General features: G+C 39.9%; 193 protein-coding genes, 7 tRNA genes, 4 rRNA genes and 1 other RNA gene (1 of these 205 only partly in view). 74 read left to right on the top strand and 131 right to left on the bottom strand.

Going from position 1 to position 230,686, the window contains the following annotated elements:
- Positions 1–835: 835 nt before the first annotated feature.
- The 5 genes from rrf (AAGD16_RS03705) to AAGD16_RS03685 form a co-directional block, all read right to left on the bottom strand.
- Positions 836–950, bottom strand: a 5S ribosomal RNA gene (gene rrf / locus AAGD16_RS03705).
- 63 nt (positions 951–1,013) lie between these two features.
- Positions 1,014–1,128 (bottom strand): 5S ribosomal RNA (gene rrf, locus AAGD16_RS03700).
- A gap of 133 nt (positions 1,129–1,261) precedes the next feature.
- Positions 1,262–4,147 (bottom strand): 23S ribosomal RNA (locus AAGD16_RS03695).
- Between the two features lie 292 nt (positions 4,148–4,439).
- Positions 4,440–5,979: ribosomal RNA gene (locus tag AAGD16_RS03690) — 16S ribosomal RNA — on the bottom strand.
- The 16S, 23S and 5S rRNA genes sit together here, the layout of an rRNA operon.
- A 597-nt stretch (positions 5,980–6,576) precedes the next feature.
- On the bottom strand, positions 6,577–7,434 hold the full coding sequence (locus AAGD16_RS03685) for a tetratricopeptide repeat protein (protein WP_013464241.1): 858 nt from the start codon (positions 7,432–7,434) through the stop codon (positions 6,577–6,579).
- A 109-nt stretch (positions 7,435–7,543) separates the two neighbouring features.
- Here AAGD16_RS03685 and AAGD16_RS03680 point away from each other — a divergent pair, with 109 nt between their 5' ends.
- On the top strand, positions 7,544–8,854 hold the full coding sequence (locus tag AAGD16_RS03680; RefSeq protein WP_368485388.1) for a M20 family metallopeptidase: 1,311 nt from the start codon (positions 7,544–7,546) through the stop codon (positions 8,852–8,854).
- 28 nt (positions 8,855–8,882) lie between these two features.
- On the opposite strand, the gene AAGD16_RS03675 is transcribed toward AAGD16_RS03680, so the two are convergent.
- From AAGD16_RS03675 to pomA, 4 genes are all read right to left on the bottom strand, one after another.
- Positions 8,883–10,823: a DNA topoisomerase III gene (locus AAGD16_RS03675; RefSeq protein WP_377113709.1), complete on the bottom strand. Its 1,941-nt coding sequence runs from the start codon at positions 10,821–10,823 to the stop codon at positions 8,883–8,885.
- Positions 10,824–10,898: 75 nt separating this feature from the next.
- Positions 10,899–11,384 (bottom strand): hypothetical protein, encoded by a 486-nt coding sequence (locus AAGD16_RS03670; RefSeq protein ID WP_013464238.1) that lies wholly within the window; start codon positions 11,382–11,384, stop codon positions 10,899–10,901.
- 147 nt (positions 11,385–11,531) lie between these two features.
- Positions 11,532–12,452, bottom strand: coding sequence for a flagellar motor protein MotB (locus AAGD16_RS03665; RefSeq protein ID WP_028834921.1), 921 nt, complete (start codon positions 12,450–12,452; stop codon positions 11,532–11,534).
- Between the two features lie 2 nt (positions 12,453–12,454).
- Complete coding sequence (pomA, locus tag AAGD16_RS03660; RefSeq protein WP_016900636.1) at positions 12,455–13,222, bottom strand: flagellar motor protein PomA; 768 nt, start codon at positions 13,220–13,222, stop codon at positions 12,455–12,457.
- Between the two features lie 303 nt (positions 13,223–13,525).
- On the opposite strand from pomA, the gene xseB reads away from it, so the two are divergent.
- The 3 genes from xseB to dxs all read left to right on the top strand — a co-directional run bounded on the left by xseB (position 13,526) and on the right by dxs (position 16,636).
- The gene (gene xseB, locus AAGD16_RS03655; RefSeq protein WP_008110204.1) at positions 13,526–13,768 is read left to right on the top strand and encodes an exodeoxyribonuclease VII small subunit; all 243 of its coding nucleotides are present in this window, start codon (positions 13,526–13,528) and stop codon (positions 13,766–13,768) included.
- A 2-nt stretch (positions 13,769–13,770) separates the two neighbouring features.
- Positions 13,771–14,658 carry a (2E,6E)-farnesyl diphosphate synthase gene (ispA, locus tag AAGD16_RS03650; protein WP_013464235.1) on the top strand — a complete coding sequence of 296 codons (888 nt, stop codon included), beginning with the start codon at positions 13,771–13,773 and terminating at the stop codon, positions 14,656–14,658.
- A 115-nt stretch (positions 14,659–14,773) separates the two neighbouring features.
- On the top strand, positions 14,774–16,636 hold the full coding sequence (gene dxs / locus AAGD16_RS03645) for a 1-deoxy-D-xylulose-5-phosphate synthase (RefSeq protein ID WP_096038201.1): 1,863 nt from the start codon (positions 14,774–14,776) through the stop codon (positions 16,634–16,636).
- Between the two features lie 62 nt (positions 16,637–16,698).
- Here dxs and AAGD16_RS03640 read toward each other — a convergent pair whose 3' ends face one another.
- The 14 genes from AAGD16_RS03640 to AAGD16_RS03575 all read right to left on the bottom strand — a co-directional run bounded on the left by AAGD16_RS03640 (position 16,699) and on the right by AAGD16_RS03575 (position 32,632).
- Positions 16,699–19,785 carry a ligand-binding sensor domain-containing diguanylate cyclase gene (locus AAGD16_RS03640; protein WP_024600857.1) on the bottom strand — a complete coding sequence of 1,029 codons (3,087 nt, stop codon included), beginning with the start codon at positions 19,783–19,785 and terminating at the stop codon, positions 16,699–16,701.
- 31 nt (positions 19,786–19,816) lie between these two features.
- Complete coding sequence (locus AAGD16_RS03635) at positions 19,817–20,302, bottom strand: phosphatidylglycerophosphatase A (protein ID WP_008110211.1); 486 nt, start codon at positions 20,300–20,302, stop codon at positions 19,817–19,819.
- Positions 20,299–21,273, bottom strand: coding sequence for a thiamine-phosphate kinase (gene thiL / locus AAGD16_RS03630; protein WP_008110214.1), 975 nt, complete (start codon positions 21,271–21,273; stop codon positions 20,299–20,301). The genes AAGD16_RS03635 and thiL overlap by 4 nt, the downstream gene beginning before the upstream one ends.
- An 84-nt stretch (positions 21,274–21,357) precedes the next feature.
- Positions 21,358–21,771, bottom strand: coding sequence for a transcription antitermination factor NusB (gene nusB, locus AAGD16_RS03625; RefSeq protein ID WP_008110215.1), 414 nt, complete (start codon positions 21,769–21,771; stop codon positions 21,358–21,360).
- 15 nt (positions 21,772–21,786) lie between these two features.
- Positions 21,787–22,251 (bottom strand): 6,7-dimethyl-8-ribityllumazine synthase, encoded by a 465-nt coding sequence (gene ribE, locus AAGD16_RS03620; RefSeq protein WP_008110216.1) that lies wholly within the window; start codon positions 22,249–22,251, stop codon positions 21,787–21,789.
- A 93-nt stretch (positions 22,252–22,344) separates the two neighbouring features.
- Entirely contained in the window at positions 22,345–23,457 is a 1,113-nt protein-coding gene (gene ribBA, locus AAGD16_RS03615; protein ID WP_013464232.1) for a bifunctional 3,4-dihydroxy-2-butanone-4-phosphate synthase/GTP cyclohydrolase II, read from the bottom strand.
- 28 nt (positions 23,458–23,485) lie between these two features.
- On the bottom strand, positions 23,486–24,139 hold the full coding sequence (locus AAGD16_RS03610) for a riboflavin synthase (protein WP_377113697.1): 654 nt from the start codon (positions 24,137–24,139) through the stop codon (positions 23,486–23,488).
- A 24-nt stretch (positions 24,140–24,163) separates the two neighbouring features.
- Entirely contained in the window at positions 24,164–25,291 is a 1,128-nt protein-coding gene (gene ribD / locus AAGD16_RS03605; RefSeq protein WP_290172936.1) for a bifunctional diaminohydroxyphosphoribosylaminopyrimidine deaminase/5-amino-6-(5-phosphoribosylamino)uracil reductase RibD, read from the bottom strand.
- A 2-nt stretch (positions 25,292–25,293) separates the two neighbouring features.
- Positions 25,294–25,743 (bottom strand): transcriptional regulator NrdR, encoded by a 450-nt coding sequence (gene nrdR / locus AAGD16_RS03600; protein WP_010390928.1) that lies wholly within the window; start codon positions 25,741–25,743, stop codon positions 25,294–25,296.
- Positions 25,744–25,850: 107 nt separating this feature from the next.
- Complete coding sequence (gene glyA / locus AAGD16_RS03595; protein WP_013464229.1) at positions 25,851–27,107, bottom strand: serine hydroxymethyltransferase; 1,257 nt, start codon at positions 27,105–27,107, stop codon at positions 25,851–25,853.
- A 268-nt stretch (positions 27,108–27,375) separates the two neighbouring features.
- The gene (thrC, locus tag AAGD16_RS03590; protein WP_058154255.1) at positions 27,376–28,659 is read right to left on the bottom strand and encodes a threonine synthase; all 1,284 of its coding nucleotides are present in this window, start codon (positions 28,657–28,659) and stop codon (positions 27,376–27,378) included.
- Between the two features lie 11 nt (positions 28,660–28,670).
- The gene (gene thrB / locus AAGD16_RS03585; protein ID WP_058154254.1) at positions 28,671–29,606 is read right to left on the bottom strand and encodes a homoserine kinase; all 936 of its coding nucleotides are present in this window, start codon (positions 29,604–29,606) and stop codon (positions 28,671–28,673) included.
- 9 nt (positions 29,607–29,615) lie between these two features.
- Positions 29,616–32,033, bottom strand: coding sequence for a bifunctional aspartate kinase/homoserine dehydrogenase I (thrA, locus tag AAGD16_RS03580; RefSeq protein WP_058154253.1), 2,418 nt, complete (start codon positions 32,031–32,033; stop codon positions 29,616–29,618).
- A gap of 230 nt (positions 32,034–32,263) precedes the next feature.
- Complete coding sequence (locus AAGD16_RS03575; protein WP_024601555.1) at positions 32,264–32,632, bottom strand: response regulator; 369 nt, start codon at positions 32,630–32,632, stop codon at positions 32,264–32,266.
- A gap of 376 nt (positions 32,633–33,008) precedes the next feature.
- Between AAGD16_RS03575 and AAGD16_RS03570 the strand changes: the two genes are divergently transcribed.
- Together AAGD16_RS03570 and rdgC are read left to right on the top strand one after the other, a co-directional pair.
- Complete coding sequence (locus AAGD16_RS03570; RefSeq protein ID WP_013464224.1) at positions 33,009–34,775, top strand: ATP-binding protein; 1,767 nt, start codon at positions 33,009–33,011, stop codon at positions 34,773–34,775.
- Positions 34,776–34,848: 73 nt separating this feature from the next.
- Positions 34,849–35,760 carry a recombination-associated protein RdgC gene (rdgC, locus tag AAGD16_RS03565; protein ID WP_008111993.1) on the top strand — a complete coding sequence of 304 codons (912 nt, stop codon included), beginning with the start codon at positions 34,849–34,851 and terminating at the stop codon, positions 35,758–35,760.
- Between the two features lie 232 nt (positions 35,761–35,992).
- Here rdgC and AAGD16_RS03560 read toward each other — a convergent pair whose 3' ends face one another.
- Positions 35,993–36,832: an HDOD domain-containing protein gene (locus AAGD16_RS03560; RefSeq protein ID WP_013464223.1), complete on the bottom strand. Its 840-nt coding sequence runs from the start codon at positions 36,830–36,832 to the stop codon at positions 35,993–35,995.
- A gap of 281 nt (positions 36,833–37,113) precedes the next feature.
- Here AAGD16_RS03560 and AAGD16_RS03555 point away from each other — a divergent pair, with 281 nt between their 5' ends.
- On the top strand, positions 37,114–38,814 hold the full coding sequence (locus AAGD16_RS03555; protein WP_013464222.1) for a hypothetical protein: 1,701 nt from the start codon (positions 37,114–37,116) through the stop codon (positions 38,812–38,814).
- Positions 38,815–39,197: 383 nt separating this feature from the next.
- On the opposite strand, the gene AAGD16_RS03550 is transcribed toward AAGD16_RS03555, so the two are convergent.
- Together AAGD16_RS03550 and AAGD16_RS03545 are read right to left on the bottom strand one after the other, a co-directional pair.
- Positions 39,198–39,728: a hypothetical protein gene (locus AAGD16_RS03550; RefSeq protein ID WP_090494559.1), complete on the bottom strand. Its 531-nt coding sequence runs from the start codon at positions 39,726–39,728 to the stop codon at positions 39,198–39,200.
- Positions 39,729–39,759: 31 nt separating this feature from the next.
- Positions 39,760–40,158, bottom strand: coding sequence for an HIT domain-containing protein (locus AAGD16_RS03545; protein WP_377113685.1), 399 nt, complete (start codon positions 40,156–40,158; stop codon positions 39,760–39,762).
- Between the two features lie 107 nt (positions 40,159–40,265).
- On the opposite strand from AAGD16_RS03545, the gene AAGD16_RS03540 reads away from it, so the two are divergent.
- Complete coding sequence (locus AAGD16_RS03540; RefSeq protein WP_064664262.1) at positions 40,266–42,491, top strand: S9 family peptidase; 2,226 nt, start codon at positions 40,266–40,268, stop codon at positions 42,489–42,491.
- A 273-nt stretch (positions 42,492–42,764) separates the two neighbouring features.
- Positions 42,765–44,402, top strand: a complete 1,638-nt coding sequence (locus tag AAGD16_RS03535; protein ID WP_377113681.1) for a methyl-accepting chemotaxis protein — start codon at positions 42,765–42,767, stop codon at positions 44,400–44,402.
- Positions 44,403–44,482: 80 nt separating this feature from the next.
- Here AAGD16_RS03535 and AAGD16_RS03530 read toward each other — a convergent pair whose 3' ends face one another.
- From AAGD16_RS03530 to AAGD16_RS03520, 3 genes are all read right to left on the bottom strand, one after another.
- Entirely contained in the window at positions 44,483–46,018 is a 1,536-nt protein-coding gene (locus tag AAGD16_RS03530; RefSeq protein ID WP_377113678.1) for a M17 family metallopeptidase, read from the bottom strand.
- Positions 46,019–46,128: 110 nt separating this feature from the next.
- Positions 46,129–47,133 (bottom strand): DNA polymerase IV, encoded by a 1,005-nt coding sequence (gene dinB / locus AAGD16_RS03525; RefSeq protein WP_138764574.1) that lies wholly within the window; start codon positions 47,131–47,133, stop codon positions 46,129–46,131.
- 708 nt (positions 47,134–47,841) lie between these two features.
- Positions 47,842–48,195 carry a DUF3147 family protein gene (locus AAGD16_RS03520; RefSeq protein WP_028834937.1) on the bottom strand — a complete coding sequence of 118 codons (354 nt, stop codon included), beginning with the start codon at positions 48,193–48,195 and terminating at the stop codon, positions 47,842–47,844.
- An 84-nt stretch (positions 48,196–48,279) separates the two neighbouring features.
- On the opposite strand from AAGD16_RS03520, the gene AAGD16_RS03515 reads away from it, so the two are divergent.
- The 8 genes from AAGD16_RS03515 to AAGD16_RS03480 are packed head-to-tail and all read left to right on the top strand — an operon-like array spanning position 48,280 to position 57,024.
- On the top strand, positions 48,280–48,663 hold the full coding sequence (locus AAGD16_RS03515) for a BlaI/MecI/CopY family transcriptional regulator (protein WP_028834938.1): 384 nt from the start codon (positions 48,280–48,282) through the stop codon (positions 48,661–48,663).
- A gap of 2 nt (positions 48,664–48,665) precedes the next feature.
- Positions 48,666–49,655, top strand: coding sequence for a M56 family metallopeptidase (locus AAGD16_RS03510; protein WP_028834939.1), 990 nt, complete (start codon positions 48,666–48,668; stop codon positions 49,653–49,655).
- A 13-nt stretch (positions 49,656–49,668) separates the two neighbouring features.
- Positions 49,669–50,994, top strand: a complete 1,326-nt coding sequence (locus AAGD16_RS03505; protein ID WP_028834940.1) for a TolC family protein — start codon at positions 49,669–49,671, stop codon at positions 50,992–50,994.
- Between the two features lie 16 nt (positions 50,995–51,010).
- Positions 51,011–52,243 carry an efflux RND transporter periplasmic adaptor subunit gene (locus AAGD16_RS03500; RefSeq protein WP_028834941.1) on the top strand — a complete coding sequence of 411 codons (1,233 nt, stop codon included), beginning with the start codon at positions 51,011–51,013 and terminating at the stop codon, positions 52,241–52,243.
- A 10-nt stretch (positions 52,244–52,253) separates the two neighbouring features.
- Positions 52,254–55,397 (top strand): efflux RND transporter permease subunit, encoded by a 3,144-nt coding sequence (locus AAGD16_RS03495; RefSeq protein ID WP_028834942.1) that lies wholly within the window; start codon positions 52,254–52,256, stop codon positions 55,395–55,397.
- Positions 55,387–56,082 carry a HupE/UreJ family protein gene (locus tag AAGD16_RS03490; protein ID WP_028834943.1) on the top strand — a complete coding sequence of 232 codons (696 nt, stop codon included), beginning with the start codon at positions 55,387–55,389 and terminating at the stop codon, positions 56,080–56,082. Before AAGD16_RS03495 ends, AAGD16_RS03490 begins: the two co-directional genes overlap by 11 nt.
- A gap of 43 nt (positions 56,083–56,125) precedes the next feature.
- Positions 56,126–56,650 (top strand): hypothetical protein, encoded by a 525-nt coding sequence (locus tag AAGD16_RS03485; RefSeq protein WP_028834944.1) that lies wholly within the window; start codon positions 56,126–56,128, stop codon positions 56,648–56,650.
- 41 nt (positions 56,651–56,691) lie between these two features.
- Positions 56,692–57,024, top strand: a complete 333-nt coding sequence (locus AAGD16_RS03480) for a DUF6488 family protein (RefSeq protein WP_028834945.1) — start codon at positions 56,692–56,694, stop codon at positions 57,022–57,024.
- 381 nt (positions 57,025–57,405) lie between these two features.
- Here the strand turns inward: AAGD16_RS03480 and AAGD16_RS03475 are convergent, their stop codons facing one another.
- A complete protein-coding gene (locus tag AAGD16_RS03475) occupies positions 57,406–58,803 on the bottom strand; it encodes a heavy metal sensor histidine kinase (RefSeq protein WP_024601570.1) in 1,398 nt (465 codons plus the stop codon).
- Complete coding sequence (locus tag AAGD16_RS03470; RefSeq protein ID WP_004588805.1) at positions 58,793–59,479, bottom strand: heavy metal response regulator transcription factor; 687 nt, start codon at positions 59,477–59,479, stop codon at positions 58,793–58,795. The genes AAGD16_RS03475 and AAGD16_RS03470 overlap by 11 nt, the downstream gene beginning before the upstream one ends.
- Positions 59,480–59,645: 166 nt before the next feature.
- Here AAGD16_RS03470 and AAGD16_RS03465 point away from each other — a divergent pair, with 166 nt between their 5' ends.
- From AAGD16_RS03465 to AAGD16_RS03430, 8 genes are all read left to right on the top strand, one after another.
- A complete protein-coding gene (locus AAGD16_RS03465; protein ID WP_024601571.1) occupies positions 59,646–61,469 on the top strand; it encodes a copper resistance system multicopper oxidase in 1,824 nt (607 codons plus the stop codon).
- Positions 61,466–62,329, top strand: coding sequence for a copper resistance protein B (locus AAGD16_RS03460; protein ID WP_008109922.1), 864 nt, complete (start codon positions 61,466–61,468; stop codon positions 62,327–62,329). The genes AAGD16_RS03465 and AAGD16_RS03460 overlap by 4 nt, the downstream gene beginning before the upstream one ends.
- Before the next feature lie 22 nt (positions 62,330–62,351).
- Positions 62,352–62,759: a copper resistance CopC family protein gene (locus tag AAGD16_RS03455; RefSeq protein WP_008109924.1), complete on the top strand. Its 408-nt coding sequence runs from the start codon at positions 62,352–62,354 to the stop codon at positions 62,757–62,759.
- 11 nt (positions 62,760–62,770) lie between these two features.
- Positions 62,771–63,679, top strand: a complete 909-nt coding sequence (locus AAGD16_RS03450) for a copper resistance D family protein (protein ID WP_008109926.1) — start codon at positions 62,771–62,773, stop codon at positions 63,677–63,679.
- 23 nt (positions 63,680–63,702) lie between these two features.
- A complete protein-coding gene (locus tag AAGD16_RS03445; RefSeq protein ID WP_008109928.1) occupies positions 63,703–64,191 on the top strand; it encodes a nuclear transport factor 2 family protein in 489 nt (162 codons plus the stop codon).
- Positions 64,192–64,201: 10 nt separating this feature from the next.
- Positions 64,202–64,720 (top strand): DUF411 domain-containing protein, encoded by a 519-nt coding sequence (locus tag AAGD16_RS03440; protein ID WP_024032684.1) that lies wholly within the window; start codon positions 64,202–64,204, stop codon positions 64,718–64,720.
- A 140-nt stretch (positions 64,721–64,860) separates the two neighbouring features.
- Positions 64,861–65,370: a DUF305 domain-containing protein gene (locus tag AAGD16_RS03435; RefSeq protein WP_024032683.1), complete on the top strand. Its 510-nt coding sequence runs from the start codon at positions 64,861–64,863 to the stop codon at positions 65,368–65,370.
- 33 nt (positions 65,371–65,403) lie between these two features.
- Positions 65,404–66,135: a MauE/DoxX family redox-associated membrane protein gene (locus tag AAGD16_RS03430; protein ID WP_024032682.1), complete on the top strand. Its 732-nt coding sequence runs from the start codon at positions 65,404–65,406 to the stop codon at positions 66,133–66,135.
- A gap of 315 nt (positions 66,136–66,450) precedes the next feature.
- On the opposite strand, the gene AAGD16_RS03425 is transcribed toward AAGD16_RS03430, so the two are convergent.
- The 3 genes from AAGD16_RS03425 to cadR form a co-directional block, all read right to left on the bottom strand.
- Positions 66,451–66,693, bottom strand: a complete 243-nt coding sequence (locus AAGD16_RS03425) for a MerC family mercury resistance protein (protein ID WP_327077832.1) — start codon at positions 66,691–66,693, stop codon at positions 66,451–66,453.
- 102 nt (positions 66,694–66,795) lie between these two features.
- On the bottom strand, positions 66,796–67,173 hold the full coding sequence (locus AAGD16_RS03420) for a MerR family transcriptional regulator (RefSeq protein WP_055018870.1): 378 nt from the start codon (positions 67,171–67,173) through the stop codon (positions 66,796–66,798).
- A 42-nt stretch (positions 67,174–67,215) separates the two neighbouring features.
- The gene (gene cadR, locus AAGD16_RS03415; RefSeq protein ID WP_248534783.1) at positions 67,216–67,605 is read right to left on the bottom strand and encodes a Cd(II)/Pb(II)-responsive transcriptional regulator; all 390 of its coding nucleotides are present in this window, start codon (positions 67,603–67,605) and stop codon (positions 67,216–67,218) included.
- Positions 67,606–67,683: 78 nt separating this feature from the next.
- Here cadR and AAGD16_RS03410 point away from each other — a divergent pair, with 78 nt between their 5' ends.
- Positions 67,684–68,415: a transglutaminase family protein gene (locus tag AAGD16_RS03410; RefSeq protein ID WP_377113659.1), complete on the top strand. Its 732-nt coding sequence runs from the start codon at positions 67,684–67,686 to the stop codon at positions 68,413–68,415.
- On the top strand, positions 68,402–69,289 hold the full coding sequence (locus AAGD16_RS03405) for a cation diffusion facilitator family transporter (RefSeq protein WP_002962252.1): 888 nt from the start codon (positions 68,402–68,404) through the stop codon (positions 69,287–69,289). Before AAGD16_RS03410 ends, AAGD16_RS03405 begins: the two co-directional genes overlap by 14 nt.
- 106 nt (positions 69,290–69,395) lie before the next feature.
- Here the strand turns inward: AAGD16_RS03405 and AAGD16_RS03400 are convergent, their stop codons facing one another.
- From AAGD16_RS03400 to AAGD16_RS03380, 5 genes are all read right to left on the bottom strand, one after another.
- On the bottom strand, positions 69,396–72,509 hold the full coding sequence (locus AAGD16_RS03400; protein WP_377113655.1) for an efflux RND transporter permease subunit: 3,114 nt from the start codon (positions 72,507–72,509) through the stop codon (positions 69,396–69,398).
- 10 nt (positions 72,510–72,519) lie between these two features.
- Positions 72,520–73,416 carry an efflux RND transporter periplasmic adaptor subunit gene (locus AAGD16_RS03395; RefSeq protein ID WP_377113652.1) on the bottom strand — a complete coding sequence of 299 codons (897 nt, stop codon included), beginning with the start codon at positions 73,414–73,416 and terminating at the stop codon, positions 72,520–72,522.
- A 70-nt stretch (positions 73,417–73,486) separates the two neighbouring features.
- On the bottom strand, positions 73,487–74,779 hold the full coding sequence (locus AAGD16_RS03390; RefSeq protein WP_377113649.1) for a TolC family protein: 1,293 nt from the start codon (positions 74,777–74,779) through the stop codon (positions 73,487–73,489).
- Between the two features lie 72 nt (positions 74,780–74,851).
- Positions 74,852–75,223: a hypothetical protein gene (locus AAGD16_RS03385; RefSeq protein ID WP_016899211.1), complete on the bottom strand. Its 372-nt coding sequence runs from the start codon at positions 75,221–75,223 to the stop codon at positions 74,852–74,854.
- A gap of 8 nt (positions 75,224–75,231) precedes the next feature.
- Positions 75,232–76,131 (bottom strand): cation transporter, encoded by a 900-nt coding sequence (locus AAGD16_RS03380; RefSeq protein ID WP_208832970.1) that lies wholly within the window; start codon positions 76,129–76,131, stop codon positions 75,232–75,234.
- Between the two features lie 189 nt (positions 76,132–76,320).
- Here AAGD16_RS03380 and AAGD16_RS03375 point away from each other — a divergent pair, with 189 nt between their 5' ends.
- The 4 genes from AAGD16_RS03375 to AAGD16_RS03360 all read left to right on the top strand — a co-directional run bounded on the left by AAGD16_RS03375 (position 76,321) and on the right by AAGD16_RS03360 (position 82,481).
- Positions 76,321–76,647, top strand: coding sequence for a hypothetical protein (locus AAGD16_RS03375; protein ID WP_033021827.1), 327 nt, complete (start codon positions 76,321–76,323; stop codon positions 76,645–76,647).
- An 83-nt stretch (positions 76,648–76,730) separates the two neighbouring features.
- Positions 76,731–77,948, top strand: coding sequence for a TolC family protein (locus tag AAGD16_RS03370; protein ID WP_377113644.1), 1,218 nt, complete (start codon positions 76,731–76,733; stop codon positions 77,946–77,948).
- 64 nt (positions 77,949–78,012) lie between these two features.
- A complete protein-coding gene (locus AAGD16_RS03365; protein ID WP_377113641.1) occupies positions 78,013–79,269 on the top strand; it encodes an efflux RND transporter periplasmic adaptor subunit in 1,257 nt (418 codons plus the stop codon).
- Between the two features lie 11 nt (positions 79,270–79,280).
- Complete coding sequence (locus AAGD16_RS03360) at positions 79,281–82,481, top strand: efflux RND transporter permease subunit (RefSeq protein WP_004588883.1); 3,201 nt, start codon at positions 79,281–79,283, stop codon at positions 82,479–82,481.
- 683 nt (positions 82,482–83,164) lie between these two features.
- Here the strand turns inward: AAGD16_RS03360 and AAGD16_RS03355 are convergent.
- The gene (locus tag AAGD16_RS03355) at positions 83,165–83,665 is read right to left on the bottom strand and encodes a type I restriction-modification system subunit M N-terminal domain-containing protein (RefSeq protein WP_231485777.1); all 501 of its coding nucleotides are present in this window, start codon (positions 83,663–83,665) and stop codon (positions 83,165–83,167) included.
- Between the two features lie 182 nt (positions 83,666–83,847).
- Positions 83,848–84,084: a helix-turn-helix domain-containing protein gene (locus AAGD16_RS03350; RefSeq protein WP_028834328.1), complete on the bottom strand. Its 237-nt coding sequence runs from the start codon at positions 84,082–84,084 to the stop codon at positions 83,848–83,850.
- A gap of 100 nt (positions 84,085–84,184) precedes the next feature.
- Here AAGD16_RS03350 and AAGD16_RS03345 point away from each other — a divergent pair, with 100 nt between their 5' ends.
- The 3 genes from AAGD16_RS03345 to dinB (AAGD16_RS03335) all read left to right on the top strand — a co-directional run bounded on the left by AAGD16_RS03345 (position 84,185) and on the right by dinB (AAGD16_RS03335) (position 87,264).
- Positions 84,185–84,709, top strand: coding sequence for a hypothetical protein (locus tag AAGD16_RS03345; protein ID WP_028834329.1), 525 nt, complete (start codon positions 84,185–84,187; stop codon positions 84,707–84,709).
- Complete coding sequence (locus AAGD16_RS03340) at positions 84,706–86,139, top strand: DEAD/DEAH box helicase (protein ID WP_028834330.1); 1,434 nt, start codon at positions 84,706–84,708, stop codon at positions 86,137–86,139. The genes AAGD16_RS03345 and AAGD16_RS03340 overlap by 4 nt, the downstream gene beginning before the upstream one ends.
- Before the next feature lie 66 nt (positions 86,140–86,205).
- The gene (gene dinB / locus AAGD16_RS03335) at positions 86,206–87,264 is read left to right on the top strand and encodes a DNA polymerase IV (RefSeq protein WP_028834331.1); all 1,059 of its coding nucleotides are present in this window, start codon (positions 86,206–86,208) and stop codon (positions 87,262–87,264) included.
- A 400-nt stretch (positions 87,265–87,664) separates the two neighbouring features.
- Here dinB (AAGD16_RS03335) and AAGD16_RS03330 read toward each other — a convergent pair whose 3' ends face one another.
- The 9 genes from AAGD16_RS03330 to AAGD16_RS03290 all read right to left on the bottom strand — a co-directional run bounded on the left by AAGD16_RS03330 (position 87,665) and on the right by AAGD16_RS03290 (position 99,251).
- Complete coding sequence (locus AAGD16_RS03330) at positions 87,665–88,348, bottom strand: hypothetical protein (RefSeq protein ID WP_377113634.1); 684 nt, start codon at positions 88,346–88,348, stop codon at positions 87,665–87,667.
- Between the two features lie 113 nt (positions 88,349–88,461).
- The gene (locus AAGD16_RS03325; RefSeq protein WP_377113631.1) at positions 88,462–89,886 is read right to left on the bottom strand and encodes an AAA family ATPase; all 1,425 of its coding nucleotides are present in this window, start codon (positions 89,884–89,886) and stop codon (positions 88,462–88,464) included.
- Positions 89,887–90,230: 344 nt separating this feature from the next.
- Complete coding sequence (locus tag AAGD16_RS03320; protein WP_377113628.1) at positions 90,231–90,668, bottom strand: hypothetical protein; 438 nt, start codon at positions 90,666–90,668, stop codon at positions 90,231–90,233.
- Between the two features lie 146 nt (positions 90,669–90,814).
- Complete coding sequence (locus tag AAGD16_RS03315; RefSeq protein ID WP_028834333.1) at positions 90,815–91,513, bottom strand: hypothetical protein; 699 nt, start codon at positions 91,511–91,513, stop codon at positions 90,815–90,817.
- Between the two features lie 513 nt (positions 91,514–92,026).
- Positions 92,027–92,584: a hypothetical protein gene (locus tag AAGD16_RS03310; protein ID WP_028834334.1), complete on the bottom strand. Its 558-nt coding sequence runs from the start codon at positions 92,582–92,584 to the stop codon at positions 92,027–92,029.
- Positions 92,574–95,345: a hypothetical protein gene (locus AAGD16_RS03305; RefSeq protein WP_249365142.1), complete on the bottom strand. Its 2,772-nt coding sequence runs from the start codon at positions 95,343–95,345 to the stop codon at positions 92,574–92,576. The genes AAGD16_RS03310 and AAGD16_RS03305 overlap by 11 nt, the downstream gene beginning before the upstream one ends.
- An 11-nt stretch (positions 95,346–95,356) precedes the next feature.
- Positions 95,357–97,639: a hypothetical protein gene (locus AAGD16_RS03300; protein ID WP_036949848.1), complete on the bottom strand. Its 2,283-nt coding sequence runs from the start codon at positions 97,637–97,639 to the stop codon at positions 95,357–95,359.
- Position 97,640: 1 nt separating this feature from the next.
- Positions 97,641–98,873 (bottom strand): site-specific integrase, encoded by a 1,233-nt coding sequence (locus AAGD16_RS03295; RefSeq protein ID WP_028834337.1) that lies wholly within the window; start codon positions 98,871–98,873, stop codon positions 97,641–97,643.
- Positions 98,874–99,074: 201 nt separating this feature from the next.
- Positions 99,075–99,251 carry a hypothetical protein gene (locus AAGD16_RS03290; RefSeq protein ID WP_013464196.1) on the bottom strand — a complete coding sequence of 59 codons (177 nt, stop codon included), beginning with the start codon at positions 99,249–99,251 and terminating at the stop codon, positions 99,075–99,077.
- A 316-nt stretch (positions 99,252–99,567) separates the two neighbouring features.
- Here AAGD16_RS03290 and AAGD16_RS03285 point away from each other — a divergent pair, with 316 nt between their 5' ends.
- The 3 genes from AAGD16_RS03285 to AAGD16_RS03275 all read left to right on the top strand — a co-directional run bounded on the left by AAGD16_RS03285 (position 99,568) and on the right by AAGD16_RS03275 (position 102,117).
- The gene (locus AAGD16_RS03285) at positions 99,568–99,999 is read left to right on the top strand and encodes a thioesterase family protein (RefSeq protein ID WP_013464195.1); all 432 of its coding nucleotides are present in this window, start codon (positions 99,568–99,570) and stop codon (positions 99,997–99,999) included.
- A gap of 12 nt (positions 100,000–100,011) precedes the next feature.
- Positions 100,012–101,064, top strand: coding sequence for an aldo/keto reductase (locus tag AAGD16_RS03280; RefSeq protein WP_128583180.1), 1,053 nt, complete (start codon positions 100,012–100,014; stop codon positions 101,062–101,064).
- Between the two features lie 120 nt (positions 101,065–101,184).
- Positions 101,185–102,117, top strand: coding sequence for an ABC transporter substrate-binding protein (locus tag AAGD16_RS03275; RefSeq protein ID WP_128583179.1), 933 nt, complete (start codon positions 101,185–101,187; stop codon positions 102,115–102,117).
- Here AAGD16_RS03275 and AAGD16_RS03270 read toward each other — a convergent pair.
- From AAGD16_RS03270 to AAGD16_RS03260, 3 genes are all read right to left on the bottom strand, one after another.
- Entirely contained in the window at positions 102,050–102,670 is a 621-nt protein-coding gene (locus AAGD16_RS03270) for a fumarylacetoacetate hydrolase family protein (protein WP_377113621.1), read from the bottom strand. The two genes, AAGD16_RS03275 and AAGD16_RS03270, sit on opposite strands and share 68 nt — an antisense overlap.
- Before the next feature lie 231 nt (positions 102,671–102,901).
- A complete protein-coding gene (locus tag AAGD16_RS03265) occupies positions 102,902–105,418 on the bottom strand; it encodes an exo 1,3/1,4-beta-D-glucan glucohydrolase (protein WP_377113618.1) in 2,517 nt (838 codons plus the stop codon).
- Positions 105,419–105,434: 16 nt separating this feature from the next.
- Positions 105,435–106,700 (bottom strand): sugar MFS transporter, encoded by a 1,266-nt coding sequence (locus AAGD16_RS03260; RefSeq protein ID WP_013464191.1) that lies wholly within the window; start codon positions 106,698–106,700, stop codon positions 105,435–105,437.
- A 251-nt stretch (positions 106,701–106,951) separates the two neighbouring features.
- Between AAGD16_RS03260 and AAGD16_RS03255 the strand changes: the two genes are divergently transcribed.
- The 3 genes from AAGD16_RS03255 to AAGD16_RS03245 are packed head-to-tail and all read left to right on the top strand — an operon-like array spanning position 106,952 to position 110,643.
- Positions 106,952–108,286 (top strand): GH1 family beta-glucosidase, encoded by a 1,335-nt coding sequence (locus tag AAGD16_RS03255; protein ID WP_377113615.1) that lies wholly within the window; start codon positions 106,952–106,954, stop codon positions 108,284–108,286.
- A 15-nt stretch (positions 108,287–108,301) separates the two neighbouring features.
- Positions 108,302–109,630 carry a glycoside-pentoside-hexuronide (GPH):cation symporter gene (locus AAGD16_RS03250; protein WP_024601541.1) on the top strand — a complete coding sequence of 443 codons (1,329 nt, stop codon included), beginning with the start codon at positions 108,302–108,304 and terminating at the stop codon, positions 109,628–109,630.
- Between the two features lie 11 nt (positions 109,631–109,641).
- Positions 109,642–110,643 carry a LacI family DNA-binding transcriptional regulator gene (locus tag AAGD16_RS03245; protein ID WP_028834345.1) on the top strand — a complete coding sequence of 334 codons (1,002 nt, stop codon included), beginning with the start codon at positions 109,642–109,644 and terminating at the stop codon, positions 110,641–110,643.
- A gap of 32 nt (positions 110,644–110,675) precedes the next feature.
- Here AAGD16_RS03245 and AAGD16_RS03240 read toward each other — a convergent pair whose 3' ends face one another.
- Genes AAGD16_RS03240 through AAGD16_RS03220 form a run of 5 tightly spaced genes read right to left on the bottom strand, consistent with a single transcriptional unit; the run spans position 110,676 to position 116,196 of the window.
- Positions 110,676–112,637 (bottom strand): response regulator, encoded by a 1,962-nt coding sequence (locus AAGD16_RS03240; protein WP_013464187.1) that lies wholly within the window; start codon positions 112,635–112,637, stop codon positions 110,676–110,678.
- A 25-nt stretch (positions 112,638–112,662) separates the two neighbouring features.
- Positions 112,663–113,124 carry a response regulator gene (locus AAGD16_RS03235; RefSeq protein ID WP_010390893.1) on the bottom strand — a complete coding sequence of 154 codons (462 nt, stop codon included), beginning with the start codon at positions 113,122–113,124 and terminating at the stop codon, positions 112,663–112,665.
- A gap of 1 nt (position 113,125) precedes the next feature.
- Positions 113,126–114,610, bottom strand: coding sequence for an ATP-binding protein (locus tag AAGD16_RS03230; protein WP_377113610.1), 1,485 nt, complete (start codon positions 114,608–114,610; stop codon positions 113,126–113,128).
- Between the two features lie 18 nt (positions 114,611–114,628).
- Positions 114,629–114,838, bottom strand: coding sequence for a hypothetical protein (locus tag AAGD16_RS03225; protein ID WP_028834349.1), 210 nt, complete (start codon positions 114,836–114,838; stop codon positions 114,629–114,631).
- A gap of 17 nt (positions 114,839–114,855) precedes the next feature.
- Positions 114,856–116,196 carry a sigma-54-dependent transcriptional regulator gene (locus AAGD16_RS03220; RefSeq protein WP_377113607.1) on the bottom strand — a complete coding sequence of 447 codons (1,341 nt, stop codon included), beginning with the start codon at positions 116,194–116,196 and terminating at the stop codon, positions 114,856–114,858.
- 227 nt (positions 116,197–116,423) lie between these two features.
- Here AAGD16_RS03220 and AAGD16_RS03215 point away from each other — a divergent pair, with 227 nt between their 5' ends.
- Complete coding sequence (locus AAGD16_RS03215) at positions 116,424–116,939, top strand: NUDIX hydrolase (RefSeq protein WP_377113604.1); 516 nt, start codon at positions 116,424–116,426, stop codon at positions 116,937–116,939.
- Positions 116,940–116,967: 28 nt separating this feature from the next.
- Here AAGD16_RS03215 and AAGD16_RS03210 read toward each other — a convergent pair whose 3' ends face one another.
- The 3 genes from AAGD16_RS03210 to AAGD16_RS03200 form a co-directional block, all read right to left on the bottom strand.
- Complete coding sequence (locus AAGD16_RS03210) at positions 116,968–117,474, bottom strand: YgjV family protein (RefSeq protein ID WP_024601536.1); 507 nt, start codon at positions 117,472–117,474, stop codon at positions 116,968–116,970.
- 62 nt (positions 117,475–117,536) lie between these two features.
- The gene (locus tag AAGD16_RS03205; RefSeq protein WP_377113601.1) at positions 117,537–118,103 is read right to left on the bottom strand and encodes a Crp/Fnr family transcriptional regulator; all 567 of its coding nucleotides are present in this window, start codon (positions 118,101–118,103) and stop codon (positions 117,537–117,539) included.
- A gap of 6 nt (positions 118,104–118,109) precedes the next feature.
- Positions 118,110–119,144: an NAD(P)H-dependent flavin oxidoreductase gene (locus AAGD16_RS03200; RefSeq protein WP_377113598.1), complete on the bottom strand. Its 1,035-nt coding sequence runs from the start codon at positions 119,142–119,144 to the stop codon at positions 118,110–118,112.
- Positions 119,145–119,344: 200 nt separating this feature from the next.
- On the opposite strand from AAGD16_RS03200, the gene AAGD16_RS03195 reads away from it, so the two are divergent.
- Positions 119,345–120,721, top strand: a complete 1,377-nt coding sequence (locus AAGD16_RS03195; protein ID WP_377113595.1) for an NAD-dependent succinate-semialdehyde dehydrogenase — start codon at positions 119,345–119,347, stop codon at positions 120,719–120,721.
- 71 nt (positions 120,722–120,792) lie between these two features.
- Here the strand turns inward: AAGD16_RS03195 and AAGD16_RS03190 are convergent, their stop codons facing one another.
- The 4 genes from AAGD16_RS03190 to AAGD16_RS03175 all read right to left on the bottom strand — a co-directional run bounded on the left by AAGD16_RS03190 (position 120,793) and on the right by AAGD16_RS03175 (position 123,255).
- Positions 120,793–121,329 carry a DUF924 family protein gene (locus tag AAGD16_RS03190; RefSeq protein WP_013464179.1) on the bottom strand — a complete coding sequence of 179 codons (537 nt, stop codon included), beginning with the start codon at positions 121,327–121,329 and terminating at the stop codon, positions 120,793–120,795.
- Between the two features lie 132 nt (positions 121,330–121,461).
- On the bottom strand, positions 121,462–122,541 hold the full coding sequence (locus tag AAGD16_RS03185) for an endonuclease/exonuclease/phosphatase family protein (protein ID WP_024601531.1): 1,080 nt from the start codon (positions 122,539–122,541) through the stop codon (positions 121,462–121,464).
- Positions 122,542–122,562: 21 nt separating this feature from the next.
- The gene (locus AAGD16_RS03180; RefSeq protein ID WP_024601530.1) at positions 122,563–122,934 is read right to left on the bottom strand and encodes a hypothetical protein; all 372 of its coding nucleotides are present in this window, start codon (positions 122,932–122,934) and stop codon (positions 122,563–122,565) included.
- Positions 122,935–123,006: 72 nt separating this feature from the next.
- Positions 123,007–123,255 (bottom strand): TIGR03643 family protein, encoded by a 249-nt coding sequence (locus tag AAGD16_RS03175; RefSeq protein ID WP_013464176.1) that lies wholly within the window; start codon positions 123,253–123,255, stop codon positions 123,007–123,009.
- Positions 123,256–123,398: 143 nt separating this feature from the next.
- Here AAGD16_RS03175 and AAGD16_RS03170 point away from each other — a divergent pair, with 143 nt between their 5' ends.
- A complete protein-coding gene (locus tag AAGD16_RS03170) occupies positions 123,399–124,055 on the top strand; it encodes a YoaK family protein (RefSeq protein ID WP_377113590.1) in 657 nt (218 codons plus the stop codon).
- A gap of 56 nt (positions 124,056–124,111) precedes the next feature.
- Positions 124,112–126,181: a TonB-dependent receptor gene (locus tag AAGD16_RS03165; RefSeq protein ID WP_377113587.1), complete on the top strand. Its 2,070-nt coding sequence runs from the start codon at positions 124,112–124,114 to the stop codon at positions 126,179–126,181.
- 58 nt (positions 126,182–126,239) lie between these two features.
- Here the strand turns inward: AAGD16_RS03165 and AAGD16_RS03160 are convergent, their stop codons facing one another.
- The 3 genes from AAGD16_RS03160 to AAGD16_RS03150 form a co-directional block, all read right to left on the bottom strand.
- Positions 126,240–127,379, bottom strand: a complete 1,140-nt coding sequence (locus AAGD16_RS03160; protein ID WP_013464173.1) for a Na/Pi symporter — start codon at positions 127,377–127,379, stop codon at positions 126,240–126,242.
- A gap of 403 nt (positions 127,380–127,782) precedes the next feature.
- Positions 127,783–128,775 (bottom strand): fatty acid desaturase, encoded by a 993-nt coding sequence (locus AAGD16_RS03155; protein WP_377113584.1) that lies wholly within the window; start codon positions 128,773–128,775, stop codon positions 127,783–127,785.
- Positions 128,776–129,569: 794 nt separating this feature from the next.
- A tRNA-Leu gene (locus AAGD16_RS03150) sits at positions 129,570–129,654 on the bottom strand.
- A 271-nt stretch (positions 129,655–129,925) separates the two neighbouring features.
- Between AAGD16_RS03150 and AAGD16_RS03145 the strand changes: the two genes are divergently transcribed.
- Positions 129,926–130,426 (top strand): RDD family protein, encoded by a 501-nt coding sequence (locus AAGD16_RS03145; protein WP_377113581.1) that lies wholly within the window; start codon positions 129,926–129,928, stop codon positions 130,424–130,426.
- A 114-nt stretch (positions 130,427–130,540) separates the two neighbouring features.
- Here the strand turns inward: AAGD16_RS03145 and lptG are convergent, their stop codons facing one another.
- Positions 130,541–131,608 carry an LPS export ABC transporter permease LptG gene (gene lptG / locus AAGD16_RS03140; protein WP_013464168.1) on the bottom strand — a complete coding sequence of 356 codons (1,068 nt, stop codon included), beginning with the start codon at positions 131,606–131,608 and terminating at the stop codon, positions 130,541–130,543.
- Complete coding sequence (gene lptF / locus AAGD16_RS03135) at positions 131,605–132,717, bottom strand: LPS export ABC transporter permease LptF (RefSeq protein ID WP_028834362.1); 1,113 nt, start codon at positions 132,715–132,717, stop codon at positions 131,605–131,607. The genes lptG and lptF overlap by 4 nt, the downstream gene beginning before the upstream one ends.
- A 307-nt stretch (positions 132,718–133,024) precedes the next feature.
- Here lptF and pepA point away from each other — a divergent pair, with 307 nt between their 5' ends.
- From pepA to AAGD16_RS03120, 3 genes are all read left to right on the top strand, one after another.
- Positions 133,025–134,536, top strand: coding sequence for a leucyl aminopeptidase (gene pepA / locus AAGD16_RS03130; protein WP_377113578.1), 1,512 nt, complete (start codon positions 133,025–133,027; stop codon positions 134,534–134,536).
- Between the two features lie 170 nt (positions 134,537–134,706).
- The gene (locus AAGD16_RS03125) at positions 134,707–135,153 is read left to right on the top strand and encodes a DNA polymerase III subunit chi (RefSeq protein ID WP_013464165.1); all 447 of its coding nucleotides are present in this window, start codon (positions 134,707–134,709) and stop codon (positions 135,151–135,153) included.
- 58 nt (positions 135,154–135,211) lie between these two features.
- Positions 135,212–138,064: a valine--tRNA ligase gene (locus AAGD16_RS03120; protein WP_013464164.1), complete on the top strand. Its 2,853-nt coding sequence runs from the start codon at positions 135,212–135,214 to the stop codon at positions 138,062–138,064.
- Positions 138,065–138,193: 129 nt separating this feature from the next.
- On the opposite strand, the gene AAGD16_RS03115 is transcribed toward AAGD16_RS03120, so the two are convergent.
- Positions 138,194–139,483 (bottom strand): outer membrane protein transport protein, encoded by a 1,290-nt coding sequence (locus tag AAGD16_RS03115; protein WP_013464163.1) that lies wholly within the window; start codon positions 139,481–139,483, stop codon positions 138,194–138,196.
- A gap of 282 nt (positions 139,484–139,765) precedes the next feature.
- Between AAGD16_RS03115 and AAGD16_RS03110 the strand changes: the two genes are divergently transcribed.
- The gene (locus AAGD16_RS03110; protein WP_076916059.1) at positions 139,766–140,086 is read left to right on the top strand and encodes a hypothetical protein; all 321 of its coding nucleotides are present in this window, start codon (positions 139,766–139,768) and stop codon (positions 140,084–140,086) included.
- Here AAGD16_RS03110 and AAGD16_RS03105 read toward each other — a convergent pair.
- Together AAGD16_RS03105 and AAGD16_RS03100 are read right to left on the bottom strand one after the other, a co-directional pair.
- A complete protein-coding gene (locus AAGD16_RS03105; RefSeq protein ID WP_013464161.1) occupies positions 140,046–141,263 on the bottom strand; it encodes an HD domain-containing phosphohydrolase in 1,218 nt (405 codons plus the stop codon). The genes AAGD16_RS03110 and AAGD16_RS03105 overlap by 41 nt on opposite strands.
- Positions 141,264–141,547: 284 nt before the next feature.
- Positions 141,548–141,622, bottom strand: a tRNA-Arg gene (locus AAGD16_RS03100).
- A 237-nt stretch (positions 141,623–141,859) separates the two neighbouring features.
- Here AAGD16_RS03100 and AAGD16_RS03095 point away from each other — a divergent pair.
- The gene (locus AAGD16_RS03095; protein ID WP_008110377.1) at positions 141,860–142,042 is read left to right on the top strand and encodes a hypothetical protein; all 183 of its coding nucleotides are present in this window, start codon (positions 141,860–141,862) and stop codon (positions 142,040–142,042) included.
- On the opposite strand, the gene AAGD16_RS03090 is transcribed toward AAGD16_RS03095, so the two are convergent.
- From AAGD16_RS03090 to AAGD16_RS03080, 3 genes are read right to left on the bottom strand one after another with little or no spacing between them, the layout of a single operon-like run.
- The gene (locus tag AAGD16_RS03090) at positions 142,039–142,842 is read right to left on the bottom strand and encodes a phosphotransferase family protein (RefSeq protein ID WP_377113571.1); all 804 of its coding nucleotides are present in this window, start codon (positions 142,840–142,842) and stop codon (positions 142,039–142,041) included. The genes AAGD16_RS03095 and AAGD16_RS03090 overlap by 4 nt on opposite strands.
- A gap of 3 nt (positions 142,843–142,845) precedes the next feature.
- Positions 142,846–143,469 carry a nicotinamide riboside transporter PnuC gene (gene pnuC, locus AAGD16_RS03085; RefSeq protein ID WP_013464158.1) on the bottom strand — a complete coding sequence of 208 codons (624 nt, stop codon included), beginning with the start codon at positions 143,467–143,469 and terminating at the stop codon, positions 142,846–142,848.
- A 30-nt stretch (positions 143,470–143,499) separates the two neighbouring features.
- Positions 143,500–143,751, bottom strand: coding sequence for a hypothetical protein (locus AAGD16_RS03080; protein ID WP_008110382.1), 252 nt, complete (start codon positions 143,749–143,751; stop codon positions 143,500–143,502).
- Positions 143,752–143,851: 100 nt separating this feature from the next.
- Here AAGD16_RS03080 and AAGD16_RS03075 point away from each other — a divergent pair, with 100 nt between their 5' ends.
- The gene (locus AAGD16_RS03075; protein WP_004588463.1) at positions 143,852–144,091 is read left to right on the top strand and encodes a DUF2960 domain-containing protein; all 240 of its coding nucleotides are present in this window, start codon (positions 143,852–143,854) and stop codon (positions 144,089–144,091) included.
- A 70-nt stretch (positions 144,092–144,161) separates the two neighbouring features.
- Here the strand turns inward: AAGD16_RS03075 and alr are convergent, their stop codons facing one another.
- The 9 genes from alr to rpsF form a co-directional block, all read right to left on the bottom strand.
- Positions 144,162–145,241: an alanine racemase gene (gene alr, locus AAGD16_RS03070; RefSeq protein ID WP_013464157.1), complete on the bottom strand. Its 1,080-nt coding sequence runs from the start codon at positions 145,239–145,241 to the stop codon at positions 144,162–144,164.
- Entirely contained in the window at positions 145,241–146,620 is a 1,380-nt protein-coding gene (gene dnaB, locus AAGD16_RS03065; protein WP_016900130.1) for a replicative DNA helicase, read from the bottom strand. Before dnaB ends, alr begins: the two co-directional genes overlap by 1 nt.
- A gap of 112 nt (positions 146,621–146,732) precedes the next feature.
- Positions 146,733–147,671 carry a DUF4097 domain-containing protein gene (locus AAGD16_RS03060; protein ID WP_377113567.1) on the bottom strand — a complete coding sequence of 313 codons (939 nt, stop codon included), beginning with the start codon at positions 147,669–147,671 and terminating at the stop codon, positions 146,733–146,735.
- Between the two features lie 9 nt (positions 147,672–147,680).
- The gene (locus tag AAGD16_RS03055; protein WP_377113564.1) at positions 147,681–148,160 is read right to left on the bottom strand and encodes a hypothetical protein; all 480 of its coding nucleotides are present in this window, start codon (positions 148,158–148,160) and stop codon (positions 147,681–147,683) included.
- Positions 148,153–148,704 carry an RNA polymerase sigma factor gene (locus AAGD16_RS03050; protein ID WP_024601518.1) on the bottom strand — a complete coding sequence of 184 codons (552 nt, stop codon included), beginning with the start codon at positions 148,702–148,704 and terminating at the stop codon, positions 148,153–148,155. Before AAGD16_RS03050 ends, AAGD16_RS03055 begins: the two co-directional genes overlap by 8 nt.
- A gap of 223 nt (positions 148,705–148,927) precedes the next feature.
- Positions 148,928–149,380: a 50S ribosomal protein L9 gene (rplI, locus tag AAGD16_RS03045; RefSeq protein ID WP_008110407.1), complete on the bottom strand. Its 453-nt coding sequence runs from the start codon at positions 149,378–149,380 to the stop codon at positions 148,928–148,930.
- 36 nt (positions 149,381–149,416) lie between these two features.
- The gene (rpsR, locus tag AAGD16_RS03040; RefSeq protein WP_002962753.1) at positions 149,417–149,644 is read right to left on the bottom strand and encodes a 30S ribosomal protein S18; all 228 of its coding nucleotides are present in this window, start codon (positions 149,642–149,644) and stop codon (positions 149,417–149,419) included.
- Between the two features lie 12 nt (positions 149,645–149,656).
- On the bottom strand, positions 149,657–149,974 hold the full coding sequence (priB, locus tag AAGD16_RS03035) for a primosomal replication protein N (RefSeq protein WP_008466122.1): 318 nt from the start codon (positions 149,972–149,974) through the stop codon (positions 149,657–149,659).
- Positions 149,975–150,017: 43 nt separating this feature from the next.
- Positions 150,018–150,359: a 30S ribosomal protein S6 gene (gene rpsF, locus AAGD16_RS03030; protein ID WP_008110420.1), complete on the bottom strand. Its 342-nt coding sequence runs from the start codon at positions 150,357–150,359 to the stop codon at positions 150,018–150,020.
- A gap of 402 nt (positions 150,360–150,761) precedes the next feature.
- Between rpsF and AAGD16_RS03025 the strand changes: the two genes are divergently transcribed.
- The gene (locus tag AAGD16_RS03025) at positions 150,762–151,961 is read left to right on the top strand and encodes an alpha/beta hydrolase-fold protein (protein WP_377113560.1); all 1,200 of its coding nucleotides are present in this window, start codon (positions 150,762–150,764) and stop codon (positions 151,959–151,961) included.
- A gap of 160 nt (positions 151,962–152,121) precedes the next feature.
- Here AAGD16_RS03025 and AAGD16_RS03020 read toward each other — a convergent pair whose 3' ends face one another.
- Genes AAGD16_RS03020 through AAGD16_RS03005 form a run of 4 tightly spaced genes read right to left on the bottom strand, consistent with a single transcriptional unit; the run spans position 152,122 to position 156,409 of the window.
- Positions 152,122–153,288 carry an FAD-dependent monooxygenase gene (locus tag AAGD16_RS03020; RefSeq protein ID WP_377113557.1) on the bottom strand — a complete coding sequence of 389 codons (1,167 nt, stop codon included), beginning with the start codon at positions 153,286–153,288 and terminating at the stop codon, positions 152,122–152,124.
- Positions 153,285–154,472: a 2-octaprenyl-6-methoxyphenyl hydroxylase gene (gene ubiH, locus AAGD16_RS03015; protein WP_377113554.1), complete on the bottom strand. Its 1,188-nt coding sequence runs from the start codon at positions 154,470–154,472 to the stop codon at positions 153,285–153,287. Before ubiH ends, AAGD16_RS03020 begins: the two co-directional genes overlap by 4 nt.
- A gap of 14 nt (positions 154,473–154,486) precedes the next feature.
- Positions 154,487–155,809, bottom strand: a complete 1,323-nt coding sequence (pepP, locus tag AAGD16_RS03010) for a Xaa-Pro aminopeptidase (protein ID WP_377113551.1) — start codon at positions 155,807–155,809, stop codon at positions 154,487–154,489.
- A 36-nt stretch (positions 155,810–155,845) separates the two neighbouring features.
- Positions 155,846–156,409 carry a UPF0149 family protein gene (locus tag AAGD16_RS03005; protein ID WP_024600851.1) on the bottom strand — a complete coding sequence of 188 codons (564 nt, stop codon included), beginning with the start codon at positions 156,407–156,409 and terminating at the stop codon, positions 155,846–155,848.
- Positions 156,410–156,634: 225 nt separating this feature from the next.
- On the opposite strand from AAGD16_RS03005, the gene ssrS reads away from it, so the two are divergent.
- A non-coding RNA gene (gene ssrS, locus AAGD16_RS03000) (6S RNA) lies at positions 156,635–156,818 on the top strand.
- A 163-nt stretch (positions 156,819–156,981) separates the two neighbouring features.
- Here ssrS and AAGD16_RS02995 read toward each other — a convergent pair.
- The 8 genes from AAGD16_RS02995 to AAGD16_RS02960 all read right to left on the bottom strand — a co-directional run bounded on the left by AAGD16_RS02995 (position 156,982) and on the right by AAGD16_RS02960 (position 163,569).
- A complete protein-coding gene (locus AAGD16_RS02995; RefSeq protein ID WP_033102606.1) occupies positions 156,982–160,065 on the bottom strand; it encodes an efflux RND transporter permease subunit in 3,084 nt (1,027 codons plus the stop codon).
- Positions 160,062–161,258 (bottom strand): efflux RND transporter periplasmic adaptor subunit, encoded by a 1,197-nt coding sequence (locus tag AAGD16_RS02990; protein WP_377113547.1) that lies wholly within the window; start codon positions 161,256–161,258, stop codon positions 160,062–160,064. Before AAGD16_RS02990 ends, AAGD16_RS02995 begins: the two co-directional genes overlap by 4 nt.
- The gene (locus tag AAGD16_RS02985) at positions 161,255–162,661 is read right to left on the bottom strand and encodes a TolC family protein (RefSeq protein WP_377113544.1); all 1,407 of its coding nucleotides are present in this window, start codon (positions 162,659–162,661) and stop codon (positions 161,255–161,257) included. The genes AAGD16_RS02990 and AAGD16_RS02985 overlap by 4 nt, the downstream gene beginning before the upstream one ends.
- A gap of 309 nt (positions 162,662–162,970) precedes the next feature.
- Positions 162,971–163,046, bottom strand: a tRNA-Phe gene (locus AAGD16_RS02980).
- Positions 163,047–163,086: 40 nt separating this feature from the next.
- Positions 163,087–163,162: transfer RNA gene (locus AAGD16_RS02975), tRNA-Thr, on the bottom strand.
- Between the two features lie 59 nt (positions 163,163–163,221).
- Positions 163,222–163,297 (bottom strand) — tRNA-Phe (locus AAGD16_RS02970).
- Between the two features lie 48 nt (positions 163,298–163,345).
- A tRNA-Thr gene (locus tag AAGD16_RS02965) sits at positions 163,346–163,421 on the bottom strand.
- Positions 163,422–163,493: 72 nt separating this feature from the next.
- Positions 163,494–163,569 (bottom strand) — tRNA-Phe (locus AAGD16_RS02960).
- 306 nt (positions 163,570–163,875) lie between these two features.
- Here AAGD16_RS02960 and AAGD16_RS02955 point away from each other — a divergent pair.
- The gene (locus AAGD16_RS02955; RefSeq protein ID WP_377113541.1) at positions 163,876–166,659 is read left to right on the top strand and encodes an ATP-binding protein; all 2,784 of its coding nucleotides are present in this window, start codon (positions 163,876–163,878) and stop codon (positions 166,657–166,659) included.
- Positions 166,660–166,717: 58 nt separating this feature from the next.
- Here the strand turns inward: AAGD16_RS02955 and AAGD16_RS02950 are convergent, their stop codons facing one another.
- Complete coding sequence (locus AAGD16_RS02950) at positions 166,718–166,990, bottom strand: oxidative damage protection protein (protein WP_013464143.1); 273 nt, start codon at positions 166,988–166,990, stop codon at positions 166,718–166,720.
- Positions 166,991–167,023: 33 nt separating this feature from the next.
- Positions 167,024–168,085, bottom strand: coding sequence for an A/G-specific adenine glycosylase (mutY, locus tag AAGD16_RS02945; protein ID WP_033102603.1), 1,062 nt, complete (start codon positions 168,083–168,085; stop codon positions 167,024–167,026).
- Positions 168,086–168,235: 150 nt separating this feature from the next.
- On the opposite strand from mutY, the gene trmB reads away from it, so the two are divergent.
- The 4 genes from trmB to arcA all read left to right on the top strand — a co-directional run bounded on the left by trmB (position 168,236) and on the right by arcA (position 172,987).
- Positions 168,236–168,961, top strand: a complete 726-nt coding sequence (gene trmB / locus AAGD16_RS02940; RefSeq protein WP_377113537.1) for a tRNA (guanosine(46)-N7)-methyltransferase TrmB — start codon at positions 168,236–168,238, stop codon at positions 168,959–168,961.
- A 36-nt stretch (positions 168,962–168,997) separates the two neighbouring features.
- Entirely contained in the window at positions 168,998–170,023 is a 1,026-nt protein-coding gene (locus tag AAGD16_RS02935; RefSeq protein WP_033102602.1) for a methyltransferase, read from the top strand.
- A gap of 183 nt (positions 170,024–170,206) precedes the next feature.
- Positions 170,207–171,811, top strand: a complete 1,605-nt coding sequence (locus AAGD16_RS02930; protein ID WP_024601260.1) for an ATP-binding protein — start codon at positions 170,207–170,209, stop codon at positions 171,809–171,811.
- 459 nt (positions 171,812–172,270) lie between these two features.
- Positions 172,271–172,987, top strand: coding sequence for a two-component system response regulator ArcA (gene arcA, locus AAGD16_RS02925; RefSeq protein WP_008110444.1), 717 nt, complete (start codon positions 172,271–172,273; stop codon positions 172,985–172,987).
- 7 nt (positions 172,988–172,994) lie between these two features.
- Here arcA and arcB read toward each other — a convergent pair whose 3' ends face one another.
- On the bottom strand, positions 172,995–175,313 hold the full coding sequence (gene arcB, locus AAGD16_RS02920; RefSeq protein WP_377113532.1) for an aerobic respiration two-component sensor histidine kinase ArcB: 2,319 nt from the start codon (positions 175,311–175,313) through the stop codon (positions 172,995–172,997).
- Between the two features lie 207 nt (positions 175,314–175,520).
- On the opposite strand from arcB, the gene folE2 reads away from it, so the two are divergent.
- From folE2 to AAGD16_RS02900, 4 genes are all read left to right on the top strand, one after another.
- The gene (folE2, locus tag AAGD16_RS02915) at positions 175,521–176,441 is read left to right on the top strand and encodes a GTP cyclohydrolase FolE2 (RefSeq protein ID WP_377113529.1); all 921 of its coding nucleotides are present in this window, start codon (positions 175,521–175,523) and stop codon (positions 176,439–176,441) included.
- Between the two features lie 102 nt (positions 176,442–176,543).
- Positions 176,544–177,140, top strand: coding sequence for a DUF2726 domain-containing protein (locus tag AAGD16_RS02910; RefSeq protein ID WP_013464137.1), 597 nt, complete (start codon positions 176,544–176,546; stop codon positions 177,138–177,140).
- A 109-nt stretch (positions 177,141–177,249) separates the two neighbouring features.
- Complete coding sequence (gene mtnN, locus AAGD16_RS02905) at positions 177,250–177,957, top strand: 5'-methylthioadenosine/S-adenosylhomocysteine nucleosidase (protein ID WP_013464136.1); 708 nt, start codon at positions 177,250–177,252, stop codon at positions 177,955–177,957.
- Positions 177,958–178,920, top strand: a complete 963-nt coding sequence (locus AAGD16_RS02900) for a cobalamin biosynthesis protein (protein WP_290208109.1) — start codon at positions 177,958–177,960, stop codon at positions 178,918–178,920.
- 39 nt (positions 178,921–178,959) lie between these two features.
- Here the strand turns inward: AAGD16_RS02900 and tyrS are convergent, their stop codons facing one another.
- The gene (gene tyrS, locus AAGD16_RS02895) at positions 178,960–180,159 is read right to left on the bottom strand and encodes a tyrosine--tRNA ligase (protein ID WP_013464134.1); all 1,200 of its coding nucleotides are present in this window, start codon (positions 180,157–180,159) and stop codon (positions 178,960–178,962) included.
- A gap of 490 nt (positions 180,160–180,649) precedes the next feature.
- Here tyrS and AAGD16_RS02890 point away from each other — a divergent pair, with 490 nt between their 5' ends.
- The gene (locus AAGD16_RS02890; protein ID WP_013464133.1) at positions 180,650–181,963 is read left to right on the top strand and encodes a peptidoglycan DD-metalloendopeptidase family protein; all 1,314 of its coding nucleotides are present in this window, start codon (positions 180,650–180,652) and stop codon (positions 181,961–181,963) included.
- An 81-nt stretch (positions 181,964–182,044) separates the two neighbouring features.
- On the opposite strand, the gene AAGD16_RS02885 is transcribed toward AAGD16_RS02890, so the two are convergent.
- The 6 genes from AAGD16_RS02885 to AAGD16_RS02860 form a co-directional block, all read right to left on the bottom strand.
- The gene (locus AAGD16_RS02885; RefSeq protein WP_013464132.1) at positions 182,045–182,221 is read right to left on the bottom strand and encodes a hypothetical protein; all 177 of its coding nucleotides are present in this window, start codon (positions 182,219–182,221) and stop codon (positions 182,045–182,047) included.
- Between the two features lie 56 nt (positions 182,222–182,277).
- On the bottom strand, positions 182,278–183,249 hold the full coding sequence (locus AAGD16_RS02880; RefSeq protein WP_016900618.1) for an aldo/keto reductase family oxidoreductase: 972 nt from the start codon (positions 183,247–183,249) through the stop codon (positions 182,278–182,280).
- A gap of 136 nt (positions 183,250–183,385) precedes the next feature.
- Positions 183,386–184,516 (bottom strand): sodium ion-translocating decarboxylase subunit beta, encoded by a 1,131-nt coding sequence (locus tag AAGD16_RS02875; RefSeq protein ID WP_013464130.1) that lies wholly within the window; start codon positions 184,514–184,516, stop codon positions 183,386–183,388.
- Positions 184,517–184,530: 14 nt separating this feature from the next.
- Positions 184,531–186,312, bottom strand: coding sequence for a sodium-extruding oxaloacetate decarboxylase subunit alpha (gene oadA, locus AAGD16_RS02870; RefSeq protein ID WP_377113523.1), 1,782 nt, complete (start codon positions 186,310–186,312; stop codon positions 184,531–184,533).
- A 12-nt stretch (positions 186,313–186,324) separates the two neighbouring features.
- Complete coding sequence (locus AAGD16_RS02865) at positions 186,325–186,570, bottom strand: OadG family protein (protein ID WP_013464128.1); 246 nt, start codon at positions 186,568–186,570, stop codon at positions 186,325–186,327.
- A gap of 389 nt (positions 186,571–186,959) precedes the next feature.
- Entirely contained in the window at positions 186,960–187,193 is a 234-nt protein-coding gene (locus AAGD16_RS02860) for a hypothetical protein (protein WP_377114844.1), read from the bottom strand.
- Here AAGD16_RS02860 and AAGD16_RS02855 point away from each other — a divergent pair.
- The 3 genes from AAGD16_RS02855 to AAGD16_RS02845 all read left to right on the top strand — a co-directional run bounded on the left by AAGD16_RS02855 (position 187,132) and on the right by AAGD16_RS02845 (position 188,143).
- Positions 187,132–187,266, top strand: a complete 135-nt coding sequence (locus AAGD16_RS02855) for a DUF1328 family protein (protein ID WP_377114768.1) — start codon at positions 187,132–187,134, stop codon at positions 187,264–187,266. The genes AAGD16_RS02860 and AAGD16_RS02855 overlap by 62 nt on opposite strands.
- Positions 187,267–187,313: 47 nt before the next feature.
- Positions 187,314–187,505: a hypothetical protein gene (locus tag AAGD16_RS02850; RefSeq protein ID WP_013464127.1), complete on the top strand. Its 192-nt coding sequence runs from the start codon at positions 187,314–187,316 to the stop codon at positions 187,503–187,505.
- 170 nt (positions 187,506–187,675) lie between these two features.
- Entirely contained in the window at positions 187,676–188,143 is a 468-nt protein-coding gene (locus AAGD16_RS02845) for a YcxB family protein (protein WP_377113520.1), read from the top strand.
- A gap of 55 nt (positions 188,144–188,198) precedes the next feature.
- On the opposite strand, the gene csrA is transcribed toward AAGD16_RS02845, so the two are convergent.
- From csrA to ribA, 6 genes are all read right to left on the bottom strand, one after another.
- A complete protein-coding gene (csrA, locus tag AAGD16_RS02840; RefSeq protein ID WP_004587515.1) occupies positions 188,199–188,390 on the bottom strand; it encodes a carbon storage regulator CsrA in 192 nt (63 codons plus the stop codon).
- A 90-nt stretch (positions 188,391–188,480) separates the two neighbouring features.
- Entirely contained in the window at positions 188,481–189,698 is a 1,218-nt protein-coding gene (locus tag AAGD16_RS02835; protein ID WP_377113517.1) for an aspartate kinase, read from the bottom strand.
- 6 nt (positions 189,699–189,704) lie between these two features.
- On the bottom strand, positions 189,705–192,305 hold the full coding sequence (alaS, locus tag AAGD16_RS02830) for an alanine--tRNA ligase (RefSeq protein ID WP_377113514.1): 2,601 nt from the start codon (positions 192,303–192,305) through the stop codon (positions 189,705–189,707).
- A 19-nt stretch (positions 192,306–192,324) separates the two neighbouring features.
- Entirely contained in the window at positions 192,325–192,777 is a 453-nt protein-coding gene (locus AAGD16_RS02825) for a regulatory protein RecX (RefSeq protein WP_138764108.1), read from the bottom strand.
- The gene (locus AAGD16_RS02820; protein WP_377113511.1) at positions 192,777–193,565 is read right to left on the bottom strand and encodes a BPSS1780 family membrane protein; all 789 of its coding nucleotides are present in this window, start codon (positions 193,563–193,565) and stop codon (positions 192,777–192,779) included. The genes AAGD16_RS02825 and AAGD16_RS02820 overlap by 1 nt, the downstream gene beginning before the upstream one ends.
- Before the next feature lie 353 nt (positions 193,566–193,918).
- The gene (gene ribA / locus AAGD16_RS02815) at positions 193,919–194,542 is read right to left on the bottom strand and encodes a GTP cyclohydrolase II (protein ID WP_008465954.1); all 624 of its coding nucleotides are present in this window, start codon (positions 194,540–194,542) and stop codon (positions 193,919–193,921) included.
- A gap of 232 nt (positions 194,543–194,774) precedes the next feature.
- On the opposite strand from ribA, the gene AAGD16_RS02810 reads away from it, so the two are divergent.
- Entirely contained in the window at positions 194,775–195,872 is a 1,098-nt protein-coding gene (locus AAGD16_RS02810; RefSeq protein ID WP_377113507.1) for a TonB family protein, read from the top strand.
- A gap of 40 nt (positions 195,873–195,912) precedes the next feature.
- Here the strand turns inward: AAGD16_RS02810 and AAGD16_RS02805 are convergent, their stop codons facing one another.
- The 3 genes from AAGD16_RS02805 to AAGD16_RS02795 form a co-directional block, all read right to left on the bottom strand.
- Positions 195,913–196,365, bottom strand: a complete 453-nt coding sequence (locus AAGD16_RS02805) for a low molecular weight protein-tyrosine-phosphatase (protein ID WP_013464121.1) — start codon at positions 196,363–196,365, stop codon at positions 195,913–195,915.
- A gap of 66 nt (positions 196,366–196,431) precedes the next feature.
- Positions 196,432–197,085, bottom strand: coding sequence for a glutathione S-transferase family protein (locus AAGD16_RS02800; RefSeq protein WP_377113504.1), 654 nt, complete (start codon positions 197,083–197,085; stop codon positions 196,432–196,434).
- A 15-nt stretch (positions 197,086–197,100) separates the two neighbouring features.
- Positions 197,101–197,607 (bottom strand): DUF3087 domain-containing protein, encoded by a 507-nt coding sequence (locus tag AAGD16_RS02795; protein ID WP_008115114.1) that lies wholly within the window; start codon positions 197,605–197,607, stop codon positions 197,101–197,103.
- 214 nt (positions 197,608–197,821) lie between these two features.
- Between AAGD16_RS02795 and AAGD16_RS02790 the strand changes: the two genes are divergently transcribed.
- Both AAGD16_RS02790 and AAGD16_RS02785 read left to right on the top strand, forming a co-directional pair.
- The gene (locus tag AAGD16_RS02790) at positions 197,822–198,979 is read left to right on the top strand and encodes a hypothetical protein (RefSeq protein ID WP_377113500.1); all 1,158 of its coding nucleotides are present in this window, start codon (positions 197,822–197,824) and stop codon (positions 198,977–198,979) included.
- Between the two features lie 252 nt (positions 198,980–199,231).
- A complete protein-coding gene (locus AAGD16_RS02785; RefSeq protein ID WP_013464118.1) occupies positions 199,232–202,483 on the top strand; it encodes a methyl-accepting chemotaxis protein in 3,252 nt (1,083 codons plus the stop codon).
- 92 nt (positions 202,484–202,575) lie between these two features.
- On the opposite strand, the gene kynU is transcribed toward AAGD16_RS02785, so the two are convergent.
- The 3 genes from kynU to AAGD16_RS02770 form a co-directional block, all read right to left on the bottom strand.
- On the bottom strand, positions 202,576–203,811 hold the full coding sequence (gene kynU / locus AAGD16_RS02780) for a kynureninase (RefSeq protein WP_377113497.1): 1,236 nt from the start codon (positions 203,809–203,811) through the stop codon (positions 202,576–202,578).
- 2 nt (positions 203,812–203,813) lie between these two features.
- A complete protein-coding gene (locus AAGD16_RS02775) occupies positions 203,814–204,647 on the bottom strand; it encodes an alpha/beta hydrolase family protein (RefSeq protein ID WP_377113494.1) in 834 nt (277 codons plus the stop codon).
- A gap of 125 nt (positions 204,648–204,772) precedes the next feature.
- Entirely contained in the window at positions 204,773–206,074 is a 1,302-nt protein-coding gene (locus AAGD16_RS02770; RefSeq protein ID WP_016900616.1) for an amidohydrolase family protein, read from the bottom strand.
- Positions 206,075–206,293: 219 nt separating this feature from the next.
- On the opposite strand from AAGD16_RS02770, the gene AAGD16_RS02765 reads away from it, so the two are divergent.
- Positions 206,294–207,988, top strand: coding sequence for a sensor domain-containing diguanylate cyclase (locus AAGD16_RS02765; RefSeq protein ID WP_013464114.1), 1,695 nt, complete (start codon positions 206,294–206,296; stop codon positions 207,986–207,988).
- Positions 207,989–208,490: 502 nt separating this feature from the next.
- Positions 208,491–210,671 (top strand): response regulator, encoded by a 2,181-nt coding sequence (locus AAGD16_RS02760; protein WP_377113489.1) that lies wholly within the window; start codon positions 208,491–208,493, stop codon positions 210,669–210,671.
- 65 nt (positions 210,672–210,736) lie between these two features.
- On the opposite strand, the gene AAGD16_RS02755 is transcribed toward AAGD16_RS02760, so the two are convergent.
- Both AAGD16_RS02755 and AAGD16_RS02750 read right to left on the bottom strand, forming a co-directional pair.
- The gene (locus AAGD16_RS02755; RefSeq protein WP_377113486.1) at positions 210,737–213,898 is read right to left on the bottom strand and encodes an efflux RND transporter permease subunit; all 3,162 of its coding nucleotides are present in this window, start codon (positions 213,896–213,898) and stop codon (positions 210,737–210,739) included.
- Positions 213,899–213,919: 21 nt separating this feature from the next.
- Entirely contained in the window at positions 213,920–215,032 is a 1,113-nt protein-coding gene (locus AAGD16_RS02750) for an efflux RND transporter periplasmic adaptor subunit (RefSeq protein WP_377113483.1), read from the bottom strand.
- 174 nt (positions 215,033–215,206) lie between these two features.
- Between AAGD16_RS02750 and AAGD16_RS02745 the strand changes: the two genes are divergently transcribed.
- On the top strand, positions 215,207–215,515 hold the full coding sequence (locus AAGD16_RS02745) for a hypothetical protein (RefSeq protein WP_064662435.1): 309 nt from the start codon (positions 215,207–215,209) through the stop codon (positions 215,513–215,515).
- A gap of 23 nt (positions 215,516–215,538) precedes the next feature.
- On the opposite strand, the gene AAGD16_RS02740 is transcribed toward AAGD16_RS02745, so the two are convergent.
- The gene (locus AAGD16_RS02740) at positions 215,539–216,132 is read right to left on the bottom strand and encodes an ACP phosphodiesterase (RefSeq protein WP_377113480.1); all 594 of its coding nucleotides are present in this window, start codon (positions 216,130–216,132) and stop codon (positions 215,539–215,541) included.
- A 266-nt stretch (positions 216,133–216,398) separates the two neighbouring features.
- Here AAGD16_RS02740 and AAGD16_RS02735 point away from each other — a divergent pair, with 266 nt between their 5' ends.
- Positions 216,399–216,779 carry a hypothetical protein gene (locus AAGD16_RS02735; protein ID WP_090494685.1) on the top strand — a complete coding sequence of 127 codons (381 nt, stop codon included), beginning with the start codon at positions 216,399–216,401 and terminating at the stop codon, positions 216,777–216,779.
- Between the two features lie 41 nt (positions 216,780–216,820).
- Here the strand turns inward: AAGD16_RS02735 and AAGD16_RS02730 are convergent, their stop codons facing one another.
- Positions 216,821–218,929 (bottom strand): TonB-dependent siderophore receptor, encoded by a 2,109-nt coding sequence (locus AAGD16_RS02730; protein ID WP_377113478.1) that lies wholly within the window; start codon positions 218,927–218,929, stop codon positions 216,821–216,823.
- A 247-nt stretch (positions 218,930–219,176) separates the two neighbouring features.
- Between AAGD16_RS02730 and AAGD16_RS02725 the strand changes: the two genes are divergently transcribed.
- Complete coding sequence (locus AAGD16_RS02725) at positions 219,177–219,914, top strand: DUF4198 domain-containing protein (protein WP_377113475.1); 738 nt, start codon at positions 219,177–219,179, stop codon at positions 219,912–219,914.
- A 138-nt stretch (positions 219,915–220,052) separates the two neighbouring features.
- Here AAGD16_RS02725 and AAGD16_RS02720 read toward each other — a convergent pair whose 3' ends face one another.
- From AAGD16_RS02720 to gcvT, 8 genes are all read right to left on the bottom strand, one after another.
- The gene (locus AAGD16_RS02720) at positions 220,053–221,102 is read right to left on the bottom strand and encodes an AI-2E family transporter (protein ID WP_377113472.1); all 1,050 of its coding nucleotides are present in this window, start codon (positions 221,100–221,102) and stop codon (positions 220,053–220,055) included.
- 477 nt (positions 221,103–221,579) lie between these two features.
- Positions 221,580–222,320, bottom strand: a complete 741-nt coding sequence (locus tag AAGD16_RS02715) for a LytTR family DNA-binding domain-containing protein (protein ID WP_024601233.1) — start codon at positions 222,318–222,320, stop codon at positions 221,580–221,582.
- Positions 222,317–223,330, bottom strand: a complete 1,014-nt coding sequence (locus AAGD16_RS02710; protein ID WP_377113468.1) for a sensor histidine kinase — start codon at positions 223,328–223,330, stop codon at positions 222,317–222,319. Before AAGD16_RS02710 ends, AAGD16_RS02715 begins: the two co-directional genes overlap by 4 nt.
- A 16-nt stretch (positions 223,331–223,346) precedes the next feature.
- Positions 223,347–224,084 carry a hypothetical protein gene (locus tag AAGD16_RS02705; RefSeq protein ID WP_024601231.1) on the bottom strand — a complete coding sequence of 246 codons (738 nt, stop codon included), beginning with the start codon at positions 224,082–224,084 and terminating at the stop codon, positions 223,347–223,349.
- 428 nt (positions 224,085–224,512) lie between these two features.
- Entirely contained in the window at positions 224,513–224,821 is a 309-nt protein-coding gene (locus AAGD16_RS02700) for a hypothetical protein (RefSeq protein WP_024601230.1), read from the bottom strand.
- 1,296 nt (positions 224,822–226,117) lie between these two features.
- Positions 226,118–229,009, bottom strand: coding sequence for an aminomethyl-transferring glycine dehydrogenase (gene gcvP, locus AAGD16_RS02695; protein ID WP_377113464.1), 2,892 nt, complete (start codon positions 229,007–229,009; stop codon positions 226,118–226,120).
- A 151-nt stretch (positions 229,010–229,160) separates the two neighbouring features.
- Complete coding sequence (gcvH, locus tag AAGD16_RS02690; RefSeq protein ID WP_013464091.1) at positions 229,161–229,550, bottom strand: glycine cleavage system protein GcvH; 390 nt, start codon at positions 229,548–229,550, stop codon at positions 229,161–229,163.
- A 77-nt stretch (positions 229,551–229,627) separates the two neighbouring features.
- On the bottom strand, positions 229,628–230,686 hold the 3' portion of the coding sequence (gene gcvT / locus AAGD16_RS02685; protein ID WP_013464090.1) for a glycine cleavage system aminomethyltransferase GcvT. It continues 24 nt past the right edge of the window; only the last 1,059 of its 1,083 coding nucleotides appear in the window; its start codon lies beyond the right edge, outside the window; it ends in the stop codon at positions 229,628–229,630.

The following is a 230,686-nucleotide window of genomic DNA, read 5'->3' as shown; positions in this document are numbered from 1 at the left end:
TTAGTAATCTGATAGGAAGCATATACATGATGAGATTAGCGGACAGTCTCTTTTTTTTAAGATATTGCGTAATTCATCTTCAAATTTAAAACAATAAAAAACCAGCATTTTGCTGTAACGTGGTTCTGTTATTTGGAGCCAGTGCGCTAATTAATAGCGACAATACAATAGAACATCCCACTATTTTGTTTAGATCCAAGCTGTTATGTTTGATGTATAGGAATACGAATGCCATGGAGCACAAGATATGCAAGAGCGGCCACTACTAAGTTCGGCATGGGCCCTTGACTATTTATTAAATCCTAGACAACAAAAAACCCGTCACATCGCTGTAACGGGTTTCTTTAATTGGATCCTGGTAATGTCATGGAGCCCACAGCGGTAGAAAGTCACATAGCAAATGCGACACTATCATTGTGTCGGGGCGGCCTTGTGCGGGGCTCGCCTTCGAGCTGTTTAGGAATACGAATGCCGTGGAGCACAGGATGTACGAGAAAGGCCACCACTGAGTTCGGCATGGGCTCTTGGCTATTTATTAAACCCCAGACAGCAAAAAACCCGTCACATCGCTGTAACGGGTTTCTCTTATTTGGATCCTGGTAATGTCATGGTGCCCACAGCAGTAGAAAGTCACATAGCAAATGCGACACTATCATTGTGTCGGGGCGGCCTTATGCGGGGCTCGCCTTCGAGCTGTTTAGGAATACGAATGCCGTGGAGCACAGGATGTACGAGAAAAGCCACCACTGAGTTCGGCATGGGCTCTTGGCTATTTATTAAATCCCAGACAGCAAAAAACCCGTCACATCGCTGTAACGGGTTTCTCTTATTTGGATCCTGGTAATGTCCTACTTTCACATAGCAAATGCTACACTATCATCGGCGCTGTTTCGTTTCACTACTGAGTTCGGCATGGGGTCAGGTGGGTCCAAAACGCTATTGTCACCAAGAAAATTCTTTTCAATTTTCTTATTATTTATTTTTAAATTTAAAGTCTTTCGACTAAATTTGGAGCCTGGTAATGTCCTACTTTCACATAGCAAATGCTACACTATCATCGGCGCTGTTTCGTTTCACTGCTGAGTTCGGCATGGGGTCAGGTGGGTCCAAAACGCTATTGTCACCAAGCAAATTTGGTGTAAGTTCGATTTAATCAAGCTTACTAAAATTTGGAATTTCTGATAATAAAAGTCTTCAAGTATCTACTTTAGTCTATTAACTTCTTCGCTTAAACTGTCGCATAAAACGCGTTTGGCGTTGTATGGTTAAGCCTCACGGGTAATTAGTACAAGTTAGCTTAATGGCTCACACCACTTCCACATCTTGCCTATCAACGTTGTAGTCTTCAACGGCCCTTCAGAGACTTTAAAAGTCTAGTGAGAACTCATCTCGAGGCCTGCTTCGCGCTTAGATGCTTTCAGCGCTTATCAGTTCCGAACGTAGCTACCGGGCAATGCCATTGGCATGACAACCCGAACACCAGCGGTTCGTTCACTCCGGTCCTCTCGTACTAGGAGCAACCCCTCTCAATTCTCAAACGCCCACGGCAGATAGGGACCGAACTGTCTCACGACGTTCTAAACCCAGCTCGCGTACCACTTTAAATGGCGAACAGCCATACCCTTGGGACCGACTTCAGCCCCAGGATGTGATGAGCCGACATCGAGGTGCCAAACACCGCCGTCGATATGAACTCTTGGGCGGTATCAGCCTGTTATCCCCGGAGTACCTTTTATCCGTTGAGCGATGGCCCTTCCATTCAGAACCACCGGATCACTATGACCTACTTTCGTACCTGCTCGACGTGTCTGTCTCGCAGTTAAGCTGGCTTCTACCATTACACTAACCGTACGATGTCCGACCGTACTTAGCCAACCTTCGTGCTCCTCCGTTACTCTTTGGGAGGAGACCGCCCCAGTCAAACTACCCACCAGGCACTGTCCGTAACCCCGATTCAGGGGCCAACGTTAGAACATCAAAACTACAAGGGTGGTATTTCAAGGACGACTCCACAAAAACTAGCGTCTCTGCTTCTAAGTCTCCCACCTATCCTACACATGTAGGTTCAATGTTCAGTGCCAAGCTGTAGTAAAGGTTCACGGGGTCTTTCCGTCTAGCCGCGGGTACACAGCATCTTCACTGCGATTTCAATTTCACTGAGTCTCGGGTGGAGACAGCGTGGCCATGGTTACACCATTCGTGCAGGTCGGAACTTACCCGACAAGGAATTTCGCTACCTTAGGACCGTTATAGTTACGGCCGCCGTTTACCGGGGCTTCGATCAAGAGCTTCTCCGAAGATAACCCCATCAATTAACCTTCCGGCACCGGCAGGTGTCACACCGTATACGTCATCTTGCGATTTTGCACAGTGCTGTGTTTTTAATAAACAGTCCCAGCCACCTGGTCACTGCGGCTCCAATCAGCTTAGGGAGCAAGTCCCATCACCAATCGGAGCGTACCTTCTCCCGAAGTTACGGTACGATTTTGCCTAGTTCCTTCACCCGAGTTCTCTCAAGCGCCTTAGTATTCTCTACCTGACCACCTGTGTCGGTTTGGGGTACGATTCGGTATAATCTGAAGCTTAGAGGCTTTTCCTGGAAGTATGGCATCAGCAACTTCATCACCTTGGTGACTCGTCTCGTGTCTCAGCCTAACAGCAACCCGGATTTACCTAAGTCACTAGCCTACACACTTTCACATGGACTACCATCGCCATGCTTGCTTAGCCTGCTCCGTCCCCCCATCGCAATTATACCAAGTACGGAAATATTAATCCGTTTCCCATCGACTACGCCTTTCGGCCTCGCCTTAGGGGTCGACTTACCCTACCCTGATTAACATGGGATAGGAACCCTTGGTCTTCCGGCGTGCGGGTTTTTCACCCGCATTATCGTTACTCATGTCAGCATTCGCACTTCTGATACGTCCAGCATACCTCCCGGTACACCTTCAACCGCTTACAGAACGCTCCCCTACCACTCAGAATAAATTCTGAATCCGCAGCTTCGGTGCATAGTTTAGCCCCGTTACATCTTCCGCGCAGACCGACTCGACCAGTGAGCTATTACGCTTTCTTTAAAGGATGGCTGCTTCTAAGCCAACCTCCTGGCTGTCTGGGCCTTTCCACATCGTTTCCCACTTAACTATGACTTTGGGACCTTAGCTGGCGGTCTGGGTTGTTTCCCTCTTCACGACGGACGTTAGCACCCGCCGTGTGTCTCCCGGATATTACTTTACGGTATTCGGAGTTTGCAAAGGGTTGGTAAGTCGGGATGACCCCCTAGCCTTAACAGTGCTCTACCCCCGTAAGTATTCGTCCGAGGCTCTACCTAAATAGATTTCGGGGAGAACCAGCTATCTCCCGGTTTGATTAGCCTTTCACTCCTAACCACAGGTCATCCCCTAACTTTTCAACGTTAGTGGGTTCGGTCCTCCAGTTGATGTTACTCAACCTTCAACCTGCCCATGGCTAGATCACCGGGTTTCGGGTCTATACCTTGCAACTATTCGCCCAGTTAAGACTCGGTTTCCCTACGGCTACCCTAATCGGTTAACCTCGCTACAAAATATAAGTCGCTGACCCATTATACAAAAGGTACGCAGTCACCCAACAAGTGGGCTCCTACTGCTTGTACGTACACGGTTTCAGGTTCTATTTCACTCCCCTCACAGGGGTTCTTTTCGCCTTTCCCTCACGGTACTGGTTCACTATCGGTCAGTTGGGAGTATTTAGCCTTAGATGATGGTCCACCTATATTCAGTCAAAGTTTCACGTGCTCCGACCTACTCGATTTCACTTAAAATGCGTTTTCATGTACGGGACTATCACCCTGTATCGTGGCACTTTCCAGAGCCTTCCATTAACACATAATAAGCTTAAGGGCTGTTCCGATTTCGCTCGCCGCTACTATCGGAATCTCGGTTGATTTCTTTTCCTACGGGTACTTAGATGTTTCAGTTCTCCGCGTTCGCCTCGTTAACCTATGTATTCAGTTAACGATACCTGCAAGCAGGTGGGTTTCCCCATTCGGAAATCCTAGTCTCAAGTGCTTTTTACTAGCTTGACTAGGCTTATCGCAAGTTAATACGTCCTTCATCGCCTCCAACTGCCAAGGCATCCACCGTGTACGCTTAGTCACTTAACCATACAACCCAAACGGGTCTTTGTTTTGTGACAGTTTAACTTCGCCAGAAGTTAATATTGAATACTAAAGTAGATACCAATCAACAAACGAAACGTTCATTAAATGGCACTGAATGATACTGCTATCATTCTTTTTTACTTTTGAAAACTCTGTACAAATACAATGTATTCATACGAATTTTATTATCAGCTTTTCCAAATTTTTAAAGAGCATATTAATTAGTAAACTCAAAGAGCAAACTAACTAACAATCATCTGTGTGGACACTACGAACAAATAAGTTCTAAATCGTATAAGGAGGTGATCCAGCCCCAGGTTCCCCTAGGGCTACCTTGTTACGACTTCACCCCAGTCATGAATCACTCCGTGGTAAACGTCCTCCCGAGGGTTAGACTATCTACTTCTGGAGCAACCCACTCCCATGGTGTGACGGGCGGTGTGTACAAGGCCCGGGAACGTATTCACCGCGTCATTCTGATACGCGATTACTAGCGATTCCGACTTCATGGAGTCGAGTTGCAGACTCCAATCCGGACTACGACGCACTTTAAGTGATTCGCTTACTCTCGCGAGTTCGCAGCACTCTGTATGCGCCATTGTAGCACGTGTGTAGCCCTACACGTAAGGGCCATGATGACTTGACGTCGTCCCCACCTTCCTCCGGTTTATCACCGGCAGTCAGTCTCCTTAGAGTTCTCAGCATTACCTGCTAGCAACTAAGGATAGGGGTTGCGCTCGTTGCGGGACTTAACCCAACATCTCACAACACGAGCTGACGACAGCCATGCAGCACCTGTATCAGAGTTCCCGAAGGCACCAAACCATCTCTGGTAAGTTCTCTGTATGTCAAGTGTAGGTAAGGTTCTTCGCGTTGCATCGAATTAAACCACATGCTCCACCGCTTGTGCGGGCCCCCGTCAATTCATTTGAGTTTTAACCTTGCGGCCGTACTCCCCAGGCGGTCTACTTAATGCGTTAGCTTTGAAAAACAGAACCGAGGTTCCGAGCTTCTAGTAGACATCGTTTACGGCGTGGACTACCAGGGTATCTAATCCTGTTTGCTCCCCACGCTTTCGTACATGAGCGTCAGTGTTGACCCAGGTGGCTGCCTTCGCCATCGGTATTCCTTCAGATCTCTACGCATTTCACCGCTACACCTGAAATTCTACCACCCTCTATCACACTCTAGTTTGCCAGTTCGAAATGCAGTTCCCAGGTTGAGCCCGGGGCTTTCACATCTCGCTTAACAAACCGCCTGCGTACGCTTTACGCCCAGTAATTCCGATTAACGCTCGCACCCTCCGTATTACCGCGGCTGCTGGCACGGAGTTAGCCGGTGCTTCTTCTGTCAGTAACGTCACAGCTAGCAGGTATTAACTACTAACCTTTCCTCCTGACTGAAAGTGCTTTACAACCCGAAGGCCTTCTTCACACACGCGGCATGGCTGCATCAGGCTTGCGCCCATTGTGCAATATTCCCCACTGCTGCCTCCCGTAGGAGTCTGGGCCGTGTCTCAGTCCCAGTGTGGCTGATCATCCTCTCAAACCAGCTAGGGATCGTCGCCTTGGTGAGCCATTACCTCACCAACTAGCTAATCCCACTTGGGCCAATCTAAAGGCGAGAGCCGAAGCCCCCTTTGGTCCGTAGACATTATGCGGTATTAGCAGTCGTTTCCAACTGTTGTCCCCCACCTCAAGGCATGTTCCCAAGCATTACTCACCCGTCCGCCGCTCGTCAGCAAAGGTGCAAGCACCTCTCTGTTACCGCTCGACTTGCATGTGTTAGGCCTGCCGCCAGCGTTCAATCTGAGCCATGATCAAACTCTTCAATTAAAAAGTTTTATGTCTTTCGACAGCTCAATGAATTCTGAATTATTTAATATCTTTCGATATTGAATTGACTGTGCTGAATAATTACCTAAGTAACTATTCTGTTGGTCACTCAGTTTCAATTGAGACTCTAAATTTGTTTGCCTCACTACCTAAGTAGCTTGGCTGTTAGAACTCAATCTGTACGAGTGCCCACACAGATGATTGCTTTATATTGTTAAAGAACGTTGCGATTAAAGCGTTTAACTTTATCTCGCTAGGGCTGCGCATATTACGCTTTCCTATTTTTTTGTCAACACTTAATTTTAAACTTTATCAAAAATCTAAACTCAAGTTTTACTCGACTTTCTGAGCAGCTCCTGCTTCGCTATGCGTTGGCGTTCCCCGTCTCAGTGGGGTCGCATTATAGGGAGAATCGATTTTAACGCAAGCGTTTTTAAAGGCTTTTTTGCATTTAATTTTTCCCCCTAAGATACCCCACCTAGACACACACGTTACCCACAAAACCCTGTGGATAACCCTGCATTTATCCTCTTTTTAAATGTAGAAAACAAAAAAGCATCTTTAGTTAGATGCTTTTATAAAGGTTCTAATTAGCCGTCAATATAAAATACTATAGAGCTTGCGGCGATATTTAGCGGCTAATGCATCGCCGTCAGGTAAAGAGGCGATTATTGCTAAGAAGTTTGGTTTGGCTTCATCATAGTTAAGATCCTTTTTAAGGATAGTAAAGAGTGCTTCTAATGCCTCTTCTTTCCTTCCCGCTTCATTTAAAAGGTTACTTAGCTGCATTTGCAAATCAAGTTCATTTGGATGTTTAGCGACTTTTTCTTGAAGTTCTTTTATCTGCGGTGAATCGGTTGCCTCTAATGCGGCCTCACATTTTGCCTTAATATTATTAAAGTATGCATCTTGCTCTTTTACATCTATTGTTTCTATTAACGCAGCGGCTTCATCGAGTTTGTGGATTTGTATACATATATCTGCCAGTACTAATTTAATCCTCGCATTTCGACTATCAAGTTCATACGCTTGTTTGGCATAAGTAAACGCGGCATTTAAGTCGCTATTAATCAGTGCTTGCTTAGCCTGCTCTAATAATAAGTCTTGTTGAGCTGGTAAATGTTTAGATAATGCATCACGAACTTGGCTTTCTGTTTGAGCACCCGCTAATACATCAACTGGAGCTGAGTCTTTTAATAACACTAAAGTAGGTAAGGTTTGCAATCCAACTTGTTGGGCAAGTTGAGAGGCAAGTGCCTGCTCTGCATCGCAGTCTAAGTTTGCGACTACTATATAGTTGCTGTATTCAGCAGCTAACTTATCTAAAATAGCTGCTTGGCTAATACACTCTGGGCTTTGTGGAGAAAAAAAGTTAAGTAGTACTAACTTTTGTTGTGATGTTTCACCCAATACTTGCTGAAGGTTTTGTGCGTTAAGACTAACTATATTGCTCATTGAATTATTGCCATGTTCATCTATTTAGGTTTTTATATGGTGATGAAGATAATAATTACAAGTCATCTGTTTAAATCATTTAAATACAATAGAAGGTAGTGAGGGAAATATGAAATTAGCGTATGTAAGTGCATTGTGTTTATTAGTCAGCCCATTATTGAATGCGCAAGCACTTAAGTTGGATCTTGATACCAGCATGCCGGCAATAGAAAAACTTTACTTAGACCTACATCAATCACCTGAATTGTCATATAAGGAAAAGCAAACAGGTAAAAAAATCGCTGAACGACTTCAGAAATTAGGGTTTGACGTAACCGATAATGTAGGTGGCTATGGTGTAGTCGGAATTTACAAAAATGGTCAAGGCCCTACCGTCATGATCAGAACTGATACTGATGGCCTGCCTATAACAGAGCAAACAGGCAAAACTTACGCATCAACTATTACCACAATTAATGATCAAGGTAGTGAAGTTGGCGTTATGCATGGCTGTGGTCATGATATTCATATGAGCTCTTTTATTGGTACTGCTGAGCAATTAATTACGCATAAAAATAAGTGGCAAGGTACTTTAATGATGGTTGCTCAACCCGCTGAAGAAGTAGGCGGTGGTGCAAAAGCAATGCTCAAGGAAGGATTATTTAACAAATACGCTAAACCAGATCATATTATTGCTTTGCATGTAAGCGCTAGCGTTGCTGCGGGTAAAGTGGCAATGAAAAATGAATACACCATGGCCAGTGTTGATTCTGTTGATATTAGTATAAAAGGCAAAGGTGGCCATGGTGCTTACCCGCATACAACTATCGATCCTGTGATCATCGCAGCTCGAACAATACTTGCACTACAAACAATTACTAGTCGAGAGCTTTCTCCACTTGAACCTTCAGTGATAACGGTGGGTTCCATTCATGGTGGCTCTAAACACAATGTTATTTCTGATGAAGTTAAGTTACAACTTACGCTACGCAGCTACAATCCAGATGTACGTAACGCACAAATAGCGGCAATTAAACGTATTACTGCAGGTATAGCACAAAGTGCAGGCCTCGAGGAATCTCTCTACCCTGTAGTGAAAGTTCATGAAGATGAATCAATTCCATCAACTTACAATAACCCAGTACAAACTAACCTTGTTCGAAACGCTATAAAAAGTGCGATAGGTGATGCAAACGTGCTCGAAACAGAAGCGGTAATGGCCGGTGAAGACTTTGGATTATACGGGCGCACCGACGAAAATATTCCTATCACCTTATTTTGGCTAGGTGGCGTTAACCAACAGCAGTACGCCAAGGCAATAAAAAATAACGAAACACTGCCCTCGTTACATTCAAGTAAATTTGCGCCTGATTATAAAGTAGCACTGCCTACAGGAATAAAGGCAATGAGTAACGCCGCTGTGGCACTATTCAATCAGTAACCTCCAACGCTATATGTAAGCCCTGCGATTAATTTACCGCAGGGCTTTTTTTATAACTCGACTTTTTATATGGCGCTTTTTTTGTACGTTTGGCAAAGCGCTTTTTAGGTGACGTTTTAGGTAACAGTGCAAATGCCTGACTATTGCAGTTCGCCGCTTGGCTTACAAAATTAGTTAAATCGGCTAATAAAGGTTGTATAAACTGCTGATAACTCATTGCTTGCTGTGCAATATCACCTAAACTCGACTCCCATTTTGCAGTTAAGTCGGGGCTTGATAATCCATCTGGTAATACACTAATTAATGCAAGACCTGTTTCAGTTGCTTTAATTGCTTTTCCCTCACGTTTTAAAAAGCGACGTTTAAATAACAGCTCAATAATGCCTGCACGCGTTGCTTCTGTACCGAGGCCATCTGTTTCTTTTAATATTTTTTTGATTTGCAGGTCTTTTACATAACGGCTAATTCCCGTCATAGCAGCAAGTAAGGTTGCATCGGTAAAATGAGCCGGAGGAGATGTATGCTTTTGCACCACTTCACCTTTAGTACAAGTAAGTGCCATGCCTTTTTCTAAATAAGGTAATGTAGCTTCTTCTTTAAGTTCCGACTTACCCATGAGCAATTTAAAACCTAAGCTTACATCTTGCTTTGCACTTGCTTTAAATAAACCACCGGCTATGGTTACCTCTACTTTACTTTCGTTGTAAATGTAGTCGGGATAAAACTGAATTAAATAGTGTCGACTTATTAACTGATAAATTTTTGCTTCATCATTGGCTAAACTCACACTTTTTAACTGTTTAGCTGTCGGCACAATGGCGTGATGAGCGGCCACTTTTGCATCATTAAAACATTTACTACGTTGTTTTGCATTTGCCTCATTTACCAGCTCTACTGACTGCCCACCATTTACGGCTATCGCTTTTAAAATAGCAGGTGCATCTTGGTGATGCTCTCTCGGTAAGTAACGGTTATCTGAGCGTGGGTAGGTAATTAATTTATGACGTTCATATAAAACTTGGCAAATATCGAGTACTTTTTGTGCTGGCATCCCAAAAGCTTTAGCAGCATCTATTTGTAAAGCAGATAAGTTATAAGGAAGCGGCGCGGCTTGTTTTTTTTGCTTTTGCTCAAGCGCTGTTACATTTGCGGGCTGATTAGCAATGCGTGAAGTCACATTTTCGGCTAAGGCTTTATTAAGTACTCTGCCCTCTTCATCTTGATATGGTTCGCACGCTTTACTCGGTATCCACTTAGCAGTAAATGATTGCTGCTCAGGTGTAACAAGATGAGCAAGTACTTCATAAAATGGTTTGGATACAAAATTTGCGATTTCATTATCACGATTTACAACTAAACCTAAAATAGGTGTTTGTACTCGCCCAACCGACAACACATTACCAAAGCCCGCTTTTTGCCCAGCTAGCGTATAAGCTCGCGTTAAATTCATACCAAACAACCAATCAGCACGAGACCGCGCTAAAGCAGATACACTTAAAGGGATAAAATCACGGTTAGCCCGCATAGAGTTGAGTGATTTTTTTACCGCAGTTAAGTTTAAATCACTAATCAATAAGCGTTGAATACTTTGCTTTTTGGTTTGACTAATTTTTGTTTGCTCGATTACTTCATCAACCAGTAGCTGACCCTCACGATCAGGATCGCCAGCATGTACGAGTGTTGTTGCCTGCTTAATTAATTTTTTTAAAATGGTAAGCTGCTTACGGGTTTTTGTTTTAGCTTTTAATTGCCAGTGTTCAGGCACAATAGGTAAATGCTCAAATTGCCATTTTTTAAAACGTTCGTCATAGTCATCAGGTTCTGCTTGCTCGAGCAAATGGCCTATGCACCAAGACACACAATCACCATTCGCCACTTCAATATAACCATCGTGTTTTTTATGAGGTTTTGGAAGCGCATCTGCAATAGCGCGTCCTAATGAAGGTTTTTCAGCAATATAAAGTTTCATAACCACACCCTAACACTGTTCATATAAACAGTAGTTTAGCATATCAGTTTAAAACTGGGGATATTTTTATAGTTTCTAACTTAAAGCTTTATTTCGCTTATTAACAAAAAGATATAAAAGAGGCAGGTAGCAGACAACAACAGTGGCAATATTTATTAAAGGCATAAATGTTTGATACATCACAGTGCTATAAGATAAATCCCAAAGGTGTCGGTCAACTAAGCGAAATAATTGAAGAATGGGTGCACCAATAACAATAAGCTGCCCAAGTACACATTGCCACAAATGCACTTTATCTTTAAGACCCCAATAAGCAATAAGTGCCATCCAAGTAATATCTGTTAATGCCCATACAAGGTAACGGTATATATAAATACCATCATCAAACGCCATTAAACTTGAGTAGGTCACAGTGCCAAATAAGAAAAAAGCGGCAGTAATAACAACGAACCTAAGAGCTAAATAATCTTTGAGGATAAAGAATATAAAAATAGCCGGACTCAAAATAAGAACCCAGCTTTTGCTTAATATACTTACAAAATACAAAAACCATTCAGGCAAACTAAATAACCTTACTTAACTTTTGTATCTTCATCAGTTCCATCGCCGTTACCAGGCATACTACAATACTTAGTCAACATATTCGCCCCATTACATTTGTTAAGAATGTTGCATTCTATGCTAAAAAAGGTACATAGCCAAGTCATTCTATCTTACATCAATTGGCGCTGACTCTTTTGCCTTGCCTTGTAAAATTGATATTTCTACACGGCGGTTACGTCTTCGATCTTCGCGGGAATCGTTCGGCACTAAGGGCCTAGTTTCTGCACGCCCTACCACCATCATTCTGGTTTTATCAAAACCTGGAACTTTTTGTAATTCACTCGCTACCGCAACTGCGCGTTTAGATGATAAATCCCAGTTATTAATGTAAAGCTCGTTGGAAACCTGAAAATCATCCGTATGACCAGACACCGTAATTTCACCGGGTACATCTTTAAGTAATCGGCCAATATCTTGAATGATAGGTTTAAATTGTGGTTGTAAAAATGCACTCCCCGATGGAAACGAGCCATTTTCTCTAATACGAATTATGATTTGCTGCCCTAAAGATTCAAGCTCAATAGCCCCATCAATAATTTGCTTTTCAAGCTGTTGCGCAATTTTTTTAACTAAGTCATTTATTTGCTCTTGATCAGCAGCAGACACTGCCGTAGCTGCAGCAACTTCCTCTGAGGTACTACTTGATTCACCACCTCGCTTTTCACCACGTTGCTCTTGACGTCCACCTGCGGAGCTTTCATCTCCCGCCTGAAACTCAAGCATTTGTTGGGTCATTTCAACCGTTTGTTGCTGAATGGTTTCTATAGGAGTTGGCTCAGGTTTACCCGGCGTAAACTCCATAGCAATAACAGATGTCCCTTTTGGAATGTCTTTTACTTCTATTTTATTTTGTACACCAAAAGCAAACTTCATTGAGCCTGCAATTTGTTTAAATTTAAGTACATCCATTTCAGAAAATGCGAGTAAAAGTACGAAAAAGCACATTAATAATGACATTAAATCGGCAAACGTTCCCATCCACGCAGGAAGTCCTGGAGGTGGGCATTTGCACTCTTCATCTGACATAATTATTCCTCAGTATTGACTGCGCGTTTTGATTCAGCTAGATAATTTTTCAAGATCCCTTCAATTACTTTAGGATTTTGCCCGTCTTGAATACCTAATACTGCATCTAAAATTAAGCGCTGATTCATGGCCTCTTCGTCTTTACGCAGTTCAAGTTTTACCTGAATAGGAATGGCTACAACGTTTGCTAAAAATGCACCGTATAATGTGGTTAACAACGCAACCGCCATTGCCGGTCCGATAGCTTTGGGGTCATCCATGTTCGAAAGCATAGCCACTAAGCCTATCAACGTACCGATCATCCCCATTGCAGGTGCAATATCACCTAATGATTTAAATAAGGTTGCCCCCATTTCATGGCGAGTGGTGGTTAACGAAATATCTTTTTGTAATGTTGCACGTACCACATCAGCATCATGTCCATCTACTAGCATATCAACGCCTTTGCGCATAAAAGGATTTGGGATTTCGGCTTCTTCTAAGGCTAAAAACCCGCCTTTTCGAGCAGAGTCAGCTAATTCTACCGCTTTTTCGATTAATGCTTCAGGAGGCTCAATTTTAAACATAAACGCTTTTGCACATACTTTACCAATGCCAAGAAATTGCGACATGGTAAAATTAGATAAAACGATAAAAAGGGAACCACCAAATACAATAACCACAGAAGGGGTATTGTAAAACATAGCGACTTCACCGCTACTACTCATAAACATGGACATGACAATTAAGCCAATTGCGCCAAGGATCCCAATAATGGTTGCTAAATCCACATTCCCTCCAAAGGTTTTATATTTTTTCTTCGCAAGCGTTGTTATTAATTGTTTATCGGCAAGATACTGAAATACTTAAGTGATTTTTATGATAAACGGTAAAATTAAGATTAGTTATATTTTAGATCAACATAGGTAATCAATCTAATTAATCAAAATTAATAATTTTAAAAAATAACGTTGAAACGCAATAAAACCCAATCAACAGCATTTATCTATCAAAAAACAATATCATTCTTTGACCTAGTTTAGCATTCCCCCTAAAATTGGCGTCTAAATTTATTATGTAAGTTGAAAATAAAGATGGCGACTAAAAAACCTGAAAATTTAAGTTTCGAACAAGCACTAGAAGAGTTAACAACAATTGTCAGTGAAATGGAACAAGGTGATTTATCGCTTGAACAGTCTTTAAAGCAATTTGAGCGCGGTATTGCACTTGCGAGCGCATCTTCAGGCAAACTTCAACAAGCTGAGCAAAAGGTGTCGATATTAATGGGTAATGACGAAAAAGCACCGCTTACTCAGTTTGATAACGATATGGAATAATCGTGAGCATAAAAGAACAAATAAAACTCGCTCAAGATGATGTAGCTAATACGCTCAACCTTTATTTTGAACAACCTCTTGAAAGCGACAATACTATAAAAGAAGCCACACATTACAGTGTAATGAATGGTGGTAAAAGACTGCGCCCGTTTTTAGTGTACACCACAGGTAAAATACTCGGTGCTGACAAGCGTGATTTAGATGTACTTGCCGCAGCCATTGAATGTATTCATAGTTATTCATTAGTGCATGACGACTTACCTGCTATGGATGATGATGATTTACGCCGTGGTCGCCCTACATGTCATATTGTATACGGTGAAGCACAAGCGATTTTAGCTGGAGATGCACTGCAAACTTTAGCATTTGAACTTATTGCTAAGCACACATTTAAATGTTCGACTGAAGCACAATTAAAAATGATCGCAGCACTAGCGCATGCATCGGGATTACAAGGTATGGTTGCCGGACAAGGCCGCGATATTGCAGCAACCGATAAGGTTATTACTGTTGATGAGTTAGAACGCATTCATAAACTTAAAACCGGTGCGCTAATAAATTGTGCGATCACTCTTGGCGCACTGTGCGCTCCTAATACAAGCCAACAAACTTTAGATAACTTATCAACTTTTGGATACGCTATAGGGCTTGCATTTCAAGTTCATGACGATATTTTAGATGTTGAGGGCGATACGCTTACTTTAGGCAAGCCACAAGGGTCAGATATTGCAGCGAATAAAGCGACATACCCCGCTTTATTAGGTATGCTAGGCGCTAAGCAAAAAGCACAAAATTTAATACAACAAGCCCATGAGGCATTAGCTAACATTGACGCAGACACAACAGATTTAGCGGCATTGGCTAACTATTTAATTGAACGTGACCATTAAATACAGCTAAAACGTATTAACTCTTAGTATAAAATTATTACTGAATATTAAGTCGCCTTTTAAACCTCGTTTGTTTTGAGGAGGGTTAATATTAGCGAAGGATATATAAAAAACCATGACACTTGATAGCAGCAAGTATCCATTACTTGATTTGGTGAACGAACCAGCCCACTTGCGAGACTTAGCACAAGATAAGCTTCCTGCATTTAGCCATGAATTGCGTGACTATTTACTCAATTCGGTATCGCAAAGTAGCGGCCATTTAGCGTCTGGTTTAGGAACCGTAGAACTTACCGTTGCACTACATTATGTATACAACACACCCGATGACCGCTTGGTCTGGGATGTGGGTCATCAAGCTTATCCGCATAAAATACTGACTGGCCGTCGTGATCAAATGCATACCATTCGCCAAAAAGACGGATTGCATCCTTTCCCTTTTAGAGATGAAAGTGAATACGACACCTTTAGTGTTGGCCATTCAAGTACGTCAATTTCTGCGGCGTTAGGTATGTCTATTGCTGCACAAAAAGAAGGCAAAGGGCGTAAAACAGTCGCGGTAATAGGCGATGGCGCAATTACTGCTGGTATGGCCTTTGAAGCAATGAACCACCTTGGCGATGTTAAATCAGACATGCTGATCATTTTGAACGATAACGAAATGTCGATATCTGAAAATGTCGGTGCCTTAACCAATCATTTTGCGCGTATTTTATCAGGTAGCTTTTATACCAACATCCGCGAAGGCAGTAAAAAGCTGCTCTCTGGTGTACCGCCGGTAAAAGAGCTTGCCAGCCGTATGGAAGAACACATTAAAGGGATGATGATCCCGGGTACTTTTTTTGAAGAATTAGGTCTAAATTACATTGGCCCAATTGATGGACATGATGTGAATATGTTGGTTGATACGCTGCGCAATATGCGTAACTTAAAAGGCCCACAGCTTTTACATATAAAAACCCAGAAAGGCAAAGGTTACAAGCCTGCCGAAGCCGATCCGATTGGTTATCATGGCGTACCAAAATTTGATCCTGCGACATCAAGCTTACCAAAATCTAAGCCAGGTGCGGCGACTTTCTCAAATGTGTTTGGTGATTGGCTTTGTGACATGGCCGAGCAAGACAGTAAGCTCATGGCAATCACGCCAGCTATGCGTGAAGGTTCAGGCATGGTACGTTTTTCTAAAGAGTATCCAGAACAATACTTTGACGTAGCAATAGCAGAACAACACGCTGTTACTCTTGCTGCAGGTTTTGCTTGTGAGGGCTTAAAGCCCGTTGTGGCTATCTATTCTAGCTTTTTACAACGCGCGTACGATCAACTAATTCACGACGTTGCACTGCAAAACCTACCGGTATTATTTGCTATAGACCGCGCCGGTATTGTTGGAGCCGATGGTGAAACCCATCAAGGCGCCTACGACTTAAGCTTTATGCGCTGTATACCTAATATGGTCATTATGGCCCCAAGTGATACTAACGAATGCCGTCATATGCTTTATACAGGCTATCAAGCTAATTGTCCTGTTGCTGTTCGTTACCCGCGTGGTAGTGCAGGCTCAGCAGACATTCAAAGCACTATGCAACAACTTGAAATGGGTAAAGCGAATGTAATTAAAAAAGGTACTAAAGTGGCTATATTGTCATTTGGTACCTTGCTTGAAAACGCACAACTTGCCACTGATGAGCTCAATGCCACTCTAGTAAACATGCGATTTATTAAGCCACTTGATACGGCATTAATTAATGAGCTGATTAATGATCACGATATTATTGTAACCCTTGAAGATAACGCGATTGCGGGCGGTGCAGGCTCTGCAGTTAATGAATATTTAACGAGCATTAAAGCCGATGTAAAAGTGCTTAACTTAGGTATTCCTGATGAATTCATTAAACATGGCACACAACAGCAAATGCACGATGAAATGGGGTTAGGTGAACGCGGTATTTTAACTTCAATTAAATCATTTATGAGCTAACACTTATCGTGTTTAATAAAAAAGGAGCCATTGGCTCCTTTTTTATTGCTCATCTATAACCTCTAGCGCATCCATACCTTAATATCGGCTAGACCATTGCTTTGTAACAAACCAATTTGCTGTTCAACATTGGGGTTTTGCTCAAACTCAAATGCATCTAATTGCTCGTCAAAGGTAATATTAGCGACGCCATCGCCGCCGCGTTTTTTAACTTGATGTAATGCTATGTCAGCTAGATTAATTGATGTTTCCCAGCTAATAACTTGCCCACCTAAGAGAGGTAACGGATAGAACGACCACCCGACTGACGCTGTTATATTGGTTGTTTCACCGTTAGGAAGCTGAAACGAATAATCTGCAATTGCTTGGCATAATTCAGATACATAGCTGTCGATTAAATTACATTTAAAATCGCGCAATAACAGTAAGAACTCATCACCACTCCAACGGGCAACATAATCAGAACCTTGAGTACGCGAGTTAAGTAATGCCGCTACTTGTTGTAAACAGCTATCTCCAGCAATAGGACCATAGGCATCGTTAATGCGGCTAAAGTTATCTAAATTAATAATTAACAACACCAACGATTTACCTTGAGCCTGCAATGACTGCGAGTTACGCTGAAAATGCTCAATATCTTTTGGTAGTTGATCAAACAAAAAACGGCGACTTCTCAGCCCTGTTAGCTCATCAGAGTGACTAACAAGTTTAAGCTGAGAGTTTACTTGGTTTAATTTATCGTTTGCTTGGCGAAGCTCAAGGGTTCGCTCAGTAATAAGCCCCTCAAGAACCTGCTGCTTACGTCGCTCTTGAACTTTAAATACCCAAAACACCAAATAAAAGAGCAACACAAAACCACTGGTGATCAGTAATCTAAAATATATAGTTTCACCAAATCGTTCAGGCACCACAAAAGCGTATTCGGCCGATTGCGCTTTGCCCCAATCTTCACCTTGACGTTTTGTCTCTAATTCAAATAAAAACATACCTGCTGGTAAGTTAGTGTAAATTGCTTCTCGGCGGGTATTTGCATAGCGCCAATCATTATCAAGTCCATTGAGTTTATACCTAAACTCTATACTTGCAGGTGCATAATAATCGATAGCGGTATAGGTAAGCGTTACATCACGCTCGTCAGTTTTAAGTACTGGCTTTTTACCTAACGCAGCCGCAGCAAGTTTTCGTGATGGCGTGGTTAAAGTTTCTATAGTTGGTTTAAGTGAACGCAGCCCAAATAATTCTACGTCTTTAGGAATTTCTACAACGCCTTGCAAGCTGGGATACCAAATTGAATTATCCATATCAACCACCGCATCATGGCCTAAACCATTACAGCATTGACTTGCTTTACCATCGAGCTGTCGATCAAATGAAGAGATCACTTCCTCCACTTTTAGGCTTTCAATGTTGGCTTTGAATTGCTCAACTGGCATGCGATAAACCCCTTTCATGGTGCTTACCCAAATGCGTTTTGTAGTATCATCGTACTCAAGACTAAATATAGAACCATATGGCAGCCCATTGGCGGCATCTAATTGCTGCCACTGCCCTTGTCCACTGCGATAAAACAAACCATCGTTAAGCGAGCCAATTAAAATCCCCACGCCTTTAATGTGTAAAATGCTAGTAACGTACGCACTTTCCAAAGTGGTTTGGTCGCCTATTTTTTCTATCCCGCGTTCAGTAAAGTAATACGCCCCTTTACTGGTACCAATCACCCCAAAATTTGGTTTATCTAAAACATAGGTTACAAACTTACTGCCTAAAAAAGCATTGTACGCAAAAGGGTTTAACCCGTTGTAATTTAAACGATATAAGCCTCGCCCAGTGCCCACCCAAAAGCCGCCTTTAGTCGACGTACTAATAGCAAATACAGGATTATCACTTAGCGCACGGGCAGGGAAACTATATAAGGTATTCGACTCGTAGAAAAACAAACCTCTACCAGTGGCAACATAAAGACGATTGCCGTCAAACTGTAAGTCATGTACTGAGGCATTACCATACTTGGCACTGTTGATGACATTGATAAACGTTTTATCGGCATCGAAATAGCCTACGCCGCTTTTGTTGGCAATCCATAACTTACCATCTGGTGATTTACTAATGGCCATAACCGCTTCGGTCATTTTAGAAATGGCTGAATGGCGCTCTATTCGCCCTTCGTGAGCAAGCCAAAGTCCCTCACTAAAACTCGCTAACCATATATTATTTTCATCATCTCTAAATATATCGGCAAACCAAATACTTTGATCTAATTGACTGGGCTCAACCCATTGCCAATCATCCGACTTCCCTCTGAACAATAAGCGCCCATAAGTCGATACCCACAAGCCACCATTGCCATCACTCATAAACTTATAAACGGCTGAGTTGTTAGCGTTAGGCAGCGGAAATGGGCGTAGCTCATCATCTAAATCTAAAAAGTAAGCGCCTAGCTCAGAAGCAAGATATAAATTGCCATTTAAAAAGGATAAGTCGTGAACAATTGTTTGTGCTAAACGATCAGGCAAGGCCACTTTAGCGGTAAGCTCTAAGCGCAATTTAGAAAAATCAGACGCGCTTTGCGTCAAGCGCAATAAATTACGATCGTTAACCAGCCAAATTCCCTCTGGTGAGAGCGCCATTTTACTGACTGACCCTACTATTTGGGTGATCGCAGTGGCATTTACGATAGGGCTCGGATTGTTTAGCTGGTCGCGCAGCTCTATCTGGCCTCTGTCTATGTAATAAAGCCCATTAGCTGCTATCCAAATACTGCCTTTAGAGTCTTCAAGAATATCTCTAACAGGGCCTTTAATATTAAACTCTTGTGCGGTTAGCTTTTCTGGGTCTATAACAACGAGGCCGTTTTTCGTGCCTATCCATAATAGTCCTTGGCCATCAATCAGTAATTTATTGATGCCATTGCTGGGTAAAAACAGACTATTTTGAGTGTTGTAATTAGTAAAAGTGTTACCATCAAATCGGCTTAATCCGAATTGCGTACCAAGCCACATGTAGCCTTGGTTATCTTGCACCACACTTTTGAGGGATTGTGAGGGAAGTCCGTCTTTAATGTTCCATTGTTTAACTACGTAATCAGTAATTGAAGCCGTACTTGGCATGGCACACATCAAGAGTACACAAACCAATAAAAATCGCATCATAGTGCTGCCACCTAGTTAAACAAATAATAAATTAAAAGGGTAGTAAACCTACTTTTATCAATGCTTGCAAACAAATAAGCGAAAAAATACCTGCAAGTACATCATCGGCCATAATACCAAACCCACCATGAGCACGTTTATCAAGTATACGAATCGGCCCTGGCTTTGCTATATCAAAAAAGCGAAATAGTAAAAAGCCCACTAATAATGTTTGCCAATTCAGTGCTGCACCAATCATCGTTATATAGTAACCAGCGACTTCATCCCAAACAATAGCTGGATGATCATGAACTTGAAGGTCATCAGCTGTTTTTCCACATGCCCAAATACCAAATATACTGATCACCACCGCAAATACAATTTGTAACCATAACGGAAAATGCATGGTAATAAAAATAAATGGTAACGCCGCTAAAGTACCAAATGTACCAGGGGCTTTAGGCGCAAGCCCTGTACCAAAACCCAAACCAAAAAATTGATGTGGGCGTTTTAAATTAAATAATCGGTTTTTATTCAAACCTGCTCCTTGGAAAAGTGCTCAAAGCCTTTGTGCTCAAAAACAAACTTTTCACCTTGGTGTAATAATTCTATATTCCCGTCACCACTTTTGATTTGGCCGATACAGGTTGCTTCTACACCGTATTGGCGCAACTTAATATCGAGCATACTCTTATTACTGTCTGGGACAGTGTAAAGTAGTTCATAGTCATCGCCATAGTTGAGTATAAAAGGAAGCTGTTGCTCAAAATCAAGACTCGCTTGCATCGCATCAGAAGTAGGTACATTTTCAATATTGATTGTTGCACTGACCTGTGACAAATCCAAAATGTGACCTAAATCAGCAAGTAAACCGTCTGAAATATCAATAGCTGATGACGCTAAGCCACGCAAAGCTTGTCCGGCGGCCACGCGTGGCGTTGGAAAGTTTAAACATTTATTAATATGCTTTAAATGTTCAGGTGCAACTGGCAAACCTTGTTTTTTTGACTCAATTGCCAAACCAGCATCACCTAGCGGTCCGGTTACAAAAATCCAGTCGCCCACTTTTGCGCCACTTCGACGCAGTGCTTTACCTTCAGGAACCGTGCCTTTTGCACAAATAGTAATACTGAGTGGGCCTTGAGTCGTATCGCCACCAATAATTTGTACATTAAAGTACTCAGCAATTTCATGCATGCCGTCAGTCAGCTCTGCAATCCATTGTGGATCGATACTTGGCAACGTGAGTGCAACCGATACCCATGTAGGCTCTGCACCCATGGCAGCTAAATCACTTAAATTTACTGCCAGAGCTCGATGCCCTAATGCGCGAGGAGAGATATCATGAAAAAAATGCACCCCAGCAACTAAGGTATCTGTTGTTACAGCAAGCTGACAGTTTGCTGGTACTGTGACAAGCGCACAGTCGTCTCCAATCCCTAAATTAACATCGCGACGAGTGATACCGCGACCTTTAAAGTAGTGATTAATTAATTCAAATTCCTTCATACACAAAAAAGCCGACCTATGCCGGCTCTCCTTTTTAACGGTTATTTATAACAACTCACTGAAATTAATATGCAGCTTAAGTTGTTATGACTTGCGTAACTGTTTTACAGCTTTATCAAGTACACCGTTTACAAATTTATGGCTATCTTCAGCGCCAAACATTTTCGCTAATTCAATGCTTTCATTGATAGCCACTTTGTAAGGAACATCTTCACGAAATTTAAGCTCGTAGCTGCTTAAACGTAAGATTGCACGTTCAACTTCGTCTAATTCATCAAATGGACGAGTTAAATGAGGCGATACAGCTTCGTCTAGTTGCTTATGATTTACGGCAACTCCACGCGCTAAATCTTTAAAATATTCAACATCAATTTTAGTCACATCGTTTTCGATCAACATTTGTTGTTCGATATCGGCAATTGCATTGCCGCTTAATTGCCATGAATACACGGCTTGAAGTGCTAAGATACGTGCTTTACGTCTTGCTGCTGGTTTCACAAAAATTCCTTAAACTTAAATTTTATCTAACACATTAACCATTTCAAGCGCACCTAAAGCAGCTTCGCCGCCTTTGTTACCCATTTTGGTACCTGCGCGCTCAATTGCTTGCTCAATGCTTTCAGTGGTTAATACGCCAAATGCAACCGGGATATCATACTCAAGCGATACTTGTGCAAGCCCTTTATTTGACTCGCCAGCGACGAGATCAAAGTGAGGCGTGCCCCCTCTGATCACTACACCTAAGGCGATAATTGCATCATATTCTTTTTTTGCTGCAACGCGTTTCGCTGCTAAAGGTAATTCAACCGCACCGGGTACGTAAATCACGGTAATATCGTCTTCTGATACTCCACCAGTACGTTTTAGCTCATCAACAGCACCTGCAAGCAAGCTACTACCAATAAAGTCATTAAAACGAGAAATGACAATGGCAAACTTTTTGCCTGGAGCGTATTTATTACCTTCAATAATTTTCATTTGATAACCCTAAAAATAAGTTTAAGCGATTTCGGTTGCGCAAAAATTGATGCGCATTATACCACATAAATAAAATAATAACCTAGCGCGTAATTATTGTGGCTCTACGTAGTCAACCACTTCTAAATGGAACCCTGATAATGCATGGTATTTTTTAGGTAAACTCATCAAACGCATTTTTTGAATACCTAAATCAGCCAGAATTTGCGAACCCACACCTACGGTGCGCGAAGTACCTTGAAATTTACGTGGCGTCACATTTTCACCCGCATCAGCTGCGGCAAATGCTTTTACTGTGGCTTCTAACTCTTCAGTGCTTTCTTGCTTACCTAAGATGACTAAAGCGCCATTATGCTCAGCTATATACGCCATTGCTTGCGATAATCCCCAACTACGATCAGCATTACGATCAGAGAGTAAAATATCGTTAAAGGTACTTTGTAAGTGCACTCGCACTAACGTTGGTTCTTGTTGTTTTATTTCACCTTTAAGCAATGCATAGTGCAGCTGCCCGTCAATGGTGTCTTTGTAAGTTACTAAGTCAAATTCGCCATGCTCAGTTGGCAATTTACATTTTGCAACTTGCTCAATAGTGGTTTCATTTAAGTTACGGTATTCGATTAAATCAGCAATGGTGCCAATTTTAATATCATGTTGCTTAGCAAATACTTCTAAATCAGGGCGGCGCGCCATGGTGCCATCTTCATTTAGAATTTCTACAATCACTGATGACGGCTCAAGCCCCGCTAAACGCGCTAAATCACAGCCAGCTTCAGTGTGCCCTGCGCGCGTTAATACGCCGCCAGGTTGCGCCATAATAGGGAAAATATGCCCAGGCTGTACAATATCACTTGGTACTGCGCCTTTAGCAATGGCAGCTTGAACAGTACGAGCACGATCCGCTGCAGAAATACCTGTGGTAACCCCTTTTGATGCTTCAATCGACATAGTGAAATTAGTTGAGAATGCGGCACCATTATTTTTTACCATTAATGGTAAATCAAGCTGCGAGCAACGCTCTTGAGTCATAGTTAAACAAATTAGTCCACGGCCATGAGTCGCCATAAAGTTAATGGCTTCTGCACTAATGTGTTCAGCAGCAATAATTAAATCGCCTTCATTTTCTCTGTCTTCATCATCCATTAAAATAACCATTTTACCGGCTTTAATGTCATCAATTATTTCTTGTGCGCTGTTTAAATTCATAAGTTGCTCGTATAAGTTGTCAATGTCGTTATTTTATAAAGCCCGCTTTAGCGAGTAAGCTCATCGAAATATCTGAACCCTTAGGCTGCTCAGCCCCTCTAACTAGGCGCTCTAAATAACGTGCTATTTGGTCGACCTCTAAATTCACTTTGGTACCGACTTGAAAATCAGCTATGGTCGTTTGCCCGCTGGTGTGGGGCACAATCGTCAGTTTAAATTTATTACCTTCAACAGCATTAACCGTCAGGCTAATACCATCAATACAAACCGACCCTTTGTAAGGAATGTATTTCATTAAATTTTCATCGGTGGCTAACCAATATTCTGTTGCTCGCGCATTGGCATTAATTGCTGTGATAGTGGCAATACCATCTACATGGCCAGACACTAAATGACCACCGAGGCGCGAAACAGGTTGCATCGCCTTTTCTAGATTAACGGTTTGCCCTAATGCGTAATGTGCAAACCCTGTTAAGCTAATCGTTTCATTTGATAAGTCAGCACTAAAGCCGTCAATATGCTTATCAACAACCGTCAGGCAGACACCATTAGTTGCAATACTGTCACCTAACTTAACATCACTCATATCAAGGTTTTTACTTTGGATACGAATAGCTAAATCACCTTGTTTTTTTTGTAATAACGCAATTTTACCTGTCGCTTCAACTATTCCAGTAAACATAGTGCTACTCTTTATATAAAATGATTAATGAGCTTTTTTTAGTGCTGTGATACGTAAATCATCACCGATTGGCACACACTCATTAAAAGTTAAATTAATGGTATTTTGCATACTCATTAACTCTGGGAAATTTAGTAAACTTTTAGCATCGCTGCCCATTAATTTAGGAGCAATGTAAAAAACAAACTCATCAATTAAATCAAGTTCTGTCATTTTGCCAGCCAGTGTTGCTCCGGCCTCTAGCCACACATTATTAAACTGCAATTGGGCTAGCGTGTTTAACACGGCCAGTAAATCTACTTTATTATTATTTTCAGGTACTTCAATCTGTTTAACAAAATGAGGCCACTGATGCGATTTATCAACCTTGGTGGTAAATATTATCACCTCACTTTGAATTGAAAATAAGGCAAGATCAGGGGTAAGTCTATTTTGTGAGTCAATAACAACGCGAACCGGTTGGCGCAGTGGTAAATCAGTTGGTAAAGAATACGGTAACTCTTCTGGGCGCACATTTAATTTTGCATCATCCATTAATACCGTATCGGCACCGGTTAAAATTGCACAGTTTTGTGCTCGGTATAGTTGCACATCTTGGCGCGCAGCGGGGCCTGTTATCCATTTACTTTGGCCGTTTTTAAGCGCCGTTTTACCATCAATACTGGCGGCCATTTTGCAAGTCACAAAGGGTAACCCCTGCTCCATGCGCTTAAAAAACCCAAGGTTTAATGCGCGAGCTTGCGCTTCAAGTAATCCGTGAGCAACTTCTATACCAGCATCCGCTAAAATTTTCAGACCTTTGCCTGCAACTTGCGGGTTGCTGTCAACCATTGCGGCAATCACTTTTTTAACACCGGCTACTTTTAGCCCTTCAGCACAAGGCGGTGTTCGACCATAATGACTGCAAGGCTCTAGGGTTACATAAGCGGTTGCGCCTTTGGCATTTTCGCCAGCCATAGCCAGTGCGTTTACCTCTGCATGACCTTGGCCCGCTAACTGATGAAACCCTTCACCTATTACTTTATTGTTTTTTACGAGTACGCAGCCAACATTAGGATTAGGGGTTGTCGTAAAGCGCCCTTTTTTTGCCAGTTCAATAGCGCGAGCCATGTAGCGTTTATCATCCTCTGAAAACGAACTTTGCTTGGTCATTACTATTCCCCTAAGCGGGCTATTTCTTCACCAAATTCGCGTATATCTTCAAACGAGCGATATACAGAGGCAAATCTTACATAGGCCACTTTATCTAACTTTTTAAGCGCTTCCATAATGCACTCACCCACCAAATGGCTAGACACTTCGCGTTCGCCAGTGGCTCGCAGCTGCGACTTAATAATATTAACCACTTCGTCAACTTGCTCAGTGCTTACGGGGCGTTTTTCGAGGGCGCGAGTTAAGCCATTTAGTAACTTATCTTCATTAAACGGTTCGCGGCTGCCATCTTGCTTGATGACCCGTGGCATCACTAATTCAGCCCCTTCAAAGGTGGTAAATCGTTCGTGGCACTCATTACATTCACGACGTCTACGTACTTGGTGTCCCCCGCCGACAAGGCGAGAATCAATAACTTTAGTATCTTTGGCGGTGCAAAATGGGCAATGCATAACTGTGTGTTTCCGTTTTAAAAACAAAAAATGGCCGCTATTATAGCGGCCATTATCATAACAAAAATGTGTGCAGTTGTGATCTAAATTACTATTTTACTCTTGGATTAAGCGTAAACAGGTAATTTTGCACAAATTGCTTTCACTTTTTCTTTTACTTGCGCTTGTACTGACTCATCTTCGATGTTGTCTAGTACGTCACAGATCCAGCCCGCTAACTCTTTTGACTCTGCTTCTTTAAAGCCACGACGAGTGATTGCTGGTGAACCAATACGCAAACCAGAAGTAACAAATGGTGAACGTGGATCGTTCGGTACTGAGTTTTTGTTAACCGTGATATTCGCATTACCTAGGGCAGCATCTGCATCTTTACCTGTGATATCTTTATCGATTAAATCAAGTAAGAATAAGTGGTTGTCAGTTTTACCCGATACTACTTTGTAGCCGCGCTCTTGTAATACGGCAACCATTGCTTGTGCATTTTTAACAACTTGTGCTTGGTATGTTTTAAACTCAGGTTGAAGTGCTTCTTTAAATGCGACCGCTTTAGCAGCAATAACATGACATAAAGGACCACCTTGGCCACCTGGGAAAACAGCGCTGTTTAGCTTTTTGTAAATTTCTTCATCGCCACACGCAGAAATGATTAAACCACCGCGAGGACCCGCTAATGTTTTGTGTGTTGTGGTTGTTACAACGTGAGCAAATGGCACCGGGCTTGGGTAAACACCCGCAGCAATTAAACCTGCAACGTGCGCCATATCAACAAATAAGTATGCACCTACTTTGTCTGCAATTTCACGGAACTTAGCCCAGTCAACAATACCTGAATAAGCAGAGAAACCCGCAATAATCATTTTTGGTTTGTGCTCAAGTGCTAACGCTTCAACTTGTGCGTAATCAATTTCGCCAGTTTCTTCGTTAAGGCCATACTGAATTGCGTTGTATGTTTTACCAGAGAAGTTAACGTGTGAGCCGTGCGTTAAATGACCACCGTGCGCTAGGCTCATGCCTAATACAGTATCAAGTGGGCTTAAAAGAGCTTGGAAAACAGCAGCATTCGCTTGTGAACCGGCATGAGGCTGTACGTTTGCGTAATCTGTACCAAATAATTCATTTGCGCGGTCAATAGCAAGTTGCTCAACCACGTCTACGTGCTCACAGCCACCGTAGTAACGTTTGCCCGGGTAACCTTCAGCGTATTTGTTAGTCAGCTGAGAACCCTGCGCTTCAAGTACGCGTGGGCTACAGTAGTTTTCAGATGCAATTAACTCAATATGCTCTTCCTGACGTGATGTTTCTTTGCTCATCGCGTCAAATAACTCTGGATCAAAGTCCGAAATATTCATGCTACGTTCTAACATTGGGGTCTCCTGGGCAACGTGTATGGGTATTTTTTAGAGGCTTTATTGTACGCTTAAAACGACGTTTTGCCTACGCTCTTAAGTTGAGGATATTTAAACAGGGATTGAAACTATTTCACAGCATTTTGATGATGATATTTTTTTATAAACTAATAACAATTTTAAATGAATTTTATTTACTACATTTATATAGCTTATGCGTTATGTCTAAAGCGATGCATAAACAAACAAAAAAAGCGGCCTAAGCCGCTTTTATTATCGGCCTTTTTTAGGCAAGCTTTTTAAACAATTCTGTACGCAAAACAGCATAATCGTTGTGCATATCAGTGGCTAAACACGGTTTTGCTAATGCATCAGCTAACGGCTTTGGCATATCTAATTCAACATTAAGGATATCCTCAACGCTGTCTTTAAATTTGGCCGGATGCGCAGTCGCTAAAAAAACCCCCACAGCATCTGCCGCCTTATTTTCTACAAGACCTTGGTAAGCAATTGCGGTGTGAGGCTCTGCAATATAGCCAAGCTGTTGAATTTTTTTCATCACTGTTTGTGTTTGCTGTTCATCAACACTCACCGAATAAAAGTTATCATAACTAAACCAGTTATTATCTAACATTGATTGCACACGTGGCCAGTTATTAGGTTTACTCACATCCATTGCATTTGAAAGCGATTCAATTGTCGCATTAGGCGTCCAATTTTTATCAAGCATAAAGCGCGGTACTGTGTCGTTTTGGTTTGTAGTCGCGCTTAGTTTACCTACAGGCATACCAATAACCGCGCCAATCATAGCCGCACACACATTACCAAAGTTACCACTCGGTACTGAAATATGCGCTGTAGCACGCTTTTCTTTTGGCAGCTGTGCAATGGCTTCAAAGTAATAACATACCTGCGCGACTAAACGGCTAATGTTAATTGAATTTGCTGAGTTTAAACCTAACTTCGATTTTAGCTCTTCATCTAAAAATGATTTTTTAACCAACTCTTGGCAATCATCAAAACTACCCTCAATCGCATAACAGTGAATGTTGTCACCAAGCGTTGTAAATAACTTTTGCTGCGCTAATGAAATTTTACCTTTAGGGTATAAAATAACGACATCAATATTTGGTTTGTTATAAAAAGCATGCGCTACGGCAGCCCCGGTATCACCCGATGTTGCAGTTAAAATAGTGACTTTTTCACCTTGATTAAATTGCGCCAAGCACTCGGCCATAAAACGGCCACCAAAATCTTTAAATGCCAGTGTTGGGCCGTGAAATAACTCTAAGCAATAGGTATTATCTTCAACTTCCACCAGCTTAACCGGAAAGTTAAACGCATTCTTAACCATCTGGGCAACAGTATCACTTGGTAGCTCGTCACCAATAAGGTGCGATAAAATTTTGCCGCTGCGAGTAACAAAGTCCATATCTAGTAATGCATCAACATCACTTAATGGCGCTAACGACTCTGGAAAAAACACACCTTGATTACGCCCTAGTCCTGTTTTTACAGCTTCAACAAACGACACTTTTTGTGAATATTCTTTTAAATTATGTAATTGCATGACTCTTTATCCTATAAAACATTTAATTGACGCGTGCCGTCGTTATCTAATTTACAAATATGGCAAAAGCCTTGCTCGTTGATGTAATTTTCCTCTAGCCACTGCGCGCATTGCTCTGCCGCTTCAAGTGTTTTACATACACTAAACAAGGTCGGCCCTGCGCCTGAAATACTCACAACTTCAGCACCCAGTGCTGGTAAGCTTGCTTTGGCATCACTAAAGCCGCTTATAAGTGGCGCACGGTATGGCTCTGCTATTTCGTCTTTCATAATGCTTAATGCATCATCAAAACGCCCTGTTAACAGTAAGCTACTAAACGCCGATAAACGCTGAGCAAATTCAACCCCCGCATGCATGCTGAGCTCTTTTGGTAAAACAGAGCGTGCCTTTGCAGTATTGAGCGAAAAACCCGGAAATGCGGCAACGTAATACCAGCTTTCATCAATAGGTAAAGCAATAGATTTATCAGGAATTAAATCACCGGTTAACTGTAAGCCACCTAAATAACACGGTGTGATGTTATCGTAATGGCGCCCCCCACTTACAACGGCTTCAAAATCTGCCATAAGCTCAATGAGCTCTACTTGGCTTAAATTAGTTTTGGCAAATTTATCCAGTGCTGCAAATGTCGCCACCACAGAGCAAGCACTTGAGCCTAATCCCGAACCAATCGGCAAATTTTTCCTAAGTTCGAGCTTTACCGCAGGCATATCAGGCGCAACATGCGCTCTAAAGTGCACTAAACACTGATACGCTAAATTTTCTTGCGCATCACTAGGTAGCTTATGTGCATAGTCGCCTGTACAAATAAATTCATCACTCGATGCGGCACTAACAACCGCCACATCACCCAATAAACCGCCATCAATGGGCGCAAGTGCGGCGCCCAGCGCATCAAAGCCAACGGCAAAATTACCAATAGACGCCGGAGCATATACTTCAATCATGACTGACTCCTAGCGAGATAATGTTTTTAATATGTCTGCAAATACACCCGCAGCCGTTACTGCAGAGCCAGCCCCATAACCACGAATTACAAACGGACGCGGTTGGTAGTATTGGCTTAAAATAGCCAGCGCATTTTCACCATCACGAATAACATTCAATGCATGTGATGAATCTACCGCTTCGATTCCGACCTTACAGTGACCATTTTTAATTGTGCCTACATAGCGAAGTACTTTACCTTCACTTGCTGCACTTTGAACACGGTCGTTAAAACCAGCATCTAAGCTAGGTAATTTCGCCATAAACTGCTCAACATTGTCACCTTGGGCAAAACCTGGCGGTAAAACCGACTCCACTTCAATATCGCTAAGCTCTAATTTCATACCGGCTTCGCGTGCAATGATCAGTAATTTACGTGCTACGTCAGTTCCCGATAAGTCATCGCGCGGATCGGGCTCTGTAAACCCGCTTTCTTTGGCTTTAATTGTTGCTTCAGAAAGTGATAAACCATCTTCTAGTGCACCAAACATGTATGAAAGCGAACCTGATAAAATACCACTAAACTCAAGTAACTCATCACCTGCACCAAACAACGATTGCAAATTATCGATTACAGGTAAACCTGCACCTACGTTAGTTTCGTATAAAAACTTACGATTATTTTTATGTGTTGCTGCAATTAAATCTTGGTAATACGTATATGAGCTCGTGGTGGCTTTTTTATTGGCAGCCACGACATGAAAACCTGCATTTAAAAAATCTACATATTGTGCAGCCAAGGCATCTGATGAAGTACAGTCAACTAGCACTGGATTAACTAAATGATTTTGCTTAACAAACTGCTCGACCAATTTTAAATCAAACGCTTGCTCTGACTGCGCCAGTTTTTGCTGCCAATCATCAAACGCAATCCCCTCACCATCAAGGTGTAATTGACGAGAGTTGGCAACACCATATAGGTTTAATTTAATATTACGCTTTTCAAGCCATGCTTGTTGACGCTCAAGTTGGTTAATTAGCTCTTGGCCGACTAAGCCACAGCCCAATAAAAACACATCAATTGAAGGCACATGAGTAAAGAAGTTTTCATGGCAAATTTTAACCGCGTCATTACATAATTCACCGTCAATAACGGCTGAAATAGCACTTTCTGTTGAATCTTGCGCTATGGCAACAATGTTTACTTGCGCTTGTGCAAGCGATGCAAAAAACTTAGCCGCTAAACCCTTGTGGGCACGCATGTTATCACCGACTAACGTTACTATTGCTAAATTACGTTGCACATTTACCGGCTCAATGAGCCCCGCTTTTGACTCTAAATCAAAGGCTACTTGCAACGCACTTAACGCTAGATTTAAATCGCTTTCATGTACACAAAAGCTAATGCTAAATTCACATGATGACTGGGTAATGAGTACAATTGACACGTTATCATGCGCCAATGCATTAAATACTTTCGATGCCATGCCCACTTTACCTTTCATGCCTGGGCCTGAAACGGTCAGCATAGCTAAATTTTGTAGGCTTGAGAGTGCTTTTACTGGTTCATCAGATACCGTATCGTTACTAATTAGTGAGCCTTGCGCATCTGGGTTATGAGTGTTTTTAATTTCGCATGGCACCCCTGCTTTTGCACACGGTAGGATAGTTTTAGGGTGCAATACTTTAGCGCCAAAATAAGAAAGTTCCATCGCTTCTTTATAAGACAGGAAATCAACCTTAGTGGCTTTTTTGATATAACGCGGATCGGCGCTGTATACACCATCAACGTCAGTCCAAATTTGACACACTTGCGCCTCTAAACACGCCGCAGCAATCGCCGCCGAGTAGTCAGACCCATTACGACCAAGCGTTGTGAGCTCCCCTTCATCATTACTTGCGGTAAAGCCCGGCATAATATAAACCGTCGCAGGGGATTCTTTTAACACGGCTTGAAAACGTGCTTTACTGGCCACTAAATCCGCTTCTGCGTCTATGTATCCGCCGGTTGAAACAATACAATCTGTTGCTTGTAAATAATGCGCGTTATGATCGGCTAATAGACTTTGCATTAGCGATACGCTAACACGCTCACCAAAGCTAATAATGAATGCTCTGACCTTATCAGGGCAGCACTTTATCAGTGCAATACCATCAAGCTTATTTTTAAGTTCGTTAAAGTCAGGCCAGTTTTGAACTGCTCCTTGCTTTTCCTCTACCGCTGCTTTGAGCATGTTGCATCGGCTAGTCAGTGAATGCCATTGTTCGCTAAAGTCATGCCCCTGCTCTGCAGTACTAGCTAAATTAACTAACGAGTCAGTCATGCCTCCTGGGGCTGACAGTACCAGCAACATTTCATCTTTTAATTGTGCCTTAGCGAGTGCAGCAACTTGCTCTAAACAGGCAAAATCAGCGAGCGATGAGCCGCCAAATTTTAATACGCGCATTTTTTATGTTTCCTCATTCCATAAAACGAAAAAAGGCCTGTGTTCTAAGTGAACACAGGCCTTTAAATTTGTTGCACCGACCTATGCCACTATCCAGTAAGAATGGTGGTTGTAATAATAATGGTCGTTACAAGACTAAATGTTTTCATAAGCTTAAGACTGCCTTAACAAAGGCTATTCTGTCAACCCTAAATTAGCAGATAAAACAGTCTTTTTCATCATGAAATTTATTAATAAATGCCAAACTTATGCAAAACTGTACTCAGTTGCGTTTTATTAATTGGCTTATGAATAAAATCGATTGCGCCTAGTTGCGCGACACGTGCTTGCATTTTTTGTTGGATATCAGCAGAGATCACTAATACATAAGACTCTATTTTAGAAATTTTGATTTGCTCAAGTACTTCAATACCATCAACTTCAGGCATGGTTAAATCAAGACACAGGAGATCGAAATGCCTTTGACGCAATTGCTCCAATGCCTCTTTACCGTTAGTTGCTTGCTGAATATCGGCATCAATACATTCTTTTAAACAGCGCATTACCTGTTTGCGAGCAACGGTGGAATCATCACAGACTAAAATAGAAAAACGCATCATAATGACTCATTAATTAAACTCATACAAAACACCTAAACCCACTGTAAAATTAGTTGGTTGCCCAATCCGCAACAGTCAAAATTATAACCAAATTAGCAACGAGCAGATTATTTATTGTAACTTTTATAAACGTTATCAATAAAATGCTTAATTGCACAATACAAATTAGTAAATTAACTATTTCCAAGTAAAAAACAGCCTATCCAAACAAACGGTACTCAAATAGAAACCCAATGCATATAGAACAGAATGATTGCTTATTTAACAACGCTAAATAGCAATATTATAAAATATATGTTTATTTTTAATCATTTATTAACTAATGTTTATAAGCGTACATTAACAGTTGAATAATTTAAGGAAATATAAGCCTCCCATGCCGCAAAAAAGTCTTTCAACAAAGTTACTCACTCGGGTTTTATCAGTTTATTTTATACTGACCTTTGTGGTGACCTGCGGGCAAATTTTCGCAGAGTACGTCAATACTAAAGATTACATACGCGATGAACTTGGCACATTACAAAAGACCTTTGGTAGAAGTTTAACCCGAGCAATTTGGGAGCTAAATATAAAGCAAACCACCACAACCGCCGAAGGATTACTCGATATACCTATGGTTGAGGGGGTTATTATTCGTGACGATAATGGCGCTATTATTTCTCAATTAGGCCGCGCGCTAAATATTCACAATCTTTACAGCCAGCAACTTGTGCAAGAAGATGTCATGGTAGAGGACACCAAAGCCGGTTTATTTGGCTATACATTCCCACTTATTTTTGAGTTTTCAGGACGAGCAACGCAAGTAGGCGATGTTACTTTATTTTCTAGTCGCGATGTAATTTTTAGTCGCATTATGCTCTCTATCTACTTTTTGATTGGTAATGCCATGATTAAAACAACCTTTTTAATCATCTTATTTTTAATTGCATTTAGAAAGTTACTCACCGAGCCCCTTACTCAATTAACCGAGCAAATTGAATACCTTGAGTTAGAAGAGCTTGATGGTCAACAGGTTAAAATAGTCACCGATGAAAATAACGAGCTTAAAGTAATGGAACGCTCTTTTAACAATCTGATTTCGAAGGTTGTTGAGTATAAAAAAGAGTTAAAACAAACTCAGCATGACCTAATTGAAAGCAATCAAAAACTGGACCAACAAAACTTACAACTTGAACAGGATGTTGCGCGTAAAACATCAAATTTAAGCCAAGCAATGATCGATCTGCAGCAACAAAAATATGAACTAGAGCGACAAAAAGCAGTATTAACAGAAGAAGTCGATTTACGAAAGCAAACCGAACAAGAACTGTTAAGCAAGCAAACTCAGCTGCAAAGCTCGCTCGATGAATTAAGCTTTGCGCAAGAGCAACTGGTTGGCTCAGAAAAAATGGCGGTATTAGGCGGCTTAGTGGCGGGGATCACTCATGAAATTAATACCCCTATTGGTATTGGCGTTACTGCCACCTCTTTTTTACAAGAGCGATTAACCGAAATAGAAACTGCGTATAAAAATAAATCATTATCGTCTGCGGCTTTAGAAGGCTTTATTAATGATGCAGCGCAAAGTGCTCAACTACTCTCTCACAACTTAGAACGTGCCTCAGATTTAATAACCAGCTTTAAACAAATTGCGGTAGATCAGGCCAGTGAAGCTCTAAGAACAATTAATTTTAAAGACTACATCAACGAAGTTATACGCTCTTTGCACCCACAAATTAAAAAAACATCTCACAGCATTCGTCTACATTGCCCAGATGATTTAATTATTAACTTACCTGCGGGAGTCATTAGTCAAATATTTACGAACCTAATTATGAACTCATTAGTGCATGGTTTTGAAAATATAAACAGCGGCCAAATCACCATAGATGTAAATACTGATGAAAACGACCTCATCATTAATTATCAAGATAACGGTTTAGGTTTAAAACCGGCTCAACTAAAGCGTTTATTTGACCCATTTTTTACCACCAAGCGTGATGAGGGTGGCAGCGGCTTAGGTGCCCATATTATTTTTAATTTAGTAAAACAAACGCTCAATGGTAAAATTGAAGTAAGTAGTGAGCCTGGGCAAGGGTTACACTACCGTATTTCGTTCCCTAAAAACATGTCATCTCCCCTGCCACTTTTTAAACTCGATTAAGCTAAATCAGCCGTTTCTAGAAGCGGCTTTTATTGCTATGATTGCACAAATTTTTTAAATGGATCATTCCCCTATGTGGTTTAGTAACCTTATATGCTATCGCTTTAAACAAGACGTTTCATACACACAAGAAGACTTTGATAAGGCATTAGAGCAAGATCTATTTCGTCCTTGTACTGGCCAAGAGTTGGCAACATTTGGTTGGACAAAAGCATTTGGTAAACATGGTGAAACTCTTTCTCATTTCTCACAAAAAAGTATTTTAGTGTGCGCTAAACGTGAAGAAAAAGTATTACCAGCCTCGGTAATAAATGAGCTGGTAGCAGAAAAAGTTGATCAGATTGAAGCCGAAGAAAATCGCCCAGTAAAGAAAAAAGAAAAAGATGAACTAAAAGAAAACATCTTACACACCTTATTGCCACAAGCATTTAAAAAATCGAGCTTGCAGTTTGCTTTTATAGACCAAGAAAATGGGTGGGTGGTAGTTAATAGTGCAAGCTTTAATAAAGCAGAGGAACTACTTGCTCTATTACGTAAATCATTAGGGACATTACCCGTTGTTCCTGCGTTTGCTAATTATGATTTAGACGTATTTTTAACTGACTGGCTTACTAACTTTAGTACTCCAGAAGGCTTTGCAATTGGATCAGACGCTGAACTTGAAGAAGCTGATGACAGTGGTGCTCAGGTAAAACTCAAAGGCCATGACCTATCGTGTGACGAAGTGAAGTCGCACCTTGAAAGTGGTAAGCGCGTTACTAAGCTTGCCCTTGATTGGCAAGAGCGCGTTAAATTTATGCTACAAAACGATGGCTCAATTAAACGTTTAAGCTATTCAGAAACACTTAAAGAAGAAAATGCCGATATTCCTAAAGAAGATATGGCGGTTAAACTAGATGCTGATTTTATTCTTGCATCTGAAGAAATTAAGCAATTGCTAGAAGAGCTTACACAGGGCTTAGGTGATGCTGACGATTTAGCGTAAAAGCTTTATTAAATAGTATTAAAAATAAAAGCACGATATTAATCGTGCTTTTTATTGTTCAAAAACAAGTTATACCAATTGCATTAAATTAGTGATCTATTATAGCGACAAAGAAATAAGTCGATAACAAGGCAAAAATTATGATACATAGTTGTTCTATATAAATAATTTTTAACGCAGGTAGCGGATTATTTAATACGCTAGAATAATCATGTTTTTAATAAAATTGGTATTAACTAAACATTTCTTTTACGTCTTCAACCATATGCAAATACTCTTCACTCTCTAACATTTCTAATGAAGGAAATATGCCTTTATCAATATACGTTTGCAGCGCTGCTGACTTATCAGATACTTGTAAGGTTCCCTCAAGGATTGCACCAACACGAATAAAGTCGATATAACTCACCTCAGCAGTACGATGATTCACATCTGCCCAGTGCTGCGCGACCTCAACAAACACATCAGGAAATTCCCATGCTTTCATGATTGAACCACCAATTTTACCACTTAAACGTTGAATCGCATGGGCTAAAAAGCTGGGGCTTGCAAACACTTCAGGGTGACGCTCTGCTTCAGTTAAAATGGGTAACACCCCAATATTATAAACTAATGAAGCTAATGTAATGGCATCGCGATTTAGCGATGTATGGGTATTTCTTTTTAAGTAAAACTCCATTAATGAAATAGAGTGCGAGGCCACATGCAGCGTTTTATGCCACGCCTTTCCCATGTAGCCTTTTATTAACTCGTTGTTAGATACAAATAACTGCTCCATCGCCATGGCTGTGGCAATATTTTTTATTTGCCTAAGCCCAATACGTGTTACGGCTTGGTGCAAGTTAGACACCTTTACAGCTCGGCCCATAATTGCACTATTTGCGACTTTGATCATCCGCGCCGACAATGCAGGATCATGTGCTATCACATCTGACATTTGCATCAAATTAACATCGGGGTTATCTGCGGCTTGGCGAACCTTAATCGCTACCTCAGGTAACGTAGGCAACACCAGTGTGTCGTTGTTAATTCTGTCAACTAAAATAGTGAGTAAGGCATTTTCTGTAGACATAAAATATTCCTTTGCTTAATGACCTACACTTTACAGCAAGTCTTATATTATTAATTATTTCAAAGCTTAGTAGTATTAAACATATACCCAAAGTAGAAAAAATTGTAGATAATTATTGATTATTTACCAGCGGCCCTTCAATAGTGCACTCTAACGTCTAATACTTGCTATTTGCTAGTATGTTTTGCTTTAATGCAAGCATGCTAAGGCACACTAATACTCATTCAGTACCTTAACTTACAGTATACAAGTTATAAAATAGACTTTTTAAAGGCAATATAATGATCTTAAATAAAATTAGCCAAGCAATACTGCTCTCTGGCATCGTTTTTCTTAGTGCCTGTTCTGAGCAAGCACCGTCTTCAAACAATACGCCGCAAAGCTCAGCGCCAACGGCTTCTCAAGCGCCTTCAGGGCCAACACTCGTTAATATTGACCGTCAACGCTTAGACATATACACAGACTTTAGCTTACAAAGCGATTTGTCACACTTATCTGAGAACCAAAAAGCCATGGTTGCCAAGCTTATTGATGCTTCAAAAATTATGGACGATTTATTTTGGAAACAAGCATTTGGTGAAGATAAACAAAGCTTTTTAGCACAATTAGATGATGAAAAAGTACGTCAGTTTGCTGATATTAACTACGGCCCATGGGATCGCTTAAATGGCGATGAAGTATTTTTATCTGGCTATAAAGAAAAGCCGCTTGGGGCAGGTTTTTATCCGGCCGACATCACCAAAGAAGAGCTTAATAACGCTGATGTAAAAGATAAAACAGGGCTTTACTCACTTATTAAACGCGATGAACTAGGTAATTTATACAGCACGCCTTATTCAGAAGAATATGCCGTAGAACTTGCCCAAGCAGCTAAGTTACTTAGAGACGCTAGCAAATTAGCTGACGACAAAGAATTTGCCAACTACCTAAACTTACGAGCTGACGCAATACAAAGCGATGATTTCCAAGCCTCTGACTTTGCTTGGATGGATATGAAAAATAATCCTATCGATGTTGTTATTGGCCCAATTGAAAACTACGAAGACCAATTATTTGGTTATCGTGCTGCCTATGAATCGTATGTACTAATTAAAGATTTAAAATGGAGCGAACGCCTGGCTAAATTTGCTGCCTTTTTACCTGAGCTGCAAAAAGGCTTACCTGTTGATAGCAAGTACAAGCAAGAAGTACCAGGCTCAGATGCTGACTTAAATGCCTACGATGTTGTTTATTATGCTGGGCACTCAAATGCCGGCAGTAAAACCATTGCAATTAACTTACCAAATGATGAGCAAGTTCAGCTAGAAAAAGGCACACGTCGCTTACAGCTTAAAAATGCAATGCGAGCGAAATTTGATAAAATTTTAGTCCCTATCGCAGAGCAGTTAATTGTGCCAGAGCAACGTAAACACATTACCTTTGATGCATTTTTTGCTAACACTATGTTCCATGAAGTAGCTCACGGTTTAGGTATTAAAAATACTATTACCGGCAAAGGTACCGTTCGCCAATCTCTACAAGAGCATGCTAGCGCCTTGGAAGAAGGTAAAGCAGATATTCTTGGTCTGTACATGGTTGAACAGTTACTTAAAAAAGGGGAAATCACTGAAGGGACGTTAGAAGATTACTACACCACCTTTATGGCGGGTATTTTCCGCTCTGTGCGTTTCGGTGCATCAAGTGCACATGGTAAAGCAAACATGATCCGCTTTAACTTTTTTGCTCAAGAAGGTGCCTTCTCTAAAAATGAAGACGGCTTGTATAGCATCAACATGGATAAAATGGGCGACGCTATGGCTAAATTATCGCGCCTTATTTTAACCCTGCAAGGTGACGGTGATTACGAAAAAGTTGATCAACTGATTGCAACTCATGGCGATATTAAAGCGGAACTAGCTAAAGATTTAGAAAAGTTAAGCAAAGCGAACATCCCTGTAGATGTAACCTTCAAACAAGGTAAAGATGTACTTGGCCTTAATTAATATGCGCTAAATTAGCTCACATAAAAAAGCGTTACACTGTAACGCTTTTTTTATCTAGGGTCTGTTGACCTTTGCGGATTAAAATTTGTTCAAACTAGGGGCGGTTTAATCGCGGCGCGAGGTTTGTAACCTAGTGGGCTAAGTAAAAACCGAGCAAAGCTTCCGCGTCCTGCTCACGCCCCTTACCTACATCCATGTAGGCAACAAATAGTAAATCGCCCGAGGCAGAACCCTTCGGGCAGCGCCTGTTTGGCATTGATGCTGCGTTATCGCCTATTTATGGGGAATAACACCACATAGGCTCTGCCTTGCCTAAATACCAAACAGACTGCTGCAAATTCAACCTTGAAAGGTCAACAGACCCTAATTACTTATCAGTCTAATTATTTATCACTCATCACTTTACGAACAACCGGCTCAAGGCTTGCCATTCCCCACTGCTTGCCTGTTTCAATTGCAGACTCAATATCAGCGCCTTGCTGATGGGCTGAAATAGCCATTAGCGCACCAACACGATTACTGCTCGCACAATGAACAACCACTGACTCACCTTTAAGTTCTTCTAAAAGGCTAGCTAATCGTTTTGCATTGTCGATGTTTACATCTTGTGCACCTGCAATCTCAATTGCGTGGTAATTCATTCCTAAAGAATTGACTAACGCGCCTTCATCCCAGTCTTGCTCATCTGCTGCACGTAAATTAATAACATGCTTAACATTAGCTTGTGATAGTTGCTTAAACTGCGCATCACTGGGCTGCGCTGCTGAAAAAACCAAGTTGTTATGTGCTGCAAAGTTTTTAATATTAGCGTTATTTACCACATCTATAGCTACTGGCTGCTCGCCCGCTATCACTGTTGACACTGCAATGGCTGCAATAAATACACTTGTACAGAGTTGTTTGATTAATTTCATACTATCCCCTCAAAGTAACTCATTTTGATTTTTAAAAATGCGCTTTTAATTGCTCTATCTGCTCATTAGTATAAGGCACACTCGGAAACTTGCCCCATACCGGCGCAGGCCATGCAATATCTGTTTTAAAACGCGCGATATGATGAATATGTAGTTGTGGCACCATATTACCCAATGCGGCTACATTTAACTTATCAGGATTAAACACCTCCATTAACAAATGACTGAGTTTCGCTGACTCGTGTAAATAAGTAATTTGTTGCTGCTCGGTTAAATCAATAATCTCTTTTAAGCCCGCTATTCTGGGGACCAATACAAACCAAGGATATTGGCTGTCGTTTAATAGTAACACCTTACAAAGTGGCCAATCAGCCAGTTCAATACAATCTCTTTTCAGTTCAGGTGCTAAGATAAATGATGTTTTGCTCATGTTAAAGTCCTTAGATTATTTTACCGCACACTTTATAGCATTTAGTTGCAGTTGCACACGCTTGTGCTTTACCATCGAGATAATTTTATGTAAGTAAAGGCAATCCTGTGTTAAAAAAACTAAAACACCTCTCACTGGCAATTCCCCTACTCGCGGGCGCATTAAGCGCAGAAGCTGAGCCGCTAACGCTTGAGCGTATATTTGATGATCCGAGCTTAGCAGGCAAATCTCCGGTACAACTTAAGTTTTCGCCTGATGGTAGCCGGGTTACCTACTTACAAGGTAAAACCGATGACTATAACCGCTACGATTTATGGGAATATAATTTAAAAGATAATACCAACCGGTTGTTAGTTGATTCGGCGCAGTTATTTTCAGGCCCAGAAAATCTCTCCGATGAAGAAAAAGCACGCCGCGAACGCCAACGTATTTTTGGAAAAGGTATCCTTGAATATAAATGGTCAAAAGATGGGAAAGCACTGTTATTCCCTCTTAATGGCGATCTTTATTACTATGACTTAGATGCTAAAAATAGTAAAAAGCTGACTAACACAGACGCATTTGAAACCGATGCGCGTTTCTCTCCAAAAGGAAATTTCGTATCCTTTATCCGAGAGCAAAACCTATATGCACTAGAGCTGGCTTCAGGTAAAGAAATTCAGTTAAGTAAAGATGGCGGTGGCGTAATTAAAAACGGCATGGCCGAATTTGTGGCGCAAGAAGAAATGAGTCGTATGACCGGTTATTGGTGGGCAAATGATGAATCTAAAATCGCCTTTACTCGCGTTGATGAAAGCCCTGTTCAAGAAGCGATTCGTAACGAAATTTATGCTGATGAAGTAAAACTATTTAACCAGCGTTATCCATTTACTGGCACCAATAATGTTGACATTCAACTTGGGGTGGTAAAGCTTAATGATCAAGCAGTTGACTGGATTGACTTAGGCGACGATAAAGATATTTATATTGCCCGCGCTAAGTGGCTAAACGACAGCAATACGCTCTCTTATCAATGGCAAAACCGCTCGCAACATAACTTAGAACTACGTTTTTACAACACTAAAACAAAACAGCAAACCGTTGCTTTAACTGAAAAAAGTGATACCTGGATCAACTTGCATTTTGACCTTGAATTTTTAAAAGATAAAAAGCATTTTGTATGGGCCTCAGAGCGCGATGGATTTAAGCACCTTTATTTATATCGTAATAACGGCCAACTTATCCGCCAGATTACCGCAGGTGATTGGGTCGTAGATAGCCTAAAAGGGATAGATGAAAAAAATGGCGTTGTTTACTTTGCTGCACGTAAAGATACCCCGCTAGAGAGCCATTTATACAGTGCGCCTTTATTTAAAAAAGGGGGTATGAAGCGCATTACTGAAAAAGGCCAATACCATAATGTCGTTCTAGCGAAAGATAATAAAACTTTCATTGATAATAGCTCATCGGTTAATAAGCCAAATTCAGCTGCACTGCGCAAAATTAATGGTGAGTTTATTACGTGGCTTGAAGAGAATAAGCTTGATGACTCTCACCCACTTACCCCGTATCTAACTGATTTAGCCCAGCCCGAATACGGAACAATTACCGCTGAAGACGGCCAAATTATGCATTACCGTTTATTTAAACCAGCAAATATGGCAAAGGGTAAAAAGCATCCGGTTATTGTCAACGTTTACGGTGGTCCTCATGCTCAGCGAGTAACGAATAGCTGGCGCAGTAAAAATTTATATTTTCAATACATGGCGCAACAAGGTTATGTAATTTTTCAACTTGATAACCGAGGCTCTTACAATCGCGGTAAAAAGTTTGAAGATGCAATTTATAAGCACTTAGGCGTTGTAGAAGTGGCGGATCAAATCAAAGGCGTTGAGTTTTTACGTACTCTTGATTACGTAGACCCTGCTCGCATTGGTATTTATGGCCACAGCTACGGTGGTTATATGGCGCTGATGACTATGTTTAAAGCAGGCGATTACTTTAGCGCGGGTGTATCTGGTGCTCCGGTTACCGACTGGGCTCTATACGACACCCATTACACCGAGCGCTATTTGGGTCACCCAGATACTAATGCCCAAGGCTATATCGACAGTGCTGTGTTCCCATACGCTGAAGGCTTAAAAGGCCCATTAATGATTTACCATGGCATGGCCGATGACAACGTATTATTTACCCATGCCACTAAATTGTTTAAACAGCTGCAAGATAACAATCAACAGTTTGAAATGATGACTTACCCGGGCTCAAAACATAGCCTTCGCGGTAAACAAGTTCAAACTCATTTACATCAAACTATTACAAACTTCTTTAACCGTAATTTTAATACAAAGTAACTAAAACCGGGTTAATTATTCGACTAAAGGCTGATATAAGTATCAGCCTTTTTTTATGCAGATAAGCTATATTGAAACGTCAACAAACAATAATTAAATTCATTATAAGCACCCGTTAAGTAAAAGTTCGGCCTATCCTTTTTATTGTATTTACGCAAACTAGTTAACAAAGAGAGTATTAAAAATACAATATAAGGAAAATAAAACCGTATTAGCCTATATTTTAACTATGCTTATTTAAGAGAAATAATGCTCTAATACGGGAATATGCATATGCCAAACCTCCGTCGTTTTACTATATTTCAACGTTTAGCCATTTTAGTAGGGATTGTAATTTTTGGTTTAATTGTATTGAGTATTTCGAGTTTAAGTAATCAATATAAATCGCTTAAAAATGAGCAATATCTAAAAACTAAAAATGTGGTGGAAACTGCTTATAGCATCATTACACACTACGCAGCGCTTGAACAAAGTCAAACACTCACTCGTGCACAAGCACAATCTCAAGCGATGGCCTCAATACGATCATTGCGTTACGATGATACTAACTATTTTTGGATCAACAATTATCAGCCAGCCATGGTAATGCACCCAATTAAACCAGCCCTTGAAGGGAAAGATTTAACGAATAATAAAGACCCTGATGGCACCCCTTTGTTTGTTGAAATGGTTGATGTTGTTAAAAAATCCGGCGAAGGCTATGTGCCTTACAAGTGGCCAAAACCCGGCAGCGACAAACCCGTAGATAAAATTGCGTATGTAAAAGGCTTTAATCAATGGCAATGGATCATCGGCTCGGGCGTTTACCTTGATACCATAGACAACACCTTTTCGCTGCAACGTACTATTATCGTTATCAATGTAATGATTATGATCGTCGTTGTCGTACTTTTTAGCTACTTTATTGGTCGCAGTATTTTAACGCCGACTCGTTTAGCAGCAGAAATGATGAAAGATATCTCTCAAGGTGAGGGGGATTTAACCCGTACTCTCAACGAAAATGGCAATGATGAAATATCTCAGCTGTCGCGGTCATTTAACTTGTTTGTCTCTAAAATTAGGGAGTCTTTGGTGCTGGTTGCCAAAAGCGCAAACGATGTAAACGAGCATGCCCATGCTGTAGATGATTCTAGCAAAACCAGCCAATCATTCATTGAACTTCAAAACGACAGCTCAACCCAAGTAGCCGCGGCAATGGAGCAAATGACTCATCAAATTCATGATGTTAGCCGTAATGCCGAAGCTGCTGAGCAAGCCGCAAATGATGCTGCTAGTAATGCATCAACGGGTAAAAATGTAGTGTCGAAAACCATTATCGCCATTGAAACCCTCTCTAGTAATATAGAAACCGTGAGCAAAGTGACCGCCGACCTTGCTCAAGAGAGTAATAATATTGGCTCGGTACTTGATGTTATTAGAAGCATTGCTGAACAAACCAATCTGTTAGCGCTAAACGCAGCTATTGAAGCTGCAAGAGCAGGTGAACATGGAAGAGGCTTTGCAGTTGTAGCCGACGAAGTAAGAACACTTGCCAGCCGGACAGGTAAAAGCACTGATGAGATTCAAGCTATGATAGCTAAGCTGCAAGAAGGGGCTAAAGCTGCAGTTGAAGCGGTAAAATCTAGCCAAGAGATTTCTATTTCTACGGTTGAACAAGCCTCTTCAGCTAATGCATCACTTGATGAAATAGACAGGCTGGTATCGGTGATCACCGATATGAACGGCCAAATTGCTCGCGCCACAGAGCAGCAAACATCAGCCGCAGACGAGGTGAATTTAAGAATTAACGATTTATCACAATCTACAGAGCAATCATTGGGTAACACCAAAGATTTAACTCGCGCTAGCGACAAACTCAAACAAAGCAGTGTTGAGTTATCAAGCGTGGTATCGCGCTTTAAGCTTAGTTAACCTTAACTCCGGATAATAAATATCTTCCACCAATTAAAAAGCCCTGATTTTCAGGGCTTTTTAGGATTATTTATAGAAAATTATAAACAATAGCGGGCAAATAAACTGCTAACTGCCGCTGCAGTTGGTTTACCATGTTGCCAGTCGCCGCCTTCAACGCCACTACCAGCAATATCCATATGTACATAAGGAAGTGGTAAAGTAGATTCATTACCATGCTTATCTAATCCACCTACCACAGCTAAAAATGCCATAGGGAATTGATGGCCGCGCGCTGTGACAGCAGAAGCCGCATTATTACTAGAAAGCACATCGTCAGCTAAAGTGCGTGGTTTTATAAAATCATAATCTTCACGGCGTGAACGCGACACTTCAGCACCGTCAGCCCATAAATCACCACAATCGGCTAATTGGCGTGAAATATTAGCACTACGCGCGGGCCCATTCTCAACATATGCGCCATAAGGCCCCATAGCGCGCGCAGCGTGCCCTGTTAAGGTTGCCACTGTAAACAACGTTGGATTTATTTCATTTTTAGCTAAATCTTTCATTTCACTAAGTAAATCCCCCATAGCTAAACGCCCTTCGGCATCGGTATTACCAATACGTACTCGCACACCTTCACGGCTAGTAATTATTTCATCAGGGACAAAACAATCTGAACCAATAGAGTTGCGTACAACCGCTAAAAAGGCAATCACTTTAACCCCTTTAGGCTGATAATCGGCTACCGCTTTCATAAATCCAGCAACCGAGGCCGCACCGCCTTTATCGCGGCTCATGCCCGCCATAAAACCACCGACTTTTAAATCTGCACCGCCCGTGTCATAGACTAAACCTTTACCAACAAACATCAGTGTTCGGGTTACTTCGCCCTCAGGCACGTATTCAAGTTTAACAACGCGTGGATGATGACGCTCTACCGCATACGATGCGCGAGCAACGGTACTTAGCATGGGGTAATGCTTATCAATGGCAGCTAAATCATCAATCACATCAACGCTCACCGCACTGTTTTCAAATAACTCAGTACAATAATCAGCAAAACGTGGGGGGGCCATGCGTTCAGGCTCGGTGCCACATAAATCACGTGCGGCATATTGCCCCGCAGCTAACGCATTGACTGCTTTGATTGTTTGCTCATTGGCATCAATTAAGCCTATTTGAGTAATAGGTTCAATACCTTGACCATGAAACTCACGCGCTTCTAGGGGTTGCCATAATGCTTGGCATGCGCCTAAGTAAGCCACTTCAAGAGCATGTTGATAACGGCTATCCGTATTTAAAGCGGGTAAATAAATAGCAGGGTTAACACTACCTGATGCTTTTGCCTCATTAATGGCTAATTTGGCTGCATCAAAATAACGACGAACGTCGTCATAATCTCTGTTTAAAGGGCCTGTTGGCACTAACACGACACGTTTACCGGCAATCACTAACAAGGTGACTTGATTGCCTATGCGAGAGTCTACTTGGGCTTGGTCTAAAATTGCATCACGCAGTGGCGTATTTGGTAAATGAGAAAAGTCGTTGCTGATAATAATAAGTGCATCATGCGATGTACAATCTAGGCTTGCACTTACCGGCTTAGCCAGTACTGCTTTTGGATATGCCATAAAAAAGGATCCTGTTAGAAAACGTAGTCCCTATTATTATTTATTTAGCAATTTATAACCAGTGTACTGCGATAACCTACTTACTTACTGGCAACTTGGAGTTACGCGTTTTACACATCTAAAATACTAAGCTGTAAATTATGCTCTGGTTGATTTTTAATACCCACGCCAATTCCTAATAAGCGCACCGGTTGTTGTAATCCACGTTGATAGGCTTTGGCGAGTAACTCTTTAAAAATAGCCGTGTTTAATTGATACGCAGCTTGATCTGCTGAGGTCACTACAAAATTAGCAAATTTAACTTTAACACTTAATTTATTAATTTTATGTTGTAGTTGCTGTTTATTTAATCGAACCACGAGTTCATCTAACAGTTGCGGTAATTGTTCAAGGCATTCATCTAGGCTGTTTTTATTGTATTCATAAGTATGTTCCACACTCAATGACTTGCGTACTCGCTCGGTGGAAACGCGCCCTATATGCTCCCCCATGCACTTTTGATATAACGACACACCAAAATTGCCCACATGCTGTTGCATCCAATTAGCCCCTTTTTCGCGCACATCTTGCCCCGTGTATAACCCTTTTAAATTAAGCTTTTCTAGAGTTACTTTACCCACCCCTGGAATTTTACCTAATGGCAATTGGGCTAAAAACGAGTCAACCTGCTCAGGCAATACTACAAATTGGCCATTGGGCTTATTTTCATCACTAGCAATTTTGGCTATAAATTTAATTGGGGCAATACCTGCAGATGCAGTCAGTCCTGTGGTATTAAAAATATCGGTACGAATTTGCTTAGCAATTAACGTTGCACTACCTTTAAAAGCAGTACTATGGCTCACATCTAAATATGCTTCATCAAGCGAAAGAGGTTCTACAAGGTCAGTATAGCGGTTAAAAATGGCGCGGATCTGTGTTGATACTTGTTTATAAACAGCCATTCTGCCAGGCACAATAACTAAGTCAGGGCAAAGCTGTTTGGCATGATAGTTAGACATAGCAGAGCGCACCCCATACTCTCTAGCAATATAGTTAGCGGTAGAGAGCACTCCACGGCGACTATTTCCGCCAATTGCCAGCGGTACGCTTGCAAGCTTAGGATTGTCGCGCATTTCTACGGCCGCATGGTAGAACTACAGGGTAAAAAGTGTAAGTTTATGGAACTTAAAAACTCAAGCTATTGAATTTAAAATATTTTTAAATTTAAATAAGCTTACAGTATTCACTTACATTAATTTCAGATAAAAACTTACAATTATATCGTAGTTTAGCGTCTAAATTAATTGAAAAGGAATATGTACTAAGTAAGCCATCAATAAGACTTAGTAGTATCTTTATGCAAAATACAGTCATATGTCTCTTGCTGTAAGTAGCTACTCAATCCCTGATCCTATTAAATATTTAGTAATATTGAAACTTAGCGCTATGTGTTGCACAAGACCAGTATAGTTATATGACTGTTCTTACAGCATAAAGAAATGCCTAGAGTTATTAGCTTTGGGGGAACTTAGATACGACTAACTGGACTTCCCCTACTTTAGTGCGAAAACATCCTCATTTTATCAATAGCATCTAGTATAACTTATTGCCAACTATAAATATTGGACTTACTAAAGCTTGTTTAAACATGTGTAAATAGGAAAATTTTCTCTTACTAATAGTTAGCTTATTACAGCTAACCATGACTTATCGTTCACAGCCTAACTTCGCAAAAGTGTCAATTTCAGTCATTCAGGTATAACTCGCTTCTGCCCCATTACGCGTTAACGTAAATACTCTAATGGCAGCTGTGGGGCGAACAACGGACCTTGCTGTTAACCTCAAGGAAGCAAATCTATTCCAAACTGCTTCAGCAATAAAGAAAACAGCCAAAAGCAAATTACAGTTATTAATGAGCTGATGAGTAACGATAGCCAAAAACTGTAGCGCTGCATCAGCATGGGGAAAAGTAAAAACATGGGCAATGTGGGAAGTACATACCAAAAGGTGTACCAAGCGTGATTGGCTATTTTCTCTGACGGCTGCTTTTCAACATATAACCAAATCATGGCTAAAATTGTGACTGTCGGTAAGGCCACTATTAGTGCGCCTAGTTTATCATTTCGTTTTGCTAGCTCTGATGCCGCGACAATGACCGTAGCGGTGATCAAATACTTAGTTATTAGCCAACCCATATAATGTCCTTAAATGAAAAAACCGATTGCCTATCGGTTTTTGTTGTGACAATATAGCCAACGAATTAAATAGAGTAAAGTGTTATGCAGTTAGGTGAACTAGAAAAGTTAGTGCTTCAACATTTCTGGAATGTGAAAGAAGCGGATGCAAAGCAAGTACATAAAGTACTGGGGTTAGCTCGTGGTAATTCGTTAAATACTATCCAAAGTACGCTTGATAGGTTATTTAAAAAAGAATTACTTAAACGCACTAAACAAGGCCATGCGTATTGTTATTCAGCCAGAGTAGATCGTGAAGGCTTAATTGCTCAACTTATTTCAAATGTAACCAGTGACTTTGTTGATGATGGTGAAAATAGCTTAATTGCTGCGTTCAGTTCTGCTTCGGCACAGCTTAATGACGAACAACTCGATACATTAGAAAAAATGATCGAGAAACAACGCCAGCTTAGAAAGGAGCGGGCTTAATTATGTTAGTTGGAGATATGGCAATCGTTCTAAATTTGCTCAGTGTTTCAGTGCTTGCATTTGTGATAGGTATTGCAACTGTTGCTGTCGTATCTCGTTTTGTGTTGTTCAGACTCGAACAAGTCAGTTTTAATAGTCAAAAGTTTATATTGTGGTCACTAGTGAGTGCACCTTGGTGGATAGCCTTTTCTTGTATTAGTTACTTTATGCCTTACTCGTTAGGGTTTGATAAAGTTTTTAACATAAGCTGGTTCGAAGATTTTGCCCATTGGCACCATATCGATATTTTTAGCTTTTCAAGTTGGCACGCGTTAACCTTACTTTTAGCACTAATCTATTTAGCTTGGCGCGTAACTAAGACTACCTTTGCTAGAACCAAACAGTCCATCGCATTATCGAGTTTACTAAGCTTTACTGATGCACAAGATGCTAGGACGACTAATGGCAATCAATATTTATTGATGCCTGTTAAAGTGCCTGTTGCCTTTACTACAGGTTTTATATCTCCCAAGATATATGTATCAACCGGACTACAAACCCAAGTTAGCGATGAACAACTTAATATCATCGTTAATCATGAACTGGCTCATGTAACGGCAAGAGACCCGTTATTTAAAGTGCTTTTCACGGCACTTGCCAGCTTCTATCCGTCACGTATAAAACAAACCCTAATCGAGCAATATGTCTTAATGACGGAAAAGATGGCCGACAATGAGGTCACAAAAGAATACGACCACCTTGATATCGCACAGACATTAATTGATGTCGCTAGACTTCAAAAAGCACTTCCTACGGATTGCGATCAGGCGTCTGTTAGCTACTTCGGACATGATTACACGAGTCTTCGTGTTGAAGGTTTATTAAATCCAATTAATAAACCGTCACTTACTACTTTCATCATTACTCTAGCATTATTGGCAACTATGCCAGTACTAGCGGCATCCACTGTCGATAGTTTTCATCACTTTATCGAAACTTTTTTCATCCATTAATTAAGGATATGGAATGAGATTTAATCTTTATAAAAGCAACAGAAAAAAACCGACTGGCAATCGGTTTTTGGCTGTTGGTCTATTTTTAACAACGGGGGCTGGTTTAGTAACATCAACTCCCTTTTTGGCTAATGCGCAAATCCAGCAGCAATCACAGTCATCACATCAGGTTATAAATTTAAGCAAGGCTGTGACCATGACTCTACAAAGTCATCCTGAATTAAAAGCCTTGATAGCTCAAGAAGCCTTGTGGCAAGGTAATATCGAGCAAGCTGGAATTGGAGAGCGTCCTCAAATAGGTTTAATGATTGAAGATGCGTTAGGGACTGGTGAGCATAGTGCATTAAAAAGTATGCAATCAACGCTCACCTACTCTTGGTTGCTTCAACAAGATCAAATTGATGGCAGAGTTAATGCGGCAAAAAGCCAAGCAAGTGCAGTAATAGTCGAGCAAAAAATAAAAGCCCTCGATTTATCTGCGATTGTTGCTAAGCAGTTTGTTGAAATCTTGATAAAACAAGAGCGCCTGAAACTCAATAAATTAGCGGTATCTCAGGCACAGGAAGTGGTTGACGCTATTGCCAAAAGAGTAAAAGCAGGCAAAAGTTCTAATGTCGAAATGCGCTTGGCTCAAGCTGAGTTGGTTCGAAGAAATCTCGCTGTCGAAGATTTAGAGCACGAATTAAAAGCCAGCCATTATCAACTGTCATCCTTATGGGGTAAGCCTCAGGCAGAGCTTAAGTTAACGGGGAATTTAGTGCTTAAGCCGGAAATTCCATCTGTAGAAAGCCAGCTAAACAAGCTTAAGCAAATCCCGCAAATACAGCAGTTTGCTGATGAACAACGTATCGCCCAGTCTCAAATGGAACTCGCACGTATTGAAGCCAAACCTCAGTGGCAATTCACTGCTGGACTAAGACGATATGAAACGACCGATGATTTTGGTTTAGTGGCGGGTGTCTCTATTCCTTGGGGAAGTGAAAATAGAAATGCAGGAACAATAGCTGCCTTACTCGCAAAACAAGATGTTCTGGCAAGTCAGCAACAAGCGTTAATGCAGAAACTTGATGCACAGCTTTATGTGCTATTGCAAGAAATGGCGCATTCCCACCATGTCATTGAAACGATTCAAGCTGAAATTATTCCTGTACTAGAAACCGCATTGACTGAAGCAAGTCAGGCATTTGATATCGGCAAACTTAGCTACAACCAGTGGAGTGATATCCGTAGAGAGCTACTCAGCGCCCAAAATCAGTTACTTGATTCTTATCAATCTTTGCACTTACAACATATTGAAATTCAACGCCTAACTGGCGTGTCCGTTAGTGATAGCGAGTAGAACCGTGAGCAAACTTATGAAAAATAAAAATATCCTGTCGTCATTGAGTTTGGCGATACTTATCTCATTAACAGGCGTCGTCGCACCTAATGCTATTGCGGCATCATCACCTGCGGCTGAGCAAGCTGAACCAGAGAAAGGTCCACACCGTGGGCGCATGTTACGAGAAGGTGATTTTGCAATTGAACTCTCTATTTTTGAAACAGGCGTGCCGCCAGAATTTCGTGTTTGGGCAACAAATGAAGGGCAACCTATTGACCCAGCGAAAGTTAGTTTAAACGTAAAGTTAATCCGTCTAGGCGATGGCACTGATGATATTAACTTCAATGCCCAAGGTGACTTTCTTCGCGGTGATATGGTGATTTATGAGCCTCACTCTTTTGTCGTTGCCATTGAAGCAACTTATCAGGGTAAAAAGTACAATTGGCGATATGACAACTTCGAGGGTCGCACCACAATTGAACAGGCAGTTGCCGATGCAATGGAAATCAACACTGAAATTGCAGGCCCTGCGACAATTCATCAAACCATTCCTGCTTATGGAAAATTAAGTTTACCTGTGGGCGCTAAGCGAAACATTGCAGCGCGTTTTGATGGTGAAATCACCAAATTACACGTCAATTTCGGTGAAATCGTTAAAAAAGGGCAAACGCTATTCACAGTAGAAAGTAATGAAAGTCTTAAGCCCTACGTTATTAAAGCGCCCATTAATGGTGTTATTACCCAGTTATTCGCAAACGCGGGTGAGCAAACCAATGGTAAAACCTTACTCACCATTACCAATTTTAATCGCCATATTGCCAAATTAGCGGTTTATCCTTCGGATTATTCCAAGGTTAAACTGGAAACGCCAGTTACGTTAAACATTGAAGGTCATAAGAACCCCCTTGTAGGTGAGGTGTCATTTATTGAGCCAAGCGTGAGAGATGATCAAGCAAGAATGGTTTGGGTTGAATTAGCAGATGCTGAACTTGCAGAAGGAAACTTCGTTAAAGCAAATATTGAAGTAGCAACAATCGATGTGCCGCTTGCTGTTAAGCGTGTTGGTTTGCAAAGTTTTAGAGATTTCACCGTTGTCTATGCCAAAGTCGGTAAACAATACGAAGTCCGTATGCTTGAGCTTGGAAGAGCCGGAGGTGAATGGATTGAAGTTCTAGGTGGATTAAAAGCAGGTACAGAATACGTGGCTGATAATAGCTACATCTTAAAAGCCGACATTGAAAAGTCTGGCGCATCACATGATCATTAGGAGCGTATAAATGTTGGAATCAATTTTACGCTTTTCAATAAAGCGCAAATTCCTTGTGATGGTGATGGTACTTGCTGTTTCAGGGCTTGGTATCTGGAACTTTACCAAACTACCCATTGATGCTGTACCAGATATCACCAATGTTCAAGTAATGATCAATACTGAGGCGGCTGGTTTTACACCTTTGGAAGTTGAGCAAAGAGTAACCTTTCCGTTAGAAACTGCGTTATCAGGTTTACCGGGCTTAACCTATACGCGTTCGGTTTCTCGCTACGGTTTATCGCAAGTGGTAGCGATATTTAGCGATGATACGGATATCTATTTTGCCCGTCAGCTAGTCAATGAACGTTTGTCTGCGGCACGAGCTGAGTTGCCTCAAAGCTTAGAGCCTCAACTTGGGCCAATAGCTACAGGTCTTGGTGAAATCTTTATGTTCACGGTTGATGCTGAGCCTGATGCAACACATGCTGATGGCACGCCTATTACACCAATGGATTTACGAACCGTACATGACTGGACCATAAGACCACAGTTAATGCGTGTACCCGGTGTTGTAGAGGTGAACCCTATAGGCGGATTTGAACGGGAGGTTTTAGTCGCCTTTAAACCTGAAAAGCTACTTGCTTTTGGACTATCACAAGCCGATGTGGTTAATGCCATCGCACAAAACAATCAAAATCAAGGCGCAGGCTTTATAGAGCAAAATGGCGCACAGTGGTTATTAAGGCTGCCCGGTCAGGTTACTGATATGACTGCCATTGGTAATATTCCGCTTAAGTCGCTTGATGGTTCATCAATTTATATAAAAGACGTAGCCGATATTGAAAACGGTAAAGGGCTAAGAACTGGTGCTGCTACACAAAATGGTCGTGAAGTGGTGATGAGTACGGTGTTCATGCTTATTGGCGAAAACAGCCGCACCGTTGCCCATGCCGTGGGAGAAAAGCTCAAAGAAATTAACGCCACTTTACCAGAAGGGATTGTCGCAACCGCTGTTTATGACCGCACTAAATTAGTTGATAAAACCTTAAAAACCGTACAGCTCAACCTAATTGAAGGGGCCATTTTGGTTATTGTTGTGCTCTTTGTACTACTAGGCAATTTCAGGGCTGCATTTTTAACCGCATTAGTGATCCCATTTGCCATGTTGATGACAGTAACAGGTATGGTGCATACAAGGGTGAGTGCAAACTTGATGAGTTTGGGGGCGTTAGATTTTGGTTTGTTAGTCGATGGTGCCATTATTATCGTAGAAAATTGTCTCCGCAGGCTAAGTCAGGCTGGAAATAACCCGTTATCGCTAAAAGAACGCTTAGAGTTAGTGTTCGAAGCAACAAGAGAAGTGATACGTCCCGCATTATTTGGTGTATTTATTATCACCGTAGTTTATCTGCCTATCTTCGCTCTTGAAGGCGTAGAAGGTAAGATGTTCCATCCAATGGCGATCACTGTAGTTATTGCATTACTGAGTGCTATGTTGCTTTCGGTAACCTTCGTACCAGCAATGGTTGCCTTACTATTTAAAAAGCCAGTAAAAGAAAAGCACAGTCCACTTATTCGTGGCGCTGCGGTCCTTTATAAACCTGCTTTGAAATGGGTATTGAAAGCACGTTGGTTAGTGATAATTGCGGCATCACTTTTAGTTATATTTTCTGGCTATCAAGCGACTAAGTTAGGTAGTGAATTTGCGCCTAATCTGGATGAAGGTGATATTGCCATGCACGCCTTACGTATTCCCGGTACGTCACTATCTCAGGCTGTAGCACTTCAGGAATCGTTAGAAGATAAAATTAAGCAAATGCCAGAAGTTGAACGTGTCTTTGCTAAGATAGGCACGGCAGATGTGGCAACCGATGCGGTTCCACCAAGTGTTGCAGATAACTTTATTATCTTAAAGCCTCGTGAATTATGGCCTAATCCAGACAAAACTAAAGCACAAATCGTAGAAGAATTGGCCGCACTTGTTGAGCCGATTCCGGGCAACCGCTATGAGTTCTTACAGCCCATTCAAATGCGTTTTAATGAGCTATTAGCTGGGGTTAGAGCCGAGCTTGCCATTAAAGTATTTGGTGATGATTTTGAAACTTTAACCGCATTAGGTGATGAGATAGAAGGTGCTATTTCGCAAGTTGATAACATTGCAGACATTCAAGTCGAGCAAACAACGGGATTACCACTGCTTAACTTAGTACCAAAGCGTGAAAAATTGATGCAGTTTGGTATTAGTATTAGCCAAGTGCAATCTCAAGTGGCAACTGCGATGGGTGGTACTGTCGCAGGTAAGTTTTATCAAGGCGATGTGCGCTCTGATATTGTAGTACGCCTAGCAGAATCAAAACGAAATAATATTGATGAACTTCCTTATTTACCGATTATGTTGGCTGACGGTCATTCAGTGCCACTGCAAGAACTTGTTGAAATTGAGCTTGTATCTGGTGCTAACCAAATTAACCGCGAAAATGGTAAGCGTAGGGTTGTGGTTACTGCCAATGTTCGCGGAAGAGATTTAGGAAGTTTTGTTGCGGATATCCAAACTGCAATTAATGAAAGTGTTGAAATTCCGGCTGGTTACTGGGTGGAATATGGCGGCACCTACCAAAAACTGCAATCCGCTTCTGAGCGACTGAGTATTGTTGTACCAGTCACCTTAATTATGATTGTCGGATTGTTGATACTAGCGCTTAGCTCATTTAAAGATGCAATGATCATCTTCACAGGTGTTCCATTAGCATTAACAGGTGGTATAGCTGCTCTATTGTTACGTGATATTCCGTTCTCAATTTCGGCAGCCGTTGGTTTTATTGCCTTATCGGGCATAGCAATTCTAAATGGACTGGTTATGGTGTCGTTCATTAGAGAGTTACGTAAAAATGGATTGGCACTTGATAAAGCAATATTTGACGGTGCACTTACTCGACTTCGCCCTGTATTAACAACCGCCTTGGTCGCATCATTAGGTTTTATTCCGATGGCTTTAAATACAGGGATTGGCTCAGAGGTTCAGCGACCTCTCGCAACAGTAGTCATTGGTGGCATTATTTCGTCAACGATTTTGACTCTGTTTGTCATTCCTGCCTTATACAGAATTTTACACAAAGAAAAGGAGTCTATTTTGACTGATGTTGAAGTATTGGAGTCTCAAGATGCCAAATAATATGATTAAAGCGTTAACCTATTTGGCAGTTGCGTTGCTGGCACTTGTTAGCATTGAAGCCTTTGCTCACGGTGTTGATGATAAAACCAGAGCGTTTTTGGAACAGAATACAGGTGTTCAGTTTATTCCATTCCTATACATAGGCGCTAAACATATGATAACGGGATATGACCACTTATTGTTTTTAGTGGGTGTTATCTTCTTTTTATATCGTAGCCGTGACGTACTGTTGTACGTCACCATGTTTACTATTGGACATAGTACAACTCTGTTATTTGGTGTGTTAAGTGACATACAGGTCAACGCTTATTTAATTGATGCCATTATCGGTTTTTCCGTAATTTACAAGGGCTTCGATAATCTAGGTGGCTTTAAGCGTTGTTTTAATTGGCAGCCTAATACCCAATGGGCGGTGCTGATTTTTGGTCTATTTCATGGCTTTGGTTTAGCTACCAAATTACAAGAATTTAGCCTAGCTGATGAAGGTCTTATTACCAACCTGATTGCCTTTAACTTAGGTGTTGAACTTGGTCAATTTGCTGCGCTCGCACTTATTTTGATCATGATAAATGCATGGAGAAAACTGCCGTCATTTCAACGTTTTTCGACAGTCACGAATACTGCACTAATGAGTGCTGGTGTGATGTTGATGGGCTTACAACTTACTGGTTACTTTACTATTTAATCGATTTTTAACTTATAGAAATACAGAAATAAAAGAGAATTTTATGCAACATACAGTTAGTACCAAAACACTCGTTAAAGCGAGTATTTCAGCAGTCGTTGTCGCGGCTATTGCACTGGTTACCTTTATCTTACCAGCAGAGTACAACATCGATCCGACAGGTATTGGCAACAAGTTAGGTTTAACAGCACTTGCACAAGCGGCTGAAATGGAAACAACGTCATTAGAGACAACTAAAGGCACGGATGAGTTTCAAACAATAGAAGTGACAGTCCCTGCGGGACGCGGCATCGAATATAAATTTTATATGAAGCAGCATGAAAAAATGACTTATGAATGGTTAACCGATGGTGCTCCATTGTACTTCGATTTACATGGTGAGCCTGAAGGTGACACAACGGGATATTTTGAAAGCTATGCTATTGCTACAACTAATGAAATGAAAGGCAGTTATACCACCCCATTTGCAGGCTCTCATGGTTGGTACTGGCAAAACAAATCAGATAAACCAGTGTCAGTACAGCTACTGGTTAAAGGGCAATACGAAGTTATTGGCCTTAAACAATAACGAATTTAACTTTACGAATTTCATACCAAATGGAGACTAAAATGAACAAACTAATATCAATCGTTGCGCTTTGTGGTGCCTTGCTAACTAGTAATGTACAGGCACATGGAGATCATGGTGTCATCAGCGGTCAGAAAGCTGTTATCATCGCTGCAACACATATTCAAAAAATGACGTTTAAAGACGCTGGTTTTGAAGTCGGTAAGTTAGATGAGTCATGGAAAAATATTGATAAGTCGCAACTTTCGATTGCTAGCGTTGAAGACAATTTCTATGTAGTTAGTGCATCTAATGCTAGCAACGAAGATAAGCTTTACTTCCAAATTGCAAAAAACGGTCAAGTTATATCGGTTAAAGATAAAAACGACTTTTAACAAAATAAGAAGGCACCTTTTGATAGAAGCAAGAGGTGCCTTTGTTTTGTACCAAGTCCGCTTTTGGCATAGAACCACTGGTCGGCTTTAACTCATTTCTGTCCAAAAACGAGTTTACCCGACCCTCCGCTTTTCGCTCAAATAAGACCCCGAAAAATGGCTCATATAGCTATCTAGGCCAACGCTTTCAAAAACAGAAGTATATTTCCGATAACTACCTTTGAATTCCTATAAACGGAAGTTTGCTTCCGAAATATAGCAATATTGGGTTAGAAACCGGAAGTTTACTTCCGTTTTGTACTTTAAGTTTATAAACCGGTGTTTAATGAAAGCTGGGAAGTCTAGAGGTACAAGCAAACATTGGGTTATTAAATTTAATAATTAGCTTTTAGCTAAATTTAGAAAAACTTTAAAGCTGGTAGTTTGATTATTTGAACTGACCTCTATATTTCCACCGTTTGCTTGCGCTAGAGCTTTAACTATTGCAAGCCCTAAACCAGCTCCATCGCTGTGTCGTTGGCGCGATTTATCGGGTCGATAAAAGCGGTCAAATAAATAAGGTAAATGCTCAGAAGGTATTCTCTCCCCAGTATTAATCACTGAAATACATATTTTATCAGCGGTAAATATTTCACTATTTACTGTGATTGATGAGCCTTTTGGGGCATACCTTATTGCATTGGATAGGAGGTTTGATAATAATTGGCGAAAGTGTAATTTGTCACAATAAAAACAAAGGTTTTGACCTTTTTTCTTAAATGTAATCAATGAGTCTTCAGCCAAAGCATCAAAGTACTCAAATAATGCTTCAATTTCATCATGGCTTTTTAGAGTATTTTGAACGGGTTTAACCAGTCCATTCTGAGTTTTTGCAAGCCAAAGCATATCACTAACCATCTTAGTTAGTCGTTCCAGCTCTTCTAGATTAGAAAACAATAATTCTTGATACTCTAACAACTGTCTTTTTTTAGATAAACCAACCTGTGTTTGAGTGATTATATTTGTTAGTGGAGTACGTAACTCATGCGCAATATCACTAGAGAAATTTGATAAACGAATAAATTCACCTTGGAGCCTGTCGAGCATCGAGTTAAACGACTGCACCATATTAACAAGCTCAATAGGCACTTTATTTTCATCAAGCCTTACATCCATCTTATTAGTTTGGATGTCATGCATTTTCTGACTCAAACCTCGTAAAGGGTTCAATCCTTGATGTATAGCAAACCAAGCCACCAATAAAATGAGTACCGCAGAGCCAAACATAATAGCCCAAAGACTTTGTTGAAATTGATTGAGAAAGTGTAAATGAAAGCTCATGTCTATCGCTGTAGTAATTTTGTATTGCTGTTGCCCAGTACTTAAATTACTCACCAGAGCTCGGTAGGTGTGGGTATCATTTTGCCATGAGGTAATGTTGTTACGGTTAAAGCCAGCTGAAGCATTAGCACTCATTACAAAATCACTAAAATCTCGTTCAGAACTTTGAAAAATGAGCTCTCCTTTTGCGGTATTTACCTGATAGTAAACACCGTGATGACCCGCTACAGCGTTAGATAATTCATTTTTAAGTTTCAGGTTTGATTTATACTGTTGTCTTAAAACTAATTCAATAGATTGATTAATAACATGCAGTTCACTACTATCTTGCTGGAAAAAATGATGTTTTATCGAACTATTTATTAAGGTGGCAACTAAAGTTAAGCACGCAATAACGGTTACAGCGACAAACAACACAACACGCATCGTAAGTGATAAAGGCCGTGACTTAATAGCCATCAGTTTCAACCTCTAATTTATAGCCCATACCACGAACCGTATGAATTAATTTAACAGTAAAGTCATCATCAACTTTTGCTCTTAGCCTACGAATGGCAACATCAATCACATTGGTGTCGCTATCAAAATTCATATCCCATACTTGAGAAGCAATTAACGAACGTGGCAGTACTTCACCTTCGCGCCGTAACAATAGTTCAAGTAAGCTAAACTCTTTATTACTCAATAAAATACGCTTGCCTGCACGTTGTATTTTTCGCTTTGGAATATCCATTTCTAAATCAGCAACTATCAGTATATCGTCAACTGTTTGTACTACACCACGGCGAATAAGAGTGCGTACTCTTGCTAAAACTTCAGCAAAAGCAAAAGGCTTTATTAAATAGTCATCAGCACCAAGTTCGAGCCCCTTTACTCTATCGTCTATACTATCGCGAGCAGATAAAAATAGTACTGGGGTTTTGTTATCTGCTTCACGTAGCGACTGTAAAATTTTCCAACCGGATACGTCAGGTAACATGACATCAAGTATTATTACATCAAATAAGTCGGTCATTGCTAGGTGATGACCGTCAAGTCCATTGCGCGCCAAAGAAACCTGAAAACCAGCTTCACTTAGCCCCTGTTTTAAATAATCTCCTGTCTTTGATTCATCTTCAACAACTAATAAGCGCATACAATTCCTTCATTAAAGTCCTAACAACTACCTCTGCAAATATTATGCAGTATCTGTCACTACAGCAACATGACACCAACATTACAACTTTGTAATGTTCGCGTCATGTTTAAGACAGGTCTATTTTCTATACTCAATACATATTCTGGTATGAAGGAGTAAGGAAATGGGGTTTAAAAAGTCATCACAACAGGTTAGCACACCACGAAGACGATTTGTTCAAGGCTTAATTGCAGGAGGTGTACTTGCTGCTTTTCCGAGTGTATTACATGCTGCATCATCTTTAGTAACAGGAACAATAACAGGCACTGTGCCCGAACTTAGCGGCAAAGTAATTGATCTGGTTATAGATGAATCGCCGGTTAACTTTACTGGCGTAGTACGTATGGCGACAACTATCAATGGCTCTATACCCGCCCCTACCTTGCGCCTCAAAGAAGGCGATGACGTTACTATTAGAGTAACAAATAAGTTATCAGTACCGAGTTCAATTCATTGGCATGGCATTATTTTACCGTACCAAATGGATGGCGTACCTGGTATCAGTTTTAAAGGCATTATGCCTGGCGAAACCTTTGTTTATAAATTTAAATTACAACAAAGCGGTACATATTGGTATCACTCACATAGTGGCTTTCAAGAAATGACTGGCATGTACGGTGCATTAATTATTGAACCGCGAGAAAAAGATATTATTAGTGCAGATAACGAGCATGTTATTCAATTATCTGATTGGACTGATGATGACCCAATGGCGCTGTTCCGCAAATTAAAAATACAGAGTGATGTATTTAACTTCAATCAGCCCACTGTTCCAGAATTTTTTGATGACGTTTCAAATAGCGGTGTTTCGAATGCTTTGCAACGCCGCAAAATGTGGAATCAAATGAGAATGAATCCTACAGATTTAGCTGACTTATCTGCATCAGCAATGACCTTTTTAATGAACGGTAGTACGCCAATGTCAAATTGGCGAGGAATGTTTAAAGTTGGAGAAAAAGTAAGACTTAGGTTTATTAATGGCTCAAGCAATACTTTTTTTGACGTTCGTATTCCAGAACTAAAACTAACAGTTGTACAAGCTGATGGGCAAAACGTTGAACCAGTGACAGTTGATGAATTTAGATTCGGCCCTGGTGAGACCTACGACGTAATTGTTGAGCCTAAAAATGATGCCTATACGATTTTTGCTCAAAGTATGGATCGCTCTGGTTACGCAAAAGGAACTTTATCAAGCTCGCCTAATATTGATGCGCCAGTACCTGCACTTGACCCTGTTGAATGGTTAACGATGACCGATATGATGGGCAATATGACCCACGGCGGTGAGCATTCTGCAATGGCAGGTATGGCTGGCATGTCAGGTATGAACTCTAAAGAAATGGATCATAGCGCTATGGATCACGGTCCAATGGCGATGGATCATAGCAAACATGGTATGTCTGAAAACCCATTAGCGGTTGCCAGCTCTAAAGTGCGTCATGCAAAAACGGAGTATGGAGCTTCAGTTGATATGCGCGTTGATATGCCGAGAACAAATCTTGATGATCCTGGTATTGGTTTACGTAAAAATGGTCGTCGTGTTTTAACACTTGCAGATTTACACTCACTTGAAGGGATCACTAACCAGCAAGAGCCAGAAGCTGAAATTGAGCTGCATTTAACCGGAAATATGGAACGTTATAGCTGGTCATTTGATGGCTTAGAATTTGGTAAAAGCACGCCAGTGCATATGAAGCATAACCAACGTTTAAGAGTTATTTTACAAAACGATACCATGATGACGCACCCTATGCATTTGCATGGTATGTGGAGTGATTTAGAAAACGAGCAAGGTGATGTGCAAGTGCGACGTCATACGATACCTGTTCAACCCGCACAAAGAATCAGCTTTTTAACCACCCCTCACGATGTAGGTCGCTGGGCTTGGCATTGCCATTTATTATTCCATATGGATGCCGGTATGTTTAGAGAGGTAGTCGTATCATGAAACAATTAAAACTATCTAAATCATTAGGTTTATTAATGTTAACAGGGGCTTCATTAATTAGTTTCCCTTTATTAGCGCAAAGTGAAATGGCACAAATGAATAGCGCTAAGATGCAACCACAAGGAGGAAGTGCACCTAAAGATGCAAGAGACCCCCATGCTTACTCTGCGGGAACAACTTTAACAGAAGGCCCATATGCGCTTGAGGGCAATGAGCGATTAACACTCGCTGATGAGCATCCATTTTACGCATTACTAGGCGATCGTCTTGAATATAACGAGCAAGCAAACGCAGGTGTATTTGACTTACAAGCATGGTACGGCACTACCTTTGATCGATTGGTAATTAAAACCGAGGGTGATTTCAGCGAAGGAAGTATTGAAGAAAACCAAACCGATATTTTATGGGGTCACGCCGTATCAGCATATTGGGATACTCAAGCAGGTGTTCGTCTTGATTACAATAAAGAAGGTGAAAATCGGCAATGGTTAGCTTTTGGCTTACAAGGTTTAGCCCCTTATTGGTTTGAACTTGATATGACAGCATACGTAGGTGAGCGAGGCAATACCGCATTTACGTTAGAGGCAGAGTACGAACTATTACTCACGCAAAAGCTAATTATACAACCGCGAGCCGAAATTACACTTTATGGCAAAAACGATAAACAAAACGAACTTGGAAGTGGCCTATCAAGCAGCGCGATTGGCTTTAGGGTTCGTTATGAATTTACACGCCAGTTTGCGCCCTATATTGGCGTTGAATGGAGCAATAAATTTGGCAATACCGCCGACTATGCCACATCAAGTGGACAAAGTAACAACAACACCGCATTTGTTGCGGGTATTAAATTTTGGTTTTAATCATTTTAAATAAGAGGTAATTATGAAGTTTTTTAATTCTGCAGTAGCCATTTTAGGTTTAGTGCTTACATTTTCCGCATCAGCGCATATATCACTCAAGCAATCAACACCTGCGCAAGAAGCCATGTTAATGAAAAGCCCAGAGCAACTTTCGTTAACTTTTGGTGGTGAAGTAAGGCTAGCAAAAGTCATCATCAAAGATGAAAAAAATAAATCAATAAACTTTGATTTCAAACCCAGCGCCACCCCAAGCACAGACTTTAATTGGTCATTACCGAGCCTAGCCCAAGGCACTTACACGGTTAAATGGACAGCACTGGGTGGTGATGGACATAAAATGACCGACACGTTTAGATTTATGGTACACAAAAGTGAATCGCATAAGATGATGCAAGAACAATCTAATACCCACAGCAAACATAATCATTAAGTAGCAACATAATGCAATTAAGTGAATGGTCAGTACTCTTATTATTATTAAAACTAGCAAGCTATATAGCAATTGCAGGGCTTGCGGGCACTTTATTAATGCGCTTTATGTGTGGCAACAGCAATGTTGCAGGGCATCAGGTAATTAGCTTTTATCAGTTCTTAAAACGTTGGCAAATTACGTGTGTAGTTACAGGTAGTATTGCTGCACTTTTACAAGTACCAATAGAAGCTGGAGCAATGGCTGAATCAGGCTTTATGGGAATGTTTGACCCCTTTATGCTTGAAATTGTTTGGCAATCAGTCATAGGTGACCAAGCAACGTTTAGAATACCAGCGCTTATTATTGCTCTAATTAGCGCATGTATGTGGAGTGTGGAATCAGATGATAACGTAGCAGGTTATAAAAACGGTGCCGTTATACTAATCATGCTTGGGTTTATCGCTTATAGCTTCACTTTTACTGGGCACAGTGCAAATGAAAATGGGTTAGTGAAAAGTATTTTAACCTTTCACCTTATTGCCATTGCGAGCTGGTTAGGGTCATTGTGGCCGCTTTACAAAAGCTGCACTTTACTACCTACCAGTGAAGTAAAGCGGTTAATGCATTACTTTGGTCAACTCGCTATTGTTATTGTATTTGTACTACTTATTTCGGGCTTAACTCTGCTCCTGCAGTACCTAGAGTCATTTTCTGCGTTGTTTACATCAAATTATGGGCAACTAATTTTATTAAAGCTGTTACTCGTCAGCGCGATGCTGTTACTAGGTGCATGGCATAAGCTTTTTTTAGTCCCGCAAATCACTCAACAACACCATATAAGTATATTAAAACGCTCGATCACTGTTGAAATATTAATTGCCCTATTTGTACTTATTACAACAAGTGTATTTACAACACTTGTTGGTCCGCCTATTTAACGATTAATAAAAAAGGAAAATGTATGTTAATTAAATCCTTTAATTTAAAAATTTTATTGCTACTAATTTTTAGCACTGTTAGTTCTTTTACTGTTAGTGCACATGACGATGAAAAATATTCAAAAAAAGGCAAGGCCTTTGTCAATGTTGATAGCGAGGCTGCAAAAACAGTCAGCCTATTTCATGCATCTCTAAAACAAGGCAATCGCGAAGCTGCACGTAAATTACTGGCCGACGATGTCATCATTTTTGAAGGCGGAAGTGTTGAGCGTTCTGCAGATGAATACGCGAAACATCATATGATAGCGGATATGAAATTCTTAAGTGCTGTTAATAGTGAACTACTAGAGCATCAAGTTTACACAAATGGAGACATAGCTTACTCAATTTCAAGAAGTAAAACTCAAGGAAAGTACAAAGGAAAAGATATTAAGTCTATGGGAATGGAATCAATCACATTAAAAAACACCGATACAGGTTGGAAAATCACTCATATTCATTGGTCAAATTAAGGAGTTAACAATGCGAGTAATCTACATTACCTCAGCGTTATTTTTATCATTAACTATGTCATTTTCGGCGATAAGTATCGAAAAACAACATAAAGCATTAATAACTTATGAGAATTCAGAAAAACCTAAAATTGAGCTTACCGTTTATAAAAGTAAAAATTGTGGATGTTGTAATAAGTGGATTGCTCATTTGAGCGAAAACAATATTCAAACAAAAGCAATTAACGTCAATGACATGGGGACGATTAAATCTCAGTATCAAATAAAATCAAATATGCGGTCATGCCATACAGCCGTTTCAGCCGATGGATTTGTATTTGAAGGTCATGTTCCCGCCAAACATATAAAACAGTTTTTAGCTGAACAACATCCTGAAAAGACGATAGGGCTCTCTGTTCCCGCTATGCCTGCTGGTACGCCAGGTATGGAAATGGGCGATCGCTTTTATAAATATAATATTGAAATGCTTACGCACGATTTACAGCAAAATACTTATAAGCATATTAGCAAATACGCTGAGCAGTTTTAACACTTATGGCACAACTCTTGATGTAATATTAAACATTGATTCAATGATTAAATATATAGTGGGTTTACGCCTAATAACCTGTAAGAATTACCCATTGGTATAAATGATATACAAAGTAAATGATAGAAAGGAGCCATCTAATGTCGCAGTATTTAAAGTTTTTCTTAATGATAGCCACATCAACATTAGTCATGTTTGTACTGATGTATTTGAATACTTATCAGCTAAGTCATGTTTTTTTTAGTGAAACTCGCACTTATATGGCGCTTTATATGGGAGCCATGATGGCAGTGATAATGCTACTTTTCATGCTCAATATGTATAAAGATAAAAAGAAAAATATAACAGTACTCATTGCTAGTGTTACCGTATTTGCGGGAAGTTTATTTTTAGTTCGATCACAAGCGACTGTTGATGATAGCTCATGGATGTCGGCGATGATCCCACATCATTCAATTGCAATACTCACCAGTGAAAGGGCAAAAATCAAAGATAAGCGAGTCCAAGAGCTTGCAACAAATATTATTGAGGCACAGCGTCGTGAGATTAAAGAAATGCAGTGGTTACTAAAGGATATAGAGAAAAATGGCCTAGCAGAAACTCAGGAGCAAGCACAATCTAGGACCGTACCGGATTTTAATGCTAAGTAAAATTTTATACCAATACATAAAAGGGAGCTAAACATGAGTAAATCAGCCCAACTTTTTAGAATGGCCACAGATGAGCATATTTGTCCGTTTGGTTTAAAATCAAAAGACCTACTAGAGCGAGAGGGATATACAGTTGATGATCAGCTATTAACTTCTCGAGAGCAAACAGATGAATTTAAAAAACAACACAGTGTAGAAACTACACCTCAAACATTTATTGATAATAAACGTATAGGTGGCTATGACGACTTACTCGATTACTTTGATAAGCCAAAAGCTGGGCAAGAAGGTACAACTTACACGCCCGTGATTGCGATTTTTTCGGTTAGTTTTTTGCTTAGTGTGGCATTTAGTTTTGCAGCGAATAATAGCTTATTATCAATGCAAACCGCTGAACTGTTTGTAGCCCTAACAATGGCAGTGTTAGCAATACAAAAGCTTCAAGACTTATTTAGCTTTACTAATTCATTTATAACCTATGACTTAGTCGCTATGAAAGTAGTCAGGTACGCCTATGTTTACCCATTTTTAGAAGCATTTGTTGGCATTGGAATGATAGCCGGATTACCAGCCTATATTATTGCCCCTATTTCATTGTTCATAGGTGGGGTTGGTGCTGTTTCAGTGATAAAAGCAGTCTATATAGATAAACGAGAGTTAAAATGTGCGTGTGTAGGCGGTGACAGTAACGTACCACTAGGGTTTATCTCCCTAACAGAAAACCTGTTTATGATCGCTGCCGGTATTTGGATGTTTGTTAAGTAAACAACAGCTTTAATTTAAAAACATGATGATGTACTAGTGTGATTACCAAGGGATTATGTCGCTCTAATTACCGAGCGACTTTGTCGTAAATAGCATATCAGCTGTACTAGCTCATATCAGATCTCACAGTTTAAGTGAATAAGTTTAGACTTCATCAGGCAGACTGCTATGAGCGAAAAGCAGACATTGACCGTTAATCGTTTCAACGACGGCAATTAGCCATACGTTGCATGTTTGCTCCCTTACTGGTTTTACGATATCCAAAACCGACATAACGACCATTAAGCAAATACCAAAGTAAAATAGGTATGTGCTTCAATCATATAGCCAAAGAGGATAAAGCGTTAATAGCACTGCTACAGGCCCTAGAATGCTGAAGACAGCTCTGGTATGGTTTTTATTTTTGTGCCAGTTGTATAAGTTTACCAATAGTTCCAAAGATGCAAAAATAGGTAAAAGCGTATTTACAGCTATTCCTTCGAAGTGAGAGAAGAAGCCTAGTCCTAATGCCGATGCAAGTGACCTTAATGCAGGGAAGCAGGCCGTGCCGCTAGCCAAACGCCACTAGAGCCTACTCTGTCTAATATTTTATTTATCATTTGAAAGTCTATTGGTTGATATTACCATCATTCTAAACTCCGTATATAAGTACGGAGTCAATCATTTTAATGAATCAATTATGGGGCAATGTGTTGGATCTTCGTTTTGCATACAGGTATTTGTCATATCCACAATTACTTTCTCTAAACGTTGAAGGTCATTAATTTTGTCTCGAATGATTGCTAACTTTTGTCGGCTTAATAGCTCAACTTGAGTGCAGTTGCTGTCCATAGACATTAGCGATTTTATTTCTCTTAACGTAAAGCCGAGCGCTTTGGCTTTTGTGATAAACCTAAGTTGTCCTGCTATTGTTTCGTCATATTGTCTATAACCAGATATTGGTTTTTCAGGTTGTGTAATCAGCCCTTCTCGTTCATAAAAACGAATGGTTTCTACATTTAAATTTAATGATTGTGCTAATTTGCCAATGGTTTTCATTATTGCCTTTGTGAATACTACTAATCTAAAGTTATATTTAGTTTAGCTATCCAATGATTTGATGATGCCGCACGCTTCAATTGTATTGTCTGAACTACAAGCACTTGCCATCTGTTGTAATTCAGCTTTAAGCGCCCTTAATTCTTTCATACGTTTATTCACTAGTGCAAGTTGCTGATCAATTAATGCATTAACGCTAGAGCAGCTTTCTTCTGGCTTATTTTTTAATTCGATAAGACGTTTAATATCATTGAGTGATATATCTAGGCTGCGACAATGCTTTACGAATTCCAATTGTTTAAGTGCTTTACTATCATACAGCCTGAAATTACCTTCTGAACGGTTTGGATTTAACAGTAATCCTTCTCTTTCATAATATCTAATCGTTTGTATTGAACAGCCCGATTTTTTTGACAATTCGCCTATTTTCATCAATTTCCCCCAGACATTTGACTCTATAGTTACTATAGGATCTATAGTATAGGTATGCAACGAAAGGGATATATAAAAATGACTGAGAAATATTTAAACAATACGAATATCGTTAATTTTGAACACAAAGATATCCAATCCCTGATCGATCAACGAGGGTGGAAAAATTTGGATAATTTCAACAAAATTGGTGCCGCTTATCAGTTTGTAAAAGATGAAATAATGTTTGGCTATAACAAGAGTGATGATATTTCAGCAAGCGATGTGCTAGCAGATGGTTATGGACAATGTAATACTAAGGGTAATCTGTTAATGGCACTATTGCGTGGACTAGGTATCCAGTGTCGTTTCCAAGGTTTTACCATTGATCAGCAACTACAAAAAGGTGCTATCCCAAGCTATGTATTTTGGTTAGCACCTAAATACATCATTCATAGTTGGGTAGAAGTTTACTTTGAAGGGCGTTGGATAAACTTAGAGGGCTTTATATTGGATGAGCAATACTTAAGCTCACTACAGCAGAAATTTAGCCAAGCAAAAGATGAGTTTTGTGGTTATGGTGTTGCAACAAAGTGCTTTTCATCACCAGATACAGATTGGCGTGGAGAGGATACCTATATTCAAAAAGAAGGTATTCATGACGACTTTGGGCTTTATGATTCACCAGATAAGTTCTATCTCGAAAAAGGTACTAATCTATCAGGTGTAAAACGTTGGTTGTATCAACGAGTGATCCGACATTTGATTAATATGAATGTATCAAAAATAAGAAATAAAAAAGTACTGGAGGTACAAAATGCACAACCATAGTCACAGTCATCAGCATGGTAAAGACGACCGGATTGGTTGGGCATTTTTCCTTAATGTGATATTTACCATTATCGAATTTATAGGTGGTTGGCTCACAAACAGTACGGCGATAATGGCGGATGCCGTTCACGATCTTGGTGATAGTCTTTCAATAGGTTTTGCGTGGATTTTAAGTCGTTTTTCAGATAAAGAAGCATCAGACAAATTCAGCTATGGTTATCGCCGACTTACACTTTTTGGTGCATTGGTAAATAGTATTGTTTTGATTATCGGCTCTATTTGGGTTTTATTTGAAGCAATACCTAAGCTGTCCAATCCTGAAATGCCTGTAGTTGAGGGGATGTTAGGGCTAGCGATACTCGGCGTTGCCGTTAACGGATATGCGGTATTCAAATTAAAAGCGGGTGAAACACTAAATGAAAAAGTGCTGACATGGCACCTACTTGAAGATGTACTCGGTTGGGTTGCCGTTCTTATAGTCTCTATTGTATTGTTGTTCGTTGAACTGCCGATATTAGATCCTCTATTATCAATAGGGTTTACGCTGTTTATCTTATTTAACGTTTTCAAAAATCTTAAATCAACATTGGTGCTTTTTCTTCAAGCTGCACCCGATAAAGAGACCCAAGAGCGTATTAAGCAGTCATTAATTGAATTTCCTGAAGTAAATGGTATACACCATATGCATTTTTGGTCACTGGATGGTGAAAGTCACGTTTTAACAGCGCACCTTGAGCTGAGTGACAACTTTGACGTTAAAGAATTAATTAAGCTTAAACAAGAGGTTGCAGCTAAATTATCTTCCTATCATTTATCGCATACGACGATAGAGTTTGAGTTTTTAAATGAAAATTGTAGGGATGAAGCAGAGTAAGTTTTATCAATAAAATGTTGGGCATACAATATAAAAAGCAGCTTAATTAGGCATAACTTAGTAATTAAGCTGCTTTTTTGCTTTTTTGCTTTTAAATTTCGTCAGATTACTGTTTGTTACTCTCAGCGCCATGCGCCCATTGATATAAAACAGGCAATACAAACAAAGTTAAAATGGTAGAAGACACAATACCGCCGATAACAACTGTTGCTAGTGGTCGTTGTACTTCTGCACCAATTCCAGTGTTTAACGCCATTGGAATAAAACCTAAACTTGCGACCAGTGCCGTCATTAAAATAGGTCTTAAACGAATGATGGCACCTTCAATGATCGCTACGTATAGGTCGCCTTTTTCATGCCAAAGATCTCGAATAAAAGCCAACATAACCAAGCCATTTAATACGGCAACACCTGACAATGCTATGAAGCCGACACCTGCCGAAATAGATAAAGGCATGTCTCTTAAATAAAGAGAAATTACGCCCCCAGTTAATGCTAACGGTACACCACTGAAAATGATCAATGCATCTTTTAATGAACCAAATGCGATAACCAAAATACCTAAGATTACAACTAATGTGATCGGCACAACTAAGCTTAATCTTTTACTCGCTGACTCTAGTTGTTCAAACGTTCCACCATAATCAAGCCAGTATCCTGCTGGGATTTCTCCTTCCTGATTAATTTTAGCTTTCACTTCTTTTACAAAGCCGCCTAAATCTCTGCCACGAACATTGACGGTAACCACAACTCTTCTTTTTCCGTTCTCACGGCTAATTTGAGCAGGTAAAGACTCTGATTTAAGCTCTGCAACTTCTTCAAGTGGCACATAGTTACCACCCTCAAGTGGAAGCGGCAGGTGCTTCAAGCCATTGATATCTGTTCTTGTTTGCTCTGGTAGGCGAACAACTAACTCAAATCGTCTGTCTCCTTCATAAATGATCCCCGCAGATTCTCCACCAATTGCAGTAGCAACCCAGTCTTGCAGTTCTGAAACGCTCAAACCGTATCGACCAAGCGCTTCTCGTTTAGGAATTACTGATAAAGATGGAACACCTGTGACCTGTTCCATTCGGGCATCAGCAGCACCGTCCACGGTTTTCACAATATTTAGAATATCTTTTGCGGTAAGTAATAATCGATCTAAGTCATCACCAAATATTTTGATGCCGACATCAGCTCTAACGCCAGAAATCAATTCATTGAAACGCATTTGAATAGGCTGAGTGAATTCATAGTTGTTGCCCGGAATGTTTTTCAGTACTTCTTCCATTTCTTCAACTAATTCACTCTTTGGCTTTGAAGGTTCGGCCCATTCTTTACGTGGTTTTAAAATAACAAAGATATCAGCAATACTCGGTGGCATTGGATCAGTTGCTACTTCTGATGTGCCGATGCGCGAGAATACTTTATCAACTTCAGGAAACGCTTTAATACGTTGCTCAAGTACTTCTTGCATTTCTACTGATTGCTCTAGGCCGGTAGAAGGTATTCTTAGCGCTTGGACTGTTATATCCCCTTCATTTAGCTGTGGAACAAATTCACTACCCAGCGTTGTTGCTAACCAAAGGCTATACCCCATTAACAGCGTTGAGAATGAAACAATAACCCAACGAAATTTCAACGCCATTTTTAACAATGGTTCATAAATAGACTTGGTTGAACGAATAACTACACTTTCTTTTTCGCTGATTTTACCTTTCATAAACACAGCTACAGCAGCAGGAACCAGTGTAACTGAAAGGATCATTGCGGAAATTAACGCCATAACGACAGTTGCCGCCATAGGGTGGAACATTTTCCCTTCAACGCCAGTTAGCGTGAAAATGGGGATGTAAACAACAGTGATAATTGCCACACCAAACAAGCTTGGACGTATCACTTCTGAAGTGGCTTCAAAAACGGTATTTAGGCGTTCTCTTAAGTCTTGCCTATGACCGTTGTGTTGGGCCTGTGCTAACCTACGGACAGAGTTTTCAACGATGATGACAGCCCCGTCCACTATCAAGCCAAAGTCCAATGCGCCGAGACTCATTAAATTGGCAGATACTCCTGCTTGCGCCATACCTGTGATTGTCATTAACATGGAAATAGGGATAACAGCAGCGGTAATGAGAGCTGCACGTAAATTTCCAAGTAGAATAAATAACACAACAATAACTAAAAGCGCACCTTCAACGAGGTTTTTGGTAACGGTTGCAATCGCTTTATCTACTAACGTTGTTCTGTCGTAAACAGGCTCTGCGGTAATGCCCTTTGGCAGAGATTTTTGTATTTCGCTGAGCTTATGTTCCACTTCTAAAGCAACGGTGCGAGAATTCTCACCAATCAGCATCATGGTTGTACCAAGCACTGTCTCAATGCCATTACGAGTAGCAGCCCCTGTTCTAAGTTCTTTGCCTATAGCAACATTGGCAACATCACTTATTTTTACAGGAATACCATCGTTCTTTTTGATGATGACATTGAGGATTTCATCCATTGTCGCAAGTTGCCCAATGGAGCGTACTAAAACTTGCTGTCCGTTTTGTTCGATATAACCTGCGCCACGGTTGTCATTGTTTTTACGTAATGCATCAGATATTTCTTCAAAGGTTACCTGATGAAAAAGTAATTTTTCGGGTTTAGGCGTTATGTGATATTGCTTGTTGTAGCCGCCGATACTGTTGACCTCAATGACGCCTTTAACTTGAGCCAATTGCGGTTTAATGATCCAGTCTTGTATTTCTCTTAAGGCAATAGCGGTATAAGGCTCTCCATTAGGCATTTTAGCGTCAGGAGAAGCTTGTACGGTATACATAAATATTTCGCCAAGCCCTGTCGAAATAGGACCCATTTCTGGCTCTAAGCCAGAGGGAATAACGCCTTTTATCGCAGCTAATCTTGCATTGATTAAGTTGCGAGCAAAATAAATATCGGTTCCCTCTTCAAAGATAACGGTTACTTGAGATAATCCATATCTTGACAGGGAGCGGGTGTGAGACAGCTTTGGCAATCCGGCTAAGGCGGTTTCTACAGGAAAGGTCACCCTTTGTTCCGCTTCCAAAGGTGAATAACCGGGGGCAGAAGTGTTTATTTGTACCTGCACGTTTGTTATATCTGGAACAGCATCAATGGGAAGTTTTTGATAACTCCACATGCCAACGCCGATGATTACCATCAGCAGACTTAATACTAAATAGCGTCTATTTATTGCAAGACGCAAAATTGATTCAATCATATTGCGTCTCCTAATCGTCGTCTTCTACTTCAGATTTCAAAATATCCGCTTTTATCAGATAACTGTTTTTGTTTACATATTCAGCGTCTTTACTGAGGCCATCAATGACCTCGATATAGTTTTTGTCTGAACGTCCGAGCACAAGTGGCGCAAACTCGTACTCTTCATCTTCTTTTACAAAGACACCAAATTGTCCTCCCAGTTCTTGGATAGCAACTTTCTCAACGGCTAAATCCACCTTGAATTGATTTATTTTGACGTTGCCTTTTAATAATTGACCTGACGTTAGCTTTAACTCAGTGTTGTTTAAACGTACACGTGCTAAAACATAAGACTGATCTTTAGCTGGAATTATATTGGTGATGGTTGAGTTGAATGCCTGTTCACCATGCTCAATATCAACAGGTTGACCGACTTTGATTTGATTATATTGGCTGGTAAACACCTTAAATTCAGCCCACAAGGTGTCAAAATTGACGATTTCAAACAAGCTAGTGTTTTGCGTGATACCGCCAATATTTCCATTTCGCTGTAAAACAGTCCCAGAAACAGGGGATGTTATTTTATAGGTATTTAAGCTCTCATTAGATTCAATAACGGCTAATAGATCGCCTTTTTTTACCTTATCACCAACAGTGGAGTTAATTGTCTTTATAACGCCGTTATATCTAGCGCCAACTTGAAATAATTGTTCAGCGCCTATCGTCGTAGCGCCGTATACAGGGATAGTTTGGTTCAACGTTTTTGAAGCTAAATAGGCTGTTTCAACACCAAGCCTTTTTGCCATGTTATTGTTTATTTTGCTAATGCCTTCTTCGCCTTCATGTTCATCTTCACTAGCGATAACACTTTGAATGGGTGATAGATACCCAATAAAAATCAATAGTGCGAGTAAATAGTTTTTCATTTTGAATTCCTAAACGATTCAGTTAATAACTGAATCAATAAATTGTTATTAAACTTAAAGTGATGTTTATTTAGAGTGACAGCGCTTCGTTTGTTAGTTTTTCTATCTCTGCGCCATAAATTAGGGCAGCAGATGCCGCATCAATGAGGGTTCGTCGAGCATTTAACAGCTCTTGTCTAGCCGATACATAATCAAGATATCCATATCGACCTTTTTGATAGGCGTCTTGAGTATCTTCCAGTGCATCTTCAAGCATTGGGATAACCGACTGCTTTAATGAATTAGCTGTTAATATGGCTTGTTTTCTATTGGAGTATGCTCGTAGTAAGTGATTTCTAAACCTCAACTTAGTCGCCTCTTTCTCTATGGCAACTTGGTCACGCTCTGCTAGCGCACTAGCGATTGCACCAGAATTTCGCTTTTCAGCAAACAAAGGTAAGCTAAAGCCAGCGACCAGTGCCGTATCATTGGCTTCTTGAGAGCGCCTAACACCAACAGACCATTTGATATTGGCCGTTGACTCTGTTTTAGCCAACTGTAATTCGGCCTCTTTTAGTCGCTGCTCACTTGCATAAACTTGAATAGCAGGGTTTTTCTCTAACTTCGCAAAAAGGCTGTTAAAGTCACTATCATTGCCAAACTGAAAAAGATCCCCTTGTACTTCAGAGAAGGTTACAGAGTTTTCCCCCCAGTAGGCTGCTAATGAGAGCTTCAAATATTCCAAGCGCTTTTGTTCAGATTGAAGGGTGAGGTTAGCCTGAGCAATAACTGCTTTTGAGCGTTTCACTTCAGCCTCAGGAGTAGCACCTGCGCGGTTACGCTGAGATACAATCTTTAACGTTTCTTGTGCTAAGCTCAAAGCATTTTCTGCCAATATAACTCTTTGTTGGGCTGCAAGTACTTCCACGTACTTCTCAGTGACTTGAGCCATTAAATTAAGCGCAGAGACTTCTTTCTCAGCATTGAGTAGTGCTCTTGATTTTGAAACAAGTCCAATCCGCGCTGAGCGTTTATCTCCCATTTCGATAACCGAAGATAGAGCGACTGTTAATTCAGCACTGTCGAATGCATTAAATTCACCTGAGCCTGCAAAGTTCTCAGCTTCAACTTCTAGTTCATAAGCAGGATTTAAACTTGCTGTTTGTTCTTGTCCTGTTAATGCGGTTTGTTTGAAATCAAATATTTTGAGTTCAGGATTTTGTTTAAGCGTCCACTGAATTGCCTCTTGAAGATTTAACTGCTTTTCAAAGGCATAAACATTAAATGTAAAAAGTGACAACGCGAGAAACGCGATATATTTAAGCCGAGGTGTTACACACCTCAAAATTGCTATCTTGCGATGCACACAGGTATTAAGTGCCATGTATACTTTCCTATAAATTTATATGTTTTTTTCGGTCATTAACATTTGACCTTTCATAATTTTCTATAAAATTTAGGCGTATTTAGGTGGGCGGAATGGCACCGAGATATAGCCTTTTAGCTCAGGAGAAACTAAGGCGTAGGTAAGGAAATATTCTATTGCTTGGAAAATGTTACAGGAAGAATCAGCATTTAAAAATAAGTGACAACAGCAACAAAAATTACAATTATCAATTGAAGAGTTGCTATTATTCACCTCAAGCATATTGGAGTCTTCTGGAGCTTTTAGCGGGGTAATAGACTTAGTTAGTGATGAACTAAAAGAACTTTCACTTAAGTTTATTTCAAGCTCTTCTAGCGAAAAAAACACAGACTGCACCGCGATTAAAATCATTATCACGTATGATATATTTGATTTGATATACGATGAGTGCATTATTTTCATTTCTCTGCTTAATACTTTAGCTGTAAGATGCGGCGAGCACCGTTTAAAACGACAAGAGCAATTATCAAACCAATCACTAAATCTGGATAACGACTGCTTGTTGCTGTAACTAATAAGCCAGCTAAAATTACACCAACGTTTGCGATAACGTCATTTGCGGAAAAAATCCAACTCGCTTTCATATGAGCGCCGTCTTCTTTGTTGCCAAATATCAAAAACAGACAAGCAACGTTAGCGATTAGTGCTATTCCACCAAATATCATCATTAAAGAAGAGATCGGTTCACTACCGTAAACAAAGCGTCTTACGACTTCGCTCAAAGCACCTAGCGCTAGAATAACTTGAAGCACACCAGATATATGTGCTGCTCTAAGTTTCATGCTAATACTTTTACCTACGGCATAAATAGCTAAACCATACACAGCAGCATCAGCAAACATATCTAATGAGTCTGCAATTAGGCCAGCAGACTGTGCAATCAACCCAGCAATTACTTCTATAAAAAACATGACTCCATTAATGGCTAACAACCATTTTAGGGTTGATGCTTCTTTCATCTCATTTTTTTGGGCTAGATCTTTTGCTTTTGCAGCTTCGGTGCTGCAACTTTCTTTAGTTGATGCCAACTCTGCACCGAGATTGAGTTGTTGTAATTTTTTTGTTATCTCATCTAAATTTTCATCATGAAAAACCTTGACTAAACGGCTAGGAATATCAAATTGCAACCCAACTGAAGGCTCAATTGAGTCAAGTGCTAATCTGATCAATCTCTCTTCTGAAGGACAGTCCATTTGAGGCACTTTATATGTACTGACAAACGCGCCACTATAGTTATCTAATTGTGTATCAATTTTTACGTCTTCGTTGGTAGGAGATGATTGACACTGACCACTACATTTTTCTGACATATTTAACATTCCGTAATAATATTAAAATAAGTATAAAATCTATAGTGGCTATAGAGTCAAATAAAAAATTATTTAATGTAAAAGCGTGGAAACTGAATTGAAAAGCTAGTTTAAGAAAATAGTTTCTGCTAGTATTTTAAATACTATATTTAACTGGTGATAACTTTGAACCTTAATGTTGTACTAAAAATGCTCTTGGTTATTTCGATTGTTTTACAATCGTTAACTGCTGTAGCATCCTCAACATCTGAGAATCACCAAATAGATATAGAGCACCTTCAAACTCAACATGATCATGCAGATGATCGAAATGTCTCAAATGATAATGTAGGTGATGAGCAGCATAATGAAAAAGATTGTCATCACTGCGGTCATTGCAGTGGCAGCCACTTATCTTGGATTTTAGTCAGTAATTCAAATACCACGGGCAAACTAAACATTATCAATAAAACTCCTTATCAAATTGATCAAACAAGTACCTTTCTTGAAGCGATACTTCGTCCGCCTATTTCTTAATTAGATTAATTTTTAATGACCTATTTATCCTTTAATAATGGATAAAGGTTTCGTGTTTATTAATTTTAAAATTAAGAATTTTTATGTATATATATTTAAAAAATGTAGGTTTAGTCCTGTCTTTATGTATGGCTGTGAGTTTTTCAGTTGCCACTTATGCCAAACAGAAAAGTATTTCATGGCTAGATAGTCAAATAAATAAAGATCCCGAAGTTGTTGCGGCTAAAGAGTTACTTAATGCAAGTAGTCATAGAGCCAAAGGTTTAACTCAAGCCGTTTATAACCCAGAGCTAGAAGCTAGTTATGAAAAAGAAGGTGATTTTGATAATTACTCCATTGGTATCAGCCAAACAATTGATTTCTGGGATAAGCAATCAGCAAATAAAAGCATTGGTGAAATTGATGTCTATGTAAACCAGCAACAATTGTTATCTTTACTCGATTCTAAAAAGGCTAACGCTTTAACTGCATTAGTTAATTGGCAAGCAGCAAAAGAAGCTGCTCAGTTACTTTCAGAAAGAGAAGAGCAATTGCAAACGCTCTTTGGCATTGTTGAAGATAAGCGAAAAGCCGGACTTTTAGAGCCACTTGACGCTGAATTGGTCTATTTAAACTTGTCCCAAATTTTCAGTGAAATATCTGAGTCGCAAATAGTATTGAAAAATGCAGAGGTAAAGGTTCAGGAGTTATTGCCTGATTGGACGCCTAATACTACAAATTTGTTTTCATTTACTTTTGGGGCAACAAGCTATTCATTTAACTCCCAGTGGGTTGAGGATCATCCAAAAGTTAAACTCGCTAGAGCGCAATGGAAGATAAAACAATCTAAGGCTCAGCTAACCACTATGGAATCTAAAGCTAATCCAACCATTGGCGTTAGCGCAGGGAAAAGTGGAGATGAAGACTTGGTTGGTGTGACTTTATCAATTCCTTTAAACATCAGGAATAACTATTCAGATACGGTTAAAGCCGCTTATTCAGAAGCCATTGCAGCAGAAGCTAACTTTCGATCGGTATATCGAAAGCAGTCTTTTGAAGCAAAAGCTAAATATGAATCGCTTAATATCAGTAAAAAATACTATGAGCAATGGCGAAAACTCACACAAGGCAGATTAGATAGCAGTGCGAATTTATTAAATAAGCGCTGGGAAGCTGGTGACATTAATACGTCTGACTACCTACTTGCATTAAATCAACGCGCGGAAGGGCTTCATGCAGGAATACGTTTGGAAAATCAATTCAAGCTTGCAGAAATATCCTTCGTTTTAAGTATGGGTCAGTTATCAAAATTTGAGATTTGAACGCTTTATTTTTTCAGTAGCGAAAAACGAAATCTTAAATTTATCAAAAATATAGGTTAAAAAAATGAATACAATATTTAGTAAAAAATTATTAGCCGTAGTAATTAGCAGCCTGTTAGTTGGGTTTACTACAAATCATGACGCTTTTGCACAGTCGTCAGATGGAACTGGTTCTGTCACAAACGTTTCGAAACAAGAAGAAAAAGAACATCAAGATGAGCATGAACACGAAAAGGGACATGAAGAAGATAAAGGTGACCATGACGAGCACGGCCATGAAGGTGGTAATAGAGAGGGAGAAGAAGAACATGAAGAAGGTATCACTATTGATCCAAAGAAGATGTCGCTTGCTAACATTAAAGTGGAAAGTGTTAAGCCTGAATATCAATTTAGCTCCGTATATGCACCTGGCGAAATAAAAGCTAATGGCTATAAAAGTTATGTGGTATCACCACGTACAGAGTCAGTCATTATCAGTCGCCATGCAGCGCTTGGCGAGTATGTAGAAATAGGTCAGAAGTTAGTTACATTATTTAGTGAAGCAATGGCACAAGCACAAGCTGACTATTTAATCGCTTCAACCGAATGGCAACGTGTAAAAAAGCTGGGTAATAAGACGGTGAGTGAAAGTCGATTATTACAAGCTGAAACAACATACAATGCGAGCTATGGCAAGCTCATTGCTTTAGGGTTAACTGAAAAAGCAATAAATGGTATTTCTAACAAAGACATTAAAGCATTTGGACAATATGCATTAACGGCGCACCGTGAAGGTGTCGTGCTTCAAGACGACTTTATCCAAGGGCAACGTGTTGATGCTGGGGATTCAGTCATGTTGTTAGCAGATGAAAAACAACTATGGGTTGAAGCAAAAGTTTCTCCAAATAAAAAGCTGAATTTATCAATTGATTCTCCTGCGGTACTTAAATTAGAAGGCCAGAGTTACAATGCCAAAGTTATCCAAGAAGCCCATACAATTGACCCTATTACTCGTACTCGAATTATTAGGTTAGGAGTAGATAATTCGGATGATAATCTTCATTCAGGCATGTTTGTAAAAGTTTACTTTCAGTTTGCCACAAAGCAGAAAGTGATGGCTGTGCCAGAAGAAGCATTGATCCGCAGCGCAGATGGTGATTGGACCGTATTTGTCGAAGACCACCCTGGAGAATTTAAAGCTGTAGAAGTAGAACTAGGCCGAGCCTTAGGTGATTTTAGGGAAATCATTGGCCTTGATAGTGGGACGCGAATTGTAACCAAAGGCGCATTTTTTGTTGCTTCTGAAATCGCTAAAGGCGGATTTGATCCGCATAACCACTAAGGAGTAAGACTATGTTTAATAAAATAATAGATTGGTCTGTTAATAATAGACTCCTGATTTTGATTGCGCTGTTTGCCACAATTGTCGGCGCAATTATGGTTATACCAAAACTAAATTTAGATGCCTTTCCTGATGTTACTAATGTTCAAGTTGCTGTAAATACTGAAGCGCCAGGACTAGCTGCTGAAGAAGTTGAACAACTCATTACGTACCCCATTGAAGCGGTCATGTATGCCTTACCTGATGTAGAACAAGTGCGCTCAATTTCTAAAACAGGCTTGTCTGGCGTCACGGTTGTTTTCAAAGAAGGCACCGACATTTACTTTGCAAGACAACTCGTATTTGAGCGTCTTCAAGCCGCAAAAGAACTGATACCAGAAGGTGTCGGCACACCCGAAATGGGGCCAAACACCTCAGGGCTAGGCCAAGTATTTCAGTACCTTCTTATTTCAGATAAAGATGCAGGCTATGATGCTATGGCACTCAGGAGTCTCAATGATTGGGTAGTAAAATTACTCGTTATGCCTGTCGATGGTGTTACTGATGTACTCTCCTTTGGAGGTATTGTTAGGCAGTACCAAGTAAATGTAGATCCATCTAAGCTTCTTTCTTATAACCTAACGCAAGAAGACGTTGTTGGTGCCCTAGATAACAACAATGCCAATGTTGGCGGATGGTATATGAACCGTGGGCAAGAGCAGCTTGTTATTAGAGGTGCAGGTTGGTTTGAAAGTGGTGACGCTGGTATTAGTAATATCAAACAAGTTCCCGTCAAAACAGTTGATGGGACAGTTGTGACGGTTTCGGATATTGCTAAAGTTGAAATGGGCAGTGAAATTCGTCAAGGTGCTGTCACAATGACGCGCAAAACCGAAGACGGTAAAGTCGAAAATTTAGGTGAAGTTGTCTCTGGCATTGTCTTAAAACGCATGGGGTCTAATACTAAAGCCACCATTGATGGTATCAATGCAAGAATCCCATTAATTAATCAAGCATTGCCTAAAGGTGTTCGCTTTGAACCATTTTATGATCAGGCTGATTTGATTGAAAAAGCCGTTGATACAGTAGTTGATGCACTATTACTAGCATTTATTTTCATCTGTATTGTATTAGCACTATTTTTAATGAATATACGTGCAACCTTCCTTGTCCTAATATCTATTCCAATTTCAATTGGTATCGCGTTAATGATCATGGCTTGGTGGGGCATTTCTGCAAACCTTATGTCATTGGGTGGCATTGCCGTAGCCATTGGTATGCTAGTTGATGGTTCAGTCGTGATGGTTGAAAACATGTTTAAGCATTTAAATAGACCAGACTCTACCCATTTAAAAACTGTAAAAGAAAGAGTGCCTAGTGCTGATACTGATCCACATGATGTAGAACAAGATGAGCATGGTATTAAGTTACGTCTTCAAAATGCGGGTAAAGAAGTGGCTCGTCCCGTATTTTTTGCAGCTTCTATTATTTTAGTCGTATTTACGCCTTTATTTAGCTTTGAAGGTGTTGAGGCAAAGTTATTTCAACCTATGGCAATAAGCATCATTTTAGCTGTTATATCTGCTATTGTGGTTGCGTTGTTTGTTGTACCCGCTTTAGCTACTTATTTATTTAAGTCAGGTGTAAAAGAGAGGGAAAGCTTTGTTCTTAGGCCATTAGACAAACTCTACAGAAAAGGGCTTACATTCGCACTAAAACGCACCAAATTAGTCATTTCAGCCGCACTTATATTAGTTTTCTCTGCCTTTGCATTAGTTCCATTAATTGGTACTGAATTTGTACCTGAGTTAGAAGAAGGGACGATAAACTTAAGAGCAACGCTTGCACCTTCTTCCAGTTTAGATACCGCGCTCACTGTGGCACCAATTCTAGAAGAAAAACTAATGGCTTTCCCTGAAGTAACCTATGCATTAAGCCGAATTGGTCGAGCAGAAATAGGTGGAGACCCAGAGCCTGTGAATAACATCGAAATTTACATAGGGTTGAAGCCTGTTTCTGAGTGGACCAGTGCATCTAATCGATATGAACTTCAAGGAAAAATGGAGAGATCTTTAGAAGAATTCCCTGGGTTGCTACTCAACTTTTCTCAACCTATTGCGACTCGTGTCGATGAGCTACTATCTGGTGTTAAGGCTCAGTTGGCGATAAAGTTGTTTGGGCCTGAACTTGAGGTACTGGCGGCTAAAGGTCAAGAAATAGAAACAGCAATTAAAAACATTGAAGGTGCAAGGGATGTTGCATTGGAGCAAATTGCTGGTGAAGCGCAATTGGTGATAAGTCCTAACAGGCAAGAACTATCGCGCTTTGGATTGTCTGTGAGTGACATAATGGAGGTTGTGCGTGATGGTATTGGTGGTGTTGAAGCCGGACAAATAATCAATGGTAATGAACGTTATGATATTTACGTTCGCATAGAGGAAGAGTACCGAAGTAACAAAGAAGCTATTGCTGATATTCGGCTTCAATCACCTACTGGTGCTTGGGTGCGACTGGGTGACGTAGCCTCAGTCTCATTTGAGTCAGGCCCACCACAAGTTAGACGCGATGATGTACAACGAAGAGTCGTTATCCAAGCAAATGTACAAAATCGAGATATGGGAAGCGTGGTTGCCGATATCAGAACGGTAATTGCTGAAAAGGTTGACTTACCTTCAGGTTATTCTGTTTCGATTGGCGGCCAGTTCGAAAGTCAAAAACGTGCTCAAAATAGGTTAGCTATAGTTGTACCTTTATCGTTAGCACTAATCGCACTACTACTTTACTTTGCCTTTGGTTCTGTTGGTCAAGCTATGCTGATATTGGTCAACGTGCCGCTTGCTGTAATTGGCGGAGTTTTCTCCTTATATTTATCTGGACAATACTTGTCTGTACCAAGCTCCGTTGGCTTTATTACCTTATTTGGTGTAGCGGTATTGAATGGGGTCGTTATGGTAGAAAGTATCAACCAACGTATTAAAGACGGTCTAGAAGCATCTAAAGCCGTTTTTGAAGGCGCTACTTCAAGATTAAGACCTGTACTTATGACTGCTATAACATCAGCTTTAGGTTTGATACCGATGTTAATGTCTAATGGTGTTGGTGCAGAAATACAGCGCCCCTTAGCGAGTGTTATTGTTGGCGGCTTGGTAACTGCAACACTGTTAACATTATTTGTTTTACCTGTTTTATATCGCTGGTTTTCAGAGAAAAAAATAAAAGAGCTATCCAGATAAAATGACTGTGAACTCTAACCCCACGCTAAAGTCACGTTTAGCGTGGGGTTATTGAGTAGATGAACGAAAAGAAAGATTAGATTTAACAATAAACTAATAGTCATGACTGCTTTGTCGGAATATTTGTCGTTAAACAGGCCAAAGCTAACTTCCGCTTTCGTATCTTTGCAGTCTTAATCTTTATGTGTCTCAAGGTCGGCTTATGGCACAGAGCCGTCCTTCGGCTCTAACTCATTTATGTCCAAAAACGCGCTAGAGTGGCCGTCTGCTCATAGCTGCATATCAGGTGGCTTCTATACTTATTAAGCTACTTCAAATTATGATTGTTATTAACTTTGATCCCATGATTGATGTCAAAGAGCAGCTTCACTATGCTTATATTTAGCTTACCCAAAGACAACCCTCATAGAAGCACGTAATTATCGCTGGTATGTGTAAACTCAAATCGCCCCGATTTATCTGATATGTCATAAGTAGATTTAGTATCATTATCATGGTGATATAAAAAATCACTTTGATGAGTATGATTCAACACTTTGCATTTGGATCTTACTAATAATATGGCAACTATAGTGCACGTTAAACTCTGTATTAATCTTTCGTTGGATTTAAAAAGTAGATAACACTTTGGTTGCTAAATTTAGGTGGCATTCGTATAGAAAACTTGAAGATAACATTATTTATTATTCACTCTCGTTACGGCCAGCGTTACCCATGCTTTGAATTTTTACTTCGTACAGGTGGGAAAGCTCATGCTTTTCTTCTTGCGAACGAAAGCGCAGTTCGTCTACTTTTTCGAGCGCATCACGCAGTGAATAACCGCTTTGAATTTTGTTTTTGATCTCGCTAAAAATCTCACCGATTTTGTATTCAATGGTATCTGGGCGCTCCGCACGAAGCTTAAAGCCTTTAAGGTATGGAAATAACTCACCATCAACAAAATCCATTAAGTCGCTGCCGGTTAAGGCGTTATCGTGATCAAACTCACCATTAGCAGTTTTAGGCGCAGCCCAAGAACTCCAGCGGTATTTCTCATCGATAATGTATTGGTAGTCTTCTGCGATCAATTCGGCTTCTTGCGACTTTGTAAACTCTAAGTCATCAAGGTATTTTAAAAATAGCATCCACGACGATTGCTCGGTGTAGTCTAGTTCGCTAGAACAGCCAGCATTTTTATGGAAAATGTCGTCGATATTTTAAAGGTTTGATCGAACATGTAAATTAAGTCCTTGTTAGCCAATGAGTTTGAGATGATTTTTTTGCTTAAAGCAACTCACTCGCTTATTTATATTTCTGAGGTAATAGTGATTAATATACCCTAATTAATTAAAAAATTAATAATATATTAGTATCAAGTAGTTTTTGGTTAATCTAGGTCAATTTTATACTTTTTCCTTGCCGGTAGTATCTCTTCAAACTCGCAATTTAATGCGTTTACTAATTTATATAAGGTTTCGAGTTTAATATTAACATTACCTCTTTCCATTTTTCCGTAATTACCGCGCTCTATACCGACATAGGCGGCAAAGCCTTCTTGCGAATAACCTGCTTCTTTTCGTTTTTCTCGTAGTTTTTCACCAAAATTTTTAACTAAATCACTCACCAGATTCCCCTCAAGGCAAAATGATTAGATTTTCATGTTGAGGGCTTAACTACCACGCCCTATAATACCCATTATTATAAGAAGTTTATTAGGATTTACTTTGAAATTTGACCCTCTCGTAGCTCAAATTATTGTTGCACCAAATTTTGATAACTTTACAACAAGTGATGTGCGCTCGGCGTACTTAGCATTAAAAAGTGATTCTTCTTTAGTACCTACCGCAGTTAGGCGAAGTATATACGCAGAACTGCTCAAGCTTGTTAAAAAAGGCTGGCTGAAAAAGGTGGTATCAAATAAAAAAGGATTTACGCGATTCAATAAAACAGAGAGCTTTGATGTTGAGGTAATTACTCACTTAGCTAGTTCAATACCTATTTCAATCACAGAAAAAGAAAATGATAAACATGCGCTGTTACTTAGTAAGTTAAACCATTACAAAGCCGAGTTATTATTGAATATGGGGGAATCAGAGGCGTATAAAGAGCTCTATTTGGAGTCACCCGAACTGGTAGATGAACTACAGCCACAATACAACAAAGCAAGAGACAACAATACCAGAATACTTGGCAAGATTAGAGCGATTGAAGGCTTACTGAAGCAAAACGAAGCATTAGAAAAAATATGAAACTAAGACTATGGCAAGCCGAATGTATTAATTTTGCGCTTACACAATATCAGAACGGCAATAGCCACTTTTTAGCCTTGGCAACTCCTGGGGCGGGTAAAACTTTGATGGCTTCAGAATTAGCTAACCAGTTATTAAAAAGCAATATGGTCGATTTAATCATTTGTTTTTCACCGTCGTCTATTGTTTCCCAAGACTTTAAGGAAAGCTTACAGCTAAAAACGAATGAACGATTTGATGGGTTTATTGGCGCTAAAGGTAGAGCTTTAACCTATCAAAGCTTACAGTATTTAGATGTGCACTTTTGGCAACTATTTGAACGATATCGTGTTTTTGTAATATTTGATGAAATTCATCATTGTGCAGGCTCTAATATTGACAATGCCAATGCATGGGGTGAGCAGATAATACTTAACATTCAAAATAAAGCACAGTACACATTAGCCTTAACAGGCACTCCCTGGCGCTCTGACGCTGCTCCTATTGTTCTTTCATCGTATCAACAGCCTAACAATAAAATAACGTGTGACTACGTTTACGGGCTTTCTGAGGCTATTGGAGATAATGTTTGTCGGGTTCCACAAATAGTAGCTGTTGATAATAGCCGCATTACAGTTGTAGATGACGCTGACACCAAAACATTTAACTGCTTTAAAGCGTTATTAAACGACTCTGGCGTTTCTTATCAAGAAATTATTGAAAATGAAGCGGTAATAAAATACATGATTTCTTCAGCTCAAAAGAAGCTGACTTCAATCAGAGTGAAAACCCCCGATGCAGCGGGGTTAATTGTTGCATCGTCTGTTGAGCATGCCCATCAAATCTCTATGTTAATGCGAACTCAGTTTGACGAGGGTAGCACTGTTGTAACCTATCGAGAAAATGAACCTACAAGTATTATTCAGCAGTTTAGGTATGCACAAACTAAGTGGATTATTTCTGTTGGTATGATTAGCGAAGGTACAAACATCCCTCGTTTGCAGGTTTGCTGCCACCTTACAAACATAAAAACAGAAATGCATTTTAGGCAAATATTGGGCCGTATACTGAGGGTAACAAACTCTAAAAACCAAGAAGCTATTATGTACATGCCCGCCGAACCTAAGCTTTTAGAGTATGCGTATAGAGTTAATCAAGATGTTCCTTTTGAAGCTGATGTAGTTAAGTTTGAAAAGATGAAAGCTACTGCTAAAGAGCCTACAGAAGGTAAAGATTTAAGTAAAATGACTTTTAATAAGAAAAATAAAAAACCTTCCAAAGCTCAGTTTGATTTAGATAACTTTGCTGACTTTTTTGATCAGCCAGTTATGAGCAATAGGCCTGAAGCGACTGAGGAGCATTTTTTAACCGGTGCCTATGAGCGAATAATTAATATATCAGGCCGCTTTCAGCAAGAGGCTATTGCTTTGGGGTTAAGTGAATTGAGATAGACTGTTAATTGATCTCTGCAAAAAAACACTGTATTTTTATACAGGCTTCATTTTTTATTAATAAATATGCGAAAAATAATTCATGTAGATATGGACGCATTTTATGTGTCTGTAGAAATTAGAGACAACCCAAAGCTAGCGAATAAGCCCGTTGCAGTTGGTGGTAGCAGGAGCTCTAGAGGCGTGCTCTCTACTAGTAATTATATAGCGAGGCGATATGGTGTAAGAAGTGCAATGCCGACAAGTGTAGCACTGCGAAAATGCCCTGACTTAATTTTGGTTCCGGGCAGAATGGAAGTATATAAATCGGTAAGCTCTCAAATTAGAGAGATTTTCGAACGATATACAGACATTATTGAGCCCCTAAGCTTAGATGAAGCATACTTGGACGTTACTGATTGTAAGCTCTTTAGCGGTTCAGCCACGCTAATCGCACAAGATATATGTCGCTCTATCCATAAAGAATTAAATCTCACAGCTTCTGCTGGCGTTGCACCAATAAAGTTTTTAGCTAAAGTTGCCTCTGACTTAAATAAACCAAATGGTGTTTATGTCATTCCCCCTAAAGATGTAGATTCTTTTATCGATAATATGGAGTTAAAAAAAATCCCTGGTGTTGGTAAAGTAACTAATGAAAAGCTACTTCTTAATAACCTTAAGTTTGGTAGAGACGTGAAAGCATCTAGCTTAGAGTATTTAACTTCTAAATATGGAAAGCTTGGTCGATTGTTATGGGACCGATGCAGTGGAAGTGACGATAGACCAATTATGGTCAGTAGAGAAAGAAAGTCGGTAGGTGTTGAAAGAACGTTCCCTGAAGATATATTAGATCTATCTATTCTTGATGATATTCTCAAAAATAAATTACTCCCAGAGCTTCAAAAAAGAGCCGAAAAACAATTGTTAGATAGAGGTATCAGCAAGATTGGCGTTAAAGTTAAGTTCTCTGATTTTCATCAAACAACTAAAGAGTTTTCAACAGATAAAATTGACTTGGCCATTTTATCTGAATTATTAGTTGAAGCCTTTGCACGAGGAAATGGAAAAAAAGTACGTCTACTTGGTATCCACATAGGGCTTACACCTAATAAAAGTGAAACAGAGCAAATTTCATTTGAGTGGTAGTACGATTTAAGGGACAGTCTATTGGTAAGCGCCACTTAAATTGAGATTTCACGGCAGCTTGAGAATAGTTTGAATTTCAAGCACGGTGTAGTGTTGGAGTTTATTAGTTAGAGCCTGCTTTAAATTAAAGTAAGGTTAGTTAAGGTTTAGGTTTAGGTTTAGGTTTAGGTAAATATTTTAATGGTCGAAAATTTATTACATTAAGTCTTTAAAAACTTTAGTCTATAGATACGGAATTTATCAACAGGCTATTTCCGGTATGTGCCATTTCCGGACGTTCGTAACGCGTCAAGCAGGGGCGCAGCTTTGTTGCGTCCCTGCTTGATTGTTAGCTACTTTTCGCCTTTTGATCCGCTGTCGGAAGCGCTTGTCTTACCTCCATCAGTGTTGCCCTTAAAGATCACATTTTGTGGACCAATTGGCTTAGGAGCTGCTGAAGGCGTTGGCAAAGGGGCTGCACTGGGAGCCGCTTGCTGTCCTTGGTTGCTGTTACCCGAATCATTATCGGCCATATTTTCTTCCTTTTTTTGGATATATTATCAATTAAATTTACTTGGTAAACCTTATCTACTGTAGTAACTCGTTCGTAAATATAAAAAGGCGAAGCACAGAATAGAAAGACAAAGGCAACAACCACGAATAAGGTTGCATCGTGTAAGTAGTTACCTCTTTTTATATTGTTTGCACTATTGTGCTCAGCGGCTTCCGACAACTTTTCGTCAAAGTATTCATCAAAATCAATAATTGCTTTATCGACGCATGAGCCATTTGTATTATGCCAATTTTTAAGATCTTCTAGGTGTTTTCTCAACTGTTTCGCTAGCGGTATTTTTTGATACGAATATCCTAAGAATGTCCGAACCAGCTTATAAACAGAAATTAACATGCTTCCGATAGCAAGAAGTACAAACAACAAAAACAAATATGTAGCTGGTTCATTTGAGTACCTAAATCCAGTAATTACAGCAGCAAGCGCTCCACCGAGTATCGTTAATGCAACAATAGGTGTATTTGTCGCCGAAGCTATACCGTTCCTCTGCTCAAGCTCAAAATCATATTGTTTTTGAAAAACATCCCTATTCAAATCTCGCCTCCGATATAGCTAACGCCCCCAAAAGGGGCTGATAATAGTTTACTAAAATGTGCAAAGTAGCGGAACCGAGCAAACTATTAGCAGTTCCGTGCTTAATGTGCTTGTTAAAGGGCTGGCTCGCTTTCTTGAGTAACTGGAACTGCCGACTCTAACTCCAAAATTTCTGAATACAATGTGATTAAGTGTTCGATCGTCAAATCTAATATCGGTTCATACATGAACGAATTAAGGTGAATGTTCGAGCTAACAGTAATGCTAACCTTTTCAAGAGTGCTGATAGCTTGACTATCAGGTAATTCTTTTATGTATGACTTTATTAGAGCACCAAACTGATTCATTGATTGACACCAATAAGTATCATCAGATTTTATTTTGCGCATTTCTTCGATAAGAAAAATTTCAGATCTCATTCTGATAGCTATTGATAAAAGGACTTTATCTTCTAAATTAAGTCCCTCATGGTTAGCCCTATCTTTGATCTCATTTGCTTTATTAAATAATAATTCTTTGAAAGAATTTGCATCGTTCGTCGGGTAATTCGTACCAAATAACCGATTATAGATCTTATAATACTCACCTATAGTAATTTGGGCTGTGTCTTCTTTCCAGTGCAATAGACTAGTAAGCTTCAAGTAATCAGGATCAGTTTCGCCTTTAATATACTCGAGCAGATTTCTTGTAAAAGGTACTGTCGCACAAAGGATGAACTCACTATTAGTTATGTTTCTTTTCCACTTTCCAATAAAGTAGTTTTTTATACCTTCAGCTTGAGAGAGCTCTATACCATTTTCAGTTCTGTTAGCCATTAAACATCTTTCACGATGAACAAAGTTATTTGCCAAAGTTCTAAAGAAATCAAAATTATGAGTCAGAATTAATTGTGAGAAATGTTCAATCTCAGAGATATCCTCAAGGTATTGAACAATAGCATGCTTATTTTTGTAATCGAAAGAGTCTGCTACATCGTCAATAATAAAAAGAGTCTCCGCTGATTTTCTTTTTCTATCTTCTACTTCAAAGATAAAATTAAGAAGATAAAGTGCGCGTTTCTCTCCTTGGCTTAAAGACTTAATTTCACTTCTAGTACAATCTATACGATCATCACCATCTTTAAACGTGAACTTTAATTGTGCTTTATCTTTACCTAATGCTGCTTCAACCTGATTAAATAATGAAAGAGTAAAAGGCATGTCGACAAAACGATTATTAAAAAGCTCTATAGCTACAGACCAATTTGGAGCTTCTGTTGCAGCGTCTAATTCGATTTGTTGCAACTCAGCTTGATTGTCGGAGAAAGCTTCTAGGAATACATCAGTATCAGGACAATTTTGAATATAAAAAGCCCATAAGCTCCTTTTAAATTCTGCTTGGTTATCAGGTTTTACATTATGCAAAAGTAGCTCAACCTCAGTTGCAGAAATATTTTCCAACAATGAAATTAATGCTTGAGTCTGTGCATTTTTAGCTAAATTAACTCTTAACTTTTTAAGTTCATCATCACTGTCAATTGACTCATGTACAACCCTCATTTTTTCTTGCAGTTCTTCGTAATTAATTGAAGAAGCCTCACCTTGAAGATGAACTTTATGCCCACCGGCAAAGTAACCTTGCTTATTTAAGGTGCTGAAAGATATATCTGCTTTTGTAGGGTTAAAAACCCCTCTACTGTATATTGTTCCTTCTTGATTAAAGAGCTCTTGATAACGCTGATTAAACTCATCGGATTTTGATAGAAACTCAGGACTTTCTAGTATCGAAATGGCTTTGGGGTCGAATATTTCGTTATAGATAAAACTTTTTAAATCATCACCAATAACAATTTCTTTTGCTAATTCTATTGCTCTAACAAAATTATCTGTTTGAAAGTCATTTATCAGCCTATTTTCGACTTCACCTTTTTTAGTTTGGACTTTTTTTGGAGTGATGTTTCAAGCTTTGATTTCAATTTGTGAATGTTAGAAATTAATGTGTCATATCTAATCTTACTCTCTTGATTAATTAGAATATTTGTTACGGCTTCATTATCAGAGCTTATTTCTATTTCAGATTTAAGAACGTATATTTGTTCCTTTTTAATTTCAACATTATCAACTTCAATAGTACAAGTTGGTAGGCGATTAAAGCGTTCTTCTTTTGGCTGTTCGCCTTTTGATAAGGCATCAAAAGTTCTAGAAAACGATGTTTTCATCAGTCCGTTTGGGGCATAGATTGAGTAAGCTTTAGTTTTTCCTCGGGTGTTAGATAAATCAAAAGTTTCATTTAATGAAGAAATACCGTAACAGTTTTCAAAACGTACTTTAAGGTTATCCATAACTCATCCTTTTAATTATTAACCGAGGGTAGATTAATCATCTAGCCCTGTAACGCCGCACTAAGCGGACTAAAATGGTGGGTTGAATGTGTGCGAAGCAAAACGTAACCTATTGTTTTACTCTCATTTAAGTGCCTAGTTAGCTGCTATATATTCTGAAGTTCATTTTTCATTTGTTTTATTAAACTAGTTCGAATAATTTCATTTTGTAGACCTAGCTCAGTAAGAATATTTGTTAACTCAGTTTGTTTATCTTTATCATTCATACCATTGGGAGTCGCAAGATACTGCATAAAATCAGTAGATAAATCCTTTGTTTGCTCCAAGTTGATAAGTAAATCATTCAATAAACTTTCAGCTTCATCAGAAGTGCTCAGTCGCAATTTGTTTGTTTGATTTTTTACTTCGACAAAAGCCAAGTTTAAGTCGTTACATAGTAAGAGCATTTCAGAAAAGTAATCTGAAAATGAAACCTCTACACTTTTCGTTGAGCCGTCACTATCCTCAATTGATTCAAGCAACCGAGTCATCATAGGCATCATTCTTTCTTTAAAGATGACTTGCCCTTGGCTCTGGTACTTATCTAAGTCGTTACAAAAGTCAGAGTACACTTTCCTTTTATCTTCATACTGATATTTTCGGTGTTCAATCTCTAAGTTATGCTCTTTTTTTACTTGCTCTACCTCTACAACGAACTTCTTTTCTACAGATCTTTTTTCTTCTTCTAATCGCCTAACATCTTCTAATAATGCGCGGTTCTGTGCTTTCTTTTTAAGGTATGCAGCCACATATCCAGCTATAGCACCAAGAATAATTCCTATTAAAATTTCGATTGGAGACTCCAAAGTATTCCTTAGCAGCTAACAGCTTTATCAGTGGACACTTTCCTATTTTAGCGCGAAAACGTCCTTATTTTATGAATCCCTATTAATAGCAAATAGCGTAAACTATTGCCAGCTACAAATATTATGCTTTCTGTAGCCTATATAAACATGTAAAAAAGAGGAAAGTTTCCTCTTATTCTTACTAAGCTAATAACAACTTACTTAAATGACTGGTTTTCGCTCAAATAAGACCCCGAAAAGTTGCTCATATATCTATCTAGGTTAACGCTATCAAAAAACAAAAGTATATTTCCGGTAATTACCCTTGAAGCCCTATAAACGGAAGTTTTCTTCCGAAATATAGCAATATAGGCTTACAAACCGGAAGCTTACTTCTGCTTTGTATTTTAAGATTATAAGCAGGTGTTTAGTGAAAGCGGGGAAGTCCAGTGAGCCACCTTACTCAGTGTGGAATATGACAATTTATATAAACTTGCTCTAATTACTAAAAGCGCATATTTCTATACATTTATTTTATAGGCCTAGTTTTAGCCTGTAATCTAATGGCATTTTATCTATAGCTAAATCGAGCACTTCTTTAGTTGTTCGTGCTTTAAGTTGATTTAATTCGTTTTCGATATCTTGGTGACTCCTCACAATAGCTTGTTTCTTTCGAGACCGAATCCCCGTATTTTTTTGTCTATTTCTTTGCTTAATTTGTTCTTTTTCATACAACTCTAACAAGGCGATATTTATTTCATCAAAAAACTTAAGAATTGAAGGGCTAAACTTTGAAGTTCTGAAGATACTTTGAGAACTAATCTCCATTTTTTCTGCAACTTCAGACTTTAATATCTTATACAAAGATCTTTGTGTTTTATTATTAGCAACTTTTCCAAACTTTTTGATGTTTTCTTCTTTTTCTTCTTTAATTACCAAAATAATTTGCCAAGACTTATATGTAGTATGATTCTCATCATCAATTACCCACGATGGTCTTTCGGGTGTATGAGACTGAATATATTTATCATCTAGAGTTTCTAGGAATTTTTCTCCAATTAACTCATCCAAGTCAATATGATCATTTGCCATATATTGTATTCTCTTGCTGAAGCTTTAATTCAATTGTCTTGATTGCAGTTTCGATAACCCCTAAAATTTTCGCCACTGCTTCCGAGTTTGATGATTGTAGTTGCTTTATTCGCTTATAGCCTGAGCGTAAAGTAGGTAAATGTGATTCCAGCATGAAACCTAACGTATTTTCGTTAAGAGCTTCTTTCACCATCGGTTGAATTGTTGTCCAAATACCTCTTAAGTTTCCAGATGTAATAACAGCATTAGTGCAATTCAAACAGAACTCTGGTTTGGCATCTTGTGGATTAATACTGCCAAATTTGGCGCATTTAGCCCTTATTTCACCGCTATCTCTAGGAATACATATAGCAAAAATGCTTGGCTGAATACTAATGATACGCTCGTTGATACTCGACCTTAATGTATTAAACTCATCTACACTTACTGGCTTAGTAAGAGCAACAGCTTTTTTGACATAATGAGCAAAACCACCAATATACTCTTGCCCTACTTTATCTGAATCAATGAGCAACGAATCCACAATAGAATTAAGATAACGTTGACTTGCACCTTTCATTAAGCCTCGAACGTCTTTATTTCGAAGATACGCCATAAAGAACGAGCTATCTAAATGACAAAATTGATGCTGAATCACGGCACCTATATCACCATGATATCGAGTTAATACGGCTTCAGCCCAAATATGTCTCAATGCATGTGAAGATGGATAACGAACTCCCACTAGCAATTCATTAACAATATCATTCATAGCTTTGTTGTCTAAAACCACAGTTCCGGAGCGAAGCAATTTTTTTGTTTTTTCAGAAAAGTAAGTTTCTATTAACTTTTGATGTAACTCATTGTGGGTGAAACCAACGGATATAAAAGACTTTAATGAAGCTTTAAACGCTCTTTGGGCTCGAGAGCTAGAAAAAGAAGTACAAGACAATCTTTTCCAATCCCGTTTTACCTCTTTTGCTGTAGATAATAGATGCTTATACCGAGCGCTTTGGGGATCATACATGTGACGTAATCGATCAAAGTCTTTTAACTCATCACTGTTCATAAATTCCACATCTTTAGAATTCAATAGCGCTAATTTAAGAACATCATTAAAAGGCTGATAACTATACACAAAATCTTGCCAGTTTGCCTTCACCCTTCTTTCAATAAACATCTCAGATTGAGTCGTCACTTTCTTCCCTTCACCGCATTCATACAAGCATGGATCATCGAATGAAGCACTGAATAAGTTATTTAGCTGTACTGCGATTTGATAGCACTGCGAAGTAATCTCTCTCTTAATTTTAGTTTTCCCATGAGTTTTTGGAACAAGCCAATTTAACTTAAAACGAAATGGTATATGTGAACTATCAAGAATATCTATGTTTGGTTCTATGTGAATTGCATTTAACGGAAAACCAAACTCACTTTTTCGATAACCTAGCCAAGCAGCAACAAGGGTAGTCATAGCATGAACAATATTATTCAATGTAGCCTTAAAAGATCTATAATCAGGCCTTAAACCTTTTTTTAGAATCTTATCACCGAAACATTCAAGGGTTCGCAAAAACTCCGCTTTTTTCAGTTTTTTTGGTAAAATTATGCCTTGCATTTGTTCATAGACGCATTCAATAGTCACTTCAGCTAATTTATGACTTTCAATAAAAGTCTTATCGAGTGAAGCTAAATAACTATCCCATATCTCTGTTGGTGATTTTTGCACATCCAAATCATAAAACTTTGCGAGCATTAAAATACGAATTATTTCAACGCCATCGAACCGCATACCAAGACCGAGCTTGATTACTAGCTCTTTGATACACTTTTCATTGAGCGACATGGCACTCTCAAACAGCTTTTGATACTCGCTGAATGCAATTTCTTGCACCTCATTAAATAAGTCTTTGTGATTAATACCTTTTGTGTGTTTCTTATGGGGGTCTAATTTGTGATGAGTTAACGAAGCTACCACCACATCGTTTATCCTGACGTGTAACTTTGAATCCAAAACTCTATTGTAGGTCTCAGCTACTTTTTTAATGGTCTTCTTACATATGGCCATATATAAGTAATCTTTTTGGTAAACCAACCTTAAATAATCAATATAGTACTGCCCAAGCTCTAAACCTAAAAAGTTAAAACTCCCCCCTAATCTATATTCACTCAGTGTTATACCTAACTGTGATTGGCATACATTATCTAGTATGATTTCAACCTTTTTTTGCGTAATATTATTATCTATGACACCAATAACACCTAGCGCTTTAAGTTTGTTTCTTGTAATGGCAAGAGGTATAAACTTGATAGCTGCACTAAAGCTCGGAGGAGATAAACGATTATAAAATCCATTTTCGTTAACTGACTCACTTAAATATGAAATCCAAAAATCTTCTAATTTATTTGAACTTAGATATAGAGCTTTATGGAAGTTTAGGAAAGCAAAAATATGTATTACTATTTGTAAAATAGAAGTAATACCGTATACATTATTTTTGGGGATAGTAGCGATAAAAAATAATTTGGCATATTCTTTAGCTGACAGTGGGTATACATCTCCCCCTATTTTTAAAGTTGCAGATCCACTTGAATTAATGTGAGGCATGTCAAACAATGAAAAATTAATTTCTGTAACGTTATTTATATTGTGGTGTTTAAAATAGAATACATCATCGAAAATTATTCCTTTTTCCTTTATAAAACAAGGGTGTGAGAGCAGCTTTTGATTTTGATCTTCCCAAAACATTTCATATGCAGTTGTAGAAAAATTTAATTTCATATTAAACCTCATTAAATAGAATGAAAAACACTAACTACAACGCGGTTTTTAATTGCATTCTCGAATATGGCCTGTCCAGCCTCTTGACTTTCTTTACTCAACTGACTCAGAGTATGTTCTGCCCACTCTACAGTAGGCAAAACTGTCTTATAAAGGTATTCAGAGTTTCGGGATAATAACTTTTTATAATGCTTCTTAAATTCGTGTAAATAATTGAACATTTTCCATGCAACAACAGCACTATCCATGACATACAAAAAGGATAATTTTGGTGTATCCTCAACACTATCGAGAGCTGATACTCCCACTTCATTAATTTCACCTTTATTTTGTCCGGTTATAATTCTAAGTCTAGATAACATCTCACCCGCTTTATAAGACACACTTTGTGTTACTGACATGAATTCACTATTAAACCGCTCAACAGCTTCTTTCTTACCCTTGGTATTTAAATCTTCAAAATCTAGATCATACACATTATTAATTAAGTCCAACATGACTTCTCTAGTTATACGTCCTGCTGAATTAATCCAGTTTTCATTCTCACTATTCAAATAATGCCGCTTTTCAGTTTGATTAGAGTGTGAGTTTTTATTAATGAGGTAATTAAGCGTGTAAGGGTCACTAAAAGCATGTACAGCGCTATTTTTTATAGCCTGAAAACCAAAGAGTGTAACTGGGCAAGTTAAATTTGTTGTTGCCACAGGTTTTGATGCATCTTCAACTAAAAGACCATTATATGGGCCCCCCTCAATACCAGCGTAACCACCAGTATTTTTAATCAATGAAATTAATGCTCTAGGCATAGACAATGGTATATTATCTAGCTTACGATGGTGTTCAATCAAATAGTTTGACAATACTCTTGTCGTTAATAGGCAATAAAGAGTACCAACTAGTGAGTTAACCCCATTACTAATTACAAGGGCCCTTTTTTCAACAAGATACTCACTTTCTTTTCTTAAAGACAAATATGATACTAGTGCTTCACCTTCAAGAGTGCTAACAGAAAGAGAGCGGGTTGTATGAAATACCTTTGCCCGGCCTTTAAAGTATTCACATTCAATATTTCTAACTTTGCCTCCAACCTTCAACAGGCGAAATGATCCTACCGTAAGCTTTGGTATGTCAAAAGGTTGAACACATTGAGATGCCATCAACCATGAAAACATTAATTCTTCTATTACGGTTGCAGGGGGGGAGAATTTATCAAGAGTAATTTGTTGCAACACTTCAAAGCTAAATAAGTTACCTGGCATAACCTGAGAACAAGTACCTGCGCAAAATACAGAACTGACCTCTCCCTTAAATTGCGATTGACTAGTAAAGAGGTCATCACATTGCGTTTTAGAAGCTAAAGCTGATAGTAAAAATTGGAAAGATTTGAAGTTATTCGAATTTGATAATAATACTACTTCTAAAGCCCCTTTTAGCACGCAGCTAGGGGTTTTCATTCTATGGTAAGCAGAAAGCAGTCGATATATTGTACTCCCAACAAACTTTCTTTTTTTTGTATGAGAGAGGTTTTTAGGAATTAAAAATAAAGAAAAATCAACTCCCTCTGACTTGAAAAAGCTATGTAACTCCTGCTTATATTTGGCCAGTACATTAATAACCGTAGATGCAGTTAAGCTTAATGATTTAACAGTTAGGTTCGGTGAAGCTAATACATTATACAACTCATGTCCTATTCCCACATCATCACGTCTTAACCAACTGATTGAACCAAAGTAACTTGCTAAAGATATTTGTGTTTTATTCAAGTTAGGACTAGCTTTTGTTTTCCTAAGCTCGTATAAGTAGCTGAGCTCTGATGAAGTTAGCGCTTCATGTAGCTCAATTGATTTATCTAATGCATGACAAAATAATGTCTTCAGTGAGGTAAGCCGACTTACCCCACCATGATTACTCATTTTATCAAATTGATATTCTTCATACTCTTTCAGGATCTCAAAACGGTTTGTTACCACTGCGATGTTTAACCATTCCACAAAACGAGGAGCAATACTTAAAAAGAATTGCTTGGCTGAAAGTGCCGCTGATTTATCAAAATAAGCGTAGTTATATGCTGCAACAATAAATTTATATAAAACCTCTTTATCTGGGTTGTTGGTGTCGGTCATTCTAATTTTTAGTTTGATCAATTTTGAGGTTTTACGGACTATAATTTCTCGTGCCTCAAGTGGGTATTTAAATTCACCTACAAACTCTTTATGATTAAACTCCGATTGAAGAAGTTGCTCATAATAATCAGAGCTTTTTGGTTTCCGAACTTTTTTCTCTGAATCTTCCATCTTATTGTTCTCCATTAACAACCAGTTTTAGTAAACGCTCTTTATAACCGCAAGAATGTATATATAATTTGGTTGTTTGATTCGAACTATAGCCATCTACCTTATGGCCCATACGCCTAGCTGTCTCAATGTAAGTTGCAGACTCAGTGGTGATTGACTCAAAATTTTTGCCACTATTCCTGCACAGCTCGTAAAATACATCCGTCCCAAACGAGTGTCGCAAGTGATGGTAAACAGCCCCTCTTTCGAGGATCTGGCAACCTGTATATAATTCTGGATTTTCATCTATACTGTTGATAACTTTAAGTAAAACTTTATGAAATGTCCTAGAACCATATTCAGAGGATAAAACGCATCCCTTTGAGTAATTATTGGCGTTAGATACAAATAGATTATTGGAGTTGGTAATTGGTCTTTCAGTAGAATAGTAGCGTTGCATTTTCTCTAGTAAAAACCTTGGTATATAAAGAGTCCTTGAACGTCCATATTTGGTATATAGAGAAGAGAGATGGTATTCAAATTCATGTTTATCGGCTTTTTTTTCTAATTCAGAGAATAAGCTCAATAGACCACTGTGTTTTTTCTGGTTTGCAGTAAAATCTTTTAGTAAAAAGCCTTGATTTTCTTTAGTCCGACAACCTAAGTCACCGCCAGTTCGCAGTATAATTTCTTCGAGTAGTGTCCCTGCTCTGCGGTATAATAGCTCTCTAGTTGCAGGTAGAAGGTATTTAACAAGCAAGCATTGTTTGTTATTGGCTCTTGATAGTGTTCGGTGAGATGAAAACACAAAAATATTTTTATATTTATTATCAAAGAAATAACTTAACCAATTGAAGTAACTTTTCAAGGAGTAAACAGCTTTAGAAACAGCAGCTTCACTCTTACCTTGAGTTTTAATAAGGTAGTTATTTATATATCCATTAATAACATCACTAGGCAAAGCAGTATGGTTAGTTAAGGACATTTGAGAGCCTGATAGAGATTGCATACAAACCCAATCTAAGAAAAGGCCAAGCTGATTACAACGAACATACTGCCCGTCGAAAGAAGTTTCTACTTCCTCAAAAAAGTGGATGATTTGATTAGTAATTCTATCTTTTTTTACTTTGAGCTCAATATATACCCCTCGCTGAGTTATATATCGAGCGTAAAGACAAGGTAAAATTAAAGGTGTATTATTATCATCTAAGTAGATCCAATGCTTATTATATTTCTTATCATGAAACCTCTGCATTTAAAAACAACCCTAAGTTACTCTCTATAACTTAAGAGTAGCAGAGATAATTTAACTTACATTTAAAACCGCAAGAATACACCCCTGAGTTTAAAAGCAGTCCATATCTATATGAATAAACTTTTTCATCACACAATAACAACTGTTTATTTATACAGCCATTATTGTGGAATCACTTTTAATTAGCAAGCATGTTATTGCTTAAAAAGAGCGTTTACTTTTCTTTGGCTTATTAAAACAATACATCCAAAATAAAATTTCTAAAGAAAAGCCTAATAAAATCAAAACAATTGCCCCAGCCTCATTACCCATAGCGTAACAAGTAAACGACGCTATAAAAACGGTGCATGCCAATAACCAATTAATTATATTCTGCATAGTTATCTCCTTGTGTGTTAATAGTTACTATAGCCATGAATTTAAAGAGGTACAATTTTTACTCAAGGGTTTTTATTTAGCACTGTTGTTTTTTTAAGGTTAAGGTTTGTTCAATCTGAGGCAGTTTACTCACGGCGCGAGGTTTATAGCCTAATTGTTTAAATAAAAAAGGCGCAAAGCTTCCATGTCCTGCTTACGTCCCTTATTTACATCCATGAGGGCAATACAGAGTAGCTCCACCCCTAGTTATAATTCCCTTGAGCTCATCCGACCATATTGCTAATCTAAATGCTTTAAAACTAAGAGCAATAAATACATGGAAACGTTTAAACAACAACACCCTATTCATACCGATATCACTGTGGCATGGGGCGATATGGATGCCCTACAGCACGTTAATAACTGTGTTTACCTGCGTTATTTTGAAATAGCCAGAATCGATTTTTTAAATAAATTAAATTTATTTGAGACTATTAATGCGAAAGCCACTGGCCCTGTGATCAGTGAAAATAATATTCGCTACAAACGCCCTGTAACGTTTCCTGACACATTAAGCGTAGGTATTACCATTAGTGATATAAAATCTGACCGCTTTGTAATGAACTACAGCGTGTTTAGTCATGCACAAAACGCGATAACAACCACCGGCATGTCAAAAGTGGTCATGTTTGACTTTAAAACAGGCCAAAAAGCCACGATCACAGAGCCATTGTTATCGGCTTTAAAAGCAAACTCTCAAACCGAATAATTAGGATTAGCAATGCAATATAGTCAATTAGGCAGTAGTGGTGTTAGCGTTTCAAGAGTGTGTTTAGGTAGCATGACCTGGGGAGTACAAAACACCCAACATGATGCCGACCAACAGATAGCCTATGCGCTTGAGCAGGGTGTGAACTTTATTGATACAGCAGAAATGTATGCTGTTCCTCCCTCTCCCGATACCTACGGTAAAACAGAAGAAATTATAGGCAATTGGATAGCACGTAATTCACAAAAACGAAAAGACATTGTTATTGCAACTAAAATTGCAGGGAATGGACTTTCTTGGGTACGTGATGGCGGCAATATTACCCGCCAAGCTGTTATTGATGCGGTTGATCATTCTCTAAAACGCCTACAAACCGACTATATTGATTTATACCAGCTACACTGGCCAAATCGCCGTACCCCTCACTTTGCTAGGCAATGGCCTGGTATGCTTAAATTTACCGATGTTGATGCAAAACAACACACCGCTGATATGCTTGATATTTTAGAGGGGTTAGATGCGTGTGTTAAAGCAGGAAAAATTAAGCATTGTGGACTTTCTGATGATACGCCTTGGGGAATTAACCAATTTTTAAATTTAGCAAAAGAGCATAACTTGCCAAAAATGGTGTCTATCCAAAACGAGTTTAGCCTAGTACATGCCAAAGATTGGCCTTATTTAATAGAACAATGTGTACATGAAGATATTGCTTATTTACCTTGGTCACCATTGGCCGCAGGGCTATTAACCGGTAAGTACCTAAATGGAGCACGCCCTGAAGGCTCCCGCTGGACATTTATGCAGCGTAACGGTATTTTTCGTGATACGCCACAATCACAACAGGCGACCAAAGAGTATGTTGAACTTGCCCATGCACACGCTATCACCCCAGCTCAATTAGCGCTGGCTTGGTGTAATCAAGTTGATGGAGTGACATCATCTATTATTGGTGCCACTACTATGGCGCAATTAAAGGAAGACATTGATGCGTTTGACCTAACACTGAGCGATGACGTGTTATCAGCGATTGATATCATATTTAGAAATAATCCAATGCCTTACTAATGAAATCAAGCAAAGGGTAAATGTTATTCAATAATGTTGATTCTTTGCTATTCTTTATGTTTATTTTCTAAACATTATCGGTATAATGCGCAGCAAATTTTCAAGGACGATCTATTTGTTATGTTGCCTCTTCGTTTTTTATGCCTGAGCACTTTAGTGATTTTTTCTCTTTATAGTCACACTCTAATAGCAAAACCGGTAGAGGAAATTTTATGGCTACAAAGTAAAACCCCTCCATTTCATTTAGATGCTGATGATTCCCAATCCGGCTTATGTGATAATTTAACTGAGCAACTCATCTCAACCATTAAAGGCGTTAAACATACTCGCTTAGTTTTACCGCAAAAGCGTATTAATAAATATATAAATGAAGGTAAAAACGTCTGTTTCCCATGCGCTATTTATAAGCACAGTGCAAATAAACAGTTTATATATTCAATACCTACGTCTATTTACCCCCCATTTAATATCATTACTACCGCAGCAAAAGCACCTGAATTAACCACAAAACATGGAATCCCTATAAACTTAGTTAGTTTGCTTACTGATGAGAGCTTTACTTACGGTCAAGCTGATGCTCGCAGATTTTCTGTGCAGATTAACAATATTATTGAAAATTCACTAACTCACTCCAATGTTTCTATGAGTTGGAGTAGTGATAATGAAAGCGGTGTTGTAATGGAGCGCTTAAAGCATGGGTCTTTAGATTATTCGCTTGATTACCCATTTATAACTAGTTACTTCAATAAAGGTAATCAATCAAATATCGTAAACCTAGCAATTGCACAAAATAAAAATAAATTAGTCCCCATAGCGGTTGGCTGTGCCACCAATGCCCCTAATGACTTTGCATCACAAGCAATTAAAAAAATCAACCACGCACTAAAAAATAGCATTTTAGTCTCTGAGCAATACAAAAAAAACCAAGAATACTGGTTAAATGAACACTTTGAAGACTTTAATAAAACATATTCTCAGCATGTCCTTAACTTTGACTCACAGACCAATGATGCTCCAATAAACACTGCTGACCAGAATAAAGAGCAACGTTGAACTCTCGTCCAGTACTAACCATCCCTACGCCAGCAGGCGTGCCAGTCATAATAATGTCGCCTTCTTCGAGGCTTATAAACTGACTAACCTCAGCCAATATTTGTGCAGGTTGGTGCAACATAAGTTGGCTATCACCATGTTGAACCGGCTTGCCATCAATATGTAATTCAAATATAAACGATGTCATTTCTGGCGTTAATTCAATAAACTCACTAAATAATGCTGAGCCATCGAATGCTTTAGCACGTTCCCACGGCAAGCCCTTTTCTTTTAAACTGCTTTGCAAAGCTCGCTTAGTCAAATCGAGTCCAATCCCTACCCCTGCAAGCTGCTTATTTTTAACCACAAAGCATAATTCAGTTTCATAATGCAACGTATCACCGTTATGGGAAGAGAGTAAGGTATTAGTGATCGCGCTATTAGGCTTATTAAAAATTACCATTTGCTCAGGGTGTTCGTTGTTTAATTCAGCAATATGCGCACTGTAATTGCGCCCCACACAGACTATTTTTGAAGGCTGTATGCTCTGCGAAGCCAGCTTTATTTGATTCATTTTCTCACCTGTTAATTACATAACGCTTTTAATATTTCGGCATACTCTCAAATAATTAACGCAAAAGCGAATGCAGTTTTATTATGTTTTTATGATAACTATTGAGCTGAATATAATCAATCACATAGAATGGAATGAAAGTAAGAAGGGACTAATTTGGCAGGTTTTTGTACTACGCTTTTAAAATAAAAAGCAGGTACTCTCAGTACCTGCTTATTAATAGATTATTGACTACTTACAAGTAACACTACCTTGCTCGGCAGCATTTGCTGTAATAGCCAGCTTAGCAATAGATACATGCCAATCACCTTGCGTGCTTAACTGCCAAGGGGTGAACACTTGTGCTAAATCAACACCTTGCTCTGCAAAACAACTTAAGTTGATGTTTAATGTTTGCCATTGACCTGATTGCTCAAGGTTATCAGTAATATCAAACTTACCCTGACAACTCTCACCACACCCCATACCAACCCATAACGGACTAGCCGCGGCTTTATCTACTTTAATTTGTATTTGCAGCTGACCATTGTTTTCAACGTATGAACGTAAGTCAGATGGAAACGCAGCCGCTAAATTAACGCCAGCCATTGCTTGGCCATTAAAACGAATAGCGCGTGCATCTTCTTGCACCTCTTTATCAAATGTTTGGATGCTCAACGCACCTAATGACTCGCGACTGCTCGCCACCGTTTTTTGTTGCTCGCCACTTTTTAAAACCAGTGACCACGGTGCTTTAATTGCACGCTCAAACAATACTAAATCATCCAATTTTTCAGTCTGTTGAGTTTGCTCCACCAAGTCATCTTTTAAGACATTACTATCGTTGTAAGTTAAACCAAAACCATAAGGAAGTAATGGGCTGTAAGCTTCGTCGTTACGGTTTTCATTATCGATTGGATTATTAGGCCATGAAAAAGATAGCTTGCCTTTAAAGTCATGATTAATAGAGCCGTCTGCATTTTTAAACAAGACATCGCTAATAGCATCGCCTTCACTACCTGGAAGCCAAATAGCAACGAACGCATCACTGGCGTTAAGCTCAGCATTAACCCACATAGGGCGACCGCTTATAAATAATGAAACAACAGGGATTCCCGCATCTTTAAACTTACGCAGTAACGCTAAGTCGCTTTTATTACCGCGCTGGTATTCGAGGTTATCAACATCACCATTACCCTCTGCGTATGGTTGCTCACCAAACACCACAATGGCAACATCAGGGCGTGCAGTATATTCCCCTTCAACGCTCAGCGCTGCACTGCCACCAGCTTGCTCTACAGTATCTTTAATACCTGCATAAATAGAACTGCCACCAGGAAAATCACTGTTTTTATTACCTGTACCTTGCCACGTAACGCTCCAACCACCCGACTGCATACCTATGTTATCAGCCCCTATGCCTGCGACTAATACGTTGGTTTTAGGTGATAATGGCAGTAACTGCTGCTTATTTTTAAGTAATACTAAAGACTCGCGTACAGCCTGTTTAGCCACTGCACGGTGATCGCTACTACCAATAATTTCAGTTTTTCCAGACAGGGGACGCTTCGCAGGGCTTGGTTTATCAAATAACCCTGCACGCATTTTAACGCGTAAAATACGCGTTACTGCATCATTAATTCTACTGAGTGGGATTTCACCGCTATTAGCTTGGTTAACCAAGTTGCTAAATAATGGTTTCCACTCATCCGGTGCCATGTATACGTCTAAGCCCGCATTAGCCGCTTGAGCACAGTTACTATTAGAACAGCCTTTAACCTGCCCGTGGCCATTCCAGTCACCGACAACAAAGCCATCAAAACCCATCTTATCTTTAAGCACATCGGTCAGTAAATATTTACTGCCGTGAATTTTTTCACCATGCCAGCTATTAAACGAGGCCATTACCGTTTGTGCACCTGCACCCAAACCACCAACATAACCTTGAGCATGAAGCGCAAATAATTCTTCTTCAGAGGCGATATTATTACCTTGATCATCGCCATTCACAGTACCGCCATCACCTAAAAAATGCTTAACCGTACTGACTACCCGCGTATCTGATAAAAAGTCTTCATCAACAGCGCCTTGTAAGCCTTTAACAATTGAGGCTGAATATGCTTTTACTATTTCAGGGTCTTCAGAATACCCCTCGTAAGTACGACCCCAACGATCATCTCGCACTACGGCAACCGTAGGTGCAAATACCCAGTCAATACCGGTAACCATAACTTCACGCGCCGTTGCTGCGGCAATTTTTTCAATAAGTTCAGGGTTGTTCGCCGCCCCTAAACCAATATTATGCGGAAATAAAGTCGCACCAATCACATTGTTGTGTCCATGTACCGCATCAGTGCCCCACATTGTAGGAATCGTGCTGCCATCGAGGGAATCATCAATAGACGCTTGATACATCTTTTCAGCTAAATCAACCCAGTCTTCGGGGGTTGCATGTTTATTGTTATTTGGAAACGAGCCACCGCCGTTTAAATAGGAGCCAAAGCCATATTTACGCATATCTTCAACCGTAATATGACGAATTTCAGGTTGGATCATTTGCGCTATTTTTTGCTCTAGTGTCATGGTCTTTAGCATATCTGCGATTTTTTGCTCCATTTGAGCATCGCTTTTAATACCGGTTTCTATTGTTGGCCAAATTTCTTTTTGATTTGTCGCATCGCTAGCACTGTTAGAGGGTTGCGAACAACCGCTGCTGGCTATTGCTGCTAGCATCAGTGCAGTGACTGAAAAAGTTCGTTTAATAATCATAGCATTCACCTAAAACTCAAAGACGAGTTGACGTTGTTTTTTTTGCACCAAACAGCGCGAAGTAAGTAATATATAAATAGCAGCCAATAGGCAGTATAAGCGCTAACTGCACACCGATATTGTCAGCCAGCATACCTTGTAGTAATGGAATAATAGCTCCACCTACAATCGCTAAGCATAAAATACCCGACCCCTGTGAGGTGTATTTACCCAAGCCTTGAAGCGCTAAACTAAAAATAGTAGGGAACATAATAGAGTTACACAGACCAACCAATAAAATAGCCCACATAGCGAGTGACCCTTGACCTGTCATTGCAATTAACACTAACACACCGGCCAAAATACCATGACAAGCTAACACCTTGGCTGCATTTAATTTTTGCATAATCGCAGCGCCAGCAAATCGCCCTATCATTGCACCTGCAAAATAATAGCTAATATAATGTGCAGCTTGTTGCTCTGGTAAACCTGCAATATGGTCAAGGGTTAAAAAGCCGACTAAAAAGCTACCAATCGCAACTTCAGCACCTACATAAACAAAAATACCAATAGCGCCCAAAATAAGATGGCGATATTTCCAAACACTGCCTAAGTCAACAAACTCAGTGTCACCTTGATTTTCAGCTTCACTATCAATCGCTTTACCGAGTTTAGGTAACTTCAAAAAAGCAAAAATAATAGCCAGTGTTAGTAAACTTGCACTGAGCATTAAGTAAGGGAACTTAACTTCTTCGGCTGTAGCTTGACTAATTTCAGACAAAATCAACCAACTACCAAATAATGGCGCAACCGTTGTTCCTAAAGAGTTAAAAGCTTGGGTCATGGTTAAACGCGAAGACGCTGTTTTTGCAGGCCCTAATACGCTTACATAAGGGTTAGCAGAGACTTGTAAAATAGTGATCCCTGAAGCAAGCACAAATAAAGCAAGTAAAAATAGTTCGTAAACATGTGCCTCTGCAGCGGGGTAAAATAATGCACACCCTATCGAAGCAACAACCAAACCAACAACAATACCAAATTGGTAACCTATTTTACTAACGAGTTTTCCTGCAGGAATTGACATAACAAAGTAGGCACCAAAAAAACAAAATTGTACCAACATTGCTTGGGTGTAATTAAGGGAGAACATTCCCTTTAAATACGGAATTAAAATATCGTTCAGGCAGGTAAGAAAACCCCACATAAAAAACAAGGTCGTAAGCGATGTTAACGCAAAGGTGTGTGTAGACCCTGGTTTTTGGCTGTTTTCTGCTGCCGGTAGTGGCTGTGTGATATGTGCCATAGTATAATCTCTAATTATTTATAATTATCAGATTGTTACCTCTATTTAATTGCGTTTAGTAAAACTTAAAATGCAGATAATAGTTGCAACACCAAATGTAAGCGCTTACATTTATAGCATACAGAGAAAAATTATCAATTTATTTACAAATAATATTGTAAGCGCTTACATTGTTGTATTATATAATTTCTATTGCTTAGCTAATTACGGTAAAGCGCATTATTATTGCAAGCTTAAGGACGTATCTTATTGTGTTTAAAACAATTTCTTTGCCAGGCACGTCAGCCCTTTTAAAATCGCCGTTTATTTTTGGTGTTGCCACGGCCTCTTTTCAAATAGAGGGAAGCCACAACACGCGATTGCCATGTATTTGGGATACTTTTTGTAGCAAACCAAACACCATTGCAGATAACAGTAACGGCAATCACGCCTGTGAGCATGTAAAATATTGGCAACAAGACGTTCAAATGATTGCCGATTTAGCCGTTGATGCCTATCGACTTTCTATTTCTTGGCCCCGCGTTTTACACCAAGATGGAAGTTTAAACATTCAGGGCATGGCGTTCTATAAGTCATTACTACAGGCTCTTAAAGCACGCAATATTAAAACTTATGTCACTTTATATCACTGGGATTTGCCACAACATTTAGAAGACAACGGTGGTTGGCTAAATCGCGATACCGCGTATCAATTTGCTCATTACGCTCATATAGTAACTCAGCAACTAGAGGGCTTAGTGGATTCTTATGCGACCTTAAACGAACCGTTTTGTAGTGCCTACCTAGGCTATGAAATAGGGGTACATGCACCAGGCATAAAAAGTCAAAAAGCAGGACGCCAAGCGGCGCACCACTTATTACTCGCCCATGGACTTGCGATGCAAGTGATACGCAAAAACTGCCCTAAGATAGAGGCCGGTATTGTGCTTAATTTTAGCCCTGCCTATCCATTTACTCCTGACGATGAACGCGCTGCTAAATTAGCTGATGACTATCATAACCAATGGTATATTCAAGCAGTGCTGGAAGGCCGCTACCCTGAAGTGATTAAGGAGCTTGCAAATGATGCAAAACCTGATGTTGCAAATGGCGACATGGCAATACTTAGCCAAAAAATCGATTTTTTAGGGGTTAATTACTATACTCGTATCCATTACAAAAATACGCCAGATCATTGGTTTAGCGAAGCTCCTTTAGAGAATATTGCCACCACTGATATGGGCTGGGAAATATACCCACAGGGATTGTGTGAACTCCTACTTTCATTAAATGATCGTTACACGCTACCCAAAGTATATATAACTGAGAACGGTGCAGCGATGGCCGATGTATTAATAGATGGAAAAGTAGATGACATACATCGTATCAATTACTACCATACACACCTTAATGCCGTTCATAATGCCGTTGAGCAAGGCGTTAATGTGCAAGGCTACTTTGCATGGAGTTTAATGGATAATTTTGAATGGGCCTATGGCTATGAAAAACGCTTTGGGCTAGTCTATGTAGATTACCAAACTCAACAACGCACCTTAAAACAAAGCGCAATTGCGTATCGTGATTTTCTTAAACAGCGCCAAAAATAATAATGAGTGGCTTTTATGCTGAGTAAAAAAGAAAAAATAGCTTATGGCCTAGGTGACACGGCCAGTAATATTATTTTTCAAACCGTAATGCTATTTTTAACCTTTTTTTACACCGACATTTTTGGTATTTCGCCTGCTGTTGTTGGTACCCTTTTTTTAGTCGTCAGAGTCATTGATGCAGTTACAGACCCAATAATGGGCGCCCTGACCGATGCCACTCATACAAAATACGGTAGCTACCGACCGTACCTACTTTGGCTTGCCATCCCCTTTGCTGTTATAAGCGTGATTACCTTTACTACCCCCGCGATGGATGACGGCAACAAAATTATTTACGCGTTCGTTACCTACACCTTGCTAATGTTGGTTTATACCGCAATTAACATTCCTTATTCGGCACTTGGCGGCGTACTCAGTAGCAATCCTAACGAACGGGTTTCTATTCAATCATATCGATTTGTGTTTGGCATGCTGGGGGGGTTATTGGTTACGAGCTGCACTTTACCTTTAGTAAAGTGGTTTGGGGAGGGTAATAACGAGTTGGGCTATCAACTCACCATGCTGGTTATGAGTTGCCTTGGTGTAGTGTTATTTCTAATTTGTTTTCGTTACACCAAAGAGCGGGTGATCAATCCACCACATAAATTATCTTTAAAAACACAACTTCACGTTTTATGGCAAAATCAGCCGTTTAAAATATTGTGTATGGCAGCGCTGATATTATTGACCAGTATGGTGCTGCGCACGACATTAGCTATTTACTATGTAAAGTATGTTCTTGGAAAAGAAGATTTAATCACCGAATTTGTGACTTTAGGTATGGTCGGTAATATTATAGGCTGTGCGTGTGCGCAACCTTTAAGTAAACGCTTAGATAAAAAAACGGCTTATATTTATCTGCAATATATTTCTGCCATATTGAGCTGTTTTGCTTTTTTTGTCCCTAATGAGCAAGTTTTACTCGCCTTTTTAATGTATTTTTTATGGTGCTTTTTCACTCAAATGGCGACACCTTTATTGTGGGCAAAAATGGCAGATGCTATTGACTACGGAGTTTGGCAAAATGGTCAACGACTCACAGGTTTGGTTTATGCAAGCGTGGTATTTTTTATCAAATTGGGGCTCGCATTAGGCGGCGCTATAGCGGGTTGGTTACTTGCGTATTATCAGTATCAAGCCAATGTAGAATTAAGCGAAGCAACTAAAAGCGGTATTTTAACCTCATTTACACTCTATCCTGCTATTGGCAGTATACTTGTGGCTTTAATAATGACTAAATACAACTTAGATAACAAAACCATAAAAAAAATCACCGCCGATTTAACACAAAAAAGTAATTTGTAACAAGGAATAGTATGGCCACCATTTATGAGGTGTCAAAGCTTGCAGGGGTATCACTTGCCACTGTTTCAAGAGTAATGAACAACAATGCAAACGTAAGTGATGCAACCAGAAAAAAAGTGACTTTAGCGATGGAAGAATTAGGCTACCGCCCAAATTCTATTGCGCAATCACTGGCCTCTAATTGCTCTAATAGTGCTGGCTTATTGGTTTCTGAGTTAAAAGGTCCTTTTTATGGCCCTATGATGAGCGGCATAGAAAACACCCTCAGAAAACAAGGTAAACACGTTATTATTACCGCAGGGCACAGTGACGCAGAGCGAGAACAACAAGGCATAGAGTTTTTAATTAGCCGTAATTGTGATGCACTTATTTTGCATGTTGAAGCGGTTAGCGATGAATATTTAATAAAGCTGAGCAAAGGTAAAACACCATTTGTTTTACTCAATCGCCATATTCCTGAGCTCGCCGATCGCTGTATTATTCTTGATAATATTAAAGGGGGCTATTTAGCGACTAAATACATTCTTGAGTCTGGTCACAAAAACATTGCTTACATTAGCGGTCCTTTATGGAAAAAAGACGCTCAAGAGCGTTTAAACGGACATAAACAAGCACTTGCTGAACACGACATTGAGTTTGATGAAAACAGTTTGTATGAAGGTGACTTTATAGAGGACAGCGGCTACGAAGGATTTACTGCTCTTTATAAAAAAAATCCCGCCATTACCGCCTTAGTGTGCGCCAATGACGAAATGGCAACGGGTGCAATGGTCAGTGCCAGAGAGCATGGCATTGAACTACCCGCACAACTTTCAATAATAGGCTACGATAACGTGTTCTTTACCCGCCATGTATACCCCCCTTTAAGCACTATTAATTACCCAATAGATGAAATGGGAAAAGTAGCTGCACAGTGGGTACTGAGCCATGTATATCAAAAAAGCGTACAGCCTATTCAAACTTTATTTCAGCCCGAATTAGTCATACGCCAATCAGTCGTTAATATTACCTAGCTAATTATTATATAAATTGGCAAATAGTGGCGTTAAACAAGTTTACTTAATAACGCCAAGTTTATTGGTTTAAGCAAAACTTGCTCTATTTCTAGCTGCCTAATGTGTACGGCATCAGGCTCCATTCCACTAATAATAACTCGTTGAATATCAGGATAGTGTTCTTTAATAAAGCCAGCAAGCTCTAAACCTGAACCATCGGGTAAATGCATATCGAGTAATACTTTGTCGTAATTACTGTTATGCTCAAGCGTCGCCTTACAGTCTTTGACACTTGTTGCTATATCCGTGTCTACATCCAAACTTTCTAATAATAACTGAGTAATTTGTCCAGCATCAGCATCGTCTTCCACTAATAAAAAACGCTTTATATTAGTATTATGTTTTGGCGTTGGCTGTATCGATGAAACACGTTGTGTTTTTTTCCCCAGCACTGACTCTAAGCATTGGTACAGTAAGTTTGAATCCACAGGTTTGGCAATCATATCGTCAAACCCTAGCGCGGTTAGTTCGTTATGAATACCTTTCATGGTGGCCGCGGTTAAAGCAATAATCGCCCCTTTAAATCCTAACTTTCTAAGTTCAATGGCTGCTTCTTTTCCGCCCATCACCGGCATATGAATATCTAAAAATATAATATCGTAAGCGGCGCGCCCCTCTACGAGTTGCTTTTTAACCTTATCAAGCGCTTGTTTGCCATTATCAGCATAATCTACATCTGCACCCGCTGAGCCAATTAAATGGCCAACTAACACGCGTAAATCGCGTAAGTCATCCACCACCAACACTTTGCCACTTACTTCGCATGGTGCTACTTTTTGCTGCATGTTGGGGGTTAAATCAAGTTTTAATAAATTGCGCTCTACCTGTCTGATATCACCAGGGTATAAGGAAATGGTAAACGTTGAGCCCTCACCTACATAAGAATCTAATGAAATAGTACCCTGCATACGACTAAGTAGCTCAGAACAAATAGCTAATCCCAAGCCCGCACCACCTACTGAGCGCGACTCTACATCGGCAATTTGCTCAAAAGGCTTAAAGATGAGTGCTTGTTTTTCTGGAGCAATACCCAAGCCTGAATCTTTAATGCTAAAAAAGAGCATTTCACGTTCAGCCACCGTCTCTGTCCATGCGTTAACGATAATTTCGCCTTGCTCGGTAAATTTTATCGCATTATTTATCAGGTTAATGAGAATTTGTCGTACCCGAGTAGCATCTACACGAATAACTAATGGCAAAGGCTCCAGTGATTCAAATTTTAATGATAAGCCTTTATCAAGGGCTGATACACGCATTAACGTAAACACGTCGGCCATTAGGCTATCAAGATTAACATCCCCCAAGCTTAGCTCAAGCTTATCGACTGCAATTTTAGATAAATCTAAAACATCATTCAGTAAGCTCAATAAGTGTTTGCCATTACGATAAATAACGCCCAACTCATTTTCAGCTTGCTTGCTAAAATCACTGAGCATAAGTAGTTCGGTATAGCCTAAAATAGACGACAAGGGAGTTCGCAGTTCGTGGCTTAAATGCGCTAAAAAGCGGTCTTTTGAACGGTTTTCAGCCTCCGCTTTTAAACGCTCCACCCGCTCATCTTCTACATCGCGGCGTGCTAGAGCATAACGAATAGAACGGGCAAACCGGCTACCACTCATTTCACTTTTAACTAAGTAATCAACCGCACCAGCATCAAGCGCAGCCGAATCTAGCGCATCGTTAGATTGCCCCGTTAACATGATAATAGGCCCACAAAAGCCATTCTTAATCGCTTGCTTTAAAACACTTAAGCCATCTGAGGCACCTAAGCGATAGTCAAGCAGGCAAATATCATGCTCATTTTTACTTAGTACATGTATTGCCTGCTCAGGAGAGCTTATCCAGTCTATGTCAAACACATGGGAACTGAGCTGCTCTAAATAGTCACGAGTTAAAATATAATCATCTTCATCGTCTTCAACTAATAGCAGTTTCGTTGCCTTTGCTAACATAGCGTCTCCTGTTTTAATAATATGCTTAATCGTTAAACGTGCTTGGTAGCTCTACAAACTCAACCCAGTATTTACCCAGCGTTTTCATCAACTCAACTAACCCGTCAAACGTAACCGGCTTAGTTATGTAAGACGCAGCGCCTAGGTTATAACCTTTAACCATGTCTTCTTCTTGCTTAGAAGTAGTTAAAATAACCACTGGGATGCCCTTTAGGTTTGGATTTGCCTTAATAGCTTCAAGCGCTTCACGACCATCCATTCTCGGCATGTTTAAATCAAGTAAAATTAAGCCTGGTCTTGGCGAGATGCTTTTATCTACAAACTTGCCTTTGCGCTCTAGGTACTCTAAAAGTTCAACACCGTCTTCAACAAAATGTAATTCATTTAAAACGCGGCTTTCAGCAAGCGCATCTTGGGTTAATAAACGATCATCTTCATCATCGTCTGCCATTAAAATGGTAATGGGTTTTACGTTTGTTAATGGCATATTATGCCTCTCCTTGTAATGTGAATAACTCTGCATCCACAGGTAGTTTAATAATGAAGGTTGCGCCTTCGTTAGGGGTGCTTATTGCTGTAATAGTTCCGCCATGTCGCTCTACAATTCTGCGACACACAGATAATCCAATGCCGGTTCCTTTATATTGAGAACGCCCATGTAAACGCTGAAATGGCACAAATATTTTATCCGCGTACTCATCAGAGAAGCCGATACCATTATCTTTTACGGTAATGACATGCCAACTTACTTTACTATTATGGTCTTCACTAAACTCGCTAATTCGTTCAAAGCTAATATCAATAACAGGGTTTACGTTAGGCGCTCTAAACTTCACTGCATTTGAAATTAAGTTTAAAAACAGCTGATGCATTTGACTCGGATCAGCCTGAATGATTGGCATATCAACCGTTATCACTTGCGCATTAGACTCATTAATGGCTATTTCTAAATCGCTTAAAATATCATTAAGTATGCTATTTAGATTGGTGTCGGTAAAATCTTTACCTCGAGTTGTTACTCGAGAGAACTCTAATAAATCATTAATTAAATTAGACATCCTTTGTGCGGCATTTTTCATGCGGGCAATGTAATCTGCGCCTTTTTCGCCCAACTCGTCTTTAAACATGCTTTCAAGCCGATCACTAAATGCTTGGATTTTTCTTAGCGGCTCTTGCAAGTCATGACTGGCAACAAAAGCAAACTCTTCTAACTCTCGGTTACTGCGACTTAACTCATCAGAATATAACGTAAGTTCTTGGGTACGTTCGGTCACTTTACTGGCTAAGGTTTCGTTTTGCATTTCAAGCTCAGCACGATACTCGGCCGCATTTTTTAAATTAAGTCTAGCCAATAAAAACATACCCAAAATCAATAATGCGCTGGTCACTGCAGTAATACCAAAAGTGATTTTAGCTTCTTTCTTAATTTGTGCTAATTTCGAAAAGTGACTGACTTTAAACAGCAATTCACGTTCTTGTATATCATTAACTCGCTGACGGATCTCTCTATATAGGTCTCGCCCTTCATGTGAGTTCAGTATTACTAAAGCGCGTTTTTCTTTATCATTTAATGCTAATTTAACCGTTTTTTTAAGCTCAGCTATTTTAGCTTCAACCAAGAGTAACAGCTGTGCAATACGCTCAGCCTGCCCGTCAATTTCAGAATGTAAGGCGCTCACATGGTTCGTTTGAGACTTTATTTGTGCGATAGCATCGTAGTAAGGCACTAAATAATCATCCGTTTGAGTTAATAAATACCCACGCTGCCCCGACTCAGCTTGCACTACCGAAAGGTGCAATTGCTCTATCGCCGTGCTTAACATATTAGTGTTATCTAAACTTTGCTGAGTACGCGTTAAGCCTTGTATGGTATTAACCGCTAAAAATGCATTACCTACAATAATGCATAGTATTATGGAGATAAATAACGCCCATACTACATTTGCTTTGCCTTGCTGTTTGCGTTTAATCATTTATCGTCCTGGTTTTTATTATTTTGAGTCTGAAATAAGCTGTAAACTGTCACTACATGCTTGGCAATTAACAATTATTTTATCGAGTGCCTCGAGTGCTTTTTCGACGGGCATATCGTTTTCAAGTACTAGCTTGATAAGCTCAGCATTCATTGAAATACGATTTAACGGTGCCCGCGCATCATGTACTAATTCGTTTAAAGGCTTTATTTGTTTAGTTAATGCCATACTATCCTCATGTTATTTTATTTATATTCGCCAATGCCACCATATGCGTTAAGGCGGTTATAAAGCGTTTTAGTACTTATACCTAACATTTGTGCAGCCAATGTTTTATTACCTTGTACTTTATCGAGTGTTGCATGAATAAGCTCTTTTTCAACTTCTTCAATGGTTTGTCCTGCAGAAACCTGATTTTCCTGAGCTTGATTATTTACTCGTGAAAAAGGTGACTCTAGGTTATCAGGCAGTGCCACAACGCTTGTTTGTGGATCGCTCATAATAAAAGCGCGATGAATTGCATGACGAAGTTCACGTACATTACCTGGCCAGTCGTACGTTTGCAGCTCTTTAAGTTGCTCGTTAGCCCAAGCAAACGCTGTACCATTTTCATCGTTCAATTGCTCTAAAAATGCTTTTGAGAGTAATGGAATATCTTCTTTTCGCTCTCGTAGTGGCGGTATATCAATTGGAAAAACAGCGAGCCTAAAGTAAATATCTTCACGTAAAATATTATTCTGCGCTAAATCGGTAAGGGAGCGATTAGTCGCTGAAATAACACGGCAATTTACTGGTAACTCACGATTACCGCCAACCCGTGTTACTTTTTTAGTTTCAAGTACACGCAGTAAATTAGGCTGCATATCAATCGGCATTTCAGTGACTTCATCAAGAAATAACGTTCCGCCATCGGCTTGTTCAAACACGCCCTCTTTACGGGCAATGGCACCGGTAAATGCGCCTTTTTCGTGACCAAATAATTCACTGCCAATAAGCTCTTTTGAAAGGGCGCCACAGTTGCTAGCAACTAAAGGTCCTTCGCATTGACTGGCATTATGAATAGCTTGCGCTACCACCTCTTTACCTGCTCCGCTTTCACCCATAAGCATAACGTTAGCATTGGTTTTAGCTACGCGCTCTATCATAGTATAGAGCTTTTGCATTGCCTCAGATTCACCAATTAAGGTATCAAAATGATGGGTGATAGCGTTTTTCTTAGCTTTTTTAACAGTTTTTTTAGGACCATTTAAAACCAGTTCTAAATCTTCTCGCTGCAGCGGCTTTAATAAATGCGTTACATTGGGCTCACACATATCGGCTAAAATCCCCTTAACCGATGGGTGCCCTGAAATAAGAGTGACTTTAGGAGATTGACCAATCATTTTTAAATGATCTAATAAATGCAAGCCGCTACCATCGGGTAACATGAAATCCAGTAATACATGATCAAAGGAATTATTCTCAAACCACTGATGCGCTTCTTCTAAACTGGTTGCAGTTTGAATATTATGCCCAAGAAACTCAACAATATGACAAATAACATCACTAAATTCGATGTCGTCATCAACTAAAAGTATATTTAACATGATTAATCCCTATGCTTTTTTATTATTCTACTCACCCCTTTCAACAAATGAAAGGTATTCAGAGCAGGACTAAAACAATGACATTTTATTTTTTAATAGTTCGCCATTATAACTACAGATATATGTATAAACGCTTAAATTAACAATCTTTTCAGTTAATTACTTTTTAACAATGAAGTAATTAATGCAACCAACTGATATAATTTACCTTTATTGCTGGAGTCGTTATGCGCCTATTAAAAACCACTATTCACCCCACTATTAATATTACTCAAGGTCGTCAGTTTACTCGCCCTACTGCTCGCGCAATTGTATTTAAACAGCAGTACATTTTATTAATGTACACTCAGCGCTATGACGATTTTAGTTTACCCGGTGGTGGCGTAGACTTACACGAAAGCATTGAACAAGGGCTTATCAGAGAGCTTAATGAAGAAACTGGCGCGCAAGATATAAAAATCTGCAGTGAGTTTGGCCTCTATGAAGAATATCGTCCTTGGTACAAAGATGACTTTGATATTATTCATATAAAGTCATACTGTTATGTATGCGAAATTAACGAACAACTCGGCCAAGCACAGCTTGAGCACTATGAGCAACAAAATGGTATGCAAGCTAAATGGGTAAATATTTTTGAGGCGATAGCTCACAACGAACGCACATTAGCTAATAGCGATAAACAAGGATTGTCGATTATTCGAGAAACCTTTTTATTAAAAGAAATTGCCAAACAGTTCTTTTAATAAGTTTACATTGCTGCATTTTACGTTCCTACTTGAGGTTCAGCAAGACTTTTTTACTAATATAAAATCGATATAAACCAAATAAGTTACTACTTAAAAATAGGCTTTCCATAATTATTGCCACAGGGGAGCCAGCAAAAATATTATGCGTTATCCAAAAAGAGGTTCCCACCACCATACATAACCTCAAGTGCAAGTCTCTATTTTGAAATGAAGCAATGGTTTGTATTAATGTCGCCACCAGCGCAAAGCCACTAAACCAATCTTGCCATGTTAAATAAACGGCTAAACAACTCACTGCCATAAATCCAAACATGGCCCAAGTATGCTTAAAGTATATGCAGTAAAAATAACGTAACGCGGCAATAAGCATTAAGCAGCCGGCACTGTTATAACCCAAAATAAAAAAGTGGACTGAGGTTAATAACACAGAGGTAAATAAACAACATAAGATAATGCGTCGGGACTTAAACTGAAATGAAGCTAAGTCGAGTAAAGTAGCGACGGCAACCAATGATTGGGCAATTAAAAACATAACACTCCAAGGCACTTAAGGCATAAAAATGAGGAGTGTATAGTGCTTTATATAAACAGCACTTAACTTAAGTTAAGTCGCTTACGAATTCGTGATAACGAAATGGCCGAAATACCTATATACATAGCCACTTGGCTTAAGCTTAACTGCGCCAACCAATGCGGTTTATGTTTAAGCAAGTAACAGTATCGCTGCTCGGGGCTGTTGAGTAATAAAAATGCTTCTTTGGCTTCTTTAAATATTAGTTGCTGCGCAATGAGTTGCTGCTTAATGAGTTGGTACTGTGCTTGCTCAAATAGTGTTAGCGGTACTTTAATTACACTTGCCTCATTAATTACTTTTAATTGGTAAAAAGCGGGGCTTGAGGTCATCCAATTGGCAAACAGCAATGCAAACTCATTTTTAAAATAAAACTCTTTGCATTTTTGCCCGCCATCAATATCATCATGAATAGCACCTAAAACCCCCTCCACAATTAAATAGCCATAACGCTGTACATCGCCTTGGGGCAATAACACGGTATTGCGCGCGACAAGCTGTTGAGGGTAAATACCTGCCAATTGTGTTTTAAGCGTATTTATAAGCACTTCGTAACTATCGCCAAGCGATAAAAGTGGGTTATCAGACATTAAACATTACCATTTTCCCATTAAAATATGCGTAATATCCGCAGCTGATATCCCCACCCGAGGCACATATTTCTGGCCACACCACAAAGGCGAAAAATCACTTTTAGCACTTTTTTCAGCTCGGTTTCTTAAAGCTGTTATTGCACTGCTAGCGTGAGGAAACGAAGGCACGCCCTCAGGCATAGTACCTAACTCGAGCATGACGCGGTTTTGAATACCCCGCGCGGCTCGACCTGAAAACAAAGTAGTTAGTGCGGTGCTATCTTGAGCCTGCTCTAAAATAGCTTGCTGATGTAAAGCAGATGTTTTTGCCTCTTTACATAATAAATAAGCGCTACCAACTTGAACTCCACTGGCTCCCAGCGCTTTCATATGCTTTACATCATCTGGCGTTGCAATACCTCCTGCAGCAATAATCGGTAATGATAAATGCTCAACACAACGCTTAACTAACTGCTCAGTGGTTTGTTGCAAGCTTAAATCCATTGATAAAAAATGCCCTCGATGCCCTCCAGCTTCTAAACCCTGAGCAATAACAGCATCAGCGCCATTTTCACTGAGCCAAATAGCTTCATCTAAAGTGGTCGCCGTTGAAATTACTTTAGTGCCCCAGCTTTTTATTTGCGCCACAATAGCGTGCTTAGGTAAACCAAAATGAAAACTCACAACCGCCGGTTTATAGGGTGCAATAATATCAACAACGGCTTGGTTTATAGGCTGACGGGATGCCCCTGCGGTTAAACTTTGCGGGTCAATTTCATACTCTGCAAAATAAGGGGTCAGCATATTATGCCATTGCTGCTTTTGTTGGCTGGTGTAATCAGTAACCGTGTGACAAAAAAAGTTTAGATTAAATGGTTTATCTGTTTTTTGAGTAAGTAAGTCGAGCTGTTCAACTAACTGTGCTGGCGATAACATAGCGCAAGGCAACGACCCTAGCCCGCCAGCTTCACAAACGCTTGCAGCCAATTCAACGTTTTGTACGCCCGCCATAGGCGCTTGAATAAGAGGTAAATCGATATTAAACAATGACTGTATCATCTAACTACTCCCTGTAACTTTTTCAACAACTTGCAGTATTTACAGAACCATAGCAAAAACAACGAACAAACAAAATCTAGATTTTTGTATAAAGTAATATAAAAACCATTATTAACAAAAAGTTATGAATTTTTATAAACTATCGCCCAACTGGCTTTGGTTTTGCACCTACCCTATTACATAATTTGTTAGGAGGTAAAATGAGTAACACAGTAGATACGATCAATCCAGCAACCGAGCAAGTCATCAATAGCTATACGCTGCTTTCTCAAGCTCAAGCAGAACAAGTGATCGAAAAGTCTCATGAAACATACTTAACATGGCGATTAACCTCGTTTACTGAGCGCGCTAAATACTTGAATAAGCTAGCCTCTTTATTTGAAGAGCAAAAAGAAGCGCTTGCTAAACTGATGACCGAAGAAATGGGTAAAGTGTACGAACAAGGCTTTCAAGAAGTGCAGCTTTGTGCTGACATTTGCCGTTATACCGCAGAACATGGCGCCGATATGCTGAGCGACGAAGAACGCGATATGCAAGGCGGTCGTGCAATTATAAGTTATCGCCCTACTGGCGTGTTGCTAGGTATTCAGCCATGGAACTTCCCACTTTATCAAGTTATTAGATACAGTGCCGCAAATATTATGGCGGGTAATACCACGGTATTAAAACACGCGGGCAATGTATTTGGTATGGCTGAAAAAATAGATACCTTATTTAAACAAGCTGGGTTCCCTGAGCATTGCTTTAGTAACTTACTAATTGACGGAAAAACAGCCAGCGCACTTATTTCTCATGAACACATTAGTGGCGTTACCTTCACAGGAAGTGATGGCACAGGTAAAAAAGTAGCTGAGCAAGCCGGTAAGCACGTTAAAAAAACGGTATTGGAGCTTGGCAGTAACGATGCTTATGTTGTACTTGATGATTCCGACCTCGCACTAGCAGTTAAAACCTGTTTGCAGGGCCGCATTATTAACAATGGGCAAACCTGTGTGGCTGCCAAGCGCTTTGTGGTAGTTGACTCATTATACAATGACTTTAAAGAAGCGCTGAGCCAGCAATTTAAAGCAATTAAAATGGGCGACCCTATGGATAAAGATACGGAACTGGGTCCTATGGCACGCGAAGATTTACGCGACAAAATTCATCAGCAAGTGCAAGACTCGGTAAATGCAGGCGCAAAAGTAATTGTAGGCGGCGAAATTCCGCAGCAAACAGGCTATTACTACCCGCCTACAGTACTAGAAAATTTATCACCAGGGATGCCTGCATACGATGACGAATTATTTGGCCCTGTGGCATCTTTGATTAAAGCCAAAGATAATGATGACGCTATGCGTATTGCCAACGACTCCCGTTATGGACTAGGCGGCGGTATCTTTTCAAAAGATGAGAAAAAAGCCATTGAGCTGGCTAAAAAGCATTTTGATACCGGTATGATCAACATAAACGGTTACGGACTGGCACAACCGAACTTACCATTTGGCGGTGTTAAAGACAGTGGCTATGGCAGAGAACATGGCGGCTTTGGTATTCGCGAGTTTGTGAATGTTAAAAGCATCATGATTAATAGCTAATATCAGGTATCTGGTTAATAAAACTAAACACCGCGCTTGTAATAAGCGCGGTGTTTTTTTGTCTGATGAATCTAAAAACCTGAATTGGGCTGTTTTAAAAACTCGCGTTCTTCTTCTGTAGACTCCCGCCCCAGTATTTTATTACGATGCGGGTAACGATTAAATTTATCGATAATCGCTTTATGTTGATACTCAAAGTCTAAGTTATTTTGAATACCTAATCCCTTATATAACTTAACCGCTTCCTTATGAATTAACTTCGATTCGCTGTGCATAAAAGGCATATACAAAAATACTCGCTGCTCATCCGTCAACTTCTTATCAAACCCTTTTGTAATGGCCGATTGTGCTAACGCTAAAGCCATTGAATCACAGGCGAATGATGCTGGCTTGTCACGATAAATATTGCGCGAGAACTGATCAAGCACGATAATTTCAGCTAGGCTGCCTAATGCACTCTCACGCCATTGAAATAACTCACTCGCACTCGCTTGCTGGTGTAATTGGCCAAAACGAGCCTGAATCATCAAATCAAACGCCTCATCTTTTTGCCACCACTGCTTAGGCTCAAGCTCTGTAAACCAAAAGTAGATAATTTTATTAAACATAATGAATCTCTTTGCTAATTAACACTCAACTAAATAGCTCGCTATATAAAATCCCGCAAATTTAAAAGCACGCCCCTAATGTATTAATTTTGCCTTTCGCCTAAAGCCTTTAACCTAATACCTGTACTTCATCTAGCCTTTTTCAAACCTAGGCACTTTACGTTTATCGGCTTTGCTCATAGCAAGCTCTTGTATGTCTTGCTGTTTAAGCTCGCTGGGCTTTGTTTCGAGTGATTGCTGATTAGCATCTTCATAAACAAGTTCGGTAAGCAGAGCAAAGTGATCGGAGCCATATTTAGCAAGACGTTTGATACGCTTTACAGTAAAACCTGTAGAGTGGAATAAGTGATCGAGCGGCCAGCGCATAAAAAAGTAACCAGCATGAAAAGTGTTATAAAAGCCCCGTCCTTTACGTGGGTCTAAAAAGCCACTGATTTGCATAAATAAACGGGTGCTGCGTGACCAAGCTACATCATTTAAATCGCCGGCGACTATCGTCGGGCGGCTTGGATTTTTAAGCGCTTTAGCCACCATTATTAGTTCGCTATCGCGCGGACGCGATGAATCTTCTTCGGTTGGGCTTGGTGGGGCAGGATGAATAAAGTGGCCTTGCATTTTTAGCCCTTGATGATTTTCAAACAAAATATGAATAGAGGGAATATTATCTTCTATGAGTTCACAAATTTGTGCATCGAGTATGTTAAATTTACTAAAGACATGCATGCCGTAGCGGTTATCTTTTGGGCACTGTACTTGATAAGGGTAGTTTTTTTTAAGCACAGATAACTTATCTTGCCACCAGCTATCGCTTTCTAGAGTGATGAGTAGGTCGGGTTCATAGGTATTAACAAGGCTAATGAGCTGCTCACTATTGTGGTTCGACATAAGTACATTAGCCGACATAATACGAATGCTGTGGTTGATATTTTCCGGTGCGCTTTGCACCTCTTTTTTAGCAAGCCATGTATAAGGATAAATCCACTTAGCTTGAAGCGCACAAATAATTAAAGCAACAGCCGCTATTAATGAGTATGCAATAAAGTCGATTTGCCACATACCTATTAGTGCAACGATAATTACAGCGCTTGCTAGGTAACACACCTGCAAGCGCACAAAATCGCAGCTACGGACTAAATAATGCTGACTGTATGACAGCGGCAATAAGGTTATTAACAACAAAAAGCCAGTAATTACCGCCAACACTATGAGCATTTATAAGTCCTTATATGGTACCTAATGGCGCTGTAAAATAGAGAGAATTTCACGAGTGTCGTGCACTAGATGAATAATAGTGCGATCAACTTCTATTCGCACTGTGTCTCTTTCTCGGTCTATTACTCTAGCACGCTTATAAATATCATGCTCGAGGATATCGCCTTGATGATAACGGGTGTGCCATCCTGGTGGAGTCCACCCTTGGCGAATTAAATGCCTTGCTTGTTTTTTAGAGATTCGTTTTTTGTCATGGTATTGGTTATATTTATGCTTTTTCCAGTGGTGTTTATTCGCATGCTTATTTTCATGTTTGTCTTTGTGTGGCACTGCAAATGCGTTTGTTGCCGTTAGCGTAAAAACCATTAATAAAATACTTATTAGTGTTTTCATGGCTGTTCTCCAGTGTGGTTATTACTGAAGATTATTAACGCTTAAGCCTGAACAACACATGAAACCCTAAAGTTAGCGCTGTTTGTACTGTGTTTTACAATGACTGCGCATAATCGCGGGGTCACGCAACTTTAGGTGTTTAGTTTTACGCCCGGCATGGCGCTTACGCCACACTTTAAATGAGCCGCTAGATATGTGGTCACGCATGAAATTAACTAACTGAGAGTAATTTAGCCCATAAAGATTTTCAATGGCTTCAAACGGTGTTCTATCTTCCCATGCCATTTCTATAATCCGTGATTGCTGTTCTTGGTTAAACATATTTATTCCAAATTGGGTTAATACGCAAAAGTTAAATTTAGCGATCATCACTTGCTTGTGATGTTAAAAATATAATCTCTTTTCATTTATTAACTTTAATTAAGTGTATGATTAATCTACACACTGAAACCGGAGCTAAAAGGATGTTTACAAAACTACCTAAGTGGGTCGAATATGGTGCGTTTACCCTCGCTTTTATTGCCGGTATGGTAAACGCAGTAGGTTTATTAGGGTTTGAACAGCAAGCAATTTCTCATGTTTCAGGGTCGGTGACTTCATTAGCTATTGAACTTACTACCAACATCAAGGCGGCATTATTTTTAATTGCGATTGTACTGAGTTTTATATTTGGCTCGGCATTAACAGGGTTAATGCTCTCAGGCGGTTCACTTAAGCTAGGCCGCCATTACGATACGCTCCTATTTATTGAGGGTATTTTACTGCTGTTAAGCGCACAGCTACTTCAATATTCTTACCCTTACGCACTTACACTTGCCTCTGCTGCCTGCGGCTTACAAAATGCTTTGGCCACTAACTACAGCGGCGCTGTAGTGCGTACCACTCATTTAACCGGTATATTTACCGACTTAGGGTTAATGTTTGGAAAAGCTCTAAAAGGACAAACATTCGATACTAGAAAGTGCATTGTTTTTGTATTAATTATTGCCGGTTTTTTAACCGGCGGAGTGGTAGGCGTATTGCTATTTAAATATTACTCAGTGCTGACTTTAGTTGTGCCCGGCATTTTTTGTATTGTTTTATCGATTACTTATCGGGTTTATAGGTTGAGTGTGCTTTAACCAATTCACAAAATCCCCTACCCTAAACTTATCAACTTGCCGATGTGCTGGAATTTATGAAATATTACTATTTACCCCCTTTATTGTTATGCAGTCAGTTAAGTTTAATTAATAGTGCGTGTGCTGAAGATACCGCGCAATCAATTGAACGTATCACCACCACAGCATCACGTAGTGAAGCGCTTTCCACCCCATTACCTTTGGTGATCAGTGTATTAAGCGAATCACAGCTTGAGCTTATTGCCCCTACCCATGTAGAAGAATCACTGCAACGCGTTGCAGGTGCCAATGTACAACGTGGTAATGGTCAAGAGTATTTACCCGCCCTGCGCTCGCAGGTGCTTTCGGGTACGGGGGCTTGTGGAGGGATTTTAACTGCTGAAGATGGTATTGCACTTCGTGCAGCTGGGTTTTGTAATATTAATGAGCTATTTGAAGCACATAGTGAGATGGCACAGCGTATTGAAGTATTAAAAGGCCCTGGCTCTGCACTGTATGGCTCAAATGCAGTGCATGGCGTAATTAACGTCATTACACCAGACACGACCCAAGGTGGTGGTTTAATGGGTGTTGATTATGGCTCTTACGGTTATGCTCGCTATAAATTGCGTGCAGGCCATGCTATGGATAATTCAGGGTTCGGTATTAATGCCAGCTTTACCGATGATGGCGGTTACCGAGATGATGAAAGCGTTAAACAACAAAAAATAAATGTGCGACATCGATACGCTAACAACAACTTAAGTTTAATATCGGGGTTGACCTATACCGACTTAGACCAACAAACCGCAGGATATATTAGTGGCTTTCAAAGCTATAAAGATGAAGATATTGCACAGCAAAATTTTGATCCTGACGCCTTTAGAAAAGCCCGATCGCTTAGGGCTTGGAGTAAAGCAAGCTGGCAATTAGGTGAGAACACGCTTGTTGTTACTCCTTATATTCGTGACCAAAGCATGGACTTTTTCAAACACTTTTTACCCGGTACTCCGCTCGAGAAAAACAGTCAAACGGGGTTTGGCCTACAATCGCTTTATCAACATTATGTGAACGACAATACAAACTTAAAGCTTGGCTTTGATGGTGAGTTTACCCAAGCCGATTTTTTACAAACCCAAGATAACCCCACCAAAGGCTCTGCGTTTTTAGTAGCCACAGTGCCGCAAGGTAAACATTACGATTACCAAGTTGACGCCACCTTATATGCTCCATTTGCCGCTATTGATTGGCAACTAAATAATTGGCTTATAACCGCAGGACTGCGTTATGAGCACATGCAATATGACTATCAAAATAATATGCTTGCAGGGCGTACAAAAGAGGATGGCAACGAATGTGGTTTTGGTGGCTGTCGTTATAGTCGCCCCGAAAGCACTAAAAACAGCTTTAGTAATCTTTCGCCAAAACTCGGGGTGAGCTATCAGCTTAATACTAACAATACATTATACGCTAATTTTTCAAGAGGCTATCGAGCCCCCCAAGCGGCTGAGCTCTATCAATTACAACGCGAGCAAAGTACTGCCGACTTAGACGCAGAAATAGCTAATAATGCTGAGATGGGTATTAAAGGGGTGTACAACAATACTCGCTATGGCTTATCGATGTATGCGATGAGCAAGCACAATACCATCTACCGCGACAGTGACTTTTTTACTGTTAATGACGGCCAAACTCGGCATCGCGGTATTGAGCTTGAATTAGCGCATAGCTTTAATCAGCACTTATCTGTTAATTTTGCAGGCACCTATGCCAAGCATACGTACTCGAATGAGCAAGTTATTGGCAGCATTAATATTAAAGGTAACGATATTGATACCGCACCTCGAAAGGTTGCTAATATCGATTTTAACTGGCAAGCCAACGAGAGTATTAGCCTTGCGCTGCAATGGCACTATGTGAGCCGCTACTTTTCCGACCCTGAAAACTTACATGAATATCAAGGCCACGATATTTTAAGCTTGCGCGGCCAGTGGCAAATTAGTCCACAGCTATTACTGAGTGCCCGAATTATAAACTTAACTAACACAGCCTACGCTGAGCGCGCCGATTACACCAGCTTTACTGGGGATCGTTACTTCCCAGGTAAACCACGTAATGCCATGTTGTCTGTAAGTTACCAGTGGTAAAACAAAAAATGCGCTATATAAATTATATAGCGCATTCCTTTTATACGTTTATTTCTACTTATCGAACGGCCAGTACAATTAAACCAGGCACCACAAAGAACGATCCTAGTATATAGCCTAATGCTGCTGATTTATTATTTGTACCAATTTCGGCTAGCTTTTCAGCAAGTTTTAGCGGTATTTCACGCAGCACAGGAACGCCGTAAATAAGTGCAACTGCAAATACATTAAACATAACGTGTACCAATGCAATTGTTAGCGCAACCTCAGCCATAGGCCCTGTAATTGATGTGGCCGCTAATAAAGCAGTAATGGTTGTACCAATGTTAGCTCCCAGTGTGAATGGGTAAATTTGACGCGTAGTAAACACACCACTTCCAGCAAGTGGGATCATCAAACTGGTTGTCGTTGATGATGACTGAACCATAATTGTTACTGCCGCACCTGATGTGATACCCGCGATAGGCCCGCGCCCAATGGCTCCATGCAGTATATCTTTTGCAGTGCCAACCAGCGCTTTTTTAAGTAATTTACCTAATGTAGTTACGGCAAATAAAATCAAACAAATACCTGCAATAACCATCGCTGCACCTAGCATTTTTGTATCTAAAAAACTAAATGCATCTTTTATTACGCCCACAGCTGGTTTTACGAGTGGTTTAATAAAGTTGTAGCTCTTTAATGATAAGTCGGCATCACCAATAAATAAGTGCGATAAAGCAGCAGACATTTTTTGCAGCAAACCAAACATTATTTCTAGCGGTAAAAATATAATAACGGCAAATAAATTAAAGAAATCATGAACAGTTGATGCCGCAAATGCACGTTGGAACTCTTCTTTAGAGCGAATATGGCCAATAGACACTAAGGTGTTAGTAATAGTGGTACCAATATTTGCACCCATCACCATTGGAATAGCAATACTTAACGGTAAACCGCCAGCAACTAGTCCCACTATAACTGAGGTAACCGTTGATGATGATTGCACTAAAGCGGTTGCTAAAGCACCTAATAATAATGCGATAAACGGGTTGGTTGCGAATGCAAAAATCTCTTTCGCTCCCTCAGTACCGCCCGACGCTAATTTAAAACCACCACTGACAGTGCCAACGGCTACAAGGACTAAATAAACTAAAAAGGCGATAGCAGCCCAGTTAAGCGTTTTTATTAATAGCGTATTGCGCTTTGATTCACTCATGTTTAAATCTCAGTTTTGTCTTACCGATTATGGCATTTTGATGACGTTTTTGTTTCAGAGCGCATTAGAACACCTAAATATTACAGAAATATTTCAATTCGATTAACGTGCTTTTTTATTCATAACATAAAAACATAAGGGTGAAAAATTGAGTATAAGGCAAGCCATAACTTTAAAAACAATCAATTAAGATCAAAAAATTAAACTTAGTATTCAATTAAATAACAAAGCGCTAAGTGGGATCAATTAAGGACTAAATTTAAAAAGGTCTGAGTAATAGATTAAGTTGGTATTAAAGGGAAGTTTTATAAGCTTTATCTGACTTTACTAGGGGTATTGCCTAGCCTTAGGCTAGGCAAGGTTAATAAAGCAGCAACCTCGAAGATTGAGTAAAAAACGAGCTTTATGATTGATACAAATTAGCTTTTTTTATACTAGCAAAATCATTAAAACGCACACCGTGCTGGCGCATCACTTCAAGAATTTTTTTGCTAATCATTTGACGTAAATAAAACGGCTGATTCGGCACAAAATGATGAATAGTATGAGTATGCCCAAAGTTAAAACAAAACAAATTAAACGGCATAAACAAACGGCTAGTAATTACGTGAGTTTGCTCAAGCATATTATTAACACCGCCATAATAATGCATACTGGAGGTAACAAAATTAAGTGAGCTCGAACGTACAATGTTAGGCACTATCAGCACCACCATTAAAAACTCGAACACATTCATTACATCGAGCAAAAATGCCGGTGAGTTAGCCGCAATTGGGGTAAATAAATTAATTAAATGAAACGCTATCACACTGTATAAAATAGCAAAATAAGCAGTGGTAATTGGAAAACCTGCATTAAACACTTTAAAAAAGCTAAAACCTTTAATTTCTTTACTAAAGCGCTTTGCATTAATTAATAAACCGAGTAATCCATCAACAATCACCAATGCACGTAAAAACGGGTTTTTAATACCATTACCCACCAAACGCTCTTCTAAATCTTGCTCAGTACCCGACGTTTTGTGATGATGTAAATGCATCTTGCGACGGTACCATGGGCTTATGGTATTAGGACGCATCAGCCACACGGTTAACATCATAAAATTATGCAAAAATGGTTGGTTGCTAAAGTACTGTTTGTGGATTAAGTCATGCTCAAGCTCATGGGAAATTGAGGTAGCAATGGCCGCTAAAATAATGCATAGCCACGCGGGGATGATAGCAAAGTAATACAGCGTGCCAATTCCGATTAATGCACTCAAAGAAAGTAATAAAATAGCCATTCCTAAGGTATTTTGATGCATTAATAGCGGGTGTTTTTTACGCAGTAATGCTTCTTCAGCCTTAATCGCTTTTACAATGGCTTGAATATTCTGTTTTGCGGTTAGTTGAGTCATGATGTTTTATTCGCAACAAGAGGTTGAGGTATATAATACCCGAGTCAAAACACATTGCATAACTTAGCACACCCGTATCAATGAAAAATACGATTAAAGTCAGGCCTGTATTTACTATATAACCTGTGTTCTGGATAAGAAACCTATCTCAAGCAGAGCTTAAGGTTAGGTAAACCAAAACGTTTACAGGCCAAGTTTAGATCAAAACCTACTGCTTATAAAAGTAGCAATGTTGGACACATTTTTTGTAATTAAAATCCGGCAACTCAAATCTTAGGCATAAAAAAACCCCTGCTAAATCTAGCAGGGGCTATAAAAAGTGGTACCAGCGGCCGGACTTTTACTTATAACAGCGGCACCTCACGTGCCGATCAAGTCCGACAACTCAAATCTTAGGCATAAAAAAACCCCTGCTAAATCTAGCAAGGGCTATAAAAAGTGGTACCAGCGGCCGGACTTTTACTTATAACAGCGGCACCTCACGTGCCGCTCAAGTCCGGCAACTCAAATTTAAGGCATAAAAAAACCCTGCTAAATCTATCAGGGGCTATAAAAGTGGTATCAGTGGCCGGACTTTTACCTATAACAACGGCACCTCACGTGCCGCTCAAGTCCGGCAACTCAAATTTAAGGCATAAAAAAACCCCTGCTAAATCTAGCAGGGGCTATAAAAAGTGGTACCAGCGGCCGGACTTTTACTTATAACAGCGGCACCTCACGTGCCGCTCAAGTCCGGCAACTCAAATTTAAGGCATAAAAAAACCCCTGCTAAATCTAGCAGGGGCTATAAAAAGTGGTACCAGCGGCCGGACTTGAACCGGCACGCCTTGCGGCAGGGGATTTTGAATCCCCCATGTATACCAATTTCATCACGCTGGCATCATTTTTCTTTAACCTTCTAAACACGAGAAGATAAAGAAAAACCACTTTAGAGTGAAAGATTATGTACCCTCTTCCATCTCATTGCCTAGCATTATACAAACAATAAGCAAAGCGGCAAGCGTTTTATGTATTAAGCATGATCAACCGCTTAACATTTAGGCACCCATTAACATTTGAGCCAATATCGAGTTAAGCACGTAGCGTAATAGGTAGTATTTGACGGCTTATTTGCTAAACTATCGCGCACATTAACAGTGAGAGTATATTTATGTTGGCTGAGTTTCCACGGGCAGGGTTTTGGCGCCGTTTTGCGTCATTGGTGTACGACACATTAGCTATTATCGCTTTTGCGATGCTAACGGTGGTATTGTATTTATTTGCTATTCAAGGGCTTATTTCCCTTGATGTTATTGCTCTTAATGGCGCTGAAGATGTCTCAGCACGTATTCAGGACTCACTGTTACTTTCAGGGATTCGCAGCTCACTGTTAGTTCTGGTTGGTTTGGTGTTTTTTGGTTATTTTTGGACTAAAAGCGGGCAAACAATTGGTATGCGTGCGTGGCGATTAAAAGTACAAACCCATGAGGGAAACTTAATTAGCTGGCCACAAGCCATTATCCGCAGTATCAGCGCATTACTTGGTTTAGGGAATTTAGTGGTATTAGTCGACTTTAAAAATAAAAAAGCACTGCAAGATTACTTATCAAAAACCGAAGTAGTTACGCTCACCAAAGAAGAAAATAAACGCGTTTATCGCGAACTAGATTAATATCAATCCGCAATAATACTTAATTAAGCGAATTGGTATAACCTCAAGTTAAAGCATAAAAAAACGCGGCGCTTTTTACAAAGGCCGCGTTTTTTATTTAAGCTTTAAGTCTAGCTACACCCGCTTATTCATTAAATAAGCTGCAAACCCAGTAAATAAAATGCTCGGTAGAACAGCGCCTATAATCGCTGGAATTTGATATACCATTACCACAGGGCCAAATATCTCGTTGGTTAGGTGGAACACAATACCGGTTACCACCCCCATAATTATGCGGGCGCCCATAGTTACAGTGCGTAGTGGACCAAATATAAACGACAAGGCAACCAACAACATTACGGCAATAGAGACGGGCTGCATTAATTTACGCCAGAGCGCTAAATCATAGGTGCTGGTGTCTTGCTCATTTTGTTGTAAGTAAGCTAAATATGACCATAGCCCTGAAAACGACAGTGATTCTGGTTTTACCGATACCACGCCTAGCTTTTCGGCGGTAAGCTGCGACGGGTAAAACTCTTCAGAAACTTGTTCAGTGGTAATTAACTCTTCGCTGATCATCACTTTATTTACATCGCGCAATAGCCAACCACTATCTCGCCCTACGGCTTCTTTTGCTTTGGTGATTTGTGTTAGTGATAACGATTTATCAAAATGATACATGTTAACGCCGCGCAGCATGCCATTTTGGTCAACATCTTCAATGTTAATGAAGTTATTAGCGTCTTTAGCCCATACTCCTTTTTGCGCATTAAACACATCCCCACCATGAATCGCTTGATTACGCATTTCCTTAGCGTGCAGCTGTGCAGCAGGAGCGCCCCACTCGCCTAAAGCCATTACGCACAATGCCATAAAAATAGCTGTTTTCATTACTGAGCCAATAATTTGTAAACGCGACATCCCCGCCGCTTGCATTACTACCAACTCACTATTTGAGGCAAGCGCTCCTAATCCAGTTAAGCCACCAATAAGTGCAGCCATAGGAAAAAACACCACTAAATCATCTGGAATACTGTAAATAGTGTACAGCATGGCAGTCATTATATCGTAGCTCCCGCGCCCTACAGATTTAAGCTGCTCAATAAACTTTATTAATGTACTAATACCCACTAGCACCATTAACGCAAACCCTGTGGTTTGCAAAATGCTACGGCCTAAGTACCAATCAAGTGTTTTCATCATAGGTTTTGCTCCCGCTTAGTGACGACAGCTTTAAGCCAAGCACCCAATGGACGGCCTCTAATAATTAATAAGCTACCAATAAATAATGCACTTAAATGAATCCACCACAGTCCAATTGATGGCGGAATTTTGCCATCCTCTACTGCAAATTTGGCCGCATTAAGTAAAATAAAATAACCTAAATACAAGCTGATAGCGGGTACCAATTTTGCAAATTTACCTTGGCGAGGGTTTACTACACTCAAAGGCACGGCCAGCAAAGTTAATAACGGAATGGAAAGTGGGATCGCTAGACGCCACTGCCACTGTGCAATTGCTTCGGGAGTATTAATTGAAATAAGTTCACGGGTTGGCACAGCTTCTAATTTACGACGTTGATGCTCTATTTCTTGTTCGCGAATTTGTACGCTGTAACCATCAAACTCAGTTAAGTTAAGCGAAGGCGCTTCGCCATCAGTTTCGTAGCGTTTACCATCAGTAAGTACTAACTGCTGCTCACCATTCTGTGCTTCAATTACAACGCCTTGCTCAGCGTATACTAAACGCGCTAAATCGCCTTTTTCACTATCTGGCAACTGCGCAACAAATACTTTATTAAGTTCTTTGCCGCCATTTTCAATATTATGAATAAATACTACGGCTTTTTCGTTACCGGTTTGTTGAAAACGCCCAGCTCTAAGCGCCGATAATCCAGCATCCGCCTTTGCTTGCTCTTTTAATTGATATTCTTGCTCGCTAGCCCAAGGTGCAACATACAAGGTAAGTACCGCGGCGAGTAACGCTAAGATGACACTAGAAATAAGCGTAATGCGCACCACATACCACTCACTCACGCCACAAGCTTTAAGTACTGTCATTTCACTATCAGCGTAAATACGGCTATAAGCTAAAATAATTCCTAAAAATAAACTCAGGGGTAAAATTAATGATGCTAACTGTGGCAACTTAAGTGCAATCATTGCAAATACGAGTTTTGCTGGGATACTCCCCTCTGAGGCATCACCAAGAATAACAACAAACTTTTGCGACAAAAATATGGTCATTAAAGTTAAAAATACGGCGACCTGCGATTTTAAAACCTCAGTGGTCAAATAACGGAAAATTAGCAACATTCGCCCCTGTTAAACATGGAATTTCAATATAATAATAAAAAACGATGAGTGAACTAGTTAATTCACTCATTTTAAATGAGTATTAAGCACATATTATAAGCCATCAATATTAATTATCCTACCTAACATCACGATATAATGTTGCATTAGTTACCCTTAAGCATATAAAGTTCAAATACACAGTAAGAGTCGAGTAAAATCTACTAATATTAGCGCTAGACCTAAAAATTTAGGTAAAAAGACTAGAAAACACATTTTTAGTCCCAATTTAGCTTCTATAGATGACTCAAAATCAGGAGTGACAATGGAATTCAACGTAAAAAGTGGTAGCCCAGAAAAACAACGCAGTGCGTGTATTGTTGTGGGTGTATATGAACCACGCAGGTTATCCCCCATTGGTGAACAACTTGATAAAATTAGCGATGGTTATATCTCTAATTTATTACGCCGTGGCGACTTAGAAGGTAAGCCAGGACAAGTACTACTATTGCATCATGTGCCCAATATTTTAAGCGAACGTATTTTACTTGTTGGCTGCGGTAAAGAACGCGAACTTGACGATAAACAATATAAGCAAATTATTTCTAAAACTATCAACACGCTAAACGAAACGGGTTCAATGGAGGCCGTGTGCTTTTTAACTGAACAACATGTTAAAGGGCGTGATACCTATTGGAAAGTACGTCAAGCTGTTGAAACAACACAAGATTGCCTTTACACCTTTAATCAGCTGAAAAGTAAAAAAGTAGACCCTCGCCGCCCACTACGTAAAATGGTGTTTAATGTGCCTACGCGCCGCGAACTGACTATAGGCGAAAGTGCCATTGAGCATGGTTTAGCGATTGCAGCAGGTAGTAAGCTGTGTAAAGACGTTGCTAATATGCCGCCTAATATTTGTAATCCAGCGTACCTTGGCGAGCAAGCCAAAGAACTGGAAGCTAATTTTGATAACATCACTGTTGAGCTAATTGGCGAAGATAAAATGACCGAACTAGGAATGAACTCATACCTAGCAGTAGGTCGTGGCAGTGATAACGAATCAGTTATGTCGGTAATTAACTACAAAGGCGCAAGCGATGACCAAGCGCCTATCGTTCTCGTTGGTAAAGGCTTAACCTTTGACTCAGGCGGTATTTCATTAAAACCAGGCGAAGGCATGGATGAAATGAAATACGACATGGGGGGCGCAGCTGGTGTTATTGGTGCCATGCGTTCACTTGCACAAATGCAGCTACCTATAAACGTAATTGGTGTTTTAGCCGGCTGTGAAAACATGCCAAGCTCAAACGCCTATCGCCCAGGAGACATACTAACAACTATGTCTGGGCAAACGGTAGAAGTACTTAACACCGATGCCGAAGGCCGTTTAGTATTATGTGATGCGCTGACCTATGTTGAACGTTTTGAGCCTGAAACCGTGATTGATGTTGCAACCTTAACCGGTGCGTGTATTGTCGCTTTAGGTGCCCATGCTACGGGTTTATTAGCTAATCATAATCCACTGGCGCATGACTTATTAAAAGCGTCTGAGCAAAGTGGCGATCGTGCATGGCAACTGCCATTATGGGATGATTATCAAGATCAACTTGAAAGCCCGTTTGCCGACTTTACTAATTTAGGTGGGCGCGCTGCAGGTACTATTACCGCGGCCTGTTTCTTATCTAAATTTACTAAAAAGTATAATTGGGCTCATTTAGATATTGCCGGTACTGCATGGCGCAGCGGCGCTAAAAAAGGCGCAACAGGTCGTCCTGTTCCTATGCTGACTCAGTATTTATTGAACCGAGCTGGTATTAGCGAAGCAACTCACGACTAACAAATCAACACAGGGCTTCACAGCTCAATGTAGAGTATAAAATAAGGCGCTTTTAGCGCCTTATTTATTGGGTATTAATTGAAGCAAACCCCGTTATATGGCAAAATCCCCTTCTTAATTTGTGTGTATTTAATAACAGCACAATCAATGTCATGGGAAATCCCGATACAATGAACATGAATGCCCAGTTTTTCATTTTAAAGCAACAAGATGAGTCATTAGCTAAAGCCGATGATCACTTTGCTTTAGCAGCTCAAATAGCTGGGCAACAGTATCGGCTTGGTCAACGCGTATTTATTTTTGTAGATAGCGAAGAAACCGCCAACAGCATTGACGAAACTATTTGGACATTTGATGCCGACAGTTTTGTACCTCACAATTTACAAGGCGAAGGCCCAAAAGGCGGCGCACCTGTAGAAATAGGCACAACACCACCCGTTGGTAATCGTAAAGTATTAATTAACTTGGCCAATCACTTACCGGATTTTATTCGTCGGTTTAACCAAGTTTTTGATTTTGTACCCGTAGAGCCCGTAGCCAAACAAGCCGCTCGTGAGCGCTTTAAAAAACTACGCCAACTCGGTGCCAATATCACCACGCAAGATATTAATCGCTAACGCTCACTGCGAACAAAGCTAACTAACTCATTTAAGTACTTATTTAAGGTTCTGTGTAATGGATAAAACCTACAATCCGCAAGATATTGAACAGTCTCTCTATCAAGACTGGGAACAAAAAGGCTATTTTAAGCCATCTGGCCAAGGCACCCCATATTCAATTATGATCCCGCCGCCAAATGTCACGGGTAGCTTACACATGGGCCACGCTTTCCAAGATACTATCATGGATACCTTAACGCGCTTTAAACGTATGCAAGGTAACAATACGTTGTGGCAAGTAGGTACTGACCACGCAGGTATTGCCACACAAATGCTAGTAGAGCGTAAACTTGCGGCAGAAGAAGGTAAAACACGCCACGATTTAGGCCGTGATGCATTCATCGATAAAATTTGGGAATGGAAAAACGAGTCTGGTGGCACGATAACCAAACAATTACGTCGCCTTGGTGCTTCTGTTGATTGGGACCGTGAACGTTTTACTATGGACGATGGCCTATCAGAAGCTGTTAAAGAAGTATTTGTACGCCTTCATAAAGAAAACCTAATTTACCGTGGTAAACGCCTAGTAAACTGGGATCCAAAATTACACACTGCGATTTCTGATCTTGAAGTTGAAAACAAAGACAAACAAGGCCACATGTGGAACCTACGTTACCCACTTGCTGATGGCGTAACTACACAAGACGGTAAAGACTACATTGTTGTTGCAACCACGCGCCCAGAAACCATGTTAGGTGACTCAGGTGTGGCAGTAAACCCCGATGACGAGCGCTATCAAGACCTAATCGGTAAAGAGATTTTACTACCGATTGTTAATCGTCGTATTAAAATTGTTGCCGATGAGCATGCCGATAAAGACAAAGGCACGGGCTGTGTAAAAATCACGCCAGCGCACGACTTTAACGATAACGAAGTAGGTAAACGTCATCAAATGCCGATGATTAATATCTTTGATAAAGACGCGGCTATTTTAACAAAAGGTGAAACATACACCTTTGACGGTAAAGAACTTGAGTTTGATGCACCCATTCCTGAGCGCCTGCATGGCCTTGACCGTTTTGACGCACGAAAAGCTATTGTTACTGAATTTGAAGAGCTAGGCCTACTTGAAAAAATTGAAGACCACGACTTAACCGTTCCTTACGGTGACCGCTCTGGTGTGGTTATTGAACCACTGCTTACTGACCAATGGTATGTGCGTGTTGCACCTCTTGCAGAGCCTGCAAAAGAGGCTGTTAAAAATGGCGACATTCAATTTGTACCTAAGCAATATGAAAACATGTACTTCTCATGGATGAACGACGTACAAGATTGGTGTATTTCACGCCAACTTTGGTGGGGTCACCGTATTCCAGCTTGGTACGACAGCGAAGGCAACGTATACGTTGGTCGTGATGAAGCAGAAGTTCGCCGCGATAACAACATTGCAGATAGCGTTGCACTTAGCCAAGACGAAGACGTTCTTGATACGTGGTTTTCATCTGCACTTTGGACATTCTCAACTCAAGGTTGGCCAGAGAATACTGATGACTTAAAAACCTTCCACCCGTCTGACGTGTTGGTAACCGGTTTTGATATTATTTTCTTCTGGGTCGCGCGTATGATCATGATGACGCTGCATTTTATAAAAGATGAAAATGGTAAATCACAAGTTCCCTTTAAAACAGTTTATGTAACTGGCCTAATACGTGACGATAACGGCGATAAAATGTCGAAGTCAAAAGGTAACGTACTTGACCCACTAGACATGATTGATGGCATTGGCCTTGAAGACTTAGTACAAAAGCGTACTGGCAATATGATGCAGCCTAAACTTGCCGCTAAAATTGAAAAAGATACCCGCAAAGTATTTGCAAACGGTATTGAAGCACACGGTACCGACGCACTACGCTTTACTTTAGCTGCCATGGCATCAACCGGTCGTGATATCAACTGGGATATGAACCGTCTTGAAGGTTACCGTAACTTCTGTAATAAATTATGGAACGCAAGCCGTTACGTATTAATGAACACAGAAGAGCAAGACTGTGGCTTTAACGACAGTGAAAAACAGTACTCGTTAGCTGATCGTTGGATTTTAGGCCAATATGAAGCAACGGTTAAAACCTACACCGAGCATCTTGATAACTACCGTTTTGATTTAGCGGCGAACACGCTTTATGAATTCACCTGGAACCAGTTCTGTGATTGGTACTTAGAGCTGACGAAGCCGGTATTATTTAAAGGCAATGAAGCACAGCAACGCGGTACACGTCATACCCTTATTACCGTACTTGAAAGCTTATTACGCTTAATGCACCCAATGATGCCTTACATCACTGAAACGATTTGGCAACGTGTTGCTCCACTTGCTGGCCTTGAAACAGCGGGTACCAGTATTATGGTTCAGGGCTTCCCTGTTTATAATCAAGCCAATGTTGATGCACAAGCAATGGACGATTTAGAGTGGGTTAAGCAATTCATTTTAGCAATTCGTAATATCCGTGGTGAAATGGATATCAGCCCAAGTAAACCACTTAGCGTTTTACTGGCTAACGCATCAAGCGATGATGTGCGCCGTATAAACGAGAATGAATCATTCCTAGCGTCATTAGCTAAGCTTGAAGCGTTTACCCTGCTTGAAAACAAAGACGATGCTCCAGCGTGTGCGACCTCTTATGTTGGCAATCTTGAGATTATGATCCCAATGGCGGGCTTAATTGACGTTGAAGCCGAGCTTGCACGAATTAACAAGCAACTTGAAAAAGCAGAAAAAGGGCTAGCCCAAGTGCAAAATAAACTCGCTAACGAAAAGTTTGTTAACAACGCACCTGAAGCCGTACTGGCTAAAGAAAACGCTAAGCTAGCTGAATTTACAGATGCTAAAACTAAGCTACTTGAGCAAAAAACGAAGATTGAAAGCTTATAATTAAACCGTTACGGATGGCTTATGCTATTCGTAAACAGTTAATTTATAAGTATAAAAAAAGCCGCTTACTTCATTTGAAGTAAGCGGCTTTTTTGTGTCTAGGCTCTAGGCTCTAGGCTCTAGGCAGCATTAGAACGTGTAGTTATACTGAGCACCAATAAGTACTGCATGACCTTTTGATTCAAAAGACCATTGCTGAGGTAGCGTTTCGCTTTCTACTTTTTCAGTGAACTTTTGCGTTTTACCACGTAATACACTCACACCTAAATCAACATTTGAGTTTTGATCAATCGCGTAGTTACCACCGAACGAGAACCAGAAACGGTCTGTATCAGGGATAGAAATTGATAAATGCTGTTGTGATACTGGTGATTCATCAAACGCAAAACCAGCGCGAAGCATTAAGTTTTCGCTGTACTGGTAATCAGTACCAATTGAGTAGCGCATTGCATCAGAGAAATCTTCTGTTTTTTCGAAGGCACTGAACTTATCGCCTGTAGGCGCAGTAACTTGTGCTTCTAATGAATCAAAGCTGCTCCAACCTGTCCATAATACGCTGTAGTGAACGCCTAGCTTTTCATCTAACTGGTGAGAACCTGAGAACTCAGCAATTGCTGGCAATGTGATTTCAACAGAGCCTGGTAAAACTTGATTTTGAAGTGGTGATACTGGAAGCTGTGTAAAGTACTCGCCTTCAAAAGTGATGTCTGTTTCTGTGCGGTAATTAAAACCAAAGCGGCTATTTTCATCTAGCTGATACATTAAGCCAACGTTTAAGCCGTAACCCATATCATCACCTTCAAGGTTAACCGCATCAGCACTTGCAGGAATAGATGCAATAACAGGGTTTACAGGAGGTACGAAACCAAACTTACGGATAATCTTCGCTTCTGCATAAATTGCATTCAAACCAATACCAAAGCTAAACTGCTCTGATACTTTATAAGCAACACTTGCGTTCATGTTTACAGTAACAATTTCAGTTTCACCGGCAATTTGGCCAGCTGCGTAATCATCGTTAAATTCAGTCGCTAGGCCAAAGTTAGAAAAAGCACCAAAACCAACCGATACCTTATCGTTTACTGGCATAGTGAAATAACCCGCTGGAATAATCGCACTTGGTGCAATGCTGTCATCATCTAGTGCGCTGTTATCTAAACCGTAGGCATTACCTGTGCCTTTAAGGCTAACATCAGGAATGACAGCCATAGCTGCAACACTAAGTTGCTTCTCTTTAAACAACGTCATTAATGCTGGGTTACGTGAAACCACAGACGCATCGTCTGCTACAGACGCTTCACCTGCGTATGCACGACCTAAACCAGATACGTTTTGCTCAGCAAGCTGAAAAGCCGCTGCAAAAGTATCAGCTGAAACAAATGCCAGCGATGCCGCAATAAGAGTTTTAGTAAATTTCATTGTTGTGTCCTTAGCCAAACTTACTGTTTGGATAGCTATGTGTGTTGTTATTAGAGTTTCAAACCTGCGTACCCTACCTTAATTTTTTATAAAAAACCTTACTAAAACGTTAAAAAAGGCCAAAAAACACGTTTTTTAACGACAATTTAACAACTATTTAAAACTCATCGGACAAGAAGTGTGGTATTAGAGTATATACTCTAATGATATTAATTCTTATTTGCATTGACTTGAAATAGTTTGCAATTTACACTGCAAATAAAATCACAAAGGGAGAAAACTGTGATCATTTTGCTTATTCTTGCTGGGCTTATTTTTTGCGGCATTAGTGTCTATTTCTTTTATAAGGCAAATTATTGCGCGTGTACGCGTGCTGGAAAATGTGACAATCCAGTCAATCAATATTGGCTCGCAGCCATTGCCATGGCGCTTATTGCTTTAGGTTTTTGCTGCTTAGCATTACATGTAGAATTAGGCACACTATTGTGGTTAACGCTGATGGGGAGTTGCTTTTTGGGTGGGTATATTTCTGTTAAAACAAACGAAAAAAGAAGATGCAACGCTAAAGCAGTAAATGCTCTTTTAAAAGCCGAGGCAAATTAATCTTATAATCAGCGGGTTTAACACTTGCCTGTATTTTTATCTCGTTATTATTTAAGCTTAAATCTATATCTTTTGCGGTAACATGATGGTTATGCTTAGCGTTGTAAAAAAGCTTCACTTTAGGTTTGATAGGGTTTGAATGATTGCCCTCTAGCACCAACGCTAATCGCTCATTGGTTAACTTAACAATAGTCCCTACTGGGTGTACACCTAAACACTTAATAAATAACTGTACTAACTCTGCATCAAACAGCTGTTTGTTAGCTAACAAATAGCGAAGCGCATTAATTGGCTCATCACCCTCTTGATGCGGTCTATCTGCTGTCAATGCATCGTATACGTCTACAATAGCAATGATCCGAGCTGGGCGGCTTAATTTGCTTCCATCTACACCTCTTGGATAGCCTGAACCATCAAGACGCTCATGATGATTTACAATCATATCAAGCATTAAAGGCGTAATACCTTTTCCGCCTTTTAACAATCCTAAGCTTTGTGCGACATGCTTTTTTATTGCCGTCATTTCGTTACCTGTGACTTTTCCTGGTTTGGAAAATATCCCTTGCGGTAACTTAGCCTGACCTAAGTCATGCATTAAAGCCCCCATTGCAAGCTCTTGCACAACAGCGCGTTTATAACCTAAGTATTTAGCAAACACCGCTGTAAAAATGGTGCAGTTGATCATATGACGCCAGTTGTAACTGTGCTTATCTTTGATCCGAGTTAAAATAGTCATAGCGTGTTCATTACGAAATACAGAGCTCACTATTTCATTACTTATTTCATTGAGCGCTTCAATATTAAGTGACAAACCTGATGTTAAATCACCAAAAATACTTTGTAGTTTTCTGTTGTGCGCATCATAACTCACACTGGCTTTTGCAAACTCTTGCTCTAAGCTTATAGCAACCTTTGCCTTAACTGGCTTATCTTGCTTAGCTACAGGAGCTTGTGGTTTTTGTTTTTCTTTGTATTTAGCTGGTACGGCGACATCACTTTTTGTAAAGTCGATGAGAAGCTCAAGCACCCCTTCGGTAATTAAACGCTGAATGATTGATTTATCACGAACCAAACCACTGGTTTTAATTTTTATGCCATCCACACTCTCCTGCTGCTTAGTAACGCTATTTACGTACATGCCTGGAACGAGTTCTGATATAGGTAAGGTGATTAGCATAAAAATGAGGGTTTCTATAATTAATGAATATATACTTTAAATAGCATTATTTAGCTATAAAAGTCTAGCTTTTGAGTTCAGGGTAATAATAAATGATTAACATCAATAATTATACGCACCACCAAGAATAAATCATAAGCTCAGCAATGAATATACGCCTAAAGGTATAAAATAGATTGCTACATATTTTATTATCGAAAATTAAATAAGGTAAGGCAGCGGACTGATTTAAATAATTGTAGGTATTTTGAGGAAGAAACAGGAAATGATACTTTAAACGCAAATGGCGCTCTCGGTAGGGATCGAACCTACAACTTAGCCTCCGGAGGGCCACGTGATATCCATTTCACCACGAGAGCACATTTGTTGCCGCCACATCAACTCGCGATATCAATGCTTTAGCATGCGCAATAATAAAGGCATCTTTGTATAAATGCCAGCATGATTCGTTTACATGTCTATAATTTAAACTAATCACTTCACAAAAGGTAAAAAAAGCGCTATTTGTTTATATTCTATAAAAAAACAGTAACGCTTTAGACACATATTATCTATTATTGTCACTGAACGGAAAGATTAAACACGAGGAAGTAATTATGAAGTTAATGTCAACAGAGCAAGTTGCTGAATTTTTAGGTGTAAAAGCAGAGCGCGTTAAACGCCTTGCTCGAGAAAGCCTATTAATCGCTAAATCAGAAGATGATAACGGCGAAATGCAATTTGACGCTGATGAAGTAGCAAAATACAAAGAGCTTGCGGAACGCTTTGGCGGACTTTAACCCTCCATTAAAGCAATAAGCTCATCCAGTTGCGCGCGCAATACAACAACCTGATTGTTTATAGCGCGTTGCTCATACCAACCTATACATAACAGTAAGTAAACTAACTGATAGCAATTGAGTTTATGCATAGATAAATAAAATTGTTCTGATAGGGTGTGCATTTTGTAATTGTTAAGCAGAGCCTGCTTGCCTGAAGCATCTAATTTAAAACTAACCGCTAACGCAGCAAGATCAAAATACACATCATTTGTTTGAGCATACTCAAAATCGATTAAATAAACGCCTTGCGGGTTTACCACGATATTTTCTTTGACTAAGTCGTTATGGCAAAAGCCGCTATCTACGGGCATGTTGGCTATGCTTTTTAATGTTTTGCTTATGAGCTTTTCATACTGTTTAAACACTAATAAATGCTGATAGGCTTGCAATTCCAAAGCTATATTCATTGCCTCATTATTAGTTGTATACGCATGTAGCTTAACAAGTTTAGTCAGTAGCGGCATCGCCAAATAAGACTGCGCGACGTCGCCATCAATATAGTTAAAAGCTGCGCGCTTATTTTGCTTATCAAGCCAGATGGGAGCAGAGCAAACTTGTTGTTTACTGAGCTCATACTGGGCATGTAACCCTACTTGTGGCCAATACGATTTATAACACTTTAATAAATAAGCTTGGCTGTCAGTACGGATCAAAAAGTTATCGTTGCTTAAACCGTTAACCAAATACTCTGTTGAGGTTATTGTGCTCGGTACTAAAAACGCGCCACAAATATTAACTAACTGAGAATGCGGGTTCATAGATTAAAGTTGCGCCATGGGCTTGGCTTGGCTTTGCTCATATTCTTCGTACCACGTTTTAAATCCCCATGCTGCCATAACGGTATAAAATACAAATAAAACAAGGGTTGGGTAATAGCCTTTTTCATAGTACAAATACATAGAGGCCGCATCAATGACTATCCAATAGAGCCAATTTTCTAGTACTTTTTTAGCTACCAGATACGTAGTAACCACAGCAAAGCAAGTTGTGAAACTATCAAGATACGCAAAATCTGCATGCGTATAGTTTTGCATTACATAGCCAATTGCTAATGACACTAATGTAGTCAGTACAATTAAAATAATATGTCGGTTTACCGGCCAGGATGTAATTAGTCGCTGCGCTTGATTAGCCTTGCCTTTGCGCCACACGACCCAACCAAACACCGCCATATACATATAATAAAAGTTTAGTAACGACTCCATTAGCAGCGCGCCATTCCAATACATAATGGTATAAATAAGCGTACTAAAAAAAGCCGCAGGCCAGCACCATAAGTTCTCTTTAATGGCCAGTAATAAATACGCCATCGACAAAGCAACCGCAATATATTCCCAATGCGACATAGCAGTAAAACCACTGAGTATTTGCGTTACAAAATCCATCATTATAAAACGACCGTGTTTGTTAAGAGGTTATTCGGGAGATAAATCGCCCGAAATAAATTTACACACAAATATAGCTTTACCAAATTGCTCATATGAATGTTTAATTTCTGTGCTGATCACTTGCATAACTAGATCATAATCACCAAATATTTGGGTCGACATCGTATTAGTGATCACTTTGAGTTCTTCGTAGGCATTAACTCTGTCGATAAAGCCTTTAATAAAAGGAATGTAATCTTGGTGGAGCGGGTATTTACTGATCTCTACTGATAACTTCATTTCAAACTCACCTTTTTAATTATTTGATTTCAACTAATCATTCAACGCAACTTAAATACAGTGTAAAATTACACTAACACTCAACTTAAATGAGCTCATTATGGCACGCAGAATTACCTACACTTTTAAAAATCAACCGCGCGAAATTAACTTCGCCAAAGATAAATACCACGATATGTATCAGGCTATTGCGGCTGCCGAAGGTATCGATTTAACTAACTACTTAAACATGGTACGCCAAATTGAAATGACCTCTAAAGGGTCATCGGCTGTGCGTAACTTTCGTGATCAAGAATTTGCTCGCATGGGCTTTAGCGATATTTACTTTATAAAAGAGTAACGATACCGATTAAGTGAGCATCACGATCATTCTAGCAATGCAAACTTAATGGGTATTTTTAAAATAAATATTAGCGCTGGTACTCATAACTTACGCGCGGTGTAATATTACACAATAACTCGTAAGATATAGTATCAGCACATTGTGCAATTTCTTCTACCGGCAACTCAGGGCCCCACATTACTACCTCATCGCCGACTTTGATGCCATCAGCATTTTCACCAATATCAACACTGATCATATCCATAGAGATGTTGCCAGCAATACCATAACGTTTGCCAGCAATCACTACTGGGGTACCATGTTTAGCATGACGCGGATAACCATCACCATAGCCCATAGCAACCACTGCAAGCTTAGTTGGCTGAGCACTTTGCCAACTACCACCATAACCAACACCTTGCGCAGCATCAACATCGCGAATTGCAATGACCTTAGTGGTTAAACGCATCACCGGCTTAAGCTGATGATCTTTGCCTGAAGTGTTAAGCATTGGTGATACACCATACATCATCAAGCCTGGACGCACCCACTCGCCATGACCGGCAGGCCAAGCAATAATACCGGCCGAATTTGCTAAACAATGTGCTTGTTGTTTGCCTTGCACTAATGAATCAAACAAAGCAATTTGCTCAGCTGTTTTGGGATCATTAACATCATCGGCACTGGAAAAGTGCGTCATTAAATTGATTGTATCTTTAGCGTTATCAGTCGCTTGCAAGCGCTGATAAAAATCATTCAATTGCGTTGGTGCAACCCCTAAACGATGCATACCCGTATTGATTTTTAACCAGCAACTGATTGGTGCATCGAGCTTTGCATTTTCAAGTGCTCTGAGCTGGTTTTCATCATGGATTATGGTTTGAAAATTATTGGCTAATAAAATCGGCAAGTCATCTTGATGGAAAAAACCTTCCAACAACACAATAGGCTTGGTCAGCCCGCCTGCTCGCAGTGCGAGCGCTTCATCTATTCGTGCCACTGCAAATGCGTCGGCATCATTAAGGTGCTGCGCTATTTTTACTAAACCATGGCCATAAGCATTGGCTTTTAATACCGCCATAACTTTACTGTTAGGCGCAAACTGTCGCACTTGCGCTAAATTATGAGCAAGTGCTTGTAAGTTAATTTCGGCAATAGCTAAGCGCATTAGTAATCATCATCTACAGCAGGCCCCGCGTAATTATCAAAGCGAGAGAATTGACCTTGGAAGGTTAGGCGCACTTTACCAATCGGACCGTTACGCTGTTTACCGATGATAATTTCTGCAACACCTTTATCAGTACTGTCTTCGTTGTATACTTCGTCACGATAAATAAACATGATTAAATCGGCATCTTGCTCAATAGAGCCCGACTCACGCAAATCTGAGTTAATTGGGCGTTTATCAGCACGTTGCTCTAGGGTACGGTTAAGCTGCGATAGTGCAACAACCGGACACTGTAATTCTTTTGCTAATGCTTTAAGTGAACGTGAAATTTCGGCAATTTCTAAGGTACGATTATCTGACAAGCTAGGTACGCGCATTAATTGTAGGTAATCGACCATGATCATACTAATACCACCATGATCGCGGGCAATACGACGTGCACGTGAACGTACATCAGTGGGTGTTAAGCCTGAGGCGTCATCAACATACATTTTGCCTTTTTCCATGAGTAACCCCATGGTTGATGAAAGGCGCGCCCAGTCATCGTCATCTAGCTGACCAGTACGTACTTTGGTTTGGTTAATTCGGCCAAGGGACGCCAGCATCCTCATCATAATTTGTTCAGAGGGCATCTCTAGTGAGTAGATAAGTACAGGCTTGTCTTGGGTCATTGCTGCATGCTCAGCAAGGTTCATCGCAAAGGTAGTTTTACCCATCGATGGACGTGCTGCTACAATAATTAAATCTGAGGGCTGCAGACCAGTCGTCATTTTATCTAAATCAGCGTAACCTGTGCTTACACCGGTAACACCATCTTGTGGTGACTGATAAAGCTCTTCTATTTTATCAACGGTTTTTTCAAGTATGTTGTGAATGCTTTGCGGGCCATCACTACTTTTTGTACGTTGCTCAGCAATTTTAAATACTTTGCTCTCAGCAAAGTCGAGTAAATCGTGACTTGTGCGCCCTTCTGGGTTAAAGCCTGCCTCAGCAATTTCATTGGCGACACCAATCATTTCACGCACAACTGCACGTTCGCGTACAATGCTAGCGTAAGCATCAATATTAGCAGCACTTGGGGTGTTTTTAGCTATTTCGGCTAAATACGCAAAGCCACCAATCCCTGAAAGCTGATTATTTTTTTCTAAACTTTCAGAAATAGTAATTAAATCAATCGGATCGCCAATTTCAGCCAGTGCTGTCATTGCCTCAAAAATAAGCTTATGGGTACGGGTATAAAAGTCCTGTGACACAACAAGTTCAGCTACGCGATCAAATGCTTGATTATCAAGCATTAAACCACCTAAAACAGATTGTTCAGCTTCTATTGAATGGGGAGGAACTTTAAGAGTGTCGACTTGCTTATCTGGTTTGGCCATAACTTCACAGTACTAAAATTGAATGGCTCTATTCTATCGACTTGGCGGGGCTGTGCAAATAGCAAAGCAGGAAATCTTTCCTGCTTTTTGTAACTTAAAATAAAATGGATGATTATTGACGCTTAAGTCCAATCGTCCCACTTATGGTATTCATTTCTACACTGGCATCGGTGCCATTAGTATTAAACTTAATTCCACTTGCTGGGCCATATTTGGCTTTTTGCACTTGGTCGCTCGTTAGCTGGTTGTCAATTTTACCGCCGGCATGGGCTTGCACTTCAAATTGTGCCGATAAATCAGCTGGAAAGTAAAACTCAGCATTGCCACTTACAGATTCAAAACTTACATCAGCATCATTTAAAAGGCGATTAATACGCACTTCAACTTCGCCATTTACAGTGCTTATTTGTAACTCTTTGATTGCATCGAAGGTAAGATTGATATCACCGTTTACGTTTTCTAAGCGAATATCATTGGCAGTCGAGTTTGATTTTATATTCCCATTAACCGCATTAAAACGAACTTCTCCGTTAGATTGCTGATCATCAATTGCGCCATTTACAGTTTCAAATTGCACTTTACCACTGAGGTTTTTTGCGTTGATGTCACCGTTAACACTAGTAAGCTTAATATCGCCGTTAAGATCATTTACTGTAATGGCGCCATTGACTACATCAATTTCAGTGCCTCTTTTTAACTCTTTTGCAGTTACCAAAGCGTTAACCCCAACATACTCCAGCGCACTGCTTTGCGGCATGAAAATAGTTAGCGTTGAGCCATTATTGTTATTATCCCAGTTTGAAAGATCAGGCATTTTTACAATAAACTGAGTTTTATTACCCTGTGTTTTAAGAGTGTAGCCTTGTGCTTTATCATCAAGCTCGCCGCTCACTTTAAATTGATTTTTCTCCCAGCCCATAATATTTACATTGCCGCGCTGATTTTCTATATGAATAACGCCACCGTTTGGTACTTCAATTTGTTGTTCTATTTTTTCACCGGCAAATACAGCCATTGGTAATAAAGCGATTCCAAGTATTATTGCTTTCATTTATTTCTCCTAGATGTGTTGCCAACGCGGTGCATGCACCTTGTTAATTAAGTCGAGCTGTTGTTGATATACTTGCGCTAACATAGACAGTAGCGCCTTATTTTGTGGTTCATTTTCAAGTGTTTGCTTTATAGCCTGCTCAGCATCTTCAAGTTCTTGTAGCTGCACTTGCCAGTTATCTGTTAGTGCCGCTTGGCTTTGGTATTGAACAAGTAAACTTTGTTTTTGCTTAGTAAAAAAATCACTCATCGCCACAGCGGTATTTGTCTCTGGAGATGTAAAAAACACCATAGTGCTAACCAAAGCAGCCACACAACATGCCGCAATAGCAGTTAGCTTCGGCCAAACTACACTCTTAACTGTACTTGCCTGCTTATTAGTCATTATGGCGCGCTCAATCCCATCCCAGAGCTCTTTATCGGGTGTTATATTTTTATTTAATTGTGTTAGCGACTCATTTAAGTAGTCATCAAAATTTGTTTTACTCATTTTCGTACCACTGTTTTAATAATTGCCTTGCACGATGATATTGCGCCTTACTAGAGCCTACAGCCATGCCTAGCAAGGTTGCTATTTCTTCATGCCTATAACCTTCAACGGCATACAGTACAAATACCATTCTTGCGCGCTCAGGCAGCCTAACGATTAATTTATCTAAGCTATTTAAGCCATTGCAGTCATTTGCAGATTGCTCATCCATACCGCTTTGTTCAAAGCTAATAACTTTATTAAGCCAATGTTTTTGCTTACGCACATAGCTAATAGCAATATTACTGGTGACACTGTAAAGCCAGGTAGAAAATTGCGAACGCCCATCAAATTGCGCTATTTTGTGCCATACCTGTACAAATACTTCTTGAGTTGCATCTTGCGCATGCCCCTCATCGGCAATTAGCCTCAGGCATAAGCCATAAACTTTTGCTTTATGCATGTCATAGAGCGCTTTATAGGCTAACTGGTCGCCGTTTTTAACTTGATCAATAAGCATTTGCTGCACTTGATCAGTTATTGGCTGATTAGCGTCCATTAACATCGCAAATTTTTCCTGTTTATAATTATGTAATTGCAATTTAACTTATTAGACGCGAGGAGAAATAGAAAGGTTTAAATGAAATAAAATTTTTTTTGAAAATAAAGGTTTAACTTAGAAAAGTGTTTGATTTAATCCACAACAAACAATTTATTACTTTGGGTTATAAATTTTAGATACAAAAAAACCGTGCAAAGCACGGTTTTTTTTAACTTAATTTTAAAAATTAAGCTTCAGCAATAACGATTACTTTAATAGTAGCTGTTACGTCTGAGTGTACTGCGATTGCAACGTCAAATTCGCCAGTCTCACGGATAGTACCTAGAGGTAAACGAACTTCTGATTTAGCAACTTCAACACCAACAGCTGAGATAGCGTCAGCGATGTCACGAGTACCGATTGAACCGAATAATTTACCTTCGTCACCAGCTTTAGATACTAATGTAACTTCTGCTAATGCTTCAAGTTTGTCAGCGCGTGCTTGTGCTGCAGTTAACTGTTCAGCGATTTTTGCTTCTAGTTCTGCGCGACGTGCGTCAAACGTTTCAATGTTTGCTTTAGTTGCAGGAACTGCCTTACCTTGTGGGAAAAGGAAGTTACGTGCGAAGCCAGATTTAACAACAACCTGGTCACCTAGGCCACCTAGGTTAGCGATCTTATCTAGTAGAATAACTTGCATGTTTCTACACCTTTTAAAAACGTGTTAATCCGCTGCTTACTTATGTAAGTCAGTGTATGGAAGAAGGGCTAAGTAGCGAGCACGCTTAATAGCAGTTGCTAGCTGGCGCTGGTATTTAGCGCTAGTACCTGTGATACGGCTAGGTACGATTTTGCCACTTTCTGTAACATAGTTTCTAAGAGTAGCTAGATCTTTGTAATCGATTTGTTGTACGCCTTCCGCTTTAAAGCGGCAGAACTTACGACGTCTGAAATAACGTGCCATGAGATTAATTCCTCAAATAATTCTTTCTATATGCTGAGCATGCAAAACCAATTGGCTAAGGCCGTTACGACCTTCGTGGCGATTTAAAAAACCACTCACTTGCAATGCCTGCCCAACGTGCAAATGTTGAGTCTGTTGTTGCATTTGCTTACCACTGGCAACTACCTGAAGCCTCACATAACTATTACGGTTAAGATCTGCTTCAACTTGCATTGATTTATGTTCTACAACAAAAATACAATGCGGTATGCCCGCGGGGCTTTGGCTAAACTTGGGTGTTTTACAAACAACCCCCGATATAACCAGCTGATTCGTATATGGGCTAACCATTATAGTAACTGCTGACTATGTGCCATGCTAGGACTCAAAACAATTAAGCAGCTGGTGCTTCTTTCTTCTCTTCTCTTACAAGAGGAGACGCTTCAGTTACAGCGTTTTTAGTACGCATAACTAAGTTACGAAGCACTGCATCGTTGTAGCGGAAAGTAGTTTCTAGCTCGCTGATTACTTCAGTTGGTGCTTCAACGTTCATAAGAACATAATGAGCTTTATGAAGCTTGTTGATTGGGTAAGCCAGTTGACGACGGCCCCAGTCTTCAAGACGGTGGATAGTACCACCTGCTTCAGTGATAGAACCAGTATAACGTTCGATCATACCAGATACTTGCTCACTCTGATCAGGGTGAACCATGAATACGATTTCGTAATGACGCATGGATATTCCTTACGGTTAATAGAGCCTTCTACCGTTTCGGCCGGTCGGTTTAAGGCAAGGAATTAATAGTTTAAAAGCCGAAATGAGTGCGCATTTTACGCTTAGTAAGATAATTAAGCAAGTAGGTTTTTAAGCTTTAATAGATAAGCGTTAAAGGGTTCGGGGTTCGGGGTTCGGGGTTCGGGGTTCGGGGTTCGGGAAGAGATTATTGGATGCTCCCTTTATATCAATAAGTAAAATAAAGATAAGTGTTTAAATTTTTTGTGGAGGCGCTGAGCTTGCTCGCGTGGAAAGCGAAGCTTTTAATTACTTAAGCCCTACATTTACCCCTAAAATATAAACATTTACTCAAATCTAAAGCCGTGCAATTATTAAACAACACATTATTTAATAAGGATATTTATGAAGCTCTTACTATCGCTTTTGTTAATAGTTACTTTTAGTACACCTTTTTTAAGCTATGCAGACACCGCTACAATCGACATAACCGTGGGTAAAAAAGTCATTCTACAATCAAAAATACTTAACGAAGACAGACCTATCAGAATATTCATACCAGAAACTGTAAAAGATGATCAGCCCCTTTATGTTATTTATTTACTTGATGGTGTTGAGCACTTTCATACGGCGTCTGGTGTTATAAAATCCCTTGTTGATTACGAGCAGATACCTAATGCAATGCTTGTTGCTATTGATACAACCAACCGCGTTCGTGATTACTTACCCAAAGTACAAGGTGAGCCTAAAACGGAGTTTCAAACCTTTGTTAAAAATAAGTGGCCTGACGCTGGGCAAACCGATAATTTTTTAAAGTTTGTGTCTGATGAGCTCATGCCCTATATAAATAGCAACTACCCAACTAATGGCTATAACACCTTAATTGGTCATTCTAATGCTGGTACATTAGCGCTTTATACTTTAGTTAATCAACCGGAATTATTTAACAACTATATAGCTATCAGCCCAAATAGTTGGTGGAGTGATGAAGAGTTAAAAAATAATATTATTAAATACACTAAAAACCCCAAAGGCGGTCAAGCGTTATTTATTAGTGTAGCAAGTGAAGGCGCACGCTTTTATACAGGCGCATTAAATACTTTAGTAAATTTAGAGCAACAAATGCCCACGCAGCTAAAATGGGAATATAAGCATTATCCCTCTTTTACTCATATGGGCACCATACTTCCAGCACTTAGCGATAGCCTAATTCACTTATTTAGCGACCTAATATTTAAAGTTACTGACGAGCACGGAAAATTTGCGGATGTATCACTTATTACCGGTTACTACCAAACACTTAGTGATAAGTACGGATTTGAGCTTAAAATTCCACAAGATGTGTACGTAGAGTTTGCCCACAGCCAGCAAAAGTTTGGTAACACTAAAAAAGCTATTTCCACACTTAAACACTTTACTAGCGATTACCCTAATGCTGCTTATTCTCACATGCGATTATCGCAAGGCTACACTGCTAATAAAGAGTTTAAAGAGGCATTCACTAGTATGAAACACGCATTAGAACTTGCTAAACAGAACTCGCGTGACCCGCTGTTAATCGATGCACTGCAAGATATGGTGAATGAAGCACAAGAAAATTTGTAGCTCATTAATTTAAAAGCATTACGAGCTTCGCTCGTCGCGTCAGCAAGCTGTACGCATACACTAAAGAAAGCATTAGCCTATAAAAAAACCGATGCTTAAACTAAACATCGGTTTTTATTTTACTGAAAGCTGACAGCTAGAAACTGACAGCTTGTCTTTATCACTTCCCTATCGCTTCTTTGGCGAATAGGTGCTTTATTGGCCCAAGGTTATCAACGAGTGAAAGCCCTACTCCACGAATCAGCTTTTTAACTGGGTTTGCGCCTTCAAATAACTCTTTTAGCCCTTGCATCATGGCGATGTGTTTTTGTGCGTCGAGCTTGCGGGTACGCTCGTAATCACGCAGTGTGCGAGTACTTGCAAACTCCTCGCTATCTCTTGTTAATAACTCAATTAAATAAGCCGCATCTTTTAGGCCAAGGTTCATACCAAGCCCTGCCAAAGGGTGAATGGTATGCGCTGCATCGCCTATTAATACCACTTTGCCATTTACCCATTGCTGGGCATAACGCATTTTAAGTGGGAACGCGACGCGCTTACTTTGCACTTCACATAAACCGCATTGGCCATCTATGGCAGCCATAACTGCTTTATTAAAAGTGGTGTCGTCCATTGCTAACAATTCATCACAATGATTCGGGCTGGTAGACCACACAATTGAATGAGTATGCCCATCGCTCAATGGCAAGAACGCTAGCGGCCCTGTAGGTAAAAACACTTGGCGTGCGGTATTTGCATGTAACTCTTTGGTTTTAACTGTCGCTACTAACGCATGGTGATCGTAATCTTTAAAGCTCAGCGCCATATTAAACTGTTTACGAATCGCTGAATTTGCACCATCAGCTGCCACCAGCAACTTAGCAATAATAGGCTCACCTGTTTTTAAATTAATAAATACATCAGACTCGCTTTGGTGTATTTGCTGATACTCGGTATTAAACATGAGTGTGGCATTACTTTGCTGCTCAAGCTCTTTTATTAGTGCAAAGCGAATAATATCGTTTTCAACAATGTGGCCTAAATGCTCAAGCTCAAGTTGCTCGTTATTAAAGGCTATTTTTCCAAAGCTGTCGGCATCGCGTACATCCATGTGCGTATAAGCACAAGCACGCTCAGCTATTATGTGTGGCCATACATTTAACTGCTCAAGCAAAGTTTGGCTGGCAATACTCAATGCGCTTACACGTAAACCATAGTCATCGCTCGGTGGAGCTTGAGTTGGCGCTGCATCTAACACAACCACGCTGATATTCGCTTTAGCAAGCCCTAGCGCCAGCGTTAAACCTACGCAGCCACCACCCACTATACAAACCTGTACTTGTTTCATAAACGTGTACCTTGTTTAACTTGTCCCATTAACTGTTTAGCCAATGGGGCTTTAAATGCGGGGAATAAATCCATTGAAAATAGCCCAATACTTCGACCAAGCGCTAACACCCGTGATGAGTTTGAAAAAAGTCGAACCAGTGCATCGGTCAATGTCATTACGGTGTTTATATCATCACTGCGCTTAATTGAATATTGACGAGTAAAGGCATAACTACCTAAATCGTGTTCACTGTTTGCTATTAAGTCACTAAGCACTTGTACGTCGCGTAGCCCTAAATTAAAGCCTTGGCCTGCAATGGGGTGAATTGCATGTGCCGCGTTACCTATTACCACAGTTCGGTGCGCCGTCAACGATTCGACTTGCCCATAAACCAGTGGATAACTGGCGCGCATACCGACTTTTATAAACTGCCCAGCACGATAACCAAAGGTGACTTGCAGTACGCTTAAAAAGTCTGACTCACTTAATGCCATATGCTGCTCAATATGCTCTTGACGCATACACCATACTAACGAATAGCGGTTATTACTCATGGGTAATAAAGCCATAGGGCCGTTTTGGGTAAAACGCTCAAACGCATGATGGTTATGTCCACCAGCCACTTCTATATTGGCAATAATCGCGCCTTGTTCATAAGGCTGGGTATTGAAACCTAAGCTTAGCAAGTGACGGGTTGGCGATTGTGCACCGTCGGCAATCACTAACAGCTTAGCACTTAGTTTTTCGCTGCTTTGTAATGTCAGTTCATTACTTTCGGTATTTTGTTTTATCGCCGTTACGCTATCAGGGCAAAAAAGCGATATATTTGATTGCGTTAAACGTTGATGCAGCGCTCTGCCAAATGGGTTTACCTCTACCACATAGCCTAATGAGGGTTTTGCAAACTCATCACTGTGTATATGGGTTTTACCAAAGTGCCCTTTGTCTGACACACTGACTTTTTTTATGGCTGCCGCATAGGGAGCGTTTATTTCAAACAAATTGAGGCTTTGTAAATACTCCACCGACTGCTGTGCAAGTGCGATGCTTCTGTCGTCAAAACTTGGGTGATAATCTGTGGTTACTTGATTTGCTTCAACCACGGCAATATGTAGGCTGGGATTTTTTTTACTTATGCTCAGTGCGCAACTTGCGCCAACTAAACCACCGCCAATAACTACAACATCAAACTGCTTAGCCACTTTTATCTCCAAGCTTATGCGTTTTTAGCGCTTTGCATTAACGCTTCTATTTCGCTAATTTTTTTAGGCACGGTAATCGTTAAGTTTTCGTGACCAGACTCAGTTACTAATAAGTTATCTTCAATACGAATACCTATGCCTTGGTATTTTTTGGGTGCGTTTGAATCTTTATTAATATAAAGCCCAGGTTCAATGGTCAGTACCATACCAGGTTCAAAAGCACGCTCTTGGTTATTAACCTTGTAACCACCTACATCGTGAACATCGAGTCCTAACCAATGACCAAGACCATGCATGTAGTATTCTTTACAGGCACCTTGCGCCATTAGCTCATCAAAATCGCCGGTTAAAATACCTAAATCGAGTAACCCTTGGGTTAGCACTTGCATAGCGAGTTTATTAGCCTGCGATAAGTAGCCACCGGGCTTTACTTCGCTAAATGCGACTTCTTGCGCTTTGAGTACAATATTATAAAGCGCAGCTTGCTCGGTGCTAAATTTACCATTAACGGGGAAAGTACGGGTAATGTCGGCTGCGTAACCTTGTAGCTCACAACCTGAATCAATCAGCACTAGGTCGCCATTGTTTAATACATCGCTGTTTTGGGTGTAGTGCAAAATATTAGCGTTATCGCCACTACCGACAATGGTGCCATAAGCTGGATGTGGCGCCCCATTCATCGCATAGTGATGATGAAGTTCTGCTTCTAATTGAAACTCGGTTGCGCCAACGTGGGAAAAGCGCATGGCACGCATGTGTGCTCGGGCACTTATTTCGCAGCCTTCACGCATAATGTTAATTTCGCTTGGCGATTTAAATAGGCGCATTTCATGTAATAACGGGCGAATATCTTTAATTGTACTCGGTGCTGTATCGCCTTTTTTGGGGGCACTGCGCAAAGTATTGAGCATTGAAAATACTTTGCCGTCAAAGGCAGGATACGTCCCTTGTGCATAAAATAAAATCTGTTGGCCGTTCACCAAATTCAATAATTGTTCGTTTAGTTCACTTAATGCATAAGTTTTGTCGAATAAGTATTCACTTTGCGCTTTTTCAAAACCAATGCGCCTGCCGTGCCATATCTCTGCAAGTTTATCTTTATCTAAACAAAACAATATAGAAGGCGTATCACTGTCTTTGCATAACACCAATACCGCATCGGGTTCGTTAAAACCAGTTAAGTAAAAAAAGTCACTGTCTTGTCTAAACGGATAATGAGTATCTCGGCTACGTGTGAGCTCGGTTGCAGCAGGAATTATCGCAATACTGTTGCTATCCATTGCCGCCAATAAACGTTCGCGGCGCGCTTTAAACTCTGACTTTTGTATTTCAACCATTAATAACTAACCCATTACTTTTGTTGTATTACTAAATTAATGCAGTGTTTTTTTGTTGCTTTGTGGGTTTTGCTCTTTGCCAAGTTCAGCAAAACACAGTAACGCCGATACGCGTACGTACTCAATCACTTCATGCAGTGCTTGGCTATCTTCTTCGGTTTCTTCAAAGGTTGTATCAAGGCGCGTAATTTCGCTAAAGTCGCTAATCACTTCTTTTACATCTGCCGACAGCTTGCCATAGTCTTTTTGCTTTAAGCCAAAGCCCAGCATAAACCCAGCTACCCATGATACGAGCCCATTGGCTTGATCGATGAGTGTTTCGTCATCACTCGGTAAAAACAAATCAAATTGAAACTCTTCATTGTTAAAGCTTTCAACAACTTGTTGATAAACTTTACCAAAAAACTGTTTTAAATCGTTGCTAAACGACTCGCCATCATTAAATACGTCGCTCAGTAAGCCTAAGTATTCTTTATCGTCAATGCTTAGCCCACAAGCAAGTAAGCCGCTAATAACGCCATGCGCTTCAGCAGGTGATACAAATATTTCGTTTTTCTCTAAAAGAAGTTGGGCTTTTTCGTAATCTGGTAAGTTATTCATAATGACGTCTTCGCTTTGCTAATTAAAGCAATGCTACCACTCGATAAAAAGCAACTCCAATGAATTCTATGACTGAGGTCAAAAGCAAGCGATTGAAAAGCTGATTAAGTTCAAAAAGCAATCTTAAAAGTAAATATAAGATTAAATTTGCAGGAAAACTGAGCGAACAGTTTAATTTTTTACGATTGGGGTTTAAGGATTGGAATATGTCTTATATACTAAATTTGTTCCCTGGGGTGCAGGAGCTTGGTTAAGTCCCTGAGCCGATAAATTTTATACCAGGATTTTTGTTCGTTTACTATTGTGCAAGCTCGGCATGTACCGAGAAGCCTACGGTAAACCGCAGATTTCCGCCCTGAAACCTCAAGGTTTCAGGACTGACACCGGGCACCGCATTCTCGGGGAACACCTCCAATAACTTTAATTCCCCAGCAATGACTTTTATATCCTTATTTTATTAATCACCTAGTTATTATAAAAAACACCGAACTGAATTTTTACAGTCCGATGCTTTACTTACTAGTACCTGAAACTTAGTGCCTGAAACCTCTACTTATCTATGTAGTCTGCACTTACTTAAACCAGCCTTGAAAGCGCTCCATCAGCATATAGTTAACCGGAACGAGTAATAAGGTTATAAAGGTCGCAAATATAATCCCAAAACCTAGGCTTACTGCCATAGGAATTAAAAACTGCGCCTGAGTCGCCTTTTCAAATAACAGCGGCATTAAGCCTATAAAGGTGGTTAAACTAGTTAGCATAACCGGGCGAAAACGCGCTACGCCGGCGGTTTTAACAGCTTCCATTAAATCGAGCCCTTCACTGCGCTTTTTATTAATAAAATCAACCAATACTAACGAGTCGTTCACCACGACCCCAATTAACGCGAGCATTCCCAGCAAACTCATAATGGTAAGCTCCATAGCCATGATCCAATGGCCAATTACTGCGCCAATCATGCCAAAAGGAATAATGCTCATCACCACCAGTGGCTGTAAGTACGATTTAAAGGGAATTGCGAGCAATCCATAAATTACAAAAAATACAAATACCATTCCCCACAATAATGAACCAAACGATTCGCGCTGCTCTTTGGCTTCACCTTCTAATGAATGGCTTACACCTGGGTATTGTTGCACCAGTTCATCTAAGTAGGTTTTTAAATCAGCTTGAAGCACGGTCATATTGGTATCGGTTTTTTCTACATCCGCCGACACATTAAGAGTACGGTAACGATCAATACGGGTAATGGTTGATGGGCTTTGACCCGGTACTAAAGTGGCCACGTGTGACAGCGGCACTCGCCCACCATTAGGCGTTTGTATTAATATATCTTTTAAATCAGCAACTGAGCGCCTTTCATCTATAGGTAAGCGCACCATAACGCGCACATCATCACGCCCGCGTTGAATGCGCTGTACTTGTACACCAAAAAACGAGTTACGCACTTGTCTTGATACATCAACTCTATTTAATCCAAGTGCAAGCCCTTGCTCTGTTAGCTCTATTTGTAGCTCTTCTTTACCATCAGACATGCTATCAGCAATATCAAACACGCTTGGATAAGTGGCCAATCGTTGTTTAATTTGCTCAGCCACTGTTTGCAGTGTGGTTATGGAATTACCCGATAATTGAATATCAATTGGGTTTGAGCTTCTACCTATTTCTGCTCTAAATGTGAGACTTTCAGCCCCTGGGATCACCCCTATTAATTGCCGCCACTCTTTTACCAACTCACGCGAACCAATATCAGACTCTCGTTGTTCTGCTGGGGTGATTTCAAAGCGCACACTACCCGAATTAGCCGCACCGCCTCGCCCGCCAGTGCTCGCTAGAATATTAAGGATAATACTTTGCCCTGTTTCTTCATCTTGATACTTACGCTGAAGCTCTCTGGCTTTATCTGACATATCAATAATGTATTTATTCGTGACTTCAAACGGTGTTCCCGCAGGAAAAGTTAAATTAACCCGAACTGTTTCACTGGGAATACGTGGGAAGAAAATAAACTTAGTCCAACCACTGGTGATCATGGTTAAAATAATTAAAAACACGCCCATAAATAAACTGACTGTGGCCAGTTTGTTGCGTAGCGCTAGCCCTAATACGGGTTGGTAATATTTTAAAATGGCATGCTCAAAACCATCTGCAAAACGTTGTTGGAGTTGCTCTAATTTAGAACCTTTGCCTTTTTGCTGGCGCAGTTTGATATATTTTAAATGCGCTGGCAGCACAAATTTAGATTCAATCAATGAAAACAATAATACCGGAATAACCACCACCGGAATTTGCGCAAAAATAGCGCCTCGCGCGCCTTCTATAAAACCTAACGGTAAAAAAGCGGCCACGGTGGTTAACACGCCAAATGTAACTGGCGTGGCTACTTCTTGAGTTCCTTTTATAGCAGCCTCTTCGCCCGATTTGGCGGTTTTTAAATGGGTATACACGTTTTCACCGGTAACAATGGCATCGTCCACCACAATCCCTAGCACCAATATAAAACCAAATAAGCTGATCACATTTATGGTCACGCCAAAGGCGGCCATTGCCATAAACGCACCCATAAATGAAACTGGAATACCAATAAATACCCAAAACGCGATGGCAGGTCTTAAAAATAATGTCAGTAACCCCAGTACCAAAATACCGCCCTGTAAAGCATTGCTAGTTAGGGTAGCAATACGGCTTTTTACTACCTCAGAGTCATCATCCCAATAGCTTAAATAAAACCCTTGCGGTAAATTAGCTTGCTCACTGGTAATATAGTTTTTAACTGCATCGGCCACTTCTATCGCACTTTGCGGACCAATGCGGTACACATCGATAAATGCGGCTTGTTTGCCATTAAAGCGAGTGCGCACGGGGGTTTCTTCAAAATCATCGTTAATGGTTGCAATATCACTTAAGCGAATAATAGTGCCATCGGCTTGATTTTTTATCACAATGCTTGCAAATTCATCTTTGCGGTAAGCTTGCCCTTTAGAGCGAATAAGTACATCGCCGCCCTCTGTTTTAAGGTTTCCTGCTGAAATATCAGAACTTGAATTGGCAATGGCACTGGATATTTGCGCCAAGGTTAAATCGTATTGGCGCAGCGTATCTTGGCTTACTTCGATTGCCAGCTCATAATTACGTACGCCACTAAGTTCAACTTGGGTAATCGCCGGAATACGCAGCAATTCATCACGGACTTGCTCTGCATATTCTAGGGTTTCTTTTTCGTTGTAGTCACTTGAAACAGTGACTGCTATTACTTCACGCTTACGCTGGATTAACCCTATTACTGGTTTTTCTGCATCGGCTGGAAAGGTATTAATGGCATCGACACGGCTCTTTATATCCGCTAACAATTCACGCTCGTCGTAGCCAGTGTCAACCTCAACGCTCACTTGTGATGACCCCTCAGAAGAGCGGCTCGATATTTGTTTAATACCTTCGAGATCTTGTAATGCTTCTTCTATTCGTATGGTGACCCCTTTTTCAGCATCTTCTGGGGTTGAACCACGTAAACTCACACTAATATTTATACGATCAGAAACAAACGAGGGAAACACCTCTAATGGTAACTTAGAAGACAGGCTGAATAGGCCGCCCAACACAATACTAATTAGCAATAAGTTGGCAGCCACATGGTTACGAGTAAACCAAGCGATCATGGCTGCTCTCCTGGTTTTTGTGCTTTAGGAGTCGCATCCATTATCTGCACTGGTGTACCTGAACTCACTTGACCCAGTGGCGTCAGCACTAATTGACTACCCGCTTCAAGACCTTTACTCACAATGCCTTGCAGCGCATTTTGCCACGCTAAAGCAATATTTTTACGCTGTAGTGTGCCATTTTCAACCACATAAACATAACTGCCTTGATATATCGCACTATTGGGAATAACGAGTACCTGAGAGGCGACTTTGCCATTAATTTTAGCTTTAACGTATTGCCCTATTTTTACTGGGTATTGATTATCACTGGTTGATTTATAAGGGTCATTAATTTTAGCCACCACATACAATTGCTGAGCACTTTCATCTATTGCGCCCTCAGTACGAATAAGTTGGCCTTGCCATTGTTGCTCGCCAATTAAATCTGAAGTGAAATTAACCGCTGAGCCACGCTGATTTTTAGCACCATCTCGATATTGCTCAGGTAAATTAATAAAAGGCAGATCTTTATTCTTTATCGGTAAGCGTATTTCAACACTGTCGGTTGCATAAATTGTCGCTAACTGCATATTGTTAGATACCACCTGACCTAAGTCAACGCTGCGGTTTAATACTCGCCCAGCATAAGGGGCTTTAATTTTAGTACGTTCAAGATTTAGTTGCGCTTTTTCCAATTGTGCTTGTGCTGACAAAACCTGTGCTTGCGCTGCAGCTAGCTGTGGCTTTCTAAGTACTAAAATACTCGGTTCAGACTCATTGCCTAAACGTTGCCAATCAGTAAGCGCTTGTCGGCCTCGTGCTTGCTCTTCTAATAAGTTTTGCTCGGCATTGAGCAAATTAGCTTGTGCTGATTTAACTTCTGCTTTTAAATCGCGATCATCTAACTGAAGTAACACATCGCCTTTTTCAAAAAAGCCGCCTTCGCGGAACTGCTCCTTTATATCAATAATCAGCCCAGAAACCTGAGCCACCAACATACTTTGAGTTCGTGGTTTAACCGTACCAAAGCTATCAATTTCAACGGGGTAGTCAATTAACTGCAATGGTTTTACCGCTACATTAATTTTTGCTTTTGGCGGTGCTGAAAAACGTGATGCTTTAGGCGGGTTTCCTTTAATAAACATCACCAAAAAAATGGTCGCTATAATGATAGCAGCGGGAACAATTATTTTTTGTTTGTTGAGTTTCATAGTGCTTGCTCATCCTGTGCGGATCTTGATTTTGCAAAGTCGCCCCCAAGAGCAACATGTAATTTAATGCGATTTGTGAGTATTTGGTTTTTAATTTCAATCAGTGAACTTTGTGCATCAAACGAGCGTGCTTGTGCATCTAATACGGTGGTGTAGCTCACTAAACCACTTTGATATTGTTCAAACGATAATTGCTCTGCTGCTAAGGCATTTTCTTGTGCCTGCAAGGTGCTTTGGTAGCGTGCCTTTAAAGATTGTTGTTGGGTAATAGCATTTTCAACATCACCAAATGCATCATATAAAGATTGCAGATAGGCTTGCTCTTGCTTTTGCGTTTGTAAACTGGCTATTTCCTCGTTCGCAGCGAGTCGCCCAGCGTCAAAAATAGGCGCTGAAATGCTACCAATAAGTGACCACGCAAGACTTGAAGCAGAAAATAAGTCGCTTACCCTGTTAGTGCTATCGCTTAAACCTGCCGCTAAATTTAAACTCGGAAAACGCTGTTTATGCGCATACGCAAGCGAAGCGTCGCTGGCTAATAACTGATACCAACTAGCACGCAACGCAGGTTTGCGAGTAATAAGCTCCGACGGTAAACCAAGAGGAATGTCGTCATTAATTACAGGTAGGTCGTTATTCGCTGCTATCAATCCTTTTGGATACTCCCCCAATAAACGCTCAAGACTACGTGCAGCTTGAGTCAAATTTGCTTTTTGGGTTGCTATACGGGAGCGTTCATTGTTTAACTCATTGCGAGCTAAATAAACATCTAACGCTTCATTTAAACCTTGGCGATAACCCGACTCAATAATCTCAAGGTTTTGCTGGGCGTTAGCTTCTCTGCGCTTAAACAAATCAAGTAATTGCTCTGCACTGATTAAGTTAAACCAATTTGTTATAACATCTGCAATAAGCTGTTGTTTAGTTTGCTCATAGCGAGCTTGCTGAGCAAGGTAGTTGAGGTTGTCTCTGCGCTTTGCATCAGAGAGTTTACCCCATAAATCAATTTCATAGCCTAACTCTAACGATACAGAGCTTGAGTTATTATAACTAACCGGACGATTATCTTTGCTCCGTCCTACTCGCGTTGAAATATCTAAACTGGGCCATAAAGCGGCACCGGTGACAATTAATTGCTGTTTTTGTATTTCTACATCAAAACGGTTTTGCAATAGTTGCTGATTGTTTTTTAGCGCTTGAGTAACTAGCTGCTTTACTGTTGGTGAAGCAAGTTTATTAAACCATGTGTCGTTGACAGCAACTACTGATTCAACAGCTGTTTGTTGCCACTGATCTGGGAGTGTATTCGGTGCTTGCTCACGTAGTTGCGGGTTTAAGTTACTCGCACAACCACTTAGCAGCATAATACTTATTGCCAATAAAGATGGCTTATATTGCCACATTATGTTTAAACCTGATTAATGCTATTTATGAATGTTATTCAAGCACTTTAGCAAACTTTGCTCAATTGACTTTACATAACATTACATACTTTGCGATGAAATTATAAGTGCCGTAGATACGCCAAGTATTAACATATTGATCACAAATTAATAAACAACCTAATTTTTAGCCAAAAAAGCTGAATAAAGTTCTCAAAGAGGTACGAAAAGGACAGAGGGACTTACTGTTTATGACGTGCTGGAAAAATAGAGCAGGATAGAAAAAACTTAGAAACAAAAAAGCCCCGCATATGCGAGGCTTTGTATAAATGGTGCCTCGACCCGGAATCGAACCAGGGACACGAGGATTTTCAATCCTCTGCTCTACCAACTGAGCTATCGAGGCACTTAAACAGTGCAATAGTTAAATTAACTATTTAAATAAATGGTGCCGACTAACCGAGTCGAACGGTTGACCTACTGATTACAAGTCAGTTGCTCTACCAGCTGAGCTAAGTCGGCACACTAAACTGTGTGCTAAGGCACTTTATCAATTTTAAAGATTGATAACTTTTAGTAAATGGTGCCTCGACCCGGAATCGAACCAGGGACACGAGGATTTTCAATCCTCTGCTCTACCAACTGAGCTATCGAGGCACTTAAACAGTGCTAGTGAACTGCTTTTAGCAATTTCACTTTTATAAATGGTGCCGACTAACCGAGTCGAACGGTTGACCTACTGATTACAAGTCAGTTGCTCTACCAGCTGAGCTAAGTCGGCACACTAAACTGTGTGCTAAGGCACGTGTAATAACGTTTAATCTTATGATTTGAAACACTATTACTTTAATAATGGTGCCTCGACCCGGAATCGAACCAGGGACACGAGGATTTTCAATCCTCTGCTCTACCAACTGAGCTATCGAGGCACTTAAACAGTGCTAATTAAAAATCTTAACGGATTTTTAATGCAATTCCCAGCTAGCTCTACTGACTGGCTATCTGGGCGTGCGGCGTATTAAACGAGTTTTGCCCCTACAAGTCAACTTTTTTTTTATTCTTTATAATCGTTTGAACGGTTTTCAAACAACTCGAGGCTATTTTCGTTAATACAGTGTATTTATCCAACAAAAGAGTTTAAAAAACGTAGTGAATTATTTTTTTTAGGTGTTACGATTGAATAATAACTTTCGGTACAGGCTTACCGTTTTAATAATAAGACCACAGGAAAACTCATGCAGAGCAAGCCCTCTTCAGCAATAAAAGGCCTACTACCTTTATTCTTAGTTAGTAACCTTATAATAACCGCATTATTTGTAGTCGCCTTTGTGCTTTATTCACAAAGTAATGCTGATAACAATGCATCTGCTCCAACCTCTACTTTATCGTTAACAAAACTTGCTGAGCGTCTTGATCAGCCTTTAGCAGAAGCATTAACAATATACGAGCAAGACAAGGTCACGCAATTACTCGATATGACCACCTTACTCAATGATGATTATAAATATACGCTCCACCGTTTTAATGCCAATAATCAAGCCGAGTTAGTTTATAGCAATAACAGTAAAGCAATTGCGCCTTTAGCTGTTAATAAACATATTAAAGAACAAAATACTCTTCATCATTTGATCTCATCAGAGGGACAGGTAATTGGAGAGCTTATTATTGAGCAAACACAGTCCTCAGTTACACCATCAAATCAACACTCACCACTAAATGCCTATGTTGTAGCCTTTGCTGCACTGGTGGTGCTGTTTGTATTAGCATTCATGTTGAATAAATACATTAACAAGCGATTACATAAAAATACAGATTCACTTACTCAAGAACTAAAAGAAATTACGCAAAATGATAACTATCAAAGCACCCTAAATGAGCAACTAGAGGGTGGTTTAGAAACGGTAGCTCAACAAGTTAATTTATTACTCAAAAAGGTGAGTAAGGTTCAAGCTGACGATCAAGCGGCAAAAAAAGAGTTAAAAAAATTACAAACAAGCCTTGAAACAGAAGTACAAAGCAGAACCTTTGAGTTAGAGAAACAAACGCAAAAAGCGCTAAAAGCCAGTGAAACTAAAACCACCTTTTTAGCCACTATGAGTCATGAAATAAGAACACCAATGAATGGCGTAATCGGTACCATTGATTTACTTCGTCAAACAGAACTTGATGGTGCACAGCAACGTTTAAGTACAATTATTCGTGAATCTGCATTTTCGTTACTCAGTATCTTAGATGATATTTTGGATTTTTCTAAAATTGAAGCAGGAAAGCTCAATATAGACCCGACTCCCTTCTCTGTTGCAGATACGCTAGAAGAAGTCGCAAAGGTGTTATCGTCTGTTGCAAAAAACCGTCACCTAGAACTCGATTTATCAATTGCACCGGATATTCCTAATAACCTTATGGGCGACTCAGTCAGGGTTCGCCAAGTACTTTATAACTTATGTAGCAATGCCATTAAATTTACCAGCACTAACGGCTCTACTCAAGGTAGGGTGAAAATATCGGTTGAAGTTGCACACAACACTGCCGATCATTTTACACTCCGTTTTTGTGTAGTTGATAACGGTAAAGGAATGAGTCAGTCTCAATTAAGGAAAATATTCAGCCCGTTTACTCAAGCTGAAAGCTCAATTACCCGAGAATTTGGCGGTACAGGACTTGGGCTTTCAATTTGTAAAAGCTTAACCGAGCTAATGCTTGGTACTATACATGTTACAAGCCATGAGGGGATTGGTAGTGAGTTTACCGTTGAACTGCCTTTTTCAACGGCAGGTAAAACTGAATTTGCTCATAAAAATACACTCAATAATAAACATGTTGTTGTTGTTAGTGACAATGCTGAACGCGGCAAGGTAATTTATCGTTACTTGTCATTCATGGGTGCCAAAATAACCTATGCCCATGAGCAAAAAGATATAGAAGATCATCAAGACACAAAGGATATTATTTGGGTTGTTGATGGTATTGACGACATGAGTAGCATTAGCACTTTGCTAAGAAGTTTACTTTACTCACTAGAAGATAATAATCAGCAAATGGTGGTATTAAGTAAGCTAGATGAAGCCGTTATTAATCATAAAAATATTTTTTATATTAATGCTTCACCACTGTGCAAATCTAACTTTATGCTTTCAATTTTGGTTGCGGCGGGCTTACATAAACCTAAGCAAATAAAAAAAGCTAAAAGCATGAATCATTACTTAAATTCAGAAGAAGCACTCGCTGCGAATAGGCTTGTTTTATTGGTAGAAGATAACTTACTAAACCAAGAGGTACTTACCGAGCAGTTACACATACTAGGGTATAGTGTGGAAGTAGCGAATAATGGTGAGGAAGGCATAGAGATGTGGCGTAAAAACAGCTATTCGCTCATCCTAACCGATTTACATATGCCGAAAATGTCTGGCTACGATATGGTTGAAAAGATTAGAGAAGAAGCAGCACTGTTAGAAGCAATCGACGCCCAACCTTATATTATTGCTGTAACAGCCAATGCCTTAAAAGGCGAAAGAGAACGCTGTTTAGCTGTGGGAATTAATGACTTTATAACTAAACCGATTGAGTTAAATGCGCTTGAGGACATATTAAATCAATGGAGCGATTTAGATAATAAACAGCCAAAACAAATTAGCTCAGCTGAAAAGCCAGCCATGCCTATTAACATGGAGTCTGCCAACAAATATATAAATGGCGATGATGCTAAAAAAATTCGCTTCTTTAAAATGTATTTAGAGCAAAGCCAAGAACAAATTAAATCAATCAACTTTGCGGTACTACAAAAGAGTCAAAGTGAAATTATAGCTGCCTGCCATCAATTGAAATCTATATCAAAAACAGTGGGGGCTAATATTGTGGCTGATTTAGCGCAGTCATTTGAGGATAAGTGTAAGGCTGATGAAATCAATGCCGATGAGTTAATTGAGATGAGAGATGAGCTCGAAATTGAATATTCAAGAGCAGCACAATTTTTAAAAGAACAAATTAGAAACCACGATCAACAAGATGACTTGATTTAACTAAACTGTTCATAGGTATGCACAACAAAAAAGGGCTTTTATAGCCCTTTTTTAACGATTATTTTTCTACTGGCTTATAGCCTTCAATCTCAACCTCTTTTCCTTCGAATAAAAAGCCAACCATTTGCTCTTCTAAGAAGGTACGATGCTCTGGGTCCATCATATTTAAATGCTTTTCGTTGATCAGCATCGTTTGTTTATGCTGCCACTGTCCCCATGCTTCTTTAGATATATTATTAAAAATCTTTTCGCCAATTTCACCAGGATAAAGTTGAAATCCAAGGCCTTCAGCTTCTTTTTGTAACTTTTGACAAAATACAGTACGTGCCATGATTTATTCTCTCTAACGCTAAATGCTGCTAGTTTAACCTATTGGGCTCATTTGTTTAACCAACTTTTTAGTCGGTGCAGCTAAACCCACCTCTATTGATTGATCAAGTGGATACCATATTAATTGCTTGTCGTTCACCACATCAGGGATTTGCTGAACATTGAGCACATGTGGGTTTATGGTTAGCTCAAAATGTGAGAACACATGGCTAAAAGGCGCTAATATCTCAAGCTCACTTTTTAGCCCTTGCTGTGCTAAAAAAATATCGAGCTCACTGTGCTCATTAAATTCAAAAAATCCAAATAATCCCCCCCAAATGCCACTACTTGGGCGTTTTTCCATGAGTACTTTGTCGTTATGTTTAATAATTAACTGATGACAACTTTTTTTAGGCACTGCTTTTTTAGGTTTAGAATGTGGGAACTCTTTAACCTTACCCGCATTAAAAGCACCACATTGTGTTTTTAACGGGCATGCTTCACAGTCAAAACGACTTCGTGAACAAAGGCTTGCCCCTAAATCCATCATAGCTTGATTAAACTCAGTCACATTATTTTTAGGGGTGAGTTGTTCACTTAAATGCCACAGCTGATTTTCTACCTTTTTGACGCCATACCAACCTTCAACCATGAAAAATCGTGCAAGCACCCTTTTTACATTGCCATCAAGAATAGGATGATGCTGCCCCAAAGATAAAGATAAAACAGCACCCGCAGTGGAGCGTCCTATTCCGGGTAAATCCATTACCTCTTCAAGCGTGCTGGGAAACTGGCCTTGATATTTGTCTCGCACTATTTTGGCCGTTTTATGCAAGTTTCGCGCGCGTGCATAGTAACCTAGACCAGTCCAGTGATGCAGAACCTGATCTTCATCAGCATTTGCTAAAGCAATAATATCGGGAAAGCTTTGCATAAACTTTTCGAAATAGGGAATAACAGTCACAACTTGGGTTTGCTGCAGCATCACCTCAGACACCCATACTTTATAAGGTGTTTTAGCTAATTGCCATGGCAATGTTTTGCGCCCATGGAGATGATACCAATCAACTACTTGGTTAGAAAACCAATCAGACTGCTGCTTTTTTAAATCCAACATATTTACTTTTTTACTAATGCTTAATGGCGGCTCAGTCTATTGTAGTTGTTGAAAAGATCAAGCTATAACGCCCTAGAGCTTGTCAACCCTGCGCGGGTCAGGGATAATACGCAACCATTTTTAAACACATTGTTTTGTCAGGCCAATAATATGAGTGAATCAAGTAACAACAACCTTGAGCAAGCTAAGCAAGAAGGTAAGTATATCCGCACTATTCGTAGCTTTGTAAAACGCGAAGGCCGATTAACCAAAGGCCAAGCCGCTGCAATCGAAAAATGCTGGCCAACAATGGGGCTTGAGCATAAAAACGGTCTGCTTGATTTAAACGCAGTATTTGGCAATGACAATGATGTAGTGTTAGAAATTGGCTTTGGTATGGGCAAGTCATTGGTTGAAATGGCAAAAAACGCACCACATCTTAACTTTATCGGTATAGAAGTACATCGCCCAGGCGTTGGCGCGTGTTTAATGGATGCCGACGAAGCAGGCGTTACTAATCTTCGTGTATTTGAACACGACGCCGTTGAAGTCCTTGCAGATTGTATAAGTGATGAAAGCTTATCGACCTTACAATTGTTCTTCCCTGATCCATGGCACAAGAAGCGTCACCATAAGCGCCGTATTGTACAAACTGAGTTTGCAGAAAAACTACGTTCTAAATTAAAAATTGGCGGCGTTTTTCATATGGCAACCGATTGGGAAAACTATGCAGAGCATATGCTTGAAGTAATGCAAGCAGCACCTGGTTACAAAAACAAATCAGAGACTAACGACTATGTACCACGTCCTGATTTACGTCCGCTGACTAAGTTTGAACAACGTGGCCATCGTTTAGGCCATGGCGTATGGGATTTAATGTTCGAACGTACTAAATAACCGTTAATTAAATAATCAAGTAAGGTAAAGCCATTTATGAGCGTATTAACCAATCCGAGCCTATTATTACTTCGCAACAGCGAGGAGCTAAAAGGTAAATCAATATTGGTGGTCAACTTTGTTCAAGATGGCTTTTTAAATGAGCTAAAAACGCTCAACCCACAAAGTAAAATAACGGCTTTTAGCTATAACCATGCAAATGGTGAATTTGCTAAAAACATATCGGGTATAAATGTAGAAGTTAATCACACGATTAGCGCCGGTGAATATGATTTAGTAATTCTTTATTACCCCAAGTCTAAGCCCGAGCTATTAATGGCATTAGACAACATACGCGCAGTGATAAGTAAAGAAGCTGAGCTGCTAGTCGTTGGCGAAAACAAAAGCGGTGTAAAATCAATTGAAAAGCAACTCGCCAATAAAACGGCGTTTAGTAATAAAATTGACTCTGCAAAACACTGCGTTTTATATTCATTTTCAGAAATAACCCTGAATTCAACATTTGATATTAGTACTTACCACAAAGAGTTTATGGTAAACGTAAGTGATATTGAGTTTACTGCTGTAAGTATTCCTGGCGTGTTTAACCATGGCGGCCTTGATGCAGGCACTAAAATGCTATTAGAAAATGCACCAAATATAAAACACGGTAAAGTTCTTGATTTTGGTTGTGGCGCGGGGCTTATTGCTACGTTTTTAGGGCTAAAAAATCCGGCTCTTACATTTACATGTAGTGATGTAAGCGCACTAGCTGCCTATGCAACAGCACAAACGCTTAAACTTAATAACGTTAATGGTGAAGCCGTACTGAGCGATGGTTTAAACAGCATTGCAGGTAAGTTTGATTTAATTATTAGTAACCCACCATTTCATACCGGTATTGCAACTGACTACACAGTGGCCGAATCGTTTTTAAATAATGCCAAACAGCACCTAACTAAAACAGGTAAGCTCACTATTGTTGCTAATAGCTTTTTAAAATATCCACCTATTTTAGAAGCCCAATTTGATAGTTATCAAACGGTGTTTAAGAATAATAAGTTTGCAGTATACAGTAGCTAAAACTTATTATTAATCCCCTATCAAAACATAAATATGCGGTATATTAGCCGCATATTTACTTTATGACGTAGATTAACTAAGAATAAATAGTGTAATTAAGCTAATCTTTTTGCTTCACTTTTTCCTGTTTTTGCTAAACTAGTATTTATTACATTCACAATTGACACGGATGACCCTCTCGCAATGCCTAAAACTGTAGAGCAAAATAGCATTCGTAGCATATTGTTTAAAACCATCATGCTTATAACAGCCATCTGTTTGCTATTATCTCTTTCTATTTCTACCTACTTAAGTACACAAGAGCAAAAAAAGCAGCTCATTAGTAAACTTGTGCTGGTGTCAGAGATCATTGCCTTTGATGCAATGCCGTCATTACTAAATAAAAATAGACCTGCAGAAGAAAGGCGGTTAAAGCTTCTTCAACAAGTATCATCGGTCACAAACTTACATATTTATGCGCTAGATGAGCAAACAAATAAACCAGTATTTTTTACCAGTTTTAATGCCCGAAAATCGCCACCTGTACCAATCAAAACAGACAGTATTAACGACTTTATAGAACCCCAAGTAGGTGATGAGTTTATTGAGTACATTACTCCAATACTCAATAATGATCAGTTACTGGGTTATGTGTATATTAGGGGCAGCTTGGATAACTTAAATAAGCTTATCACTAAAAAAATTATAATTGATATTGCCATTATCGCTTTAATACTTATCTTCATCTCTTTGATTATTTTAAGGCTACAAAAAAGGATAGCCAGCCCAATAGAAAACTTAAGCTTGTTACTGCAAAACATAGCTAAAAATCATAACTACTACGCCCGGGCGCCTTTAACAAACTTAACTGAAATAACCCGGCTTTCTAATAGCTTAAATGTAATGCTGGCGCGAACACAAAGACAAATAGAGCGCCACGAAGAAGATAAAAAAGAAATTAAGCTACTAAACTCAAATCTTGAAGAAAAAGTAAGTCAACGAACCATCGCGCTCAGAGAAGCAAATAAAGAGTTGCTATCTACACTTGAAAAGATGCACCAATACCAAACTCAAATTGTCGAAAACAAAAAAATGGCTTCATTAGGGCAAATGGTGGCAGGTGTAGCTCATGAGGTAAATACCCCTATAGGGCTTGGGATCACCGGTTCTACTTTACTAAGGGATAAACTCGCGGAGCTACAAATTAACTTTCAAAATAAGTCATTGACTGCCAGTCAATTTGAGCAATTTACTAACGATGGCATTGAAAACTTAGACCTCATCTACAGTAGTTTAAACCGTGTCGCAGAGCTTATTTCTAACTTTAAAAAAGTGGCCGTGATTAAAGATGATGAAATCACTAGCACCGTTCACTTACAGCAGCTCATAAACGATACATTATTGTCTATGGGGCAAGAGTTAAGAATAAAAAATCCTAAAGTTCTTATAAATTGTCCAGCAGATTTAACCGTTGAAAGTAAAAAAGGGCCACTGCAGCAAGTTTTTCATCAACTAATTTTAAACTCCCTACTACACGGATTTGTAGCTGGCGGTGACAATGTAGTGCAAATTGATATTGTGGCAACAAACACAAAAACACAAATTACCTACACCGATAACGGCCTAGGTGTAGAGAGCAATATAAGAGCGAAAATTTTTGACCCTTTTGTTACTTCAAAACGCGGTCAAGGAGCCAGTGGTTTAGGCATGCATTTAGTTTACAACTTAGTGACCCAGGCTTTGGCTGGAGAGATTGTGTTAGATACTGAGTATCAATCAGGAGCACGATTTATTATTACGCTATTTTAAAAAGTGAAATAAATCCGTTGTCTGCTCTTGAATTACGACTTTATGACCATACTAAAACAGCACTCATTGAACAGTTGTACCATTAATGCTGTATTTTCACACAATTAATGAACTTAATTGTGTTTAACATATCACATACATTGATGAAAAATTGTAAAGTGATATAATTTCGTTTTGAATTAGTCTGATTATTTTAAGTATCTTTAGGTGGTTGATGGATGTATCAATTATTAAAGGGAAATGGCTTCGACTTTATAATTCAAATTATACATCCAACGTTAAGTATCAATTAAGCCGCGGTTTTTAATAATACGTCAAAGTAGGTTTGGGCGCGCAGCTGTTTTTATCTAATTTGTTTTTACTTGTTAACATTTAGATATAATCCTATAATTCTAGTAGTCGGTTTTGATGATCACACCGATTTTAAAATAAAACACACTCCAAAAAGGTTAATTAAAAATGCAAACGCCAGTCATTCTGATCGTAGAGGATGAAGACGTAACTAGACTAAACCTCGTTAGTTTATTTGAAGCCGAAGGTTACAAAGTTATTGAAGCCATTGATGGCGATGATATGCATGATAAGCTTACAAATAACGATGACGTCAATCTTGTAGTTATGGACATCAACCTGCCAGGTAAAAACGGGCTTATTTTAGCTCGCGAATTACGCCAAAAACGCAAAGTTGGTCTTATTTTCTTAACAGGCCGTGACAACGATGTAGACCGTATTTTAGGTCTTGAAATTGGTGCTGATGACTATATTACTAAGCCTTTCAACCCGCGTGAATTAACTATTCGTGCTCGTAACTTAATTACGCGTACTGCATTAGGTGGTGAAGAGTCTGCTATTGAAACAAATGGCGTGATCACCTTTAACGGTTGGGAACTTGACGAAAACAGTCGTTGCCTTACTTCTCCAAACGGAGACGCGAAACGTCTACCTAAAGGCGAATACAGAGCACTGCGTTTAATGCTTGACTCTCCGGGTCGTATATTTAGCCGTGAGCAACTAATTAAACACATGACTGGCCGAGAGCTTCGCGCTAACGACCGTACGGTTGACGTAACAATTCGTCGTATCCGCAAACACTTTGAAAGCGACAACTCAACGTCTGAGTTAATCAGCACCATCCATGGTGAAGGTTACCGTTTCATTGGTAAAATCGACAGCTAATTAGTTATTACTCTAATTGCTGTAAAAATAAATGAAGGGCCTGTTGTCCTTCATTTATTTTATCTGTTAACTCCTCAAGCCACACAGCTAACACTTCGTCACTTTGCTCCAGCGCCCCATGCTCCATTTGCTTTGCATGCAACTGAACATCATTAAGACCCACCGAACCTGCCGCACCTTTTAATTTGTGCGCAACCGATTTGTACTCTTCTCTATCAGCAGCGTTTAACGAAGCTAATAGCTCTTGTTGGTACTGCGGATTTAGCTTTGCGAACAACTGGCTACTGCGTTTAAATACTTCAACGCCCATCGAATTTACAAAGTCTTCAATGGTTTCAACATCCAACAAGTCAGTATTAATTTGATTTAATAACGCTTGATTGACCACTCGTTGAGGAGCCTCGGTTTGCGCTTGCTTAATGCCAAAGAGTTCAGCGAGCATATTATCTAACTTGCTTGTGTTTATTGGTTTAGCTAGTGCGCCTTGAATAGATATACCCTCAAGCTCTTCTTCAGCACTGCGAACATTGGCCGTTAATGCCACTATTGGTAGCTGATCAAAATGACTTTGAGCGCGAATTTGTCTTGCCACTTCGTCACCATTAATATCAGGCAACTGCATATCAAGTAATACTAAATCTAAGTCATCTTCAGTTTCGACAAACGATAAAGCATCTTCACCCGTTTCAGCCCACAGCACTTCGTGTCCACGTTGCTCTAGTAGGTTAGTAGCAATTTCAGCATTAAGTGGCACATCCTCCACTAATAAAATATATAAGCTACGCCCAACATAACTATGTTCGGTAGGTGCACTACATAAATTCAGCGGAATTTGTACCGTAAAGCAGCTGCCCTCTCCTGGGGTACTATTAACCGTTATTGTGCCTTTCATTGCGCTTACTAACGCTTTGGTGACAGCTAAGCCAATACCTGAACCTATGGCATTGGTGCCTTTAAGATCTGGCGCTTTATAGTACATGTCAAAAATGCGTGTTAGTTGCTCTTGTGGAATACCTTCACCGGTATCGAGTATTTTAATAATAAGCCAAGGGCCATCTTCACGGTTTTCTCTGGCACAATCTAAGATTACGCACCCTTGTTGAGTAAACTTAACGGCGTTATTAATTAAGTTCCACACCACTTGGCGTAAACGAGTCGGGTCAAGCAAAGCATATATGTCAAGCATGCCAGAACGCTTCACTTCAAACGAAAGCTCTTTTTGCTCAGCAATAAGGCCTGCAAAGTTAACTACATCGTTGATAAAGTCCGAAACATTAATTTCGTTGGCGGCAATATCTAACTGCTCACGGTCAATTTTATCTAAATCTATAATATCGTTAAATATGTTACCTAACGTTTCGGCGCTTGAAAACACGGTATTACACCAACTGCGTTGCTGTTTGTTTAATTCGGTATCCAGTAGCATGCGCGTTAAGCCCACAATACCATTAAGCGGTGTGCGTAACTCATGGCTTAATGTGGCAATAAATTTCCCTTTATCTTTGTAAGCTGTTTCCAGTGCCTGCGCAGCTTCTTTACGACTGGTAATATCACGGCCAAAGGCTAGTAGACCAATGTAATCCCCTTGTTCATTAATAAAGGGAAGTTTACGCAATTCAAACCACCTAATTTCACCGTTTACTGAGTACTCCACATCTATAGTTAAACCTTGGTGCGTACGCTCAACCTGCTCATCGGTTCTGAGTACTTCTGATAAAAAGTGGCTTGGGAATATTTCTTCTGCGGCTTTACCAATAAGTTCACCACTGGTTTTACCCATCACCTCTTCAAACATTTTATTACAACCGGCAAACACCCCGTTGTTATCGCGGTAATAAAATAAATCCGGCGAGGAGTCTACTATTGAGCGCAGTAACATGCCTTGCTGTGCGAGTTCTTGTTGTGTTTTTTTACGCTCTGCAATTTCACGCCTGAGCTCTTCTATTGCTCGGTGTTTGGCATGAAAAGCCATTTTACGTTCGTCAATTTCAATATTTAAGCGGTTAATATTGTCTTTGAGGGTTTGATTTAAAAGCTTCTCTTGTTTTGTGGCACTATCTAAATAAGCATAAGAGGCATCAAGTTGCCGAATAGAGTTTAATAATATGCTGATAACTAAAGGAGAAACAACCGAGGTAAAAAATACTACGGCCAGTATATCAACCAAGTTTACTTCGCCTATGGCAACGTAATAAAACATACTTGATAAAACCAGCGATATTGTTAGTAATAATGCATAGCAAATAGCAGCAGTTTTAAACTCACCAAAACGAGTTATTGAACTGGAAAGAACTCGAACCCACGGGTTCAAAGAAGAATCAGTCATATATCAGTTTTTCTCTTAGCTAAATGCTTAGGGTCTGTTGACCTTTCAAGGTTAAAGGCTAATTTTAGCATTTTCTATCAGCTATTTTCATGTTGTGCGACAAAAACAATAAAATTTCATGTTTGGTGTTATTTGCTGCATTTCAGCAAATCTTTATTTAGTGTAAAATGCGGCGTTTTAAATATTGCAAATAACGAGTAACGTATCATGCAAAAAACTATGCCAGATATTGCTAACACGGCTGCCGCATTACAAACAGGTAAATTAGACTGGGTAGGTATGGGCGATATAGAGCTGCCTTTTATTTTTGAATCTCTTGATTTAGCTCCAGTTACCGTTAATGCAAAAGCACGCGCCTTTGTTAATTTACACAAAGAAGATGCTAAAGGCATTCATATGTCGCGACTATTTTTAGCGTTGGATCACCTCTCAACTGAGCAACAGGTCAATCCACAAACCTTAGCACAAGCCTTAGATACCTTTATCACCAGTCATGAAGGCTTAAGTGATAAAGCACACATTGAATTTAAATTTGAATTGCCGCTACGCCGTAAGTCATTACTTAGTGGTAAAGCAGGTTGGAAAAGCTATCCCATTGTACTTACCAGCACTATAAATCAAGGCGTTATTAGTTTTGAGCTCAGCGTTGATGTGACTTATTCATCAACTTGCCCCTGCTCTGCAGCACTGGCTCGCCAATTAATTCAAAACGCATTCAGCGAAAAGTTTTCTCAAGAAACACTCACTCAATCAGAAGTTTTAGAGTGGCTTGGAACAACTCAAGGCATAGTAGCAACCCCGCATTCACAGCGTTCAATTGCTAATATTAAAGTTAAATTAGCAAATAACATTAAACAGTTTGATGTGGTTAACTTAATAAACTTATTAGAAGATGAGCTAAAAACACCAGTACAAGCTGCGGTAAAACGTGAAGACGAACAAGAGTTTGCTCGCTTAAACGGTCAAAATTTAATGTTTTGTGAAGACGCAGCACGAAAAATTAAAACGACGTTAGAGTCAAAAGAGTTTAGCGATTACTTCCTGCAAATTAACCATTATGAGTCTTTACATGCTCATGATGCAGTTGCGATTGCCGTAAAAGGTATTGAAGGCGGCTATAAAGCATAATAGTGCTCATCCCCATTCGTTAATAAAACAACCATAACAACTATTTGGGCACATAAATTGCTTTAGAAAAGCAGTGTCAATTTGTTGTTATGGAGTTACCGTATGGAATTCGCTTTATTATTAATATTAGTGCTAGTTGTTGGGGCATCTGTCGTTGCGTCAAAATTTAATGATGACGGCGGAAACCCTTATCCTTTTACTCGTAAGCAAAGTGTATTTACCCAAGTAGAAGGGGCGTTTCTGAATTTATTAGAGCGCGCTGTTGGCGATCAATATAAAATTGTTAGTCGCGTTAAACTAATCGATGTGATTGACTGTAAACAAGGCCTGTCTGTTAAATCTAAACGTGCGGCAATGGCTAAAGCAAAAAATAAGCAGCTAGACTTTGTTTTAGTAGATAAAGAAAAAATGACCATAGTGGCTGCGGTTGACTTAGTTAATAACGCCAATAAAGATGGCCACAAAGCACAGCGCGACTGGTTTGTTAATGGCGCATTGGAAGCCGCAGGTATTCCACATATTCGTATGAAAGTGAAGGCAGGCTACCGCCCAAGCGAAGTACGCGATGCAATTATGTTTAAATTAGGTAAGCCAGCGGCATCTAAACCTTCACGACCTACGCGTGCTAGAGTTCATAAACCTGCGGTATTGTCTCCTTCTCAAGCAAAGGCACAATCAACAGCCCTTGCTGAAATATAATCAATAAGTTTATAAAGTGCGGGCTTTTTAAGCTCGCATTTTTGTTTGTTTTACCCCACGTTATTTTTTGCAGTATAATCACCGTATTCAAACTCAGGAATTTAACACTATGAATGTTGGTATTATTGGCGCAATGGAGCCAGAAGTTAAAATTTTGCGCGAGGCGATGCAAAATCCACAAGTTTTAACCAAGGCTGGTTTTACTTTTTACACAGGCGAGCTTGCAGGCAATACCGTCACTTTAGTGCAATCAGGTATTGGTAAAGTCGCTTCGACAATCGCAACCACATTACTTATCGATAACTTCAATCCAGATTGTATTATTAACACTGGCTCTGCCGGTGGATTCGATCCATCACTAAACGTTGGCGATGTAGTAATTTCATCTGAAGTACGTCATCACGATGTTGATGTAACAGCGTTTGGTTACGAAATTGGCCAAGTACCACAAATGCCAGCAGGTTTTACTGCTCACCCTAAACTTGTAGAAGCAGCCGAGCAAACAATTGCACAAATTAGTGAAGTAAAAACCCTTGTTGGTTTAATTTGCACTGGCGACTCGTTTATGTGCGACCCTGTTCGTATTGAAAAAGCACGCAGTGACTTCCCTACAATGCTAGCAGTAGAGATGGAAGGTGCATCAATTGCGCAAACGTGTTTTGCACTTAATACACCATTTGTTGTTATTCGCTCAATGTCTGATATTGCAGGCAAAGAGTCGCCGCAATCATTTGAAGAATACTTAGAAACAGCCTCTATAAATTCATCAAAAATGGTCGTAGCTTTACTTGAGAAATTAACGGCGGTTACGCTGTAAATGCTCAATAATATTGTTCAAAATCATTTGGACTTTATTGTATTTATTTGTGCGCTCCTTGCTGAGCGCTTTTTACCTTTAGTAAGTTGGTATCACCCTAACCACATACTCTCTGCTATTTTTAGCGCTATAAGCCAGCGTATTTATAAAAAAACAGACACCAAGCAATATCATTATTTAGCAGCCTCAATGGCAAGTACGCTTATACTTAGTACTGTGCTTATTATTGTAGTTTTACTGCTTCAGTTTGCCTTTTACCCCGAGCTGTTATCCGGTCTTATTTTATATTTATGCCTAGAAAACAGTAGCCTGAATAAAAAAGCGATACGCATAGCTAGGCTAGTCAAAAAAAATCAAAAATCGACAGCACGCGAATTATTAAAGCCACTAGTAGCCCGTGAAGTTAATGCACTTTCAAGCCCCGGGATCATTAAAGCCATTATGGAAAGTGTCATACTTAGAACGGCGCGCCATTACTTTGTGGTAATTTTCATATTTTTAGTATTGGGCCCCGTCGCCGCTCTCGCCTATCGTTTAATCACTTTAATTCAACAAGCGTGGCGAAGTGATATAGCCCCAAACAGCTCTTTTTTAATGCCGCTTAAACTGGTTCTTTTTATTGTTGAGTACATTCCCATACGTTTACTCGCGCTGACAATTGCCTCACTAAAGGCCAGTAAAAAAAGCATGCATTATATTAAGCATTATGGCCGACACTTCTATCAAACCAATACAGGCTGGTTACTTAGTGTGTGCTCTGCATCTTTGGGGGTACAACTTGGTGGGCCTGCTATTTATAATACACAGCGTTTTAATAAAATGCGTGTCGGTGTAGAGCGTCTTCCCAACGCCGATGACATACCACAACTACTCAATACACTTAACCAAACTCGCTTTTTTTGGCTTCTGATTATTATTAGCGTTGAAATTATTAAAGCTGTTCTCGTTTTTAAGTTCGCATAAAAAAACCAGCCGTAGCTGGTTTTTATAATGTCCGCAGTTTTAAGCTACGGTGATATTTGCAAATTTGCGTTTACCTACTTGGTAAATAGCCGTTGTGCCTTTTACAATTTCCAATTTGGTATCTGTAATTTTGTCTTCGCCGTTTAGCTTTACAGCACCTTGTTTGATCATCCTCATGGCTTCTGAGGTACTCGCCACTAAGCCCGCTTCTTTAAGTAAGTTAGCGATTAAAATTGACTCTTCATCAATATTAACTGTCAGCTCAGGGATTTCATCTGGCAAGGCTTTTTTCTGAAAACGCTGGATGAAGTCATCATGAGCAGCTTGCGCATCAGCTTCACTGTGAAAACGCGCAATTAGCTCTTTAGCTAATTCAATTTTAATATCGCGCGGGTTAGTACCCTGCTCTACACGCTGTTTTTGCGCTGCAATTTGCTCGATAGAAAGGCTACTTAACAAATCGTAGTAACGCCACATAAGTACGTCACTAATTGACATGATTTTACCGAACATATCTGAAGGCGTATCAGTAATACCAATATAATTACCGAGTGACTTCGACATTTTCTGAACGCCGTCAGTTCCCTCAAGTAAAGGCATCATTAATACTGTTTGTGGTTTTTGACCTTCATCTTTTTGCAGCTCACGACCCATTAATAGGTTAAAACGCTGATCGGTGCCGCCTAGCTCAACATCTGACTCTAATGCGACTGAATCCCAGCCTTGCACCAGTGGATACAAAAACTCATGAATCGCAATCGATTGACCGCCAGCATAGCGCTTTTTAAAATCATCACGCTCAAGCATACGCGCCACAGTTTGACGCGCGGCTAATTTTATCATCCCCGCAGCGCCTAATTTCTCCATCCATGTAGAGTTAAAAGCGACGGTTGTTTTAGCCGGGTCTAAAATTTTGAACACCTGCTCTTTATAGGTTTCGGCGTTGGCAAGCACGTCATCACGTGTAAGTGGTTTACGGGTCACATTTTTGCCCGTTGGATCGCCAATCATACCGGTAAAATCACCAATTAAAAAAATAACCTCATGACCTAAATCTTGAAAGGTTTTCATTTTATTAATGAGTACAGTGTGACCTAGGTGTAAATCTGGAGCCGTAGGATCAAAACCAGCTTTAATTTTTAGCTTTTTCCCCGACTTTAATTTTTCAACCAACTCATCTTCAATTAATATCTCTTCTGCACCGCGTTTTATCTCTGCTAGAGCGGTTTGTAAATCCACTGTGTGTTACTCCAAAAAATTCTGACAACGAAGGGGTGTAATATGCTCACGGTTTATTGCTAGCGCGTTATCACAAAGCAAATAAAACTATTTAGCTAACATAACAAATTTCCACCTAATTAGAACAACTTTTTTAACTAATCGCAGCACCAACTAAAATGCAGGGTGTACGTTCTAAAAGGGGATATAAACGAGCGATTAATAATACGCCAAAAGTGTTTATCACAAACTAAAAACAGTTTACAAATTAATCACTTCTCGTAATTAAACCGTTTTATAAGCTAATTTAACATTATGATGAAAAAGCAAAGTATCCAAGAATATAAAATAGTGTAACAGTTCAACTTTAAACACAAACAGCCTGAATACCCTATGATTTTAGCCTAATTTAACTCGAGTTTAAATCTACAAAATACTAGTATTCACAGATTATTCGTTATATCCTGCAATATAACCTATTTATTATCTTGACAGCAGAAAAAGGCACGTTATGGTTCACGTGGTTAACACGCTCCCCAAAAAACACAAAATGCTTATTCTAGGTTTGGTTTCTGCTATTGTTGCCTTAGCCTTTCTTCCTTCTGAAAAAGCCACTGCATCCAAAGACAATAGTGAAAACACACTAGAAATTGGTAAGCGCTATGAATTACAAATTAAAGTAGGTGAGAACGAAAAACTCACTGACCTTAATTCAGAGCAGGCAGCACAAAAACTTCCAGAATATGATTTTGTCGATCACCAAGTTAAAAATGGTGACAACTTAGCGATTATTTTTAAGCGTGCCGGTTTTTCTGCGCAAACGCTGCATAAACTTGTAAACACCAACGCTGAAACACGTAAGCTAACTAAAATTCACCCAGGTGAAACGTTAAGCTTTGCTACCGCCGAAGACGGTTCATTAGCTCAATTACGCTACGTTATTTCTAAAACGGATACGCTATTCGTCACACTTAATGACGAAGGCCAATACGACACCTCAATTGACAGCAAAGAAATAGAAACACTGAGCAAAACAGCCGGTGGGGAAATTTCAAGTAGCTTTTGGACCTCTGCAATTGCAGCAGGTTTAAGTGAACGCCAAATCATGAACTTTGCCGATATATTTGGTTGGGACGTCGATTTTGCTAACGACATTCGCAAGGGTGATGAATTTGGCTTAATTTATGAGTCTCATTTTGTTGACGGTGAGTTTATTGGCACCGGTAAAATTATTGCCGCTGAATTTATAAACCAAGGTGAGCGTTACACCGCTATTCGTCACACAGACGGTAACTTTTACACCCCTGAAGGCCGTAGTATGAAAAAAGCCTTTTTGCGTGCGCCTGTTAATTTCAAATATATTAGTTCAAGCTTTAACCCTCGCCGCCTACACCCTGTTACAGGACAAGTGAAAGCACATCGCGGCATTGATTACGCTGCACGCACAGGCACGCCAGTTGTATCATCGGGTAATGGTAAAGTAATTAAAGCAGGCTATAGCAAATATAATGGTAATTACGTATTTATTAGCCATGGTACTCAATATGTTACTAAGTACTTACACCTTAACAAGCGCTTAGTCAGAACAGGGCAAAAGGTAAAACAGGGAGAAAAAATAGGTACTGTTGGCTCAACTGGTCGTGTAACCGGTGCGCATTTACATTATGAGTTTTTGGTTAACGGCGTTCACCGTAACCCTAAAACCGTAAAACTACCTAAGTCTGAACCATTACCTCGTTCAGAGCTTGCTAAATTTAAGCCTATTGCTGATAACTTTATCGCGCAACTAGAGCGTAATCGTGAGCTACAACTAGCACTTAGATAACCACTTCACTGATTAAATAAAAAAGCCTTTGTTGGGGTTACCCGCAAAGGCTTTTTTGTGTGTGATATTTAAGTTTCAATCTTAATTTACAAGTACATAAATTAGCTGCACAACCAAAGATATCATGACTAATGGCCAAATATACTTGCTGTATTTGGTAGCACCCTCTAGCCCCATTTTACTTTGGTACTTTTCTAGCAAAGGAATAATGATCACCAAAGCAATCACTAAGCTAATTAAAATGACAAATATATTCATATCAACACCTTTGTATTATACCAATTCGTTTAAATAATATTGAAACGGGTATTAACTTACGGCAAAGCGCAGCCTTTCGCGCTAATATATAACTCATACCAATGCTCTCGACTTAAGTTAATATTAATTGCATCACTCGATGCCTTAATACGATCTACATTAGTTGTGCCTATAATTGGCTGAATCGATGCAGGATGGCGAAGTAGCCATGCCAATACAATAGCTTCTGCACTTGTGCCATATAAAACGGCAAGCTTACTAACTAAAATACTCGTGTTTACATCCGCTTGTGACGCTTTTGATAGGTCACCGCCTGAGTATAAACCTTGGCACAAACTGCCCCAACTCTGAATTTGAATGTCATGCTCACGACAATACTCAACACACCCTGGGGTAAAGTTAATATCTTTACCATCGGCATTACCTACATAAATGCCCTCATCAACCCACTGATGTTTTTGTAAACTGGCCTCTATTTGATTTGCCACAATTGGCATATCTAAAGCGCGCTGCAAAAACCTTATTTGATGTTGAGACATATTAGAAACTGCAAAATGACGCACTTTGCCACTTTCTTTTAAACAGCTAAATATTTGCGCAACTTCCTCCACCTCCATTAATGGATCGGGGCGATGCAACATAAGCACATCTAAGTAGTCGGTATTTAATCGTTTAAGTGAGCCCTCAACAGAACGCTCAATCCAATCAGCAGAAAAATCATAACGCTGCGGGTTTTTCTCATCAGCAAAGCGAATACCACACTTAGACTGAATATACATTTGTTCTCTGAGCTCAGGACGCTCAGCCAACGCTTTACCAAAAACGTGCTCAGCTTTGCCTAAGGTATAAATATCAGCGTGATCAAAAAAGTTAATCCCGCTTTCAAATGCTGCGTCTATGCATGAATGAGCTTGCTTTAAGTGCCCACTGTTGATGGCGTCTTTATTCCAAGCACCTCCTAAACCCATACAACCAAATACAAGCTTACTAACCTTGGGTAAATATTTTGCCAGCGGAGTGTGTAACATTTGACAGCCCTTTTAAAAAATGAAGAGTGATTACTTTAAACAAAAAACCCTATACAAGAAACCGCTTAATCTAAAACATTAAATTTTAGGCAAAAAAAAGCGCAGTAAACTGCGCTAATGGTTGGATTAAATATTACTAGCCAACAAGTGCTAATAAAATACCTGCAGCAACAGCACTTCCCAGTACGCCAGCTACATTAGGCCCCATGGCATGCATCAGTAAAAAGTTGTGCGGGTTATTTTCAAGACCGACTTTATTAACTACACGAGCCGCCATAGGCACAGCGGATACACCCGCAGCACCAATTAATGGGTTTATGGGGGTTTTTGAAATTTTATTTAAGCCTTTTGCCATAAATACACCTGAGGCCGTACCAATAGCAAACGCCATTGCGCCCAGCACTAAAATACCAATGGTTTCCACTGTTAAGAACTGCTCGGCAGCAAGCTTAGAGCCTACCGCTAGTCCTAGAAATATGGTGGTTATATTAATAATTTCGTTTTGAGCACTGTTACTTAGCCTATCGACCACACCCGACTCACGCATTAAGTTACCTAAACAAAACATACCAACCAGTGGAATGGCGGCTGGTAAAAAGAGCGCAGTTAAAGTGAGTACCATCAGCGGAAAAATAATTTTTTCCTTTTTTGATACTTTACGCAGTTCTGGCATTTGAATTTTACGTTCTTCAGGCGTTGTAAACGCACGCATGATAGGCGGCTGAATAATAGGAACCAACGCCATGTACGAGTACGCAGCCACTGCTATAGCACCTAATAAATCAGGTGCCAGCTTTGACGCTAAAAAGATAGCGGTTGGCCCATCAGCGCCACCAATAATGGCAATTGCTGACGCATCTTGTAAACTAAACTCAAACCCTGGAATAAAGTTAAGTAAAATAGCCCCAAATAAGGTAGCAAAAATACCAAACTGCGCCGCAGCACCTAATAACAACATACGCGGATTTGCAATTAAGGCACTAAAGTCAGTGAGCGCGCCCACTCCCATAAATATTAATAACGGAAAAATTCCGGTATCAATACCTACATAGTAAACATAATAAAGTAAGCCACCAGGGTCAGATAAGCCCGCCACAGGAATATTAGTTAAAATAGCCCCAAAACCAATGGGCAGTAATAGTAGCGGCTCAAAGTTTTTAACTATAGCTAAAAATAATAACAAACAACCAACGGCAATCATGATCAGCCCAGGAAATGTAAAGTTAGCAATGCCTGTGGCATGCCAGAGGTTTAAAATACCATCCATCCTCTAATTACTCCTTAAGCTAATGCAATCATTGCATCGCCGGTTGACACTGAATCACCTTCAGAGACAAGCACGTCTGCAATTGTACCGGTATGCATGGCGCGTACTTCGGTTTCCATTTTCATGGCTTCCATAATAATCACCACATCACCTTCATTGACTACCTGACCTGGCTTTACTTTAATTTTAAAGATATTACCGGCAAGTGGCGCATTAAGAGTTTCACCTGAAGCAACTGATGCCGACTGTGGAATATGCTCAGAGTCTTTTAGCGTCACCTCTTTAAGCTCACCGCCTTGAGCAACCACGACATCGTATACTTTGCCATCTACTTTAACGCTGTATTGCTCAGCCTTAACGCCTTTATTGTTTGCCGCTGATTTTTCAGGTGCTTTATTGGAGCTATCATCAGCGCTAGGAACAGGTTCAAATGCGTCAGGGTTATTGCGGTTTTTAATAAACTTCAAACCAATTTGTGGGAATAAGGCATACGTGAGCACATCATCAATTTGCTCATCAGCAAGCGTTAAGCCTTGCTCTTGCGCAAGTTTACTTAATTCAGCCTCAAGCGTTTCAAGTTCAGGTTTGATCACATCTGCAGGGCGACAGGTAATTGCTTCGCTGCCATCAAGTACACGCTCTTGTAACTCTTTATTCATAGGAGCAGGTGTTGAACCATACTCACCTTTTAATACGCCAGCGGTTTCTTTGGTGATGGTTTTATAGCGCTCGCCAGTAAGCACATTAAGTACTGCCTGAGTACCAACAATTTGCGAGGTCGGTGTAACTAATGGAATAAAGCCCAAATCCTCACGCACCCGTGGAATTTCAAGTAATACTTCGTTTAGTTTATCAGCAGCGCCTTGCTCTTTAAGCTGATTTTCCATGTTAGTTAACATACCACCTGGCACTTGGGCTAATAAAATTCGGCCATCAACACCTTTTAAACTGCCTTCAAACGCAGCGTACTTTTTACGTACGTCTCTAAAGTAAGCTGCAATTTCTTCAAGGTGGTTTAAATCAAGCCCAGTATCACGCTCAGTACCTTCCACGATTGCAGCAATTGTTTCAGTTGCTGAATGACCATAAGTCATACTCATAGACGATACAGCCGTATCGAGCATATCAATACCGGCATCAATCGCTTTTTGATACGTTGCGGTACTTAAACCCGTTGTTGCATGACATTGCATGGCAATAGGAATTGAAACCGTTTCTTTTAAGCCTTTAATCAGTTTTTCTGCATCGTAAGGCTTAAGCAATCCCGCCATATCTTTAATACAAATTGAATGACAACCTAATTCTTCAAGCTGCTTAGCAAGTGTTAGCCACATATCCAATGTGTGTACTGGGCTTACCGTGTAAGAAATCGTACCTTGGGCATGCGCGCCTACTTTAACCGCCGCTTTTATGGCAGTTTCTAAGTTACGTACATCATTCATGGCATCAAAAATACGAAATACGTCTACGCCATTTTTGTGTGCGCGCTCAACAAACTTTTCAACAACATCATCAGCATAATGGCGATACCCCAATAAGTTTTGACCGCGAAGTAACATTTGCTGGGGTGTATTTGGCATCACCTTTTTAAGCGCGCGAATACGCTCCCACGGATCTTCGCCTAAATAACGAATACATGAGTCAAAGGTAGCCCCACCCCAAGACTCTATAGACCAATAACCTGCGTCATCAATTTTTTTTGCAATAGGTAACATGTCGTCTAATCGCATGCGGGTAGCTAAAAGCGACTGATGTGCGTCTCGAAGTACGAGTTCTGTTATTTTTAATTTAGCCATTGGTATGCTCCTCTAATTATTATTTGTTTTGTACTGAGCAATGGCAGCACTAATTGCAGCGATGTGCTCATTTGGCACACCTTGAGATTTAAAAGATGGTGTTCTCTGTGATACTTCAAGTTCTGGCTGAGAAAATTTGCTAGCCAGCTTAGACATAACTGTCACTGCACCAATCAATAAAGAAAGAAATACAAACACCCCCACCATACCGGTTAGCATTAAATTGCCTGCAGTTGTGAGCAAAGCCCCTATATCCATAATTCTCCCCTGTTCAAAACTGAATACATAAAAAGTCAGTTTATTTAAATAAATATTCACCAATAGTAACAAAAACTATTCTCTTGTCTACACATTGTAAATTGGTAAAACCAATTAATCTAAAAGTAACATATCACCAATAAGGTTAACACCACCTAAAATAGCTTATTTAACCTATATATATAGATGGTAAAAATGTTCGTTATAAACAAAGAATATATAAAAACCCTAATATTCTGTAAAAACACATAAAAATATACCTAATGAGCTAATCCACTAAAAACTGCCAAAGCAAATGTTAATTGGTCTTACCAAAATAACGACTGTAAAAACTATTTATTATCTCATCAGACACCACTGTGAATAAGTTACAGATAAAACCGTAAAAATTACCAACCTAATATAAAGCCAAACTCAAAAAGATAAGTTAAACCGTTGATTAAAAACAAAATAAAATACTGGCATATTACTCGCTTATATAAAAACAACACTTTAACACTTAGATAAATCAAGGAGATGACAATGTTACGCTGGACAATTACATTTTTGGTGATCGCACTAATCGCAGCCGTTTTAGGATTTGGTGGTATTGCAGGGGCCGCAGCAGGAATTGCTAAGATCATATTTTTTATCTTTTTAGTTTTACTGGTTATTTCACTTGTCTCTGGCGCCTTACGTGGTAAAAGCCCCAGGTAGATAAGAAACAACGAACTTTTTTAAATTTATATACAAGGAATTACATTATGAAATCATCAACACTTAAAGCAGCTGCTATTGGCCTATTCGCAAGTGCATTTATTATGGGTTGTGAAGACAATCATGCAGAAGAAGCCGGTGAACGCATCGACGAAGCCGTGACAGATGTTCAAAATAAAGTAGAAGATGCCTGTGAAGAAGTAAAAGAAGGTGTCAACGCTGAAGAAACAAATTGCTAATTCAGCCCCTTTTTAAAAAGCGACCATTTGGTCGCTTTTTTTTGTGTTTAGTATTAGTCGCCAAGTTGCTACCCATTAATTATAAACTCTGAACTATTAATTCTTTTTAAGCTGCGCATTTGCCACATAGCTTGCTAAAATGATAAAAAATAGCTTTTAAGTATAGATGCATGGTATTTACGACAACCTATAAACTCGATAAACCTTACTTTTATGAATGCTTCGACCAATCGCTGCCTTATAGTAAACGCACGCAACCTAAATATTTTTTATTAGCACTGCTTGTTGTATTGGGATTATTTGGTATTTATGGTTTAGGAGATCATTACCTAGGTACATTTTTGCTGATGCTAGCCCTACTCGAATGCATCGCCTTTTACTATCGCCGCCCATGGTGGGTTACCAGGCAAATGCTAAGCAGAGCGTCTGGTTCTGAAGTCACTCTCACCTTCGACGAAGACGGAATAAAATCAACCAATCATTACAAAAATTACCAGTTAGCTTGGCACGACATTAACGAAATTATTACCACCGATTGCGGGCTACTGTTAAAAAGCAAAAGCGGTATGCAATACATTTCTAAGGCAATACTCGACGAAGAAACGATTGATTTTATAAACAAAAAAGCCACTCAATGAGTGGCTTTTACAAATGTCATAGTTATATTAACTAGCACATTTTATACTATGTTGATTAAGCATTGCCCGGATTAGGGTTAGACTTTTCAGCTTGTATGCGCATGTAAATTTCTTCACGATGAACTGATACGTCTTTAGGTGCGTTAACACCGATACGAACTTGATTTCCTTTAACACCTAGAACAGTAACGGTTACTTCGTCACCAATCATAAGGGTCTCGCCTACTCTACGAGTTAGTATTAGCATTCTCTTGCTCCCATGTTCCAATAAAATTATAAGATTCCGCACAAACATTTTAATTAAAATTAGACTAAAAAGTAAGTAAAAACTCTCAATCTATTCATTTTCTGTTAAAAATGTCTTATGTAATGCACGAACAGCCAGCTCTAGGTATTTTTCATCTATTAAAACTGAAATTTTAATTTCTGAGGTGGCAACAAACATCACATCAATGTTTTCTTGTGCTAGCGAATCAAAAAATAAACTCGCTACCCCGGAATGAGATTTCATCCCCATACCCACCGCTGACACTTTCGCCACATTGGTCAATCCGTCAATTGCCTGTGCGTCAAATTGCTGTTGCTCAGCCGTTAACAAATCAAGTGCGTTTAAGTAATCATTTAAATGCACAGTAAAAGCATAGTCGACTTTTTCAACTTTATGATTAATTTGATTAATCATATCTATTTCGATGCCATTATCAGCAAAAAGTTTCAAAACTTTTGCAAGATGTTTGGTGCCTTGCGGCATTCCATGCACCTTAATTAAGCACTCATCTCGATTAAATGCAATACCCGATACGACATTGCTTGTCACGACGCTCTCCTCAAAACTAATTAACGTGCCTTCATCGGGTTTAAAGCTAGATAACACCCGCAGAGGAACATTGTGTTTACCAGCAGATTCTACAGAGCGAATATGTAACACTTTAGCGCCTAAACTTGCCAGCTCAAGCATTTCAGCAAAGGTGACATGACTTAAACGTCGTGCGTTAGGTTCCACACGCGGGTCTGTAGTATATACGCCATCAACATCGGTATAGATCTGACACTCATCGGCTTTTATTGCACCAGCAATTTCAACCGCTGAGGTATCGGTGCCACCTCGGCCAAGCGTGGTCACGTTGCCCTCAATATCGCGCCCCTGAAAGCCGGCAATAATAGCAATACGGTTATGCTCAAGTTCATGTTTTAAACGCGTTGCCGCAACTTCTTCTACACGGGCTTTACCGAACATGTTATCGGTTAATATATTCACTTGATCGGCTAGTAAGCTTACCGCTGAATGGCCGCGTTTAATAATGGCCATCGCTAATAAAGCAATAGAGACTTGTTCACCGGTACTCAGTAATACATCGAGTTCACGACTACTCGGGCGAGAGTCGATTTGTTTGGCAAGATTAATTAAGCGATTGGTTTCTCCCGACATTGCCGAAAGCACCACCACCACTTGGTGGCCTTGTTGCTTGGTTTTAACAACAAGGTCGGCGACCGCTTCAATACGCTCTATTGAGCCTACCGAAGTGCCGCCAAATTTTTGAACTATAAGTGCCACTTAAGCTTAAGTACGCTCAGTTAACCAAGCTGTTACGCTATCAAGTGCTGCAGTTAAATTTTGTGGCTCAGAACCACCCGCTTGCGCCATATCTGGACGACCGCCGCCTTTACCACCGACTTGGCCTGCCATGTGATTAACTAACTCACCCGCTTTTACTTTGCCAGTTAAGTCTTTAGTTACACCCGCAATTAGGCTTACTTTGTCGCCGCTGGCAACACCTAAGGCAATAACACCTGAGCCAATTTTATTTTTAAGGTCATCAACCATACCGCGAAGCGCTTTTGATTCTGTGCCCTCAACGTTGGCCACTAACAATTTAACCCCGTTAATTTCAACCACTGAATCAAGTAACGATGCACCTGCCGCACTGGCTAGTTTATCGTTAAGCTGGGCAACTTGTTTTTCAAGCCCTTTCGACTTTTCAAGCAAGGCAGTTACTTTTTCAAGCACTGACGCATTGTCACCTTTTACAAGCGCTGCAACATCAGCTAATTGTTGCTCTTGCTCGCTTACATAAGCAATTGCCTCTGCACCTGTTACCGCTTCAATTCGACGAACACCAGCAGCAATACCGCTTTCAGATACAATTTTGAATAAACCAATGTCACCCGCACGCTCTACGTGTGTACCACCACAAAGCTCGATTGAGTAATCACCAATAGTCACAACGCGTACTTCGTCATCGTACTTTTCGCCAAACAGCGCCATTGCACCTTTTGCTTTAGCATCATCAATTGCCATTAGCTCAGTGTTAAGAGCAAAGTTACGACGAATTTCGTCATTCACTACGCGCTCAATTTCGCGCAGTTCTTGTTTGGTCACCGCTTCAAAATGTGAGAAGTCAAAACGCAGACGATCTGACTGCACAAGTGAGCCTTTTTGCGATACGTGCTCACCTAAAAGCTGACGCAGTGCTTCATGCAAAATATGCGTAGCGGTGTGGTTTTTCTTAATACTGTCACGGCGCGCATCGTCAATAGTCGCATCCACTTTATCGTTAACGCCAATACGCCCTTGAACTGTTCCATGGTGAGCAAAAGCATTACCCAGTTTAGTGGTATTAGTCACCACAAACTCACCGCCGGCTACTGTGATTGTTCCGCTATCACCAATTTGGCCGCCTGATTCAGCGTAAAACGGAGTACGGTCTAAAACAATAATACCTTGTTGACCATCTTCAAGTAATGATACAGCTTCGCCACCGGCAAAAATTTCTACCACTGTGCCGCTGTAATGAGTGCTATCGTAGCCTTTAAAGTCAGTGTGCTTGTCTGATTTTAATTGGTCATTGTAATCAGCCCCAAACTTACCCGCTTGTTGCGCAGTTTTACGTTGTACTGCCATGCATGCTTCAAAACCTTGATGGTCAATCGTCATCTGGCGCTCACGCGCAACATCGGCTGTTAAATCAGCAGGGAAACCATAGGTATCGTAAAGCTTAAATACTAAGTCACCCGGGATCACATCCCCGGTTAAATCACTTAAGCTTTCTTCTAAAATAGCTAAACCACGCTCAAGCGTTTTACCAAACTGCTCTTCTTCAATACGTAGTACTTTTTCAATAATTTCTTGTTGCTTAGCAAGCTCTGGGTACGCTTGACCCATTTGCTCAATAAGTGCAGCAACCAATTTATAGAAAAACGCGCCTTTAGCACCTAACTTATTACCGTGACGTACTGCACGACGAATAATACGACGCAATACATAACCACGGCCTTCATTTGATGGCATAACCCCATCTGAAATTAAAAATGCACACGAACGAATATGATCCGCTACCACGCGAAGTGATTTATCATCCATATCTTGTGCATTGGTAACGCTTGCAGCGGCCGCAATTAAGCCTTGGAATAAGTCGATTTCGTAGTTTGAATGCACACCTTGTAAAATAGCTGAAATACGCTCAAGGCCCATACCTGTATCAACAGATTGCTTAGGAAGTGGCTCCATAGTCCCGTCGCTTTGACGGTTGTATTGCATAAATACTAAGTTCCAAATTTCAATGAAACGGTCACCATCTTCTTCAGGTGTGCCCGGAGGACCGCCCCAAATATGCTCGCCGTGATCATAAAATATTTCAGAACATGGACCACAAGGACCCGTATCACCCATAGACCAAAAGTTATCGCTAGTTGCAATACGAATAATACGATCTTCAGGTAAGCCTATATCGTTAGCCCAGTAGCCAAAGGCTTCTTCGTCATCATGGTAAATAGTTACTAACAGCTTTTCTTTTGGTAGTTTTACAACCTCAGTTAAAAACTCCCACGCAAATTTAATTGCATCTTGCTTAAAGTAATCACCAAAGCTGAAATTACCTAGCATTTCAAAAAAGGTATGATGACGTGCTGTATAACCTACGTTTTCTAAATCGTTATGTTTACCACCAGCGCGCACACAACGCTGCGAACTGGTTGCGCGTGTGTAAGGGCGGCTTTCAGCGCCTAAAAATACATCTTTAAATTGCACCATACCGGCATTATTAAATAACAACGTGGCATCGTTACCCGGTATAAGCGAACTAGAAGGAACAACTTGGTGTTGCTTGCTGGCAAAAAAGTCTAAAAACTGTTGCCTAATTTGTGCGGTAGTCATGTGCTGCATGTGAAAGTCTCACCTGTATTTACTGTGCTTGCATTGCAAAATTTATTTGATCATAGCTAAATCCTCGATACATTAAGTAGCGCACGCGCTTAGCTTTTTCTTTGTACTCGAGGTTTGCCGGTGTCGTTGAATATTTTTTGTTGTACGCTTCCTGCGCGAGCTCAAACCAATCTATTTCCAGCTCTTCAATCACTGTTTCAAGCAGTGCTCTATCAATCCCTTTACTCATGGCCTCACTTTGAATTCGCTTTAAGCCATGGCATTTAAATATGTGCTTTCTTACAAACCCTTCACAGTAACGCTGCTCGTTAATAAAATTGTGCTTTTCGCACCAATCAAGCAGGTTTTCTATGAACTCGTCGCTTGCTTCTCTTTGCTGTAACTTTTGGGTTAACTCTCGGCGCGAATACTCTTGCCTTCCTAGTAACCAAAGCACATAGTTTTTTAACTTTTGTTTTAACGTATCATCCATTAAGCGTCAAAGCGCCCGCTTTGCTCGCTACTTAAAGGCTTAATGTTACTGTCATCACTTGGTGGCACAACGGGCATAAAAATAGCCTGATAAGAAACAAAGAAACTAATGTAGCAAATTGGCATTAAAATCAACAGCGGTAGTAGCGATAAGAACATCGACACCACTATTAATAATGCGCAAATAATACCATAAACACTCAGTGGTAAAATATTATAATAAAACACCATAAACGAACTTTTTAAGGCATTTAAAATACGTTGTTCTTTATTAAAGTAAACCAGCGGTACCGCATAGGCAAACGAAGTAAAGTATATCGACAGCGCAATTAAAAACAGTGCCACATTGGCAAACGAAATACTCTCAAGCATTTGGCTAATTGCTGTATTAGGGTCTAAGTCAGGCTGCGTCATAACCGCCATCGCATTGGAAAATAACCCATTGGCGAGCAGCGCAATTAAAATACCGGCACCCATTTGATAAAGCGCTAAGCGAAATAAGCCTAAGCGATTTCCTTTTGCTGAAAAGGGTTTCAAAATGTCGGCTAACATAATTTTTCCGCCTTGCTGCTTGGTAAGCACGGCTTGATAAAAACCAGCGGTTAAAAATGGTGTAGCCAATGCTGCGACTATTTGTAATAACGGCAAAAATAAAGACAACAAGCCAACAATGCCAATAAACAAGTGCATAAAGATAAAGGTTAATGGCTGAGTTTTGAAAATTAGCCAACCCGCTTTAAACCATTTTAATGCCGCATCCGCTTTAAAAATTCGTAATTGTGTAGACATACTTGCTCTTAATTAAAACAAAACACGCCGAGTATAACTCGGCGTTGGTTGGTATTACAGAGGTGGTGGCGATAAATGCCGTTAATATTAGGGTCTGTTGCCCTTTACGGATTAAAATTTGTTCAAACTAGGGGCGATTTAATCGCGGCGCGAGGTTTGTAACCTAGTGGGCTAAGTCAAAACCGAGCAACAAAGAGTAAATCGCCCCTAGGCAGAACCCTTCGGGCAGCGCCTGTTTGGCATTGATGCTGCGTTATCGCCTATTTATGGGGAATAACCACACCACATAGGCTCTGCCTTGCCTAAATACCAAACAGACTGCTGCAAATTTAACCTTGAAAGGTCAACAGACCCTAAGGTTTTTTAATTTTCTTAATATCTAGCATATGAGAGCCATGCTTAATTTTAGTCTCTAAATACGCCTTGTTACCTGAAAGCCCAGCTTTAATGTGTGCATGAGTGCCCACAACAGAGTCCACCTCTATGCCAGCATCTTTTAATGCGTTAAGCTTTTTAGGATTGTTAGTCATTAATTTTACATGCTTTAAATTGAGCGCATTGAGCATTAATACAGCATCCGAAAAATCACGTAAATCATCAGCAAAGCCCAAATGATTGTTGGCCTCGTAAGTGTTCATACCTTGTGACTGCAGTACATACGCATCAATTTTATTGTATAAACCAATACCACGCCCTTCTTGGCGTAAATAAAGTAAAATACCGCCTTGTTCGTGCATCATTTCAATACACTCATTTAACTGCTCACCGCAATCACAACGTGACGAGTGAAACACATCACCGGTTAAGCATTCAGAGTGCATACGAATAAGCGGAACATCTTGCTCGGTATCGGCGTTTTTAAACACTAACGCAACATGCTCTTGGCCATCTTTTAAGCCACTAAAGGAAATAATTTCTGCAGGAATATCACTATTTTTGCCAACATTAAGCTGGACTCTTGCTCTTACTTGCGCCACGACCAATCCAAATATTAAAAAACTACGACACGATAAAGTGATAATATCACAAAATAGGTTAAATACACCGTAGTACAAGACTGTTTATGGCAAATATATGGCGACGGTAGCGACTATTTTCAATCTTAAACCGCAAATATATTACTAGCGAGCGTTTACCTTGATTTACCTAAAGTGATGACATATACATAAGGATTTGCTAATTTGTTATCGACAAATAATAGGGATCATTATGAAACTAAACAAACTTGCATTACTGATGGGCTTAAGTTTATCTTTATTAAGCACCACGTCATTTGCCGAGCAAGCAAATAACGCTCAAACCGTTTTCAACGACGCGTATCAAAATTATTTAAATGCGATTAAAACCAAAGAAAATGTGCATCAAGCCGCGGAGCAGGCTTACACATCAGGTAAAACTGTTTACGGTGAAAATGCTGATAACACCGCAAACTTAGCGATTAACTATGCAAAATCAATTAATCGATACGGTAAACAGTGGATTGAAAAGCGTTTTTCGCTCTATCAACAAGCCTATACTATTTTAGTTAATAACCATGGTAAGCAATCGCCTGAAACCATTGATGCTTTAGTCGGTATGGCTAGTTTTGCCCCTTCTGCTCAAAAAGCGGATTATTATTTAGAGCAAGTGATAGCAATCGCAAACACACAAAACAACCCTAAGTTTGTGGCTGATATGAAACTAGAAGCGGCAACCATACTAGCTAATAAATTCAGCTATGAAAAATACCGACAAGCTAAAAACTACCTAGAAGAAGCCGATGAGTATTATCTGGCTAACTTACCTAAAAACTCAGTTGAACAAATAAAAGCTGATTTTTTAATGGCGTCATTTGCGGAAGGTCGAAAAAGATACGATCAAGCAATAGAACGACTTAACCGTGTAGTAAATGTGTTTGATGAAAGCTTAAGTTACGATCACAACGCCGAGCTTACCGCACACTCAAGGTTAATTGGCTTGTATGAAAAACAAGGCAAAAGTGATGAAGCCACCAAACACTGCATCGCGATTGCTAAAATGGTGCCGTGGAAAGAAAGCCAAGAACAAACGCCGCTATACCGCGTTAACCCTAAATACCCTAAAAACAAGGCGCGATTTAGTAAAGATGGCAGTGTAGTTATGGAGTTTGAAGTAGATGAGTCTGGCTTTGTAAAAAATCCGCAAGTAATTAGTTCTGAAGGTGGCGTGGCCTTTGAAAAATCGGCAGTAGAAGCATTAGCGCAATGGCGTTATGCACCTAAGTTTGAACATGGAAAAGCCGTTGCAGCAACTTCCAAAGTACAGCTCGACTTTAAAGTAAACCGTTAATAACATACCAAAGGCGCGTTGAGCGCCTTTTTAGTTTATTCTACTTTAACTTAGCTAAAATGTTATCGCTGGCGGCCTCTATTAAATCAAGTACCTTTTCAAAGCCATCATCACCGCCATAGTAAGGATCGGGAATTGCGCTTTGTGTTTGCTCGCCATACTCTAAAAATAACGCCAACTTATATTGCAAATGCTCGGGGCAGCGTGCGGTTAGATCCGTCAGGTTTTGTTTATCGGCTGCTAAAATTAAATCAAACTCGCTAAAATCACTACTGCGCACCTTGCGTGAAAAAATACCTTTAAAACTATAACCACGTTTCTCGCCAGCTTGCATAGAGCGTTTATCTGGCGGATTACCTTCATGATGACCAATAGTCCCAGCCGAGTCCACTAGCAAATCAATGCCTAACTCTTTAGCGCGAGCTTTTAATACCGCCTCAGCCGTCGGTGAGCGACAAATATTACCCAAACAAACAATCAGTACTTTTTTCAATGATAGCTCCTTTATTGTTTAAGATTTTGTAAAATAAGCGACATTCCAGTCACCAACATTAAAAAGCTACTTAAGCGAGGCTAATATTTTTTGCTCGCCTTCAAGCATTGTGTGCATGGCAGTACCCTGTTTTACACGGCTATGCAATGCTGCAAGATTTGGCCAGCGCGACTCATCAAGTTGCTCACCACCATGCTCCATATTCATTAACTGGCAGCTCACAGCAATGTCGGCAAGGGTTAAGCTCTCGCCAACAAAAAACTCGTTATCCCCTAAATAATCTTCTAAATAATCAAATAAAGGCGGTAGTTTTTCATTTAATGCACTTTGCACTAAGGCTTCATCGGTTGGCTTTTGCATTGTGGGGGCAATAATACGTTGCTGAAACACCGTAAATGTTGCAAAAGGAGCCAGCTCGTAATCTGCGTATTTTTCTAACCAGCGAACGGCTGCACGTTGCTCTATAGTATCACCGATTAAAGACGCTGAATTAGGGTGTTTTTCATCAAGATATTGGCAGATAACGCTAGAATCCGCCAAACTTAACTCGTCGTCTTTTAGCGCCGGAATTCGCCCTAGAGGGTTGAGTTCTAAAAACCAATCAGGTTGATTAAACGGCGAGACTATTTCGAGTTTATAGTCGAGTTGTTTATGCGCTAAACATACACGCACTTTACGTACATAGGGAGAAAGCGGGACACCATAGAGAATTATGCTCATTGTGATTCCTATAAATTAAAACTGCTTTAAAATTGCGTCATCGTAGTCATCGGCATTAAGAGTTAAATTATATTTAGCCGCAACGCTATCTAACTCGGCTTGTTTAATCGCTAAATCATCCATGGTGATGGTGTTATCGTCAAGCTGCCATAACAAGCGTGAACCTGCATAACTATAGTGAATGGCTAATAGCGCATCAGGATTACCTTCACGTCCCGCCGCTTTAAGCTTTGCCATCTTGCGGGTAATTTTATTAAGCGCTTGTTTAAGCTCCCATACATACACCACCTCGGTCATAAAAGGATGTGTACGGTATTTATTTAACAACCAGCCAATACCAATACTAGTAACAATAACGCCTAATAAGTTCCAATGAAAATGACTACCACTTTCATCGGGGAATAATGCAATAAGCGTTTGTGAAATAGCTAAACTACCAATCGCTAAGCTTGCGGCACAACCGACTATAACGCGGTTTAAATGTTTACGATAACGAGCTTTATCTATTTGAATAAGTTGCATAGTTGCCTAAAATTAAAAAACTAAAAAATACACAGCCACCATTGTAGCTAAACCCACCACAGAGTTTCGACTCTTTTTAATAAAATACCCGTAGTTTTTGATTTAACGCCGGTTTTATACTGCTTGCAACATAAAACCAACCAACGATTTTATTTGCACCCACTTATTAGGCATAGGATAGTAGACAACAAATACGACTCAGTTTAGGACCATCATGATAAAAACACTGATTGCTGCAAGCTTAATTTTTTCTTCTTCTAATGCGTTAGCTAATTTAAACACACCGCTAACTTCAGAAGAATTGCGAATTGAAAAAGCCAGCCAAGCGATACCTAGCGTGCTAAGCGCTTTTGCCAGCGAAGTTAATCAATTTGAGCAGCAATTCAAGTCACTCTCAAGCTATGCACAAGCCGTAGATGCCGTTAATGACTACTCAAAACGATTATGGTTTAGTGCAAAAAAACGCATCGCTACAACGCAAAACTTAGATGATCGCGCACTTTACTGGGCTCGCTTACAATCAAGCAAAATTATTCGCACCACAAAGCCTGCATTTTCGCTGAGCGCGGCGCAGCAAACAGTGTTATTAACACTTTTAGAGAATGGCAGCCGGGGTCGCACCGATCTTAGCTACTCACAAAACACCTCTAAAAAAATATTATTGACTGGATTTGACCCGTTTTTACTTGATAGAAATATAAACCAAAGCAACCCATCGGGTGTTGCAGCACTGCTTCTTGATGGCCAAGTCATTAACTATAAAGGTATTAGTGCTGAAATAAACACAGTGATGGTGCCTGTGCGTTATGAAGACTTTGATCACGGTATTATAGAATCCTTACTTGCCCCTTATTACGCACTTAATAATGTTGATATGGTGGTTACCGTTAGTATGGGTAGTAAAGACTTTGACCTTGAGCGCTTTCCAGGTAAGCGCCGCAGTGTAACAGCCCCCGACAACGCCAATATAGTGTATGGAGGTACCAAAACAGCGCCGCTCATTCCAAGTTTAAACGACCGCCCATTACCCGGTACTGAGTTTGTAGAATTTAGCTTACCTGTTAGCGCTATGCTAAAGGCAAAAGGCCCTTTTGCGATTAATGATAATCATCATGTTATTACCTTAAAAAAAGACTTTGAGCCTAATAGTTTCGATGAATTAAAAGACGCTATTGCAGTGCGAGGCGGTGGCGGTGGTTATTTGTCTAACGAAATTTCGTATCGCAGTATTCGCCTGCGAAATCAGCTAAATTCAGATATTCCGACAGGACATATTCACACCCCACGAATTGCTCAGTTTGAACCCGAAACTGAAGCTAAAATAGTAAAGCAAATTCAAACTATGTTAGAGCGCAGTTTAGTCGCACTCTAACATCGTTTGCTTTTTCAACTTCAACGTTAGAACGACTATTAATTAATAAACGTAGGAGCACTTAAATGCTTTTACGTTTTTTTGCTTTAAACCGCTAAAAAAGCATGCTGAAATTACATTAAAATTGAAAGCGCTCTGTATCAATCTCGGCTATTTTATAATAAAAACTCATTACTTTAATTATTAACTAGATCTTCACAAATTGTGTTCTATGCTCATTTGAGGTACAAACCTTATTACAGGGACATAGTAATGCTCACAATTAACCACTTTTTTAATTCATTAAACTTAACAAAAAAACTTATCTCCGCCTTTTTAGTTGTTGCCCTAGTGCCAATAACAATAATTATTATTGTCGCAATTAATACAGCTTCAAACTCGATGACAGAACAGGTTTATTCGCGTTTAGACGCTGTGAGTAAAGTAAAACAAAGCGCTGTTAAACGCTATTTTAACAACATTGAAAAAAAGCTTAATGCGCTGCAAGCAAATCCAGAAATGGCCAATATTGCGACAAAGTTTATAGATGGATTTAATGATACCTCCCCTTCAACCTCATCAGAGTCTCTAAATCGCTTTTATAAAGAGTCTTTTGCTCCAAAATTTAAACAGCTAAACCCAACTGATACAGTTTCTTCATCTCTATTAAAGCAAATGAATCCAAAAAGTATTGAGCTGCAATCTCGTTATCTAGCTAATAACCCAAACCCAATCGGTGAAAAACAAAAACTAACCACCACAGAGCAATCAGACAGTTACGAGCAAGCGCACCGCCAATATCACCCTTATCTACGCGATATGACTAATATAAATAAGTTCTACGATATTTTCATTATCGACCCAGCAAATGGCAATATTGTTTACTCTGTTTATAAAGAAGTAGACTTTGCAACATCGCTGCAAACAGGCCCCTACGCTAAAAGTAATTTAGCGAACCTATTTAGACAATTAAAAGACAGCAGCAACCCACAAAAAATTGCTTTTGCAGATTATAAACAGTACTCCCCTTCATATAATGCCCCTGCAAGCTTTATAGGAAAGCCTATTGTTGTTGATGGTAAAACGGTTGCTATTTTAGCTGCCCAATTATCGATTGAAGATATTAATTCAATTATGAAAGAACGTGACGGGTTGGGCGAAAGCGGAGAAACCTACCTTGTTGGCCCTGAAGGGTTAATGCGCTCTGACTCTTATATTGATCCGAAAAATCACTCTGTAGAAAGCTCGTTTAGAAACCCAAATAAAGGCACTGTGAATACCTTATCTGTAATCAAAGCACTAAAAAATGAAAAAGGGCAGCATGTTATAAATGACTATAACAATGAAATGGTGCTCTCTGCATTTGCACCTGTAAATGTATTTAATGTTCGCTGGGCACTCATAGCAGAAATGGACGAACAAGAAGCTTTTGAGTCAATAACGACTCTTTCCCAACTACTCATTGTGATACTTTTTGTCACTATTTTTATTGTTACTATTGCCGCATATTGGTTTGCGCGAACACTCACGAAGCCAATACATGCATTGGCTGATACGATGAAAAAAGTGGAGCAACAAGGTGACTTTTCATTACGAGCAACTGTCTATTCAAGCGATGAAATAGGCGTTAGCACTCAAGCATTTAACACTCTTCTTGATGCTCTACAGTTATCTATTAGTGAAACAAATCGCGTTATGAACCAAATGGCTGCGGGTAAATTTGATCAACGTATTGAAGCACCATGTCGAGGAGAGTTAGCTACGTTAAAACAAGCAACCAACGATTGCGCAAGTTCACTAAACGGGGCAATAAACGAATTAAATAACATTGCGATTGCTATGGCTGACGGTCAATTTGATATTCAAATTAATGTCTCAATGTCAGGTGAATTAGGCACCTTAAAAAGTAATATTAACCAATCGCTTTCCTCAATAAACAACACAATGAATAGTATTGTCGATATTATGGCTAACGTAGAGCAAGGTAACTTTAAAGAGCAAATTACCTATCCAGCTAAAGGAAAACTTGCCCAGCTAAAAGACAGCGTGAATAACTCAGTGAATAGCTTAAGTATTGCCATAGATGGTATTAGTGACGTTATGAGTGCATTACGACAGGGCCAGTTTTCAGCGCAATTAGATGCTCCCTTAGCTGGACAGCTTGATATCTTAAAACAAGATATTAATTCCAGTATGGCTAATTTAAATAATGTAATGAATGAAATAGGTGAAGTCATGTCCTTTGTTAGTAAAGGTGACTTTAAAAAAATGATTAAAGGTGAAGCCAGCGGTCAACTTGAGCAGTTAAAAAGTAACATCAATACATCAATTACTGCTATTGATAATGCTCTAACTGAAATTTCATCAGTCATGCTAGCAATTAGTCAGGGGCGCTTTGATCATACTATTTCATCGACTATGACAGGCCAGCTAAATAGTTTAAAAACAGATATAAACCACTCGGTAACAAACCTTGAACATGTCATAAATGATCTTAATCAAGTAATGGCTGCAATGGCAAATGGCGATTTTTCTCATCAATTAAAACAACCATTGCAAGGCCAATTGGAAGATTTAAAAAATAATGTTAATGAGTCTACCTCATTAGTTTCATTAGCTATAAATGAAGTAAGTAGCGTTTTGTCAAACTTAGCTAAAGGTGACCTTACCAAAAATATAGAGGGGCAATATCAAGGCGTATTCAATACCCTTAAAAGCGACACCAACGCGACCATTGAGAAATTAACTAATGTCATTCAAGAAATTCAAGTATCAGCTGGCCAGGTTATGCAAAATGCAGGTGAAATAGCTTCAAGTAATACTGAAATAAGTAAACGCACAGAAGAGCAAGCAGCCAACCTTGAAGAGGCAAGCTCAAGTACTGAGCAAATGCTAGATGAGCTAACTAAAGTATCTGAACAATCAAAAAGTGCCGTGGCATTGGCAAGCAATGCAGAGCAAATTGCTGAAGAAGGAAATCGCTTATCAATACAAACCGTTAGCGCGATTGATGACGTGAATGAAGCCAGTAAAGACATTAACGAAATACTTACGGTTATTGACAACCTCGCTTTTCAAACAAACTTGCTATCACTTAATGCCGCCGTGGAAGCTGCTAGGGCTGGCGACCACGGAAGGGGCTTTGCCGTAGTTGCTAATGAAGTAGGTGATTTAGCGGGGCGTAGTGCTAAATCGGCAAAGCAAATAAAAAGTATTATTGTAAATAGTAATCAAAAAATAGCGCTTGGGACGGAATTAGCAGACACCTCAGGGAAGAAATTAAAACACATAATGCAAGCTGTTAGCGATGTTAATAAAAATATAATACATATAGCGCATTCAACCTCCGCACAAGAGCAAGCGATTAAAGAGGTTAACCTTGTTGTACAACGTTTAACCGGTTTAACCCAGGCAAACTCGGCTATTACAGAAGAAACAATGGCGGCAGCACGTCAAATGGCAGAACAAGCTACCGAGATGAGAGTGCAACTCAATTACTTTAATCTAAAAAAAGAGCAACAATAGACGAAAGGTGCAGCAAGTTATTTTGCTAACACGATGCTTTTTTAACTTAAGTAATTTGATAAGCCATTATTGAATAATGGCTCATCATAACGTTACGTTACTTTACCTGCTAAATTAAAACGTGGCTGAGTATATAGCTGGGTTTTAACCACCTCAGCCAAAATCGTGACCGCATTCCATATATCTTCAAATGAGGTATAAAGAGGTGTAAAACCAAAGCGTAATATATTGGGCGCACGAAAATCAGCAATAACCCCTTTTTCAATTAACGCTTGGCATATAGCGAACGCGTCTGTATGTGAAAACGCCAATTGGCTACCTCTTTGACAGGCATTTTCAGTAGAGCATAAACGCAAATCACTTAAGCATGAATGTGTTTGTAGCAATTTAGTAAATACCTCAGCGAGTGCAATCGACTTTTCTCTTATTTGTGAAATATCTATATCTTGCCATACATCAAGGGCGGCATCTAACGCACTCATAGCAATCACACTCGGTGTGCCACACAAATACTGATTTATATTATCAGCGCCCTGATATTCAGCATTAAAAGCAAATGGTTTAGCATGACCCATCCAGCCTGATAGTGGCTGCTTTACACTAGCCTGATGACGCTTTGCCACATATAAAAATGCAGGCGAGCCCGGGCCGCCGTTTAAGTATTTGTAGCCACAGCCAACAGCAAAATCTGCATTACAGTTATCGAGCTCAACAGGTAAAGCCCCCGCGCTGTGGGCTAAATCCCATATCACTAAAATGCCTTTTTCGTGGGCAAGCTTGGTCAGCTTTTGCATATCTAATAGCTGCCCGGTTCTAAAGTTCACCTGCGTTAATAGCAGCACCGCCACTGAATCGCTAAGGCTTTGTTTAATGTGTTGCTCTGCTACTAATTTAAGCTGACATAAGTCAGGGCCTAATAAGTCACTTAACCCTTGTACCATGTATAAGTCGGTTGGAAAGTTATCTTGCGTGGATAACACCACATTTCGGCCAGGGCTTAACGATAACGCACTACTTAACAGCTTGAACAAGTTAACTGAAATAGAGTCACAACAAATCACTTGGCCTTTTGCAGCACCAATAATCGGCGCTATTTTATCTCCTACCTGAGTGGGTAAATCAATCCATTGGTGATCGTTCCAACTTCTAATTAAGTGACTACCCCATTGTTGATTTACCACCTCTGCCACGCGCGACTTAACGGCTTTAGGTAAAGCACCCAGTGAATTACCATCGAGATAAATAGTGTCTGCGGGTAAATCGAATTCATCGCGTTTATTAGCCAGCGGGTCGGCTTTATCAAGCGCTACAATCTCATTAAAATTCATTTTTATATCTCATTTAAATTTTTTATTAGTGTACTAAATGCCTCAGATCCTGGGTGGATCCAATCAAAATGCCCCACGCCTTCGAGCATCACCACTGGGCGTTTAAACTGCGCTAAATTAAAAGCGGGGACAATGGCATCTTTGTCGCCTTGTAAAATAATGCTTTGGGGATGAAGTGGCTGCTCACTCGGGTTAGCTTGCGTGTAAGCCTTAGGTTTATCAGTTGGCATACCTTGCATAAAATCTTTTGTCACTTTTTGACAGCTGTTATTACCACGTGCATATGCTTTTATATCAGTGATAGGGGCTAAGCCAATAACGCCTTTAAGCTGGCTTATTTCACCACCCGCAAGCAGTGCTAAATGCCCACCAGCAGAGTGCCCTACAGCAACCGAGTCAGCTAATTTAAACTCGCCAATATTGTAAGTACTTGCCGCTAAAATACCGGCTTTTATATCATTAAATGTGACAGGCCAGCCACCACCGCTTGTACCACTTCTTCGATACTCTAATGACCACACGTTAAAACCAGCTTGTGCAAGCCCCGTACTTAACGCATACGTGTGTTTAATATCGTACTCACTAAGCCAACAGCCACCATGGAGTAAAATAACTAACGGCGTTTGCACCAGTGCTTGTTTTGCGCGCCAAAGTAATGCGTACTGTGACTCATCACTGCCGTAGGCTATTTTTTCATCGGCTAAGTTAAATCCCAATGAAGCCACTTTTGCATAAGCTACATTATTTTCAACATCAGGAAATTCAACTGGTTGCTGCGAGGCACTATTTGCTAACAAAGGCCATACACTAAAAAATAAAACCACTAAGCTCTTCAAAATAAACTACTTCCTTTTTACCTAAAAACGGTATAACAAAATAACGCTGGTCAATCGTCTACAAACATTTTGTTGTACGACCTACCAGCGTTGTAACGTCATTCATAATAAAATAAATATAGTGTTTATTGTTGTTTGAAAATTACGCCTTCTTTCATCACAAAATCAACATCCATTAAAGCGCTAATATCGCTAAGTGGGCTGGAATCTAAGGCAATAATATCGGCAAACTTACCAGGCTCTATAGTGCCTAAGCTCTGGCTCATATCAATTAAATCAGCAGCATTGACGGTTGCCGACTTTAAAATATCGGAGGTACTCATACCGGCTTCATACATCAATACGGCTTCTTTTGCGTTAATACCGTGCTTTGATACGCCACTGTCCGTGCCAAAGGCAATTTTAACGCCGGCTTTGTAAGCCTTAGTAAAGTTGTTGAGCATATCGCCCCCCACTCTCGTTGCTTTAGCCTTAATAGGTGCAGACATAAAATCTGAATTTTTTGCCATATTAACCACAGTATCGCCAGCTAATAACGTTGGTACAAGGTAAGCGCCGGTTTCTTTAAAGAGCTTAATGCCCTCTTCATCGGTGTAACTGCCGTGTTCAATGCTATCAACCCCTGCACGAAGTGCGGCATTAATACCTTGTGCAGCATGGGCATGGCTTGCTACTTTTCGCCCTAACCCATGTGCGGTTTTTACAATGGCTTTGAGCTCATCGTCTTCCATTTGTTGACCCGTCCCCGTGGTGGTATCAGAAAGCACACCACCGGTAGAGGCCACTTTAATTAAATCGGCCCCATACTTAATTGCATAACGTGTTTTTTTACGGCACTCAACTGCGCCATCACACACTGTTCGTGGTGTTTTTATGGTGAGTAAATCAGGACTCATACCATCAACATCTAAATGCCCACCAGTAATAGTTACTCCAGCACCGGCAATAATACGCGGGCCATTAACCCAACCATTCGCCACCCCTTTTCGTAATGCGTACATTTGTTCGCTTTGGCTACCTACATCACGTACGGTGGTAAATCCCGCCATCAGGGTTTTATTAGCAAAATGAACACTGCGCATCGCTACATCTGCATCAGACATTTCAACCAGTTCTTTTTTATTATCTGGCCCAAGCTCACCTTGTAAATGCACATGCATATCCATAAGCCCTGGCATAACAAAGCTGGTCGATAAATCGATTAATTGGGCATCATCACCAAATCGAGAGGCCGGTAAAAAACCAGCGGATACAGACACTATTTTGCCATTTTCTATTACTACAGTTTGTTTTTGCTGTGATTTTTCGCCAGGGACGCTTAATAGCTCTCCCGCATGAATCACTTTAGTATTAGCTTGTGCACTGCTGGCGCAAAAATTTGCGGCTAAAAAAATCGAGGTAATAACACTCAATCGAAATATGCTCATGAAAATCTCCAATGATTCGCTTTTCGTTAACAGCAACGAAATAACGTTAAAATATTGTTATGCAACCAATACCTTATCAGGAAAGTCACAAAAACAAACCTGAAATACGTTTTTAGTAAAAATTCTGACCACTATTTACACTGCCTTCAAACTGAAAAAATAAAAAAGATGTCTATACTCAACCATATTGTTGTAATACTTTTCATATGTAGGGAGCTTATGGATATTAAAGACATAAATATTGCACTGCTAGAAAAATGCAACTTTCTTTTAATGGTATTTGATAACCATGATCAGCTCAGTTATCTCTCAGATGGGTGGTCAGAGCTAAATATTACAACCAAAAACATGCCAACTATTGAAAACCTGTATGCCTGTTGTACAACTCAAAGCAAAACACTATTACAACAACAAATTCTCGCACTAAAATCGCAACATAATGAGTTAGACCAATTTGATATTGAGCTCACATTTGCAACCGATTACTCTATTAAACTGAACTGCTGCTTACATAATGTGGATCAAAACCAACACCAATATATGGTTTTAGTTTTTAACCAGCATTTTGCCCAAGTGTCCTCTGTTATTAAAAATAACGAATTACAAACCATCATAGAAAACGCAGGCGAAGTTTTAAAAGTAGGTTATTGGCAGCTCGACTGTAATAGCAACCAATTATTTTGGACCGATGAAATTTACACTATCCATGGTGTTTCCCCTAGTCGCTATTCACCACAGTTAGATACTGCAATAAACTTTTATCATGCAGATGATAAGCCCAAAATAGCCAGCGCTGTCGAAAATGCGCTTTTAACGGGGCAAGAATGGAGTTGTATAAAATTACGTGTTGTAGATGACGACCAACAAGAACGCACGGTAATATCAAGCGGTAATGTATCAAGAAATAAAAATGGTGAAATTACTAAGCTATACGGCATTTTTCAGGATATAACAGGAAGTGAAAAAATAGCCCTTGAACGAGACTTTTTAGTTACCGCACTCAAAGAAACTACGGTAGGAATGGTCATTGCCGATAAAAATAAGCATGTTATTTGGGTTAATGGATCATTCGAAAAAATGACAGGGTATAGCCTTTTTGAAGTCGAAGGCAAAAAACTCGGCTCTATTTTACAAGGTGAAAATACTGATTTAAAAACGATAGCTAAACTTAAAACTCACCTCAAAAAAGGGCTGCCTATAAGCACCCGAATTTTAAACTACACCAAAAGTGGGGAACCCTATTGGAATGAGTTGGCAATATCGCCGATTTATAGAGATGGAAAAATCGCTTATTACTTTGCGGTGCAAAACGATGTAAGCAAAGAAATAAACATAGAACACAAACTCATAGCCCTTAATACCAGTTTAGAGCAAAGAATACAGGCACGCACTCAAGAACTATTTACACTTAACAAAGAGTTAGAAAAACAGGCTAATGTAGACCCACTTACAGGATGTTTAAATAGGCGAACCTTATACAGGTTCCTTACCGATGAGCTATTAAAAACACAAGATGGAAATACCTATATTTCATTATTAATGCTCGATATAGATCACTTTAAAGCCATAAATGATAACTACGGCCACGAAGCTGGAGATAAAGGTTTAAAAGAACTCGCTAATATTTTACATGGCCTCACCAGAAAAAATGACGCTGTATTTCGCCTTGGCGGTGAAGAGTTTTTAATTATAATGCCTAACACAAACAAAGCCGAAGCTAAGCAAGCCGCTGAGCGTATTAAAAACGCAGTGAATGAACATAAAGTTTACTATCGCAATAAAAATATTAGCTTTACTGTTAGTATTGGACTGCTTACCCACGATGGCACAATTAGCCTACAAAGCAGCTTAAAATACGTTGATGACTATTTATACGAGGCAAAAAATAGTGGTCGAAATAAAATTGTTGATTGACTCCCTATAAGACGGATTGTTTTAAATCAATTCGTAAAAATTTAAAAGGTCATATAAGCTAAATACTTAAGCACAATAATTTAGCTTAAATTTTCAACAGTAGATAAATTCGTAAATAAAAATACACTTCAAGCAAATTGACATTAAACGCGTATTTTTTCATTTTATACTAGGGTCTGTTGACCTTTGCGGATTAAAATTTGTTCAAGCTAGGGGCGGTTTAATCGCGGCGCGAGGTTTGTAACCTAGTGGGCTAAGTAAAAACCGAGCAACAAAGAGTAAATCGCCCCTAGGCAGAACCCTTCGGGCAGCGCCTGTTTGGTATTGATGCTGCGTTATCGCCTATTTATGGGGAACAACCACACCACATAGGCGCTGCCTTGCCTAAATGCCAAACAGACTGCTGCAAATTTAACCTTGAAAGGTCAACAGACCCTAGCTAATGCGTTATTATTTTTATTCTATTACTCATTGTTAAGCATAACAAAAACAAGGTTACATAATGATAAAAGCGTCAACACCTGAGGATGAACTATCACGGCTAAAAGACTTATATGAGTATGACGTTTTAGACACTGAAGCTGAAAAATCCTTTGACGATTTAACCCAGCTTGCATCTGATATTTGCGAAACGCCAATCTCACTAATAAGTCTTGTTGATCCTGACAGGCAATGGTTTAAGTCAAAGCATGGTATTGATGTAGCCGAAACCGCACGAGATATTTCGTTTTGTTCTCACGCAATTCTAGAAAACCAAGTATTCGAAGTTCAAAATGCACTTACTGACACCCGCTTTCACGATAATCCCTTAGTTACAAACGACCCAAATATTCGCTTTTATGCAGGTGCACCTCTCATCACACCAAGAGGAAACGCTATAGGTACGTTATGTGTTATTAGCGATAAACCAAAAAAGCTTTCAAGCAAACAAATAAATGCACTCACGGTTTTGAGCAAAGAGGTCATTGCGCAATTAGAGCTTCGGCTTAATAATAAAAAGCTGTTTATGGCGTTAGAAAAACAAAAAGAACACAATAAAGAGCTAGAAAAGTTAAAAGAAGCCGCGGATATCGCCAATAACACAAAGAGTAAATTTTTGGCAAATATGACTCATGAGCTGAGAACCCCATTACATGGAATTTTAAATTTAGCTGAGTTTGCTATCTCAGAGACCACAACAGAGGAAAAAAACAGCACCTTAAAAAGCATATTAAAGTCAGCACATTACTTATCAAATATTGTTAACGATATTTTAGACTTTTCTAAAATTGAGGCTGGCAAATTAGAAATTGAACATATCAACTTCAGTCTTAATGAGGTTATTAGCGATGTAATAAAACCCCTGTTACAGCAGGCATCTGCTAAAGGCATAAAGCTGATTACATCGATAGACCCAAAAATAGCAGACAATTTAAAAGGCGATCCTCTTCGGATTTCGCAAATTTTAAATAACCTGTGCTCAAATGCGATTAAATTTACCAACTTTGGCCAAGTAGAACTGAAGATAAGTGTTAAAAATAGTACATTGCAAACACAAGTACTCACCTTTGAAGTTATTGATACAGGCCTTGGTATTAATGAGACTGTTCAAGAGCATTTATTTAAAGAATTTCATCAGGCCGACTCATCAACCTCAAGGAAATATGGAGGCACAGGTTTAGGCTTATCAATTTGCGCTCGTTTAAGTGAGTTAATGCAGGGGCACCTTAGCTTTACCAGCAAAATAGATAAGGGCTCCACGTTTACCTATGAGCAAAGCTTTGAGATTGCTTTATTGCCACCAACCTCGAAGCAGTGCACTGATATAACAAACCTTCAAGGTAGTACTGTTTTAATTGCCGAAGATAATAAAATAAATCAGCTTATTATTGTTAAAATGCTCAAAGCACATAATGCTAATTTAATTATCGCAGAGGACGGTAAAGAATGCGTTAAGTACTTCAAGGAGCACTCGGTAGACTTAATTTTCATGGATATACAAATGCCTGAAATGGATGGCATAAAAGCTACGCAAGCTATTAGAGCGCTTCCTACAGGTAAAACCGTTCCGATTATAGCTATGACAGCAAATACCCTAAAACAAGACATTGAGCATTATTTAGATATTGGTATGGATGGCTACTTAACTAAACCGTTTGATAAAGCTAAGATCAATAGCTTACTCAATGTTTATAATCCTAAAAACCTCAACCTAAAAAACCTAGCAGTAAAAATTAGCGATCCTAATGTTTCTAGCGACCGGAAGCTAAAGCAAATATGCAAAGAGTTAAAAGCGCTTATTCCCAATGCTAATCGAGTGAGCCTTTGGTTATTTAATAAGGAATACAGTACATTAAATTGCTTAATTTGCCTTGATGAAAATAATGACGTGTCAAGTGGAACTGTTCTATACACAGAAAACTCCCCTGCTTATTTCAACTATATTTTAGCTAACCAAGTACTCGACGCTTCTGATGCCAGAAATAACGAAGTAACCAAGCCGTTCTCTCACTCTTACTTTGAGCCACTCGATATTTATTCTTTACTTGATTACATTTATACACTTAATAGCAAACCGTTAGGTGTCATTTGTTGTGAAAGTGTGGGCTCAAAGGTAACTTGGAGTCAAGCTGATAAAAAGTCGTTAATCAAAGTCGCAGACGTTACTAACTTGTTTTTATCTAAACAAATAAAGCATGAATAAAACAGGCCTATTTAGTGGCTAAAATTACCACTAAATAGGGATAAAACTATTATCAGCCCTTCGTATTAAGCCTGCTCTAACTCACGCTGGGTTTGTTGTTTATCTGCTTTAACCGGCTTTATTTTAAAGAAAAAAGTATACACAACCGGAACAAACCCTAATGTTAAAATTGTTCCCATTGCAAGACCAAACGCAATAGTGCTTGCTTGGCCATAAAACAAAACATCTTTAGATAAAATGAGCGGCATTAAGCCTATTATTGTTGTACAAGTAGACATTAATATAGGTCGTAAACGTCTTAAAGAAGCGCTGATCACCGCCTCATAATTTTGCTGATTATACTGCTCAGCGGTTTGTTGTTCACTGTGCTCAATTTGTTTACGTTCAATGTTAATACGGTCAATTAATATAACCGCATTATTAATGATAATTCCGGCAAGCGCATATAGACCTAAAATAACCATAAACCCAAAGTTTGCCTGCATAATCAACAAACCAAAAGCAGCACCAATGATGATCAATGGCACAGTCAAAAATACAATACTAGTTGCACGGTAAGAGCGAAATTGCGCAATAATAATAAACACCATAATGGCAATACACAGCGGTAAGTTAGCTAAAATTGACGCTTGCGATTCCGCGGAGTCTCCAATTACACCGTCATATTCTATTTCATAACCAGGGGGTAATTTTTCTCTTATTTTATCAAGCTTTCCTTCAATTAATGGCACCATACTTTGCGCCGACATAATCTGGTTTTTAGCTTGTACTGTTACAGTACGAAATAAATTTTCACGCGCAATACGCGCAAATTGCGTTTCATAGCGAATGTCGGCCACTTGCATTAAAGGAACATTAACGCCTCGAGCCGAAGAATAAACATTTACGCTGTTAATACGGTCTAGATCGTAACGTTCACTGTTTTGTGCCCTTAACACAATGGGGAATATGTCATCACCTTCACGAAACTCAGAGATTGTGCGTCCCGAAAAGTAGGTTTCTAATGCTTGGGCAACATCGTTTGAACTAACCCCAGCACGACGAGCATTTTGCTGGTTAACCTCAACTTTAAGTGTAGTAATGCGGTTTTCCCAATCACTTTTAATATCGAATGCGCCGTCTGTATTGCGCAATAAGGTTTTAATTTCCTCGCCAATAGAATAAATATAATTACTATCTGGGCCTTTAATTTGAATCTCTATCAGTGAAGAATCTGAGGGCCCTAAAAACATTTTAGTGGCGCGCCCCATAACTTCAGGAAAGTCTTGAGCAAACATGTCGCGCACGCTATTTATTGTTGGCTCAGCTAGTTTTCGCTCTCCAACATCAATCATAAAGAATGCTTTTGAAGGCTCAGGATCAATCGGTGTGAGTGACAAAACAAACCGTGGCCCGCCAAATCCACCATAAGCAGCATATTTTTTAATATGCGGAAAACGCGCTTTATCATCCAATTTTTTTAAAATGGCTTGTATCGTTGCATCAGTTTTACGCATTGACGTGCCGGCTGGCATATCTAAATACACTAAAATTTGCGCGCGGTCGGAGTCTGGAAAAAACTTAGCAGGCACTAAACTCATAGCCCAACCACCAACAAAAAACAGCCCTAATATAACAACAACAAAAATTATGCGAGCGCGCATAATTCGTCTTAATACTTTTTCATAAATCGGACTAAGGCTATCGAAAAATCCATTAATTTTACGGCGAATAATATTTTGCTTTTGCCTCGTTTCCTTTTTCACAAAGCGATGACACAAGTAAGTAGTAAAGGTTAGGCTCAACGCCCATGAAATAAGCAATGCAATTAACACCACCAGCGAAATAGAGCGTGTATATTCACCCGCACTACTTTGCGCCAACATCAATGGCAAAAACACAAGAATAGTAGTCAACGATGAGGTTAAAGAGGGTATCGCAAGCGTACCCGAGGTATTACGAATAGCTTCGTCACGCGTTTCGCCCTCTTCTATACGCTTTTTAAAATCTTCAGCCATTATTATGCCATCATCAACCAGTAGCCCAAGCGCTATAATTAACGTGGCAAGCGACATACGCTCCAGCGGAATACCCATAAAGTTCATAATTGAAAGCGTGATTAGAATAGCTGCAGGTACAATCGAACCTACAATCAAGCCGGTACGTAGACCTAAAAACATAATAACCACAATAGAGACAACAACAATGGTTTGTAACACACTAAAGCTCACACCAAATACAGCATCGGCAACCACATCAGCTTGTCGGGTAATATTTTTTAATTGATAGCCCGCAGGTATAGTTTGATTAATTTGAGCTATCATCGCTTCCATTTTAGGAGTGAATTTCAGCACATCCGCTTGTTCATCCTTAGAGATTGCAAAAATAATGGCTTGACGGCCATTGTAGTAACTTGTTCTTGATGGGGGGTCGATCACTTCACGGCTTATTTTGGCAATATCACGTAATAAGATGGTTTGTGATTGATTGGGAACAGTGATCAGCGTATTGCGTATATCAGCTAGGCTTTGGTAATTCCCAGAAGGCTGGATAATAAAGTTTTCACCATCGGCATCAATAATGCCACTGGGGCGTATAATATTTTGATTTTTTAAAGCCGCAATCAATTGTGTGGGTGCAATCCCTAATTGAGCGAGCTTAGCGTTTTTAGTTTCAATAAAAATACGCTCTTGCTGAATGCCTAAAATATCAATTTTTTTTGTGCCTTCGACTTGATGCATCATATCGGCAATATGTTGCGCCACATCTTGGCGATCCCCCATGCTATAAGCGGGATCTGCAATAAGTGCCACCGTTAACACGGCAACATCACCAAAATCATCATTAATTACATAAGGTAAAGTACCACTGGGTAGCTCGCCTCGAACCGCGTTAATTTGGTCGCGCAGGATATCCCACTGCTGATCAAACGCACTTTGCTCAACACTTTGCTTGAGCTCTGCGTGAATAATAGAGCGGCCTGGAATAGATACTGAACGAATTTCGGCAATACTGGGCATTTCACGTATCGCTTCTTCGAGTGTTTTAGTGATCAACAGCTCTACTTTTTTTGCGCTCATGCCAGGGTAAGCGGTTGTTACAACCGCCTCACGAATTTTTATTTTAGGATCTTCTTGTTTGGGTAGTTGATAATAACTAAATGCGCCAAATAGCATAAGACCAAAGACGATGGCCAGCATCAAGCGATTATGATCAAGAGCAAGCTCTGAAATAGTAGGGATTTTCATCGTTTAAATCTCCGTCACGGGTTATGGATTAAGGCGCTTGATTTCACCCTCGATAAGCGTCACTTTTTGTCCATCGTGTAAAAAAGCCATTCCCGCATTAACAATTCGCTCCCCTTCTTTTAAATCGCCTTTAATTTGCGCTTTCTGCGCAAAAAACGTTACTACGTCCACGGTTATTTTTTGTAAAACATAACCTGCTTGCTGTGATTCAGCTTGCGCTGTAGGTACCAGCTTAAAAACAAAATGTTGATTATTTTCTTGCGCCATAATGGCACTTACAGGTACTACAAAAGCATCTGTGGCTTCCTGCTGTTGTTTAAATTGTACTTCAGCACTCATACCCGTTCTAATATCTGCAACATCATTTGCAGATATTTTTAAAATAACAGGAAACGCATTCGCGCCTTGAGCAGCTGTGCCAATTTCTTTAATTTTGGCATTCAACGTTTTATCTAATGCTGAAATAGTTACCTTAGCAGGCTTATCAATAGCTAATGAGGAGAGAATCGCTTCAGGGGCAAGGGTAGAGACTTCAAAATTTTCTTTACCTTGAATTATAAATGCAGATGTATTTGGGCTTACCTGTTGTGAAGGTTCAATATTACGTTTTGAAATAGTCCCTGCATAGGGCGCAATTAGCGTAGTATCTTGTAACTCTTCTTTTGCCATCGCTAGTCGAACTTTAGCAATATCGACTTTATCTTTGGCACTCTCATATTGCGACTTTGCTACATCGTATTGCGCGCGTGACACAGCGCCATCATCAACCAGTGATGCTTTGCGCTCAAAATCTTGCTTAACATTTAGCAGCATAGCCTTCGCATTAGAGACCTGCCCTTTGGCCTCTTGCACTGCCAATAAATACTTTGTTTGTTCCAGCCTGGCTAACGGCTCACCTTTTTCAAAAGCCTCACCAATCTCAAAAAAAACGTCTTCGACCTTTCCGCTAACCTCAAACATTAAAGTGGCTGTGTTAGCAGGTTGGATAACACCTGATAAAATACGACTATCAAACGATTTAGTTTTATTTAACTCTATGACAGAAACAGGTTTTAATTTTTGCTCAGAAACAGGCTCTTCAGAGCACCCTGACAACATAAAAATAATAACTAAACAAACAACTATATGGTTCATAATTTCCCTTGATAAATAGTGTATTCGAACTGATTGTACCACCAAACTAAACCACAATCAGTCTTCACAGTAAGCCATTTAATTTAAAGTATAGCTAACATTGTTATCGACCTAAAAGCTTGAGTATAATGCAATATTCCGGCTGTATTTTTAGCCTCTAAATTGGATCCCCACATGAAAAAACTATCTGCTGTGCAAGTAAAACAACAAGCACTCGTCCTCAGCGTTGCTGATAAAATAGAAGAACAAGGCCGTGCTGAACTCCCTGGTATGTTGCAATGCTGGTTTGATGTGGAATATCATTTATTTCCAGGCTCTTTACTGATGTGTTTTCAATTTGAAAACCAACAAGCATTAACAGCGGCAGAGCCAGAGCTATTAAAATGGCAAAAGCGCTTAAGCGGCGCCATGCTCAAAAAAGGCGTGATTTTAAAAGATATGCGCAAGCATTTAGTGTTTACCTTAAAAGGGCCTGACGACTAAACCACTTATAATGAATGCGCACTCTATTTTGGTGCGCTTTCCAAATTAAACTCATTAACGTGCTTAATCAGCTCAGGAAAAAACGCTAAAAAGAGCTCATCTAGCTCACTATAATGGCGGATTATATCTTCAGCGGTACCTGCAAAATTATTAGTAAAGCGAATACGTTTAGCAATATTATCAAGCGCCCGCCCCACCCCATCAATGCTTTCGTACTCCTTAAACCAATCGTTTTTCGTCATACTGGTTACTACACGCTGCATTTTCTGTGGCATTACAGGTATACGCCTGTCCAAAAGATCATAACTGGTGTGCTTAAAATCAATTAGTGATTGGTTATTAAACTGCTGCCAATGCGAAATAAGAAAATGATCAAACACCACATCAACTGCCACACCTGCAAAGCGCCTGCGCTTGGCTGAAAAAAGCTGCTTAGCTTCTTTCACTAAAGGATGTGTGTCAGTAAATTTATCCACTAAATAATGATTATCAAGCGCGTTTTTAACGCTTGTAGGTATATGCGTTAGCTGCCGTTGACCACCAAAATCTCCCAGTAAGTTGCCAAAATGAGAATCAGCCGTAGGCTTTGCTAAATAAAGGTGGGCTAAGTAATTCAAGGTGATCCCAGCAGTTGTCCAAAGTATTTAGATAATAACGCAGTTTTGGATAAAATTCATTTTAGGGAAGTACAGTTTCATTTAGCTTTATTCTTAAAAACTATCCAATCAATTACAATTGTATTTTAATAATTCAGTAAAGAGTCAGGCCAATTTTGTTATCACTGTTGTTGCATTTTTTCGGTGCTGCATGAGTCATAAAACGCCTTGCTTAGCCTTTAATACAAAATGCTATTTTCTATTGTAACCAGGGCTACTCACGCATTATGACAACAAGCTTTTTAAGTCAATCACAACAGGTCGCACTGCAACAAGCACTTATCAACAGTAAACTGTTAAACAGCGACGTAGTAACGAGTGATAACCCACCATCACAAGAACAACAAGCCTATGGCTGTATCGCTGTAATGCTCTATCGCTTTAATTTACAAAAAATCAAATGGCCCTCTTTTTTAAAAGCAGCTATAAACACTGCAAGTAATGAGTGCTCGTGGTTAACCCGCGAACTTGCCAGATGCCAGCAAAGCTACAAAGCCCAGCCTAATGACGCTGTAATAATTGAACAAAGCGCATTTTTTTGTGGCATTTTTAGCGAAGAGCTCGCTTATATTGACACTTTACTTGGAACAGGTGCACAGCCTGAATAAAGTGATGGGGCAAGCATCGTTAAGCCTGCCCCAAGGATAAATTAAAAGCTATATTTTAAGCTCAGCTTATAATTAACAGGCTCACCGGGTTGAGTCCAAATTGCAGAGTAAGAGTTTGAGTAATATTCTTTATCAAGCATGTTATTAATGTTCAGTTGTACCATCACATCTTCATTAACGTTGTAAGTTGCGAACAAATTCACCAACGTATACGAAGGTAAGTAATACGTAGGGTCTATGGTTTCACCTAAGCGTTCACCTTCATACTGTAAAGCTATACCAACGCTTGCATTTAAATCGATTAAATCATTTAATTCTCTTTTAATACGCGCATTTGCACTGTGTTTAGGAATATTAAGTAAAGGGCTACCTTTTGGTAATTTTACCCACCAATCTGTATTAACCGTGTCGTTTGCTGTTTTTGCATCGGTGTAGGTATAGGCAAAATCAAATGAGGTGCGCTCTGTAATATAACCGTGTAAATCAAACTCAACGCCTTCGCTAGTTACCTCGCCTAACGCCGTCGACACGCCTGCTTGCAAATCTGTGGTCAACATATTGCTTTTTTCGGCGCTAAATACTGTAAAGCTACCATTTAGGGTATCGGTGCTAAATTTAACACCCGCCTCAATAGAGGTTGTCGATTCTGGCTCAAATGCATCACCATTTATATCGTAACCACTGTTTGGCCTAAAACCTTCCGAGTAACTGCTGTAATACTGTATGTCGTCTGAGTAAGCATACACCAAGCCTACTCGTGGGCTAAATGTACTCTGATTGCTTTTAGACTGACTTTGATTAATGTGATTATCTATTTGCTGATCAAACCAATCATAACGACCGCCTACTTGTACTTTCCACTGCTCAGTGATGTCGATTTGATCTTGAATATAAACCCCGTAACTGTGCTGTACTTCAGTGCTGTTAAATAAAAGTGAGCCTTCGGGTGCTGTTTGCCCATACACGGGGTTATACATATTGATTGCATAGCGCGTATCTTCAAGCGTAGGGCGGTATCTGTACCAGAGTTTGTCAAAATCAAACTTGCTGGCATCTGCGCCAATTAATAAGTGATGGGTAAACCCAGCAGCAGTAACGCTACCACTTAGCTCAGTGCGCGCTGAGATGTTTTTAGTTTGAAAATCACGCTCGTTATGTTGCCGACTTAAGGTTTCGCCATCAGTAAAATAAAGCTGCCTGCTAGGGGCGAGTTCAGCATCACTCGATTCGCTTATAAATTTAGAATCGCTATAGCTAAGCCCATTTAAAAGTGACCATTGCCCTATTTGATGCTCAAAGGTCAGTTGATGAGAAATCGCATCAACCTCTGTTGGTTCATCGCTTGGCTCACCTAAAAACGTTTCAATAGGTAATGCGTCTATCTTCCCATCTAGAGCAACAATACCACGGTCAAACGTCACATTCTGATCAACATACTCTAGTTCATAATTTAATTTTGTTGTGTCAGATATTAACCAAAGAACTGAAGGTGTGATCACTGTTTTTTTATTTTCGTGGTAGTCTCTAAAACCCTCACCGTCTTCAATTGCACCGTTTATTCTAAAAGCAACTTGATCATTAATTGCATTAGTGTAGTCGCCTTCAGCGCGATAACTTTGCCAGCTCCCTGCAGATACTTTCAAAGAGCCTTGTTCTTCAAACTGTGGCTTTTTAGTAATGATATTAATAGTACCGCCAGGCTCAGAACGGCCATAAAGAGCAGAGCCAGGCCCTTTCATCACTTCTACATAATCAATATTGCTAGTATCGCGGGTACCACTAAAACTTCGACCCGATGAAAAACCATTAATTAAAAAGCCTGAAGGAATATTCTCATCGCCTACTAACCCACGTATTGCAAAGCTTTCCCACAATCCACCAAAATCATTTTGTTCAGAAATACTCGGCGTTAAATCAAATATATCGGTGAGTGTAGTCACTCCTGCGTCATCGAGGTTTTCTGCTGATATAAACTCAATACTTTGTGGTTGCTCGCTTAAAGGCACATCGCCACGAAAAGCTTGTCTAACCCCCGAAACCGCTATTTTCTCAATGTTATCTGATGCTGAAGCTGCGTATACAGAAGGCGCTAAAATGGTACTTATAGCAATTGTTAGGGCTGATATTTGGTATCGATTTATTAAGTTCATTCTATCTCTTAGATATCATACAAGCTTAATCGGTTAAGTTTTCACTAAAAAATTTTTTAACTAGAGCCGATTAAACAAGCACGAAATACAAATGGTAATAATTGTTATTTGCAATAATATACAAGCAGAATAAAAAGAGCTACCCTACAGCAACAAATTTTACAAAGTTATTAGGGGTTGTTTTTATTTTTGAGTTAAACGTATTCAACATCGAAAAATAAATACCTCCTTAAATTTAGAGAAAAAAATGAAAATATTACCTTTCGCCTGCATGGCATTAGTCACTTCAATATCAAGCGCATACAGCGAACAAGCACAGGCTCATGCAATATGGTTTGCAGAGCGCTCATCACAGGTAGCTTTTATATATGGCGAAGGCGCACAAGATTTAGATACCGTAAAACGACAAAATAAAATTAAAAGCATTACTGGCTATAGTAAAAACTGGCAACAAAAAAACGTAAAACTTATTGAATCAGGGCCTATGATGCTACTAAGTGATAAAAGCGTTTATGCGGTTACTGGTCTGCTCGATAATGGGTTGTGGAGTAAAACAAAAGAAGGTGAATGGTTTGCTAAAGGTCGAGATGAAATCCCCAATGCAATATTAAGCGAACATACTAAAAAGTACGCAGTACATTTGCGTGGCTCGCTTGCCCAAGTACCTGCACTTAAAAATCAGCAATTACAAATCCTACCTGTAGGTAACGAATTTTCAGATCAAAAAGGCGCAATAGTCAGCTACCGCATAACTTTCAATAGCAAAGCGGTTCAAGGCGCTAAAGTAATCAATGATTTAGTAAACGACCCAGATCAAGAGCCAATAATTAGTAATGATGACGGCTTGGTCACATTGCCATTGCGTAACCAAGGCTTAAACGTAGTAGCCGCAATCTATGACGAAAAAAGCACAAATTTAAATGTATTTGATAAAACAGAGCATTTAGCCACACTCTCATTTGTTTTACCCCATGCTGCAGAATAAAAGCAAACCTCGCCGCTCAACATTAAACAGCCATCTAACCAATATGTTTTATGTTGGCTACACAAGAGTAACTTGTTAATTAATAGGCATAAAAAGTGGCAAATTATATTTATATAACTTGCCACTTTCTTTAACGTATCACTGCCCTAATGGTTGGATTTTCTCTTTTAAAACATCCCGTATATAGAGCATCTGCACTGTGACAATAATTGATACTAACAACGGCGTTGAAAGCGCCAAGCCATGAATTCCAAACATAGCGCCCATCAATAATTGCCCACCAAGCATAACTGCTGGCGGCAATGAAACAGCTGTTCTTTGTACAAACGGTGTTATTACATTACTCTCGAGCACTTGTACAACAACGTACACGACTAGTACATACGCAGCTTGGGTTGGGCTATTGAGTAACGCGACTAATACCGCAGGTATCAAAGCGGCAATAGGTCCTATAAATGGCACAAACGATAACAAACCCGCAAGCAATGCCAACGCCATTATCAATTTCATATCAATAAGCCACAAACCTAACGCGGTTAAAAGCCCGACCACAATCATTGATGTTGCACGGCCCATTAACCATAACTTCAATGCATAATATACACTGTGCATTACTTCATTTATGCGGCTGCGTTTATCACTTGGAAATAAAAATAGCACCCCTTTTTTATAAGGTTCAGGGTGCAGTGCGAGGTAAAAACCAATAAATAAAATAACAAATATATCAGCAAGTGAACCAAATAAAGTAGAAAAGACCCCGGAAACTTCCCCCATCAGCTTTCTTGGTGAAAGTGGTGCTTGTTCCCATTGCCCTTGCGCCCACTGAAGCAGAGCCTCGCCCCACTCTTTACCCTTCAAGTAACCTTCTAACTGTTTTACCCCACCAGTTATTTGCTCTCTAAGCTGTAACAACTGATCCATAATAGCGGGACCAACCAAGTAGCCAGCAAGTATTAATAACCCCAATACGGTAGCAGTAACAAGCATTACCAGTCCCCATCGGGGTAAAGGTAGCCAACGCTGTAACAGACTCGCAAGCCCTATTAAAAAAACACCAAATAAAATCCCGCCAAATATAAGCAATAACACATACGATAATTGCCATAGCAGCATAAATAAGCCTATTGCTAAAGCTGTAATGCCAATGGTTGCTAATAGTCTGCGAATATAGTTGCTATCAGAGCTCATTGCTTCTCCCTTTGCTTGGTATAGCATGCACTTAATAAAGTTAATGCCTATACATTCAATGCAATTAAAATTTTGCAAAGTACAGTTTTATCAGTTTTAGTGCTTTTTTAACAGTCTCCTATATAAAACGGCTCGTTTTGTTATGAAGGAAAGACACCGTTTACAGGCTCAATTGATATGGCTTAATGCGTGAATGTGGCTAAAAATAATACTGACACTAAACGATGACAGAGGCGATAACCAAAGGCTCAAATTCATAGGGCGTTCTTTACCCAAGCCATAGCGCATATTCTCACCAATCGACGTCATTACTAGGTGCGTAATCATATTTAAATTGAGTTTAAAAAGTAACAACACTTGGTTTTTTGAATAAAAACATCAAGAAAACACAGCAGCCTGCTTGAATGGAAGTTTCTAATGGGTGACCCCTTTGATTCTCAAGGTAGCAAGTAAAACCATTACCTCGATTATAGCTATTTAGGTAGCTAACCACTTTCTAAAGTCACTTGTACGTGTTTTGCTGGTGATTAGTGGCTCACTCATATGTTGCAAGTTAACTGCTAATGTCTCTTTAGCATAGCTTTCAAATGAAAGTACATAATTAATATTCACTATTTCACTGCGGTTAACTCTAAAAAAGCGACTTGGGTCGAGCTGAGCTTCTAGCTCGGTCATTGAGTTGCCCGTAAGCAAATGGTGCTTGCCATGATTATCATAGGCTGACAATACGCCCGAAGTGGCGCGAATGCAGACCACATCTTCTGTTTTGAGAATATCGACCACCTGACCTTTTTTTAAAAAGAAGCGACTTTTATAGCGTTTAGTTGCTACTGCATTAGGCTTGATAGTATTGACGAGATTGCGTCTCAGCTGCTCATAATTACTCATAGCACTAACAAAACGCTTGTAGGTAAATGGTTTAAGTAAATATGCTACGCCCTGATTATCAAATGCTTGCGTCCAAAACTCATTGTAAGAGGTGGTAAAAATAATAGGGCATGGTAAGTCAACTTCGTCAAAGGCACTAAATACTTCCCCATCCAACAGTTCTATATCTGAAAAGATTAAATCTACCTCAGGATCGTTCTGTAAATAGTCAATTACCTCTGCCACCTGAGTGAGTACTTTAATCACCTCACATTCTGCTGAATACCGTGTAATATAACCACTTAATTTTTGTGCCGCTAATGGCTCATCCTCAATTATAACAACTTTCATAACGCCACTTCTGATGTCATTGGTACAGTGAGTACAAACGCTGATTCGTTCTTATCTATGTGAGACTGCCTATTAAAAACCGCCTGACACTGAGCTTGCAAATGCGTTAATCCAAGCCCTGTTGACGTGGGTTTATATTCTTTTTCGTTTAAATTATTGGTTACCACAATGTCATCTACTTCTACGTTTATGTGAATATCGAGGGGGTTATCAACCGTGGCACCATTATGCTTAACCGCGTTTTCAATTGCCAATTGTAGCGAACATGGGATCACATAACGGTTTGCTAAAAGCGCGTTATCCACATTTATACGCAACCTATAAAGGCCATTAAATCGCGTTTCAATCAAAGCCATGTAATCTTTAATAAACACCAGCTCTTTAGCCAGAGGTACTAAGTTTTTTGACTTGTTTTCTAATATATAGCGGTAGATGTTGCTAAAAGTCTCTAAGTACTCTTCGGCTTCTTCAGGGCTCTTTAATATCAACGCCGATAACACATTCAAATTATTAAATAAAAAGTGTGGATCAATATGTTGCTGTAAGGTTTTTACTTGGCTATCTAACAAAGCCTTTTCTTTATTTGCCAAAGCTGCTTGTTGCGCCTGCAAACGGGTAACCAATTCGAATGCGATACTGTACGCAGCGACTAACATGTGTAACAACGAACTCATGCCAAAAGTAGCAATAACATGCATAGAGTCAACTTTTTGAATACCGATCAGACTCTCTAAATACGTAATAAATACCGAAATGCATAAGGTAAATACCACATTACTCACGATGAACACCTTAGAGATGTAACTCACCAGTGACTGCTGTTTCTGCTTTAGTGTTCGGTATACCTTGAGTGTTAACCACTGCGCTATCACACACTGTAAAAACATCCAAACCGGCGCGTCAAAGTGAATAGTTAACGACTCACCTACAGGGGTGCTCAATAGCGCTGCGTACAATACGATTAAAAATGAAAATATAAATAAAACTAGGTAGTTAACACTCTTAGGCATAATATATTTCCTTTTTTTATTCTGCTATTGAATCAGGTAGGCTCATAATAACCTTTCCACTCTTATCTAGAAACTCTAGCTTGGCTTCACCCGCTTTGGTCACCACCATTTGAATACGCTTCTGACCGTTAGCATCATTCAGTTGCAAGCGTGAATCACCATTTAGTGTGCCATAAAAGGCTCTTCGTGCGCCAAGTAGTTTATTATCTGTTAGATATTTTTCAATCTCTTGCATCGTTTCAATGTCTTCTCTCTTTTGGGCTTCGAGGTAGCGATTGGTCATTTCAAAATCTAAGTCTGTGTTTGGTCTGTCCATGACTGTCAAACCACTGATCATGTAATTTTCCATCTCGATGTGTTGCATCATCAAGGTTTGGTCTTGGTTATAACGGTCGAACGACATATGTAAGCCATGATTCACTTTATCGTTTACCTTTTGCCCTCTAAAAATAAGCCCGCCGTTTTCAGTGCCTTCGTCGTTATAAAAGATCATCCCTGGTCGAGGGCTATCAGACTTGAACACTTCTTTGCCATTTTTAACACCTCCGGGTGACTTATCAGAATTAGCCAATACCATACGGTTTAAACCGTTCTTCTCTACAATATTGATGCGCTCAACACTGATCTCTTCAAACTCAGTGGCTTTAGGTTGAAAAAAGCCAACATAACTGGCAAGCGCTACCATTGTTACTGTTAAACCAAGGTTGATACGTTTTTGTGTTTTAAGCTGGTTATCTAGCTGTGTATTATTCATTGTTTTACCTATCTTGTGTTGTTTTTTATTAGAATAGCCAGATAGGTTTATCGGTAATACGCAAAAACTATAAGCAGCGGAAGCTTTCAAATAAGAGGGGGATAAATAGCAACAAAGTAAAACAATGGCGATAAATACACATAGTTACTCATCAGTTCAACTGGACTGACATTGGTACTAAACGATGACTGAGGCAAAAGCCAAGGGCCTTAATTAAAGTGATCTAATTCTCATAGCCCTCTTTATCCAAGCAATTGTGCATATTCACGACAATCGATGTCATTGCTGGATGCGTAGTCATATTAAAATAGAGTTAAACAGAAAGAACACTTGGTTTTTGAATAAAAAGATCAAGAAAACACAGCTGCCTGCTTGACCGGAACTTTCTAATGGGTGAGCCCTTTGGTCTTTCTATGGACTATATACAATTAAAAAATGCTATTAGCCGTTACGGATATAACTGTATTAATAACAATACTGACTATATAAGCCCCTATAAAAAATATAGCGAATGCTGAAACGGCCCCACCTCCTGTATATCCGGCCTTAGCTTTTTCTACCATTAAAACATAGATGCTCAGCCCTATACTCACCTTAAACCATAGCCAGTAGTCATTACTAAATAACGGTATTGCTGCAAAAGCAAAGATCGGTACTAGTATTTTACCTTCTTCGTTTTTGTGTAAAAAATAAAAAGCTAAAATAGCAATATATAAAAATGGCGTTACATCATTCATATAAACAACTTCCTTGTAAATATAAAATTAAAATAAATAAATTTTAACTATTGTACTTATTCATCAGTACTAAGCACTTAATAAATAGAGTTTAAAATAAGAACACTTGGTTTTTGAATAAAAAGATCAAGGAAACACAGCTGTCTGCTTGACCGGAACTTTCTAATGGGTGCCCCCTATTCGATTGGAAAATATAATTTTGTAATAATTCGAAGGATCAAGTTTTACTTCTTACCTAGACCAATTATTAATCATTAATCTCACGTTTAACCCCCTCCCCCGTCATCACGCCCTGAAAATAAGCAATTGATGAGTAATATCGCGCATGGATGCGCGGTAAGGCGAAACTAGGCCATGGATGGCCTATCTTCGCCGTTTACGTTCACATCAATTGTGTTTTGAAGGAAATAGCGTGATACTCGGGTGCGCTGAGAGTGTCCAGAGAGGGACCAGCGGCAGCCCCTCTTTGGCTGCCGTCGCCAGCGCGACAAAACCTTGAATAAGGTTTCTATTTCTAGAAGTGCTAAACATATTCGCGTTATCTGTAATAGTAATTCCAAGCACCTATTCAAATACTTATTCGGGCTATCGCCCGCACGTCAGCAAGCTAAACGCCTACAAGAAATAACACATACTCTTGGCTTTTGAGCGAGTAAGTATATTTGGGATTTGTTGGGTTTCGTTTCACTCTTCCCAACCTAGAGGAAATACAGAGGGTCAGGTCTTGTTTCTTGCCAAGACCAAACACCAATCTCACGTTTAACCCCCTCCCCCGTCATCACGCCCTGAAAATAAGCAATTGATGAGTAATGTCGCGCATGGATGCGCGATAAGGCGAAACTAGGCCATGGATGGCCTATCTTCGCCGTTTACGTTCACATCAATTAATTATTTGAAGGATTAAGCGTGATGCTCGGGTGCGCTGGGAAAGTCCAGAGAGGGGTCAGCGGCAGCCCCTCTTTGGCTGCCGTCGCCAGCGCGACAAAACCTTGAATAAGGTTTCTAAATTCTAGAAGTGCGAAACGCACTAACGCTATCGGTGGTGAAAACCTAAAACACTAATCGAGTTTATGCCCAACACGCCAGCAAGCTAAACGCCTACAATAAATAACACATACTCTTGGTTTTTTTAGCGAGTAAGTATATTTGTGATTTGTTGGGTTTCATTTCACCCAATCCAATCTACGCTTATACAATTAACGTTAATCACCACACACAAAAAAGCCGTTGCATTGCTGCAACGGCTTTTATAATCTCGATAAATCCCCACTCTACAGTGGAAATTTTTTCAAAAAATTAGTCGCGGTATGTCTCAATCGGAGGACATGCACATACTAAATTACGGTCGCCGTATACGTCATCGATACGCGTAACCGTTGGCCAGAACTTGTCTTTAGCAACTGCTGGCACTGGGAAAGCAGCGTAAAAACGGTCATACGCACGATCCCATTCATTACCTAACACATCGGCTTGCGTGTGCGGTGCAAAAACAAGCGGGTTGTTTTCGATAGACCATTCACCTGAAATGATTTTATCGATTTCACCTTTAATCGATACCATCGCTTCGATAAAGCGGTCAATCTCGCCCTTAGACTCAGATTCTGTTGGCTCAATCATTAATGTGCCCGCTACTGGGAACGACATTGTTGGTGAGTGGAAACCATAATCTTGTAAGCGCTTAGCAACGTCCATTTCAGTAATGCCTGAGGCTTCTTTTAATGGGCGTAGGTCAATAATACATTCGTGAGCAACACGATTATTACGGCCACGGTATAAAATTGGGAAGTGCTTGCTGAGCTCATTGCTTAAGTAGTTAGCATTTACAATCGCCATTTCTGTCGCTTGTTTTAAGCCTTCAGAGCCCATCATGGCAATATAAGCCCATGAAATAGGTAAAATAGCTGCAGAGCCGTAAGGCGCTGCCGATACTGCACCATTTCCTTCATTAGTACCTGGTACGTTAATTACGCTGTGGTTTGGCATAAATGGCGCAAGGTGCGATTTAACACCAATTGGGCCAACACCTGGGCCGCCGCCACCGTGTGGAATACAGAAGGTTTTATGTAAGTTTAAGTGCGACACATCTGAGCCAATGAAGCCTGGGCTAGTAACACCTACTTGCGCGTTCATGTTTGCGCCATCCATGTAAACTTGGCCACCATGCTGGTGAACAATTTCACATAATTCACGAATCGTTTCTTCGTATACACCGTGGGTAGATGGGTACGTTACCATGGCACATGATAGGTTTTCAGAGACTTCTTCAGCTTTCGCTTTTAGGTCTTCCATATCGATGTTGCCATTTTTATCACAGTTAACAACCACAATTTTCATGCTGGCCATTTGTGCCGAAGCTGGGTTAGTACCGTGTGCAGAACTTGGGATTAAACATACGTTACGGTGCGCATCCCCTCGTGACTCGTGGTATTTACGAATTGCGATAAGGCCTGCGTATTCACCTTGTGCACCTGAGTTTGGTTGCAATGAAACCGCGTCGTAACCGGTAATGTTAACTAGCCAATCGTGTAGCTCGTTAATCATTATTTGGTAACCTTCTGCTTGGTCTAGCGGGCAGAATGGGTGAAGGTTTGCAAATTCAGGCCAGGTAATTGGGATCATTTCAGCGGTCGCGTTTAGTTTCATGGTACATGAACCTAACGAGATCATAGAGTGATTAAGCGCTAAATCTTTGTTTTCAAGTCGCTTAATATAGCGAAGCATGTCTGTTTCGCTGTGGTAGCTGTTAAAGTTTGGATGCGTTAGAATTTCATCATCACGCACTAGGCTTGCAGGAATAGAGTCACTGCCATTTGCTTCAACATCCGCAGCAATTGCATCTACGCTTAGGCCGTGGCCTTCGCCTAAAATAATATCAAATAACTCGGCAATGTCTGCACGTATTGTGGTTTCTGATACTGAAATTGAGTACTCGCCTGCATGGTTAGCAGCAAAGTTAACACCTTTAGCCACAGCACGGGCAATCACGTCAGCTTTGTTTTCATCAACAACAGTTAATGTATCAAACCAGGTAGTGTGCTTAAGTGCCACGCCTTTTGCTTTTAAGCCAGTTGCTAAAATATCAGCAAAACGGTGAATGCGTTGTGCAATGGTTTTTAAGCCTTGCGGGCCATGGTATACCGCGTAAAACGCCGCCATGTTCGCTAGTAATACTTGCGCAGTACAAATGTTTGAGTTGGCTTTGTCGCGACGAATGTGTTGCTCACGGGTTTGCATTGCCATACGCAGTGCATCGTTACCTAAACGGTCTTTTGATACACCAATAATACGCCCTGGTAATGAACGTTTGTATGCATCACGTGTTGCAAAAAATGCAGCATGTGGACCACCGTAACCCATTGGCACACCAAAACGCTGAGCAGAGCCAAGTACTACATCTGCACCTAATTTACCTGGTGCTTTTAACAGTAATAAGCTCATGATATCGGCTGCCACACAGGCAATCGCTTTTTTGCTTTGTACGCCAGCAATTAGGTCAGTTATATCAACAATTTCGCCTGATGTTGACGGGTATTGAAATAACGCACCAAAAATGTCGTGGTTCACGGCATCAGCGGCTTTACCTACAATAATTTCAAAACCAAATTGCTCTGCACGGGTGCTCACTACGTCAATGGTTTGCGTGTGTACGTCGTCGGCAATAAAGAACGCATTGGCTTTTTTAGCTTTAGATACACGTTTTGCAAGGCCCATTGCCTCGGCTGCAGCAGTTGATTCGTCAAGCAGTGAAGCACTTGCTAAATCTAGGCCGGTAATGTCTAAGGTCATAGTCTGGAAATTTAATAGTGACTCTAAACGCCCTTGTGCAATCTCTGGCTGATACGGTGTGTACGCTGTGTACCAACCCGGGTTTTCAAGTACGTTACGTAAAATTACGTGCGGTACGTGAGTTGGGTGGTAGCCTTGGCCAATATACGATTTGAAAACTTTATTTTTGCTTGCTACTGATTTTAAGTAGCTTAGTGTTTCAACTTCGGTACGGCTTTCGCCGATATTAAGACCTTGCTCAAGACGAATACCAGCAGGTACAGTTTGACCGATCAGCTCTTCAACGCTCGATACTTCAAGAGCGCTAAGCATGTCGTTTACTTGCGCTGGGCTTGGCCCAATATGGCGGCGAATAAAATCTTGCTTTTGCTCTAATTGTTCAAGAGATTTGGCGTTTGACATGTGTCCAGATTCCTATGATCCTAAATACTAATGGGTAACTAGTATTGATTAAAATATGTGATGATTTGGCAACTTACTGGGTATGGTAATAAGCTGTAAAATCATAAAAGCCCCAATGTTTTAAATAGAGGGGCTTTTAACTAATTAACGATTACTCTTCGTCAATAGTGTGTGCGTAGCCTTCTGCGTCGAGCAAGTTATCAACTTCAGATTCGTCAGATGCTTTAATGCGGAATAACCAACCGTCGCCGTAAGCGTCGTTGTTTACTGTTTCTGGAGAATCTTCTAGCTCTTCGTTAATAGCAACAACTTCACCGCTAATTGGTGCGTAAATGTCTGACGCCGCTTTTACTGACTCAGCTACTGCACAGTCTTCGCCTGCATCGACTACGTCGCCAACTTCTGGTAATTCAACAAATACCATGTCGCCAAGCAGCTCTTGGGCGTGCTCAGAAATACCAACAGTGTAAGTGCCGTCGCCTTCATTACGAACCCACTCGTGTGAAGGTGCGTATTTTAACTCGCTAGGGATATTGCTCATTTTGTTTCATCCTTTGGTTTAGATTGGGAGAATACCAATAAATGAGGGTGACCTATTTACTGGTATAACCAAATTATTTAGATTATTGATTTACCGTTACGTACAAAGCCCGATTTAACTACTTTTACGTTAACTAATTTTTTACGCATTTCTACTTGAGCTGTGTCGCCGGTTGAACGTGGCACACGTGCTAATGCAACACTATAGCCCAATGTTGGTGAGAATGTGCCAGATGTAATAACACCTTCGCCACCATCAACAATTACTTTAGAACCACTGCGTAGTACGCCTTTTTCTTCAAGAATAAGACCTACTTGCTTGTGAGTACTTTTTTCTGCACGTTGTTTTACCAAAACATCACGACCAATAAAGTCACGATCTTCTGGTTCCCATGCAATAGTCCATGCCATGTTAGCTGCCAGTGGTGATACGCTTTCGTCCATATCTAGGCCGTAAAGGTTCATACCTGCTTCTAAACGTAGTGTGTCGCGCGCGCCTAAGCCCGCAGGCGCTACACCGGCATCAAGCAATTGCTGCCATAAATCGGCTGCTTGCTCGTTTGGTACTACAATTTCGTAACCGTCTTCGCCAGTATAACCTGTTGTAGCAATAAATAAATCACCGGCTTGAACACCAAAAAATGGCTTCATGCCTTCAACTGCAGCTTGCTGGTCTGCGTTTAAAACCTGGGCAGTTTTAGCGCGTGCATTAGGGCCTTGAACCGCAATCATGGCGAATTCTGGGCGCTCAGTAACCGTTACTGCAAAGTCACTCGATACCTTAGCTAAATGTGCTAGGTCTTTTTCACGGGTCGCTGAGTTAACCACTAAGCGATAAAATGTTTCGCTAAAGTAGTAAATAATTAAGTCGTCAATTACACCACCTTGCTCGTTAAGCATGCCGGTGTAGAGTGCTTTACCAGGTACTGTTAATTTAGCAACGTCGTTAGCCACAAGCTTGCGTAAAAATGCTTGTGCTTGCTCGCCTTGTATATCAACAATGGTCATGTGCGATACGTCGAACATGCCCGCATCGTTACGTACGGCGTTGTGTTCTTCTATTTGTGAACCGTAGTTAATTGGCATTTCCCAGCCATGAAAATCAACCATTTTTGCGCCGGCTTCAAGGTGCTTTGC

The organism is Pseudoalteromonas sp. M58, assembly GCF_042604605.1.
GTDB classification, from domain to species: domain Bacteria; phylum Pseudomonadota; class Gammaproteobacteria; order Enterobacterales; family Alteromonadaceae; genus Pseudoalteromonas; species Pseudoalteromonas tetraodonis.
Note: the sequence above shows the minus strand (reverse complement) of the source record. Positions and strands in the feature narration are given on the sequence as shown.

Bases quoted from the DNA above. Each gene is read 5' to 3' on its own strand.
- AAGD16_RS03500 (WP_028834941.1), top strand. From the start codon at position 51,011: ATGAAAAATAAAAATATCCTGTCGTCATTGAGTTTGGCGATACTTATC.
- AAGD16_RS03095 (WP_008110377.1), top strand. From the start codon at position 141,860: ATGAAGTTAATGTCAACAGAGCAAGTTGCTGAATTTTTAGGTGTAAAA.
- AAGD16_RS03460 (WP_008109922.1), top strand. From the start codon at position 61,466: ATGAAACAATTAAAACTATCTAAATCATTAGGTTTATTAATGTTAACA.
- AAGD16_RS03060 (WP_377113567.1), bottom strand. From the start codon at position 147,671: ATGAAAGCAATAATACTTGGAATCGCTTTATTACCAATGGCTGTATTT.
- AAGD16_RS03090 (WP_377113571.1), bottom strand. From the start codon at position 142,842: ATGAACCCGCATTCTCAGTTAGTTAATATTTGTGGCGCGTTTTTAGTA.
- AAGD16_RS03005 (WP_024600851.1), bottom strand. From the start codon at position 156,409: ATGAATAACTTACCAGATTACGAAAAAGCCCAACTTCTTTTAGAGAAA.
- mutY (WP_033102603.1), bottom strand. From the start codon at position 168,085: ATGTTGGATTTAAAAAAGCAGCAGTCTGATTGGTTTTCTAACCAAGTA.
- AAGD16_RS02910 (WP_013464137.1), top strand. From the start codon at position 176,544: ATGGAATTCGCTTTATTATTAATATTAGTGCTAGTTGTTGGGGCATCT.
- AAGD16_RS02785 (WP_013464118.1), top strand. From the start codon at position 199,232: ATGCTCACAATTAACCACTTTTTTAATTCATTAAACTTAACAAAAAAA.
- AAGD16_RS03115 (WP_013464163.1), bottom strand. From the start codon at position 139,483: ATGAAATTTACTAAAACTCTTATTGCGGCATCGCTGGCATTTGTTTCA.
- AAGD16_RS03510 (WP_028834939.1), top strand. From the start codon at position 48,666: ATGTTAGTTGGAGATATGGCAATCGTTCTAAATTTGCTCAGTGTTTCA.
- AAGD16_RS03455 (WP_008109924.1), top strand. From the start codon at position 62,352: ATGAAGTTTTTTAATTCTGCAGTAGCCATTTTAGGTTTAGTGCTTACA.
- AAGD16_RS03435 (WP_024032683.1), top strand. From the start codon at position 64,861: ATGTCGCAGTATTTAAAGTTTTTCTTAATGATAGCCACATCAACATTA.
- AAGD16_RS02820 (WP_377113511.1), bottom strand. From the start codon at position 193,565: ATGTCTACACAATTACGAATTTTTAAAGCGGATGCGGCATTAAAATGG.
- AAGD16_RS03225 (WP_028834349.1), bottom strand. From the start codon at position 114,838: ATGGCATTAACTAAACAAATAAAGCCTTTAAACGAATTAGTACATGAT.
- trmB (WP_377113537.1), top strand. From the start codon at position 168,236: ATGAGTGAATCAAGTAACAACAACCTTGAGCAAGCTAAGCAAGAAGGT.
- AAGD16_RS03075 (WP_004588463.1), top strand. From the start codon at position 143,852: ATGGCACGCAGAATTACCTACACTTTTAAAAATCAACCGCGCGAAATT.
- AAGD16_RS03495 (WP_028834942.1), top strand. From the start codon at position 52,254: ATGTTGGAATCAATTTTACGCTTTTCAATAAAGCGCAAATTCCTTGTG.
- AAGD16_RS02710 (WP_377113468.1), bottom strand. From the start codon at position 223,330: ATGCCTAAGAGTGTTAACTACCTAGTTTTATTTATATTTTCATTTTTA.
- AAGD16_RS03300 (WP_036949848.1), bottom strand. From the start codon at position 97,639: ATGGAAGATTCAGAGAAAAAAGTTCGGAAACCAAAAAGCTCTGATTAT.
- AAGD16_RS02705 (WP_024601231.1), bottom strand. From the start codon at position 224,084: ATGAATAATACACAGCTAGATAACCAGCTTAAAACACAAAAACGTATC.
- AAGD16_RS03360 (WP_004588883.1), top strand. From the start codon at position 79,281: ATGTTTAATAAAATAATAGATTGGTCTGTTAATAATAGACTCCTGATT.
- AAGD16_RS03285 (WP_013464195.1), top strand. From the start codon at position 99,568: ATGGAAACGTTTAAACAACAACACCCTATTCATACCGATATCACTGTG.
- arcB (WP_377113532.1), bottom strand. From the start codon at position 175,313: ATGACTGATTCTTCTTTGAACCCGTGGGTTCGAGTTCTTTCCAGTTCA.
- AAGD16_RS02765 (WP_013464114.1), top strand. From the start codon at position 206,294: ATGGATATTAAAGACATAAATATTGCACTGCTAGAAAAATGCAACTTT.
- AAGD16_RS03200 (WP_377113598.1), bottom strand. From the start codon at position 119,144: ATGATACAGTCATTGTTTAATATCGATTTACCTCTTATTCAAGCGCCT.
- AAGD16_RS03575 (WP_024601555.1), bottom strand. From the start codon at position 32,632: ATGATGCGTTTTTCTATTTTAGTCTGTGATGATTCCACCGTTGCTCGC.
- AAGD16_RS03310 (WP_028834334.1), bottom strand. From the start codon at position 92,584: ATGGCAAATGATCATATTGACTTGGATGAGTTAATTGGAGAAAAATTC.
- AAGD16_RS03210 (WP_024601536.1), bottom strand. From the start codon at position 117,474: ATGTTTTTAATTGCCCAATCATTGGTTGCCGTCGCTACTTTACTCGAC.
- AAGD16_RS03485 (WP_028834944.1), top strand. From the start codon at position 56,126: ATGCAACATACAGTTAGTACCAAAACACTCGTTAAAGCGAGTATTTCA.
- AAGD16_RS03400 (WP_377113655.1), bottom strand. From the start codon at position 72,509: ATGATTGAATCAATTTTGCGTCTTGCAATAAATAGACGCTATTTAGTA.
- ribBA (WP_013464232.1), bottom strand. From the start codon at position 23,457: ATGAATTTAAACAGCGCACAAGAAATAATTGATGACATTAAAGCCGGT.
- AAGD16_RS03270 (WP_377113621.1), bottom strand. From the start codon at position 102,670: ATGAATCAAATAAAGCTGGCTTCGCAGAGCATACAGCCTTCAAAAATA.
- arcA (WP_008110444.1), top strand. From the start codon at position 172,271: ATGCAAACGCCAGTCATTCTGATCGTAGAGGATGAAGACGTAACTAGA.
- rpsR (WP_002962753.1), bottom strand. From the start codon at position 149,644: ATGGCACGTTATTTCAGACGTCGTAAGTTCTGCCGCTTTAAAGCGGAA.
- AAGD16_RS03375 (WP_033021827.1), top strand. From the start codon at position 76,321: ATGCTCTTGGTTATTTCGATTGTTTTACAATCGTTAACTGCTGTAGCA.
- AAGD16_RS03160 (WP_013464173.1), bottom strand. From the start codon at position 127,379: ATGAGTGAATCAAAGCGCAATACGCTATTAATAAAAACGCTTAACTGG.
- AAGD16_RS03220 (WP_377113607.1), bottom strand. From the start codon at position 116,196: ATGTTAAATATACTTTTAGTTGATGACGACATCGAATTTAGTGATGTT.
- AAGD16_RS02860 (WP_377114844.1), bottom strand. From the start codon at position 187,193: ATGATCTTAGCAATTCCTGCTGCGGCCCCTGCAATACCACCAAATCCT.
- AAGD16_RS03340 (WP_028834330.1), top strand. From the start codon at position 84,706: ATGAAACTAAGACTATGGCAAGCCGAATGTATTAATTTTGCGCTTACA.
- AAGD16_RS03165 (WP_377113587.1), top strand. From the start codon at position 124,112: ATGAAATATTACTATTTACCCCCTTTATTGTTATGCAGTCAGTTAAGT.
- AAGD16_RS03250 (WP_024601541.1), top strand. From the start codon at position 108,302: ATGCTGAGTAAAAAAGAAAAAATAGCTTATGGCCTAGGTGACACGGCC.
- AAGD16_RS03175 (WP_013464176.1), bottom strand. From the start codon at position 123,255: ATGTTTAACCAAGAACAGCAATCACGGATTATAGAAATGGCATGGGAA.
- dinB (WP_028834331.1), top strand. From the start codon at position 86,206: ATGCGAAAAATAATTCATGTAGATATGGACGCATTTTATGTGTCTGTA.
- AAGD16_RS03465 (WP_024601571.1), top strand. From the start codon at position 59,646: ATGGGGTTTAAAAAGTCATCACAACAGGTTAGCACACCACGAAGACGA.
- xseB (WP_008110204.1), top strand. From the start codon at position 13,526: ATGGCGACTAAAAAACCTGAAAATTTAAGTTTCGAACAAGCACTAGAA.
- thrA (WP_058154253.1), bottom strand. From the start codon at position 32,033: ATGCGCGTATTAAAATTTGGCGGCTCATCGCTCGCTGATTTTGCCTGT.
- AAGD16_RS03325 (WP_377113631.1), bottom strand. From the start codon at position 89,886: ATGAGGGTTGTACATGAGTCAATTGACAGTGATGATGAACTTAAAAAG.
- AAGD16_RS03640 (WP_024600857.1), bottom strand. From the start codon at position 19,785: ATGATGCGATTTTTATTGGTTTGTGTACTCTTGATGTGTGCCATGCCA.
- AAGD16_RS03305 (WP_249365142.1), bottom strand. From the start codon at position 95,345: ATGAAATTAAATTTTTCTACAACTGCATATGAAATGTTTTGGGAAGAT.
- AAGD16_RS02935 (WP_033102602.1), top strand. From the start codon at position 168,998: ATGAGCGTATTAACCAATCCGAGCCTATTATTACTTCGCAACAGCGAG.
- AAGD16_RS02720 (WP_377113472.1), bottom strand. From the start codon at position 221,102: ATGAGCTCTGATAGCAACTATATTCGCAGACTATTAGCAACCATTGGC.
- AAGD16_RS02985 (WP_377113544.1), bottom strand. From the start codon at position 162,661: ATGTGGCAATATAAGCCATCTTTATTGGCAATAAGTATTATGCTGCTA.
- AAGD16_RS02875 (WP_013464130.1), bottom strand. From the start codon at position 184,516: ATGGATGGTATTTTAAACCTCTGGCATGCCACAGGCATTGCTAACTTT.
- AAGD16_RS03365 (WP_377113641.1), top strand. From the start codon at position 78,013: ATGAATACAATATTTAGTAAAAAATTATTAGCCGTAGTAATTAGCAGC.
- AAGD16_RS02790 (WP_377113500.1), top strand. From the start codon at position 197,822: ATGATAAAAACACTGATTGCTGCAAGCTTAATTTTTTCTTCTTCTAAT.
- AAGD16_RS03145 (WP_377113581.1), top strand. From the start codon at position 129,926: ATGTTGGCTGAGTTTCCACGGGCAGGGTTTTGGCGCCGTTTTGCGTCA.
- alr (WP_013464157.1), bottom strand. From the start codon at position 145,241: ATGCGCTTAGCTATTGCCGAAATTAACTTACAAGCACTTGCTCATAAT.
- AAGD16_RS03125 (WP_013464165.1), top strand. From the start codon at position 134,707: ATGAACATGAATGCCCAGTTTTTCATTTTAAAGCAACAAGATGAGTCA.
- AAGD16_RS02755 (WP_377113486.1), bottom strand. From the start codon at position 213,898: ATGAAAATCCCTACTATTTCAGAGCTTGCTCTTGATCATAATCGCTTG.
- AAGD16_RS03610 (WP_377113697.1), bottom strand. From the start codon at position 24,139: ATGTTTACTGGAATAGTTGAAGCGACAGGTAAAATTGCGTTATTACAA.
- AAGD16_RS03420 (WP_055018870.1), bottom strand. From the start codon at position 67,173: ATGAAAACCATTGGCAAATTAGCACAATCATTAAATTTAAATGTAGAA.
- AAGD16_RS02900 (WP_290208109.1), top strand. From the start codon at position 177,958: ATGCTCAATAATATTGTTCAAAATCATTTGGACTTTATTGTATTTATT.
- AAGD16_RS02825 (WP_138764108.1), bottom strand. From the start codon at position 192,777: ATGGATGATACGTTAAAACAAAAGTTAAAAAACTATGTGCTTTGGTTA.
- AAGD16_RS02795 (WP_008115114.1), bottom strand. From the start codon at position 197,607: ATGCAACTTATTCAAATAGATAAAGCTCGTTATCGTAAACATTTAAAC.
- AAGD16_RS03475 (WP_024601570.1), bottom strand. From the start codon at position 58,803: ATGGCTATTAAGTCACGGCCTTTATCACTTACGATGCGTGTTGTGTTG.
- AAGD16_RS03380 (WP_208832970.1), bottom strand. From the start codon at position 76,131: ATGTCAGAAAAATGTAGTGGTCAGTGTCAATCATCTCCTACCAACGAA.
- dxs (WP_096038201.1), top strand. From the start codon at position 14,774: ATGACACTTGATAGCAGCAAGTATCCATTACTTGATTTGGTGAACGAA.
- AAGD16_RS03020 (WP_377113557.1), bottom strand. From the start codon at position 153,288: ATGAAACAAGTACAGGTTTGTATAGTGGGTGGTGGCTGCGTAGGTTTA.
- AAGD16_RS03490 (WP_028834943.1), top strand. From the start codon at position 55,387: ATGCCAAATAATATGATTAAAGCGTTAACCTATTTGGCAGTTGCGTTG.
- alaS (WP_377113514.1), bottom strand. From the start codon at position 192,305: ATGCAGCACATGACTACCGCACAAATTAGGCAACAGTTTTTAGACTTT.
- AAGD16_RS03385 (WP_016899211.1), bottom strand. From the start codon at position 75,223: ATGAAAATAATGCACTCATCGTATATCAAATCAAATATATCATACGTG.
- glyA (WP_013464229.1), bottom strand. From the start codon at position 27,107: ATGTTAGAACGTAGCATGAATATTTCGGACTTTGATCCAGAGTTATTT.
- AAGD16_RS02750 (WP_377113483.1), bottom strand. From the start codon at position 215,032: ATGAACCATATAGTTGTTTGTTTAGTTATTATTTTTATGTTGTCAGGG.
- AAGD16_RS03570 (WP_013464224.1), top strand. From the start codon at position 33,009: ATGCCGCAAAAAAGTCTTTCAACAAAGTTACTCACTCGGGTTTTATCA.
- AAGD16_RS03240 (WP_013464187.1), bottom strand. From the start codon at position 112,637: ATGTTAGCAAAGGCAACGAAACTGCTATTAGTTGAAGACGATGAAGAT.
- AAGD16_RS03545 (WP_377113685.1), bottom strand. From the start codon at position 40,158: ATGAGCAAAACATCATTTATCTTAGCACCTGAACTGAAAAGAGATTGT.
- AAGD16_RS03370 (WP_377113644.1), top strand. From the start codon at position 76,731: ATGTATATATATTTAAAAAATGTAGGTTTAGTCCTGTCTTTATGTATG.
- cadR (WP_248534783.1), bottom strand. From the start codon at position 67,605: ATGAAAATAGGCGAATTGTCAAAAAAATCGGGCTGTTCAATACAAACG.
- AAGD16_RS02955 (WP_377113541.1), top strand. From the start codon at position 163,876: ATGCAGAGCAAGCCCTCTTCAGCAATAAAAGGCCTACTACCTTTATTC.
- AAGD16_RS02950 (WP_013464143.1), bottom strand. From the start codon at position 166,990: ATGGCACGTACTGTATTTTGTCAAAAGTTACAAAAAGAAGCTGAAGGC.
- AAGD16_RS02700 (WP_024601230.1), bottom strand. From the start codon at position 224,821: ATGAATGATGTAACGCCATTTTTATATATTGCTATTTTAGCTTTTTAT.
- AAGD16_RS03280 (WP_128583180.1), top strand. From the start codon at position 100,012: ATGCAATATAGTCAATTAGGCAGTAGTGGTGTTAGCGTTTCAAGAGTG.
- AAGD16_RS02865 (WP_013464128.1), bottom strand. From the start codon at position 186,570: ATGGATATAGGGGCTTTGCTCACAACTGCAGGCAATTTAATGCTAACC.
- pepA (WP_377113578.1), top strand. From the start codon at position 133,025: ATGGAATTCAACGTAAAAAGTGGTAGCCCAGAAAAACAACGCAGTGCG.
- AAGD16_RS03550 (WP_090494559.1), bottom strand. From the start codon at position 39,728: ATGAAATTAATCAAACAACTCTGTACAAGTGTATTTATTGCAGCCATT.
- AAGD16_RS03080 (WP_008110382.1), bottom strand. From the start codon at position 143,751: ATGAAGTTATCAGTAGAGATCAGTAAATACCCGCTCCACCAAGATTAC.
- thrB (WP_058154254.1), bottom strand. From the start codon at position 29,606: ATGATTGAAGTATATGCTCCGGCGTCTATTGGTAATTTTGCCGTTGGC.
- rdgC (WP_008111993.1), top strand. From the start codon at position 34,849: ATGTGGTTTAGTAACCTTATATGCTATCGCTTTAAACAAGACGTTTCA.
- AAGD16_RS03445 (WP_008109928.1), top strand. From the start codon at position 63,703: ATGTTAATTAAATCCTTTAATTTAAAAATTTTATTGCTACTAATTTTT.
- AAGD16_RS03680 (WP_368485388.1), top strand. From the start codon at position 7,544: ATGAAATTAGCGTATGTAAGTGCATTGTGTTTATTAGTCAGCCCATTA.
- AAGD16_RS03190 (WP_013464179.1), bottom strand. From the start codon at position 121,329: ATGTTTAATAAAATTATCTACTTTTGGTTTACAGAGCTTGAGCCTAAG.
- nrdR (WP_010390928.1), bottom strand. From the start codon at position 25,743: ATGCATTGCCCATTTTGCACCGCCAAAGATACTAAAGTTATTGATTCT.
- csrA (WP_004587515.1), bottom strand. From the start codon at position 188,390: ATGCTAATACTAACTCGTAGAGTAGGCGAGACCCTTATGATTGGTGAC.
- AAGD16_RS02850 (WP_013464127.1), top strand. From the start codon at position 187,314: ATGAAATCATCAACACTTAAAGCAGCTGCTATTGGCCTATTCGCAAGT.
- AAGD16_RS03180 (WP_024601530.1), bottom strand. From the start codon at position 122,934: ATGAAAACACTAATAAGTATTTTATTAATGGTTTTTACGCTAACGGCA.
- rpsF (WP_008110420.1), bottom strand. From the start codon at position 150,359: ATGCGTCATTACGAAATCGTATTCATGGTTCACCCTGATCAGAGTGAG.
- AAGD16_RS02800 (WP_377113504.1), bottom strand. From the start codon at position 197,085: ATGAGCATAATTCTCTATGGTGTCCCGCTTTCTCCCTATGTACGTAAA.
- lptG (WP_013464168.1), bottom strand. From the start codon at position 131,608: ATGATGAAAACACTTGATTGGTACTTAGGCCGTAGCATTTTGCAAACC.
- AAGD16_RS03050 (WP_024601518.1), bottom strand. From the start codon at position 148,704: ATGTTAATGGACGCTAATCAGCCAATAACTGATCAAGTGCAGCAAATG.
- AAGD16_RS03440 (WP_024032684.1), top strand. From the start codon at position 64,202: ATGCGAGTAATCTACATTACCTCAGCGTTATTTTTATCATTAACTATG.
- oadA (WP_377113523.1), bottom strand. From the start codon at position 186,312: ATGGCTAAATTAAAAATAACAGAACTCGTACTTCGAGACGCACATCAG.
- AAGD16_RS03515 (WP_028834938.1), top strand. From the start codon at position 48,280: ATGCAGTTAGGTGAACTAGAAAAGTTAGTGCTTCAACATTTCTGGAAT.
- AAGD16_RS03290 (WP_013464196.1), bottom strand. From the start codon at position 99,251: ATGCAGAATATAATTAATTGGTTATTGGCATGCACCGTTTTTATAGCG.
- AAGD16_RS03025 (WP_377113560.1), top strand. From the start codon at position 150,762: ATGAAGCTCTTACTATCGCTTTTGTTAATAGTTACTTTTAGTACACCT.
- AAGD16_RS02890 (WP_013464133.1), top strand. From the start codon at position 180,650: ATGGTTCACGTGGTTAACACGCTCCCCAAAAAACACAAAATGCTTATT.
- AAGD16_RS03560 (WP_013464223.1), bottom strand. From the start codon at position 36,832: ATGTCTACAGAAAATGCCTTACTCACTATTTTAGTTGACAGAATTAAC.
- AAGD16_RS03245 (WP_028834345.1), top strand. From the start codon at position 109,642: ATGGCCACCATTTATGAGGTGTCAAAGCTTGCAGGGGTATCACTTGCC.
- AAGD16_RS03665 (WP_028834921.1), bottom strand. From the start codon at position 12,452: ATGTCAGATGAAGAGTGCAAATGCCCACCTCCAGGACTTCCTGCGTGG.
- AAGD16_RS03470 (WP_004588805.1), bottom strand. From the start codon at position 59,479: ATGCGCTTATTAGTTGTTGAAGATGAATCAAAGACAGGAGATTATTTA.
- AAGD16_RS03395 (WP_377113652.1), bottom strand. From the start codon at position 73,416: ATGAAAAACTATTTACTCGCACTATTGATTTTTATTGGGTATCTATCA.
- AAGD16_RS02930 (WP_024601260.1), top strand. From the start codon at position 170,207: ATGCCTAAAACTGTAGAGCAAAATAGCATTCGTAGCATATTGTTTAAA.
- AAGD16_RS03275 (WP_128583179.1), top strand. From the start codon at position 101,185: ATGTTGCCTCTTCGTTTTTTATGCCTGAGCACTTTAGTGATTTTTTCT.
- AAGD16_RS03530 (WP_377113678.1), bottom strand. From the start codon at position 46,018: ATGGCATATCCAAAAGCAGTACTGGCTAAGCCGGTAAGTGCAAGCCTA.
- AAGD16_RS03185 (WP_024601531.1), bottom strand. From the start codon at position 122,541: ATGCTCATAGTGTTGGCGGTAATTACTGGCTTTTTGTTGTTAATAACC.
- AAGD16_RS03450 (WP_008109926.1), top strand. From the start codon at position 62,771: ATGCAATTAAGTGAATGGTCAGTACTCTTATTATTATTAAAACTAGCA.
- AAGD16_RS03320 (WP_377113628.1), bottom strand. From the start codon at position 90,668: ATGGATAACCTTAAAGTACGTTTTGAAAACTGTTACGGTATTTCTTCA.
- AAGD16_RS03205 (WP_377113601.1), bottom strand. From the start codon at position 118,103: ATGTCTGATAACCCACTTTTATCGCTTGGCGATAGTTACGAAGTGCTT.
- AAGD16_RS03505 (WP_028834940.1), top strand. From the start codon at position 49,669: ATGAGATTTAATCTTTATAAAAGCAACAGAAAAAAACCGACTGGCAAT.
- AAGD16_RS02745 (WP_064662435.1), top strand. From the start codon at position 215,207: ATGAAAAAACTATCTGCTGTGCAAGTAAAACAACAAGCACTCGTCCTC.
- priB (WP_008466122.1), bottom strand. From the start codon at position 149,974: ATGGTTAGCCCATATACGAATCAGCTGGTTATATCGGGGGTTGTTTGT.
- AAGD16_RS02725 (WP_377113475.1), top strand. From the start codon at position 219,177: ATGAAAATATTACCTTTCGCCTGCATGGCATTAGTCACTTCAATATCA.
- AAGD16_RS03520 (WP_028834937.1), bottom strand. From the start codon at position 48,195: ATGGGTTGGCTAATAACTAAGTATTTGATCACCGCTACGGTCATTGTC.
- thiL (WP_008110214.1), bottom strand. From the start codon at position 21,273: ATGAAGGAATTTGAATTAATTAATCACTACTTTAAAGGTCGCGGTATC.
- AAGD16_RS03675 (WP_377113709.1), bottom strand. From the start codon at position 10,823: ATGAAACTTTATATTGCTGAAAAACCTTCATTAGGACGCGCTATTGCA.
- AAGD16_RS02715 (WP_024601233.1), bottom strand. From the start codon at position 222,320: ATGAAAGTTGTTATAATTGAGGATGAGCCATTAGCGGCACAAAAATTA.
- AAGD16_RS02880 (WP_016900618.1), bottom strand. From the start codon at position 183,249: ATGTTACACACTCCGCTGGCAAAATATTTACCCAAGGTTAGTAAGCTT.
- AAGD16_RS02845 (WP_377113520.1), top strand. From the start codon at position 187,676: ATGGTATTTACGACAACCTATAAACTCGATAAACCTTACTTTTATGAA.
- AAGD16_RS02990 (WP_377113547.1), bottom strand. From the start codon at position 161,258: ATGAAACTCAACAAACAAAAAATAATTGTTCCCGCTGCTATCATTATA.
- AAGD16_RS03170 (WP_377113590.1), top strand. From the start codon at position 123,399: ATGTTTACAAAACTACCTAAGTGGGTCGAATATGGTGCGTTTACCCTC.
- pnuC (WP_013464158.1), bottom strand. From the start codon at position 143,469: ATGGATTTTGTAACGCAAATACTCAGTGGTTTTACTGCTATGTCGCAT.
- AAGD16_RS03390 (WP_377113649.1), bottom strand. From the start codon at position 74,779: ATGGCACTTAATACCTGTGTGCATCGCAAGATAGCAATTTTGAGGTGT.
- AAGD16_RS03120 (WP_013464164.1), top strand. From the start codon at position 135,212: ATGGATAAAACCTACAATCCGCAAGATATTGAACAGTCTCTCTATCAA.
- thrC (WP_058154255.1), bottom strand. From the start codon at position 28,659: ATGCAATTACATAATTTAAAAGAATATTCACAAAAAGTGTCGTTTGTT.
- pepP (WP_377113551.1), bottom strand. From the start codon at position 155,809: ATGGTTGAAATACAAAAGTCAGAGTTTAAAGCGCGCCGCGAACGTTTA.
- kynU (WP_377113497.1), bottom strand. From the start codon at position 203,811: ATGAATTTTAATGAGATTGTAGCGCTTGATAAAGCCGACCCGCTGGCT.
- AAGD16_RS03295 (WP_028834337.1), bottom strand. From the start codon at position 98,873: ATGCAGAGGTTTCATGATAAGAAATATAATAAGCATTGGATCTACTTA.
- AAGD16_RS02770 (WP_016900616.1), bottom strand. From the start codon at position 206,074: ATGAGCATATTTCGATTGAGTGTTATTACCTCGATTTTTTTAGCCGCA.
- AAGD16_RS03480 (WP_028834945.1), top strand. From the start codon at position 56,692: ATGAACAAACTAATATCAATCGTTGCGCTTTGTGGTGCCTTGCTAACT.
- dinB (WP_138764574.1), bottom strand. From the start codon at position 47,133: ATGCGCGACAATCCTAAGCTTGCAAGCGTACCGCTGGCAATTGGCGGA.
- dnaB (WP_016900130.1), bottom strand. From the start codon at position 146,620: ATGGCCAAACCAGATAAGCAAGTCGACACTCTTAAAGTTCCTCCCCAT.
- mtnN (WP_013464136.1), top strand. From the start codon at position 177,250: ATGAATGTTGGTATTATTGGCGCAATGGAGCCAGAAGTTAAAATTTTG.
- AAGD16_RS02810 (WP_377113507.1), top strand. From the start codon at position 194,775: ATGAAACTAAACAAACTTGCATTACTGATGGGCTTAAGTTTATCTTTA.
- AAGD16_RS03405 (WP_002962252.1), top strand. From the start codon at position 68,402: ATGCACAACCATAGTCACAGTCATCAGCATGGTAAAGACGACCGGATT.
- AAGD16_RS03105 (WP_013464161.1), bottom strand. From the start codon at position 141,263: ATGCTAATCACCTTACCTATATCAGAACTCGTTCCAGGCATGTACGTA.
- AAGD16_RS03535 (WP_377113681.1), top strand. From the start codon at position 42,765: ATGCCAAACCTCCGTCGTTTTACTATATTTCAACGTTTAGCCATTTTA.
- AAGD16_RS03430 (WP_024032682.1), top strand. From the start codon at position 65,404: ATGAGTAAATCAGCCCAACTTTTTAGAATGGCCACAGATGAGCATATT.
- gcvH (WP_013464091.1), bottom strand. From the start codon at position 229,550: ATGAGCAATATCCCTAGCGAGTTAAAATACGCACCTTCACACGAGTGG.
- AAGD16_RS03410 (WP_377113659.1), top strand. From the start codon at position 67,684: ATGACTGAGAAATATTTAAACAATACGAATATCGTTAATTTTGAACAC.
- AAGD16_RS03230 (WP_377113610.1), bottom strand. From the start codon at position 114,610: ATGATTAAACGCAAACAGCAAGGCAAAGCAAATGTAGTATGGGCGTTA.
- AAGD16_RS02885 (WP_013464132.1), bottom strand. From the start codon at position 182,221: ATGAATATATTTGTCATTTTAATTAGCTTAGTGATTGCTTTGGTGATC.
- folE2 (WP_377113529.1), top strand. From the start codon at position 175,521: ATGCAAAAAACTATGCCAGATATTGCTAACACGGCTGCCGCATTACAA.
- AAGD16_RS03260 (WP_013464191.1), bottom strand. From the start codon at position 106,700: ATGGCACATATCACACAGCCACTACCGGCAGCAGAAAACAGCCAAAAA.
- AAGD16_RS02760 (WP_377113489.1), top strand. From the start codon at position 208,491: ATGATAAAAGCGTCAACACCTGAGGATGAACTATCACGGCTAAAAGAC.
- AAGD16_RS02730 (WP_377113478.1), bottom strand. From the start codon at position 218,929: ATGAACTTAATAAATCGATACCAAATATCAGCCCTAACAATTGCTATA.
- AAGD16_RS03685 (WP_013464241.1), bottom strand. From the start codon at position 7,434: ATGAGCAATATAGTTAGTCTTAACGCACAAAACCTTCAGCAAGTATTG.
- ribD (WP_290172936.1), bottom strand. From the start codon at position 25,291: ATGACCAAGCAAAGTTCGTTTTCAGAGGATGATAAACGCTACATGGCT.
- AAGD16_RS02735 (WP_090494685.1), top strand. From the start codon at position 216,399: ATGACAACAAGCTTTTTAAGTCAATCACAACAGGTCGCACTGCAACAA.
- AAGD16_RS02995 (WP_033102606.1), bottom strand. From the start codon at position 160,065: ATGATCGCTTGGTTTACTCGTAACCATGTGGCTGCCAACTTATTGCTA.
- gcvP (WP_377113464.1), bottom strand. From the start codon at position 229,009: ATGTCAAACGCCAAATCTCTTGAACAATTAGAGCAAAAGCAAGATTTT.
- AAGD16_RS03235 (WP_010390893.1), bottom strand. From the start codon at position 113,124: ATGCCATTAACAAACGTAAAACCCATTACCATTTTAATGGCAGACGAT.
- AAGD16_RS03215 (WP_377113604.1), top strand. From the start codon at position 116,424: ATGCGCCTATTAAAAACCACTATTCACCCCACTATTAATATTACTCAA.
- AAGD16_RS03555 (WP_013464222.1), top strand. From the start codon at position 37,114: ATGATCTTAAATAAAATTAGCCAAGCAATACTGCTCTCTGGCATCGTT.
- AAGD16_RS03265 (WP_377113618.1), bottom strand. From the start codon at position 105,418: ATGATTATTAAACGAACTTTTTCAGTCACTGCACTGATGCTAGCAGCA.
- AAGD16_RS03055 (WP_377113564.1), bottom strand. From the start codon at position 148,160: ATGAGTAAAACAAATTTTGATGACTACTTAAATGAGTCGCTAACACAA.
- rplI (WP_008110407.1), bottom strand. From the start codon at position 149,380: ATGCAAGTTATTCTACTAGATAAGATCGCTAACCTAGGTGGCCTAGGT.
- AAGD16_RS03155 (WP_377113584.1), bottom strand. From the start codon at position 128,775: ATGACTCAACTAACCGCAAAACAGAATATTCAAGCCATTGTAAAAGCG.
- AAGD16_RS03195 (WP_377113595.1), top strand. From the start codon at position 119,345: ATGAGTAACACAGTAGATACGATCAATCCAGCAACCGAGCAAGTCATC.
- ribE (WP_008110216.1), bottom strand. From the start codon at position 22,251: ATGAAAATTATTGAAGGTAATAAATACGCTCCAGGCAAAAAGTTTGCC.